The organism is Rhizobium sp. RU20A, from assembly GCF_900155885.1.
Taxonomy (GTDB): Bacteria; Pseudomonadota; Alphaproteobacteria; order Rhizobiales; family Rhizobiaceae; genus RU20A.
Map to the genome: position 1 here is coordinate 1 of NZ_FTMB01000001.1, position 226,599 is coordinate 226,599.

The window sequence follows — 226,599 nt, forward strand, 5'->3', positions numbered from 1 at the left end:
ATGTTGATCAGTGGCGCGCTGGCGTGACCGTTGGTTACCAGATCACGGAAGGCCTGAAGACCCTCGCAACCGTCAACTACACGGACAACGACCGTACGGGCGACGTAACGACCGGCTTCATCCGCCTGCAGCGTGACTTCTAATCTGATCTGACACCACGTCAGTGACGAGGGAACCCGGCTCATCGAGCCGGGTTCTTTTTTGCGTTCAACGCTTCGAAGTGACAGGAAGGCCCTCCCGATGGGCGTCCGTCTGCTTCTTGGGTGAAGGCGCAAAGCCGCCTCTCATGTTACGGGTGCAGACCGAAGCAAGAGGGAAGGGCGCTGCGGCGCGGCTCAATCCAGTTGCGCCAGGAAGGCGCGGATGGCAGCGGCTGCTGGCGCCGTATGAAGCAGCGGCACATGGCCCTGGCCGGTAACGGTCACAAGCTTGGCACGCCCCTCGGCGCGACGGATCATCTCGTCCGCCGTTTCCTGTGAGAGAATGTCGGAGTGCGCGCCGCGCAGCACCAACAGCGGCCGTGCCGCCAGCGCGTCATAATGTGGCCAGGCGCTCGGCAGCGCGGTCTCGGAGGTCAGCGCCTGGAAGGGCGCCATAATGGCCGGATCGAAGTCGGCCATCACCGCGCCGTCACGCTCCGCATGGATCGCCCTTGCCATGTCCGCCCAGTCCGAGTCGCCAAGGGCGGGAAACTGCGCGCCGTACCGTGCCCGCAGCGCCAGTTCCGCCTCCGTGAAATCCTTGAAGACGCGGTGGCCGGAGAGCCCGTCGCGAATGCCAAGAAGTCCCTCGGTTTCGATGACCGGGCCGATATCGTTGAGAACGGCCGCGACGATCTTGTCCGGAGCCGCCGCGGCCAGCGCATGCAAGATGATGCCGCCACGCGAGGTGCCGATGAAGATCGCCTCTGCCAGCGAAAGCCGCTCCATCAACGTTAGCAGGTCCGCCATTTCCTGCGCCACGTTATAACACGTCGGATCGCCATCACGGGCCGAGCGGCCACGTCCCCGGCTGTCGAGAAGAATGACGCGGCGGGGCAGGCTTGCATCAGAGGCGATCTTGCGGCCAATGCCGTCAAAGTCGCGCCCGTTGCGACTCAATCCCGGCAGGCAGATCACCGGGTGGCGCGTCGTTTCCGTTGCCGGGTGGATCTCGCGTGCATAAAGCGAAAGCCCGTCGGCGGCCGAAAAGACGATATCCCGCTCGCTGATCGCCGCCGTCGCATCCATCCGTCTCTCCCCGTCCGAATCGGTTGCCGGCGGCCGCCGAAAGCCTGCCGTCAGCGACCGTGCCGAAGATCGGCGACGATATCGACCGGCTGCCCGAGACGCGCCTTGTAGACCTGATAATTTTCCATCACCCGCTGAACATAGCCGCGTGTTTCGCCAAAGGGAATGCGCTCGATCCAGTCCACGACCTCGTCGATCGGCCGCCCGCGCGGATCGCCATAGCGGTTGATCCATTGGGGAACGCGCCGTGGCCCGGCATTATAGGCGATGAAGGTCAGGATGTAGGAGCCGCCGAAATCGGCGATCTGCTCACCGAGATAATGTGCGCCGAGCGTGGCATTATAGCCGGCATCGCTCGTCAGCTTGTCGGCGGAATAGGCAAGGCCGATCCGGCTCGCAACCCCGCGCGCCGTGCCGGGCAGGATCTGCAACAGGCCGCGCGCATCCGCCCGCGAAATCGCAGCGGGATCGAAGGCGCTTTCCTGCCGGGCGATGGCATAGGCGAGCGCCTTGCCGGCAGCCGATATGTTGGCCGAGGGCGGAATGACGCCGACGGGGAAGGCCAGCGCGGCAACGTCGATGCCACGTCCATAGGCGAGCTTGCCGATCTGCAGCGACAGGGAGTGCGACCGCGTCGTTTCGGCCCGGCTTGCAAGGATGGCCAGCTCGCCGGGACTGTCGATCTGCGTGGCAAGCGCCCGGTAGAGCGCATCGCCCCGCCAGCCGTGCCCGGCCGCTTCCAGGCGGTCGATGGCGCGCACGGCTTCGCGCGCGGCAAAGCGCTGGCGATCGGCCTCGCTCGGGCGCGGATAGGCCACGTTCAACTGTTTCTCGCCAATCCGCGCGGCGGCGAGCTGGCCGTAGAAGGTGGTGGGGTAGGCTGCCGCCTTGCGGAAAAAGGCGCGTGCATCGCCGGGGCCACCGGCTTCCGCCGCCCGGCCGAGCCAGTAATTGGCCCGTGCGATCGAAATCGGCTGGCTGGCTTCGGGCAGCATGGCCGCAAAATGCCGCGCCGCGGTCTTCCCGTCCTTCAGGCCGCGCAGCGCATACCAGCCGGCATGAAACTCCGCGTCGATGATATCCGTGGATCTGAGCGCCACATGCCGCGAGGCGACCCGGTAGGCGCCTACCATGTCGCCCGCATCCATCAGTCCGCGACTGACGATACGCTGTTCGTTCCACCATTCGCCGGGCTCGGTCAGCCCCTTGCGATCGGCAGGCACCGTGGCGAGAAGGGCGGCTGCCCCGGCATAATCTTCCTTCTTGCGCAGGTTCTCGATCCGCACGAAGAGGTAGGCGGGCGAATTTCTCCAGGATGCATCCACGGCTGCAATCAGCTGGTCGGCATTGCCGGCCTTGCGGATCACGGCTGTCCAGGCCCTGTAAAGAGATTGCGCCTGGCCGAGTTCGGAAAAGCGCTTGGCCTGGTCGACCCGGCCGCGATAAAGCAGCATTTCCATGCGGCGGCGGTGATCGTCGGCCTTCAGCAGGCTGCCGAATTCGCTGAGAATGGCGTCTTCACGGTCCTTGGCGAAGCCCTCGCGGTGCCACAGGCCGGCAATCAGCCGCGCTGCCTGCTGTGGCTGTCCGATCGCGACATTGGCACGGGCAAGCGCGATCGTTCCCTCCGTCGTTTCCGGCTGCGAAGCGCCGAAGGCGGCGAGCACATCCTGCGGACTGCCGTTTTCGGCAAGCAGCGCCTTTTCGGAAAGGGCTCTCAACCCCTGAAGTCCCGGCCAGCCGGAAAGCTCGCGCTGCGCTGTGGCAATGAAGCGCGAAGGCACGCCTCTCTGGCCTGACATGGCGATTGCCCAGGTGAGAATATGCCGGTCAAGCCCGTCAGGCAGGCTGTCGCGCACCGCGATCGCATCGAGCGGCTTGCGATTGGAAAGCGCGTCAAGTCCGGACTTCAGGACGCTCGCTGTCGGGCTGATTGGCGCCGGGCTGATCCGTGTCTGTCGATCCGGCTGCGCCTGCGCGCGCGGAATGGAGCCGGTGATATCGCCGGCCGGACCGTTCCCGAGCACCGGATTTCCGGGGCGCAACTTGGGCACGGGCACCAGTGCGTTCGGTTCAAGGGCGTAGCTCGGCACTGCTGTACCAAGTGCCAGCGTCATCACAAGAATGGATGTCAGCCCCGTTCGTCTCATCGTCGTTCCCTTGGGTCGTCCTCGCCGCCTTCAGTCCTGTCGCTCGGTCGTTGACCCTGTCTTTCGCCGCGGCCCGCAAGCTTCGGTCTCGGCCTCGATTTACCGCCCGGAAAGCTTAATCAAGTCTTAAGCTTCGCCATCACGCCGGCCTCATTCTTTCGAGAGCCGAATGCGAGGTAAAACGCACCCGGCCCACCACACTCCGTGCTTGCTGCCGTCAGGTCATATGATTATTGTGCGCCGGATTTTCTACGTTTGGAATAAGGCCAAAGCGGGTTCACGCCCGCGCAACGGCCGCTTCAGGAGTGTCGCATGTTCAAGGGGTCGATTCCCGCTCTCGTAACGCCCTTCACCGAAACGGGTGCGGTGGATGTCGATGCCTTCGTGGCCCATGTCGAATGGCAGATCGGCGAGGGCAGTCACGGCCTCGTGCCGGTCGGAACGACGGGTGAATCCCCGACGCTCTCCCATGATGAGCACAAGCAGGTCGTCGAACTGTGCATCCGCGCCGCCGCCGGCCGCGTTCCCGTCATCGCCGGCGCCGGATCCAACAATACGATCGAGGCGATCGAGCTTGCCCGCCATGCCGAAAAGGCCGGCGCCGACGCCATCCTCGTCGTGACACCCTATTATAACAAGCCGACGCAGAAGGGGCTTTTTGCCCATTATGCAGCGATTGCCGGCGCGGTGAAGCTGCCGATCATCATCTACAATATTCCCGGCCGCTCGGTCGTGGACATGAGCGTCGAGACCATGGCGGCGCTTGCGAAGGCCCATGCGAACATCGTCGGCGTCAAGGATGCCACGGGCAAGATCGAGCGCGTCTCGGAGCAGCGGGGCGCTTGCGGCCCGAACTTCGTCCAGCTCTCCGGCGAGGATGCGACGGCGCTCGGCTTCAACGCCCATGGCGGCGTCGGCTGCATTTCGGTCACGGCCAACGTCGCGCCGCGGCTCTGTGCGCAGTTCCAGGAAGCAACGCTTGCGGGGGATTTCGCCAAGGCGCTGGCCCTTCAGGACACGTTGATGCCGCTTCACAAGGCGATCTTCCTTGAACCGGGGCTGTGCGGGGCCAAATATGCCCTGAACCGCCTCGGCCGGATGAGCCGCACTGTCCGCTCGCCCCTCCTGCCGACGCTCGAACCCTCGACCGAGGCCGCACTGGATGCGGCGCTTCGTCATGCTGGATTGTTGAACTGATGGCACCCAAAGGCAGCGAACGGACGATCAAGAAGATTGTCGCGGAAAACCGCAAGGCCCGCTTCAATTACGAGATCGTCGATACCTACGAGGCCGGTCTCGTGCTGACCGGCACGGAGGTCAAGTCGCTGCGCGAGGGCAAGGCGAACATCGCCGAGTCCTATGCATCGGACGAGGGCGAGGAGATCTGGCTGATCAACTCGCACCTGCCGGAATACCTGCAGGCCAACCGCTTCAATCATGAACCCCGCCGCCGCCGCAAGCTGCTGCTTTCAAAACGCGAGATCAACCGCCTGCGCGTATCGATCAACCGTGAAGGCATGACGCTGGTGCCGCTGAAGATCTACTTCAACGACAAGGGCCGTGCGAAGCTGGAACTGGCACTCGCCAAGGGCAAGAAGCTGCACGACAAGCGCGAGTCCGAGAAGGAACGCGACTGGAATCGTCAGAAGGGCAGGCTGCTGCGCGAACGCGGCTAGGCCAACAGGCCTTTCGCCGGTCCGCCAGCCGGCGCCCCCCCCACGTGAGCGGTTAATCAGAGGGAATGGGTCAGCCGACGCCGGGAGCCACCGGCTCCAGTGCGGGCCGCGGTGCGCGTTCAGAGGGGTCACGACCGATTTCCGGCTTCAGCGACAGAAGATCGATGAAGTGATCGGCCTGGCGGCGTAAGTCGTCGGCGATCATGGGCGGTTGGGTCGCCATTGTGGAGACGACGGAAACCTTCCGCCCCTTGCGCTGCAAGGCTTCCACGAGCGTGGTGAAATCGCCGTCCCCGGAAAAGATCACCATGTGATCCACCGTTTCGGACTGCTCCATTGCATCGATCGCGAGTTCGATGTCCATGTTGCCCTTGACCTTGCGGCGGCCAAGGGAATCGGTGAACTCCTTCGCCGGCTTCGTCACGACCTTGTAGCCATTATAGTCCAGCCAGTCGATCAGCGGGCGGATGGATGAATATTCCTGATCCTCGATAAGGGCCGTATAATAGTAGGCGCGCAGCAGGTAGCCGCGCTTCTGGAAGGCCTTCAGCAACTTGCGATAATCGATGTCGAAGCCGAGGCTTTTGGACGCGGCGTAGAGGTTTGCCCCGTCAATGAACAAGGCAATTTTTTCGCGTGGATCGAACATCCGTCTTCCTGTCGTCTGCGGGGTGCTCTCGATGAATGAGCCTTCAAACTTTAAAACACCCAAAATAAGTCATTATCGAAAAGTGATTTCCGTTTATTGCGTACACTATTTGCGATCACCTTGCACAGGCGCAATCATCAATTTTCCCTAGTCCAATCGTCGGGAACCGCTAAAAATTTTTTGCGTATGCCGAGGCTTGCGGCCTGTCATGATCGCTCCCGCACCATCCGCAGGCCGCTGAAAATGCCCAGGAAATGACGGCTCTGGCCGGTTGCCGGAAGAATGGCTTGAAATTTCCGGCTTTTGCCTGTATCGCCCTGATCAATCATTCGCGACCGGAGCAGACAAGCCGCGTGCCTGCCTGCGGCCGGTCGTTCAGCCGTTCCCTATCTGGCATGCCGCAAGGCACCCGCCAGAGTCGCACAAGGACAGTCCATGGCCCGCGTTACCGTCGAAGATTGCATCGACAAGGTCGACAACCGTTTCGAACTCGTGCTGCTCGCCAGCCACCGCGCCCGCCAGATCTCGCAGGGATCGCCGATCACGATCGACCGCGACAACGACAAGAACCCCGTCGTTGCGCTGCGCGAGATCGCCGACGAGACGCTGTCGCCCGATGATCTCAAGGAAGACCTGATCCATTCGCTGCAGAAGCATGTCGAGGTGGACGAGCCCGAGCCCGATCCGGCTTCGATGATCGCTGCAGCCTCCGCCGCGGCCGAAAGTGCCGAGGACGACGACCAGCCGGAAGCCATGACCTTCGACCGCATGTCGGAAGAAGAGCTGCTGGCCGGCATCGAAGGCCTCGTCCCGCCGGAAAAGAGCGACGACTACTGATTGCGCAGCGCCGGTCGCCCCTGCGGCTGGCACGACATGCACTGATCGGGCGCGCCATTCCCTGCCGGGGCTGGCGCGTTTTGTTTTTGTCTCGCTGCCCGCTTGCGCTCGCGGCGGCCATGGCCAAGATAAGCCAAAGGTATTAGGGGCCTGCGTCGGCTGTGCGGCGCGTGCCGAAGGAGTCCCCCGCGGATGATGCGTCAGTACGAGCTCGTTGAGCGCGTTCAAAAATACAAGCCCGATGTCAACGAGGCTCTGCTCAACAAGGCCTATGTCTATGCCATGCAGAAGCACGGGCAGCAGAAGCGTGCGAGCGGCGACCCCTATATTTCCCATCCGCTGGAAGTGGCCGCGATCCTGACCGAGATGCATCTCGACGAATCGACCATTGCGGTCGCGCTCCTGCACGATACGATCGAGGACACCACGGCGACCCGCGCCGAGATCGATGAACTCTTCGGCGAGGATATCGGCGCTCTCGTCGAGGGCCTGACGAAGATCAAGAAGCTCGACCTCGTCACCAAGAAGGCCAAGCAGGCGGAGAACCTGCGCAAGCTCCTGCTCGCCATTTCCGACGATGTGCGCGTGCTGCTCGTCAAGCTCGCCGATCGCCTGCACAACATGCGCACGCTCGATCACATGTCGCCGGAAAAGCGTGCCCGTATCTCGGAAGAGACGATGGAGATCTATGCGCCGCTCGCCGGCCGCATGGGCATGCAGGACATGCGCGAGGAGCTGGAAAACCTCTCCTTCCGACACATCAACCCCGAAGCCTTCGAAACCGTCACCAAGCGGCTCGACGAGTTGTCTGAGCGCAACCAGGGTCTCATCAAGAAGATCGAGGATGAACTGCGCGAACTGCTGCGGGCCGAGGGGCTTGCAAGCACACAGGTCAAGGGCCGCCAGAAGAAGCCCTATTCGGTCTTCCGAAAGATGCAGTCGAAGTCGCTCTCCTTCGAGCAGCTGTCCGACGTCTGGGGTTTCCGCATCCTCGTCGACGACGTGCCGTCCTGCTACCGCGCGCTCGGCATCGTGCACACCCGCTGGCGTGTCGTGCCGGGGCGCTTCAAGGACTATATCTCCACGCCGAAGCAGAACGATTACCAGTCGATCCATACGACCATCGTCGGCCCGTCGCGCCAGCGCATCGAGTTGCAGATTCGCTCGCGTTACATGCACGAGATCGCCGAATACGGCATCGCCGCCCACACGCTCTACAAGGATGGGGAGAACAAGACGGTCGATGAAGCCGACCGCGAAAAGCCCCAGTCCAACGCTTTTTCCTGGCTGCGCCGCACCATCGAGGCGCTGGCCGAGGGCGATAATCCGGAAGAATTCCTCGAGCACACCAAGCTCGAACTCTTCCAGGACCAGGTCTTCTGTTTCACGCCGAAGGGCCAGTTGATCGCCCTGCCGCGCGGTGCGACGCCCATCGACTTTGCCTATGCCGTTCACACCAATATCGGCGACACCTGCGTCGGTGCCAAGATCAACGGCCGCATCATGCCGCTTGTCACCCGCCTCAACAATGGCGACGAGGTCGAGATCATCCGTTCCGGCATTCAGGTGCCCCCGGCGGCCTGGGAAGAGATCGTCGTGACCGGCAAGGCGCGCGCCGCCATCCGGCGTGCCACGCGCGCTGCCATCCGCAAGCAATATTCCGGTCTCGGACATCGCATCCTGGAGCGGACTTTCGAGCGGTCCGGCAAGACCTTCTCGCGCGAGGCCCTGAAACCCGTCCTGCACCGCCTCGGCCAGAAGGATACGGAAGATGCGATCGCCGCCGTCGGTCGCGGCGAGCTCTCCTCGCTCGACGTCCTGCGCGCCATGTTCCCCGACCACCAGGACGAGCGTGTCACCGTCAAGCGGACCAATACCGAGGGCTGGTTCAACATGCCGAGTGCGGCCGGCATCGCCTTCAAGCTTCCCGATCAGGTGAAGGAGGGCACGGGTCCAAGCGCGCTGCCCATTCGCGGCCTTTCCGGCAATGCCGAGGTCACCTTCTCGCCGAGCGGGGCCGTTCCGGGCGACCGCATCGTCGGCATCATGGAGGAGGGCAAAGGCATCACCATCTATCCGATCCAGTCGCCCAGCCTGCAGATCTTCGAGGACGAGCCGGAGCGCTGGATCGACATGCGCTGGGATCTGGACGAAGCCAACAACACCCGTTTCATGGCCCGCATCGCCATCTCCGCCCTGAACGAGCCCGGTAGCCTTGCCGAGATCGCCCAGGCAATCGCCACCAGCGACGTCAACATCCGTACGCTGTCCATGGGACGGGTCGCTGCCGACTTCAGCGAGTTGCAGTTCGATCTGGAGGTCTGGGACCTACGTCAACTGAGCCACCTGATCGCGCAGTTGCGCGAGTTGCCAAGCATTTCCGGCGTCAAGCGGGTCTTTTCCTGATCGACGCATGGTCTGCCTGCGGCTCCGGTATCCGGGGGAACAGGCGGAACCGGCCATCCATGCCAGAAGCTCTGCAACGCGCAATTGGCGCGGTGTATGGTGGTTGACAAAGGAGTTCATGGGGATGGCAAGCGTTCGCAAGAGAGGCCATGCAAGCACCTTTTTCCCGACTTGGCTGCGGTGTGCCGGCGTGACGGGCGCTCTCCTCGTCGCGGCGGCCAGCCCTGCGGTGGCAGGCGAGGGCGACGAAACTTTCCTGTTCGGCGCACCGCTTGCGCCCGGAAAACTGGCCGCGGCCTGTTTCGAGCGCCGCTACGACGATGCGCATCTCAAAGCCCATCCCCGCCAGAACGTCACCGCCGTCACCGTCCTTGCCACACGCGATGAGTGGCAGGATGCGCCTGTCATCGTCGATCTCTCGCTGTCCTTCCGCAAAGTGTCGGAGCCCGTCCGTCTGTCGGGCGGTTGCACGGCCGTGGACGGCAAGGTCGATCGTCTGGCCTGCGCCATCGAGTGTGACGGTGGCAGTTTCACGCTGGAGCGTGATGCGAACGGCCGTCTCTTCTTCGTTCCCGGTCATGATCTGCATGTGTGCGGCGAAGAGGGCGAAGCCGCCCCGGGCGCCCGTCTTGGCGCGGATGACGATCGGTTTCGTCTCGAGCCCGTGCCGGCAAAGGGCTGCGCGGGCATCACGCCGGGCGACGACATGCGCTTCAAACTGACGCGCAGCCCGCCAGCGCCGTGACCCGTTGAAGGCAAACCTTACCGATTTGCATATCTCGCAGGCAGAATTTGGTGATTTGTTAAGGCGCCATGCGCATGGCGCACATCTGCTGCCGCCAATCGGCGTTGGTGTAATCGGTGTCACGTCCCTATATTCTGGCTCGGGAGGTAACCGAAAGAGGCTACCATGTTTGACCAGCTGAAGAAGATCCGCCGCGCTCTCCGCGTACCGTCGCCTGAAGAACGCGAGCTTGCCTACCTGAACGGCGCCACCGATCGCATCGATCTGGAATACCGCCAGCGTCAGGTCGACCGCGGCATGTTCCGCCACACGTTCTGATCAGAGCGATTGAAATGGCGAAAGCCTGCCATGCGCTGCGTGCATGGCGGGGCCGCGTCAAGAAAAGTCTGTACGCTTCCGTCGGGCGCCATGAAGGTGTCTGTGATAGCGGCAGATGAAGGGAAGGGCGCTTGCGCGCTTCCTCTGACGATTGAGCGCGGCCGAACGGGTCGCGACCGGTGGATGCCGCAGTCATTGCAGACGCATCACCTTTATACGCGAATGAACGTGATCGCAGACATCTCGATATTGCCGAGGGTCTGGTCAGTGCCCCCGAGCCGGCCTATGTCTGGCCTTCCGAAGCATCATCCTCCCACATGCATTCGGCAGGTAAGGCGAACAGGCCCGGCGGGCGGGGACGAGTGGCAGCATGATCATCGGCATCGGCAGCGATCTCATCGATATCAGGCGCATCGAGAATTCTCTCGAACGCTTCGGCGAGCGTTTCACGCACCGCTGCTTTACCGAGACGGAAATCCGCAAATCCGAGGCCCGCAAGAACCGGGCCGCCTCCTATGCGAAGCGTTTCGCTGCCAAGGAGGCCTGCTCCAAGGCGCTGGGCACCGGCCTTTCGCAGGGCGTCTTCTGGCGCGACATGGGCGTCGTGAACCTGCCGGGCGGCAAGCCCACCATGGTGTTGACCGGCGGGGCAGCGGCGCGCCTTGCGGCCATGACCCCGGAAAATCACGTCAGCCGCATTCATCTGACCATCACAGACGACTTTCCCCTCGCGCAGGCCTTCGTGATAATTGAGGCGCTGCCCGTTGCTCCGGCCGAAGGAAGCAGTTAGAGCAAAAACAACTTGGCGGACCCCAAGGGCCGAGAGGCGCCCGTCCGCATCGGGTGTTTCGCACATCCGCCCATTTCACGAAGGAAGCGACGAGCGTGACAGAGAAGACGCAAGCCAAGCAGAGCGGTCTGTGGGAAAATGTGAAGGTCATCGTGCAGGCCCTGCTGCTGGCCGTGGTCATCCGCACGCTGCTGTTCCAGCCCTTCACCATTCCCTCGGGCTCGATGATGCCGACGCTGCTGGTCGGCGACTACATCTTCGTCAACAAGTTCGCCTACGGCTATTCGAAGTATTCGCTGCCCTTTTCGCCGGACATCTTCTCCGGGCGCCTCTTCGGTTCCGAGCCCAAGCGCGGCGACATCGTCGTCTTCCGCTTCCCGCCGAACCCGGACATCGACTACATCAAGCGCGTCGTCGGCCTGCCGGGCGACCGTGTGCAGGTGCGCGACAGCATCCTCTACATCAACGACCAGCCGGTTCCGCGCGTCGCCGACGGCATGTTCCGTGCCGATGACCAGTATGATACCGGCGCCGACGTTCCCGTCTTCAAGGAAACGCTCGATGACGGCGTCTCCTTCGACACGCTCGACCAATATCCGGACAGCCGCGGCGACAACACGCGCGAATTCCTCGTTCCCGCCGGCCATTACTTCATGATGGGCGACAACCGCGACAATTCCGCCGACAGCCGCTTCGATGTCGGCTTCGTCCCGGCCGAGAACCTGGTTGGCCGCGCCAGCCTGATCTTCTTCTCGCTGGGCGGCGGCACCTCGTTCCGCGAAATCTGGAAGTGGCCGGCGAACCTGCGCTACGACCGCATCTTCAAGGCTGTCGAATGAAGAAGCCGCGGCCGCCGATCGCGGAGGTTCGCGCCGCCGTCGAGGCGCTGGTCGGTTATGAGTTCGCCGACAAGGAGCGCCTCGACCGGGCGCTCACCCATTCGAGCGCCAAGCCCCAGAAGGGCTCCAACTACGAACGCATGGAATTTCTGGGCGACCGGGTGCTTGGCCTCGTGATCGCCGAACTGCTCTTCCGCAGCTACGGCCAGGCGCGTGAAGGGGAGCTGTCCGTGCGCTTCAACCAGCTCGTCAGTGCTGAAACCTGCGCCGAGGTCTCCGACGATCTCGGCCTGCACGCCTTCATCCGCACCGGCGCCGATGTGAAGAAGCTGACCGGCAAGGCCATGCTCAATGTGCGCGCCGATGTGGTGGAATCGCTGATCGCCGCCATCTATCTCGACGGCGGCATGGAGGCGGCCCGCACCTTCGTCCTCAAGATGTGGTCGGACAAGGCCCTGAAAGCCGGCAATGCCCGCCGCGACGCCAAGACCGAGCTGCAGGAGTGGACGCATGCGAAATTCGCCACCACGCCGCGATACCGCATCGACGATCGCAGCGGCCCGGACCACGATCCCGTCTTCACCGTGACGGTCGAGATCGATGGCATCGCGCCGGAAACCGGAACCGATCGCTCCCGCCGCGCCGCCGAACAGCAGGCGGCGACGAAGCTTCTGGAGCGCGAAGGCGTCTGGAAAGCCGGAGCCTGAACCGCTTTGAATGCATTGGCCACCGCCGCCCGTCGCCGCAATGATGCGTGCGTCCCGCGCGCCGGCCTGATAAGATGGATCCCATGACCGAAAACACCGAAATCTCCGGCGCCAGCGATGCGCCGACTCGCTCCGGCTTCGTCGCGCTGATCGGCGCCACCAATGCCGGCAAGTCCACCCTCGTCAACCATCTGGTCGGCGCCAAGGTGTCGATCGTCAGCCACAAGGTGCAGACGACCCGCGCCATCGTGCGCGGCATCGCGATCCACGACAACGCCCAGATCGTCTTCATGGACACGCCCGGCATCTTCAAGCCGCGCCGCCGCCTCGATCGCGCCATGGTGACCACCGCCTGGGGCGGGGCCAAGGATGCCGATGTCATCCTGCTCCTCATCGACAGCGAACGCGCGCTCACCGGCGATGTCCAGCAGATCCTCGAGGGCCTCAAGGAGGTCAAGCAGCCGAAGATTCTTGCGCTGAACAAGATCGACCGCGTGCGCCCCGAAGACCTCCTGAAACTCGCCGCCGCCGCCAACGAGGCCGTCGCCTTCGAGCGCACCTTCATGATCTCGGCCACCACCGGTTCGGGATGCAAGGACCTCATGGACTACCTCGCCGCCAAGCTGCCCGAAGGACCCTGGTATTATCCGGAAGACCAGATCTCCGATCTTCCCATGCGCCAACTCGCCGCCGAAATCACCCGTGAAAAACTCTTCCTGCGCCTCCACCAGGAGCTTCCCTATTCCTCCCACGTCGAGACGGAGAAGTGGGAAGAGCGCAAGGACGGCTCGGTGCGCATCGAGCAGGTCATCTATGTCGAACGCGACAGCCAGAAGAAGATCGCCCTCGGCAAGAACGGCGAGGCCATCAAGTCGATCTCCATGGCCTCCCGCCGCGAAATCTCCGACATCCTTGAACAACCCGTCCACCTCTTCCTCTTCGTGAAGGTGCGCGAAAACTGGGGCGACGACCCGGAACGCTTCCGCGAAATGGGGCTGGACTTCCCGACGGGCTGAGGGCGTTGCAAGGGCCTGCATGAAAGATTATCTTTCGTTCAGGCCAGACAACACACACGCAGCGTTAGGAGAGCGACATGGTAGGTGCAATCCGCAATGCCCGCGAGACGCGGCCGTCTTCCGGCGACAGCAAGCTTCAGGCATCCGCGAAGTCGTCCGTCGCGTCTGCAGGTTGCGCGGACGACGACGACTATACCGACATGTCGCTGGCGACGTGGAAGGCTTCTCTCGACAAGGACGTCGAGGAGCGATTCGGACCGACGCCCGATGAGCTTGTGCCCACGGGCAAAGCCGGTTGGTGATGATTGCCGACCCTTCGGCCCGAAGATTTGTTCGACCTGGAAGCGATCGGCCTGCCGGTCGCTTTTGACATTGTGTGGTGCAAATATCCCTACAGTGAGCATGGAGCCGAGCCGGGACCTGCGGCTCGCCCCTGCCTCGTTCGTCAATCTTTCACGCGGCGAACCGTCATCGAGGGGCGGGACCACATGGTCGGCTACGTCGATGTTGTCCACGGCACCAAGCAGATCGACAAGTTCCCGCCGCCGCGCGGTTTTCATGTGGAGGATGCAGCCGAGAAAGCGGTCTGCGGTCTCACGGTGGATACTGTCTTCGATCTTGGCGATCACAGAATTCTCCCCTGGTCTCCGCACTACTTCTCCACGCAGTCTCGTCGTGGTCCGGTCGGCGGTCGAATGACGGAAGCCATGCAGGCCCGGCTGAGAGCGCAAGCCTTGCTTCTGGTGCGGTAAGCCGGTCTCCTTATCCCGCCACCGTCCGCTTTCCCTGAACGGACTGTCGCTGCCTCCCCGTCTTTCGTGAACAATCCCGCCATGCCACAAGCGGTGCGAAGCCCCTGCGGGGTGCCGTTCACGGGAGCAAATCCATGCCGCAACTGGTCGATGGCAAGTGGGAGAAGGGTGATGTGGCCGCCAGCGAGATGAAGGGCGGGGCCTTTCATCGCGAGCCGACGCGCTTTCGCGACTGGATCACGCCGGATGGCAGCGCCGGCCCGGACGGCGCGCGCGGCCTGCCGGCGGAGAAGGGGCGCTACAAGCTCTTCGTCTCCTATCTTTGTCCCTGGGCTTCGCGCACGCTGATCATGCGTGTGCTGAAAGGGCTGGAAGATGTCGTCGGCCTCGCCGTATCGCTCCCGCACCTTGGCGAAAACGGCTGGGAATATGAAAAGCCGGTCGATGCCGGCCCGCGCGTGGGCAATATCCGCTACCAGCATGAACTTTATACGGCATCCGACGACCACTATACCGGCAAGGTCTCCGTGCCCGTGCTCTGGGACATGCAGGAAGGCCGCATCGTCAACAACGAGTCGGCCGATATCCTGCGCATCCTCAACACCGCCTTCGATGCCATCACCGGCAATCGCCGCGATCTCTATCCAGAAGGCCTGCGCCAAACGATCGATGCATGGAATGCGCCCATCTACGACAAGGTCAACAATGGCGTCTACCGCGCGGGCTTCGCCAAAACGCAAAGCGCCTATGAGGCCGCCGTCACCGATGTCTTTGCCATGCTCGACCGGCTGGAAGCGCATCTTTCAGAAAACCGCTATCTCGCCGGCGACACCTTCACCGAGGCCGATATCCGCCTCTTCGTGACGTTGATCCGCTTCGATGCCGCCTATCACGGCGCCTTCAAGTGCAACATCCGGCATCTCACCGATTACCCCGCACTCTCCGGTTACATGCGCGAGATCTACCAGTGGCCGGGCCTGTCGCAGACGGTGCGCATCGATCACATCAAGCGCGGCTATTACGGCATCGCGCACATAAACCCGACGCAGATCGTGCCGCTCGGGCCGGAGCAGGATTTGGACGCACCGCATGGCCGCGATCACCTGCTGTCGCGCGGTATTTTCGAACGCACTGATTGATGGCGGCTTGCTGTCGGTAAGAACTGCCCTACATTGGCGAACGTGTCCGACAGCCGCGATGACCATCGCTCGCGGCCGGACCTTCCATCCCTCCCGCCCGTCAGAGACAGGATCCCGCCATGTTTCAATGCACCGGTTACGCTGCCGAAGCGCCCGACAAGCCGCTCGCGCCCTTTACTTTCTCCCGTCGCGATCCCGGCCCGACCGATGTCGCGATCGAAATCCTCTATTGCGGCGTCTGCCACTCCGACCTGCACACCGTGCGCGGCGAGTGGGAAGGCAGCCTCTATCCCTCGCTGCCGGGCCACGAGATCGTCGGCCGCGTGACGGCGGTCGGCGCCGAGGTTACCCGCTTCAAGGTTGGCGACATGGCCGCCGTCGGCTGCATGGTTGACAGCTGTCAGACCTGCGACAGCTGCGGCGAGGGCCTGGAGCAGTATTGCGAAAACGGCTTCACCGGCACCTATAACAGCCCGGACAAGATTTCCGGCGGCCACACCTATGGCGGCTATTCCAGCCATATCGTCGTGACCGAGCATTTCGTGCTGCACCTGCCGGAGAACCTCGATCCCGCCGCCGCCGCCCCGCTGCTCTGTGCCGGCGTCACCACTTGGTCGCCGCTGCGCCACTGGGGTGCCGGTCCCGGCAAGAGCGTCGGCGTCGTCGGCCTCGGGGGCCTCGGCCATATGGCAGTCAAGCTCGCCAAGGCGCTCGGCGCCCATGTTGTGATGTTCACCACCTCCGCCTCCAAGGTCGAGGACGCCAAGCGCCTCGGTGCCGATGAGGTGGTGCTCTCCACCGATGCAGACGCCATGGCCAAGCGCTATGCCAGCCTCGATCTCATCATCGATGCGGTCGCCGCCCAGCACGACATCAACGCCTATCTCAACCTGCTGAAGCGCGACGCCACGCTGGTGCAGGTCGGCGCGCCGGAAAAGCCCCTGGCGACCGGCGTCTTCAACCTGATCTTCAAGCGCCGCAACTTCGCGGGCTCGCTGATCGGTGGCATTGCTGAAACGCAGGAAATGCTCGACTTCTGCGGCAAGAACAACATCACCGCCGACATCGAGATCATCCCGATCGACAAGATCGAGGAGGCCTATGCCCGCATGCTGAAGAGCGACATCAAGTATCGCTTCGTCATCGACATGGCGAGCCTGCCGAAGGCAGCCTAAAGCAGGCCTGTCTTTGGGCTTGCGCCTCCATCTCCGCCGTCATCCTCGGGCTTGACCCGAGGATCCATTTCCTCAAGCTTTTACAAGGGGATATGGATGCTCGGGTCAAGCCCGAGCATGACGGGGAGCACGGTTCTGCCCTATTGGACGACCTCCTACACCCACCCCGCCTGTGGATGCCACCTCTGCCTCGCCTTGGCCATGATCGGCTGACCCTTTATGGTCCGCCCGATTCACGCCCCGAGGAAGACGACCATGAAGAGACCGCCCCTGCCGATCGCCGCCATCATCGCCGGCGAGATCAACGCCAGACCCCAGCAGGTGACGGCGGCCGTCGAGCTTCTGGATGGCGGCGCGACCGTTCCCTTCATCGCCCGCTACCGCAAGGAAGTGACGGAAGGGCTCGATGACACGCAGCTGCGCACGCTCGCCGAACGCCTGGCCTATCTGCGCGACCTCGAATCCCGCCGCGCCGCTATCCTCGAGTCGATCCGCGGGCAGGGGAAGCTGACGGACGAACTGGAAGACAAAATCGCCGCCGTCACCACCAAGGCAGAGCTCGAAGACCTCTACCTGCCCTACAAGCCCAAGCGCCGCACCAAGGCCGAGATCGCCCGCGAGCGGGGCCTTGGCCCCCTTGCCGAAGCGCTGCTTGCCGACCGGAGCCTGGTGCCGGCGACGAAGGCTGCGGAGTTCGTCACCGCCGAGGTGCCGGATGTGAAGGCCGCGCTCGAAGGCGCCCGCGACATCGTCGCCGAAGGCATTGGCGAGAATGCCGACCTGCTCGGCCGCCTGCGCGCCCATATGCGCGAGGTGGCGATGCTGCGCTCGCGCGTCGTGGATGGCAAGAAGGAGGCCGGCGCCAAGTTCTCCGACTATTTCGACCACACCGAACGCTGGGCGACCACCGCCGGCCACCGCGCGCTCGCCATGCTGCGCGGCTGGAACGAGGAGGTGCTGAGCGTCGATATCACCGTGGACGAGGGCGATACGAGCCCTGTGAAGCCCGTCGAGCGTATCATCGCCGCAAGCCTCGCCATCGGCAACGGCCCTGCCGACAAATGGCTGATGGAGGTTATCGGCTGGACCTGGCGCGTCAAGCTCTCCATGTCGCTCTCGCTCGACCTGATGCGCGAACTGCGCGAGCGAGCCGAAGAAGAGGCGATCCGCGTCTTTGCCCGTAATCTCAAGGATCTGCTGCTGGCCGCCCCCGCCGGTTCGCGCCCCACCATGGGCCTCGATCCCGGCATCCGTACCGGCGTCAAGGTTGCCGTGGTCGACGGTACCGGCAAGTTGCTGGAGACGACCACCGTCTATCCCTTCCCGCCGAAGAACGACATTCGCGGCACGCAGGCCGAGCTGGCGAGCCTGATCCGCAAGCATGGTGTGGAATTGATCGCCATCGGCAACGGCACCGGCAGCCGCGAGACGGAAAAGCTGGTCGCGGACATGCTCGCAGCCTTCCCGGCGGCCAGCGCCAAGCCCACCAAGGTCATCGTCTCCGAGGCCGGCGCCTCCGTCTATTCCGCCTCGGAAACGGCAGCCGCCGAATTCCCGAACCTCGACGTCTCCCTGCGCGGTGCCGTCTCGATCGCGCGCCGCCTCCAGGATCCGCTTGCCGAACTGGTGAAGATCGAGCCAAAATCGATCGGCGTCGGCCAGTACCAGCACGATGTCGACCAGGGCAAGCTCGGCCGCTCGCTGGATGGCGTCGTGGAAGACGCGGTGAACGCCGTCGGCGTCGATCTCAACACGGCATCCGCCCCGCTGCTCTCGCGCGTCTCCGGCCTTGGCAAGACGACGGCTGAGGCGATCGTCGTCTACCGCGATACCAATGGCGCTTTCGCCAGCCGGCAGGAGCTCCTCAAGGTGCCGCGCCTCGGCGCCCGCACCTTCGAGCAATGTGCCGGCTTCCTGCGCATCCCGAACGGCAAGGAGCCGCTCGACGCCTCCTCGGTGCACCCGGAAGCCTATGGCGTGGCGAAGAAGATCGTCGCCGCCTGCGGCCGGGATCTTCGCGCCCTGATGGGGGACACGGCGGCGCTGAAGAAGCTCGACCCGAAGCTTTTCGTGGACGATCGCTTCGGCCTGCCGACGGTGAAGGACATCCTTTCCGAACTCGAAAAGCCCGGCCGTGACCCGCGCCCGAGCTTCAAGACCGCGACCTTTGCGGACGGCGTGGATGACATCAAGGACCTCAAGGTCGGCATGCTGCTCGAAGGCACCGTCACCAACGTCGCCGCCTTCGGCGCCTTCGTCGATATCGGCGTCCACCAGGACGGCCTCGTCCATGTCTCACAGTTGGCGGACCGGTTCGTGAAGGACCCGCACGAGGTGGTGAAGGCCGGCGACGTGGTGAAGGTTCGCGTCACCGAAGTCGATGTCCCCCGCAAGCGCATCGGCCTCTCCATGCGCTCCAGCGCCTCGGCCGGCAATGACGCCCCGCCAACGCGCGACAACCGCGAGCGGGACCGTCGTTCGTCCGGCCCCGCCAAGGCCAGCCCGCCGCCCGCCAAGGGCGGCAACGCGGCCGGGCAGGGGGCGCTCGGCGCAGCGCTGATGGAGGCGTTGAAGCGGAAGTGAGGGGTGGGGCGAGGGTTCCATGCTCTTGCCGCGCGGAACCGCTGTGCGTCATCGGACCGTCGGGGGATCACCCCACCCGCCGCTTTGCGGCGACCTCCCCCTCAAGGGGAGGTGGGGTCGCCGCGGCAAGTGCCGCACCAACTCGCCCGGCCCTGAGAGTGAGGGAGAGAGAGACGGCACTCGCGGCATCCTCCCACCCGCCCCTTGAGGGGGCGGGTCGGCGCTGGCGCCGGGGTGGGGTGACCTTTGGGCACGACGTCAGATGTTAAACACGACGTTCGGCATGGCACCCTTGTCCAAATCCCGCAACGCTTCGAGAGGGCTCAGGCGCGGCGGACTCCGCACCCCGACACCATCTGCCCTCTACAGCCTCAACTCCCCGCGATGCGCCTCATACCACTCCACAAACGCCCGGATCCCCGTCTCCAGTCCCGTCTCCGGCTTGCGGCCCGTCAGCGCCACAAGGAGATCCGGCGCCGCAAAGGTGCGCGGCACGTCGCCGGTCTGCATGGGCAGCATCTTGCGCAGCGCCGGGCGGCCCATGATGCGCTCGATGGTCTCGACGAAATCGAGAAGGCCCACCGGCTGGCCGCCGCCGATATTGACGAGGCGGAACGGGCCCTGGGTCGAGAGCGTGTCGATCTCGGGAACGCGGGTCTCTTCCGTGGGCAGGATGGCGGAGAGGTCGATGATGGAGGTGACGAGGTCGTCGATATAGGTGAAGTCGCGGCTCATCTTGCCCTCACCGTAGATCTCGATCTCGGTGCCCTCGATCATCGCTTTCACGAATTTGAAGAGCGCCATGTCCGGCCGGCCCCAGGGGCCGTAGACGGTGAAGAAGCGAAAAGCGGTCGTGGGGATGCGGTAGATGTGAGCGTAGGAATGCGCCATCATCTCCATGCTCTTCTTCGTCGCGGCATAAAAGGTCAGCGGCTCGTCGGCCTTGTCGCTTTCGCGGAAGGGGATCGAGGGGCTGGCGCCGTAGATGGACGAGGTGGAGGCGAGCAGCAGGTGCCCGGCGCCGACATCGCGCACGGCATCCAGAATGTGCCAGGAGCCGACCAGATTGGCCGTCAGGTATGATTTCGGATTTTCGATGCTGTAGCGCACACCGGCCTGGGCGGCGAGATGCACCACGACGTCGGGCTTGAAGTCCTTCATCGCGCCGTGGACGGCGGAAAAATCCTCCAGCATCGCTTCGACGAAACGGAAGCGCGGAAACTGTGCCAACGCTGCATTGCGCCCGTGCTTCAGGTGGAGATTGTAATAATCCGTCATCCCGTCGAAGCCGAGCACGTCATGCCCGTTTTCGAGCAGGGTGCGGGCGAGGTGAAAGCCGATGAAGCCGGCGGTTCCGGTGATGAAGTAGCGCATGGGGTCTGCCTTTCCTTGCCTCTCCGGTATCGGCTCGGCTGCGAATTGCAAGGGCGTCGGCGCTTTGAAATCGGCTTTTTACCCCAAACACGCTTGATTTGCCAGTATGCAGCCGCCGGATCGGTCAATTGACCGTTCCGCCCGGCGGCGAGCTGCGCTAGGAACGGCCATGCAATGGACCGAAGACGCCATCATTCTGGGAGTGCGCCGGCACGGCGAAAGCTCTGTCATTGCCGAGGTGATGACGCCGCGGCGGGGCCGGCATCTGGGGCTGGTGCGCGGCGGCCGTTCGCGCGCCCTGCAGCCGGTGCTGCAACCCGGAAATGCGGTCGAGGTCACCTGGCGCGCCCGCATCGAGGATCATCTCGGCGAGTTCCGGATCGAGCCGGTGCGCCTGCGCGCAGCAAGGCTGATGGAGACGGCAACCGCCGTCAACGGCGTGCAGGCCATGGCCGCCCTGCTGCGGCTGCTGCCCGAGCGCGATCCGCATCCGCACCTTTATGAGGCGCTGGACGTCATTCTCGACCATCTCGATGATGCCGCTGCCGCGGGCGAGCTCTTCGTGCGCTTCGAGCTGGCGCTTCTCAACGACCTCGGCTTCGGCCTCGATCTGACCGAATGTGCCGCCACCGGCATCCGCACCGACCTCGCCTTCGTCTCGCCGAAGAGCGGGCGTGCCGTCTCGCGCGCTGCCGGCCGGCCCTATGCGGACCGAATGCTGGCGCTCCCGGGCTTTCTGACCCCCGGCACCAGCACCGCCGCCGACGAGGCCTCGCTTGCCGCCGCCTTCCGCCTCACGGCCTTCTTCCTGGCCCGCCATGTCTACGAGCCGCGCGGCCTTGCCGCATCGGATGCCCGTGAAGGCTTCGTGCGCGCGGCTCTCAAGGCGCTGCGCCGCGAGACAGAGACGGACCCAACGGACCCGGACGCGGCCTGAGGAGGGCGTGCCCCCGCCATCCACGCGCGCAATACCGGCTCGATCGGCGCCGAGGGGTTGGATCAAGGCGGAAAAGGAATATGTTGTCCACGACTTGGCTGACGTGCGGGGTGGAAGGAAGCCTCTCGCCACCCCGTGGTGCCAAGGGTTTGCCTGCCCGCCTGTGGAGCCGTTCTTGCTGATTGTCGTTGCGCTCATCGCCCTTGCCGCTGCTCTGACCGCCCTGTCCCGCGTCCGGTCGCTGACCGGAGAGGTGCAGGGTCTGCGACAGGAGCTGGAGGCCTTGCGCGAGGCGCAAGGGGCGTTCCCGGCTCCGGCGGTAACGGCCTTGCCTCTCGAAGAGGAACAGGTAACGGCACCCACGGCAAGCGAGAGTGCACCGCCCGCTGCCATCACTGATGACGCGCCGGCAGACACCCCACCGCAAACGCCGCCCGGCATTGCCACGGCCGAGGGCGACATTGCCCGTCTGCCGTCGCGCCTGCGGCCGACGGACGCCGAGATTGGCGACCTCATCTTTGCCGGCATCGGCGCGCCTGCCGCGACATCCTCCGCAAATGTGGCAGCCGACCAGGAAGCCGTCGAGCGCGCCGCGCGCGGCGAGCCTTTGCGGCGCAGCGAAGCGGCCGCCCTGGATGCGCCGCAGCCGCGCGCCACGGCGACGCTTGAAAGCACGCTTGGTGCCCGCTGGGCCGTCTGGGTCGGCGGCTTCGCGCTGGCGCTCGGCGGCATCTTCATGGTCAAATATTCCATCGATGCGGGGCTGCTGAGCCCGGCCGTGCGGTTGACGCTCGCTGCGCTCTTCGGTCTCGTGCTGATGGCGGCCGGCGAGATCGTGCGCCGACGCGCCGTGCCGGCCATCGCATCCGAATACGAAAATGCCATGATCCCCGGCATCCTCACGGCCGCCGGCGCCGTCACGCTTTTTGCGGTCGCCTACGCCGCCTACGGCATGTATGGCTTCATCGGACCGGGGACGACCTTTGCGGCGCTCGCCGCCGTCTCCTTCCTGACGCTGGCGCTGTCGCTGCTGCACGGACAGGCGCTGGCCGGGCTCGGCCTTGTCGCGGCCATGGCGACGCCGCTGCTGGTCACCAGCGAACACCCCTCGGCCGCCATTCTGTTCAGCTACCTCTCCGTGACCCTCGTGGCGGCGCTCGCCGCCAGCCGCCTGCGGCGCTGGACGGTGGCCCCCGCCATCGCCAATCTCGGCATGGGCCTGTGGGCGCTCTTCTATCTCGCCGTGGCCGAGCCGGTGGACCCGCTCCTGGTCAGCCTGCCGTTGCTGCTCGTCGTCGCCGCCATGGCCTTCCTCTGGCCGGGCGCGGCTGCGGAGGAGGACATTCCCGAAGCCGCATCCTCGACCGGCCGGGCCCGCACACGCTCTGCCGGCGAAAGGCTCTTCGCTCCCGCCTTTGCCGCCGTCACGATCACGGCGACGCTCGCCGTCCTGCTCCCGGCGCTCTTCATCGCTGGCCTCGCCGAAGCCGGCGGCTTCGATGCCGGAGAGTGGCTGGCGCGCTCCGGCGCCGCTCTCGCCGCCTTTGCGGCGCTGACAACGGCCTTGGCCATGGCCGGCGCGCTTCGTCCGGGTCTTGCACCGGCAGCGCCCGCAGCACTGGTCGCTGCCATCGGCGGCATGACGGTGCTGACCTCGGCCGGCCTGTTGCAGATCGTCATGGCCGCCCTCTTTGACACCATTCCCGGCGTGGTTCTGGCGCTGGGACCTGCGCCGAAGGTCGTGATCTCCACAGGCATGGCCCTGTCGGTCGTCTTCCTCTTCATCGGCGCCCTCGTGCAGCGCCGTTTCGCCGGGAGCCGGCCGGATTTTGCCACGCTCTGGGCGGTGCTGATGGCGCTTGCGCCGGCAATCGTCACCACGCTCACCTTCGTGGCGGTCGGCGCCTTCGCCGTCGACTGGACCCACGGCCTCTTCGCGCTCGCCGCCGCCGCCGTGCTCGTCGCGGTCGCAGAGTTGCGCTCGCGCATCGGCGGCAAGGGCACGGATACGGCCGTCTTTTGGCTGATCGCCGGCAGCGCCTATCTCGTCATCCTGGCGCTGCATGCCCTGACGGATGGGCTCGCCACCACGCTCGGCCTTGCCCTTGCCGGCGCGCTCTTTGTCGCCGGTACCCGGCTGAGGGCCTGGCGGGCGCTGCCCTGGGCCATGGTCGCCGCCACGCTTTCCGTTGCCGTCCGTATCGCCATCGAGCCCACCATCGTCGGGCCGGAACACCTCTCCACGACACCGGTCTTCAACCCGTTGCTGGCCGGCTACGGCATTCCCGCCCTGCTGCTGATGCTGGCCGCCTTCGAGCTGCGCCGCTGGCCGGATCTGCGTGCCATGCAGGTCATCCAGGCGCTCGCCAGCCTCTTCGTGCTGCTCACCATCGCCATCCTTGTGCGCCATGCCTTGTCCGGCGGCGTGCTCGACAGCCGCGCCCCGACACTCGGCGAACAGTCGATCTATACGCTGCTCGCCATCGGCGCATCGGCCGTCTTCCTGCGGCTCGACCTCAAGGCGCCGAGCCCGGTGTTCCGCATCGGCGGCATGCTGGTCGGCGTGCTCTCCATGCTCGGCGTCCTCTCGGCTCACCTCTTCGCGCTCAATCCCTATTTCACGGGCGAGCGCCTTGGCAGCCTGCCGGTTCTCGACCTGCTCTTCATCGGCTACCTCCTGCCGGCGGCGGGCTATGTGTTCCTCGCCCGCGAGGCGCGGGGCCGTCGGCCGCAGCCCTATGTTGCCGCGCTCGCCGTCACTGGCGGCGTGCTGGCCTTCACCTGGGCGACGCTCACGGTGCGCCGTTTCTGGCAGGGCGAAACCATCGCCGACTGGAAAGGCATCCTCGAAGGCGAGATGTACACCTATTCGCTCGTCTGGCTGCTGCTCGGCGTGCTCCTGCTGCTCGCCGGGATCAAGTGGCGCTCGCGTGCCGTACGCATCGCCTCTGCCGTCCTCGTCTTCCTCTCGGTCGCCAAGGTCTTCCTGTTCGACATGGCCCAGCTTGAAGGCTTCCTCCGGGCCCTGTCCTTCATCGGCCTCGGCGTCGTGCTGATCGGCATCGGCCTCTTCTACCAGCGGATTCTCTCGCGTATGTCGGATGAGCAACCCGCCGCCCTGCCGGCCGATTCGGCTGAGGAACAGAAGAATGCAGATGCCTGATCCGCGCCTGAAGGCGCTCGCCGCCGCCTTCGCGCCGGAACATGAGCTGGCCGCCCAGCTTCTCCCGCTCGTCATCGTCAGCGATGATGGATCGCACGATGCCGCCCATCTCATCCGCGTGTGGAAGAATGTGCTGCGCATCCGGCGCGGGGAGGGCGGCAATGTGCGTGTGCTTGCCGCCGCGACCCTCCTGCATGATTGCGTGGCGGTGGAGAAGAATGCGCCGAACCGCGCCGATGCCTCGCGCCTTGCCGCCGAGCGCGCCTATGAGGTCCTCGATCAGCTTGGCTGGCGCAGTTCGGACATGATGGCGGTGGCCCATGCCGTCCTCGCCCACAGCTTTTCCGCCGGCATCCCGCCCGAAACGCTGGAAGCGAAGATCCTGCAGGATGCCGACCGGCTGGATGCGCTCGGCATGGTCGGCGCCGCCCGCTGCTTCTACATTGCCGGCCGTTTCGGCAGCGGTCTTTATGATCCGCTTGATCCCATGGCCCGCGCCCGTCCGCTGGACGACAAGGCCTTCGCGCTCGATCATTTCGAAACCAAGCTCTTCAAGCTGGCGGACGGCTTCCAGACCGGCACGGGCCGCAAGCTGGCGCAGGAACGCCACGAGCGCCTCGGCCTTATCCGCGAGCTGCTGCTCGACGAAATCTGATGCCGGATCAGCCGCTTGGCGGCTTTTACGGAATCGGAATGCCATGCTGTTGAATCCGTTTGTGAGGAGCGCGCGATGAAGGTCCAGGGTCTCAACATTCATCCGCTGAAAAGCGCCCGTGCCATCCCGCTCGACAGCGTCGACTGCCGCCTCGACGGCTTTACCTATGACCGCCGCTTCCTGTTGACCGAACCGGACGGCGCCGCCATCACCCAGCGCGAGCTCCAGACGCTGGCGCAGGTCACCGCAACGCCGGTGCCGAGCGGCGTCCATCTGACCCTTGCCGAAAAGAGCCTGACGGCGCTGTTCGAACCCGCGCGCCGCCGTTCGGTCTCCGTCTGGGGAACAGCGATCGACGCGGCGCTCGCCACCGATGCCGCCAACGAAACACTCTCTGGCTGGTTCGGGCGCCCGGTCTTGCTCGCCCATATGGATGCCTTGGCGCGGCGCGGCGTGAACGATCCCGGCGCGGGGCCCCAGGCCGCTGTCGGCTTTGCCGACGAGTACCCGATCCTCGTGACCACCACCGCGTCGCTCGCCGACCTCAATGCCACGCTGACGCAGAAGGGCCAGCCGCCGGTCGGCATGGATCGCTTCCGCACCAACATTCTCATCGAGAACGACACGCCCTGGGACGAGGATGTCTGGGAAGCAATCGAGATCGGCGGTTTGCGCTTCGATCTCCTCAAGCCCTGCACGCGCTGCATCATGACCACGCAGGACCAGATGACCGGCGAGCGCACCGGCGGAAATCCCATCGAGGGCCTTGCCGTCAAGCGCATGTCTGCCGACCGCCGGGTGCCCGGCGTGCTCTTCGGCTGGAATGCCGTGGTGCGCGGCGAGGGGCGCCTTGCCGTCGGCGACAGCGTCACCGTGCTCTCCCGTCGCGCGGAACGCTGGCCAATGAAGGTCCGCGCCTGATCGACCTGCCGGTTCTTCCATCGACAACCGCGATGGAAGGGCAGGGAATCGATCAATCGGCGTGAACTCTCGCTCAATTTATTTGGTTTTATCGGAGCGTCGGTCGCCGCTATCCTTGGCGCCAGGGAATTCCGGCGCGACGACCATGCGGGCCGCACCCGCCCGTCGGAGATTCGCCATGTCGCTTTCATCCCCCGCCAGCCGCCCGCTTGCCGGCAATCCCGCCGCTTTGCCCTGGCTTATCATTGCCGCCGGCTCCGTCGTTGCCCTGCTGACCTTTGGGCCGCGCTCGGCCATGGGCTTCTTCCAACTTCCCCTGCTGCAGGAGACCGGCTGGGATCGCACCACCTTCGGCCTTGCCATGGCGATCCAGAATCTGTGCTGGGGCCTCGGCCAGCCCGTCTTCGGCGCGATCGCCGACCGGTTCGGCACCTGGCGCGTGCTGCTGCTGGCCGGTGTGCTCTATGCCAGCGGCCTCGCGTTGATGTCGGTCGGCGAGGCGCCCGTGACGCTTTATATCGGCGGCGGGGTGCTGGTGGGCCTTGGGGTCGGCGCCGGATCCTTCGGCATCGTGCTCTCGGCATTTGCTCGCAACGTGGCGCCCGAGCGCCGCTCTTTTGCCTTCGGCATCGGCACGGCGGCGGGGTCGGCCGGCATGTTTCTCTTCGCTCCGCTCTCGCAGGCGCTCATATCCGCCTATGGCTGGTCGGACAGCCTTCTGGTGCTCGCCGCCCTCATGTTGCTCGTGCCCATCGTCGCGATACCGCTCCGGGGCAATGCCGGTTCCGGCAGCCAGAAACAGGCGGTCTACAAGCAGTCGATTGCCGAGGCGCTCAAGGAGGCCTTCGGCCACAAGAGCTATCTCCTGCTCGTGTCCGGCTTCTTCGTCTGCGGCTATCAGGTCGCCTTCATCACCGCGCATTTCCCGGCCTATATTCGCGACATCGGCATCGACGCGCGCTATGCCGTGATGGCGCTTGCGCTGATCGGCTTTTTCAACATCATCGGCTCGCTCAGCGCGGGCATCATCGGCCAGCGCTACTCCAAGCCCTATTTCCTGTCGCTGATCTATATCGGTCGCTCCATCGCCGTCTCGGCCTTCCTGCTCCTGCCGCAGACGCCGACCTCCGTCATCGTCTTCGCCATCGTCATGGGCCTCCTGTGGCTCTCCACCGTGCCGCCGACCAACGGCCTTGTCGCCATCATGTTCGGCACCGGCCATCTCGGCCTGCTGGGCGGCATCGTCTTTTTGTCACACCAGGTCGGCTCGTTCCTTGGCGTGTGGATGGGCGGCTATCTCTACGATCATTTCGGTTCCTACGACCCCGTCTGGTGGATCGGCGTGGGCCTCGGCCTCTTCGCCGCGCTCGTCCACTGGCCGATCGAAGAACGCGCCGTTGCCCGTCCCGTGGCGGCCTGACGCACACGGCCTGCTGCCGGACGGCGCGAGCCCATCGTCGTCCGGCAAGATTTCGCAGTCTTGAATTCCGTCACAAAAGCTTCTAAATCCATGCCGCCGGCCAAGCCGGTTTTGTTTTTGACCTTCTTTTGCTCATTTTGAGCATAAAGGTTTCGAGGAGGGGTGCCATGAACATCAATGTCGGCCAGATCGCGCCTGCAAAGCCCGCTGAAGGCAGCGCCGCTGCCCGTTTCGGCATTCTGCAGCGCCCCGACCTCTCCTTCACGCCGGAGATCGCCCGCGAAACGGCGCCGCTCTACGAAAAGGTGAAAGACTTCATCCCCGCCTTCGAATGGCCCGTCTATGCGCCCTATGTTCACGCCATCAACCGGCTGAAGAAGGAGCGCAACGCCGTCATCCTCGCCCACAATTACCAGACGCCCGACATCTTCCACTGCGTCGCGGATATTGCCGGCGATTCGCTGCAGCTTGCCCGTGACGCGACCAAGGTGGATGCCGAGATCATCATCCAGTGCGGCGTGCATTTCATGGCGGAGACCTCGAAGCTCCTCAACCCGGAAAAGACCGTGCTGATCCCCGACGGCAAGGCCGGCTGCTCGCTATCGGAGTCGATCACCGGCGCGGATGTGCGCCTGCTGAAGCAGCGTTATCCCGGCGTTCCCGTCGTCACCTACGTCAACACCTCCGCCGACGTGAAGGCGGAGACCGACATCTGCTGCACCTCCGCCAACGTGCTCTCGGTCGTCGAAAGCCTGGAGAGCGACACGGTGCTCTGCATCCCCGACGAATATCTCGCCCTCAACGTCGCACGCCAGACGAAGAAAAAGATCCTGACCTGGAAGGGCCATTGCGAGGTGCACGAGCGCTTTACCGCCGAAGAACTGCTGGCCTACAAGGCAGCCCATCCCGGGCTCGAGATCATTGGCCACCCCGAATGCCACCCGGACGTTATCGCCGTCTGCGATTTTGCCGGCTCGACCTCGGGCATGATCAATTATGTGCGCGACCACCGCCCCAACCGTGTGCTGCTCGTCACCGAATGTTCGATGGCCTCCAACATTCAGGCGGAACTGCCCGATGTCGATTTCGTCAAGCCCTGCAACCTCTGCCCGCACATGAAGCGCATCACCCTGCCGAAGATCCTCGACAGCCTGCTCTTCATGACCGAGGAAGTGACCATCGATCCCGCCATCGCCGAGCGCGCCCGCGGGTCGGTGGAGCGGATGATCAACCTGAAGGTTTGAGCGCCAAAGGCCGGTGCCGCGTCGTCAGGCGCGAGGCGCCGGCAACGGTCCGGGGAGAGGGCCGGGGAAGGAAAGACCAATGCTCACTGACAATTTCCGGCCGCAGAGTTTCAACGGCGTCGATGACATCGTCATCGTCGGCGGTGGTCTCGCGGGCCTGTTCTGCGCGCTGAAGCTCGCGCCGCGGCCGGTGACCGTGCTGGCTGCCGCGCCGATCGGGTTTGGCACCTCCTCCGCCTGGGCACAGGGCGGCATCGCGGCTGCGATGGGGCCGGGCGATACGGTCGAGAAGCACGTTGCCGATACGATCGCGGCCGGTGCCGGCATTGTCGACGAAAAGGTCACGCGCCTCATGGTCTCCGAGGCCGCCGATCGCATCCATGATCTTTTAGGCTATGGCGTTCCCTTCGACCGTGATCTGGAAGGCAAGCTGATCCTCTCGCGCGAGGCGGCCCATTCCGAGCGCCGCATCGTGCGCGTCAAGGGCGACATGGCCGGCAAGGCCATCATGGAGGCGCTGATCGCCTCGGTGCGCGCGACGCCCTCGATCCGCGTTCTGGAAGGTTATGTGGTCGAGGAACTGATCCGCGAGGGCCGCTTCATCGCCGGTGTCGTCGCCCGTCCGGATGCCGGCCAGTCGAAGAAGCGTGCCATCTTTCCGGCCCGCGCCGTGGTTCTGTGCTCGGGCGGCGTCGGGCACCTCTATTCCGTCACCACCAACCCCTGGGAAGCCTGCGGCCAGGGGGTGGGCATGGCGGCGCGCATCGGCGCCATCGTGGCCGATCCCGAATTCGTGCAGTTCCACCCGACCGCCCTCGATATCGGCCGCGATCCGGCGCCGCTCGCCACCGAAGCCCTGCGCGGCGAGGGGGCGACGCTGGTGGACAGGAATGGCCACCGCTTCATGCCGGATATCCACCCCGATGCCGAGCTCGCCCCCCGCGACATCGTCTCGCGCGGCGTTTTCGCCGCGATCGAGGCCGGGAAGGGCGCCTTCCTCGATTGCACGCAGGCGCTCGGCGAGCGCTTCCCCGAGGCCTTCCCGACCGTCTATGCCTCCTGCATCGGCGCCGGGATCGACCCGGTGACCCAGCCCATCCCCGTCGCGCCGGCCGTGCATTACCATATGGGCGGCGTCCTGACGGATGCGGAAGGCCGCACCTCCATTGACGGCCTCTGGGCCGCCGGCGAAGTCGCCTCCACCGGCGTGCACGGCGCCAATCGCCTCGCTTCGAACTCGCTGCTCGAAGCCGTCGTTTTCGCCGCGCGCATTGCCGAGAGCATCAAGGGCAGCATGCCCGCCGCCAAGCTCGTCGGCTGGGGCAACACCGAGGGCGAAAGCGACGATCCCGTGACGCTCGCCGACAGCCCGCAACTGAAGGCCCTGCGCCGCCTGATGACCGATACTGTCGGCGTCGTGAGGAGCGGGGAGGGTCTCTCTCTTGCCATCCGGCGCATCGCGGAGCTGGAGCGCGAGAACACCCGCTTGCGCTTCACCAACATCGTCACGACGGCCAAGCTCATCGCCGCCGCCGCCTGGGCGCGCAGCGAAAGCCGCGGCGGCCACTATCGTTCGGATCATCCGGTTGCCGATCCCGCCTTCCGGCACCGCACCTACATGACGCTGGACGAGGCGAACGGCATCATTGCCGAACGTGCCGAAACCGCTGCCGCCTGAGGAACCCTCCATGTCCGCCCATCCCGCATCCCTCCCGCCTTTTCTGCCGGCCCTGCTGGTGGAGGCGCAGGTCCGCGCCGCCCTCCAGGAAGATCTCGGCCGCGCCGGCGATATCACCACCGCGGCAACGATCGGGCCGGACAAGCACGCGACGGCTGAACTCAACGCACGCGACGCCGGCGTCGTTGCCGGCCTTGTCCCGGCCGGGCTTGCTTTCCGCCTCGTCGATCCCGACCTCGTCTTCGAGCCGCTGGTGGAGGAGGGCGCGCGCGTTGCCGCCGGAACGCCCGTTGCACGCGTCTCGGGCCCGGCCCGCGGCCTCTTGTCGGGCGAGCGCGTGGCGCTGAACTATCTCATGCACCTCTCGGGCGTCGCCACCTACACGGCCCGTTTTGCCGATGCCATCGCCCACACCCATGCCCGCGTCACCTGCACCCGCAAGACGCTGCCGGGCCTCAGGGCGCTCGAAAAATACGCCGTCCGCCTCGGCGGCGGCTCCAGCCACCGCTACGGACTGGATGATGCCGTGCTCATCAAGGACAATCACATTGCCGTCTGCGGCAGCGTCGCCGGTGCCGTCATGGCCGCGCGCGCCTATTGCGGCCATCTGGTCCGTGTCGAGGTCGAGGTGGACAGCCTCGACCAGATGCGCGAGGCGCTGACCGCCGCGCCGGATGTCATTCTTCTCGACAATATGGGCGCGGACAGGCTGGCGGAGGCCGTCGCCATCAACCGCGCCGACAGCGGCCTGACGGAGGAGGCCTACCGGCACGATGTCCGACGCACGCAGCTCGAGGCCTCCGGCAATGTGACGATCGCGACCATCGCCGCATTGGCCGAATCAGGCGTCGATTACATCTCGACTTCGAAGATCACCATGGCCGCACCGACGCTGGATATCGGGCTGGATATCACCATCAGCTGAGCCCTGGTGCGACCGGCTTTCCAATCCCCCAGACGCTCGCGGAAGCGAGACGTTAACTGGCGCGCGCTACATCTGTTCGGCACGAGTGAGCAACCGCCGTTGCAGCCGAAAGCGGTGACGCCGGAAGCAGGGCCCGTCGCGATGAAATCCGGTCTCATCCGTGCGGGCGGTGTGGAGCGTGGCATGGCGGCAGACGAATCGTCGGTAACAGAGGGTGGCGCCGGCATTCCGGCGGGTAAGCCCGCTGGCCTGCGCGCGCTCGCGCTCTTCCTGCTCGTGGCCGCTGTTTTCATGGCGCTGTATGTCATGATCGTCGGTGGCAACGCTGTCGACGTCGATGACCGGCTGCGTGCGGTGCAGATCCACCAGCTCCTTCAGGGAAAGGGCTGGTATGATCTGACCCTGTCCGGCATCGCCATGCCCGAACCCTATGTGTCGCCGTGGTCACGGCTGGTCGATGCGCCCTATGTGGCGATCGCCGGGCTTCTGTCGTGGGCAATCCCGCGGGAGGACGCGCTGCATCTCGCCTTCCTCGTCTTTCCGCCTTTTCTCTTGCTGGTCTTCGCAGCCCTTGCCGTGGCGACCATGGTTCGTCTGGCGCCTCAGCGCCTGCCGCTGAGTCTGCCCGGCGTTTTGTTCGCCGCGCTGGTCATGAACCGCGCGCTGTTCGAATTCATGCCCCTGCGCATCGATCATCACGGCATGCAACTGTTGGCGCTCGCTGCCCTGGCTTTCGGAACCATGCTCTGGTCCTCGCGCGGTGCGATGCTGATGGCCGGCGCCGTCGTTCTGTCCGTGACAGTGGGCCTCGAAGGCCTGCCAATCATAGCCGTGCTCTGGGCTGGCGTCGCATTGGCCTGGGTCTTCCACCAGCCGGGTGCTGATCGCGTCTTTCTGACCTTTTCGCTCAGCCTCACCGTGCTCGCGCCGCTCGTCACGCTCCTCGTTGCAGGACCGCGCGGGCTCACCACCGTTGAGACGGATATTTTTTCGGCGCCCTATGTCACGCTCTTCACCGTCTTCGCCTTTCTGTCTGTGGTCGCGGCAAAGGCGATGAGCGCCAGCAGGGGAGTCGCAGGCCGCCTTGCAGCGCTTGCGTTTGCTGGCGTCGTTTCGATCGCGATCGTCCTGTCGACCATGCCGGCAGTTCTCACCGGCCCCTTTGCGATGATCGACTCCGTCTCCCGCAGCCTCTGGCTGAACCGGATTCCGCAGGAAAATTCGATCCTTCTTCTCGTCGCCATCGGCCAGTGGCCGCGCCTGATCCCCCTTGCGATCGAGGCTTCCCTGATCGTCTTTGCGGCGGCGACGTGTCTCTCGAAGGTGCGCAGCGGGCGGGTCGCGCCTCTCCTCGTCCTGGCCATGGGCATTGCGGCCTTTTGCTGCAATCTGGTCGCGTTTCGCTTTCTGCCCTTTCCGGCCATGCTGCTCTCGCTTTTCCTGCCGGGTCTTTTGACGCGCCTTCTCGCAGCAACAGCGGGCCGCCGCAGACAACTGGCTGCCGCCACCCTGCTGACGGCCACCGGTTCGGCAGGCCTCCTTTTCGCGACTGCAAAGCTGCTTCCCCTCGACCGTAGTGCCATGACCTTGCAGGGGCCGGATTATCTGACGCTCGACACCTGTTCGCCCGCCGACAAAGCCGCCTTCGCCAGCCTTCCGGCGGGTCGTTACCTCAGCACGCCGCCGGTCAGTCTCAAGATGTTGGAGGGCGCTCCCTCCGGTGCTGTCGCCAGCGCCCTGCATTTCCATCGGGGCGCACCGGCAATGCGCCGCCTGTTCGATGCCCTCTATTTCCAGGAACCTGCCGCGCGCCGTGCGGCGCTGGCACCCTTCGACTATGTGGTGTTGTGTGCCTATCCGCCGGCGCGGATTGCCGCCTACGAGGGTCCGCCGTCCTCGGCCTTCGCATCCCTGATCGCAGGGCGCCCGGTGCCGGGCCTGGAACCCGTTCTCCTGCCGCTGCCGGCAGCACAGGATACTTCCCTGCGCCTCTACCGCATCGATCACGACCGTCTGTGACACGAGAGATCAGCGATCGCATCCGACGTGATGGACCTGTCGATGACCTTCGGTAGGCACAGTGCTTTATCGTCAGCCTGTCCGTTGCCGGAAAGCGGCGCCCCGTCAACCGCAGCACACGTGAAGACTGAGGCTCACCGACCGCCGAGCTTCAGTCCCGCAGACGGGCGTTCGGCGAGAACCTGGCGGCGGAAGCGGAAGAGTGCGGCGGGGCGTCCGCCGGTCGCGACCGCCATCTCGCCGGTCGGTTCCACAAGCTGGTTGGCCTCCACGAGCCGGCGGAAATTCTGCTTGTGCAGATGCCGGCCGGAAATGGCCTCCACCGTCGTCTGCAAAGCCGTCAGTGTGAAATCCGGCGGCATGAGTTCGAAGATGACAGGACGGTATTTGATCTTGCCGCGCAGCCGCGCGACGGCGGTGGCGAAGATGCGGCGATGGTCGTGCCGCATGGTCTGGCCAAGCGCGACCTCCGGCCGCTCCGCCACATGGCCGTCCTCGGCGGCCTCTGCGACAAGCCCGGCTTCGTAGAGCAACTCATAGCGCTCCAGCACGCGCTCCTCGTCCCAGGGCAGGTCGCTCGTGCCGAAAGCAAGGCGCACGCGGGCGGTTCGGGCCGCCGCGCGCTCGCCGGTTCCGACCTCTTTCTCCCAGCGCGACAAACCCGGCAGGATGATCTCGTCAATGAGCTTCGGCCGGCCCTGCCGCCAGTCCTCCCAGGGAAGGTAGCGATACCAGTCGCGAAAGGCCGCACCCTGCTCGGTCAGCCGACCGCTGTCTTCGGCATCGGTGCGCGTCAGGGCGAGATAGCCGACGGAGACCATGTGCTTGGCCCTTTCGCCCGGCAGGCGGTGCCGTCCCCGGTCGCCGAAGGTGTAGAGCTGCTCGATATAACCGAGCGCCAGCGCCGTCTGGCGCTCCACGCTGTCGCGCAGGCTCGTCTCGAAGGTCCGGTGCCGGCCGGGATCGAAGGGGCCGAAGGGCAGGCCGTCGCGTTGCAGCGCCCCTTCCGCGCCGACGACGAGAATAAGCGGCGAAGCACCGGTCACGGCAACGATTGCCGCGTTCAGCCCGATCTCGACGGTCTCTGCCGTCATGCGGCTTGCCCGGTGTCGGGGAAGGGGGAAAAGACGAAGGGCGCATTGCCGTCCGCATCCGCCCCGCGCCCGATGGCCTTCACGGCCTTGACGAGCCGGCCGCCACGCCCGAGGGCGGCATCGCCAAGCTCGACCAGCCGCGCATTCGGCGTGGCGAAGGGCGATGCGGCGCGAAGCCGAGCCGCCAGCGCCATCTCGTCCTGCTCCGGCGCCACCGTCAGCGCTGCGATCAGCGCCGCGGCGGGCGAGCGCGACACGCCCATCCAGCAATGCACCAAAAGCGGCGTCTCCCGGCTCCAGCGGCCGGTAAAATCGATGATCCGTTCGACATGGAGAGCATCGGGCGCGATCAGGCCCGGCTCGTTCTTTGCGGCAAAGCTGATGTCGTTCATGTCGATGGTCAGGTGCCGGTCGGCGGCAATCACGCCCGGCCGGTGAAAGTCCTGCCCCTTGGCCAGCAGGCTCAGCATGTCCCGCGCCCCGTGCCGGACGGCCATTTCCGCGATGCGGGCAAGCGGCGCAACGACGATCATCGGCATGCTAGGTCCTCCCGGCGGCGCGGCGCTCGGCCTCGATGGCATCGAACCGTGCCTGGAAGCGTGCCTGCGCTTCATGGGCGGGAACCGGGTCGAGGAACAGCATCTCGCGGGTAATGCCGCGCGGCAGGCCGAAGAACTTCTTTGCTTCCTCGTTCGAAAAGCCGGCGAGCAGCGTGGCCTCGAAATAGGCCGAGGTGCGGTCGGCCTTCTTGATCTTCGCCTTCAGCGTCTCGGGCGGGGAGGGCGGCAGGCCGAAACGCAGGTGCACCGCGCTCTCAAGCCGTTTCTCGACGGTCTTGTAGCCGCCGCCGACGATGGCCTTGAAGGGCGAGATCATGTCGCCGATGACATATTCGGGCGCATCATGCAGCAGGGCGATCAGGCATTCGTCCGGCCCGCATTTGTTCTGGCGGCGGAAGATCTCCTCGACGCACAGGCTGTGCTGCGCGACGGAAAACGCATGATCGCCAAAGGTCTGTCCGTTCCAGCGGGCCACGCGCGCCAGACCATGGGCAATGTCGGAGACTTCGATGTCGAGCGGAGAAGGATCGAGGAGGTCGAGACGCCGGCCGGATAACATGCGCTGCCAGGCCCGCGCCGTGAACGGCGCCTCCATCACGATGCGTCCGTCCCGGCCGAATCGGGGGCAGGGAACGAAAGACCCGTCCAGGCCGGCAGGCTGACGGTGACGGGCACGTCGCCCGCCAGAACCGGCAGGCCGTCCGCCACCGCCTCGGCAACCTTGTCGATGCGCAGGATGGCGAGGGCGCTCTGCCCCGCCACGGTGCCAAGCGTGCCGAGCGGCTTGCCGCCCGCCGTCACAGGCGTTCCCGTGTCCGGCAGCGGCGCTTCGCCGGAGACAATCACCACCCGCCGACGCGCGGTCGAGCGGTGCTGCATGCGCGAGACGACCTCCTGGCCGACATAGCATCCCTTGCGGAAGGAAAGCCCGCCATTGCGGTCGAGCAGCACATCGTGCGGGAAAGCGTCGGAGAGCGCATAGTCCCGGCCTGCCCGCGCAATGCCGGCCTTGATGTGCAGCGCATCGAGCGCCTCGCCATCCTCGATGATGCTGGCGTGGTCCTCGATCGCTTCGGCGGAGGAACCATAGGCGCGCCAGAGGGTAACACCGGCACGGCGGAACCGTCCGTCGGTCACCGCGCCCTGCGGCGCCGGCACATCCTCGCCCAGCACCACCGGGGTCGGTTCCGGCAGGGACAGCGTCACGGCGGCGCGCAGCTTGTAGAGGGTCAGCCGTTTGGCGAGCGCCTCCGCTTCGCTGGTCGCGACATCGATCGACAAGCCCTCGCCGGTGCGGAAAAGGACGAAGTCGAAAAGGATCTTGCCCTGCGGGGTCAAAAGCGCCCCCGCCTCGGCGACACCCGGCTCCAGTCCATCCACATCCGTGGTGACGAGGCCGTGCAGAAAGCCGGTGGCATCGGCGCCGTGGATGGTGATGACGGAACGGTCGGGGAGGGAAAAGAGCGGCATGGCAAAACCTTCGAGCGTTATCCCGAACAGGTAGGATCATTGCGCTCGTCCCGCAAGACGAAAGCGCGGCGGGTTGAAAGCACGACGGCCCGGAAATCGGTTTGATCTCCGGGCCGTCGCCATCATGTCAGTCTCGCTGCCAGCAGCCGGCAGCGCCCGCCTCAGGCCGCGTAGCGGCTCGTGCCCGAGCGAGTAGAAGCGGTGCCGTTGTCAACCGCCGACGCGAGTTGGAACTGCGCCGTCAATTCGCGAAGGCGCGCGCTTTCCACAGCCAGCGAAGCGCCGGCCGCATTGGTCTTCTCCACCATGGCGGCGTTCTGCTACGTCACCTGGTCATCTGGTTGACGGCCGTGTTGACCTCTGCAAGGCCGGTCGACTGTTCGCGCGAGGACGTGGCAATGGCATCCATGTGCTGGTTTAAGGTGACGATGAAGGCTTCGATGGTCTTCAGCGCCACGCCAGTCTGCTCCACGAGAGCAACGCCGCTCTCACTTCGACCGAGGAGTTGCGGATGAGATCCTTGATCTCCTTGGCCGCCATCCGTGCGGTTCGACGCGACCCCCGTTGCGCCCACTGGCCCCCACCAAGGACCGACACGATGCAGTAGATCGTCACTTTAGTAGGAATGACTGTAGGAAGTTAATTTTTGATTGCGTGAAAACTCACCTGGACGAATCGCTTGCGCCGCCGTTACTTGCGCGAGCGAACATCGAATCTTCGGTGAAAGCCATAAAATATCAATGGTTTGAAGACTGTCAGGAGACAGGCCGCATCGCTCCTGCCTCGAGAGCATTTCACGGGCCGAAAATGACAAATGCCGAGGAGCAGGTTGTATTTCGCCTCTGAAGCATTCAAGGCATGGGTCTGACGGGGCCGCCGGCATGGCGCCGGTCTGCTCGTCAGTCCCCGGTCAGGAAAAACTTCCACTGGCCGTCGGGGCCAATGCCGAGCCGGTAGAAATTATAGCCGCCGACTTCCTGCATTTCTGCCATGTCGCCCGCGGTAACGATCCGCAACAGATCGACGATCTCCGGCTTGGTGAGGGTGTCGATCGGCCTCAACGCGACGTAGGGCCAGACATAGACGGTCTCGTTGGTATCCTTGTCGATCAGCGCTGCGCCCGTCGAGAGAATGTCGAGCATGATGGCCAGCACTTCCGCGCCCTGCTGATCCCCGGAAAGACCCTTCAGTGTGGCGATCGGATCGGCAGGATCGCCTTCGTAGGAAGAGACCTGGGTTGCGGTGCCGCCCTTGCCGAGCAGGGGACGCAGTTTCTCGATGTCGCCGGTCAGCGCCGCATCCATGATCAACTGGCGCATGCGCCGCACGGGCTCGGGCAGTTGCGCGGGATCTTGGATGATCTCGATCGCCGGCGTGGCCGCCTCTTCGCCAGCCGGTACGGTGGCGTCCGGCGTCGTCTCACCCGGCACGGACAGATCTCGCTTGTCGATCATCGCATCCGGCATGGGAATCGGCGCGCGATCATCCGGCGGCGCGACATCGGTCTTGCCGGGACGCGCGCCGACGGTCTGATTGCTGTCGATGCTGGACTGGTTGAGCGCGAGCACAGGCGTCGCCATAAGTGCGGTGCTCGCCACGATCCCCGCTATCACCCCTGCGCGCACCGCAGCGCCAACGCCGAGCTGATGCCGCGCTGCGGCTCGAATCAATGCAGGAGCGGTTTTTTCGACAAGCGGTGGTCGTAAAGCATGGGCCATGGAGTGTCGGCCGCACGCTGCGGCCCCATCGTGATTGGAAGGGCGAAAGGCCGTCATGCGGCCGGTCCGCAGCGCGCGCGGGCTTACTGCAGCGTACGGGCGGGCGAAAACTCCCCGGCCAGCATCCGTTCGCGCAAGGATTCGAGCATGGCTTCGGCGCCGTCCTCGCCCTGCAGGCGGATTGTCTCGCGCATCGCAAAGGCAATCGCGGCATCCGCGATGATTTCCGGCTCGATACCATCGGCCATGCCGTCGGCCCAGGCCTCGGTCTGATGTTCGAGGGCCGCCTGCATCTTCTCGTGGACGATCATGTCGTCGATATCGTTGAGGCTCGGTTCCATCACACGTTCCATGCGGCTTGTACGCTTCATTCTGCCCTGCTTTACGCAACTCGTGTGCACCGCACCGAAACCCGAGGGCAACGGGATCCCGATTGCGCCATGGCCGGCTGTGTGCCCGCCCGGTGCCACTTCCTGATCATTTCGTTAACAAGCTTAGCAGCCTTTTACCGAAACGACACGGGGTCGTGGCGAAAGAGGTTAATTTCCTGCTAATTTCCAAAACGGGCGGTAATTTCTGTGGCGAGTGTTGCGCCTTCGGCACGGTAGCGCTGCTCGGCCAGCGAGGCGGCCGGCGTGCAGCTTCGGTGCACTGCAGCAAAGCTGCGATACCCGCGGTTGAATGCGGCCGTCAGCCGGGCCTTGCGCTGCGGCTCCGCACCGGCGTCGGCATCGATCAGCGTCTGGAACGCGCTGCGCCAGTTGCCGCCATCTTCCGTCTTGCAGAGCGTTCTCAGATAGTCGACCGCGCCCACCACCTCGGCAAAGCGCAGGAGGCGCTTGTCGTAGGGCGCTTCTTTTTCGATCGGCGGCGCGGCCGCCTCCGCCTGTGGCGTCGTCGTTGCGTCTGTCGCCGGCTTGCGCGTTTGAGCCTGCGCCGGATCGCAGGGCAGGGCGGTCAGCAAGGCGAGGCCGAGCACCAGCCTGCACAGATGACGAATCGCTGCGTGACGCGGCAGAACGCACCCTTTCCGCCCGCTCGTCGTCATCGGCCCGTCTCCGCATCCAGTCGTCTCAGGCACTCGTACACGCTCTCGGGTGCATTCAGCCGCAGTGCCTCCTCGATGGTGAACCAACCCATCTCCGCCGCATCGTCGGCAGCTGCCGCCGCGGCAAAGCTCGTTTCGTCTGCCCGCACCGTGAAGACGGAGAGGAAGAAGCCGCCGACCGGTCCGTTCGGCCCCGCCGGTGCGGCAAGCTCGTAGGTGGCAAACAGCACCGGCTCCGTGGCACGGATCCCGGTTTCCTCGGCAAGCTCGCGGATCGCTGTCTCCGCCGCCGTCTCGCCCGGTTCACCCCGCCCGCCCGGAAAGGCATACATGTCGGCCGAGGGCGGATTGGCGCGGCGCACCAGCAGATAGCGTCCGTCCTTCTCGACGATGGCCGAGGAGGCGGGCTTGAAGCGCAGGCGCGGAAGAGGAGGAGATTCGCGTGTCATGTTGACCGACCTTACGGCAGATGCGATGGCATTGTCATGTGCGGACGTTTCGCCCTGACGGCAACACCGGAAGAATTGCTGGAAATGTTCGGCCTCATCGAGGCCGGGGACTTTCCGCCGCGTTTCAACATTGCCCCCACCCAGCCCATCCTCATCATCGTGGCGGGAGAGCAGGGGCCGCCCGGCAGCAACCTGCCGCGCCGCCGCGCCCAGCTGGTGCGCTGGGGTTTCACCCCGTCTTGGGTCAAGGACCCTCGTGATTTTCCGCTGCTGATCAATGCGCGGGCTGAAACGGCAGCCGAAAAGGCGTCCTTCCGCGCCGCCATGCGGCATCGCCGCATCCTCGTTCCCGCCTCCGGCTTCTACGAATGGCACCGTCCGCCCAAGGAGAGCGGTGAAAAATCGCAGGCCTACTGGATTCGCCCGAAGGCCGGCGGCATCGTCGCCTTCGCCGGCCTCATGGAAACCTGGGCCTCGGCCGATGGCTCCGAGGTCGATACCGCGGCGATCCTCACCACGGCCGCCACCGGCGTGATCGCCGGCATCCACGACCGCACGCCTATCGTCATTCAGCCCGAAGATTTCGAGCGCTGGCTGGACTGCCGCGCCGGCGAGCCGCGCCATGTCTCCGACCTCCTTGTCGCCCCGCCGCAGGACCTCTTCGAGGCCATCGCCGTCTCCGACCGGGTCAACAAGGTCGCCAATACCGGCCCCGATCTGCAACTGCCTCTGGCGGACGCACCGGCCCCGCCGACCGCCAAGCCGGCGCGTCCGAAAAAGGCGCGATCGGATTCCGGGAGCGCAGGCGGGGGACAGATGTCCTTGTTCTAGAGCATTTCCGATGAAAACGGGAGCACCTGAAATGCTCTATCTATTTGTTTTTACGCAGTCCGGACGCAAAACCGCTAACGCACTTTTGCTGGACGTGCTCTAGGTCAAACCCCAATCCGGAGAGCACCGATCCGGATTGGGGTTTGACCCTGAAGTCGATGAGCATGGAATCGCGAACTGCGCAATGCGAAAGGCCCCGCGCGCTTGCCCGGGGCCGTTCTGAAAGCTTTGAAAAAAGTGAGTGCGGAGTGGTCGGCCACGCGTGCCGCAGCCGTCCCGCTGGCCGGCTATCAGGCCGGGCGCTTGACTGGCTTTGCCTTGGCCTGGAGGGCTGCTGCAAGCACGGCCTTCAGGCCGACCGGGCGATACTGGCTGATCAGGTCGGACAGCGGCTTCTTGGCCTGCTTTGCGGCATCTGCGGTGGTCACGGCGGGGCTCCCTTGTGTTTTCCCTGGAGGTTGCAATCTGATGCCTCTCATAGGCGGAATCATGTCCGAATATGGGCAATTAAAACGAATAATATGCCCAATTTCTTACCATTGGAAAGTAACGGATCGCCCGCACGCGATAGCTTGCGTGAGGGTGCGTTGCAGCATTCAAGGTTGCATCTGCGTTGCTGCGCTGCGTCATGCCCCGTCCACGCGCGCGACGCCCCTTGACCCCCGTCAGTCGAAGCGCGATAAGACGTGCCATGAAAACCGCCGCCTGCCTTTGCCGGAACATTATTCGCTAGTTCGTGCTGGCCTGGCCGTTTTCGTCTCCTGACATCCCCAGATGACAAACGACCGGGCTGCCGGACGCTCCGTCCTTGGCATTTTCGTTCTGGGAGATTGCGTGCAATGGCCGACCAGCCGGTGCTGACCTTTTACAATACGCTGACGCGCGCCAAGGTGCCGTTTCAGCCGCTCGATCCGCAAAATGTCAGGATGTATGTCTGCGGCCCGACGGTCTACGACTTCGCCCATATCGGCAACGCGCGCCCCGTCATCGTCTTCGACGTGCTGTTCCGCCTGCTTGCCCATGTCTATGGCGCCGGCCACGTGACCTATGTGCGCAACATCACCGACGTCGACGACAAGATCAACGCGAGGGCGCTGCGCGACTTCGGCGCCGAGATCGAGGCCGGCCGGCTGACGCTCAACGAGGCGATTCGCCGCGTCACGGAAAAGACCGCCGACCAGTTCCACGCTGATGTCGCAGCGCTGGGCACCCTGCCGCCGAGCCACGAGCCGCGCGCCACCGAACACATTGCCGGCATGATCGTCATCATCGAGAAGCTGATCGCCAATGGCCGTGCCTACACTGCCGGCGGCGAGGTGCTGTTCGACACGTCCTGGGCCGAGTATGGCGCGCTTTCCAAGCGCAACCTCGAGGATCAGCAGGCCGGCGCCCGCATTGCGGTGGATGCCCACAAGAAGCATCCGGGCGACTTCGTGCTCTGGAAACTGTCCTCGCCCGAAGAGCCCGGCTGGGAGAGCCCCTGGGGCCGCGGCCGCCCGGGCTGGCACATCGAATGCTCCGCCATGTCGGCCGCCTTCCTCGGAGAGACCTTCGACATCCACGGCGGCGGCCTCGACCTCATCTTCCCGCACCATGAAAACGAGATTGCCCAGTCGCGCTGCGCCCACGGCACCAAGGTCATGGCGAATGTCTGGATGCACAACGGCTTCGTGCAGGTCGAGGGCCGCAAGATGTCGAAGTCCGACGGCAACTTCGTCACCATCCACGACCTCCTCCACACCGAAACCTTCGGCGGCCGCAAATGGCCGGGCGAAGTGCTGCGCCTTGCCATGCTGATGACGCACTATCGCGAGCCGATCGACTTCAGCGTGAAGCGGCTGGAGGAGGCGGAGCGGCTCATCGCCAAATGGCCCGCAGGAGACGATGGCGCCGGCGAGGCGACCGTCGATCCTGTGGTGCTCGCCGCCCTTTTCGACGACCTCAATACGGTCGCCGCCGTGCAGGCGCTCCATGCACTGGCCGCCCGCGCAGCAAACGACAGTCATGCGCTGGCCAGCTTTCACGCGACCGCAGCGCTGCTCGGTATCAGGCGGGAAAAGGCCGATGTTTCCGAGGGCTTGCAGGCCGAGATTGAATCGATCGTCGAACAGCGCCTTGGCTTTCTGAAGGCAAAGAACTTCGCCGAGGCCGATCGCCTGCGCGATGACCTGCTGGCCCGCGGCGTCCAACTGAAGGACGGCAAGGACCCGGCAACCGGCGAGCGCGTGACGATCTGGGAGGTCAAGAGGTGAGGGTGGCCAACCGCAATGGTATGCTGACCTGGAGTGCGAATTGAACCTGAGGCACGAGGGATGACGGATGGTCTCTTCTCCCCTCGGGGAGAAGATGCCGGCAGGCAGATGAGGGTGGCCGAGCCTCGTCGTGAGACACGATTGTCGCCATCGCCATCAAGGCCTATGCTGAAGGCCTATGCCGTTCAAACAAGGAGGCGCTGATGAGTGCCAGACCGAAGGATGCGACGGAGAACACCCCGGAAAGGGCCGTGAAGCTGTTTCGCAACGGCCGAAATCAGGCCGTTCGGATTCCCGTTGAGTTTGAACTTCCGGGCCATGAAGCCATCATGCGAAAAGAAGGTGATCGGCTCATCATAGAACCTGCAAGGGCCGAGCCCGCCAATCTCTTTGAATGGCTCCAGAGTCTCGAGCCTCTCGATGAGGAGGTTCCCGACCTCGATGAGCACGCGCCGCCCCCGCGGGAGTTCAATCTGTGAGCTCCGCGGTTTACATGCTCGATACCAATGTCCTTTCGGACGCGATCCGCAATCCCTATGGGCGGTCGCTGGCTTACATGCAAAAGTTCGCGCGCCAGGCAATCTGCACCAGCGCAATCGTCGCGTCCGAAATGCGCCACGGCGTGGCCAAGAAGAATGCGTCGAAGCTGTCCGCGCGTGTTGAGGACCTGCTGGGCTGGATCGATGTGCGCCCCTTTGATGATGCGGCGTCGCGCGCCTATGGTCATCTGCGCAGTTCTCTGGAGCGGCAGGGCAAGGTCATTGGCTGGGGCGATCTGTTCATCGCCGCCCATGCCCTCGCTCTCGGGATGACGCTCGTGACCGCAAACACGCGGGAATTCGCGCGCGTCGACGGTCTTGCGATCGAAAACTGGCTGGAGCCCGCCCCATGAGCGCCCCCACCACCCACACCCACCACACCGGCGGCTGCCAGTGCGGCGCCATCCGCTACCGCGTCGAGGGCGGGCTTGGCGATGCGTCCGTGTGCCATTGCCGCATGTGCCAGAAGGCGTCCGGCGGCTTCTATATGCCGCTGGTCTCGCTCGGCACGGCGCGCCTCACCTGGACGCGCGGGCACATCCGTCATTTCCAGTCGTCCAATGCGGCGCGGCGCGGTTTCTGTGGGGATTGCGGAACGCCGCTCACCTATGAGGCGCCGGATGGCGTGGCGCTGGCGATCGGCACCTTCGACGATCCCGGTGATCTCAAACCCGGCATCCAGTGGGGCGTGGAGGCGAAGCTGCCTTACGTGGACGAGGTGCCGGCTCTGCCGCAGCAAGAGACGTCGGCGGATGAGGGTGCCGCCGCCTTCCTTGCAACGCTCGTCTCCTACCAGCATCCCGATCACGACACGGACGACTGGACCCCGAAGATCGAAGAGGCGCGCGAGCACTGGCGCCCGAAGGAGCAAGGCGTATGAGCGACACTGAGGCCCAGACCCTGTCCGGCGGCTGCCAGTGCGGCGCGGTGCGTTTTCGCGCCGGCCATCTCGGCCGTCCCTCCATCTGCCATTGCCGGATGTGCCAGAAGCATTTCGGGTCCTTCTTCGGCGCCTTCGTCACGGCCGATCGCGCGCATCTGGAATGGACGCGCGGCCAGCCGACGCTGTGGCGCTCCTCCGACCAGTGCCTGCGCGGCTTCTGCAACCGCTGCGGAACGCCGCTGACCTATCATCACCCCGGCGGCGTCGAACTGACCATCGGCGCCTTCGATCATCCCGAAAAGCTGGAGCCGGCCATCCAGGTCAATCACGACAAGCGCCTGCCGTGGATCGACCGCCTCTTCGAAAAGCCCGTGCTGCAAAGCGCGGAAGCGGAGGCCTTCTTCGCCTCGATCATCTCGCACCAGCATCCCGACCACGACACGAGCGTCTGGCCGCCGGAGGATGATGGCACGGCCGCGCCGCGCCGCCGCCATGGCCGGCACGGCTCGGGCGAAGGAGTGGAGGGATGAGCTACCAGCGCCTCTACACCGGCGGCTGCCAGTGCGGCGCGGTGCGCTACCGCATCGAGGGCGAACTTGTCGATCCGCATCTGTGCCACTGCCGCATGTGCCAGAAGGCGACCGGAAACTACTTCATGCCCGTCGCCACGGTGGCGCGGGAAAAGCTGGAGCTGACCCGCGGCAACCCCGCCTGGTTTGCCTCTTCGGCTGTTGCGCGGCGCGGCTTTTGCGCAGCCTGCGGCACGCCGCTCTTCTACGACATGCCGGGCGAGGCGATCATCGGCATCGTGCTCGGCGCGCTGGATGCGCCCGACGATGTCAGGCCCGTGCGCCAGTCCGGCATGGAATCGCGCGTCATCTGGTTCAATCGCCTCGCGACGCTTCCGGCCGAAGACAGCAATGCCGACAGCGCCGACCCCGATGCACGCCGCGGCGCGATCTTCGAAAGCAATCGCCAGCATCCCGACTACGAGACGGACCACTGGTCCCTCCCGCCGTCTCCCAGAAAATCGTGAAAGACAGTGAGCATGAGCCAGACGTTTCGCACCCTCTATCCCGAAATCGAGCCCTACGCTTCCGGTCACCTGGATGTGGGCGACGGCCACGTCATCTATTGGGAGCGCGTCGGCACGCCGGGCGCCAAGCCGGCTGTCTTCCTGCATGGCGGCCCCGGCGGCACGATCTCGCCCAGCCACCGGCGCCTGTTCGATCCCGCGCTCTACGACGTCACGCTCTTCGACCAGCGCGGCTGCGGCAAGTCCACGCCGCATGCGGAACTCGAGGCCAACACGACCTGGCACCTCGTCGCCGATATAGAGCGCCTGCGCGAGATGGCCGGTGCGGAGAAGTGGCTGGTCTTCGGCGGCTCCTGGGGTTCGACGCTGGCGCTCGCCTATGCCGAAACCTATCCAGAGCGTGTGTCCGAACTCGTGGTGCGCGGCATCTACACGCTGACCAAGGCCGAGCTTGACTGGTACTACCAGTTCGGCGTCTCCGAAATGTTCCCCGACAAGTGGGAGCGCTTCATCGCGCCGATCCCGCCGGAAGAACGTCACGAGATGATGCACGCCTATCACCGCCGCCTGACGAGCCCCGACAAGGCGACCCGCCTCGCGGCCGCGCTGAGCTGGAGCGTCTGGGAAGGCGAGACGATCACGCTTTTGCCGGAGCCTTCCACCAGCGACCGCTTCGGCGAGGACGAGTTCGCCCACGCCTTTGCGCGCATCGAAAACCACTTCTTCGTCAATGCCGGCTGGCTGGAAGAGGGACAGCTGCTGCGCGACGCCCATAAGCTCGCCGGCATCCCCGGCGTGATCGTCCACGGCCGCTACGACATGCCGTGTCCCGCAAAATATGCCTGGGCGCTGCACAAGGCCTGGCCCGATGCCGAGTTTTACTTGATCGAGGGCGCCGGACATGCCTATTCCGAACCCGGCATTCTCGATCGGCTGATCTACGCGACGGACAAATTTGCGGGCAAGGGCTGAGGCGATTGATATCGCGGCGCGCCCCCCTCTGGCCTGTCGGCCATCTCCCCCGCAAGGGGGAGATCCGCAGGTGGCCTGACCTTCGCTCTTTAGGCGGCCGCAGCATGGGGCAGGACCGCGCTCCAAGTGATCTCCCCCCTTGTGGGGGAGATGCCCGGCAGGGCAGAGGGGGGTATCCCCGGCCCGCCGGCAAGAAAGAACATGACAGAGCACACGTTCCCAGGGAGGGAACACCATGAGCAAAGAACGCATCCATCTCTTCGACACCACGCTTCGCGACGGCCAGCAGACGCCCGGCATCGATTTTTCCGTGGAAGACAAGATTGCGATTGCGGCCATGCTGGATGAATTCGGCATGGACTATGTCGAGGGTGGCTATCCCGGTGCAAACCCCACCGACACGGCGTTCTTTGCCAAGAAGCGCACCGGCCGTGCCCGCTTCGTCGCCTTCGGCATGACGAAACGCGCCGGAGTCTCCGCCTCCAACGATCCCGGCCTGACCGCGCTGCTTGCCGCGCGCGCCGATGCGATCTGTCTGGTCGCCAAGAGCTGGGACTACCATGTGCGCGTTGCGCTCGGCTGTTCCAACGAGGAAAACCTCGAATCCATCCGCTCCTCCGTCGAGGCCGTCGTCGCCTCCGGCCGCGAGGCGATGGTCGATTGCGAGCACTTCTTCGATGGCTACAAGGCCAATCCGGACTATGCGCTTGCCTGTGCGAGGGAGGCTTTTGCCGCCGGCGCGCGCTGGGTGGTGCTGTGCGACACCAATGGCGGCACGCAGCCGCCTGAGGTTCGCGAGATCGTCGCGGCGGTGATTGCGGCCGGCGTGCCGGGCGCAAACCTCGGCATCCATGCGCACAACGATACGGGACAGGCCGTCGCCAATTCGCTCGCCGCGGTGGACGCCGGCGTGCGGCAGATCCAGGGTACGCTGAACGGTATCGGCGAGCGCTGCGGCAATGCCAATCTCGTCACGCTCATCCCGACGCTGGCGCTGAAGAGCGCCTACACCGACCGCTTCGAGATCGGCATCGATGCCGACCGCCTCACGGGGCTGACGCGCCTGTCCCACGCCTTTGACGAGTTGCTGAACCGCTCGCCCGACCATCAGGCGCCTTACGTCGGCGCTTCCGCCTTCGCCACCAAGGCCGGCATTCATGCCTCCGCGCTGCTGAAGGACCCGCGCACCTACGAGCATGTGGAGCCGGAAAGCGTCGGCAACCTGCGCAAGGTCATGGTGTCGGATCAGGGCGGCAAGGCGAATTTCATCAATGCGCTGAAGCTGCGCGGCATCGCGGTCGCCAAGGACGATCCGAAGCTCGACCAGCTGATCCAGATCGTCAAGGAACGCGAGGCGACCGGTTATGCCTATGAGGGGGCCGATGCGAGCTTCGCGCTGCTCGCCCAGCGCATCCTTGGCTCCGTGCCGGAGTTTTTCCACGTCGAGAGCTTCCGCGTCATGGTCGAGCGCCGCTACGATGCGGTCGGCAATCTCAAGACGGTGTCGGAAGCCGTAGTGAAGGTCATCGTCGACGGTGAGACGATGATGAACGTCGCCGAGGGCCACGGTCCCGTCAACGCGCTGGATCTCGCGCTGCGCAAGGATCTCGGCCGCTACCAGTCCGAAATCGCCGATCTCGAACTGGCCGACTACAAGGTCCGCATCCTCAACGGCGGCACCGAAGCCATCACCCGCGTCTTGATCGAATCGACCGACGCCACGGGCGCCCGCTGGTGGACGGTCGGCGTCTCCGACAACATCATCGATGCCTCCTTCCAGGCATTGATGGACAGTATCGTCTACAAGCTCCTGAAGGTGCGCGACGAAGCGGCGAAGGCGGCGGCTGCGGAGTAGGGCTGTTTCCGGGGAGACACCAGCCCGGACTCCAGGCCGCTAAGGATGGGTGCAGTCAACCAATCCGGAGTGTCTGCCATGGCGGTAAAGCTCAACGACCTGCGCTACTTTCGTTTCGATGTTCCGAAGGACGAGCGGCTCTTCTACCTCGGAATGGCGATCCGCAATGGTGAACTGATGGTCGATCTCATCAACCATCCGCCCTCGCAGCGGGGGGCCGTGAAGGACCTGATCCGGCGCGGGCTTCTGTCACACAAGCAGGGGCCACGCGTCTATCCGACCGAAAAGGGCATCGCCTACATGAAACGGGTCGGCGGCATCGATCTAACGAAGCCCGAACCAGCGGCTGTCGATCTCGCTAAGCTTTCGGCCGAGGAGCAGGTGATCCGCGCGTTGCTGCACATCGGTTTTGCCCATGGCCGTCGCTGGTCGATTGCCAACCCTGACGGAGCGGACCGCTTCTCCGACCTGATCGCCGCAAACCTCGTGATACGGAAGAAGGTTTGGACGCCAGCTTCAGGTGACGCCATGGAGCTGACGCTGACCCCTCTCGCCTATGAGCGCCTGACGATGGTGGGCGACAAGGGCATTCGCGCCATCATCGAAAAATGCGGCGACGGATACTTACGCAGCCAGTACGGCAAGACCGGCATTCCGCCCGTGCCGGCTGCGACGGTGGCAACCACCAAGATATGACACGAACCGATCGCGGAGACATCGCAATGGCAACGCGCACCCGCCTGTCCACCATTGATCTCGCAACACTCGGGACCACGGATGCGCAGAGCGATAGCACCATCGCATTTGGCCGCACCGACGCGGCCACCCTCTGGCGCCTCGCCACCGGCAGGAGGGGAAGACCGAAGTTTGCAACGGGCTTCGAGGGAAGACGCCAGATCTGGTCGGGCGAGATCAGCTTCGATGTAGATGCCGGTGATCGCTTCGTAGGCCTCCACTTCGGCTATCGCGACAATGACGCTCTCACCGAGGATGTGCGCATCGCCGTGTCGGGCAAGGACCACGCCGGTGTGCCGATTCCAGCGCCGGCCGAACTCGATTGCGGCAACCTTCGCCTTCGCCTCTTCGGTCACCCACTGCGCGCCTTCGCCACCCTGCCGCGACTGGCGGGCATCGCGGGCAGCCGGCCCGGTTTTCAGCTGACGAGCCGCGCCCATGACAAGTGGCTGCGCGTCTCCCTGCCGCTCGAAAACGCCGCTCTGGACCTCGAATTCGTCCTGTCGTCCTTCCAGGAACCCTATGGAGACGCCTTCCATATCGACTACTGCCTCTATGGATTGTCGCTGATCCATCATTCAACGAAATGAATTGGCTCATTCACGCCCCATGCGCTAAACCCGCCGCAAAAATCACAATGCGACGGGATGAAACATCATGGCGGAACAGGCCGCTCCGGCACCGGCAGACAGCGGCGATTCGCTCTCCGGGTTCTTTTACGCACTGACGGCCTATCTGCTCTGGGGTTTTCTGCCCTTCTTCATGAAGGCGGTCGGCCATATTCCCGCGACGGAGGTCGTGGCCCACCGCATCGTCTGGTCGCTGCCGATTGCCGGTGCCGTGCTGATCTGGCTCGGCCGCACATCCGATGTCGTCAAGGCGCTGAAGACGCCGCGCATGCTCGGCATGGCGGCGCTGACGGCCTGCCTGATCACCGTCAACTGGGGCATCTATGTCTGGGCGATCGGCGCTGGCCGCGCCATCGAGACCGCGCTCGGCTATTACATCAACCCGCTCTTTTCGATCTTCCTCGGCTTTATCCTGCTGAAGGAAAAGTTGGAGCGGACCCAGTGGGTCGCAATCGCGCTGGCGGGGCTTGCGGTCGTTCTGCTGGCCATCGACGCCGGCGGCGTGCCGTGGGTGTCGGTCTCTCTCTGCGTCTCCTGGGGCTTTTACGCCTTCCTGCGCAAGACGCTGCCGATCGGCCCCAACCAGGGCTTCTTCCTGGAGGTTCTGCTGCTGAGCCTGCCGGCACTGGCATACATTATTTATCTTCAAACGAGCGGGCAGGGCCATTTCGGCGATACCGGCATCACCGATCTCGTGCTGCTGCTCGCCTGCGGCATCGTGACTGCCGTGCCGCTGATGATCTATGCCAATGCCGCCAAGCGCCTGAAGCTCTCCACCATCGGGATCATGCAGTATATCGCGCCCACCATGATCTTCCTCACCGCGATCTTCGTCTTCAAGGAGCCCTTCGGCCCCGGCAAGATGGTGGCTTTCGCGCTGATCTGGGTGGCACTGTTCCTCTATACCGGCTCCATGCTGCGCTCGGCACGCGCGCGCCGCGCCGCGGCCATGGCAATCGTGGAGCCCAAAAGCGGCTGAACTCTGCGACCAGGGTTCCGGGCGCGGGCGCGGCCTCGTCCCTTACAGCTTGTCGATGATCCGGCTTTCGCCCTCGCGGTCCACCTTGCTTGCCCAGTGATCGAGGATCGCCGGCACGATCGCTTCGGCCTCGTCCACCACGATTGGCTGGACGAGATCGGCATGGTGGATGAAACCCTCGTCGGCCATGTGGCGGATGAGCTTCAGCATCGGATTCCAGAACCCGTCAATATTGGCGAAGACCATCGGCTTGCGGTGCCGGCCGAGTTGCGCCCAGGTCATGATCTCGACGATCTCTTCCAGCGTGCCGATGCCGCCCGGCAATGTCACGAAGGCGTCTGCCCGTTCGAACATCTTGTGCTTGCGCGCATGCATGTCCGGAGTCACGATGAGTTCGGACAGTTGGCCGAGCGAATGGCGCGTCGCTTCCATGTCCATCAGGAATTCGGGAATGATGCCGGTGACGCGTCCGCCGGCCGAGAGCACGCCGCTCGCCACGGCGCCCATGATGCCACGCGTGCCGCCGCCGTAGACGAGTTGCAGATGATGCTCCGCCATCGATCGGCCGAGCGTGCGGCCGGCCTCGACATAGCTGGAGGAGCGTCCCGGCTGGGAGCCGCAATAGACGCAGACGGATCGAATCGGAAGGGTCGTGTCACTCATGACGTGCAGGGTGGCCGCGCGGCACGCCGGGCGTCAAGCCACCGGCGCAAAGATCGGGTATAACCTTACATGCGATTTCTGCGCATAGGCGGAAATGCTTGTGAAAAGAAGCGGAAATCGTTAGCTCTTTTTGATCAGGATCACGGTGCAAGGCCCATTTTGGGCATCTCGTCGGGGTCTAGGGGTTTTCGAGGCCCTTTCGGCTGCCCTGAAATGCAGGGCAGGGTCCGGGGGCTTGCGGGGTCCGGCACAAGGCCGGCTGGAGTTTGGGCATGCAGAAGAATATGGCGGCCTTCCTGGCCATCGGCGTCCTTGCCGTCGCAATCCTGCTGATGGTGTTTTTCATTGTGCCGAGCTGGCAGAAGGACGACACGCTGGCGTCAGCGCCCACCGCAGACGGCGCAGCGGCGACCCAGACGCAGCCGGTGGAAACCACGCCCTCGACAACAAGTCCGGCCGCTGACACCGCACAGACCACGGAAAAAGCCGCGGATAAAACGGGGCGTCCCAAAGCGGCCGGCGAAGCCGCTGATACCGTACCGGCAGGCAGCGCCGGGGAGGGCGCGACGAACCCTGATGCCGCCGCATCCGCTGCCGCTCCGGAAACGCAGGCGACGGACGCTCAACCTTCAGCCGCGTCCCCCGCGCAGCCCTCCGACCAGACGGCGGCCAGCACTGGCATGCCCTCCTTCGACGTGCTGCGCGTCGAGCCGGATGGTTCTGCTGTCATTGCCGGGCGTGCTGCGCCCAACACCACCATCCGCATTCTGAGCGGCGACAAGGTGCTCGCGACAGCGGAGGCCGGCCCGTCCGGCGATTTCGCCGCCATCCTGACCGAGCCCCTGGCGCCCGGCGACTATCAGCTGGTCATTTCCGCGACAGACAAGGCCGGCAAGGAACAGCGCTCCGAGGAAATCGCCACCGTCTCCGTGCCCGCCACCGACAAGAGCCAGCTTCTCGCCATGGTTTCCAAGCCCGGCGAGGCCAGCCGCCTGATCACCACGCCGGAGGCCGAAGCTGCCAAGGCCGTACCCGTAACGCCGCCGGCCGCCGCTGCCAGCGATGTTGCTCCGGCTGCCGGCACGACGGTTGCGACGGGTGCTGCGGACGCCGCGACGCCCGCTGAGGCAACCGAACCGGCCGGCCAGACCCCGCCCGCCGCGGCCACCACCGGCAACGGCCCGGCTGTCCTGCAGGTGGCCGCCGTCGAGATCGAGGGCGATCGTCTGTTTGTTGCCGGCAAGGCCCGGCCGGATGCGACCGTGCGCGTCTATGCCGACGACCAGTTGCTTGGCTCCGCCAAGGCGGACGCGGCAGGCAACTTCGTCGTCGATGGCCTCATGCCTCTGTCCGTCGGCAGCCACACGATCCGCGCCGATATGCTGACGCCGGATGGGGCGAAGGTGGAACTGCGCGCCGCCGTTCCCTTTGATCGTCCGGAGGGTGATCAGGTGGCCGCCGTCGCCAGCGCCAGCCAGACGCCGGGCGCTGCCATGGCGCCGCTCGCCGGCGGCAGCTTCGATGGTCTGCGCGCCGAAGTCACCAAGGCCTTCGGCCTGCTGAAGGGCCTCTTCGCCAATGGCCGCCTGCCGGACATGGAGGCGCTGGCCGCCGCGCGTTCGGCCACCGAGATCGCGCTTGGCTCGCTCGCCGATTTCAAGGCGGCCGATACCACCAGCGCCGAAGGTCAGGCCCTCATCGCCCGTAGCGCCAAGGCAGCCGGCGATGCGCTCGCCAAGCTGCGCGCCCTTCCGAGCGATGCCGCCGCCGTTGCCGCGGGGCTGCCGTCCATCGAACAGGCGATTGCCGCCGTGCTCGCGCCCAACAGCGGCCAGCCGACGGGTGAGCCACAGGCCGTCAGCGATGCGCGCCCGCAGCCGTCTGTGGCGAGCGAGGGGGCCAATGCACCGGCCGGCACGGCCGCTGCCGATGCTGCTGCCTCCACCGCACCGGCGACGTCTGTTCCGGACGGCAGCGCTGAGAGCGCCCCCGCCACGGCGTCGGGCGAGCCCGCGACGATCCAGCAGGCGCCGCTGCAACAGTCGAATTCCTCGGTCATCATCCGTCGTGGCGACACGCTCTGGCAGATCTCCCGCCGCGTCTATGGCGCCGGCGTGCGCTACACGACGATCTACCTGGCCAACAAGGAACAGATCCAGGATCCGGACCGCATCCTGCCCGGCCAGATCTTCGGCGTGCCGGACAAATCCCTTCCCGATGCCGAAGCCGAGGAAATCCATCGCAAACGTGTGACCGACTGACCTCACGCGGCAAGATCGTCATGAAGCAACGGCGCGGAAGGAATACCTTCCGCGCCGTTTGCATGTCTGCCGGCCGCCTGCTTACTTGCAGACCTTGACCTTCTTGATGACGAGGTTGCCGTAGTGGTCCCAGGTCTTGATCTTCTTGATGTGGCAGACCGGCTTGTAGTCGTAGCTGTAATAGCCGGCCTGGGAGGGGGCGGCGAAGGAGAGGGCGGCGAAAGCGGCGATGACGGTGGAAAGAACGATCTTGCGCATGGGTGAGGTCCTTTGTGTCGGTTTCGGATGAGCCCGTCTCATCCAGTGACCTGACAATCGCATGGCGCCCGCTGCCGCGCTGTTTCCTGCGGAACACGCGCGCCGTCGCCCGCTTCGTCTGCCGCGTTTGCGCGCCGCCCCTTACCCTTGCGTGCCTGCGTCGGACGGCCTATCTGTGGGGCGCGCCTGCGCCTGCCTCCTTGGCCACGCCTGCCGCAGTCCACAGTCCGCTCCATGCCCGCAGGTTTGCCCCGTGACACCCCCGAAGAAGACCATTTCCGCCGATGCGGCCAATCCGTTCGGCACGCTGCGCAATCTCTGGCCCTATATGTGGCCCTCCGAGCGGACCGATCTGAAGATGCGGGTGGTGTGGGCAACCATCATCCTCGTCGTCGCCAAGGTTGTGCTGATCCTTGTCCCCTATTTCTTCAAATGGGCGACGGATGCCCTGAACGGAAAGCCGGACGCGCTCGGCCTTCTGCCGCTCGCCGCCACCGGCGCCATTGCGCTCGTGCTCGGCTACAACGTCGCGCGCCTCGTGCAGGCCGGGCTCAACCAGTTGCGCGACGCGCTCTTTGCCAGCGTCGGGCAATATGCGGTGCGCCAGCTTGCCTACCGCACCTTCGTGCACATGCACCGCCTGTCGCTGCGCTTCCATCTGGAGCGGCGCACCGGGGGCCTCTCGCGCATCATCGAGCGCGGCACGAAGGGCATCGAGACCATCGTCCGCTTCACCATCCTCAATTCCGTCCCGACGCTGATCGAGTTTCTGCTGACCGCCATCATCTTCTGGCGCGGCTATGGCTTCAGCTACCTCGCGGTCACCGCCGTCACGGTCGCCGTCTACATCTGGTTCACGGTGAGGGCCAGCGACTGGCGCATCGCCATCCGACGCTCCATGAACGACAGCGACACCGACGCCAACACCAAGGCGATCGACTCGCTCCTGAACTTCGAGACGGTGAAGTATTTCGGCAATGAGGAGATGGAAGCCCGCCGCTTCGACCAGTCCATGGCGCGCTACGAGAAAGCCGCGACCGAGGTCTGGACTTCCCTCGGCTGGCTGAACTTCGGCCAGGCATTGATCTTTGGTGTCGGAACAGCCGTGATGATGATCATGTCTGCGCTCGCCGTGCAGCGCGGCGAACAGACGCTGGGCGACTTCGTCTTCATCAATTCCATGCTGATCCAACTCGCCATTCCCCTGAATTTCATCGGCTTCGTCTACCGCGAAATCCGCCAGGGTCTCACCGATATCGAGACCATGTTCGAGCTTCTGGAAGTCGAGGCCGAGGTCGTCGACAGCCCCGATGCAAAACCGCTGGCGATCCAGCAGGGCGCCATCGCCTTCAAGGACGTGCATTTCGCCTATGATCCCGCCCGCCCGATCCTGAAGGGTATCAGCTTCGAGGTGCCGGCCGGCAAGACGGTCGCCGTCGTCGGCCCCTCCGGCGCCGGCAAATCGACCCTCTCGCGGCTGCTCTACCGCTTCTACGACGTACAGGCGGGCACGATCACCATCGATGGGCAGGATGTGCGGGATGTGACCCAGCAGAGCCTTCGCGCCGTCATCGGCATGGTCCCGCAGGACACCGTGCTCTTCAACGACACCATCGCCTACAACATCCGCTACGGTCGCCCGAGCGCCAGCGAAGCGGACGTCGAGGCCGCCGCCGAGGTTGCCCAGATCGCCGGGTTCATCCGCGCCCTGCCGGAGGGCTTCAAGAGCATGGTCGGCGAACGCGGCCTGAAACTCTCCGGTGGCGAGAAGCAGCGCGTGGCGATTGCCCGCACCATCCTCAAGAGCCCGCCGATCCTCGTCCTCGACGAGGCGACCTCGGCGCTCGACACGCGCACCGAGCAGGAAATCCAGGCGGCGCTGGACGTCGTCTCGCAGAACCGCACCACGCTCGTCATCGCCCATCGCCTCTCCACCGTCATCCATGCCGACGAGATCATCGTCCTCAAGGATGGCCAGATCGCCGAACGCGGCACGCACGGGGAATTGATCGACCGCGGCGGCCTCTATGCCTCCATGTGGAACCGTCAGCGCGAAGCCGTGCAGGCCGAGGAAAAGCTGAAACAGGTGCGGGAAGAAGACGATCTCGGCATCGTCCTGCGCGGCACCCCGGCGCTCTAGGGGGAGGCGTCTTTCTTCGGCGGAGCGGGGAATATTGCCCGCCCAAACCATTCGGGCTACAGCTTCGCCCGGAACAATCCTGCCCGATCGGGGCTTTAGGCTGGACGATGGAACCCGTCGTCGCCGCAGACAGAATGAGGAAGACGGTATGAGCTTGGTGAAAACGGTGCGCAACACGTTGGTGCCTGTGCACAAGGCCGGTTACCCCTTCATAGCCATCTTCTTCGTCGTCTCCCTGCTTCTGGGTCTCCTCTGGACGCCCCTGATGTGGATCGGCTTCCTTTTGACCGCCTGGTGCGCCTATTTCTTCCGCGACCCTATCCGCATGACGCCGCTCGACGATGATCTCGTCATCAGCCCGGCCGATGGCCGTGTCTCGTCCATCGCGCATGTCCTGCCGCCGGTCGAGCTCGGCCTTGGCGCGGAGCCCATGCTGCGCATCACCGTCTTCATGAATGTCTTCAATTGCCATGTGAACCGCGCGCCCATGCGCGGCACCATCCGCCAGATCGCCTATCGCGAAGGCCAGTTCGTCAATGCCGAGCTTGATAAGGCCAGCCACGACAACGAGCGCAATGGTCTCGTGATCGAGACCAGCCACGGCGCAATCGGCGTCGTGCAGATTGCCGGCCTCGTCGCCCGCCGTATCATCTGCTGGGCCAATGTCGGCGAGCGGCTGGAGGCCGGCGAGCGGTTCGGCCTGATCCGTTTCGGCTCGCGCCTCGATGTCTTCCTCCCCAAGGGCGCCGAGGCCCGCGTCAGCCTCGGCCAGACGGCGATTGCTGGCGAAACGGTGCTGGCTGAATTCGGCTCCGCCAAGGGTGCGATCCTCAGCCGCCGCGGCTGAGCATCCGCCAACGAAACTGACGCAGCACATGCCGCCGGTGACCGCGCCGGGGCCGGAACCGGAGACCCGAAATGGAAACGCCCTTTCCCCCCTTCGAACCGAACGGCCCCCTTGAGGACACGCGGGGGGACGAGGCGCGCGGCCCCCGCCTGCGCGAAATTCCCATCCGGCTGATCGTGCCGAACCTCATCACCGTGCTCGCCATCTGCGCGGGCCTGACCGGCGTTCGTCTCGCTTTCGAGAACCGCATCGAACTGGCCGTTGCCATGGTTCTGCTTGCTGCCTTCCTCGACGGCATCGACGGCCGCGTCGCGCGCCTGATGAAAGCGACCTCGAAATTCGGCGCCCAGATGGATTCGCTCGCCGACATCGTCAATTTCGGCGTCGCGCCCGCGCTGGTCCTTTATGTCTTCATCCTCGATCAGGCCCGGTCCTTCGGCTGGATCGCGGCCCTCGTCTTTGCCATCGCCGCGGGCCTGCGCCTCGCGCGCTTTAACGTCATGGCCGAGCGCGACGTGAAGGCCGCCTGGCAGAGCGAATATTTCGTCGGCGTTCCCGCACCGGCCGGCGCCATGCTGGTGCTGCTGCCGGTCTATGTCGGCCTGCTCGGTGTCGCCCCGGACCGCACCTTCGGCATTCTCGCCTCGCTCTACACCGTCTTCGTCGCCTTCCTGCTGGTCAGCCGCCTGCCGGTCTGGTCCGGCAAGTCCGAGGGCAGTCGCGTACGCCGCGACCTCGTCCTCCCCATCATGCTCGCCGTCGTCCTTTACGTGGCAACGCTGATGAGCTTCACCTGGGAAACCATGGTGCTGACCGCCGTCGGCTATCTCTGCACGCTGCCCTTCGGCGCGCGCTCCTGGCAGAAGAAATACGGCAACTGGCCGGGGCACCACCTCCATCCCGACAACAGCCTGTCGCCAGAAGGCGAGTTCCTGCCGGGCGACAAGCGCGACGAGGGGTGAGAGTTACTTTTTCGCAGGGAGGTTTCTGCGATAGCTGAGCGCGGGAATGGCGCTCAAGTCGATAGCCAATCCGGCATCTCCCGTGATGCTCGCCCGCTGCATGCCGCCTCCACACAGGCCGCAAGCCCCGCAAAACGGAACGTTCTTCCGGTCAATCCTGGTCCGTAATGGGCATATTTCCCGGAATTCGTGAGGATGATCCGCGCAGACGGCGGAATGAGCGGTTCCGTCACCATGCACCAGCAGGTGTCGGTGACGATCTCGGCGCCGAACGTGCGAAGCACTGCCAGATGGCCGGCGGCTTCCGCCTCAGCCTCGATGCTGCGACCGCAGGTGATGATGAAGGCGAGGTCGGCATGCTTGCGTTTGCCGGCAACCAGTCTGGCGAGCGCGGCGATCTCTTCCAGCGAGGCGTGCGGATTGCCGATCGATACGAGGTCGATCGTCTCGCCCGTCGCACGATTGAGTTCGTCCCACCCTTGGCGGAGATCTTCCAGCGTGATCGCAACCGCGGTGACGGCGCGGCGGCCCGTCGCGGCGTCCACGCTTGCGGCTTCCGGCGTCACGCCGGCAATGTGGAACATGGGCGCGCTGGACGTGGTGGCAAAGGCCGCGCCGAAGGCCTTCAGCGCATCCCGGTCCGGGCGATGGGCAGCCAGACCGGTGACCACAGGGATGCGGTTTCCGGCGAGCAGTCCGGCCACGTAGCCGGCAAGCGGGAAGAAAGCGTCATCGACGGCCGCAAGCGCCGGAAAGGCGATTTCCATCGCCGCCTGTCGATCCGCGTCCCGGTGACAGCCGGCGTCCGGCGCCCGTCCGGTCAGCGCGATGCAGGCATCGAGAAAATCGGGATACTTCATCGTGCGTGCGCCAAGCACGCTGTTGGCGTAGACGACAGCGTTGCTTTCCGCCCAGGCAATCTGCTCGCCGGGGGCGGGAATGGCGTCGGCAAGATAGGGCGCGCAGGTATAGGTCGCACGCGCACCCATCGCCGCATAGGTCTCGCCGAGCCTTGCTGCGGGCTCGCCAAACGCCGCATCGATGCCCTGGGCCCGCCAGCGCCGCGCATCGACGGAGATGGCATTAAGCGTCGTCGGCACGGCGACCTGCCCGCCGAGGTGTAGCATGCGTTCGGCAAAGGCCAGCATGCCCGGCCCGGTATAGATGCAGCCGTCGATATGCGCCCGGGTGACGTCGATCAGCCGCCTCGCGCCGGTGAGCGCGGCCATCTGCAGAACGATGCGCATGGCAACGGCTGCCGCGTCGCCGCGCGCGCCGCAGAGCAGGGCCTCGTCGGTTGCGGTCAGCGCGATGCCGCGCAGGATGTCCTCAAAGGTCCCGGCGTCGCCGCCATTCTGCTCGTCTGCCTCCGCGACAGTGACCTCGTCTGCCCACACCCTGCCATTTGAGACGCGAATCTGCCTGGCGGCCTTCGCCGCTTCAAACCCTGGCTCGTCCAGCACAACGACGGGAATGGAAATGCCGAACAGTTCCCGCGCCACGATGACGCCGAGAGTCAGGATCTCGTCGGGCCGCGCCAGCACGAGCCCCGCAGGACCGTGCCCCGCCATCAACGCCTCCAGCATGACGGCGCTGCCGGTACAGGAGCCGCGACCACCGGGGATCACGAGAATGGCGTCGCAAAGCGACTGGCCGTGCAGGGGATGGTGCTGATCGATAATCTTCCCAGAGGCGGGATCCACACCGCCCCAGAAGCTCAGCTCGGTAGAGCTCGAAACGACGCGTCCCGATGCTGTCCCCGGAACCAGAACCCGGCCGGAAAGACAGACTGTCGATGGGCCGGCGGGGGACGGGCTGTGCATCGGCCTTACTCCGGCAGACGGTAATCCACGATCCTGCGCTCGCGCGCGAGGAAGATCTTGCCGGTTTCCGTGAGGTCCGGCCCGCAAAGCGGCAGCATCGCATCCGCCACTTCGGACGGGTGCGGCAGCGTCGCCGGGTCTTCGCCGGGCACCGCCTGGGCGCGCATGGCGGTCCGGGTCGCGCCGGGATCGACGCTGATGACACGCAGCGGCAGGCGCTGGCTCTCGCCGGCCCAGGTGCGGGCCAGCGCTTCGACGGCAGCCTTGGACGCGGAGTAGGGCCCCCAGAAGGGCTTGCACTTGTGGGCGGCACTGGAGGAAAGGATCAGCGCGCGGCCCTGGTCGGACTTGGTGATCAGCGGGTCGATGGAGCGGATCAGCCGCCAGGTGGCGGTCACGTTCACCGACATCACCTTGTCGAACACCTTTGCCTCGACATGGCCGATCGGCGAGATCGTGCCGAGCACGCCGGCATTGGCAACGAGAATGTCGAGTTTGCCCCAGCGTTCGTTGATCGCGCCGCCCAAGCGATCGATCGCCGTCATGTCGGCAAGGTCGAAGGGCACCAGCGTTGCCGGCAGGCCGCCGGCCGCCTTGATCGCGTCATCGAGCTCTTCCAGCCCGCCAACGGTGCGCGCGCAGGCGATCACCTGCGCACCCGCCTTGGCGAGCGCCAGCGCGGTGAAATAGCCGATGCCGCGCGACGCGCCGGTGACAAGGGCGATACGCCCGGAAAGATCAACAGTCATGGATAGGGCTCATCTCAGAAAAAAGGCGCCGCGCGCCTCCCGCCCGCGGCATCCGGAAAGCGGCTCGCTCAGCCGCCGCTCACCATCATGGAAACCTTGCGGCCCATCGATTCGCCTTCCTTGTCGAGAAGACGGGTCGGGTAGTCGCCGGTGAAATAGTGATCGGTGAACTCAGGGTTCGCCGCATCGCGCGGTTTGCCGCCGACGGCGCGGTAGAGCCCATCGATGGACAGGAACGCCAGCGTATCGACGCCGATGAACTTCGCCATCGCCTCGACATCTGCGTATTGGTTGGCGATCAGCTTGTCCGCATGCGGTGTGTCGATGCCGTAGAAGTCGGGATGGAAGATCATCGGGCTCGCAACGCGCAGATGCACCTCCTTCGCGCCGGCATCGCGCATCATCTGCACGATCTTCAGCGAGGTCGTGCCGCGCACGATGGAATCGTCAACGAGAATGACGCGCTTGCCCTCGATGATCGCGCGGTTGGCCGAGTGCTTCAGCTTGACGCCGAAGGCGCGGATCTGCTGTGTCGGCTCGATGAAGGTTCGCCCGACATAATGGTTGCGAATGATCCCGTATTCGAAGGGGATGCCGCTCTTCTGCGCATAGCCAACGGCCGCCGGCGTGCCGCCGTCCGGCACGGGCACCACCACATCACCCTCGACGGGCGATTCCGCGGCAAGGTTGATGCCCATGTTCTTGCGCGTCGTATAGACGTTGCGCCCGCCGACAACCGAATCGGGACGCGCGAAATAGACGTATTCGAAAAGGCACAGACGCTCCGGCTTCGGCTTGGCCGGCCGGCGCGCATCAATGCTGATCGAGCCATCCGGCTGGATCTCGCAGATGATTACTTCGCCGTTTTCCACATCGCGCACGAATTTGGCGCCGATGATGTCAAGGGCGCAGGTCTCGGAGGCGAAGATCGGCTTGCCGTCGAGTTCGCCCATGACGAGCGGGCGGATGCCGATCGGGTCGCGTGCCGCAATCAGCTTGGTGCGCGTCATCGCCAGCATGGAGTAGCCGCCTTCCATCTGCCGGATAGCGTCGATGAAGCGATCGGCGGTGGAAGAATGGCGCGAGCGGGCAATGAGATGCAGCACGACCTCGGTGTCCGAGGTAGACTGACAGATGGCGCCGGTGGCGATGATCTGGCGGCGCAGCGTCAGGCCGTTGGTGAAATTGCCGTTATGGGCAATGGCGATGCCGCCTTCTTCCAGTTCGGCAAACAGCGGCTGCACGTTGCGCAGCGCCACTTCCCCCGTCGTGGAATAGCGGGTGTGGCCGATGGCGATGTAGCCGGGCAGCTTGGCGAGCGTTGCCGGGTCCGTGTAGTGATCGCCGACGAGACCCATGCGCTTTTCGGTGTGGAACTGGCGCCCGTCGAAGGTGACGATGCCGGCCGCTTCCTGGCCGCGGTGCTGCAGGGCGTGCAGGCCAAGCGCCGTCAGCGTTGCCCCGTCCGGATGTCCGAGAATACCGAAGACGCCGCATTCCTCATGCAGCGTGTCGCCGTCAAAAATCTCGCGGAAATCGGAGGTGCCAAGCTCGCTCATCGCTCTTGCCTTTGTGGGCGCGAATGCGTCGCGCCAAACGCCTGTTTCAACATCCGGTGGCGGCTCTGTCGTCCGACAGGGTCACGGCGCCATCATCTTTCGAACATGCCCGCGGACGTCGCCAGCGAGCCTCTTCAAAACGGCCATATCGCCCGGCAGGCCGGAGCGGTTTTGCCGCTTCAAAATCGTCAAGGCCCGCTTGAGGCGGGCCTTGTCATGACGGTCGACCGTCAGTTCGCAGTCGCCGGTGCCTGTTCGGCGGGTGCTGCCTCCGTATCGGCATCCGTGGCCGGCGCCTTGCCGCGCAGCCGATCGAGAATGGTCGCATCGGCATTTTCCGGCAGCAGCGCGATCAGCTTTCCGCCGAGGTTGTCGAGCAGCGGCTTGGACTTGGCGTTCGTGACCCATTCCGGCTGCTGGGCGGGCGCCACGAGCCAGTTGAAAAACAGCATGGCAACGACCACAAGCAGAATGCCACGCGCGGCACCGAAGAGGAAGCCGAGTGTGCGGTCGAGCGCACCGATGCGGCTGTCAATGATGAAATCGGCGATGCGCATGGTGATGATCGAGATCACGATCAGCGCGACCAGAAAGATCGCCGCTGCCGAACCGGCGAGCGCCACATTGTCGCTTGTCGTGTACTGCTTGGCGAAGGGCAGCAGGTAGGGGTAGAGGAAATAGGCGGCAGCGGCAGCGCCGACCCAGCTGGCAACGGACAGCACCTCGCGCGAGAAACCGCGCACCATGGCCAGGATCGCCGAAAACAGCGAAACGCCGAGCACGATACCGTCGAGGATGGTGATGGTGGGCATGTCGATCCTACTTTCCGGGAGCACCTTCTGCGAACCAGAGCCCCGCTTGGGATCGCGAGGCCTGCCGGACCAGCCTATATATCAATCCGGCAGAGGCGTCTTTCAATCGTCGCTTCGTGAACACGCTTTTCACCGTTTTTGCAAGTGCAAAGACGGCTGCGGGGGCGAGATCACCCTGCACAAAACCGTTGCCCGCCCCTTCAGGTGAGGCGCGACGCCCGTGGGCGCGGCGCCTCATGGCATCAGAGACTGCGCCGTGCGTCGGCGCCATCCGCTCACTCGTCGTCGACCGGTTGCAGCGCACGGCGGGAGCCGGCAATGCGCGCAACGAGGTCCGGCAGCCCTTCCATTTCGCCGACCGAAAGCCCGCCGGCCTTGGGCATGTCAGCCGATTTTTCCGGGAGGACCGCCGCGCCGAAACCGAGCTTTTCAGCCTCCTTCAGCCGAAGTCCGGTGTGCGACACCGGCCGGATGGCGCCCGACAGGCTGACCTCGCCGAAATAGACCGCATCATGCGGAAGCGCGATGCCGGCGAGCGAGGAGACGAGTGCCGCGGCCACGGCAAGATCGGCGGCCGGCTCTGTGATGCGATAGCCGCCGGCGACGTTGAGGTAGACGTCGTGCTGGCCGAGCCTGACGCCGCAATGGGCCTCCAGCACCGCAAGGATCATCGACAGCCGCGCCGAATCCCAGCCGACCACGGCGCGCCGCGGCGTGCCGAGCGAGGTCGGCGCCACCAGCGCCTGCACCTCGACCAGAACGGGCCGCGTTCCCTCGATCCCGGCAAAGACGGCCGCGCCAGGCGCAGACGCATTGCGCTCGCCGAGGAAGAGCTCGGAGGGGTTGGTGACCTCGCGCAGGCCCTTGTCCGACATTTCGAAGACGCCGATCTCGTCGGTCGGTCCGAAGCGGTTCTTCACCGTGCGCAGGATGCGATAATGATGGCCGCGGTCGCCCTCGAAGTAGAGCACGGCATCGACCATGTGCTCCACGACGCGCGGCCCGGCGATCTGGCCCTCCTTCGTCACATGGCCGACCAGCACGACGGCCGAGCCGGTCTGCTTGGCGAAGCGGATCATCGCCTGCACGCCGGTGCGCACCTGCGTGACCGTGCCGGGCGCGGAATCGACAATGTCGCTCCACAGCGTCTGGATGGAATCGATGATCACGAGATCCGGCCGCTTGCCGTCCGAAAGCGTCGCCAGAATGTCTTCGACATTGGTTTCGGCCGCCAGGAGCACGTCGGTATCGGCGGCGCCGAGCCGCTGGGCGCGCAGCCTGACCTGTGCGACTGCCTCTTCGCCGGAGACATAGATGATCCGGTTGCCGCGCCGCGCCAGTGCCGCCGCCGCCTGCATCAGCACGGTGGACTTGCCGATCCCGGGATCGCCGCCGATCAGCACCGCCGAGCCGCGCACGAATCCCCCGCCGGTGACGCGGTCGAGTTCGGAAATGCCCGTCTCGATGCGCGGCGCATCCTCCGTCTCGCCCGACAGCGTCGTCAGGGCTACGGGCCGGCCCTTCTTCGGTGTCTTGCCGGGGCCGCCGCCAATGCCCGCTGTTGGATCCTCCTCGATGATCGTATTCCAGGCCCCGCAGCCCTCGCATTTGCCCACCCATCGGGCATGCACGGTTCCACAGTTCTGGCAGATGAATTGCGTACGGATCTTGGCCATCGGGAAGGGGTCTCAGTCGTCGGAGGAAAACAGGTCGTGGATGTTCTGGCGCCCGTGCAGCACCCGCAGGATGTGCATACGCTCGTCGAAAGGCTTCAGAAGGATGATGCGGTCCCTGAAGACGATGGCGCTGATATCATCGCCGAGATCAAGGCGGCGCGTTCCCGAGACGCCGATCTCAGCCAATCGCTCGAACTTGCCCTGCAATTGGCTGGCAAAGCGGCGCGCTGCCAATGGATTGTCTCGTCGGATATAGGCGTAGATCCGGGCGAGGTCCTGCCGTGCATCCGGCGACCAGAGAACCCGCCGCCGCCTAATGCGTCGCCTCCACCGTCAACTCCTCGAGATCGGCGATCAGATCGTCGAGGTTTTCATACTCATGAAAGCGTCCGGCAGCGATATCGGCCTCGGCCGCCACGGCGAGCGTCTTGAGCTTGCGTCGGCGCACCTGCTGCTCCTCGAGCAAGCTCAACCCCGCCCGCACCACGTCCTCCACCGAGCTATAGCGCCCGGCTCTGACCTCGGCCTCCACAAAAGCGCGATCCTCGTCGCTCAGATGGATTTCATCCATGTCTGATCTCCTTTTGTTCTCTTATAGCGCGGGAAAAACCACAAGGCCAGAGGCATTTTCGCGCCACGGGCCACGGGCCACGGGCGCAGGGGCCAAGGAAGCGTCAGGCCTCGATGTAGCGCCGCTCGTAGCGAAGCCCGAGGCTCGTCAGCATTTCGTAGCCGATCGTGCCTGCGGCGCGGGCGGCGTCATCCACGCGAATATTGTGCCCGAAGAGCTCGACATAATCACCGGCCCTTACACTGCCCGCCGGCAGGTCGGTCACATCAAACAGGGTGAGGTCCATCGTCACGCGCCCGAGGATCGGCACGCGCTGCCCGTGCAGGAATCCCGCGCCGCCGCCAAGGCCGGTCTGGCGCAGCGGTACGCCGGTGCCCGATTGGGCGCGCAGATAGCCGTCGGCATAGCCGACCGCAACGGTGGCGATCACCGTATCGCGCGTCAGCACGGCCGTTGCGCCATAGCTCGCCGTCTCGCCGGCCTTGGCCTGGCGCACCTGCACGATGCGCGCTTCGGCGGTCACGACGGGTCGCATCGGGTTCGGCACGTCGTTGACGCATTCGCCGCCATAGGTCGCGATACCCGGACGGGTGAGGTCGAAGTGATAATCGGGTCCGAGATGAATGCCGGCCGAGTTGGCAAGGCTCGCCGGAATACCTTCATAAGCGGCAGAAACCTCCCGGAAGGCCGCAAGCTGGCGCGCATTGAGGGAGTGGGCGGGCGAATCCGCCGCTGCCAGATGGCTCATCACCAGCACGGGCGAGAAGCTCGCCGGCCGCGCCGGATCATTGGCCAGCGCCAGCGCCTCCTCCACCGAGAGCCCCAGCCGGTTCATGCCCGTGTCGACGTGGAGCACGCAAGGGTGGTCGCCATGCTCGGCAATCGCCGACATATAGACGGCCAGTTGCTCCTGCGAATTTACGATCGGTACGAGGTCATTGTCGAAGAACAGCGCCTCGTTGCCGGGCCACATGCCGGCGAGGATATAGATGCGCCCATCCGGCACGAAGGGACGCAGCCCGGCGCCTTCCTCGGCATTGGCAACAAAGAAATCCCGCGCGCCGGCCTCATAGAGCGCGATCGCCGCATCCTCGATCCCGGTGCCATAGGCGTCGGCCTTGAGCACCGCGGCGGCCGACGCCTTGCCGGAAAGGCGGCTCATGGTCTGCCAGTTGGAAACGAGCGCCGAAAGATCGATCGTCAGCCGGTTGGAGGCGCTGTCGAAGAGCGCATCTTCGGGGGAGGGCGTGGCGGCGCGCGGCATGGGCGGGTCCTTCTGCTGATCTCGCGCGGACCCTATCACTTTTGTTCATGACGCAAAGCGGGCGGCGGCCGATATCTTGTGCCATGCACAATGTCTCGCGGGACCGTGCGATGGTCGTGCAGGGTCGCCTGACACGATGCGGGGCACGGACACCGCATCCGGTTCCCGCGCCGCCGGGCGTTCGTTGGACGTCCTGAGCCGCCGCTCAGTGCTCCTCGTACTGCGTGAAGCTCGGGTCGGCGAGATCCGCAAAGCGTGTGAATTCCGACTGGAAGGCGAGCTTGACCGTGCCGGTCGGTCCGTGACGCTGCTTGGCGATGATCACGTCCGCCGTGCCCTTCACCTTCTCGAACTGCATCTTCCACTCTTCGTACTTCGGATCGAATTCGTCGCGCGGCTCGAGGTTTTTCACGTAATATTCCTCGCGGAAAACGAAGAGCACCACGTCGGCGTCCTGCTCGATCGAGCCCGATTCGCGAAGGTCGGAGAGTTGCGGGCGCTTGTCCTCGCGGTTTTCCACCGCACGGGAGAGCTGCGACAGCGCGATGATGGGAACGTTGAGCTCCTTGCCGAGCGCCTTGAGGCCCGTCGTGATCTGGGTGATTTCCTGCACGCGGTTCTCGCCGGATTTGCCGGAACCCGTCATGAGCTGGATATAGTCCACCACCAGGCAATCGAGGCCGCGCTGCCGCTTCAGACGGCGGGCGCGGGCCGAAAGCTGCGCAATCGAGATACCGCCAGTCTGGTCGATATAGAGCGGCACCTTCTGCATGGTCTGGGAAAAGCCGACCAGCTTTTCGAATTCATGTTCGCTGATGTCGCCGCGGCGGATCTTCGAGGACGAGACCTCCGTCTGCTCCGACATGATACGGGTGGCGAGCTGCTCGGACGACATTTCCAGCGAGTAGAAGCCGACGACGCCGCCGTTCTTGGCCTTGAACGAGCCGTCCGCCTGCACTTCGCTTTCATAGGAGGCTGCGATGTTCCACGCGATATTGGTGGCAAGCGAGGTCTTGCCCATGCCGGGGCGTCCGGCGAGCACGATCAAGTCCGACCGCTGCAGACCGCCCATCTTCGAATCGAGCGAGCCGATGCCGGTGGAGATGCCGGAGAGATTGCCGTCGCGCTCGAAGGCCGCGCCCGCCATGTCGACGGCCTGCGCCACCGCGTCCGAGAAGGACTGGAAGCCACCGTCATAGCGGCCGGTTTCGGCCAGTTCGAACAGGCGTCGTTCGGCATCCTCGATCTGGCTTTGCGGCGGCATGTCGAGCGGCGCGTCGAAGGCGATGTTGACCATGTCCTCGCCGATGGTGATCAGCGAGCGGCGCAGTGCCAGATCATAGATGGCGCGGCCATAGTCCTCCGCATTGATGATCGACACGGCCTCGGCCGCAAGACGCGCCAGATACTGCGCGACGGTGAGGTCGCCCACTTTCTCGTCGGCCTTCAGGAAGGTTTTGATGGTGACGGGATTGGCCGTCTTGCCCATGCGGATGATGTCGCCCGCCACCTCGTAGATGCGCCGGTGCAGCGGCTCATGCAGATGTACCGGCTTCAGGAAATCCGACACGCGGTAGAACGCGTCGTTGTTGACGAGGATGGCGCCCAAGAGTGCCTGCTCGGCCTCGATATTGCTCGGCGCTTCCCGGTAGAGCATGTCCGTCTGGTCCTTGGGGGCAGGGGTGATGCGTCGGGCAGCTTCGTTCATCGTCTCTCTCGCAACGTCCATACGGCAGGCCGAAAACCGCCGGCCGCCTGATAGAAGGGTATTCGTTTGAACCCGCGCACCGGGCGCGTCAAATGCTTTTGCCGGCTCGGCCGCTATACAGCTTGTCCACAGGCGCACGCGCACGAATCATCGTGATACCGGAACCATTCTATTGACTCGCGTCGGCGATTCGAAGGCCTTGATCACCCCAACGAAAAGACCCGGCGCATCGCTGCACCGGGTCTTCGAGAAATGCCACCGAGAAGGTGTCGAGGATTATTCCTCGTCGCCTTCGAATTCGGCTTCGGGGTTGAAGAAGTCTTCCGGCTTCAGGGCGTCTTCGTCCACGCCGTAGATGGCGTCGGCGGAGGTGAGGTTTTCGCCCTGGGCCTGGCGCTCGGCTTCTTCGGCCGAACGGGCAACGTTGATCTCGACCGACAGTTCGACTTCGGCGTGCAGGTGCAGAACGACCTGGTGGATGCCGATGGCCTTGATCGGGGTGTTGAGCTCGACCTGGTTGCGGCCGATGTTGAAGCCTTCGGCGGCGAGCGCGTCAACGATATCGCGGGCAGCGACCGAGCCGTAGAGCTGGCCGGTTTCGCCGGCGGCGCGAACCATGACGAAGGACTTGCCTTCGAGCTGCTCGGCGATGGCCTGGGCTTCGCTCTTGCGCTCGAGGTTGCGGGCTTCGAGCGTGGCGCGCTCGTTTTCGAAGCGCTTCTTGTTGGCTTCGTTGGAACGCAGCGCCTTGCCGAGCGGCAGCAGGTAGTTGCGGGCGTAGCCGTCGCGAACCTTCACGGTTTCGCCCATCTGGCCGAGCTTTGCGATACGTTCCAGCAGGATGACGTGCATGGATCTGATCCTTTCTTACGTTTCTTGGTTATCAGGAGAAGAGGGTGGATGGGATGCGCCACCGGCGGGCGACAGCGCGATGGTGCGACGCGTGTCGGAAAGACCGGCGATGAGGATGACGAGGAGCGGCAGGAACGAGAAGAACACCACCGAGAGATAGACGAGCCACAGCACCGGCAGGCGCCAGGACTTGCCGCGCGTGCGGTGGTGCAGCACCGCAAATCCGGCGAGCACGAAGCCGGCGCCGAACGTGCCGCAGACCAGCGCGCCGAGAATGCCGATCGTGCCGCCGAAGAAGGCGGCCATCAGGCCGACGAGAAACACGAAGATCGCATTGCGATGCATGCGCAGCGTGGACGGCATGTCCTCGCGCGGGCGCAGCGAGCGGCCCGAAGCCTGTACGATGCGCGTCGCCAGATAATAGGCGGCAAACAGCAGGATCACCCAGGCCGCGCCCTGCACCAGCGGCAGCGCCATGGCGAAAACCGACTTGATGGCGGCGACCGTCGCGGCGTCCGGGTTGAACGTCGCATCCTGTTGCTGCAGCGTCGCCATCATCATTTCGACGATCTGGCTGGAAAGGCTGCTGTCATAGCCGATGATGAAGCCGATGACGAGCATGCCGGCGGTGACGAGGCCGGCAAGATTGGTCAGGACATCGGCGAGCGGATACCAGGCAAGCGCCTCTGCCGGGCCGCCGATCTCGGAGGCGGGGCGGGCGAGATTGGCCAGATGCGCGATCCAGCCCGCTGGAATGAGGGTCACGACGAGAACGACGAGCGCGAAATAGGGCGAGGCGACGAGGCCGGCAATGATGCCGCCCGTGACGACCGCGGTGATCGAGGCGGCAACGCCCCAGCCGAGGCCGGCAATCAGGATGGGAAGCGCGGAGGCCGCGTAGAGAAAGATGGCGAGCGACGACGATCCGTTCGCGCCGAGCGAAAGCAGGGCGGCGGTCAGGCCGGCAAGAAAGCCGGTCAGGATCGTGCGGTTGTCGAAACGCATTTGACGTCTTTCGCTGTCCTGCGCATCGCGCAGTTAGGGGCGCCGGCTGTGCCGCGTCGTCCCAACATGGGGTTTGCTCTGTTTCCGATCCGCGCCCACCGCGGAAGGGGAAGGACGAGCCGCCGCAGCGCCTCGTCCGCATTCATGCATCGGAGCATTCCCCGATCGCGTCATCCTCGGGCTTGACCCGAGGATCCATGCCGCAGCCAAAGCGCCCGGCGGATGGATGGTCGGGTCAAGCCCGACCATGACGGAGGAAGGGGCAGAGCCCCGACGCCTCATTTCATGGCACCAGAGCATCCCTGTCCTCCCGTCATCCTCGGGCTCGACCCGAGGATCCACGCCCTGGGCGCGGCCAATGACGACGAGGCGGGCTGCCCCTCAAGCCGCCTTACGAGAGAACGTAGGGCAGCAGGCCGAGGAAGCGGGCGCGCTTGATGGCCTGGGCCAGTTCGCGCTGCTTCTTCTGGGAAACGGCGGTGATGCGGGAGGGAACGATCTTGCCGCGCTCGGAAATGTAGCGCTGCAGGAGGCGTACGTCCTTGTAGTCGATCCGCGGAGCGTTTGCGCCCGAGAAGGGGCAGGTCTTGCGGCGACGGTGGAAGGGGCGGCGTGCCGGTGCGGAAGAAGCTTCAGCCATTGTCTTGTCTCCTTGTCCCGGAAATTACGCGCGGTCTTCGCGCGGGCGGCGCGGACGGTCGTCGCGGTCGCCACGGTTGAAACCACCTTCGCGCGGACCGCGGTCACCGCGATCGCCACGCTCACCGCGTTCGCCACGGCCCGGACGGTCGTCGCGGTCGCGCTTCTGCATCATGGCCGAGGCGCCTTCCTCGTGCTTCTCGACGGCGATCGTCATGTAGCGCAGGACGTCTTCGGAGATGCGCATCTGGCGCTCCATCTCGTGGACGGCAGCGGCCGGGGCATCGATGTCCATGAGGACGTAATGCGCCTTGCGGTTCTTCTTGATGCGGTAGGTTAGGGACTTCAGGCCCCAGTTTTCGGTACGCCCGACCTTGCCGCCATTTGCTTCGATGACGCCCTTGTACTGCTCAAGGAGACCATCGACCTGCTGTGCGGACACATCCTGTCGGGCAAGGAACACGTGTTCATAAAGAGCCATTGGAGGCTTGCCTTTCTTGCTTCATCTGTCGATCCGGGTCCGGCGCCAAGCCTCAACGACTGTTCTTAATGGCCCTTGCGGGCCGGCAAGAAAGTGTTGTTCCGAGACGGTCGAGAGCGGAGACACGGGAGGCTGGGTCTCTGTTGACCCTGACAGGCTCCCTCGCGGAAACCGGCCCTCCGTTCAGCCACCAGCCGAAAGACCGGATCATTGAACAGGGGCGCTTATACGCGGCTTTGCCTGAAAAGCAAGGGCGGGCGGGGATTTTTCCCACTGGCGCCTTTGACAAGCTGGAGCGGATTGTGTCGCCATGGTTTTTGACAGGAGCGTCACCCACCCTCCGTCATCCTCGGCCTTGAGCCGAGGATCCACCCCGCGAGCACGCGAGGGTTCCGCATGGATGGTCGGGTCAAGCCCGACCATGACGGGGAGGAGGGCACCTCAGATCGGCATCGGGAAGCGGCGGTGCACCGCCGCGATCTCGGCCAGGACCTCCTTCGAGAGCGAAACGTCCGCCGCGCCGATGCAGGTCTCGAGTTGCGCCATGCTGGTGGCGCCGATGATGACCGAAGTCATGAAGGGCCGCGTCAGGCAAAAAGCGAGCGCCAGCTGCGTCAGTTCCAACCCCAGCCGGTCCGCGATCTCCCTGTAGGCCGCGACGGCGGGTTCCTGATGTGGCGTGAGGCGTCCGCCGAGGTCGCCGTTGATCGCGGCGCGCGAGCCGGCCGGCACGATGCCGCCGAGATATTTGCCGCTGAGAAGACCCTGCGCCAGCGGGGAATAGGTGAGAAGGCCGACATCCTCGTGGTGCGAAAGTTCGGCGAGATCGAGATCGAAGGTCCGGTAGAGCAGGTTGTATTCGTTCTGGATCGAGGCGACGCGGGGATAACCGTGGCTCTCCGCGATCTCCAGCATCTTGCCCACGCCCCAGGCCGTGTCGTTGGAAACGCCGACCGCCCGCACCTTGCCTGCCTTCACGAAGCCGTCGAGCGCTTCGAGGAGCGAAGCCAGATCGTCCAGGACCTCGGCGGTATTCTGGCGGGAGGGATCGTAAGTCCAGGCCTGGCGGAAGTGATAATGGCCACGATTGGGCCAGTGCAGCTGGTAAAGATCGACATAGTCGGTGCCGAGCCGCTGGAGGCTGTTGTCGAGCGCCTCGGCCATGCTCGCCGGCGTCATCGGGCTGCCGCCGCGAATATAGGGACGGCCGGGCCCGGCAACTTTCGTCGCCAGCACGATGTCGTCGCGCTTGCCGCGCGCCTTGAACCAGGAGCCGATCAGCCGCTCCGTGTCACCATAGGTCTCCGCAGACGCCGGCGTCACGGGGTAGAGTTCGGCCGTGTCGAAGAAATTGACGCCCTTCGAGACGGCGGTGTTCATCTGTTCATGCGCCTCGGCTTCGCTGTTCTGCGAGCCCCAGGTCATGGTGCCGAGGCAGATTTCGGAAACGGAAATGCCGGAGCGGCCAAGCGGATTGTATTTCATGGGAGCGGGTTCCTGACGAAAGAATATAGACGGCACAGAGTGACAGGCTGGGAGAACCTGCTGGCTGCTGGAGGGATAGAGGCAGCAGCCCGGGCGAATGCCGGGCCGGCGACGGGCTACGCAAATGTAAGCGCGCGGCAGGCTCATGCAAGAGAAAAGCGGGTGGTCCCGCAGGCAGCCTTACCGGGCGAAGCCTTGACTCGCCGCGCCCAAATGTGAATTGAGGACCAAAACCAAGAACAGGCCGAAGGAAACGACCGGCGGCCGCTGGAAACAAGGGACGAGCGCCGATGACCGTAGCATTCACCTTTCCCGGCCAGGGCAGCCAAGCCGTCGGCATGGGCCGGGATCTGGCGGAGGCCTTTCCCGAGGCGCGGACCGTGTTCGAAGAAGTCGATGAGGCCCTCGGCGAGAAGCTCTCCGACGTCATGTGGAATGGCCCGGACGACAAGCTGACGCTGACGGCCAATGCCCAGCCGGCGCTGATGGCCGTGTCCATCGCCGCCATCCGGGTCCTGGAAGCGCGCGGCTTCGATCTCAAGACGAAGGTCGCCTATGTCGCCGGACATTCGCTCGGCGAATATTCCGCGCTCTGCGCCGCCGGCACCTTCTCGCTTGCCGATACCGCGCGGCTCCTGCGCATTCGCGGCAATGCCATGCAGGCGGCCGTTCCCGTCGGCAAGGGCGCCATGGCGGCGATCATCGGGCTGGAACATGCCGATGTCGTCGCGGTCTGCGAAGCGGCGGCAGGCGAGGGCGCCGTGCAGATCGCCAATGACAATGGCGGGGGCCAGATCGTCATCTCCGGCGAAAAGCCGGCCGTGGAAAAGGCAGCGAGCCTCGCCAGCGAAAAGGGCGCCAAGCGCGCGCTGCTGCTGCCCGTCTCCGCACCTTTCCATTCGTCGCTGATGGGTCCCGCCGCAGATGCCATGCGCGAGGCGCTCTCGACCGTCACTCGCAAGGACCCAGTGGTGCCCGTCATCGCCAACGTCAAGGCCGCGCCCGTCACCTCCGCCGACGAGATCGTCGATCTCCTGGTCGAGCAGGTCACCGGCCAGGTGCGCTGGCGCGAGACGGTCGAATGGTTCGGCGCAAACGGCGTCACGACGCTTTATGAAATCGGCGCCGGCAAGGTGCTGACCGGGCTTGCCCGCCGCATCGACAAATCCGTCACCGGCGTCGCCGTCAACACGCCCGCCGATATCGAGGCGCTGCTGGCTGCGCAGTAAAGGCGGTCGCGGCATTTGCTCAAAACACGTCCACAACACTGGAAGGGATGACCCCCATGCTGTTTGATCTCTCGGGCCGCAAGGCCCTCGTCACCGGCGCATCCGGCGGCATCGGCGAGGAAATCGCCCGCATCCTGCATGCGCAGGGCGCCATTGTCGGCCTGCACGGCACGCGCGTCGAAAAGCTGGAAGCGCTGGCTTCCGACCTCGGCGAGCGCGTCCACCTCCTTCCCGCCAATCTGTCCGATCGCGCCGAAGTCAAGGCGCTCGGCGAAAAGGCCGAGGCCGAGCTCGGCGGCGTCGATATTCTCGTCAACAATGCCGGCATCACCAAGGACGGTCTGTTCGTGCGCATGAGCGATGCGGACTGGGATGCCGTGCTGGAAGTCAACCTGACCGCCGTCTTCCGCCTGACGCGCGAGCTGACCCATCCGATGATGCGCCGCCGCTTCGGCCGCATCATCAACATCACCTCCGTCGTCGGCGTTACGGGCAATCCGGGCCAGGCGAACTATTGCGCCTCCAAGGCCGGCATGATCGGCTTTTCCAAGTCGCTCGCCCAGGAAATCGCGACCCGCAACGTCACCGTCAACTGCGTCGCCCCCGGCTTCATCGAGAGCGCCATGACCGGCAAGCTCAATGACAAGCAGAAGGAAGCGATCATGGGCGCGATCCCGGCACGGCGCATGGGAACGGGCCAGGAAGTGGCAGGCGCGGTCGCCTATCTCGCGTCCAACGAGGCCTCCTACGTCACCGGCCAGACGATCCACGTCAATGGCGGCATGGCGATGATCTGAGGGCTTCCCGGTTCGCCGGGAATCACCCGTCCTGTCATCATGAAGATGGCGCAAACGCTGTATCAGGCTGGACTGGAACAAATTGCAAAGCCTTGTCTTTCCATGTTGAGCAAGGCTTTGCGGGGCATTTTCGCCCTTTGCGGCGAAACTAAACCGTGTTAATCGGGCCATGACTGTGCGCAGTCGATCGGGATGAACCGCGCATCGGGATGGCATCGAGCCACTTGAGGCTTGCCGCGCCCGATTGGATGGCCCGGTCGAACGGATCGCCGGCTGGACTGCTTTGGTCTATCTGGCTCAACGCCCGATTTCGGGGATTGGAAATGTCGGTGCCCGCAAGGCATCGTCGTGTAACAAAGGTCGAGGAAACCGACATGAGCGACATCGCAGAACGCGTGAAGAAAATTGTTATCGATCATCTTGGCGTCGATGCCGAAAAGGTCACCGAAGGCGCAAGCTTCATCGACGACCTCGGTGCCGACTCGCTCGACACGGTCGAACTCGTCATGGCGTTCGAAGAAGAATTCGGCGTCGAGATCCCGGACGATGCCGCTGATTCGATCCTGACGGTCGGTGACGCCGTGAAGTTCATCGAAAAGGCCCAGGCCTGATCGACCTCGCAGCCGCGCCCTTGATGCGCCGGCAGCTCCAACCGGTTCCGCCGGTTCATCGGTAGATATCAAGTTCCGGCGCTCAGGAAACCGAACGCCGGAATTTTTTTAAGGAAAAGTCGGGCAGGCACCATCATCATGCCTTGTTCCCGGTCATGAGAGATCATAGCTCCAATGCTCATGGGTGCTTTCGGGTGCCGAGATCGGCAGTGGACGGGACGGCGGCGCGCCTCGCCATCCCGAAGAACAGCAGGGGTGGAACGGAAACGATGAGACGGGTCGTCATCACGGGTACCGGCATGGTATCGCCTTTGGGCTGTGGCACGGAAGTCACCTGGCAGCGCCTGCTGGCCGGGACCAACGGGGCCCGCCGCGTCACCGAATTCGAAGTCGAAGACCTGCCCGCCAAGATCGCCTGCCGCATTCCGGTCGGTGACGGCTCCGACGGCACCTACAATGTCGACCAGTGGATGGAGCCGAAGGAACAGCGCAAGGTCGATCCCTACATCGTCTACGCCGTCGCCGCCGCCGAAATGGCGCTTGCCGACGCCAACTGGCATCCCGAGACCTATGACGACCAGTGCGCCACCGGCGTTCTCATCGGTTCCGGCATCGGCGGCCTCGATGGCATTGTCGAGGGCGGCTATACCCTGCGCGACAAGGGCCCGCGACGCCTGTCGCCCTTCTTCATTCCCGGCCGCCTCATCAATCTTGCCTCCGGCCATGTCTCCATCCGCCACAAGCTGCGCGGGCCGAACCATTCGGTCGTCACGGCTTGCTCCACCGGCGCGCATGCGATCGGCGATGCGGCCCGCCTGATCGCGCTCGGCGATGCCGACGTCATGGTGGCCGGTGGCACCGAATCGCCCATCTGCCGCATCTCGCTTGCCGGCTTCGCCGCCTGCAAGGCGCTGTCGACGCAGCACAATGACAACCCTCAGATCGCCTCGCGCCCCTACGACCGCGATCGCGACGGCTTCGTCATGGGCGAGGGCGCCGGCATCGTCGTGCTGGAGGAGTTGGAGCATGCGCTGGCACGCGGCGCAAAGATCATCGCCGAAGTCGTCGGCTACGGTCTGTCGGGCGATGCGTTCCACATCACCGCTCCGTCTGAAGACGGTGACGGTGCCTATCGGTGCATGAAGATGGCGCTGAAGCGTGCCGGTCTTCAGCCCGCCTACATCGATTATATCAACGCCCACGGCACCTCGACCATGGCCGATACGATCGAGCTTGGGGCGGTCGAGCGTCTTGTCGGGGATGCCGCCGAGAAGATTTCCATGTCGTCCACCAAGTCGGCCATCGGTCACCTGCTTGGCGCAGCCGGCGCGGTCGAGGCGATCTTCTCGGCGCTCGCCATCCGCGACAACATCGTTCCGCCGACGCTGAACCTCGATACGCCCGATGTCGAGACGAAGATCGATCTTGTGCCGCACACGGCCCGCAAGCGCGAGGTGAATGTGGCGCTGTCCAACTCCTTCGGCTTCGGCGGCACCAATGCGTCGCTGGTGCTGAAGCGGTATGCCTAAGCATTAGACGATCGGCACAAAGCCGGTTATGATCGGTGTCGGGGAGAACCGCCGGCACCGATGAATTTTTGCCGCAATGCTCTGCTGAACCAGAGCGGCAGCGGTCTGCCGTGTCGATGTGTCGGCGGGTTGGACCGGACTGGGACTGAACGTTGCGCCGCCTTGCTGTCCACGAGACAGGGGCAGGCCAACGGGGCCGGCGAGCATTTCTAAGGTTCGTCTCTCTGGCCGTGTGGGAATGAGAACCTTGGGATCAGGACAAGCGTGAGCGATTTCAACGAGAAGGGCCAGCAGCCGGCCGCCCACCAGGAGGCCCAGAGCGCCGGCGTCATCATTCCGAAGTCGGCCAACGAGGCGCTTCGGCCGGAAAAAGTGCCGGAACCCAAGCGCCGGTCGCGCAAGGCCCGCTCGCAGGTCGTCATCTTCCTCAATTTCGTCATGAGCGTCATTGTCTTCGGTGCCCTGATCGGTGCCGGCGCCGTCTATTACGCCCTGCACACCTACGAGGCGCCGGGACCACTGGCCGCCAACAGCAACTTCATCGTCCGCAACGGCGCCGGCATGAGCGAGATCGCCAACGGCCTGGAACGCTCCGGAATCATCAGCGACAGCCGTGTCTTCCGCTTCGTCTCCGAGGCCTATCTGGACAGTGAGACGCTGAAGGCGGGCGAGTACGAGATCAAGGCGCGATCCTCGATGCAGGACGTGATGCAGCTTCTGAAATCCGGCAAGTCGATCCTTTATTCGGTGTCGCTGCCGGAGGGGCTGACCGTCAAGCAGATGTTCAAGCGCCTTGCCGATGACCCCATCCTCGAAGGCGATCTGCCAAAGGAACTGCCGGTCGAGGGTAGTCTTCGCCCCGACACCTACAAGTTCTCGCGCGGCACCAAGCGGGCCGAAATCGTCGAGCAGATGAAGAATGCCCAGACCGCGCTGGTCGAGCAGATCTGGGCGCGCCGCGACCGCGACCTGCCGGTTGAAACGCTGGAGGAGTTCGTCACGCTCGCCTCCATCGTGGAGAAGGAAACCGGCCGCGCCGACGAGCGCTCGCGCGTTGCCTCCGTCTTCATCAACCGGCTGGAAAAGGGCATGCGCATCCAGTCCGATCCGACGGTGATCTACGGCATCTTCGGTGGCGACGGAAAGCCGGCCGACCGTCCGATCTACAAATCCGACCTCGACAAGCAGACCCCCTACAACACCTACGTGATCAAGGGCCTGCCGCCGACGCCGATCGCCAATCCCGGCCGCGCCGCGCTGGAGGCCGTCGCCAACCCCTCGCGCACCGAAGAGCTCTACTTCGTCGCCGACGGCACCGGTGGCCACGTCTTCGCCACCTCGCTCGACGAGCACAACGCCAATGTCCGCCGCTGGCGCAAGATCGAGGCCGAACGCGCCGCCGAAGCCGCCAAGGCGGAAGCGGAGGGCGCCGCGCCCGCAACGACGGACGGGCAGAGCCAGTAAGGGCACTGCGCCAATTGAGGCAAGGGATTTGCGGTGCCACGCGCCGTGATGTGCGACGTCGCGAATGCGTGTTCACCGTTTGCCGTCGAGCAGCACGGCCTCCCACCTGCCGTCATCCTCGGCCACCGAGCCGAGGATCCAAGCCACGAGCACCGCGCGTCTCGCGGGGGTGCTTCTGTCCGCTTCGAGCATGACGGACGGGAAGGGAGCGTCAGCCATCTCCACCTTTCGCCAGAGACCGAGGCGGTTCCTGCCATAAGGCACACACGACACACCGACCCGAAACGATCCAATTGTGTGGATGAGCGGGGCTGCCGCTGCCGCTCGCCTGTCATGCCGGCAATTTCCCCTGTAGAGATGGTCAATCGCCGGCTGCGGCCGATCCCGCCGTCGGCCCCCGCGCATCCGGGAGAATGCCATGTCTGCTTCCATATCCACCGTTCAGTCCATGACCGGCTTCGCGCGCCGCGAGGGCACAAGCGGGCGGACGCGCTGGGTGTGGGAACTGCGCTCCGTCAACGGCAAGGGGCTCGACCTGCGCCTGCGTTTGCCGCCGGGGCTCGATCATCTGGAACCGGAGATCCGCCGTCTGGGCGCCGAAGCGCTGACACGCGGCAACCTGCAGATCGGCCTGTCGCTCGCCTCGGGCGAGGCCGCCGTCGAGGCCGTCGTCAACGAGGAGGCGCTGGCCGCCGTTCTCGCGCTGAAGGAGCGGCTTGGTGACCGCATCGATCCCGCGCCGCTGCGCTTCGATACATTGCTCACCTTGCGCGGCATCGTCGATCTTCGCGAACCGCCGGAAACCGAGGCCGACCGCACGTCTCGCGATGCCGATATCCTCAAAGGCCTTGCCGCGGCGCTGTCTGATCTTGTCGCCATGCGCGAGCGGGAAGGGGCGGCGCTCGTGACCGTCCTGCTCGGCCAGATCGCCCGTGTCGAAACGCTCGCCCGCCAGATCGAGGCCGACCCGTCCCGGTCGCCGGCGGCGATCGCCGAGCGCCTTGCGGGCCAGCTTGCCGCGATCACGGCAACGGGCGTCACCATCGACGCCGAGCGGCTGCACCAGGAAGTCGCCCTCATCGCCACCAAGGCGGACCTGCGCGAGGAGATCGACCGGCTGATGTCGCATGTCGCGGCTGCACGCGGCCTTCTGGCGGCCGGCGGTCCTGTGGGGCGCAAGCTGGATTTCCTGGCACAGGAATTTAACCGGGAATCGAATACCATCTGTTCGAAGTCCAATGCCGCCGCCGTCACGACCGCCGGCATCGAATTGAAGGTCGTCATCGACCAGTTCCGCGAACAGGTTCAGAATCTGGAGTAGACCATGAACGCCGCCACCGCCACGACCCTGGCCAAGACCATCCCGATCGCCCGCCGCGGCCTCATGCTGGTCATCTCCTCGCCGTCGGGCGCCGGCAAGTCCACCATTGCCCGCACGCTTCTGGAGACGGACAAGGGCATCGGCCTTTCCGTCAGCGTCACCACGCGCCCGCGCCGTCCGAGCGAGATCGAGGGCGTGCACTACGATTTCGTCTCCAAGACCCAGTTCGAACGCCTGCGCGACAGCGATGCGCTGCTGGAATGGGCCGAGGTGCACGGCAATTTCTACGGCACCCCGCGCGAACCCGTCGAGATTGCCATGTCCGAGGGACGCGACATGCTCTTTGATATCGATTGGCAGGGCGCCCAGCAACTCCAGGACAAGATGGCCGCCGACGTCGTCTCCATCTTCGTCCTGCCGCCCACCATGACCGAACTGCAATCGCGCCTGCACCGGCGCGCCGAGGATACGGACGAGGTCATCCGCACCCGCCTTGCCAATTCCCGCTCGGAAATCGCCCACTGGGGCGAATACGACTACGTCATCATCAACGACGACCTCACAGCCGCCTTCGACGCCATCCAGTCCATCGTCAAGGCCGAGCGCCTGCGCCGCGACCGCCGCCACGGCATGTTCGATTTCGTCCGCAAGCTGCTGGATGAGGAGCCGGTGTTGAGGTGAGGGCAGATCATTACGGCTCCCCCTTTTGATTAGGCGTGCATTTTTGCGCCCTTCGTGATCTTGTCGATGATCTTTCGCTCCGCATGCAGGGCGATCCCGACCAGGCGGGCCGTCTGTGGAGTGAAGCGCGCAAAGACCGCGCGATTGGCGTCGTCATGCCCGGTTTCGAACATCTCCTCAATATAGCTCGAGGTTATGACGCCGCGCGTCTCCGCGCGTGTCTGGATCGTGCGCAAGAGGTCCAATTCCGCTGCAAGCACGACGACGGGTTGTCGACTCATTGCGTTGTAGACACCTCCGGCGGCGTCGCGATAGGCTTGCCCGATCATCTCGGGCGATTGCGCCACGAGACCGCTCATCAAGAATGCGGTTACGTTGAGCTTTTGCCAGACCGCCAGATCGTATCGAACTACGATTGCAACCTTGGTATCGAACATGCTTGGAAACTCCGCTCAGGGGATCGAAAGAGGCGACCTTTTAGCGCTCCCCTGCGAGGCCGGTCTTGAACGATCGTGCAACGCACCGTTAGTCGACGGGATGACCGTGTCGCGGGCGGATTGTGGCGTGGAGCGCATCGAAGCACGCTTCCACGGAGAAGGGTTTTCACCGCATCGACATGATACCTACGCGCTTGGTGTGACCCTTTACGGCGTTCAGACCTTCTCCTATCGCGGCGAAGACCATTTCAGTCGTCCCGGAAACGTGATCGTCCTTCATCCGGATGAATTGCATGATGGCGCGGCGGGCACGGAGGACGGGCTTGTCTATCGCATGATCTACCTGCCGCCGGAGCTGGTCGGCGCCGCGAGTGATTATCGCCAGGCTTTGCCATTCGTGGCTAAACCGGTGATTGATGATCGCGAAATCCTGAACGCACTTGCCGATATGTTGGCTGATCTTGGCCGCGAGCCCGACGATCTCTTGCTCGCCGATGTTCTGGCCCGGATCTCTGACGGCCTTGATCGGCATGCAAAATGCACCAGAGCGACTTTAAGTCCGGTGGCCCGGGCGGCGGTTTTGTCCGCGAGGGACCTGCTTACGGATTGCTGCGAAGAAAGCGTCCGCTCGGATGTGCTGGAGAAGGTGACCGGCCTCACGCGCTTCGAGTTGGCAAGGCAGTTCCGTCGCGTGATGGGCACAAGCCCGCATCGCTACCTGATGATGCGTCGGCTGGACAAGGCAAAGGCCCTGCTGGCCAAGGGCGACTGTCTCGCCGGCATCGCTCATCACCTCGGCTTTGCAGATCAGGCGCATTTCACGCGACACTTCCGCAAGACCTTCGGTATGACGCCCGGCCGGTGGGTTACATTGAACGCAGCCCGCTAGCGGATTGCCGCCCTCACAAACACCCCGCCAGCCGGCAAAACTCCTCCACCGACAGCGTCTCCGCCCGCCGCTGCGGATCGATCTCCGCACGCGCCAGAAGCGCTTCGCCGCCGATGGACTTCACGCTCTGGCGCAGCATCTTGCGGCGCTGGCCAAAGGCGGCGGCGGTGACTTTTTCGAGTTTGGCGGGGTCGCAGGGGATGGGGTTGGCGATCGGTGTCAGGTGGACGACGGTCGAGGTCACTTTCGGTGGCGGCGTGAAGGCCTGCGGGGGCACGTCGAAGGCCATGCGCGCATCCGTGCGCCAGCCGGCGAGCACGCCGAGGCGGCCGTAATGGTCGTCGTCGGGGCCGGCGACGATCCTAAGGCCCACCTCGCGCTGGAACATCAGCGTCATCGAGGCGTAGAAGGGCGGCCAGGCGGACGGCAGCAGCCAGTTGACGAGAAGCTGCGTGCCGACATTGTAGGGAAGGTTCGCGATGATGTGCACCGGCCCGTCGGCGTCCTTCGCCAGCGCTTCGAAATCCGTCTTCAGCGCATCGCCTTCAATCGCGGTCAGCCGGCTCGGATAGTGGTCGGAGATCTCGGCAAGAGCCGGCAGGGCGCGCGGGTCGCGTTCGATCGCGATGACGCGTTTGGCACCCAGCGCCAGGATCGCCCGCGTCAGGCCGCCGGGGCCGGGGCCGACCTCGATAACGGTCGCGCCATCCAGCGGGCCGGCCGTGCGCGCGATCTTCTGGGTGAGGTTGAGATCGAGCAGAAAGTTCTGGCCTAGCGCCTTCTTGGCGTCGAGCCCATGGCGCTGGATCACATCGCGCAGCGGCGGCAGTCCGTCGAGCGCGGCCATCAGCGGGTTTCTCCGGCGGAGGCGGTGGCCAGCCGTTCCGCAAGCTGCAGCGCGGCCAGCAGGCTGTCGGCCCGCGCAAGGCCCTTGCCTGCGATCGGAAAGGCGGTGCCGTGGTCGGGCGAGGTGCGGATGAAGGGCAGGCCGAGCGTCGCGTTCACGCTGTCGTCGAAGCCGAGCGCCTTGGCGGGGATCAGCGCCTGATCGTGATACATGCAGATGGCGACATCGTAGGTCGCGCGCGCCCGGTCGTGGAACATCGTGTCGGCCGGAAGCGGGCCGACGGCATCGATGCCTTCGGCCTTCAACCGCTCCACCACAGGCCGGATGATCGCATCGTCCTCAAGCCCCAGCGCCCCGCCTTCGCCCGCATGCGGGTTGAGGCCGGCGAGAGCCAGGCGCGGCGAGGGGATGGCGAAGCGCTCACGCAGGTCGCGGGCGGTGATTGTGCAGGTCTCGTAGACGAGGTCCGGCGTCAGCGCCGCTGGCACGTCCTTCAGCGGAATATGGATCGTCACGGGCACGGCGTTCAGTTTCGGGCCGGAAAGCAGCATGACGGGGTGATAGGGACCCCTACCGTCGCGGGCGGCGATATCGGCGAGGAATTCCGTATGCCCCGGAAAGGCAAAGCCCGCATCGTAGAGGACGGATTTGGCGATGGGGCAGGTGACCACGGCGCTGGTCCGCCCGGCGCGTGTCAGCGAAACGGCGGCCTCGATGGCTTCGATGACGGCGCCGGCATTGGCGCTGTCCGGCGCGCCTGCGACGACCGGTGAGATGCAAGTCACGGGCAGGACCGGCAAGGCCTCATCGAAGATAGAGACAGCCTGCTCCGGCTCGCAGCCGCGCACCGGAACGCAAAGGCCGAGTGCTTCAGCCCGGGCCAGCAGCACATCGGGATCGCCGATGAAAAAGAAAGGGGGCGTTTGCCACTCCTTGCGAGCCGCGTAGCAGGCGAGAGCCACATCAGGGCCGATACCGGCGGGATCGCCCATGGAGAGCGCGAGCGCCCGTGTCGCCGGTTCGGCCATGGAGATGTTCCTTAGCGCGTCACGATCTGGGCGCGCTTGCGCAGCTCGTCGAGATAGCGCTTGCTGTTGGCGTCCTCGGCGCCGCCATCCTTCTTCTTGCCGAGGTCCTCGGCGCGGAAGACGATCTCGGCGGCGACGTCGTCGTTCACCTGCCGCTTCTTGCAGATCGCCAGATATTCGACGCCGCGCTCGGTGACGCGCGTATCCGTGGTGATGCCGTCGCCAGCCTTCAGCACCAGTGGCTTCCAGTCATCCGGCAGTTCCTGTTCGAGCACGCGGCCGAGGCTGCGGATCGAAACGTCATGCATTGTGGCGGCAAAGACCTTGGCCTGCTCGCAGCCCGGGAAATTCGCCCGCGACGCCTTGGCTTCCGCCTGCCGCTTGCCGAGAATCTGGCCACGGCGCTTCTCCGGCACGACGAAGATCACCTGCTGCAGGAAATACTCCGTCGTCACCGGCTTCTTGCCGCCATTTTCCTGCATGCGCTTGACGAGATCGGCGCCGGACATGCGGTTGCTGCCGAGATTGTAGCGCAGGTTCACGACGCGCGGCCAGCTCATCTGCACGGCGATATAGGCCTTGAAATGGGCGGTCGTCACGCCGGCCTTGTCGAGGATGGTGTTGAGCTGCGCCGCGCTCAGCTTGTTGCTCTGGGCAAAGCGCAGGAAGGCGGCATCGACATCCTGCGTGCTGACGGACATGCCGACGCGGGCAACCTCGGCGCGCTTCAGCGTTTCCTCGATCAGTTGCTCGCGGGCCGTGGCCTGCAGGTTGCCGCCCTGGCGCTGCAGCTTGAGGAAGGCCACGCGCTTGGCAATGTCGCCGGAGGTGATCGCGGTATCGTTGACGGTGACGCGGATCGCGCCGCCGCCGCCGGCCGCCAGGACCACGCTCGATGTCGACGCGGCCATCGCGGCTCCCATGAGACCTGCCAGCACGGCGGCGCGGATCATCCGGTTCATGCGCTTCACTCCACCCTTTGAATTGTGTCCGGCCACTGCTCCGGCCGCCCTAGCCCGTTGGCATGCATAAACCATGCGGCCAAACGATGACAAGTGCGGCCGCAAACGCCCGCACCGCCCGGCAATGCTGTCAGCACCGGCCGCCAAGCGCGCCGTCAGTTGTTCAACTCGTTGAACTTGGCATCGCCGACATTGACGTCGCCCAGCGTACGGAAGCTGATGCGCGCACCGATCGACCAGTCGTTGGCCACCGTCGCGTTCTTGTCGCGCTCGCGCTTGTAGACGATCGAGAACAGCGTGTCCTGGTCGTCATAGGTGATGCCGATGCCGTTGCGCGAAATGACCTCGTTGTTGATGTCATAGGTCAACGAGCCGAACACCGACCAGTAATCGGCAAAGCGGTAGGCCGCGGCGGTCTGCACTTCGTCCCGGTCGCCGATCTCGCCGTAGCGGGGCTGCGCGGCAATGCTGGTATAGGTGATCAGCGACTGCCAGTAGATGCCTTCGTAGCCGAGCGTGGCATCGGCGCGGCGAAGGTCTAGCGTCTTCTCATCGAGGCGCGCGCTGAGGCTCGCCGTCACGCCTGTCGGCGCGTCGATGCCGATCATGCCGACAAAGTCCGACGTGTCCGTCTCGAGCCCGGAATCGGAACCGACCTTGACCAGATCGTCCGTTGCGAACGAATTCACGCCACCCAGATGATAGGACTGGCCGAAGATGGAGCGCAGCGAGTAGCCATTGTCGAAATTGCCGGTGTAGCGGAAGCCGACATTGGCGCGCGAGCCGCCCTCGATCCGGTCGAAACCGGAGAACTTGTCACGCTCGAAGAGGTTGGTCGCGTCGAAGACGAAGCTCTGTGCATCCTCGTTCGGCAGGCGACCGGCAAAATCCTCGTTGGGGCGCGCATAGACCTGCACCATCGGCTCCAGCACATGGCTGCTGTGCGCGGTCGCCATCAGGATCGGGTAGCGTGCTTCCAGTCCCGCCGTCAGCATGGAGCGCGCCACGGCATCCTCGGTGGCATAGTTGCCGCCATAGCCGGGGCCGGGATTGTCCATGTTGAGGCCAATCAGATCGCCGCGCGCTGCAAGCAGCGGGGTGAGCGAAAGGCCGCCCGGCACGATGAAGGTGCGCCGCCATTCGGCTTCGCTCGTCAGGCGATGCGCGGAGCCTTCCAGTCCCGGAAAACGCTCGACACCCAGAACGGTGAAGCTGTCCTTGCCGCTGCGATGCACGTTCGTCAGGTTGACATCGACGTTCAGCTCACCGCCCGCCACCGGCTTCGGCGCGGTGTAGGAATAGTCGAGAACCTGCGCGATCGCCTGCTTCTTTTCCTTGGTGCTGCCGAGGTCGGCATCCTGGATGTCGAAGTAGAAAGCCCGCATGTCGAAATAGTTGCGGCTGCCGAGGCCCGTCAGATAGGCCTGATTCGTGTAGGTCGTGCCGTCAAACGTCGAAAGCTCGTACGTCTTGGCGAAGTTGTTGTCGCTCTGGACCAGGACATCCCAGCCGAATGTCCAGCGCGGATTGATTTCGAAACGGCCCTTCGAGGCCACCATGCCGCGGTTCAGTTCTACCGCATCGGTGGTGTTCGGCGTGAAGACCGAGCGGTCCATCTGGTGGATGCCGGCAAAGGACAGCGTATGCTGGCCATTATGGAAACGCTGGCGGAACTCGCCTTCCAGCAGGAACCCCTGCTTGGTCAGTCCCGTCGCGGTCAGTGTCGCGTCCATATCGGGACGGATCGCCCAGTAATAGGGAATGGACAGCTGGGCGCCGAGCTTCTGCGTATATTTGAGGCGTGGAAACAGGAAGCCGCTCTTGCGCTTCACCGTATGGTCGGGAAGCTCAAGCACCGGCAGATAGACGATCGGCTGGCCGAAGAGCTCGAAACGGGCATTTTCCAGCCGCACCGTCCGGGTGCGCCCGTTCTGCACGATGCGCTGCGCCTTGATCTGCCACAGCGAGCGATGATCGGGCTTGGTCGCGCAGGGCGTACAGGCGGTATAGACGGCCTTGTTGAGAACGAACTCTTCGCCGTTGATGCGCTCGCCGCTGGCGGCTGCAAGCTTCGTAAGGTCGGTCGTTTCGATGCGCAGCTGCTCGATGAAGCCGTTGCCGAAATCATCCGTCAGATCCATGCGGTCGCCGTAGACACGGTTGCCGCCGGGCTCGATCAGTTCGATCTTGCCGGTCGCGATGACACGGCCGCCCGTCTGGTCGTACTCGACCTGCTCGGCCACCATCTGGTAGCCGCCATAATTGATCTGCACGTTGCCACGGACGATCACGCGACCGGAATCATTGTTGTAAACAAGCTCGTTCGCCGAGAGCAGCATCTTCGCGTCGGGCGCGATGTTGGGCTGCAACTGGTCGATCGTCGTGGATTGAGCCTGAACGGTGAGGGGCGTTCCCGCCAAAAGACTGAACGCGGCAACGCCTGCAAGCAGGGCCACCTTCGTCCGCCTGATCGGGTCGCGGTCACGTGCCGCCACTAGCCATCCTCCTGATGCAATAGAATCGTCGAGCCCAGCGCCATCGCTACAACAACCGGCAACCAGGCTGCAACGAACGGAGGCACTACACCGCTGCTCCCGAATGCTTTGACAAGCACGGTCACGACATAAAGCACGAAGCCTGCGAGGATTCCACCGAGAATTACCGACCGGCTCTGGTGGAACCGGCTGAACTTCAGCGAAACGCTGGCGGCAATGAGCGTCATGGCCACGAGAAGCGGGGGAAGCGAGAGCATGGAGTGAAATTGCGTCTCCATCGCCGCTGTGGAAAACCCGAAGGAACGGGCCACTTCGATCTTCCGGGGAAGGTCAAAGAAATCAATGGTGTCGGCTTTGGCCAGCGTTTCGCGCACAAATTCGGGCTTCAGCGCCGTCGGAATTTTCAGTGTCTCGAATCGACGCGGCAGTTCGCCGTTGCGCGTCTCGGTGACGGTGTTAAGCAGCCAGTAACCATCTTCCAGCTTTGCCGAGCGGGCATCCTGCCGGACGGTGATGCTGCCCTGTGGATCAAAATGGATCACAGTCACGTCGAGCAGCGTCGCGCCCTCGTCCTGAACTGAGCCAGCCCCGATGATCGCATCGTCCCCATCATGGATCTGGCGAAGCCACGGAATGGACAGAGCCGCCGACGAGCGGTTGCCGCCGCCCCACTCCGCCTGCAGCGCCTCGGCCTTCTTGGCGCCCCAGGCCGCGATCGGATTGATGGCGGCGACGGCCAGGATGCCGAAGACCAGCGAACCCGCCACGAAGGGGCGCAGGAACTGCCAGGCGGAAATGCCCGCCGCCCGGGTCACGACGAGTTCGTAGCGACGGTTGAGCGCGATCAGCGTCGTCATGGCCGAAAACAGCGCGACGAAGGGCACGGTCTGCTGCAGGATCATGGGAATGCGCAGCGCCGTCATCAGCAGCGCGCCCCCCACATTGTAATTCGGCAGGTTCGACATGCGGCTCGTCGTTTCGCTGAAATCGATGATGAAGATCAGCGAGAAGATGCCGACGAGGAAATAGATGGTGGTCAGCGCATAACGCTTGAAGAAGTAGCGAGAGAGCGTTCCGCCGATCATGACGGCCTCCCTGTCTCGTCATCGGCCGTGCTGATCACTTTCAGGCGGATCAGCTGGTCGTTGAGCTGGTCTGAGTAGCGCGCCGGAATCCGCAGTTTCTTGTTGCTGATCAGCTGGCGGATGCACAGCGCTATCGTCAGAAGCGGCACGGCATAAAGGATCGGGATGAAGATCGCCGAATCCTCCGCGCTATTGGCGGCATAGAAGGTCATCCAGCGGAAGACGAAGGCGATGATCATCACCTGCAGCGTCGGATGCATGCGCGCTTCGCGATGCGAGCGGGCATCGGAAGACACCACCAGCGCCATCAGCGCGAAGACCAGCGGGAAGGTCCACTCCACGAAACGCCGATGGATCTCGGAGGAGAAGGACAGCGGATTGCGCTGGTAGAACTCGTCGTTCGGATCGGGGTTGAAGAGATAGGACAGCTCCCGGTCGCCAGGCTTCAGCGACGCGCCCGCGGCCTTCTTGGTCATTTCGGCGAGATCGAAGGCGTAGCTGTCGAACTTGATGATCGAAACGCCGCCGTCGGGCTGCTTGCGATGCACCTCGCCATCCTTCATGACGAGCGCGGAACTTGCCTCGTCCACCGCGCCTTCACGGGCGTAATAGACGAGTTCGCTTTCGGGATTGCGGGAATCGGCAACGAAAATGCCGGTCAGCACGCCATTGCCGCGTCGTCCGCCCACCTGCACGTAAAGTCCGTCGGCAATGCGCCGGAACGAGTTCTCCTGCACGACGGAAGACAGAAGATCGGCGTTGGCCGAGGCAATCATCTGCCGGACCGCCTGGCGCACTTTCGGCTCCACGACATTGTCGACCGTGAACGAAAACACGCTGAGCGCCGCTGCCAGCAGCAGGATCGGCCGCAGGATGATGGACCGCGAGCCCCCGGCCGCCTCGATCACCGTCAGCTCCGAATCGGTGTTCATCGTGCCGAGCGTCTGCGTGATGCCGATGGCAAGCGCGAAGGGCAGCACGAGCGGGATCACGGTCGGCAGGATCAGCGTCGCCAGTTGCAGGAAGGCGCCGATCGACTGTCCCGTATCCGTGACGAGATTGATGCGTTGCAGGGCCTGCGTCGTCCAGATGATGCCGAGAACGGGCAGCAGCGCCGCCAGGAACATCTGGAACACGCGGCGCAGGATGTAGCGTTCGAGTATCGTCATGTGATCCCGGGGGATACCCCTTCATGGAGCTTTGCGGCAACCGGTCAGTTTGCCGCCCGTTCGTGTGGGCCCTCAATGTGATACCCCATTGGCACAAGCTCTAGCCAAAGGCTTGGCCGCGGGCAATGCGCCGGGGCAGGGCGGCGCTACAATTTCTCCTTTGGTGGCTTTTTGGTGACGAACCGGCCCGGACGCTGCCATGCCCTTTGCCTTCGCTTCGATGTTTTCCTGTAGATGGAGGTCTCTACGCTTGACGAGACGAGGCTTTTTCTTTGCCTTTGCCGCCCGGCGCCTTAACAGTGGCGTGACAGGCGTGCCGCCCGCCCGCCCGCCATGACACATGTTCCGGAGCCATCCATGCCGTCCAAAGTCGAGATCACCTTCGCAAAATCCATCCGCCCGGCCGGCGGTGTCGGCCTGCTCTTGCAGGTCGCCGGCAGCCAGCCGGCCTTCGTGACCGCGGCCGACCCGGATGGCGTCTCGGCCCGTGCGGCCCGCACCGCGAAGTTTACCGCCAAGGCGCTCTCGACGCTCGACATTCTCGCGCCCGCCAACTCCCCCTTCGAGCGCCTCGTCATTCTCGGCCTCGGCGACAAGGCGAAGATCACCCGTCACGACTGGCTGAAGGCCGGTGGCACTGCGGCCGCCAAGGTGAAGGGCGCGGAGAAGATCGCCGTCTATCTCGATGCCGAACCGTTGGATGTCGGCGGTCGCGAAGCAGCCGATTTTGCCCTCGGCATGGCGCTCGCGGCCTACAGCTTCGACCAGTACAAGACGAAAAAGGCTGAGGACGAGACGACCCCGCGGGATCGTACCCTGCGCGTCACCATCGTCACCGCCTCCGTCATCGCCGCCAAGAAGGCCTGGGCCGATGCGGAAGCCGTGCTCGACGGCGTCGTGCTCGCCCGCAACCTTGTCAACGAGCCGCCGAACGTGCTCGGCCCGGTGGAATTTGCCGCGCGTGCCAAGGAACTGGAAGCGCTGGGTGCCGAGGTGGAAATCCTCACCGAGCGCGAAATGAAGAAGCTCGGCATGGGCGCCCTGCTTGGCGTCGCCCAGGGCTCGGCCCGTCCGCCGCGCCTCGCCGTCATCGAATGGAAGGGCGGCAAGGCCAAGGAAAAGCCACTCGCCTTCGTCGGCAAGGGCGTCGTCTTCGACACTGGCGGCATCTCCATCAAGCCGGCCGCCGGCATGGAGGACATGAAGGGTGACATGGGCGGCGCGGCTGCCGTCATCGGCCTCATGCATGTGCTGGCCGCCCGCAAGGCCAAGGTCAACGCCGTCGGTATTCTCGGCCTTGTTGAAAACATGCCCGACGGCAATGCCCAGCGCCCCGGCGACATCGTCACCTCCATGTCCGGCCAGACGATCGAGATCATCAACACCGATGCCGAAGGTCGCCTCGTGCTGGCCGATGCGCTCTGGTACTGCAACGAGCGCTTCAAGCCGAAGATGATGATCAACCTGGCGACGCTGACCGGCGCCATCATGGTCGCGCTCGGCAGCCACCATGCCGGCCTCTTCTCCAATTCCGACGAACTGTCCGAAAAGCTGCTCTCTGCCGGCCTTCGCACCAACGAGAAGCTCTGGCGCATGCCGCTGGGCCGCGAATACGACAAGATCATCGACAGCAAGTTCGCCGACATGAAGAACTCCGGCGGCCGCTACGCCGGCGCCATCACCGCCGCCCAGTTCCTGAAGCGCTTCGTCAAGGAAACCCCCTGGGCCCACCTCGACGTCGCCGGCACGGCCATGGGCTCGCCCTCCGACGAGATCAACACCTCCTGGGCCTCCGGCTTCGGCGTCCGCCTGCTCGATGACCTCGTGCGGGAGGAGTATGAGGGGTAAACCCGGTGACTGAAGTCCTCTTCTACCACCTGACCGAATCCAAGCTGGAGGATGCCCTGCCGCCACTCCTGGAAAAGTGCCTGGAGCGGGACTGGCGCGTGGTGGTGCAGGTGCCGGACGAGGCGCGGCGCGACCGGCTGGATGATCACCTCTGGTCGTTCCGCGACGACAGCTTCCTGCCGCATGGCACGGATGCGGCGCCGCATGCCGACGAGCAGCCCGTGCTCATCACCATCGGCCCGGAAAACGCCAATGCCGCCACGGTGCGCTTCCTGGTTGATGGCATGGTGACGCCAGCGCTCGATACCTACCAGCGCGCGGTCTTCCTCTTCGATGGCTTCCAGACCGAGCAGGTCGAACACGCCCGCACCGAATGGAAGCGCCTGAAGGCCGAGGGACACCAACTCACTTACTGGCAGCAGGACCGGGACGGGCGCTGGGCGAAGAAGGGGTGAGGAGCCGGGGGCGGGCCGGCGCGCAAGGCTGCCGGCCGCGATGCGCGAGCCCGGTCTGTGGCCGCATTGCAGGAACGATCACACGTCCATTTCCGTGACGAAGAGATTGCCCTCGACATAGATTTCCGAGCTATCCGTGAGCATATCGCTCATCAGAGGCTGTCCGGAGGCTTGATCTTCTATGCGGATCGTATCGAGGTCGCCCGTCACCTTGCCCACGAAGATGGGCGAGGGTTGCCGCGCCTGCCTGATCGTCACGCTAAGATACTGTGTGTGGCGGCCCCGGGCCATCGACGGCAGGCCCGAAAGCGAGACGGGCCCGGACGCAGTGCCCTTGGAGGACAGGATGAAGGACAGGCGAATAGCCGTCGCCGCCCCCATGTTCTGGAACGATCCTGAGGCCTCCTGGACGATACCTTCGCTGCTTCCGCCAATTTCGAGCGTTAGGGCGTGTGACAGATAAGAGTTGGGTATGTAGACGGGCTGGCGCATGTATTTGCGCAGATCCCCGCCGCCGATGGAGGCAAACGACCTCCAGGCATGGGTATTGCCTTTGTCTGTTTTAAGCCCGGCGCCCAGGGGAATACATCCCTTGAGTTTTTCCTGCACCTGCATTTCGGTGACGCTGAACCCGTCCTTGGTGAAGTAGCATAGAAGAAGCGTATTCGGTTCCGGCAGGATGTCGCCATCATCGGGAATGACCACGGAGCAATTGTTGAGGGAGTTGCTGACAGCGTGCCGCTCCTCCGGCATGAAGAAGGCGATCCCTCCATTATCCGGCGAGGCTTCGCTTCGATTGTCGCGCGTCATCATGCCGTCCGCAACACAGGCGATGTAGCGCGTGTAGCTTCCGCCTAGAATAAACGGGAAATAAGCCGGATTATCGTCCCGGTAATAGGACGACCAGACGTGGCACTTGTGGAAAATATTGTTGCCGCCCCGGTTCTCGATCCCGTTATGGTAGTGCTGCACATTGACGTGGAACCAGCTGTCCGTGCAGTCGGAGCGGAAGCCGACGGCGCCCGGTGCCACGCGTGTGGTCCCGCCCATGCGCGAATGCGGGCACGATCCCCAGATTTCGAGATTGCCGTTCACTTGATAGCCTGCGAGGAAACGGGCGCCGGCGTTGCGAGCTTTCCAGATATGCCCATCGATGGGTGTCGCATACACCCGCTGCCCGTCGATGCCGATCGCGTCCGCTTGTTCGTTACAGTCGATCTTTAGCCCTCGCAGGCCGGTCGCGCTGTGGTAGCGATCATTTTGATCGCCGGAGCCAAGTTGCAGGACGCCACCGGGCACGCCGCCGTTAAAGCCGTCGAGTGCCTTTAAAGTACAGCCTCGCGGAACGATGCCTATGCCGTCCGGAATTTTCAGTGTCCCGGCCAATCCGATGATGGCGCCGCGTGGCAGGACAAGGTCATAGGCCCGAGAGTCGCAATATTTGATATAGTCGTACATGGCTGCGGTGCTGTCCGCTTCGCCCGTCAGGTCGACGTAAATGCCGGGAGCGACCAGGATTCGGTCGAGCGGGAGATCTATTCCATGAATAAGGTCGCCGATATCGCTGCCGGCAGACGTGAAATTTCTTTTGAATTGCGTCTTCGTATCAATGACAGGAACGGTCATGTTAGACTTCCATCCTTGCGACAACGAAGTCGCCGTTTTCATCCACCTCGAAAACTGGGGGTGAAACGGTGGTGTCGGCGACGTAGAAATAGCCCACGGGTAAAATGCGGAGAGGGCGCGTCGGAGTATTTCTTGGATTTAAAACAGATGCCACTGCGAGGCTTGAGGTCAGAAGAAAGGTTCGCCGTGTAATTTTTTGCATGATATCTTCCATGCGCATTAGAAGACAAAAAATTAGAAAGAGTCTGTGGCCGATTGATGGCCTGTTGCCAATTCCTCCCGCTAACCCCACTCCATGCTGACGTCGTCTTCACGTTCGGTATACCGGCAGGCGTGCCGCGAGGGAGGTCCGAGCCGATCGAAGCCGGGTAGCTGCGGCCCCTCCGGTCAGGATCCATAGAACGGGTGCAAGCCCGAGCCGCTTCGCCGGAACCGGACGAGGCACCGGGTCACGGGTCAAGCTGGGGTCATCACGCCCGAGCCCGTCAGGCTTGCGGATAAAGACCGCTGAACGGGGCGCTGGACGGCGTTCCTTCAACAATCCCTTTCGCCATCGGCGGCGTGGAGCGGCGTCCGACAGTCCCCCAAAACAACAAAACCCGGCGGCATCGCCGCGCGGGTTTTGAAAGCTTGCTCGGAGCAAGGATTCGGAAAAATCTGTCCGAAAATCCCGTTCCTTCAGTCGTAGAACGCCTCGACCACCTTGCGCTTGCCCAGCATGAAGGCGTCCGCCACATGCCTGAGCGGCGCGAGATCGACGTCCGAACGGCCACTCTTCACGATCTCCGCGAAGCGGGCGTAGAGTGCGGGATATTCCCGCTCCGGCTCCTCGTGAACAAGCGCGCCGTCGATTGACAGCTTCGCGCCGCCCTCGGAGAGAACCATCGTGCCGGCCGCCGTCTTCGCCACAATGTCCCAGCTCTGCTTGCCCGTTTGGCGCCAGTCGAATTCGGCGGAGAGCGCGAGCTTCTCGCTGTCGCTGAAGATGATCGAAGCCGCGATCGGCGCGTCGCGATTATCCGGGAATTCGAGCGTCGCGGCGGTGACGAAAACCGGGCGCGGCAGGATATGGGTGACGATCGACAGCGCATTGATGCCGGGATCGAAGACGCCAAGGCCGCCGGCCTCCCAGATCCAGGCCTGGTTCGGGTGCCAGTGGCGCACATCTTCCTTCCAGATCACCTGCACGCTCTCGAGCGTCGTGCCGGCAAGAAAGGCCTTGGCGGCTTCCACGGCCGGCGCATAGCGCGAATGCCAGCTGGCCAGCAGCGACAGGCCCTTCGAAGCCGCGAGCGCCGCAAGGTCTTCCACCTCGCTCAGCGTCGCGCCCGGCGGCTTTTCGAGAAACACATGCTTGCCGGCCTTCAGCGCGGTCACAGCCGCCTCGTAGCGAAACTGCGGCGGCATGCACAGCGACACGGCCTCGATCTCGGGCACCGCCGAGAGCATCTCCTCGATCGACTTGAAATTCGGGATGCCATCCACGACCCCGTTGCGGCTCGCCGCCGCCGTCAGCGCATAGTCGCTATTGGCCGCAAGGGCCGGCAGATGCTGGTCGCGAACGATCTTGCCGACGCCGACGATGGCAATGCGGATGGGGCTCATGGTATCTCCGTCCCGAATAGTATGACTTTTTTGCTGTTGTAGCAGATCGCAAGGCGTCGGCAAGCAGCGGCGCGCGATTTCGCCATGCTGCGGCGGTGGACAAACCGCTCTTGAGCGCTATTCCTTTTCCGCGCGCTAAGGAGATCCCATGCCGCCTATCATTCGCACCGCCACGGCCACCGAGGTTGCCACGCTCATCGACTGGGCCGCCGCCGAAGGCTGGAACCCCGGCATTGGCGATGCCGAGGCCTTCCACCGCGCCGACCCCGGCGGTTTTCGCGTTGCGGACGTCGACGGCGCGCTTGCCGCCGGCATCGCGCTGGTGCGGTATGGCGAATCCTATGCCTTCCTCGGCCTCTATATCGCCGCGCCGGAATTTCGCGGGCAGGGCATCGGCTATGCGCTCTGGCAGGATGTGATCGCCGGTGCCGGAAGCCGCACCATCGGACTCGACGGCGTCGTTGCGCAGCAGGAGAACTACCGCACCTCCGGCTTCGCTTTGGCGCATACCAACATCCGCTACGGCGGCACCCCGACCGTGCCGGCCGCCACCAGCGCCGATCTCGCCGATGTCCAGCGCCTGCATGTGCCGATGATCGTCGACTACGACCGCGCTCTCAATCCTGCCCGCCGCGAGACGTTCCTGACCGAATGGCTGAAGGACAGCGGCGGGCGCCAGAGCGTTGCCCTGCTGCGCGCCGGCAAGATCACCGGCTACGGCACGGTGCGCCGCTGCCGCGAGGGATACAAGATCGGCCCGCTCTTCTCCGACACGGAAACCGGCGCCGACCTTCTCTTCCGCCGCCTTGTCAGCCTCACCGATGGCGGCCCCGTCTTTCTCGACGTGCCCGAGCCCAACGCCGCCGCCAAGGCACTCGCCAGCCGCTACAATCTCAAGTCCGTCTTCGAAACCGCCCGCATGTATCGCGGCATCGACCCGGACCTGCCGCTCGACCGCATCTATGGGATCACCAGCTTCGAATTGGGCTGATCACTCCGCGAGCGGCACCGCCGTCGCGGCGAATCCGCCGGCAACCGCCAGCACGCGCTCATAGGTGCGGAATTCGTCAGGCCAGACCCCGTCTGCCGTTATCCGCTTCCCCTGCGAGGGGCTCAGCCGCCGCAACGCATAGGCATCATAGGTCTGCTCGTCCTGCGCCCCCAGCCAGTGCTGCCCGCACATGCTGCAGCGCGCCGCAAACAGCCACCATTCTTCCCCGTCATGCCAGTGCCGCGGACCGACGGTCGCAAAGAACCGGTCGGCGCGATCTGTGAAGCCCATCGGAACGACGTCGACATCGCGAAGCGTGATGCACTCGCAGGCGAGCCTGGGGCGCGCAAAGGCCTCCAGCAGCAAGCGCAGTTCGGCCACCACATGGCGATCGCGCCAGTCGGCGGAGATGAGCGCCAGGTAAAGCGCGGCACCAAACACGGTCTCCAGCCCATCATCGGAATAGACCCGGAGCTCGAAATCCCGGACAGCCATGTCGCCGCGCAGGAAAGCCCAGAGCGTGGCGTCGATGGTGGATGGTGCTACGGGCTCAGACCCGGTCTCATTGGCGTCCATACCGCAAGTCTGATGTGGTGCGGCAGGAACGTCAATCGCCGCACGCCGCCAGTTTGGGGCGGGATGACGACGACAGAGGGTATGAGAAGAGGGAGCGCGGAGGGGAGCGTCAGGCCTTTACCCCGCCATTCCCTCTTCATATTCCGCCGAAAGCTCCAGCCACTTTTCCTCCGCCTCGGCAAGCTGCGCGGCGGCGTCTGCGCGGCTCTTCGCCTTGGCGGCGGCTTTTGCCGGGGTCTTTTCGTAGAGCGCGGGATCCGCAAGCTCCACATCAAGCGCCTGAATCAGTTTCTCGAGTTTCGCCGTCAGGGACTCGATTTCATTGATCTTCTTGCGCAAGGGAGCAAGGGCCGCACGCCGGTCGGCGCTGGCCTTGCGCTGGTCGGCCTTGGACAGCCCGTCATCGGCCAGCGTCGGCCGCGCCTTGTCGTCCTTGGCCTTCGGTCCGCTGACGATCAGGCCGCGATAGTCCTCGAGGTCGCCCTCGAAGGCCGTCACCGTGCCATCCTTGACGAGCCAGAGACGGTCGACCGTCGCCTCGATCAGGTGGCGGTCGTGGGAGATCAGGATGACGGCGCCCGGATAGTCGTTGAGCGCCGCGATGAGCGCCCGGCGGCTGTCGATGTCGAGGTGGTTGGTCGGCTCGTCGAGGATCAGCAGGTTCGGCGCATCGAAGGCCGCAAGCCCCATCAGGAGCCGCGCCTTCTCGCCGCCCGAGAGATCCTTTGCGGGCGTATCCATCTTCTCGGTCGCAAGGCCCATCTGCGCCACGCGGGCGCGCACCTTCGCCTCCACTTCGCCGGGCATCAGCCGGCGCACATGCTCCACGGCACTCTGGGCGGGGATGAGGTCATCCATCTGATGCTGGGCGAAGAAGCCGATCTTCAGCCCCGGCGCCGTCTTCACCTCGCCGCTCTCGGCGGCCAGCTTGCCGGAGATGAACTTGGCGAAGGTGGACTTGCCGTTGCCGTTCGAGCCGATCAACGCGATGCGGTCGTCATTGTCGATGCGCAGGTTCAGCCGCTTGAGGATCGGCGCGCCCGGCTGGTAGCCGACGGCGGCGGAGGAAATCGCGACGATCGGCGAGGCCGGCTGCTTCTCGGGCTCGGGGAAGGAGAAACCCTGTACGTGATCCTCGATGACGGCCGCCACCGTGCCCATGCGCTCCAGCGCCTTGATGCGGCTCTGGGCCTGCCGGGCCTTGGTGGCCTTGGCGCGGAAGCGGTCGATGAAGCTCTGCAGGTGCTTACGCGCCGCATCGTTCTTGGCCTTCGCCTTCATCTGCAGTTCGTCGGCCTCCGCCTTCTGCCGCTCGAACTGGTCATAGGGGCCGCGATAGAAGGTCAGCTTCTTCTGGTCGAGATGCACGATGGAATTGACGGCAGTGTTCAGCAGATCCCGGTCGTGGCTGATGATGATGACCGTGTGCGGATAGCGGCGGATGTAATCCTCCAGCCACAGCGTGCCCTCAAGGTCGAGGTAGTTGGTGGGCTCGTCTAGCAGCAGCAGGTCCGGCTCGGAGAAGAGCACGGCCGCCAGCGCCACGCGCATCCGCCAGCCGCCGGAAAAGGACGAGGCGGGGCGAAGCTGCGCCGCATGGTCGAAGCCGAGGCCGGCGAGAATGCTGGCCGCCCGCGATTCCGCCGCATGGGCGCCGATATCGGCAAGCCGGGTCTGGATCTCCGCGATGCGGTTGGGGTCGCTGGCCGTCTCCGCCTCTTTCAAGAGCGCCGCGCGCTCCTTGTCCGCGGCAAGCACGATCTCGATCAGCGCATCCTCGGTGCCGGGCGCTTCCTGCGCCACCTGGCCGATGCGCGCCTGCCGCGGCAGCGACACGGTGCCCGCCTCCGGCGTCATGTCGCCCGTGATGATCTTGAAGAGCGTGGACTTGCCCGCGCCATTGCGCCCCACAAGCCCCGCCTTCGTGCCGGAAGGCAAGGTTACGGAAGCATTCTCAATCAGCAGTCGCCCGGCAATGCGGGCCGTGAGGCCGGAAATCGCGATCATGCCGGCGTGTATAAGAGGCAGGCGCGGGGGAGCGCAAGCGGGGAGGCGGCTTGCGGTTGCGGATGTCAGTCCTCGTCTTCGAGCTGCGCCTGCAACAGGTCGGCAAGGTAGGTTTCCATCGGCTGGAGGTCGAGATTGCCCTCGTGCCAAGCGCGATCGGTCTGCTGCAGCGCGTGATAATAGGGGCCGCGATTCTCCCGGATACGTTCCGGCACGATCTTGCGGCCCGGCAGCAACGTGCCCGAGCGCGTACAGAGCAAATAGTAGCAGACGGCACGTGCCGTCCGCCCGTTGCCTTCGATGAAGGGGTGGATCCAGTTCAGGCGCCAGAGCGCATAGCCTGCAAGTTCGGTCGCTGAAAGATTGTGCCAGTTTTCGTGCAGGAACGAGATGAACCGATCCATCAGATCGGGCACGTCGTGGAAATGCGGAGGCAAGTGGTTGCCGACATAAATCGGCTCCTCTCGGAAACGGCCGCCGAATTGGCAAATCCCCGCCACCGCCGTGTGGTTCAACGCCCACAGCATATACTTGTCGATCGCCTGCGGTCCCTGTAGCAGGCCAATCTCAATGAAGCTGGTGAGCAGATCATACTGCCGCAGAAGGTTCTTCTCCAGAATCGTGTCATAGAGGTCGGCGAACTGCCGTTCCGTCACGAGCATCCCGGAGCCCTCCCGATCCGCCTGAAATCAGGCTTTACGAAGACGCGGACTTTTCGCCGCGACCCGCACCGAGTCCTTGGTGATCCGCGAGCCATCCGGTGCATTGCCGTAGGCGAAGCTGACGCGCTGCTCCTGCAACTGCTCATCGCTGACGCCGGTTGTCCGGGCGCGTTCGAGCAGAGCCTCAAGAGCCGGGCGGTATGGTGCAGAGGTGATGCCCGGTTTCCGTTGGACCATGTCCGTCTCCTGTCGGTGTTTCATAATCTTGGGTGACGCTGACTGGTCTGCCACCACAAGCCGCCATGTTACAGTCTTCCAATCAAAGACGTGGACGCTGCATCGCTAATGGCAATGATACAGCTCACGCCGGGATTCGCAATTGCGTGATGGACCCTTCAGGGCTTCATGGGGGATGTCCGCAATTGCCTCATATGCCCGGCGCCAGCCACTCTTTCCCCTCCGACCGGAGAAAATATATCAGATCCAGCACCAGGCTTTCCTTGCCGAGCGCGGTCAGTGTCATGTGGCACTGGCCGCGATGGTGGGTCTGGTGATTGAACATATGGGAAAGGCCCGGTGCCAGCGCATGGGTGATCGGGGTGGGGTTGGTGATGGCGGAATAGGTGACGGGCTGGTCCAGTGCCGCCGGCTCAAGCCCTTCCAGCCATTGAATGATGCGCGCATCGATGGCCTTGCGGGCAGCCGTCAGGCTGGCAAGGTCCGGATGCAGGATGGCGGCGAGTTGGTTTGCGGTCTCGCCTTGCCCGGTAAAGCGCTTCATCCAGATCCCGTCGGCAACCACCAGATGGTTCAGCGTCGCCATCAGAGAGCCGAAAAAGGCGCCCCGGCTCTCATTGAGTTCGGCCTCGCTGAGCGTTGCGGCCGCGGTGTAAAGTCGGTCATTGGCCCAGCGGTTATAGTCGGCAAACATGCGGAAATGGTCGATCATGGCTCTTCGTCCTGCGGAATGAAAAGGCGATCCTAGCGCGTTGCACCATCCACCGGGGTGATGCGACCGATGAAATGTTTTGATTGGATCACATCCCGTCAGCCATGTGTGAATGCAGGCCGATCCCCAAACGCAGGAACCGACCATGAGCCTCACCCTCTATGCCCTCTGCGGCGCCGATCCCGCCCGTCCTTTCTCGCCGCATGTCTGGAAGGTCGCGATGGCGCTGGCCCACAAGGGTCTTTCCGCCCAGACGGTCGCCGTCGGCTTCACCGATATTCCCGGGATCGAGGCCGGTGCGACGAAGACCGTACCCCTGCTGAAGGATGGCGAGACGCTCGTCTCCGACAGCTTCGCCATCGCCCGTTATCTGGAAGAGACCTATCCCGATCGCCCGAGCCTCTTCGGCGGCCCCGGCGGCCTTGCCACGGCACGCCTCGTAGAAGGCTGGTCGCAGACGCAGATCCATCCGCTGCTGACGCCCATCCTCATTCTCGACATCCATGCCATGCTGGCGCCCATCGACCAGGCCTATTTCCGTGAAAGCCGCGAAAAGCGCCTCGGCCGCACGCTGGAAGAGGCTGCCGCCGGCGCCCCCGCCGCCATTGCCGACCTGCGCACCCGCCTCGAACCGCTCCGCCACACGCTCCGCCACCAGCCCTTCATCGGCGGCGAAACCCCGCTCTTTGCCGACTACATCGTCTTCGGCGCCTTGCAATGGGCCCGCACCACGTCGAAAACCGAAATCCTCGGCGCCGACGACCCCGTCGCGCTCTGGTTCGACCGCTGCCTCGACCTCCATGGCGCGCTGGGACGCAGCGTGACGGCTGCATGAAACTTCATGCGCGCGGCTGCCCAAACGCCGGCGCCCCCTTGTTTTGCGCCAAGGAGGCCGCTAAGGAGGCGCCCACATCCGCAAAGCACTTGCGGGCAACGTTTCAAAACAAAAGGGATTTGGGACCATGGCGATTGAACGCACCTTCTCGATGATCAAGCCGGATGCCACCAAGCGCAACCTGACGGGCGCCATCACCAAGATGCTCGAAGATGCCGGCCTGCGCGTCGTCGCTTCCAAGCGCGTCTGGATGAGCAAGCGCCAGGCTGAAGGCTTCTACGCCGTTCACAAGGATCGCCCCTTCTTCGGCGAACTCGTCGAAGGCATGACCTCGGGCCCGACCGTCGTACAGGTTCTGGAAGGCGAAAACGCCATCCTGAAGAACCGCGAAATCATGGGCGCCACCAACCCGGCCAATGCCGAAGAAGGCACCATCCGCAAGACGCATGCGCTTTCGATCGGCGAAAACTCGGTTCACGGCTCCGACGCCCCGGAAACCGCTGCCGAAGAAATCGCCTACTGGTTCTCCGGCACCGAAATCGTCGGCTGATCCGTCAGCGAACTGACATGGGAAAAGGCCCGGCGCCACGAGGCGGCCGGGCCTTTTTCGTTCTCAGGGAGGATGTTGCCGTCGGGTGGTCTCAGTCGTCCCTGCGCCAGCGCGCCCGGGCGGCATCGTCGGCCTCGCGTGCATCCACCCAGCCGCCGGTGCCGCCGGCCGAAAGATGCTCCTTCTTCCAGAAAGGCGCGTCGGTCTTCAGAAAATCCATCACGAAACTCGCGGCGTCGAAGGCCGCCTGCCGGTGGCTCGCAGCAGCCGCAACGAGCACGATCGTCTCGCCGGGCTGCATCGACCCGTAACGGTGGATGACCGTGAGGCCCAGCAGGGAGAAGCGAGTGACGGCATCGGCGGCGATGGCGCCGATCGCCCGCTCTGCCATGCCGGGATAGTGTTCCAGTTCCAGCGCGGAGAGGCGTCCGGCCTCGTCACGGCAAAGGCCTGTGAAGGTCACCAGCGCCCCGATATCGCGCCGCCCGTCGGTGAGGAGCGCGCTTTCCGCCGCGACATCGATCGCGTCACGCTGCACGCGCACCCTTGCCGCGCCGGATGTCGCCGCCATCGCCTCAACCGCCCGTCATCGGCGGAAACAATGCAATTTCGCGTGCGCCGGCAATGGGTTCGTCGTGCTCGACATGCTCCTGGTTGATGGCGATGCGGATCACTTTTTCATGGGCCAGCGCCTCGGCATAGTCCTCGCCGAGCGTCTTGAGGTGGGCGATCAGGTCGCCACCGGTCACCACGTTCGGCGGCAGGTCGATCTCTTCCTCGCCCTTGCCGATCTTCTCGCGCACCCAGGCGAAATAGACGAGCCTCGTCATTCTATTCATCCACGATGTGTTTGATGCCGGCCCGGAAATAGTCGTAGCCGGTATACATGGTGATCAGCGCCGCCGCCCAAAGGAGCGCGAGGCCGGTGCCGGTGGCAATGCCGATCTCCGGCGATTCCGGCGGGATGTTGTCGATGGCCGGCCCGACGAGCAGCAGGCCGATGGCAACCATCTGCACGGCCGTCTTCCACTTGGCAATGCGTGTCACGGGCACGCTGACCTTCAGCGCGGCGAGATACTCACGCAGGCCCGACACCAGGATTTCGCGGCACAGGATGATGATCGCCGCCCAGATGGTCCAGCCGGCGATCGTCCGGTCGGCCGCCATCAAGAGCAGCACGGAAGCAACCAGCAGCTTGTCGGCGATCGGATCCAGCATGCGGCCGATGTTCGATGTCTGGTTCCAGATGCGAGCGAGATAGCCATCGAGATAGTCGGTGACGGATGCGACCGCGAAGAGCCAGAAGGCCGTCCAACGCGCGAAGTCCGACGACTGCAGGCGCCCCTCGATGAAAAAGCACAGCACGATCAGCGGGACCGCCAGAATGCGCGCATAGGTGAGCAGGTTCGGAATGTTGTAGGCTTTGGGCGTGGACATCGGGACTCGGTTCATGTGAGAGGCAAAAATGGTCCGGGCGCAGGGAAGGACGTTCCGCGCCGCGCGTCAACCGTTGGCGGGCAGTGTTGAAGAGAATTATGACAGAATTGTCGTGAACGGGCGATGAACCCGGGACGCGGCATGGAATTGGACTTGTTGCGCTTTTCGATGATCGACAAGGCACGTCGCCCGTGCTTGTCTCCGCACATTGTGATCGGCTTGAGCAGGGGAATGCGGTGAACGAGACTGAGGCCCGCACGGATGCAACGGTGGCGACGGGCGTGATACCGGCCCACGATACGACCACGCTGGAAATGGTCGTTCTCATGACGCCCGACATGGCCAACTTCTCCGGCAAGGTCCATGGCGGCGCGCTCCTCAACCTGCTTGATCGTGTCGCGTTTTCCTGCGCCTCGCGCTTCTCGCAGCGCTACGCCGTGACGCTTTCGGTCGATCAGGTCGTGTTCCGCCAGCCGATCCATGTCGGCGAACTCGTCACCTTCCGCGCCGCCATCAATTATGCCGGCCGCACTTCCATGGAAGTCGGGATCCGCGTGGAGGCCGAAAACATCCGCAGCGGCGCGCGCCGCCATACCAATTCCTGCTATTTCACCATGGTCGCCGTGGATGACGAAGGCAAGCCGGCGGAAGTGCCGCCCTACGTGCCGAAAACCGAAGCGGCGGAACGGCGCCTGCGCGCCTCCGAAGCCCGCCGCAAGCTGCGCCGCGAATTCGAGCAGCGTTTCCACGAGGCGACCAAGGAGGGGTAAGGCGGATACGCCTGCTTCCGCGCGCCATCCTCTCGCTTTGTTCCGACTGCGGGGCACACGATGCCCAGATGCTGAAACGTCGGTGGATCACGATGGGATCCGGAACTGTGCGCAGATCTGAGCGCCCAATCGGCGCGGTCTGCCTTGTCCGTCCCCTGTATCAGTCCTTCACGATTTCCAGAAAGTCATGGTCCGGCACCCAGTCTTGGCGGTAAGCGATGCCCTCCCGCATGACAACGACATGGGACACGATCCCGTTGACTTCATATTCGAATTGAGCGGCTGCATAGGCAAAGGACCGGGCCCCTCCCTCGCTTCCTTGTGATGCAATGTGCAGGCCGTCTTGTTCGATCCGCCACTGCCCAGATTCTTCACGAAGCAGGATCCGGTGCGGCTTCATGGGCACAAGGTCGATGATTTCGTCCGCCATCTCGCGGAGCGCGGCTTCGACTGCATCCATGGTGGCCACATAGGCGACGTCGAAGTCGGCACAATCAAAGCGACTGTCCTGGCCAGCGGCCACGATCGCCTTATGAGCCTCCCGACAGACAACGCTGAACCTCGGCGGATCGGCCAGCTGCGATTCGCCTGACACGACACGCGCTCCGCTTCTTGTGGAGAAGATTTCAATGCGCCGGCCATGATCGGGCCGGCTCGGTGTCAGCTCCGCGCCGAGGGACTGACCACGCAGCAGTGCTTCGATGTTAAAGTCGGTGAGTATCCGTCTCATGATCATGGGTCTCCACCGCGATGAAAATTGGATATTCATCGATAGTGCACACCCAAAGATCACGTGCGGCTATGTCCGGCGTAACAGCCGAAGCGATCGGTGTGGCCCGTTCGTGCGCCTTCTATCGCCGCCCATCCTCGTGAAAGTGGTCGTACACCAGCTTCGCCACCGATTCCGAAATACCGTCGACGGCCATCAGATCCGACATGGCAGCCCGTGACACGGCCTTTGCGGTGCCGAAGTGGTGGAGCAAGGCCCGCTTTCGTGAAGGTCCGATCCCGGCGATCTCGTCGAGCGGGTTCTTCACCATTTCCTTCTTGCGCCGCGCCCGGTGCGAGCCGATGGCGAAGCGGTGCGCCTCGTCCCGCAGGCGCTGGATGAAGTAGAGCACGGGATCGCGCGGCGGCAGGGTGAAGCTGTCGGCGCCCTGGCGAAAGAAGCGCTCGCGGCCGGCCTCGCGATCGGCCCCCTTGGCGACGCCGATGGCGATCACGGTATCGGTCAGACCAAGCTCGGCGAGGATCGCGTTCACCTGAGTCATCTGCCCTTGGCCGCCGTCGATCAGGATCACGTCCGGCCATGCTGGCAGGGCGGCGTCTTCCGCCACCTCCTGGCCGCGATCCGGCAGGCCCTCTTCCTTCAAGAGGCGCGAAAAGCGTCGGGTCATCACTTCCCGCATCATGCCGAAGTCGTCGCCGGGCGTGATGTCGGTCGATTTGATGTTGAACTTGCGGTACTGGCTCTTCACGAAACCTTCCGGCCCCGCCACCACCATGCCGCCCACCGCATTGGTGCCCATGATGTGGGAGTTGTCGTAGATCTCGATGCGCCGCGGCGTGCGCTCCAGCCCGAAGGTCTTCTGGAAGCCCTCCAGGAGGCGCGTCTGCGAGGCCGTCTCTGCCAGCTTGCGGCCATGCGCTTCGCGCGCATTGGCAACGGCATGGTCGACCAGATCGCGCTTCTCGCCCCGCTGCGGCACGAGGATCGCCACCCGGTATCCGGATTTCTCCGTCAGTGCGTCCGAGAGCAGTTCCTGCTCCTCGATGGCGCCCGAGAGCAGGATCTGCCGCGGACAGGGCTTGTCGTCATAGAACTGCGCGAGAAAGGCGGCGAGCACCTCTTCCGGCGCCAGCGAGGCATCGGCCTTCGGGAAATAGGCGCGATTGCCCCAGTTCTGCCCCGTGCGGAAGAAGAAGACCTGGATGCAGGAAATCCCGCCCTCGTGGTGGATGGCGAAGACATCCGCCTCGTCGACGCCGGCCGGGTTGATGCCCTGATGGCTCTGCACATGCGAAAGCGCCGCAAGGCGATCGCGGTAGAGCGCGGCACGCTCGAAGTCGAGGTTTTCGGAGGCCTCGCTCATGGCGGATGCAATGGTCGCCTTTACCGCCTGGCTGCGGCCGGAGAGAAAGTCCTTCGCCTCGCGCACCAGTTCGGCATAGTCGGCATCGCTGACCTCGTGGGTGCAGGGGCCGGAACAGCGCTTGATCTGGTAGAGAAGACAGGGCCGCGTGCGGCTTTCGAAGACGCTGTCGGTGCAGGTGCGCAGGAGGAAGGCGCGCTGCAGCGAATTGATGGTGCGCCCGACAGCGCCGGCGGAGGCGAAGGGGCCGAAATAGTCGCCTTTGCGGCTGCGCGCGCCGCGATGCTTGAAAAGCGCAGGGGCCCGCGTGTCGCCGGTGACGAGGATATAGGGAAACGATTTGTCGTCGCGCAAAAGCACGTTGAAACGGGGCCGCAGCCGCTTGATGAGGTTGGCTTCGAGCAGCAGCGCCTCGATCTCGGTGCGGGTCGTCACGAACTCCATGTTCGTGGTCTCGCGCACCATGCGGGCGATGCGGTTGGAATGGACGCGCCCCTGCGCATAATTCGTCACGCGCTTCTTGAGGTTGCGCGCCTTGCCGACATAGAGCACGTCGCCGGCCTCGTTGAACATGCGGTAGACGCCGGGGCTGTTCGGCAGGCGCTTGACGAATTCCTGTATGAGATCCGCGCCCTTCAGGCCCGGGTCCTTCATGCCTTCCGACCAGTCGATGTCGATCACCGGGCGGCTTGGTGCCACCTCCATGTCATCGTCCTCGTCAGGCTCGGTCTCGTCATAGAGGATGCCACCATCGGTGGGCTTGCCTCCATTCATTCCACGATCTCCCGGATATCAGGCGTCTCCCAGGCCAGATGCTGGCCGCCATCGAGCGCCAGCATTTGCCCGGTGAGGGAGGGCGTGTCAAAGAGGAAGCGGATCGTGCGTCCGAATTCCTCTAGCGCGGGCCCGCGCCGCAGGATGAGCGCCTCCACCTGCGCCTGGAAATCCTTCTCATTCTGCCGCTCGTTCGGCAGCGTCGGCCCCGGGCCGATCGCATTAACGCGGATGGCGGGGGCGAGCGCCTGCGCCATGGTCTGCGTCGCCATCCACAGCGCCGCCTTGGAGAGCATGTAGGAAAAAAAGCGCGGATTGGGAGCCCAGACGCGCTGGTCGACGATGTTGACGACAAGCCCGCTCGCCGTTTCCGGCAATTGCCGCGCGAAGGCGGAGGTGATGATCGAAGGCGCGCGGGCATGCACGGCGAAATGACTGTCCCAGGCCCGTGCATCGAGCTCCATCAGGCTGTCCTTCAGGAAGATCGAGGCGTTGTTGACGACAAGGCCAAGGGGCCCGATGGCGGAAACGGCAGCATCGACCAACTCTTCTGTCGCTGTGATATCCTCAAGGTCTGCCGATACCGCTGCCGCATGCCCGCCCTGAGCGCGGATGTCCGCCGCCAGGGCCTCCGCATCACCGAGCGAACCATTGGCGTGGATGGCGACTGCAAAGCCATGGGCGGCCAGATCCTCCACGATGGCCTTGCCGATCCGCTTTGCACCGCCGGTCACCAGCGCTGTCTTCAGGGGCGTTCTGGAGAAATGTTGCACAGCTTTTCCATGTCCGTTCGATTCGGTCGGGGTTCGAGTGAGAATATAGGTTCTGACATGCCGCCGAAAACCGCGCCCGGACTTTTTGTTTCTCGAGCTTTAACAGGCATGGTTTAAAAAGAATTAATTGGGGCGATAAAAGTATAATATCGTCACAAGCGTTTTCTTGGTTAATATTTACCCTGTGGCTCCAAGGCAACATCCCATTTCTGCCATAGGTGCGCCCCGAAAATTTCACATTTCGGCTCTTGAGAATCCGCATTCGATACGCATTTTCCACCTCAACCGGGCGGGCTAAAGCAAAGGTTTTCGGTGTCCCATACTTGTACCGCGTGTGTCATGGGCATCGGTTGAAAAGGAGACTATCATGCGTACCATCATCACCGGCCTCATGGCCTCTGCCATCTCTCTCGCTGCATTCCAGGCTGCCAACGCAGCCGACGCGATCGACGAAGTTCCGGCAGCTCCGGCTGCAACCTACTCCGAGCCGGTCGTCAAGGACTGGTCCGGCGCCTATGTCGGCGGCACGGCCAACTGGCACCACGGCAAGTCCAACGCCACGGGCGACCGCACCTCAGCCGGCTTCGGCGGCGGCCTCTACGGCGGTTACAACATGCAGAGCGGCCAGATCGTTTACGGTCCGGAAGTTGACCTGAACTATGCCGGCAACGACAGCGCCAACGGCACCAACCGCGCCAAGCAGGGCGTCAACGGCTCCATCCGCGGCCGCGTCGGCTATGATGCGAACCCGGTTCTCGTCTACGGCACCGCCGGTGTTGCCCTCGGCAACCAGAAGATCTCGAACGCTTCGGGCTCTGACGAAAAGACCCACGTTGGCTGGACGGCTGGCGCCGGTGCCGAAGCGCTCGTGACCGATAACATCACGGCCCGCGTCGAGTATCGCTACACCGACTACGGCTCCAAGACCTACAACTTGCCGTCGGGCAGCATCGCTTCGGGCTACGACGAACACTCCGTTCGCGTTGGCATGGGCGTGAAGTTCTGATCATTCCGAAAGGAATGAACGCAAAGGGGCCGGTGCAAACCGGCCCCTTTGTCGTTTGAACTTCTTTCTCACGCATAAAACGTCGAGACCGCCGGGAAGACCTTCTCGAACTTCTCCGGCCACTTCTTCAGCTTCGGCCGGCCCTTCTGCCACTGGCCGGCAAAGCGCAGCTCGATGTAGCGCAGCATGGCGGCGACGGCGAAATGGCCGGCGTGGAGCTTGCCGCTGGTGCGCGGCAGGTGCGTTTCGAGATAGTCGAGGCCGCGTTCGACCTTCTCCCACTGGCGATCGATCCAGGGCTGGTGCTGCTTGTCTTCCGGTCGCGTGCGGCGCTCGTAGACGATGGCGAGCAGGCTGTCGCAGATGCCGTCGGCCAGCGCTTCCAGGATCTCGACATCGGTCCGCTTGTCCTTGTTGCGCGGGTAGAGCGTGCCACGCGTCTCGCGGTCGATGAAGTGCATGATCGAGCGGCTGTCATAGACGGAGCGGCCGTCTTCGAGGATGAGAGTGGGGATCTTGCCGAGCGGGTTGTTGCCGATCAGTTCGGCAGGACTGGAGGCTGTATCGGTCAGCACCGATTCGGCTTGAAGGCCGGCATGGTGGGCGGCCATGCGCACCTTGTTGGAATAGGGGGAGGCGGGGGAATAGAGGATCTTCATGGCAGGGCTTTCGTCTCTCGGATCACAGGTTTTTCAAAGGATGTCGGCTTAGGGTCAAAACCCGATCAGGATAGGTGTTCTGCAAGGTCAATTTTGCGTCTGGGTAGGAGGGAAGGTGCAGGAAATGCGCATCATTTTCAAACCTTTCCGACGTACTCAGGCGCAAAATTGACCTTGCCCGCAGGGTTGAGCAGGATGGGCCGACTGATGGCGAACAATGCTCGACAAGGCCAGCGGGCCTTGTCTTGCGCTTGTTCGCTGCCATTCAATCCCCTCCTCCTCAACAGAACGCCTATCCTGATCGGGTTTTGACCCTAGGGCACCGGCGGAATGGCGAGGTCGCGCGCGCGGCAGCTGTCGCGGTCGACTTCGGGGCAGGCGCGGAAGGAAAGGTTGCTCTTCGACAGGCAGATGCGCACCTCCTGCAACTCGCCGGAGCGGCAGGTGGCGGCCATCATCCGCCGGTCGAGGCCCGGATTGGACGCGATGAAGGCATCCTCGACGGCGAGCGGTGCGCGGCGCAGCGCCCGCGTCGGCCGCTGGAGCTCCACGGGAATGGCGATCTTCTCGCGCGCCGCCGCAACGACAGTGAAATAGTCGCGCTGCGACAGGCCACTGCAACTGCCATGCTTGCGCCACTGATGGCCGATCAGCCCCATGGAGGGCATGATGTCGATGACCTCGCGGCCGATGGCGTTGCTGACGCGGTCGGGCTCGTCCGTCTTGCAGAATTCCGGATAGCCGCGCTCATATTGCGGCCAGAGCCCGTGCACCACGAAGGCATTTTCAGCACCCACCTCGCACTGGTCGGTGCGTCCGTTCGGGTCATTGCCGGCACACCAGGTCGGCGACCACGAAAGCGAGAGAACGTAGAAATCGAAGCCGGAGCCTTGCGGCAGGCGCGTCGTGCTGGCGGTCTGCTCGGTGGTGGCGGCGGGCTTGGTTGCCGAGGCACGCGTTTCGCCCTCCGCCCCGTCGCCGCCGCCGGCGAGAATGGCAAGCGCCCCGAGCCCCGTCAGCATGCGCCCGCGCTGACGTTCCCAGAAGCTCGCAGTCTTGGTCCGATCCGGCACATCACCCTCCCATTCGCATCGAAGGCGGACTTGACGCCATCGGCGGTCCGGCCGTCAAGCGGAGAAAGGGATCATCTGAGGATAACCGCCACTACCGGATGGGCGAGCGGATAGAGCCCCGCCTCCTCTTCTCCCCTTGGGGAGAAGTGCCGAACGCAGTGAGGCGATGAGGGGTTCCCCCTCAAGTCGGTCGCAACGGGAACCCCTCATCCGACCCTTCGGGTCACCTTCTCCCCAAGGGGAGAAGAGGGCCAGGGCGGCGGTCCACTCAAGACGTTTAGGCTCGATTGCGTCGTCTATCAGCCGTTTTCGCCAGCGAGGCGAACAACGCGCGTGCCGGCAAAGCGATCCTGCGCCAGCCGCTCCTTGAGGAAAGGCAGCAAGACGGCAAGCTCGCGCTCCAGCGTGAAGGGCGGGTTGACGATGATGAGGCCGGAGCCGGAAAGCCCCGTCGTCTCCCGGTCGCTGCGCACGGACAGTTCGACGGCGATCATCTTCGGGATGCCACTCTCGCGCAGCGCCCCATAGAAGTCCTCGATCGGCGCGCCGCGCTTCAGCGGATACCAGAGGCAGTAGGTGCCGCCCGGAAAGCGTCGATGCGCTTTCTCCAGCCCGTCCACCAGCCGCTCATATTCGCCCTCCTTTTCGAAGGGCGGATCTACCAGAACGAGGCCGCGCTTTTCCTTCGGCGGCAGATGGGCACCCAGGGACAGCCACCCGTCCAGATGGGTCACCCGCACCTGGAAGTCGCCGTCGAAAAGCCGGTGCAGCGTCTCGTAATCGTCCGGATGCAGTTCTAGCGCCGAAAGCCGATCCTGCGACCGCAGAAGATGCCGAACGATCATCGGCGAGCCGGGATAGCGCGTGACGCGGTCACCCTCGTTGACGGCCCGCACGGCGGCAAGATAGGGCGCCAGCAGCGGCTCTACGGCGGTGGGCAGGGGCTCGGCCAGCAGCCGGCCGATCCCGTCCAGCCACTCGCCGGTCTTCTGCGCTTCTTCCGAGGCGAGATCGTAGAGCCCGATGCCGGCATGGGTGTCGATGACGCGGAAGGCCTTGTCCTTCTGGCCGAGATAGGTCACGAGCCGCGCCAGCACGGCGTGCTTCAGCACATCCGCGAAATTGCCGGCGTGATAGATGTGGCGGTAATTCATTCAGTGTCTCGATAGCGTTTATGAATTCGGCTGATCGATGCCGAATGTGCCTTTTGGCAGGTTTGTCCATCGCATATAGAAATCCCATGAACGTTGCGACCCCCATCAAGCCCCAGAAGACCATTGGCCACTCGGTCTGTCCCCATGACTGTCCGTCGGCCTGCGCGCTCGATGTCGAGCTTCTGCCGGATGGCCGCATCGGCCGCCTGCACGGTGCCAGCGCCAACAGTTATACGGCCGGCGTCATCTGCGCCAAGGTGGCGCGCTATTCCGAGCGTATCTACCATCCCGGTCGCGTTTTGGTGCCGCAGCGCCGCCTTGGCGGCAAGGGCGAGGGGCAGTGGGGCGAGGTCAGCTGGGACGCCGCGCTCGACGAAATCGCCGACGCCTTCGTGAAGGCCGAGCAGCGCTATGGGTCCGAAGCGGTCTGGCCGTATTTCTACGCCGGCACGATGGGGCAGGTGCAGCGCGACAGCATTGATCGCCTGCGCCATGCCAAGCGCTATTCCGGCTTCTTCGGCTCCATCTGCACCAACATGGCCTGGACGGGTTTTGCCATGGCGACGGGGTCGCTGCGTGGGCCCGATCCGCGCGAGATGGCGAAGGCCGACTGCGTCGTCATCTGGGGCACCAATGCGGTGTCCACCCAGGTCAATGTGATGACGCACGCCATCAAGGCCCGCAAGGAACGCGGCGCGAAGATCGTCGTCATCGACATCTATGATAACCCGACGATCAGGCAGGCCGACATGGGTCTCGTGCTGAAGCCCGGCACGGATGCGGCGCTCGCCTGCGCCGTCATGCACATCGCCTTCCGTGACGGCTATGCCGACCGGGCCTATCTGGAGCGCTACAGTGACGATCCGGCCGGCCTCGAACGCCACCTCGAAAGCCGCGGGCCGGACTGGGCCTCCGCCATCACCGGCCTGCCCGTGGAGGCGATCGAGGATTTCGCCCGCCTCGTGGGCACCACCAAGCGCAGCTACTTCCGCCTCGGCTACGGCTTCACCCGCCAGCGCAACGGCGCGGTCGCCATGCATGCGGCGGCATCGGTGCCGACCGTTCTCGGCTCCTGGCAATATGAGGGCGGCGGCGCCTTCCACAGCAACAACGATATCTTCCGCTTCGACAAGCGCGACCTCGTCGGCGCCGGTCTTGCCGATCCGTCCGTGCGCATGCTCGACCAGTCGCAGATCGGCCGCGTGCTGACGGGCGACGCCGAGGCACTGCGCCATGGTCCGCCTGTTACCGCCATGCTGGTGCAGAACACCAATCCCGCCAATGTCGCGCCCGAGCAGCGGCTGGTGACGGCCGGTCTGATGCGCGACGATCTCTTCCTCGCCGTCCACGAGCATTTCATGACCGATACGGCAAAGCTCGCCGACATCGTGCTGCCCGCCACCATGTTCCTCGAGCATGACGATCTCTATCGCGGCGGCGGCCACCAGCACATCCTGCTCGGACCCAAGCTCGTCGAGCCGCCGCCAACCGTACGCACCAATCTCTTCGTCATCGAGGAGCTGGCCAAACGCCTCGGCGTTGCCGACAAGCCCGGCTTCGGGCTCAGCGAGCGCGAGCACATCGACCGCATTCTCGTGAATTATGGTGTGGGCTACGAGGGGCTGAAGGAAAGCCGCTGGCTGGACGTGCAGCCGGATTTCGACACCGCCCATTTCGTCCAGGGCTTCGGCCATCCGGATGGCCGCTTCCGTTTCAAGGCCGACTGGACCGGCACGTCGGCGCCGAACCGCCCGCCGGTTTCGCTGGGCGCTCTCGGCCCCTATCAGGCGCTTCCGCAATTTCCCGACCACGTCGATCTGATCGAGGTCGCGGACACCGACCATCCGTTCCGGCTCGCAACATCGCCGGCGCGCTCGTTCCTCAACTCCACCTTCGCCGAGACGCCGTCTTCCACGACCCGGGAGGGCCGGCCGTCGGTGATGATCCATGCCGAGGATGCCGCCCGTCTTGCGATCGCCGAGGGCGATGTCGTCAGGCTCGGCAATGCGCGCGGCGAGATCCGGCTGCACGCTGTCATTGGCGGCGGTGCGCGTCCGGGCGTCCTGATCGCCGAAGGTCTCTGGCCGAACGATGCGCATCTCGACGGGGAGGGCATCAATGTGCTGACCGGCGCGGATGCCGTCGCGCCCTATGGCGGCGCGGCGTTCCATGACAACCGGGTCTGGCTGACAAAGGATGCCGCATGAAGACGTTTGCCGACGCGACGATCGAGATCGTCAAGGACGAGACCCTGTCGAAGAACTGGTATCACCTGCGCAACGTCACCTTCAATTACACGGGATCGTCCGGCCGCACGGCGCGGCTGAAGCGGGAGGTCTATGATCGCGGCAATGGCGCAACGACCCTCCTTTACGATCTTGCGCGCCGCACGGTCGTGCTGGTCCGCCAGTTCCGCATGCCGGCCCATCTCAACCACCACTCCGGATGGCTGATCGAAACGCCCGCCGGCCTGCTCGATGGCGATCAGCCGGAAGCGGCGATTCGCCGCGAGGCGATGGAGGAGACCGGTTACGAGGTCGGCGACGTGCGCTTCCTGTTCGAGGCCTTCATGTCGCCGGGCGCTGTCACCGAGCGGGTCAGTTTCTTTGCCGCGCCGATCGATATCAGCAGGCGGGCGGGGCAGGGCGGCGGCCTTGAGAGCGAAAACGAGGACATCGAAATCCTCGAACTGCCCTTTGCCAAGGCCATGGCGATGATCGGTACCGGCGACATCTGCGACGGCAAGACCATCATGCTGCTCCAGTGGGCGGCCCTCAACCTGCCGGAACTGAACGGGTCCGAAACGGCCTGATAAGCAGCGCTGACGAGGACACAAGGCGCGGCGTCCATCCGCGTCTACTGTTCTTCGCAAGGAACATTCCCCCGTGCACCTCGTTCCTCACGGGCAACCCCGCCCAACGAGGACACTCCCCCATGACCTTCATCACCACCCGCACCGGAAACGAACTCTACGTCAAGGACTGGGGCGCAGGCCGGCCCGTCATCCTGATGCATGGCTGGCCGCTGACGGCCGATACCTGGGATGATTTCGCCATGGTCGCCGCCGACAACGGCCTGCGCGCCATCGCCTATGATCGCCGCGGCTTCGGCCGCTCCGAGCAGCCGTGGGACGGCTATGACTACGACACGCTGGCCGACGACCTTGCCGACGTGATCGACGCGACCGAAGCCACCGATGCGGCTCTCGTCGGCTTCTCCATGGGTGGCGGCGAAGTCGCCCGCTACATGTCGCGCCACCAGGGCCGGAACGTCTCGAAAGCGGTCCTGATCGCCTCCGTCGTGCCCTTCATGCTGAAGACTGCCGACAACCCGGACGGCACGCCGCAATCGACCTTCGACCAGATGGCGGATGGTATGAAGAAGGACCGCGCCCACTTCTTCGCGAGCTTCTTCAAGGACTTCTACGGCGTCGGCCTGCTCTCCAGCCCGGTCAGCGACGAGGTGATCCAGTGGTCGGTCAATCAGGCGATGATGGCCGGGATCAAGCCGACGCTCGCCTGCGCCGAAGCTTTTGCGACGACGGATTTCCGCAGCGATCTCGCCCATTTCCGCGTCCCCACGCTGATCATCCACGGCACCGGCGACAAGACGGTGCCGATCGACGCAGCCGGCCGGGCCGCCGCCGCCGGCATCGCCAATGCCACGCTGATCGAATATGACGGCGCACCCCACGGCCTCTTCGCGTCGCACAAGGAGCGTCTGACGGCCGATCTGCTGGAGTTCCTGACGCGGTAATCACGCGCGCTGAAGGGGCGGCGACTTCGGTTTTTGTCCTTCTCACAATGAGTAAACTCACCGACCAAAATTCCTGGATCCAGGCCGCCGAACTTCAACCCGTGGCGGAGGGCCCCGCATGGGTCCTCGGGTCAAGCCCGAGGACGACGGCGGAGAGGTGTGGTTGCCATGGTCGGGCTGGCCGGTTACCCCAGCCTGTGTCATCCTCGGCCTCGAGCCGAGGATCCACAGCCAAAGCCGCCAAGGTTCAATTCGGGGCGCCGCCCGAAGTCCCCTACCGCAGCGAAACGCGCCCTTCCGCCACATCGCGCAGCGCGGCCGGGTAGGTCGCATGCTCGGCCGTCAGCACCCGTGCCGCCAGCGTCTCGGCGGTATCGCCCGCCAGCACCGGCACGCGGGCCTGCCGGATCACCGGCCCCTCATCCATGCCTTCCGTGACGAAATGCACGGTGCATCCCGCTTCCGCATGGCCGGAATCGATGGCGCGCTGGTGGGTGTGCAGGCCGGGAAAGAGCGGCAGCAGCGAGGGGTGGATGTTGATGATCCGGCCCTCGTAGGGCGCGATGAAATCGGCCGAGAGCAGCCGCATATAACCGGCAAGGCAGATGACGTCGGGTGAAAGGCGGGCCAGCGCGTCGAGGATCGCGGCCTCATGCTCCGACTTCGAACCGTAGTCGCGCCGGGCCACGGCAAAAGCGTCGATGCCGAGCGCACGGGCTTTCTCCAGCCCGCCCGCATCCGCCTTGTCGGAGATGACGGCGACGATCTCGGCCGGGAAGTCCGGTGCCGCGCAAGCCTTTGCCAGCGCCAGCATATTGGAGCCGCCGCCCGAGATGAAGACGACGACGCGCTTCTTCGTGACCGCCGTCTCGTTCAAAGCGCAAGCGCTCCGGAGTAGATGGTGCCCGGCGCACCCTCGACGCGAGCCACCATGCGGCCGAGCGTGAAGACGCTCTCGCCTTCGCCCGTCAGCACGGCGCTGACAGCCTTGGCCTTGTCGGCGGGCACGACGGCGATCATGCCGACGCCGCAGTTGAAGGTGCGCAGCATCTCACTCGGCGCGACGCCGCCCGTCTTGGCGAGCCAGGAGAAGACGGCCGGCGCCTTGATGGCGGAAAGATCGATCTCGGCGGCAAGGTGCTTGGGCAGCACGCGCGGAATGTTCTCCGGAAAGCCGCCGCCGGTGATGTGGGCGAGCGCCTTGATCGCGCCGGTCTGGCGGATCGCTTTCAGGAGCGGCTTCACATAAATGCGCGTCGGCGTCATCAATCCTTCGGCGAGTGTACCGTCGCCGAAGGGCGAGGGTGCGGACCAGTCGAGGCCGGCGAGCGCCACGATCTTGCGCACCAGCGAATAGCCGTTGGAGTGGACGCCGGAGGAGGCAAGGCCGAGGATCACGTCGCCCTCGGCAATGTCGCCAGCCGGCAGCAACTGGCCGCGCTCGGCGGCACCGACCGCAAAGCCCGCGAGATCATAGTCGCCGCCCGCATACATGCCCGGCATTTCCGCCGTCTCGCCGCCGATCAGCGCGCAGCCCGCCTCGCGGCAACCCGCCGCAATGCCGGCAACGATCGAGGCGCCCTGGTCCGGATCGAGCTTGCCGGTGGCGAAATAGTCGAGGAAGAACAGCGGTTCGGCGCCTTGCACCACGAGATCGTTGACGCACATCGCCACAAGGTCGATACCGACCGTGTCGTGCTTGTCGGCATCAATGGCGATCTTGAGCTTGGTGCCGACGCCATCATTGGCGGCCACCAGAACGGGATCGGTGAAACCGGCAGCCTTGAGGTCGAAGAGGCCGCCGAAACCGCCGATCTCGCCATCGGCACCCGGCCGGCGCGTGGAGCGCACATGCGGCTTGATCTTCTCGACCATCAGGTTTCCGGCATCGATGTCAACGCCGGCATCGCTGTAGGTCAAACCGTTCTTGCCGTCCGCGCTCATGTGCGTTCTCCGTTCGCATCCGGAGAGGCTCATGGGCAGCCGTTCCGGTTTCCTGAAGGTCCTGGCCGCAAGGCCCTGTGCGGGCCGCGAGAAGGCCGCGCGCCCATCCGTTCGTGCGATTGGCATGTGTGCCGGGGAAGTGCAAGGAGCTTGCCGGCGGTTCAGGGCCTTTTTGCCCGTTTTCCGCTGCTTTCCAGCCCTTGCCGTCGCACGCGCCCCGCCGCTGGGGCGGCAATACTTGACCCGCCGCGGGGGGGCGTCCTATGTCCTTGGGCAGTGCTGCGCCGCATCATCATGTCCATCGACAGCGGCCGGCCGGCTTCTGATCAAGACGGGAAGGTTTCCATGACAACGCAGATCACCGTTGCCGGTCTGAAGCGCCAGGCCCTCTTCTGGCTTATCGCGCTCGTCCTTTTCGTCGTGTTCCTGATGATCTTCAGCACGGTTCTCCTGCCGTTCATCGCCGGCATGGCGCTTGCCTATTTCCTCGATCCCGTCGCCGACCGGCTGGAGCGCCTTGGCCTCAGCCGCACCGTGGCGACGACCGTCATCCTCATTTCCTTCGTCGTCGTCTTCGCCCTGTCGCTGATGATCGTCATCCCGCTTCTGGCAGGGCAGGCCGCGGATTTCTTCGACAAGCTGCCGGGCTACATCACCCAGCTGCAGCAAATGGTCACCAATTTCAATCCCGATCTGCTTCCCTCCTGGATCCGCGGTCAGCTCGACACGGTGAAGGAGAATTTCTCCGCCGTGCTGAGCGAAGGCGCGGGCTTCATCGGCACGGTGTTCAAGCAGCTCTGGAGCTCGGGCATGGCGCTGGTCAACATCGTGTCGCTGCTCGTCGTCACGCCCGTCGTCGCCTTCTACATGCTGCTCGACTGGGACCGCATGATCAAGAAGGTGGACAGCTGGATCCCCCGCGACCACGTCAACGATGTCCGCCAGATCGCCCGCGACATCGATCAGGCCGTGGCCGGCTTCGTGCGCGGCCAGGGCTCCATCTGCATCATCCTCGGCCTCTTCTATGGCATCAGCCTGTCGGTCGTCGGTCTCAACTTCGGCCTGCTGATCGGCCTTTTTGCCGGCCTCATCAGCTTCATCCCTTATGTCGGTTCGCTTGTCGGCCTTGTCCTGTCGGTCGGTCTTGCGATCGTGCAGTTCTGGCCGGACTATCTCTGGGTCGTGCTGGTCGCCGTTATCTTCTTCTTCGGTCAGTTCATCGAGGGCAACGTTCTCCAGCCGAAGCTGGTCGGCTCCAAGGTTGGCCTGCACCCGGTCTGGCTGATGTTCGCTCTGGTCGCCTTCGGGTCCCTCTTCGGCTTCGTCGGGCTGCTCGTCGCCGTCCCCGCGGCCGCGGCCGTCGGCGTGCTCGTGCGCTATGCGCTCGGCCGCTATCTCGATAGCGATGTCTATCACGGCCACAGCAAGCCGATGGTGATTGCCGACATCACCAACGATACGCAGCGGATCGAGTAGAGCATGGCGAGCCGCAAGATCTCCGAACAGCTGCCGCTTGCCTTCACGCATGCCGCGTCCACGGGGCGGGATGACCTGCTTGTGTCCGGCGCCCTGGAAGCGGCGGCCACGATCGTCGACCGCTGGCCGGACTGGCCCTCGCCGGTCGTCGTGCTGATCGGCCCGCCGGGCTCGGGCAAGTCGCATCTCGCCGCCATCTGGCAGGAGACCAGCGGCGCCGTGACCATCGAAGCGCGGGAAGGGGATGGGGCATCGCTGACGGCGGCCTCCGTGCCGGTGCTGCTGGAGGATGCCGACACTGCCGGCTTCGACGAGCGCGAACTCTTCCACGTCATCAACAGCGTGCGCCAGCATGGCACGGCGCTGCTCGTCACCGCCCGCACCCCGCCTTCGGCCTGGGGCGTCGCGCTTGCGGACCTCGCCTCGCGCTTCAAGGCCGCGACCCTCGTCGAAATCGGTGCACCGGACGAGGCCCTGCTCTCGCAGGTCATCGTCAAGCTCTTCGCCGATCGCCAGCTGGCCGTCGATGATCGCCTTGTGGCCTATCTCGTGGCGCGCATGGAGCGCTCGCTGGATACCGCCCGCCGCGTCGTCGAGGCCATGGACCGTCTGGCCCTGTCCCGGGGCGTGAAGCTCTCTCGCGCTCTCGCCAGGGAGGTCCTCGACGCCGTCGATGGCCGCCGGAGCGACGACGAGGATGACGATGACACGGCCGAGCGCGCGTGAACGTCACCGCTCCGTCACGCGCATGACCTGGATCAGCGCCGGCAAACCTGCAAAATCTGTTGAGCGCATGCGAAGTTGCATCCAACGCTGATATTTGTTTGATAAGACACCGTTTGCGGTGAACGACGATCACGGGAGACCAGACGATGGATACGGCAATCGCGGCGGACAGCGAACCGGCGGGGCCGGCGGCGGCAAATCTCGAACTGTTGCAGAGCCCGGACCGCTTCATCAACCGCGAGTTTTCCTGGCTGCAGTTCAATCGCCGCGTTCTTGAGGAAACCCTCAACACGGCCCATCCGCTTCTGGAGCGCATCCGTTTCCTGTCGATCTCGGCCGCCAATCTCGACGAGTTTTTCATGGTCCGCGTCGCCGGCCTCGAAGGTCAGGTTCGCCAGGGCGTCGCGATCCGCAGCCCCGACGGCAAGAGCCCGGTGGAGCAGCTCGAGAGCATCCTGCGCGAGATCGACAATCTCCAGATGGAGCAGCAGGCCTCGCTCGCCGTGCTGCAGCAGTATCTCGCCAAGGAAGACATCCTGATCGTGCGCCCCGTGTCGCTCTCCGATCAGGACAAGGCATGGCTCGCCGCCGAGTTCAACGAATCGATCTTCCCGGTCCTGACACCGCTTTCCATCGATCCGGCCCACCCATTTCCCTTCATTCCCAATCTCGGCTTCTCGATAGGTCTGCAACTGGTGTCGAGGACCGGCCGCGAGCCGATGACAGCGCTGCTGCGCCTTCCCGTCGCGCTCGACCGCTTCATCCGCCTGCCGGATGTGAAGCAGACGATCCGCTACATCACGCTCGAAGATGTCGTGAGCATGTTCATCGGCCGGCTCTTCCCGGGCTACGAGGTGCAGGGCTACGGCACCTTCCGCCTCATCCGCGACAGCGATATCGAGCTGGAGGAAGAAGCCGAAGACCTGGTGCGCTTCTTCGAGTCGGCCCTCAAGCGCCGGCGCCGCGGCTCGGTCATCCGCATCGAGACGGATTCGGAAATGCCGGCCTCGCTGCGCCAGTTCGTGGTGCAGGAACTCGGCGTGCCCAATGATCGCGTCGCCGTCTTGCCCGGCCTGCTCGCGCTCAACACGCTCTCGGAAATCGCCAAGGCGCCGCGCGACGACCTGCGCTTCGAGCCTTACAATGCCCGCTTCCCCGAGCGCGTGCGCGATCATGCCGGCGACTGTTTCGCGGCCATCCGCGAAAAGGACATGGTGGTCCACCACCCCTACGAATCCTTCGACGTCGTCGTGCAGTTCCTCTTCCAGGCGGCCCGCGACCCGGACGTGCTGGCGATCAAGCAGACGCTCTACCGCACCTCCAACGACAGCCCGATCGTGCGCGCGCTGATCGATGCGGCCGAAGCCGGCAAGTCGGTGACCGCGCTGGTGGAGCTGAAGGCCCGCTTCGACGAAGAGGCCAACATTCGCTGGGCCCGCGATCTGGAACGCGCCGGCGTGCAGGTCGTCTTCGGCTTCATCGAGCTGAAGACCCACGCCAAGATGTCCATGGTGGTGCGCCGCGAGGAGAACAAGCTGCGGACCTACTGCCACCTCGGCACCGGCAACTACCATCCGGTCACGGCGAAGATCTATACGGATCTGTCCTTCTTCACCTGCAACCCGAAGATCGCCCATGACATGGCGAACATCTTCAACTTCATCACCGGCTATGGCGAGCCGGAGGAGGGCATGAAGCTGGCGGTTTCGCCGCACACGCTGCGCCCGCGCATCCTCAAGCACATCGAGGAAGAGATCGTGCATGCGGGCGAGGGGCGTCCTGCCGCGATCTGGATGAAGATGAATTCGCTCGTCGATCCCGAGATCATCGACGCGCTCTACCGCGCCAGCATCGCCGGCGTGGAGATCGATCTGGTGGTGCGCGGCATCTGCTGCCTGCGTCCGCAGGTGCAGGGCCTTTCGGAAAACATCCGCGTCAAGTCGATCGTCGGTCGTTTCCTCGAGCACTCCCGCATCTTCTGCTTTGGAAACGGCCACGGGCTTCCCTCGGAGAATGCCCTCGTCTATATCGGGTCTGCGGACATCATGCCGCGTAATCTGGACCGGCGGGTCGAGGCACTCGTGCCGCTGATCAACCGGACTGTGCACGAACAGGTCCTCTCGCAGATCATGCTGGGCAATCTCATCGACAACCAGCAGAGCTACGAAATCCTGCCGGACGGCACGTCCCGCCGCATTGCGGTCGCCGATGGCGACGAACCGTTCAATGCACAGCACTACTTCATGACGAATCCCAGCCTGTCCGGCCGGGGTGAAGCCCTGAGGTCCAGCTCACCCAAGCGCATCGCCGGCTGGAAACGCGGGCATAAACAGTAATTTGGTCTGACATGGTAGAATCTGAAGCGCAGGGGCGTTTGCCGGGCATCGCCCCGGTCGCCGTCGTCGACATTGGCTCGAACTCGATCCGCCTCGTGGTCTACGAGGGTCTGAGCAGGACGCCCGCTGTCCTCTTCAACGAGAAGGTCATGTGCGGCCTCGGCAAGGGTATCGATGCGACGGGCCGCATGGATGAGGACAGCGTCGAGCGCGCGATCCGAGCGCTGCACCGCTTCAAGGCGCTCGCCGTCCAGGCCCGCGCCCGCACCCTCTACGTGCTGGCCACCGCCGCCGCCCGTGACGCCTCCAACGGGCCGGATTTCATCCAGCGTGCCGAAGCGATCCTGCAGCAGCAGGTGCGCGTGCTCTCCGGTGAGGAAGAAGCCTATTTCTCGGCCCTCGGCGTCATCAGCGGTCACCATCACCCCGATGGCATCGTCGGCGATATGGGTGGTGGATCGCTGGAACTGGCGGATGTGCGCGAACGCGCCATCGGCACCGGCATCACGCTGCCCCTCGGAGGCATCCGACTGTCGGAACATTGCGGCGGGTCCGTTACCAAGGCGCGCTCTCATGTGCGCTCCTTCACCGCCGGCAACCCCATTCTCGCCAATGCGGAAGGACGTACCTTCTACGCGGTCGGCGGTACATGGCGTGCGATTGCCAAGCTGCACATGGATATCACCAGCTATCCGCTGCACATGATGCAGGGTTACGAGGTGGCCCAGCCGGAAATGATGGCCTTCCTCGAGGACATCATCCTTCAGAAGCACGTGCGCGCGCCCGCCTATGCAGCGATCTCCAAGAGCCGCCGTAGCCTCATGCCCTTCGGCGCCGTGGCCCTTCAGGAAGTGCTCGGCGAGATGAAGGCCGGACGCGTGTCCTTCTCTGCGCTCGGCGTGCGCGAAGGCTACCTCTATTCGCTGCTCGCCGACGATGAGCGTGCGCTCGATCCGCTGCTGACAGCGGCTGGCGAACTTGCCATCCTGCGCGCCCGCTCGCCGGAACATGCCCGCGAACTCGCCGACTGGTCGGGCCACGCGCTCGGCTTTTTCGATATCGAGGAAAGCGAGGAGGAGGCCCGCTATCGCCAGGCCGCCTGCCTGCTGGCCGACATCAGCTGGCGCGCCCATCCCGATTATCGTGGCCTGCAGGCTCTGAACCTCATTGCCCACGGCACCTTCTCCGGCATCAGCCATCCCGGCCGCGCCTATATCGCACTTGCCAATTACTACCGCTTCGAAGGCGTGCGCGACGACGACGCGACGGCCGAGATCGCGACCATCACGACGCCACGTTTCATCGCGCTGGCAAAGCTGCTCGGCGCACTGCTCCGGGTCGTCTACGTGCTCTCCGCCTCGATGCCCGGTATCGTGCGCAACGTCGTCGTCCGCCCGTCGCGCCAGCCGGATTTCGATCTCGAATTCGTCATCCCGGCCGATCGTGCGGCCCTTGCCGGCGAACGCCTCGATGGTCGCCTGCAACAGCTCTCCAAGCTCACGGGCAAGCGCCTCACCTTTGTCTTCGAATAGGTGGGCCTGAGGCAGAGACGAAACAAACCCGCGCCCGGATGAACCGGACGCGGGTTTCTTCATGGAGGAGGGCTTACCGCGCCTTGAGGAAGTCGCCGGCTTCGATCAGCACGAACTCGTTGTCATCGGCCTTGTCGAGCGCGCGGCCGGCGGAGAAGGGCAGGTTGTTGTCGTTGCCGACGATGATGTGGGTGTCATCGACGCGATCGACATTCTCGATGGTGACGAAGGGCATGTCGTAGAAGCCTTCGCCGCCGCCCTGCCGGCGGATGTTCTGGGGATCTGCGATCTTCATCAGATCGATATAGCCGATCTTGCGGACGGCCTTGCCGACATTGCTGTCGTCGAAAGCGATCTTGTAAAGGCGCTTGACCTTGGCGGGCGTGGCAAAGCAATCGTGCTTCGGTGCCTTCGGGTCGGCGCAGGCCTTGTCGGCCGTGCCGGCGCCATTGTCACGCTCCAGCACCAGCGCCGTGCCGTCGGCGAGGATGTTGAAGTCGCCGATCGCTTCGCCGCCGGCGGCCAGCGGATAGAGCCAGCTGCGGCCCGTCCAGGCCTTGGAGGCGGTGTCGAACTCGATGACGCGTAGCGCCTTGGCGCCGTCGGCCTGTTCCACCGTCGCGGCGTCCGTCCAGATCGGGCCTTCCAGGAGGCCATAGAGCTTGGAGCCGTCCGGCGATGCGGCAAGACCTTCAAAGCCGCCCGAACGCTTGAGGTTGAAGACCGGCATGGGCTTCGACGGATCGGCCTGCACGCTGATCGTCGGATTGTCCGGCGACGTCACGGCGGTTTCGCCAACCTTCGTGGCGATCACATCCGTCAGCTTGCCGTCCATGTCGAACTTCAGCAGATAGGGGCCGAACTCCTCGCCCACCCAGAAACCGTCCGCGGTCGGCTGGATCGATTCCACGTCGAAATCAGCGCCCGTCAGGTAGCGCATCTCGGCGCCTTCCATGACGATCGGGAAGGGCGCCTTGCGGTCGGGGTCGCTGAGGAAAACGGTCTTGATCGGCTCGACCCTGCCGGCCTGCCAGTCGATCTTGATGTGGTGCAGCATCAGCATGGCGTCGCTGGAGTTCGCCTTGGTGCCGAAGCCGTTGTCCGACAGCGTCCAGAAGGTTCCGTCCGGCATGGTGCGGATGCCGGAAAAGCCCTGCATCGGCTGGCCGTCGAAGGGCATGGAAACGCCGGTCGGCCGCACGCCGTCCTTGCCGGGCACGGTGCCGAGGGCATCCGTGCGCTTGCGGTCCGGCGTGGTGAACTTGCCCGAGGTCTTCAGATGCCCGGCCGCATCCTCCGGTGCCTTGATGATCGTGTTGGCCGGCAGGATGGCATGGCCGGCAAGCGTGCCGGTGAACACGGTTTCGTCGGCCAGCGCCGAACCGGCCATCAGCAGCGCGGAAAGAGTGATCGTCACGCATTTCATGGGCTTATCCCTCCGTTTGAAACAGACGGGCAAGCCGTATGGGCCGCGGATGACGGGCCGATGATCGTTGCGTTACACGACGGTGAAGTCTTCGCCACACCGCAGACAGGATCAGAGTTCGACCGCCTCGATGCGCTTGTCCACGAAGCGCAGCGCCACTTCGCCGCGGATGAGCTTCAGCGCCTTTTCCCCGAAGAGATCGCGCCGCCAGCCGGAGAGGGCAGACACGCTCGCCTCTTCGCCGTCGACGGCGATCCGTTCCAGATCCTCGGAATTGGCGATGATCTTGGCGGCAACGCCCTCCTGCTCGGCGGTAAGCTTCAGCAGCACCTTCAGCATTTCCACGGCAGAGGCGGCGCCATCGGGCACATGGTTCTGGCGCGGCAACTTCGGAAGATCGGCCTTGGGGATATCGAAGGCGCGATTGACAGCCTCGACCACCTGGCCGCCGGCCGTGGAACGCTCCCAGCCCTTCGGAATGGTGCGCAGCCGCCCCAGCGCTTCCACGTCGCGCGGCTGCTGCTGGGCGATCTCGTAAATGGCATCGTCTTTCAGGATGCGGCCGCGCGGCACGTTGCGGCCCCGCGCCTCGCGCTCGCGCCAGGCGGCAACCGTCTGCAGCACGGCCAGCTCGATCGGCTTGCGTACCCGCATCTTCAGCCGCTGCCAGGCATCGTCGGGATGCATGTCATAGGTCTCGCGCGCTTCGAGGATCGCCATCTCCTCCGTCAGCCACAGCGAGCGCCCCTCGCGCTCCAGCTCGGCTTTGAGGTGCTGGTAGACGTCGCGCAGATGGGTGACGTCGGCGAGCGCATAGTCGAGCTGCTTTTCCGACAGCGGCCGGTGGCTCCAGTCGGTGAAGCGCGAGGACTTGTCGATATGGACGTTCTTCACCTTCTGCACGAGCTGGTCGTAGGAGACCGAATCGCCGAAGCCGCAGACCATGGCGGCGACCTGCGTGTCGAAGATCGGCGAGGGAATGAGCCCGCCGAGATTGTAGATGATTTCGATGTCCTGCCGCGCCGCATGGAACACCTTGACGACCTTGTCATCCGCCATGAGCGCGAAGAAGGGCGCAAGATCGATGCCCTTGGCCATGGGATCGACGATGACGGCGAGATCGGGGCTCGCCATCTGGATCAGGCAGAGCTGCGGCCAGAAGGTCGTTTCGCGCAGGAATTCGGTGTCGATGGTGATGTAATCCGACTGCGCCAGCGTCTTGCAGGCTTCGGCGAGATCGGCGGTCGTTTCGATCATTGCAGGTCCGTCACTCGGGTCTTTGCGCTCTATGGCGAAAGTGGGGCAGAATATCTCCCCGGTTTAGACCCTTGAAACCGCGGCCACAACGATAAAACGTCATGTGACCCGGAAATACCCCGTCATTCCGGTCTTCTGGTGCTCGATGATGTGGCAATGGAACACCCAGTCGCCGGGATTGTCGGCCACCAGCGCCAGTTCGGCCTGCTCGTCGGGCTGAAGCAGGATCGTGTCCGTCGGTGGCGGCAGGCGCTCATGCTTGCTGGCTGACAGCACATGGAAGCTCAAGCCGTGCAGGTGGATGGGGTGCGCATGCGGCGTGCGGTTGGTGATTTCGAGGATGTAGCTCTTGCCGAGCGTCAGTTCCGCCGTCGGTGCGATCGGGTCCGGCGTGTCGCCGGGCCAGGGAATGCGGTTGATGGCCCAGAAGGTGTAGCCGAGCGAGCCGCAGATGCTCGGCGTTGCCGCATGTTCGGCGGTGGCCGAGAGCAGCAGCGGAATGCGGGTCGCGGCGGAAAGGTCCGGCATCGCGATCGGGTTCGGCGCCAGCGCCGGCACGTCGGAGATCGACCGTTTCAGCGAGGCGCCGGTTGCCGTGAAGCTTGCGATCGTAAAGGGGCTGGAGCCGCGCAGGTTCTTCAGTGCCACGGTCGTGCCCTCGCTGTCCGGCATGCGCAACACCAGATCCACCCGCTGGCCGGGGCCGAGGTCCAGCCGGTCAAGCGCCACCGGTAAAGGCAGCGGATTGCTGTCGAGGGCGACGATGACGGCTTCGGCCCCCTCGATGCCGAGCGTATAGAGCCGCGTCACGTCCACCGTCGCGATCCTGAGGCGCACCAGCCCGCCCGCAGGAAGGGCGTAGCTTGGCTCGCGCTTCCAGTTGGCGGTGCGCACCGTGCCATAGGTGCCGCCCTTGGCCGCATCGCGCGGCTTGAAATCCGACAGGAAGGCTCCGTCCTTGCCGAGCCGCCAGTCGCGCAGCAGTAACGGCAGCTCCGCATCGAAGACCGGATCGGCCGGATCCTCCACGATGATCATGCCGGCAAGGCCGTGGCCCATTTGCGAGAGCGTGTTGCAATGCGGGTGATACCAGAAGGTGCCGGCATCGGGGGGCGTGAAGGCGTAGTCGAAACCGTCGCCCGGATAGACATAGGGCTGTGTCAGCTCCGGTACGCCATCCATGGCGTTGGGAATACGAAGCCCGTGCCAGTGTACCGTTGTCGGCTCGGAAAGCCCGTTGATCAGCCGTGCCGCGAAGGGCTGGCCGCGCTGCATGCGGATGATGGCCGGCGCGTCTGCGACGATGCCGTCGGCGCTGTAGGTGAGGATGTCGCTCATCGCGCCGTCCGGCCCGAGCTGTGCCTTTGCCGGCGCTGCCTTCAATTGCAGCGGCGTCGGCTGCGCAAGGCTGCGTGTCGCGGCAAGCCCGCCGCCAAGCGCGAAGGCCCCGGCCAGCGCGGCGGATCCCTTTAGCAGAACGCGGCGATCGAGACGGGTCATCGGCAGGGCTCCGGACAGGTGGTTATCACCCTCTTAAACCTGACGGATGAACTCATCAATTCTCGCGGTCGGGTCTCTTTGCCGCAGGCGGTGTCCGGTCGCGTTCCTCCGTGCCGGCCAGCCGGTTGAAGAAGAAGGAGGTGCGCAGCAGGCTGCGAAAGCGCGTGCGCCGGCTGTCCGCCGGCACGGCCGGCCGCTGGTCCATGCGAAACACGGTGTAGGCAATGAAGAGGACGAGCACCGCCGCCGTATAGATGAACAGCACTTCCGGCGGGAAATGATCGAGCAGCACGGCCGCGAACAAGGGGCCGATGATGGCGCCGAGCGACCAGAAGAACAGCATGCCGGCCGACACCAGCGCATGCTGCCCGTCCTTCGCATGGTCGTTGGCATGCGCCGAGCAGAGCGAATAGAGCGGCATGGCAAAGGCGCCGAAGACGAAGATGCCGATAAAGTTCAGTGCCTCGTTGCTGCCGGCGATGCCCGCGAGGAAGAGGCTCGCGACCAGCGCGCCGCCGGTGGAGACGAGGATGATCAGCCGCCGGTCGAGCCGGTCGGAATAGGCGCCGAGCGGATATTGCAGCACCACGCCGCCGATGATGCCGAGACTCATGAAGGTCGCGATCTCCGCCACCGAAAGCCCGATGCCGTCGGCATAGATCGGTCCGAGCGACCGGAAGGTGGAATTGGTGAGGCCGACGACGATGCAGCCGATCGTGGCGAGCGGCGAGATGTTCCACAGCGCCTTCACGTCGAAGCGGATTGCCTCGGGCGGCGTCGGGCTGGTGCGGTCGGCGAACGAAATCGGTACGAGCGACAGCGACAGCGCCATGGCCGTGATGGCGAAAAGCTCGAAGCCGGAGATGCCGACGGCGGGGATCAGATATTGCGCTGCCGTCACCGAGCCGAGATCGACGAGGCGGTAGACGGAGAGCGTGCGTGCCCGGTTGCTGTTGGTTACCCGCGCGTTCAGCCAGCTTTCGACGGTGGCGAAGAGCGCGGCAAAGCACACGCCGGCCACCAGCCGCATCAGGAACCAGAACCAGGGATCGATGATCAGCACCATGGCGATCGCCGCCGCCGAGGCGATCGCGGCCATGGCGGAGAAGGTCCTGATATGACCGATGGAGCGCAGGACGCGCGTGACGTAGATGCAGCCGAGCGCGAAGCCGATGTTGTAGCCGGTGCCGATGAGCCCGATCACCGAGGGCGAGAAGCCTTCCGATAGTCCGCGCAGCGAGATGAAGGTGCCCTGCAACCCGTTGCCGCCAATCAGGATGCCGGCAGTGACGAGGAGGGGTATGAGGGGGCGGATGGCGGACTGGGACATGGATCGCGATTCGGCAGCTTCTGCTCCCGTCTTAATCGGACAGGCCGGTCCCTTTGCACAGTCAACAATTGCGGGAAAGCGAAACAATCCGTGTTGCCCGCGCTGCCCGCGATCGACAGGTGATCTGTGAGAGAGCGGTCTTGCAGTTCACCCCGGCTCGGTGGACAGCAGCGTGCGATTGCGCCCCGCCTGCTTGGCTCTCAGCAGCGCCGCGTCGGCCTTGGCGAGAAGGGGGGCGTCTTCGCCATCCGTCGTCGAGGCAACCCCGATCGAAACCGTGACCGGTCCGATCGCCTGGCCGCGATAGGCGACGCTTGTCGTGGCGATCGTCTGGCGGATTGTTTCGGCGCAGTCGAAGGCAGCCGCCAACTGGCGCCCCGGCAGCAGCACGGTAAATTCCTCGCCGCCATAGCGATAGGTCGATCCCTTGCCCGCCACCGCCGCGTCGAGCAGGCGCGCCACCGTTTGCATCACCGCATCGCCGGCCTCGTGGCTGAAGAGATCGTTGAAACGCTTGAAGTGATCGATGTCAATCATCAGCGCGGAGAGGACGCCATGCCCGGCATCCGCCAGAGCGGCATCGAGGGCACGCCGGTTCAGCAGACCCGTCAACCCGTCGCGCGAGGCCAGCAGGGTCAGCCGGTCCCGCATGTGCAGGTTGGCGATCGCAAGGCCGAGATTCTCGGCGATGATTTCGAGGTAGAGGCGGGCGGTGTCGAGGGCGGAGGCTTCGCTCTCGTGTTCCTCCAGGTAAAGCAGACCCACGGTTTCACCCTGGGCCGAGAGCGGAATGCAAAGGCCCGGCAGGCCGCCTTCGGTCAGATGCTGGCAGCAGACGTCGCTGTAGTTGCGATTGCTGACATGCGGGCGGCCGCGCCGAAGGCCCCAGCAGCAATCGGGCGAGAAGCGCTTCCCGCTCACCGGCGCGGACCATTCCGACAGGCTCTCCATTGTCTTGCGATCGTCAGAAAGCGCATGGAGCCGGCCGGCAAGCGAAGGAAAGACCTGCGGAATGAAGCGGGCCACCACCTCGGCCAGTTCGCGGTGCGTCTGGCAAGCCTGCACGCGGTGCATCATCTGCAGGATCAGATCCTTGCGCTGCTGGTCGCGCGTCTGCTCCGCATGCAGGCGTTCGCGCTCCAGCCCGTTGACCCGGAAAATGTTGATCGCCTCGCTCATCGCGCCGATTTCGTCGTGCTGCCGCACGAGGGGCACATCGACGGCGAAGTCGTCCTGCGCAAGCCGGTTGACGATGCCGCTCATCGTCGTCAGCGGAGTGGCCACACGACGCTTGAGGATGAAATAGAGAACGCCGAGAAACACGGCGGCGGTCAGCCCGAGCATGATGCGCGCCGCCATGGCGGCAATGTCGGCCTGGAGCCTCGCCTTGTCGAGGTTGCCCTGGGTGCGTGCCGTGACAAGTGCGCGAAGCTGGCGCACGAGATTGAGCAGATCGCTTTCGTGCCTTTCATGCTCGTCGCTGAACAGCAGTGAGCGGGCGCCCGCCGCATCTCCATTGCGGTAGAGATTGATCGCATCCGCTTCGTATGTGTCGAGCGCGCCGGCTGCATCGGGAAGGCTTTCGAGAATGCTCTTCTCGTCGGCCGAGGGGTCGCTGTCCGCCAGCATCTTCAGATGCGTGGCGCCGCGATGCTCGTCGTCGCTGCCGCTGTTGAAGGCCTTGAGGAAACGCTCCTCGCCGCGCATCACGTAAAGGCGCGCCGCAGCCGTTATCGTCTCGACCGAGACCGCCAGATCATTGGCCGCGTCGCTGATGGCGAGGTGATCCTGCACCGCGATCCGTTCGCCTTCCGCCCGGTTGACCGCGACGAACATCGCGCCGCCCGAAAGGATGGTGAGAACGAGCGTGACGCCGTAAGCCCAGTTGGTAATGGTGCTGATCTTCATGCGCAGGCTCCTTTGACAGGAAGAGCTTATGCGCGTGAATTATTGAACTTGTCCTACAGTGATCATGCGAAAACCGCAGATGCGGCGGCGCGGCGGCGTTGCGGCGCTGCGATTGCCCCGCGGCGCTACCGCCAACCCTTGACAAATCGGGTCTGCCATGCGCTTTTCCGCCCGATTTTGAAGGCCGCCCGAAGCCCTGAGCCTTGCGGGCGGCGACGTGATTCCAGGATAGAACCGCCATGCACCGTTACCGCAGCCACACCTGTGCCGCCCTCCGCAAGTCCGACGTCGGCCAGACGGTCCGTCTTTCCGGCTGGGTGCACCGCGTCCGCGACCATGGCGGCGTGCTGTTCATCGACCTGCGCGACCATTACGGCATCACCCAGGTCGTTGCCGACCCCGACAGCCCGGCCTTCAAGCTGGCCGAGGCGGTGCGCGGCGAATGGGTCATCCGCATCGACGGCCGCGTCAAGGCTCGCACCGACGAGACCGTCAACAAGGCGATGCCGACGGGCGAGATCGAACTCTACGCACAAGAGATCGAAGTCCTCTCGGCCGCCAAGGAATTGCCGTTGCCGATCTTCGGTGAGCCCGATTACCCCGAAGACGTCCGTCTCAAGTACCGCTTCCTCGACCTTCGCCGCGAGACGCTGCACAAGAACATCGTCAAGCGCACCCAGATCATCGCCGCCATGCGCCAGGGCATGGGCGAGGCGGGCTTTGCCGAATATTCCACCCCGATCCTGACGGCCTCCTCGCCGGAAGGCGCGCGCGACTTCCTCGTGCCCTCGCGCATCCATGAGGGCAAGTTCTTCGCGCTGCCGCAGGCCCCGCAGCAGTACAAGCAGCTCTTGATGGTCGCGGGCTTCGACCGCTACTTCCAGATCGCGCCCTGCTTCCGCGACGAAGACCCGCGCGCCGACCGCCTGCCGGGCGAATTCTACCAGCTCGACGTGGAAATGAGCTTCGTCACCCAGGAAGACATCTGGAACACGATGGAGCCGATGATGACGGCCGTGTTCGAGAAGTTTGCCGACGGCAAGCCGGTGACGAAGAGCTGGCCGCGCATTCCCTACGATGTCGCGATCCGCAAATACGGTTCCGACAAGCCGGACCTGCGCAACCCGATCGAGATGCAGGCCGTGACCGAACATTTCGCCGGCTCCGGCTTCAAGGTGTTCGCCAACATGATCGCGTCCAACCCGAAGGTGGAAGTCTGGGCGATCCCGGCCAAGACCGGCGGTTCGCGCGCCTTCTGCGACCGCATGAACGCCTGGGCGCAGTCCACGGGCCAGCCGGGTCTCGGCTACATCTTCTGGAAGGAAGAGGACGGCAAGATCGCCGGCTCCGGCCCGCTCGCCAAGAACATCGGCGAAGAACGCACCGAAGCGCTGCGCGTCCAGCTCGGCCTTGAGCCGGGCGACGCCTCGTTCTTCGTCGCCGGCGACCCGGCCAAGTTCTACAAGTTCGCCGGTGAAGCCCGCACCCGCGCCGGCGAGGAGCTGAACCTCGTTGACCGCGACCGCTTCGAAATGTGCTGGATCGTCGACTTCCCGTTCTACGAATATAACGAGGACGAGAAGAAGATCGATTTTGCCCACAACCCCTTCTCCATGCCGCAGGGCGGGCTGGAAGCCCTGGAAAGCCAGGATCCCCTGAGCCTCAAGGCCTACCAGTACGACGCCGTCTGCAACGGCTTCGAGATCGCCTCCGGCTCGATCCGTAACCAGTCGCCGGACCTGATGGTCAAGGCTTTCGAGCTGGTCGGCCTCTCCAAGGCGGATGTGGAAGAACGCTTCGGCGGCATGTACCGCGCTTTCCAGTACGGCGCCCCCCCGCATGGCGGCTGCGCCTTCGGCATCGACCGCGTCGTCATGCTGCTCGTCGGCGCCAAGAACCTGCGCGAAATCTCGCTCTTCCCGATGAACCAGCAGGCGCAGGATCTCCTGATGAACGCGCCGAGCCCGGCAACGCCGACGCAGTTGCGCGAACTGGCCCTGCGGGTGGTTCCGTCGAAGAAGGACTGAGGACGGCCGTATCACGAGGCTTATGGGGCGAGCGATCCGCCGTTTCGCCCCCTCATCCGCCTGCCGGCACCTTCTCCCCGCTGGGGAGAAGAGACATCTGGCACGCTCCTCGGTCTTACAGGACACAGACGGAAGCAAGGTGTTCGCTTCTTTCCCCGGCCGTCGCATGATCCTCGGTTCCATCGTCGTGGTCTCTTCTCCCCATTGGGGAGAAGGTGCCGGCAGGCGGATGAGGGGGCGGCCTATGAGACCTGTCGTCTGTCGCAACGATTGCAAAGAACGAAAAGGCCCCGGTTCTCTGATGAACCGAGGCCTTTTTGTTGCGAGGTATCTCCCCCCTCAGAACCTTACCGTCGCCATCGTCGCGCGGTGGTCAGACGGCCAGGGCGTGACGATGATATCGGCGCGCTCGGCCTTCTCGCCGACGATACCCGCCTTGACGACAGTCATGCCCTTGCCGCGCCCGTAGGTGAAATCGATGCGGTCGTGGTGGTCGCCGGGATCGGTCGGTTCGCTGGTGGTCGTCCAGGTGAAGGCCGGCTTGACGACCGGATCGGGGAAGGCGGCGCGGAAGAGGTCGGTGAAGCCGAGTTCGGCCATGCGCGTCGAGGTCGGCCAGGCGACCGCGAGCGGCTGTTGCTTGGCGGCCGCTGCCGTCTCCGTCCAGTCGAGATGCGAAGGCTCGTTGAAATCGCCGAAGACGAAGGTGGCGTCAGCGCCATCGGCGGCCTTGAGGTCCTGGACAAAAAGGTCGAGCGCCGGCCCGCGGGCAGCCTTTGCCGAAGCGATGGCCTCCTCCGCCGTCTTCACGAAGGGCGCCGGACCGTATTCGATGTTAAGCAACTGATAGGGCTGGTAGGGATAGTCCGTCAGGTGCAGCGAAAAGGCATAGACCTTACGGCCCTTCACGTCGATTTCGACGCCGAGGTCGTTGTCGGTCGCTTTGCCGATCGGATAACGGCTGAGGATGGCGCCGGCCCACAGTGCCGGGTTCTTCTTGTCCTGGTCATAGTAGAAATAGCCGAGCTTTTCGGCGAGCGCCTTGGCGACGCTCGGGCCGGTCGGCACGCAATTGTCGGCGTCGCACGGGTCCGGCTCGGGACGCGTCTCCAGAACGCCGACAATGTCGGCATTGACGGCCTTGATCACGGCCGCCGTTTCGTCGACCAGCTTGCCGGCATTGGCGCCGCCACCCCAGATGTTGAAGCTCATCACGGTCAGTTCCGTGGTGTCGGCGGCAAGGGCGGGGATGGCAAGAAGCGAGGCTGCAAGGGCAGCCAGCATCATCGGGCGCATGGAGGTCTCCGGAGGTTCAGGCAGGATGGGAAGGACGATTAGCGATCGTTGATGAACCTGCCGTGACGGCTCCGTCCACGCAATCGCCGGTGTTGCGCGTGCGCACTTCCCCTCGGCGAAAAGGCGACGTATAAGGCGTTACTCACCACGGACCCGGTGAAACTCCGGGTGGCTCTTCTGGCCGCCGATCCGCCAGACAACGCGAAAAGCATCGAATCCATCTCACACGCCGGCTCCGCGACAGGAGCGGCCTGATGCGATCCTTATTGCGGAATTTCCAGACATGATTGATTTTTCCACCTACCGCCGCGAGTGGTTCGCCAACCCGCGTGGCGACATTCTCTCCGGCATTCTCGTGGCGCTGGCGCTGATCCCCGAAGCCATCGGCTTCTCGGTGATTGCCGGTGTCGATCCGAAGGTCGGCCTTTTCGGCTCCTTCGCCATCGCCTGCGTCTCTGCCTTCACCGGCGGTCGCCCCGGCATGATCTCGGCCGCCACGGCCGCCACGGCCGTGCTCATGGTCACGATGGTGAAGGAGCATGGCCTGCAATATCTCTTCGCCGCCACGCTTCTGATGGGCGCCATCCAGATTGCCGCGGGATTTCTCAGGCTTGGCCGCGTCATGCGCTTCGTGTCGCGTTCGGTCATCACCGGCTTCGTCAATGCGCTGGCAATCCTGATTTTCATGGCGCAATTGCCCGAACTCATCGGCGTGCCCATGCTGACCTATCCGCTGATCGCGGTCGCGCTGGCGATCATCTATATCCTGCCACGCTTCACCAAGGTCGTTCCCTCGCCGCTGGTGGCCATTCTGGCCCTGACCGGCGCCGTCTGGTGGCTCGGCCTTGACCTGCGAACCGTCGGCGATCTCGGCGCCCTGCCGGATACGCTGCCGATCTTCGCCCTGCCGCAAGTGCCTCTGACCTTCGAGACGCTGCAGATCATCTTTCCCTATTCCATCGCGCTCGCCGCCGTTGGCCTGCTCGAATCGTTGCTGACCGCCCAGATCGTCGACGACATGACGGACACGGCCAGCAACAAGAGCCAGGAATGCATCGGGCAGGGCGCCAGCAACATCGCGTCGGGCCTGATCGGCGGCATGGGCGGCTGCGCCATGATCGGCCAGTCGATGATCAATGTCAGCTCCGGCGGGCGCGGTCGCCTCTCCACCTTCGTGGCCGGTGCCTTCCTGCTGTTCCTGATCCTCGTGCTTGACGATCTCGTGCGCATCATCCCGATGGCAGCGCTGGTTGCCGTCATGATCATGGTCTCGATCGGCACCTTCTCCTGGCGCTCGATCCTCGATATCAGGCGCAACCCGCCGACATCCTCCATCGTCATGCTGGCAACCGTCGTGACCGTGGTGGCCACCCACGATCTCGCCAAGGGCGTTCTGGTCGGCGTGCTGCTCTCCGGCGTCTTCTTCGCCGGTAAGGTCGCGCGTCTCTTTGCCGTTCGTCAGACCGGGGAGGGCGATACGGTCACCTATCGTGTCACCGGCCAGATATTCTTCGCTTCGGTGGAGAGCTTCGTCGAAGCCTTCGATTTCACCTTGCCGGCCAGGACTGTCGTGATCGATGTTTCCGACGCGCATTTCTGGGACATTTCATCGATCGCCGCGCTGGACAAGGTGGTGCTGAAATATCGCCGTCACGACGTCGCGGTCGAGGTCGTCGGGCTCAACGCGGCCAGTGCCCACATGGTCGATCGCTTTGCCGTGCATGACAAGGACGGCGCGGCGGCCGGCATCTCCGCCCATTGATGACAGGCGGCACAGCGGCTTAAAAAAAGGGCCCTGCAGCGATGCAGGGCCCTTCGTTCTTTCTTGCTGCGACCGATCAGTCGTTGGCCGTCACGGTGACGCCGAGAACCTGCGGCAGCGTGTTCGGCGCGCCCATGGCGGCGCCTGCGATCATCGGAACCGGAACCGGATTGGCAGGCGTTGCGCGGATTGTCAGGCTCTTCGGGTTATCGAGATAAGTGTTGACGGCGGCCGAGACCTGGTTCTGCAGTTCCGGCACGTTGAGCTGCGCCATCATGATCGGCACCATGGCCTTCAGCGACTGGGCGAACTGGTCGCCCGGAACGCCCTGCTGTCCCCCGACATAGTCCAGCGCCCGCTTGGTGATGCTTGCATCCTCGAAGCGGATTTCGGCGCTCTTGAAGGTCAGCTGCTGCATCAGGCCCATCATCGCAAGGCCCATGGCCTGGTTGGCCTGTTCCTTGTTCGGATTGGCTTCGGCAGCCTTGGCCGCGTCCTGCATCGCCTTGACGAACTGCAGCGTGTAACCGGAAATGTCGAAGGCGAGGTTGAGCTTGCCGACATTGGCAAAGTCGAAGGTGAACTGGTCGAGCTTCATGTCGCCGCTCTCGACCTGCCAGCTGCCCTTCATGGCGATGTCGCCATTGACCTGCATGAGGCCGAGCTTTTCCAGCGCGTCCTTGGTCTTGGCATCGTCGACCTGCGAAAGATCCGCCTTGATGGTCTTCAGGTCGGCGTCGAAGTCGAAGCCCTTGCCGTCCTCAAGCGCCGTCATGTTGGCTTCGGAGCTCTCCATCGAGAAGACCTCCTTGCCCTTGGCCGTTACGACCAGCGGGCCGGTGGAGGCCGTCTCGTAGACCAGCATGTCGTCGATGGTGCCGCCATTGGGATTGCCGGGGATTGTCAGGCCACCGATCTGCATGTCCCTGACGGAGAAGCTGTTGTCGGCCTCTTTCATGTCAACGTCCGGCAGCGCGACCGTCTCGACGTAGTAGCCGCCATCATCCTGTTCCTCGACGCCTTCCATGGTCACTTCGCCGATATTGATCGACTTGGACTCAGGGCCGCTGATGACGAGCTTCGTCCCTTCCATCGTGACGGTCGAGCCATCGACCGAAACCTGATCATAGGCGATCGTTGCGCCCGACGTGGCGTAGGCGGCATTGAGCTTGGCAACGAGATCCGCACCGTCGAGCGCGAAAGCGGGACTTGCGAAGGCAAGCGCGGCGGCACTGGACAGAAGAAAGCGGGACGAGCCGGAGAGCTTCATGGGGTGTTTCCTTGTTCGATCACGGAAGGGTAAAGGCCGAGACCTTGTTGTTGAGACGAATTGTGGCGGCACTATATTCGACAAGCCGGTCTATTCACCAGCCCGGTGCAGGCGATGTCACCGATGTCCTTAATTTTGGGTGGTTCGCACAAACGGCAAGGGTAAGGCCAAGCACGAGGCGCGTGGGGAGCGCAGGGGGAAGCCGTCGCAGACGACGAAAGCATCACCTGCCGCCCCTCAAACCGTTTCTCCACAGGGCTTTCAGTGCCCTTGCCTTGCCGCTGGCCCCATCATGGGATAACCCCGTTGCATGGGACAGAGCCTTGTGCCGCCGGGCGGCGGCGATGACGACAATATCCTGCCGGTCGATCTGAAGGCGGCGCTCGAGGAGCGTTATCTCGCCTATGCCTTGTCGACCATCATGCATCGCGCGCTGCCGGATGTACGGGACGGGTTGAAACCCGTTCATCGCCGAATCGTCTACGCCATGAGCGAGATGGGCCTTCGCCCGAACTCGGCCTTCCGCAAATGCGCCAAGATCGTCGGCGAGGTCATGGGTAACTTCCACCCCCATGGCGACCAGGCGATCTACGATGCGCTTGCCCGCCTCGCGCAGGATTTCTCGCAGCGCTATCCGCTCGTCAACGGCCAGGGCAATTTCGGCAATATCGACGGCGATAGCCCCGCCGCGATGCGCTACACCGAAAGCAAGATGACCGAGGTCGCCGAGCTCCTGCTCGAAGGCATCGACCAGGACGCCGTCGATTTCCGCGATACCTACGACGAATCCAACAAGGAGCCGGAAGTCCTTCCGGGTGCCTTCCCCAACCTGTTGGCCAACGGCGCCACGGGCATTGCGGTGGGTATGGCGACCTCGATCCCCTCGCACAATGTGCACGAGATCTGCGATGCGGCGCTCCACCTCATCAAGGATCGCGACGCGCCGGTCGAAAAGCTCGTGGAATTCATCGAAGGCCCGGATTTCCCGACCGGCGGCATCATCATCGAAAGCCGCGAGAGCATCTTGGATGCCTACAAGACCGGCCGCGGCGGGTTCCGCGTGCGGGCGAAGTGGGAGATCGTGGATCTCGGCCGCGGGGGCTACCAGATCATCATCACCGAAATTCCCTATCAGGTGCAGAAGTCGCGGCTGATCGAGAAGATCGCCGAACTGCTGATCGCCCGCAAACTGCCGCTGCTGGAGGACATCAGGGACGAATCGGCCGAAGACATCCGCGTCGTGCTCATCCCCAAGAGCCGCACGGTGGATGCGAGCCTGTTGATGGAATCGCTCTTCCGCCTGACGGAACTGGAAAGCCGCTTCCCGCTCAACATGAACGTGCTCTCCAAGGGCCGCGTGCCGCGCGTCATGTCGCTGCGCGACGTCTTGGTGGAGTGGCTCGATCACCGGCAGGAAGTGCTGGTCCGCCGGTCGAGGCACCGTCTGGCGGCGATCGACCGCCGGCTGGAAATCCTCGGTGGCTACCTGATCGCCTACCTCAACATCGACGAGGTGATCCGTATCATCCGCGAGGAGGACGAGCCGAAGCCGGCGCTGATGGTACGCTTTGCGCTGACCGACCTTCAGGCCGAGTCCATCCTCAACATGCGCCTGCGCTCCCTGCGCAAGCTCGAGGAATTCGAGATCCGCACCGAGTTCGACGGACTGACCAAGGAAAAGGCCGATATCGAGGCCCTGCTGGCGTCGGATGCAAAGCAGTGGCAGGTCGTCTCCCACGAAATTTCCGACCTCAGGAAGCGCTTTGCCAAGGCGACCGAACTCGGCCGCCGCCGCACGCAGTTCGCCGACGCGCCTGTCGCCGATGTCGAAGCGATCCAGCAGGCAATGATCGAGAAGGAGCCGATCACCGTCGTCGTTTCCGAAAAGGGCTGGATCCGCGCGCTGAAGGGCCACATTGCCGATGTCTCGTCGCTGCAGTTCAAGGAAGGCGACAAGCTGAAGCTTGCGTTCCCTGCCCAGACGACGGACCGCATCCTGCTCTTCACCACCGGCGGCAAGGCCTATACGCTCGGCGGCGACAAGCTGCCCGGCGGCCGCGGCCATGGTGAGCCCGTGCGCATCATGGTGGATATGGAAAACGATCAGGACATCCTGACCGCCTTCGTTCACGACCCGGCCCGCAAGCTGCTCGTCTCCTCCGCGGCAGGTAACGGCTTTATCGTTCCCGAAGCCGACGTCGTCGCCAATACCCGCAAGGGCAAGCAGGTGATGAACGTCGCCATGCCCGATGAGGCCAAGCTGGTTGTGCCGGTCGCCGGTGACCATCTCGCCGTCGTCGGCGAAAATCGCAAGATGCTGGTCTTCCCGCTGGTCCAGATCCCGGAAATGGGCCGCGGCAAGGGCGTACGCCTGCAACGCTACAAGGACGGCGGCATTTCCGACGCGAAGTTCTTCGCGATCGCCGACGGCCTTACCTGGGAAGACAGCGCTGGGCGCACCTTTACCAAGACGAAGGACGAACTCATCGAATGGCTCGGCGACCGCGCAACGGCGGGCCGCACGGTGCCGAAGGGCTTTCCGCGCAGCGGGCGTTTTGGCGGGTAACGTTTTAGCCGGGGTAGGGGATTGTGTGGTCGGCTAGGAAGGCGGCTGCGCCGCTTTCATCGATCTCCCCGGCCGCAACACCATAGACGAGGACATAGAGATTTCCGTCGTCCGTATCGATCTGCAGGCCGTTCTCCATCAAAAAGACAGCGGCCGCGACGATGGCAATGCGTTTGTTGCCGTCAACGAAGGCATGGTTCTTCGCGAGGCCGAAGAGATAGGCAGTAGCCAGTTCGATGACGTCGTCACAGCCATAGCTTGCCTTTTGTATGGGGCGAGCCAGAGCCATTTCCAGTGCGCCCTCATCCCTGAGGCCGGTCGCTCCGCCAAATCGTTCGATCTGGGCAGAGTGAAGGACCTCCACGAGACGACGGTCCAGAAAGATGAAGTCGCTCATTCCGCAAGCTTTTTCAGCGCGACCTTGTAGCGGTCCATGAAAACCTGCGCGTGATCAAGTTGCCTCTGAAAGTCGGCGTCGGACGCGGTCAGACGAATGCTCTGGCCGTCCCTTTCGACCTGAAGGGTGTCGCCGGCTTTTACCCCGAGGCTTTCCAGCATATCCTTCGGAATGATGATCCCTTCCGAATTTCCGATCTTGCGCACCGTGACGTTCATGACGGATCTCCGATATCGTTATAACTGAATTATAACGTTTCTGCTAGGGAACTTCAATCCCCGCTTCACCCCGCCACCAGCTGCCGCCGCGCAACCCGCATCTGCCAGAGCGAATGCCCGATCAGCGCGAGGACGAGAATGAACCCGCCAAGCAGCGTTCGGTTTCCCGGCACCTCCGCAAAGACCATCCAGACCCATATGGGCGCAAGGATCGTTTCGAGCAGGTAGAACATGCCGACCTCAGGCGCGGAGAGGTAGCGGGGGCCGGTTGCGAGGAGGAAGAAGGCGAGGGGGATCATGATCAGGCCATCCAGCATGATCCATTCGGGATGGGCGATGACGAGCCCGCCGGCCGGCAGGAGCGCAAGCGCGGCAAGACCGGGAACCGCGGCGGTGACGAGTGGCACAAGGCCCATGTCGCGGTTGCTGGCGCGGCTGATGGTGATGGCGGTGCCGAGCATCAGGGCGGAGCAGGTCGCCATGAGGTCGCCGAAGAGGTGACCGCTCTCCAGCCCTTCCGAGACGATCAGCGCGACGCCGCCGACCATGATCGCCATTGTCAGGAGTGTCGCATTGGAGGGCCGCTCGCCGAGGAAGATCCAGGAGAGCAGGGCGGCGAACATGGAGGTGAAGGCGAGGATGAAGACGACATTGGCGGTCGACGTATTGAAGACGGCGATCAGGAAGGTGAAGGTGTTGATGCCGTAGCAAAGGCCGACAGCGAGCCCCGCCCACCCGGGAATGAGCGCGATCGGTTTCTTCAGCAGGCGATTGAGGACCACCCAGGCGACCAGCGAAACCGCCACCGTGCAGGCGCAGCGAAGCGCCAGGACAGACCAGATTTCGCCGTCGCCGGCCCGCAGCAGCGGAATGTCGAAGGAAAGGCTGAGCCCCCCGAGACCGGTGAGGATCAGGCCGCGGCGATGGCGATTGGAAGCGTCGATCACAGGCATATCCGAAAAAATGCGGACACAGGGCCACGAAGGCTCCCCATCCGAACACGCATTCCGACAAGACTAGCCGGATTCGCCGGATGGGGAAACGACACGGGCGGCGCGGCCGCGACCGAACGCGACGTCAGGGTGAGCCACGCTCATCCCGGACGACGTGTTGGCACGATCAGGCGGTCTCTTCGGCGACGTAGCGCTCCCAACCGCGCGCCATGAGGTGTTCCTGCGGCAGGAACTTGGTCTTGTAGTCCATCTTGCGCGATCCCTTGACCCAGTAGCCAAGGTAGACATGCGGCAGGCCGCGGTCGCGGGCGCGGCGGATATGATCGAGGATCATGAAGGTGCCGAGCGAGCGCTCCTGGAGCTCAGGGTTGAAATAGGAGTAGACCATCGACAGGCCATCGCCCATACGGTCGGTCAGCGCTGCCGCGATGAGAGGGCCGCGGGTCTCGCCGATCCCGTCGCCCTCGCGCCGCAGCCGATATTCGATGATCTTCGTGTTGACGTGCGTATCCTCCACCATCATCGCATAGTCGAGAACCGACATGTCCGACATGCCGCCGCGCTGGTGGCGATGGTCGAGATAGGTACGGAAAAGGCTGTATTGCTCGCTGGACGGCTCGGCGGGATATTCGGCCGCGACCACATCACGGTTCGCCGCCACCACCCGGCGCATGGATTTTGTCGGCTGGAACTCGTCGGCGAGGATGCGCACCGAAATACAGGCGCGGCAGGTCTCGCAGGCCGGGCGATAGGCGATGTTCTGGGAACGACGGAAACCGCCCTGTGTCAGAAGGTCGTTGAGCTCTGGCGCGCGCTCGCCCACCATATGTGTGAACACCTTCCGCTCCATTTCATTGGGCAGGTAGGGGCAGGCCGCCGGCGCGGTGAGGTAGAACTGCGGGGACGGTGCGGTCTGCGTGTTCATGGAGGTGCGGATCGTTCCTTTCGAGTCCCGACGCTTGCTACAGGATGGCGCAAGTTCGGGAAACGTCAACAACAGCTTTTCGAATGCGTTCGGTTAACGCCCCCAGATCTTGAATCGTTGCACCCGGCCATCGCGGGGACGACCGGGTGCAGCGAAAAGGCGAGGAGTTGCGTCAGTAGATATCGCGGCGCACCGTGACGGTGCCGATCAGGAGGTCGTGCAACAGACGACCGCGATCGGTGAAAAGACCGACCAGCAGCACCAACGGCGTCAGAACCGCATTGGCAATCCAGAACAGCACCAGGTGAACCATCGCCAGCATGAAGTCGATCGGCTGGCCGTCGAGCCGCGCGATCTGGAGGCCCATCATACGCATGCCCGGCGAAGCCTGTGACCGTCCGCCGACCGAAAGGCCGAAATAAAAGACCGCGACGATGAAGTACAGCACGGGATAGAGCGCGAAGCCGAGACCGAAGGTGAGGATGCCCAGGAAGAACACCACAAAGGCTGCGGGAACCCACAGGATCGCGATCATCACATAGTCGAAAACGAAGGCCAGCACCCGGCGCCAGAGCACGCCGCGATAGGCGCGCCAGTCCTCGCTCGGCAGGTTCACTTGGGTCATCGGGGTCGTCATGGCGCAGGCTCCTTGTTACCCCCATGATATGGGAGGTGATGGGGCGCTTGAAAAGAGGAGCCGCATTCAAATGGAGACGGCAGCTTGCCGTTCCGTTCACCCGCCTCAGCGGCGCGCCAGAAGCCGCGCGACCTCGAGCGCGAAATAGGTCAGGATACCGTCGCAGCCGGCCCGCTTGAAGGCCAGCAGCGTTTCCATCATCACCTTTTCGCCGTCGATCCAGCCATTCATGGCGGCGGCCTTGATCTGCGAATATTCGCCGGAGACCTGATAGGCGAAGACCGGCAGGCCGAAGGCTTCCTTGATGCGCCAGCACATGTCGATATAGGGAAGCCCGGGCTTGACCATCAGCATGTCGGCCCCTTCTTCAACATCGAGGGCGGCGTCGCGCACCGCTTCCGTGCCGTTGGCCGGATCGATGTAATAGGTCTTCTTGTCGCCCTTCAGCAGGCCGCCCGTGCCGATCGCCTCGCGGTAGGGGCCGTAGAAGGCCGAGGCGAATTTGGTCGCATAGGACATGATGCCCACCTGCTGGTGACCGGCGGCATCGAGCGCGCGGCGGATGGCGCCGATACGCCCGTCCATCATGTCCGACGGCGCGATGATGTCGGCACCGGCATCGGCCTGGATGACGGCGGCGCGGGCAATCGCCGCGACTGTCTCGTCATTGACGATTTCGCCGCCGCGCAGGATGCCGTCATGGCCATGGCTGGTGAAGGGGTCGAGGGCGACATCGGTGATGATGCCGATCTCCGGCACCGCCTTCTTGATGGCGCGTGTCGCAAGATTGATGAGGTTGTCGGCCGCAAGGCTGTTGGAACCGGTCTCGTCGCGCAGGCGCATCTCGATATTGGGGAAGGTGGCAAGGGCGGGAATCCCGAGATCGGCCGCCTCGCGCGCCGCTTCCACGGCCTTGTCGATGCTCATGCGGTTGACACCGGGCATCGCCGCGATCGGCTCGACGATGCCGGAGCCGGGAACGAGGAAGATCGGCCAGATGAGATCATCGACCGAAAGCGCGGTCTCGCGCACCAGCCGCCGCGTCCAGTCGGCCTTGCGGTTGCGGCGCATGCGCCGGTGTCCGGTAATGTCATCCACAAGATTGAAAGGGTCCGCCATGGCCGTCTCCTGCCGTTCAGCGCATCGACGGCACGATCGAAACGGACGCGCGTATGCCGGATGCTGTGCCTGTTGCCGGGAAGCGGTGCCCAGGACAATCGAATGTCGGGGCAGTCGCTTCCGCTCGCATCGGGGTCTAGCATGGGCCATGGCGGCGTGAAACCGTCATGCCCGTCATCCGGCGTTTCAATTCGACGCAGCTTCGGTCTACTGTCTGCCCATGTTTCCTGATTCCGCCCAGGTGCCGAAACCGTCCTTGACCGACATCCTCTTCGGGGTCTTCCTGAGGATGGTGGCCCTGTCGGCCTTCTGGTACGGGCTGACCTACTGGGCCATGCTCATCGGCTACAGTTTCGAGGGGCAGGGGCGTTTCGATCTTTTGCCGGTGCCCTGGCGCGCCGCCGCCTCCGCGCTCGCTGTCATCTTCCCTGTGGCCGCCGTCGGGCTCTGGCTGCTTGTGTCCTGGGGGCCTGTGATCTGGCTGCTGGGCGCTGCGGTGGAACTGACCATGTTCGAGTTCTACCCCGCCGTTTTCGGAACACAGCCGCTGCTTCTGGCCGCCCACGGCGCCGTCGTCTTCACCTTCCTCGCATTCCAGGCCGCCTTTGCCTGGGGACGGTACAAGAAGGCGAGGGACGCAAGGGTTCATTCACCCTGATTGCCTGATCGTCTTTGGTAAGCTCATGTTAAGGCTGCGGTTTAAGTAGAATTTTAGGTGCATTCGATAGGGTCTCACTCAAGGCGGGAAGAACAGACACCGCCAAACAAAACAGTGAGGCACATGACCATGAACACCAACACGAAGCTGAAAATGCAGCCGGTTGCATCTCCCAAGGACCCGCACGAAGATGCGATCCGCAATCTCTACATGGAATCCCTGCATCTCGTCGAGCGCCTGCACCGCCGCCTGCTCGATGTCATCAAGGACGAGTTCGACCGCCAGGGCCGCGACGACGTCAATGCCGTCCAGGCACTGCTGCTCTTCAACATCGGCAATTCCGAACTGACGGCCGGCGAACTGCGCTCGCGCGGCTACTACCTCGGCTCGAACGTCTCCTACAACGTCAAGAAGCTGGTCGATCTCGGTCTCATCAATCATCAGCGCTCCCGCGTCGATCGCCGCGCGGTCCGCATCAGCCTGACGGAAAACGGCCAGGAAATCGCCGAAACGGTCGCCAAGCTCTATGACCGCCACATCGGCTCGATCCAGAAGGTCGGCGGCATCGGCACGGACGAGTTCACGCAGATGAACAAGCTCCTGCAGCGCCTCGACCGCTTCTGGAACGACTCGATCGCCTATCGCCTGTAAACGCATCCCGTTTCCTGGGAGGGAAGGGCCCCGCGCGCCGAAAGGCTGCGTGCGGGCCCATCGCGTTTTTCAAGGGGGCTTTGCGCTGGACGCGGCATTTTTGTTGCCGTCGCACCACGCCCGATGCAGCATTTCCATGCGACCTCCATACAAGCGCGCCGAAACACGCTTTGGCCATATTGCTGTGACAGCCGGAAAGTGGATGACCCGCATTGCCTGACACGATCCGCACCCTCCCGATGCGGCTCGCAGATGACGCGGAGGCTCGCGCGAACGTGACGCGTGTGTGAAGGCCGCCCGCGCTATGGGGTGGACAATTGTTAACCCTGTTTATGATAGGGCCGAAGCGACGTTATCGGACCCGGATGGTAGGAAACATGTCGAAGAAATCTCGAATTGAAGCCGTTTCGCGCCGCGCCTTCCTGCGCAGCGCCGCAACCTTCGGCGCTGCCGCCTGGGCCGGCACGGCCGCTGCCCAGCAGGCGCTGGAAGACATCATCAATGCGCCCGCACGCGGCAGCTGGGATGATCAGTTCGACGCCAAGGGCTCCTCGCGCACGGCAACGGCGACGGTGTCCAACACCCCGATCTTCAGCCTGGACACGCTGACCTACACCCAGAGTGCGATTGCCCAGTACCAGCAGATCGTTTCCTCCGGCGGGTGGCCGCAGGTCAATTCGCCGGTCACCCTGCAGCTCGGCGTTTCCGATCCCGCCGTCCAGGCACTGCGCCAGCGCCTCATCATCTCCGGCGACCTGCCGCGCGGAGCTGGCATTTCGAATGCCTTCGACAGCTATGTGGACGGTGCCGTCAAGCGCTTCCAGGCACGGCACGGTCTTCCGGCCGACGGCGTTCTCGGCGAATTCTCGGTCAAGGCCCTGAACATCTCCGCCGATGTCCGCCTCAACCAGCTCAACACCAACCTCGTGCGCCTGCAGTCCATGTCGGGCGATCTCGGCCAGCGCTACGTCGTGGTCAACATTCCCGCCGCCTACATCGAAGCTGTCGAGAATGGTCGTGTCGTGCAGCGTCACACCGCCGTTGTTGGTCGCATCACCCGCCCGACCCACATCATCAATTCCGAGATTTACGAGGTCATTCTCAATCCCTACTGGACTGCGCCGCGCTCGATCATCGAAAAAGACATCGTGCCGCTGATGCGCAAGGATCCGACCTACCTCAGCAAGAACTCGATCCGTCTCATCGACGGCAGCGGCAACGAAGTCGCGCCCGAGACGATCGACTGGAACGCCGAAAAGGCGCCGAACCTGACCTTCCGCCAGGACCCCGGCAAGACCAACGCCATGGCGTCGACGAAGATCAACTTCCACAACCCGAACAACGAATACATGCACGACACGCCGCAGCAGGGCCTGTTCAACAAGCTCGCCCGCTTCGAAAGCTCGGGTTGCGTGCGCGTGCAGAACGTGCGCGACCTCACCGTCTGGCTCCTGCGCGACACGCCCGGCTGGACCCGCCAGCAGATCGAGGCGACGATCCGTGCCGGCAACAACACGCCGATCAAGCTGGCCGTCGAGGTGCCCGTCTACTTCAAGTACATCACGGCCTGGTCGGTGATGGACGGCGTCGTGCAGTTCCGCGACGATATCTACCAGATGGATGGCGACCAGCAGCTTGCGCTGCAGACCACCACCGGCATCGAGCAATCGGCCGGCGCCATCGAGCAGCTGCCGCTCGCGCAGTAAAAAGAGGGCCATTGGCCTTTCGAGGGCTTCAAGGGCAGCTTGGTTCACTCCGTCAACCTCGGGCTCGACCCAAGGATCCACAGCTGCGAGCATGGCGTTTGCCTTATTGATGGTCGGGTCAAGCCCGACCATGACGGCGGCAAACCTTGCACAGCTGTGTGCAGTCTGGCAGTCGCGTCTTTCCCCGAAGATGCGACTCATCGCGTTTTAAGCGATCGTGTCGCAGGCGCGCGGCTGCTGCGAAATGGCGCAATCGGCACAGCGGAACTTGCTCTTGGCGTGTCAGGAAGTTAAAGACCCTGTCACCCACCAAGAGGAGTGTCTCGCGATGCTTGCCGACAACAAGTCCCCTTTCTTCACCCGCCCGCTTGCCGAGAGCGATCCGGAGATCTTCGGCGCCATCGAAAAGGAGCTGGGTCGCCAGCGCCACGAGATCGAGCTGATCGCCTCTGAAAACATCGTCTCGCGCGCCGTTCTGGAAGCGCAGGGCTCGATCATGACGAACAAGTATGCCGAGGGCTATCCGGGCAAGCGCTACTACGGCGGCTGCCAGTTCGTCGATATAGCCGAAGAACTCGCCATCGAGCGCGCCAAGAAGCTGTTCGGCGTCAATTTCGCCAACGTGCAGCCGAATTCCGGTTCGCAGATGAACCAGGCTGTCTTCCTCGCGCTGCTGCAGCCGGGCGACACCTTCATGGGCCTCGACCTCAACTCGGGCGGTCACCTGACCCACGGTTCGCCGGTCAACATGTCCGGCAAGTGGTTCAACGTCGTGTCCTACGGCGTGCGCGAAGACGACCACCAGCTCGACATGGACGATGTCGCCAGGAAGGCCGAGCAGCACAAGCCGAAGCTGATCATCGCCGGCGGCACCGCCTATTCCCGCATCTGGGACTGGAAGCGTTTCCGCGAGATCGCCGATTCGGTCGGCGCCTATCTCATGGTCGACATGGCGCATATTGCCGGTCTCGTCGCCGGTGGCCAGCATCCCTCGCCCTTCCCGCATTGCCATGTTGCGACGTCGACGACCCACAAGTCTCTGCGCGGCCCGCGCGGCGGCATGATCCTGACGAATGACGAGGATCTGGCCAAGAAGTTCAACTCGGCCGTCTTCCCGGGCCTCCAGGGCGGCCCGCTGATGCATGTCATCGCCGCCAAGGCCGTCGCATTCGGCGAGGCGCTGCAGCCGGAGTTCAAGGACTACGCCGCTCAGGTCGTCAAGAATGCCAAGGCGCTGGCCGATACGCTCATCAAGCAGAACCTCGACATCGTCTCGGGCGGCACCGACAACCACCTGATGCTGGTCGACCTCCGCAAGAAGAACGCCACGGGCAAGCGGGCGGAAGCCGGCCTCGGCCGCGCCTACATCACCTGCAACAAGAACGGCATCCCCTTCGATCCCGAAAAGCCGTTCGTCACCTCCGGCATCCGTCTCGGCACGCCGGCTGGCACGACGCGCGGCTTCAAGGAAGCGGAATTTGCCGAAATCGGCAACCTGATCGTCGAAGTGCTCGACGGCCTCAAGGTCGCCAATTCCGACGAAGGCAACGCAGCCGTCGAGGCGGGCGTGCGCGAAAAGGTCGTGTCGCTCACCGACCGCTTCCCCATGTACCCCTACATGTAATCGGGGACGAAGGACGGTTCATGCGCTGCCCCTATTGTGGCTCGGAAGACAGTCAGGTGAAGGACTCGCGTCCGGCGGAGGATGGCAATGCCATCCGCCGCCGTCGCATCTGCCCGGATTGCGGCGGTCGCTTCACCACCTTCGAGCGGGTGCAACTGCGTGAACTCGTCATTGTCAAGAAATCCGGTCGGAAGGTGCCTTTCGACCGGGACAAGCTGCAGCGCTCCTTCGAGATCGCGCTGCGCAAGCGCCCCGTCGAGCGCGACCGCATCGACCGCGCCGTTTCCGGCATCGTGCGGCGGCTGGAAAGCGTCGGCGAGACGGAAATTCCCTCCGAAGAGATCGGCCTTCAGGTGCTGGAAGCGCTGAAGAGCCTGGATGACGTGGCCTTCGTGCGCTACGCGTCGGTCTACCGCGATTTCTCCCATGCCGAAGACTTCGAGAAGGTGATCGCCGAAATCTCCGCCAAGATCGCCCGCGATCCCGGCAAATGAGCGTGATGGCCTTCGATAGCGATGCCGGGCGCATGGCCGAACGCGATGCGCACTGGATGGCAGCCGCCTTGCGGCGCGCGGCCCGCAACACCGGCCGCACCGGCGCGAACCCCTCCGTCGGCTGCTTCATCGTCGCCAGCGGCGCCGATGGCCGCGACGCGGTTGTTGCCCGCGCCGTGACCGCCGTCGGCGGTCGTCCCCATGCCGAAACCGAAGCACTGGACATGGCGGGTGAGCGCGCCCGCGGCGCGACAGTCTATGTGACGCTCGAACCGTGCTCCCATCACGGCAAGACGCCGCCCTGCGTCAACGCTCTCATTGCCGCCGGCGTTTCGCGCGTCGTCGTCTCCGTCACCGATCCCGATCCGCGCGTCAGCGGCCGCGGCTTTGCGCTGCTGCGCCAGGCCGGTATCGAGGTGGTGACCGGCGTGCTGGAAGAGGAGGGCGAACGCGCCCTCGATGCCTATTTGCGCCGCCAGCGCCAGGGCCGTCCGCTCGTCACCCTGAAGCTTGCCGTCTCCGCCGATGGCATGATCGGCCGCCTTGGTGATGGCCAGGTGCCGATCACGGGGCCGCAGGCGCGGGCCCGCGTGCAGACCTGGCGCGCGCGCTCCGACGCCATCCTGATCGGCGCGGGAACGGCCGTTGCCGATGATCCGCTGCTGACCTGCCGCATTCCCGGCATGCAGCATCGCTCGCCGCACCGCATCGTGCTCGACAAGCGCCTCGAACTGCCCGTCGCCTCGAAGCTGGTCGCGACCGCGCGCGACGTGCCGGTGATGATCGTCACCGGCAAACGTCCGTCGGACGCCGAGACGGATCCACGCTCCGCCGATGCGGTGGCCGCGCTCGCACGCGATGCCGCGCGCGCCATGCGCCGCGCCGCGCTGGAGGCGGAGGGTGTCGAGGTCGTGGAGAGCGATCCGGACGCGCCAGCCACGCTTCTCACGACCCTTGCAGCGCGCGGCATCGCCTCGCTGTTCATCGAAGGCGGGGCGCGCGTCGCGGCTGATTTCCTCGCGGCCGGGCTCGTCGACCGCATCGCGCTCTTCACCGCGCCGCGAGTCATCGGTGCGGGCGGCATTGCAGCGCCTGTGACGCGCGACCACATACCGGAGGGCTTTGCCCTCAGCGCCTCCCGCATGCTCGGCCAGGATCGCCTCGACCTCTACGAAAGGGCCCTTTGATGTTCACCGGCATTGTCACCGACCTCGGCACCGTCGCCGCCGCAACGCCCCTCGATCACGGCGTCGGCCTGCGCATTGAAACGCGGTACGATCCCGCCGGCATCGACATCGGCGCGTCTATCGCCTGCTCCGGCGTCTGCCTCACCGTCACGCGCCTGCCGGAGGCCGGGGACAATGCCCGCTGGTTCGAAGTGGAAGCCTGGGAGGAAGCGCTGCGCCTGACCACCATCGGCACCTGGGGCCCGGGTACGCGCATCAACCTGGAGCGCTCGCTGAAGATCGGCGATGAACTCGGCGGCCATCTCGTCTCCGGGCATGTCGATGACCGCGCCGAGATTCTCTCCGTCACCGCCGAGGGCGATGCCACGCGCTTTCGCCTGCGCGCTCCCGCCCATCTCGCGCGCTTCGTGGCGCCGAAGGGCTCGGTCGCGCTCGATGGCACGTCGCTCACAGTCAACGCCGTCTCCGGCACGGATTTCGACGTGCTCCTGATCCGCCATTCGCTGGAGGTCACCACCTGGGGCGAGCGTAAGGCGGGCGATCGCGTCAATTTCGAGGTCGATACGATGGCGCGTTATGCGGCGCGTCTGGCCGAATTCCCGGCGCCGAAGCCGGAAGCCTGATCCACAAACGAAAAGCCCCCGCCCGGCAAGGGCAGGGGCTTACAGCGTCGTTCCTGACGCGATCAGCGCAGGTAGAAGGTCAGGCTGCCATCGGCGGCCTGGTCGGCGCCCACCACATTGCCGATCTCGACATTGCGGGCCTTGAGCTGACGCACCAGCTGCGGGTTGCTGGCCAGCGCCTGCTGGAACTTGGCGGTTTCCGCCGGCGTCTGCTGGGCCATGCTGCCGTCTTCGTCGAACGCGCTCTGGGTGACCCAGCCGAGTTCCTGGATATTGATATTGTCGCCCTTGAAGTGGGCGACCGTCTGGTCCACCTGCTGCTGTGCCGGCTCCATGGCGGCATAGGCAGCGCCGGAAAAGGGCATGCCGGTCAGGACAACGACGGCGGTCAGTTTTGCGATCCCGTTCATGATACGTCTCCATAGCTTCACCGCTCCGGCGCCAGCTCTCGGGCGTCCGGTTACGGTCTGGTCTCGATGGCGCGAGAGCGTCAGGGAAGGCCGGGGGTTGATGTCTTCGGCGGTGCGGCGGGTCTTCCCCGTCGCCGTCGACACCGGTAGATTTAGGCGCAACGGTCGCCTTGAAAAGGGTGCAAGGCGCTGGATTTTCGTTACAAATTGTCCATCAAACGCACGGCGCGGCAGCGCTCTGCATGCCTCTCCAAGGATGGATCATCGTTCACAAATGAGAACGTTGGCGCCGTGATAGGTGGTGCGCTTGACCTCGTGGAACTGAAGCTTCGCGGCAACGCGCAAGGAGGCAAGGTTTTCAAGGTCGATGATGCAGGTGCGCTTCATGTTGGGAAACTGCTGCTCGGCCCATCGCAATGCTGCGGCCACCGCTTCCGTTGCAAGGCCCCGTCCGGCGGCGCGCGGCGAAAGCGCCCAGCCCGTCTCCATCGTGCCTTCCAGCGAGGGCACGATCACCCGGTGCAGGTCGTGAAAACCGGCCTCGCCGATGAAGGCGCCGCTCTCCTTGTCCTGCAGCGCGAAGAAGCCGAAACCGAAATAGTGCCACATGCCCACCTGCCGCAGGAATCGCGTCCAGGCCTGTTCGCGGGAGAAGGGAACGCCGCCGATGAAGCGCGTCACCGTGGCATCGGCAAAGAGCGCGGCGTAGGGGGTAAAGTCATCCCGACGGTAGGGGCGCAGGATCAGACGCTCGGTCTCGATCTGGGGAACGGTGGCCTGCATGCTGCTCCAATGTCTGTGGCCGGCCGGAAGGGATGTCGGCGACCGGGAATCAACTTTGTCGGCCAAAGGTGCACGGCGCCGCGCCGGAAGGCAAGTTTGGGCGGGCAGGGCACGCCTTTGATGCAGTCACCGCAGGGGTGCCATGCGGGCGCGCGCTGCGGAAAAGGCTTGCCATTCGCCGGCGGGCATGGTTTGACCGCGCCACACGGCCGGGTGATGATCCGGCCCTTTTCGCGTTTCCCGCAAGGTGATTTCATGTCTGAGAGCGACAACCCCCATCTGCTCATCGTCGAGGCCCGCTACTGGGAAGGCATGGCCGATGCCCTGCTGGAGGGCGCAACCAGCGCGCTTCAGGCCGCCGGCGCCACTTATGACGTCGTGACTGTTCCGGGTGCTCTGGAAATCCCGCCGGCCATTGCCATGGCGCTCGATGGGGCCGATGAAGGCGTTGTCGCCTATGACGGTTTTGTCACGCTCGGCGTCATCATGCGCGGAGAGACCTACCATTTCGACGTCGTCGCCAATGAGAGCTGCCGTGCCCTGATGGATCTGGCCGTGAGCGAGAGTCTGGCGCTCGGCAATGGCATCCAGACCGTCGAAAACGAAGCCCAGGGCTGGGCCCGCGCGCGCAAGAGCGAGATGGACAAGGGTGGCGCCGCCGCCCGCGCCGCGCTCGCCATGATCGCCATCAAGCAGAAGTTCGCCGGAGAGATCTGATGTCGTCGGAAAACGCCAAGCCCGAACCGACCGTCAAGCAGGTCAACCAGCGTGGCGCCGCGCGCCTTGCTGCCGTGCAGGCCCTCTACCAGATGGAGATCAGCGGTACGGGCGTCATCGAGATCGTCGCGGAATTCGAGGAACACCGCCTCGGCCGCGAAATCGATGGCGATACCTACCTCAAGGCCGATGCCTCCTGGTTCAAGTCGATCGTCGCCGGTGTCGTGCGCGACCAGCGCAAGCTGGACCCGCTGATCGCCTCGGCGCTGCAGGACGACTGGGCCCTGTCGCGCATCGATTCCACCGTGCGCGCCATCCTGCGGTCGGGCGTCTTCGAGATTCTGGAGCGCAAGGACGTTCCGGTCGCCGTCATCGTCACGGAATATGTCGAGATCGCCAAGGCCTTCTTCGAGGAAGACGAGCCGAAGCTGGTCCATGCGGTGCTCGACCGCGTCGCCAAGACCGTGCGGGGAGAACCGCGCAAATGACGGCCGGCGGCGCGACAGCCACGAGCCCCGCTTCGGTCGAGGGCTTCGCCACAGCGCGCCGAACCGTCTATTGCCTGGCCGCCGCCCAGTCCATCCTCGGCACGGCCGGCCCGGTGGCCTTCTCGATCGGGGGCGTGGCGGGCTACCAGCTGCTCGGACCCGACAAGGCGCTCGCGACGGCACCGCTGACGGGCTACAATATCGGCGTCGCCATCGGCACGATCCTCGTCGCGCTGCTGTCGCGTTTTGCCGGCCGCAAGCTCGCCTTCATGGCCGGCGCGACGCTTGGCATGGCGGGCGCCCTGATCGCCGCCATCGCGCTGTTCCGGCAGGACTTCTGGCTGTTTGCCGCAGGTCTTCTCGCCATCGGCCTGTCGGGCGGCTTTGCGCAGAAGATCCGCTTTGCCGCGGCCGATGCCTCGCCCTCCTTCTATAAACCGCAGGCCATCTCCTGGATCCTGGCGGGCGGCGTCATCTCCGCGGTGCTCGGCCCGCAGATCGTCATTCTTGCCAAAGACCTTTTCGAGCCCGTCACCTTTGCCGGCGCGCTCATCGTTCTCTCGCCGCTCTTTCTGACCGCCATCGTCTTCTTCGCCATGGTCGATCTGCCGGCGCCGGGCGCCCAGCCTGTCGCAGGGCAGGGGCCAGCACGCCCCTTGTCCGAGATCGTCACGTCGCTGCGCTTCGTCACCGGCATGGTCTGCGGCATATCGGCCTACGCGCTGATGACATTCATGATGACGGGTGCACCGATCGCCATGGTGGTCGGCTGCGGGTTCTCGTCCGACATGGCAACGCTCGGCATCCAGTGGCACGTGCTGGCCATGTTCGCCCCGAGCTTCGTCACGGGCCGCATCATTGCGCGCTTCGGTGCCGAGCGGGTGGTCGCGGCCGGCTTCGTGGTGCTGATGGCCTGCGCGGCGGTGGCCCATGCAGGCATCGAACTATGGAATTTCTGGGGATCGCTGATCCTGCTCGGCATCGGCTGGAACTTCGGTTTCATCGGCGCCACCGCCATCGTCGCCTCCAGCTACAGGCCGGAAGAGGCCGACAAGGTGCAGGCCTTCCACGACATCATCCTCTTCACCACGGTCGCCACCGCCTCCTTCGCTTCGGGGCGCGTTTTGACAGCCTATGGCTGGGACTGGCTGAATGCGGTCGTCTGGCCGGTGTCGATCCTGTGCCTGCTTCTGCTTGGATTTCTGCATATTAGCAGCAAATCCCGTCGTCTTTCGGCTTCAAGCTGACGCGCGCCTCGCGCAAGAGTGAAAATTCATACGAACGTCATGTGAAGCACCGGGCGCGGGCTTGACGGCGCCGATTCGCGCCCGCACTCTCCGGCCACCGGAGGCCAGAACCGCTTGAGGAGGCGGAGCCCCGGGAACGGGAGCAGGGCGGACGGCCCGATGCGCGCCGCACGCCCTTACGGAGGTAAGTGCGACTATGACCATTCTTCTGGGCGTAATCGCATGCGGGTTGCTGTCGGTGGTCTATGCCATCTGGGCAACGCAGTCGGTGCTTGCCGCCGACCAGGGCAACGCCCGCATGCAGGAAATTGCAGGTTTTATCCGTGAGGGGGCGCAGGCCTATCTCACGCGTCAGTACATGACCATCGCCATCGTCGGCGCGGTCGTCTTCGTCGCGGCCTGGCTGCTGCTGTCGGCAACCGCCGCGCTTGGCTTCCTGATCGGCGCCGTGCTCTCGGGCGCCGCCGGCTTCATCGGCATGCATGTGTCGGTCCGCGCCAATGTCCGCACCGCGCAGGCCTCGTCCGTGAGCCTTTCCGCCGGTCTCGACATCGCCTTCAAGTCCGGCGCCATCACCGGCATGCTGGTCGCCGGCCTCGCCCTTCTCGGCGTTGCCATCTATTACCTCGTGCTCACCGAAGGCCTCGGTCACGCAGCCGACAGCCGTGAGGTCATCGACGCGCTCGTCTCGCTCGGCTTTGGTGCCTCGCTGATCTCCATCTTCGCCCGCCTTGGTGGCGGCATCTTCACCAAGGGCGCTGACGTCGGCGGCGACCTCGTCGGCAAGGTCGAAGCTGGCATTCCGGAAGACGATCCGCGCAACCCCGCCACCATCGCCGACAATGTGGGCGACAATGTCGGCGACTGCGCCGGCATGGCCGCCGACCTCTTCGAGACCTATGCCGTCTCCATCGTCGCCACCATGGTGCTCGCCGCCATCTTCTTTGCCGGCACCCCGGCGCTCGCGACCGCCATGAGCTATCCGCTGGCGATCTGCGCGACCTGCATCATCACGTCGATCGTCGGCACATTCTTCGTCAAGCTCGGCACCAACGGGTCGATCATGGGTGCCCTCTACAAAGGGCTGATCGTCACCGGAGTGCTCTCCATCGTCGGCCTCGGCGCGGCCACCTCGCTCACCATCGGCTGGGGCGCCATCGGCACCGTCGCCGGCAAGGAAATCACCGGAGCCAACCTCTTTATTTGCGGCATTCTCGGCCTCGTCGTGACGGCGCTGATCGTCATCATCACCGAATATTACACCGGCACCAACAAGCGCCCGGTCAACTCCATCGCCCAGGCCTCCGTTACGGGGCACGGCACCAACGTCATCCAGGGCCTTGCGGTGTCTCTGGAATCGACGGCGCTTCCGGCCATCGTCATCGTCGGCGGCATCATCGCCACCTACCAGCTCGGCGGGCTCTTCGGCACCGGCATCGCCGTCACCGCCATGCTCGGCATTGCCGGCATGATCGTCGCGCTCGACGCCTTCGGCCCTGTCACCGACAATGCCGGCGGCATCGCGGAAATGTCCCATCTCCCGCCGGAGGTGCGCAAGTCCACCGACGCGCTCGACGCCGTCGGCAATACAACAAAGGCCGTCACCAAGGGTTACGCGATCGGCTCGGCCGGTCTCGGTGCGCTGGTGCTCTTTGCAGCTTATTCGAACGACCTTGCCTATTTCGCGGCCAATGGCGACCGCTATCCCTATTTCGCGGATGTCGGCACCATCTCCTTCGACCTCTCCAACCCGTATGTCGTCGCCGGCCTGATCTTCGGCGGCCTCGTGCCCTACCTCTTCGGCGGCATTGCCATGACGGCCGTCGGCCGTGCGGCGGGCTCGATCGTCGAGGAGGTGCGCCGCCAGTTCCGCGAAAACAAGGGTATCATGGAAGGCAAGGTCAAGCCGGATTACGGCCGCGCCGTCGACCTGCTCACCAAGGCGGCGATTCGCGAGATGATCGTGCCCTCGCTGTTGCCGGTGCTGGCGCCCATCGTCGTCTATTTCGGCGTGCTCGCCATCTCCGGTTCAAAGGCCTCGGCCTTTGCCGCGCTCGGCGCTTCTCTGCTTGGCGTCATCGTCAACGGTCTCTTCGTCGCGATCTCCATGACCTCGGGCGGCGGCGCCTGGGACAATGCGAAGAAGAGCTTCGAGGACGGTTTCGTCGACAAGGACGGCACCAGGCACATGAAGGGATCGGATGCCCACAAGGCCTCCGTCACCGGCGACACGGTCGGCGACCCCTACAAGGACACGGCCGGCCCGGCGGTCAATCCCGCCATCAAGATCACCAACATCGTGGCCCTGCTGCTGCTGGCGGTTCTCGCCTGAGGCCTCTGGCGGCCCGCATCGCGCCGTGACGGGGCGGGGCGGCTCGGCAAGGATGTTCAACCAAGAAAAAACCGCGAGGCTTGCGCTTCGCGGTTTTCCTTGGTGTGCGGTGTTGAGCCGTCTCAAATGCCTTCGAGGATCGAACGCGTGATGCCCTTGCCGGCGCCGCCGGAAAGAAGCTGGCCGAGGAAGGTCTGTTCCTTGCCGCCGGTCGGCGTGGTGCGCGTCACCATGTCGAAGGGCTTGCCGTCCTTCAGTGTGTAGTTGGCAATGCGGCCGACATTGCCATCCTTGTCGAAATAGATCGTCAGCACGCTTTGATCGACGAGCTGCGGCTTCATGAAGGCAACCGGGCGTTTGCGCGTCTGGGAGATGTAGAAAAACACCTCGTGATCGAAGGTCGCCGTCGTGGACGGCGTGCCGAGCGACAGCAGCACCTGTTCGCGGCTGGAGCCGACCGGTACGAGCGCCAGCGTCTGTTCGTCCACCACATAGCCCTGATGCAGGGTCTCGCCAGTGCCAAGTGCGCCAGTGCCGCTGCCGAGCATGGAGCTGGCATTGCAAGCAGACAGTGAAAGGGCGCAAAGGGAGGCAACGGCGAATGTACGCAGAACCGATCCGTTCGACTTGATAATGTGTTCCGTCAAGAACATCTCCCCTGAACCGCAGCGGCTTTCCCGCCATTGCATTTCGTGCCTGCTTCGGTAAACCAGCTTCAGCCTTCATGCAACACGGCGGACATCAAGGCTTTTAATTTCTGGATATCCAAAGCCGGGCAATTGTGATGATTTTCGGACTCTTCGGCAAGAAAGCCGGCAATCGTGTGATCGTGGAACGGCAATATGCCGAATTGACCGCCGCAGCGCGCCAGCCGCACCTTTACGAGGCGCTCGGCGTGCCGGATACGGTGATGGGGCGCTTCGAGATGATCGCCGCGATGCTGATCGTCTATTTCCGCCGCACCCGTTCCTCCGCACGCAGCGGCCAGGAAATTGCCCAGGAGATTATCGACGCCTTCTTCGAGGATATGGATCACTCCATCCGCGAGCTTGGCGTTGGCGACGTCTCGGTCCCCAAGCGCATGAAGAAATTTGCCGGCATGTTCTACGGGCGGCTGGAATCCTATGCCAAAGCGATGGATGCGAGCGACCTTCAGGCGCTGGCCGCCGCGCTTTCCCGCAACATGCATCCGGAAGAGGGCGATGCAGCCCCTGACATGGCGGGGCTCGCTTCCTATCTGATGCGGGTGGAAACGGTGTTTTCTGCGCTGCCGGAAGAGGATGTCGAGCATGGCCGCGTCGTGGCGCCGCCCGCCGCCTGAGGTTGGTCCGGTCAAACCGCCCCGACGAACGCGTCCTGATGAAAAGGAAGAACACGATGAAGGACATCAAGGTCCCCTTTGCCTGGGACGTGCGCGTCGGCCACATCTCGGCCAATCCCGTCTCCATATCGCTGAAGGCCGATGAGAAGGAGCGTGCGGCGCTCGCCGGCTTCTGGGAAATCGAAGCTGTCGAAAAGCTCGAGGCCTCGCTGCAATTGACGCGGTGGAAAAGGGACGGGGTGAAGATGAAGGGCGAAGTGCGCGCCCGCATCGTGCAGGCCTGCGTCCTTACGCTGGAGCCGGTCGTCTCCGATATCAGGGAGGAGGTCGAGGTGATCTTCGTGCCTGAAGGCTCCAAGCTCGCCCGGATTCCCGCCAATGATTCCGGCGAGATGATTCTCGATCCCGACGGTCCGGACATGCCCGAACTCTTCACCGGCGATTCGATCGATGTCGGCGCAGCGGTGGCCGAGCAGGTGGCGCTCGCCATCGATCCCTATCCGCGCAAACCGGGGGCGAGCTTCGGCGAGCGCATCGAAAGCACCGTCGCAGACGACAAGAAGCCCAATCCCTTTGCCGTTCTCCAGGGTCTCAAGGCCAAGGACAAGGGTTGAAAGCCCTCCGGACCCCGTGTCCGCGGGCGACAAGACAATTGGGTTGTCAGCCGGATGAAAAGCGGTATTTTGGCGCGGCTTGAGCCCCCTCGGCCGGCCGCACTCCTGCTGGCCTCCGACACCGACCCACGGCCGGCCTGCGCTTCATCTGCCAAGGGGTGGCCGGCGCAGCAGCGGGCAATAAGGAACAGACACGCGTGGTGAGAATTTCTCTCGATGTGATGGGCGGCGACTTCGGCCCGAAGGTCGTTATGCCGGGGGCCGCGCGCGCGCTCGAACGCCATCCCGACATCCGCTTTTCGCTGTTCGGCATCGAGGCCGAGATGCTGCCGCTTCTGGAACAGTTTCCGAAGCTGAAGGCTGCGAGTACGGTTCATGCCAGTGAACTGGCCATTGCCATGGACGAAAAACCCAGCCAGGCCCTGCGCCGCGGCCGGGGCAAGTCCAGCATGTGGCAGGCGATCGACGCGGTGAACACCGGGGCCGCGGATGTCGTCGTCTCCGCCGGCAATACCGGTGCGCTGATGGCCATGTCGATGTTCTGCCTGCGCACCATGCCCGGTATCCAGCGCCCGGCGCTTGCCGCCGTCTGGCCGACGCTGAAGGGCGAGAGCATCGTGCTCGATGTCGGCGCGACCATTGGCGCCGATGCGCGCCAACTGATGGACTTCGCCCTGATGGGCGGCGCCATGGCACGGGCGCTCTTCGAAGTGGATCGCCCGACGCTCGGCCTGCTCAATGTCGGGGTCGAGGAAATCAAGGGCCAGGAAGAGGTCAAGGAGGCCGGCCGCCTGCTGCGCGAGGCCAATCTCGACAATATCGATTATTACGGCTTCGTTGAAGGCGACGACATCGGCCGCGGTACGGTCGATGTCGTGGTCACCGAAGGCTTTTCCGGGAATATCGCGCTGAAATCCGCCGAAGGCACGGCCCGCCAGATCGCCGAATACCTGCGCGCCGCCATGTCGCGGACCCTGATGGCCAAGCTCGGCTATCTCCTCGCCAAGGGCGCCTTCGACCGGCTGCGCGAGAAGATGGACCCGCGCAAGGTCAATGGCGCCGTGTTCCTCGGCCTCAATGGCATCGTCATCAAGAGCCATGGCGGCACGGATGCCGAAGGCGTCGCCGCCGCCGTCGATGTCGCCTACGACATGGTGCGCAACGGCTTGAAGGCCAAGATCGAAAACGATTTGCAAAGACTTCATGTTGCCGCGCTCGAAGACGATGCTGCGAGCGACATGGCCAACGAGGTTTGATGTGATGATTCGTTCCGTCGTCAGAGGCTTCGGAGCCGCGCTCCCGAAGCGCGTCCTGACAAACAAAGAGCTGGAAGGCATGGTGGAGACGTCGGACGAGTGGATCGTCCAGCGTACCGGCATTCACCAGCGCTACATCGCCGGCGAGGGCGAAACCACCGCATCGCTCGGCGAGGCCGCTGCGCGTGCAGCGCTCGACCGCGCCGGCCTGACGCCCGCCGACATCGACATCATCATCTGTGCCACCTCGACGCCCGACAACACCTTTCCGGCCACCGCCGTCAACATCCAGAACCGCCTCGGCATGCATCACGGCGCGGCCTTCGACGTGCAGGCCGTCTGTACCGGCTTCATCTATGCCGTGACGACAGCGGACGCCTATCTGCGGGGCGGCCTTGCCAGGCGCGCGCTAGTCATCGGCGCGGAAACCTTCTCGCGCATCCTCGACTGGAACGACCGCACGACCTGCGTTCTCTTCGGTGACGGTGCCGGCGCCCTCGTGCTGGAAGCGGTGGAAGAGGCGGGCACAAACGACGACCGCGGCATCTTGACCGCCAAGCTCCGCTCCGACGGCGCCCACAAGGAAAAGCTCTATGTGGATGGCGGGCCCTCCTCGACCGGCACGGTGGGGCACCTGCGCATGGAAGGCCGCGAGGTTTTCAAACATGCCGTCGGCATGATCACCGATGTCATTGATGATGCCTTCACCGCCACCGGCATGACGGCCGACGACCTCGACTGGCTGGTGCCGCACCAGGCCAATAAGCGAATCATCGACGCCTCGGCCAAGAAACTGGGCATCCCCGCCGAGAAGGTTGTGGTGACCGTCGATCAGCACGGCAACACGTCCGCCGCATCGATTCCGCTGGCGCTGAACGTCGCCGCCTCGGACGGTCGCATCAAGCCGGGTGACCTTGTCATGCTCGAGGCCATGGGCGGCGGTTTCACCTGGGGTTCGGTTCTCCTGCGCTGGTAGCCGAAAGCGATGATGCTACAGATGCTTGCACGGTGCTTGACCGGGCGGTTCAACGACAATAGTCTTGGCCTTCAGGGACAATCATAATCGAAAAGTCGGTGACACGATGAGCGGTAAGACGGTAACGCGGGCGGATCTGGCTGAATCTGTGTTTCGCAAGGTAGGCCTGTCGCGCACCGAATCGGCTGAGCTGGTCGAGACGGTCATCGATGAAATCTGCAACGCCATCGTCCGGGGGGAGAGCGTCAAGCTGTCCTCCTTCGCGACCTTCCAGGTGCGCGACAAGAACGAGCGGATCGGCCGCAATCCGAAGACCGGCGAGGAAGTGCCGATCTCTCCCCGCCGCGTCATGACCTTCAAGGCGTCCAACGTGCTCAAGCAGCGCGTTTTGAAGGCGCATCTTGCCCGCAAGGCGAAGCAGAAGCCGGCCGCGCCGCAGCCCTGAATGCGGTTTGGCCGCCGCAGACATGTGTAAAAGCGGTTGAAATCCTGCGAACAACTCGTTGAAATAGCCACGATTCGTGCAATCATGCGGATGCCCGACGCCATGACGTGAGTCTGGCGGCGCCGCTGTTTGCGCCAGCGGTCAGGATTGACGAGGACCCGATGGAAAAGAGCCCGGACGCGTTTCGCACCATCAGTGAGGTGGCAGACGATCTCGATCTGCCGCAACACGTGCTGCGATTCTGGGAGACGCGGTTCCAGCAGATCAAGCCGATGAAACGCGGCGGCGGCCGGCGCTATTATCGGCCCGAGGATGTGGATCTGCTGAAGGGCATCCGCCATCTTCTCTACGATCACGGCTATACGATCAAGGGCGTGCAGAAGCTGCTGCGTACCAATGGCAACCGCTTCGTCGCAGCGATCGCCAGTGGCGACCTCGCCACCGTGGAGGCGCTCGCCGCAGCCTCGACTCACGAGGAGCCACCGGCGCCGAAGGCAGGCCTTTCGGAGGAGGACCAGATCGTCGGGCGCGCCAAGACGCCGGCGACGCGGCGCTTCTTTGGTTTCGGCCCGCAGGCGCAGGACGACATGTCCGAAATCTCGCTCGGCAAATCCTCCGTCGGCAAGGAAGATCGCGCGCTGCTCCAGGAAGCGCTCTACGATCTCCTGGAATGCAAGCGCCTGCTCGATCAGGTCCGCTGACGGCGTGTCGCGGGCGCGGCGGCGGCGGGACGCTCAGCCCTTGCTTCCGGCTTGATAGTCGGCCTCGCTCACCGGTTCCATCCAATCGACGCTCTTGCCGTCGAGCAGACCGTGAATGGCAATGTGTGTCATGGCCGTCGTGGCCGCGGCGCCATGCCAGTGCCGCTCGCCCGGCTCGAACCAGATGACGTCGCCGGGACGGACTTCCTCGACCGGCCCGCCGTCCCTCTGGACCCAGCCAAGCCCGGCGGTCACAATCAAAGTCTGTCCGAGCGGATGTGTGTGCCAGGCCGTGCGCGCGCCCGGCGCGAAGGTGACGGCCGCGCTCGCGAAGGGGCGTGCCTCGTTGGCGGCGAAGAGCGGCTCCATGCGCGTCTCGCCCGTGAACCAGCCCTCCGGCCCCGGCACATGCGGAATGGAACCATTGCGGCGGATCTCCATTTTCATTCTCCTTGTTTTTCACCACTTGGCAGACGCAAAACCAGCGCCATATCAAGCAACTGTGTGACACCAATCAGTTCGAAGGGGAAGTCGCGTGCCTTGTGATGGGGCGCGCGGCAAAGGCGGGCGAAAAGCGAAGAGCTTTCGCCGGCAAAGGGACGGGGCAGACGACATGGCATGGGGTAGCGGCGCACGCACGGGATGGGTCCTGTGAGCGACATGGGGCTTGAAAGGCCGGCGAACTGGCCGCTTGGTGGCGGCGTGATGGGTGACCTGACACGCCGTTTCGACTGGTCGAAGACATCGCTCGGCCCGATCTCAGACTGGCCGCCGCATCTCAAGATCAAGATCAACTCGATCGTCAATTCGCCGATCCCCCAGGTTCTGATGTGGGGACCCGACAATGTCATGCTCTACAATGACGGCTACATCGAGATTGCCGGGGAGAACCACCCCCGCGCCCTCGGCGGCACAGTCAGCGCGATCTGGCCGGAAATCTGGGACTGGAACCGCGCCATCCTCGAAGCGGGCTTTCACGGCGAGGTCCAGGGGTTTCGTGACCAGCCGATGGTGCTGAACCGCAACGGCTTTCCTGAGACCGTCATCTTCGACCTCTTCTATACGCCCATCTACGATCTCGACGGCCGTATCGATGGCGTGCTGTGCACCGTTCTTGAAAACACCGACCGTTTCAAGGCGCAGCAGCAACTGGCGGCCAGCCGTCTGGAACTGGCACGCCTGACAAGCGCCCTGCCAATCCTCGTGGGTTTCGTCGACATCGATTTCATCTATCGCTTCGCGAACGACGCCTACCTCGAATGGTTCGGGAAGACGCCGGACGAGGTTGTCGGCCGGCATGTCGAGGAGGTGATCGGCAGGGGCTATTTCGAGAATCGCAAGCCGCTGATCGACCGCGCCATGGCCGGCGAGACCGTCGTCACCGACAACCTCATCCGCCGCCCCGATGGTAGCGCCCGCAACGCCGAGATACGCTATATCCCGCGCCGCGACGACAAGGGCGTCATCGAAGGCGTCTACGTGCTCATCATCGACATCGAGGACCGCAAGCGGCTGGAAGAGGCCCGCGCCACGGCGGAGACGCAGTTGCGCGAGCATGCCGAGGACCTCGAGCGCCAGGTGCGCCATCGCCAGCGCGCCGAAGAGCAACTGCGCCACCTGAACGAGACGCTGGAAGCCCGCGTCGCCGCCGAGATCGCCGAGCGGCAGGAGACGGAGCGACGCCTGCAGCACGCCCAGAAGATGGAGATCATCGGCCAGTTGACCGGCGGTGTGGCCCACGACTTCAACAACCTGCTGCAGGTCATCAGCGGCAACCTGCAGCTTCTCCTGCGCGATATCGCCGGCAGCGAGAAGGCGGAAAAGCGGGTCGCCAATGCGCTGGCCGGCGTCAATCGCGGCGCCAAGCTGGCCAGTCAGCTCCTTGCGTTCGGTCGCCGCCAGGCGCTCGATCCCAAGGTCATCAATATCGGCCGCTTCGTGCGCGACATGGACGACATGCTGCGCCGCTCGATCGGCGATGCCGTCGAGATCGAGACGATCGTTGCCGGCGGCCTGTGGAACTGCTTTGCCGATCCGGCGCAGGTGGAAAACGCCGTGCTCAACCTTGCCATCAACGCGCGCGATGCCATGGACGGGCAGGGGCGTCTGACCATCGAGGTCGGCAATGCCTTTCTCGACGATGCCTATGTGCTGCGGCATGACGATGTCACGCCCGGCCAGTACGTGGTGCTGAGCGTCACCGATACGGGCTCCGGCATTGCCCCCGATATTCTCGAACGTGTCTACGAACCGTTCTTTTCCACCAAGGCGGAAGGCAAGGGAACGGGCCTTGGCCTTTCCATGGTCTTCGGCTTCGTCAAGCAGTCCGGCGGCCATGTGAAGATCTACAGCGAAGTCGGCCATGGCACGACCGTGAAGATGTACCTGCCGCGCGCCCATGCCGGCGAGGACCGGGAGGTACCCTTGCAGGCCGGCCCCATCGTCGGCGGCAGCGAGACTATCCTCGTGGTGGAGGATGATGACAACGTCCGCGCCACGGTGGTCGAAATGCTGGGCGAGCTTGGCTATGCCGTGCTGAAGGCGCCGAATGCCGATGCCGCGCTCGTGGTCATCGAGGCGGGCATGCCCATCGACATGGTCTTCACCGACGTCGTGATGCCCGGCAAGCTGAAGAGCACCGAACTTGTGCGCATGGCCCGCGAGCGCCAGCCCGATCTCGCCGTGCTCTACACCTCTGGCTACACGGAAAACTCCATCGTGCATGGCGGGCGCCTCGATGCCGGCGTCGAGCTTCTGTCGAAACCCTATACGCGCGAGGCGCTGGCCCGGAAGGTCCGTGCCGTGCTGAACCAGCGCCCGGCACGTGGGCAGAAGGACGCTCCCGATCCATCCCATCCAGCCGATTCCGCGCCAACGGCCAATGAGGCCGCCCCGCAGCCGCCTGCCGATGCCCACGGCGTCACAGGGCGCACGATCCTGCTTGTCGAGGATGACGGGCTGATCCGGATCAATACGGCGGAAATGCTGGAAACGCTCGGCCATACCGTGATCGAGGCCAGGAATGGCACCGAGGCGCTCGCTGCGCTCGCCAATCCTGCCATCGAAGCGGTGATCAGCGATCTCGGCCTGCCGGATATGGATGGCGCTGACCTCATTGCGGAAATCACCCGCCGCCGTCAGGATCTGCCGGTCATCTACGCGACCGGCCAGGACCGCGCCTCCGCAGGCCTTCCGGCGACCGCCGTCATCGTGACCAAGCCCTATGGCGAGACGGAGCTGGAAGCGGCGTTGACAAAGGTGTTTGCGTCGGGCGCGTGAACACTTGCGTCGCTCTTGCGGGATGCGTTTGACAGTCAAGGTCTAGAGATCTGTAGACCGACGAAGGCCGTTGCCGACTTGACGGCGGATACCTTGGCGGCATCGATTCCCTCGCCAAGGCGCGAAAACGCCGTGCCGTCCATCGGCAAGGGTGGCGAAAAGACACTGCGATTTCAGACGATTGAGACCAGCAAGCTCGCGATGAGCTTGAATGGTCGGAATGGCCGGATTTGAACCGACGACCCCTTGACCCCCAGTCAAGTGCGCTACCGGGCTGCGCTACATTCCGACGTGCCCCGCGGGGCCTGATTGCACTAGTCTGTTCGCCGCTGGCCTGCAAGCGGAAAATCGGCCGGCGGTGGAAAAATGCCGGCTTCGCCCGCATTATCCCCGCGCAATCGCCCGGTAAACGGCTTCGGTTTCCTCGATCATCCGGTCCAGCGAAAAGAGATCGCGCCGCGCGGTGCTGGCGGCTGTGAGGGCGGCCAGGCGGTCGGGCGCGGTGGCGGTGACGAGGGCGTTGGCAAGCGGGCTGGTGTCGTCGCTGTTGGCGACGATGAGGCCGGTCTCGCCATCGACCACCGCCGTCGTCGCGCCTCCGACGTTGGTCGTGACGATCGGCTTGCCGGCGGCGACGGCTTCCAGCATCACATAGGACATGGCCTCGTATCGGCTCGGCATGGCGAGAAGATCGAAGGCGGGGATGGCCTGCGGTCCGGTGAAAGCGGCCGTCAGGTGGATGCGACCGGAAAGGCCGGCGGCCGCGATCTGCGCGCGCAACGGCTTTTCGAGCTCTCCCGAACCGATCATCAGAAGATGCGCCTCCGGCCGTTTCGCCGCAATGCTCGTGAAGGCCGTCACCAGCCGCTCCGGCGCCTTCTGGGGGGAGAGCCGGCCGACGAAGCCGATGACGAGCGCGCTTTTCGGGATGCCGAAGGCGGCCCTGACGGTCTCGGCCATGTCGGGGCGCGGCGCTGCGGTGCCGTTGACGATCACATGCAGGCGACGGGCCGGCAGGCCGAGCGCAAGGGCATGGTCGTATTCATCCCTGGAGACGCAGATCAGCGCATCGGTGAAGCCCCGGCCGAGCAGGGACTCGATGCCGCCGAACAGCAGGCGCCCCTTGCTGCCGAGCGTCGGATCCATGGTGCGGAAGGCATGCGGAGTATAGACGCGCGGCACATGCGGGCCGGGCAGGCGCAGGCGGGCGAGGGCGCCGGTCTTGGAACTGTGGCCGTGGATGATGTCGAATCGCGGCCCCGCCTTCAGGATGCGGCGGATCTGCCGGAAGGCGGCAAGATCGGAGGGGCCGGGCGCACGCGTCATGGCGACTGCATGGACACGGTCGATGGGCAACGCCTTCAATTCGCGCACGAAGCCTTCCTCGGCGCGAAGGGGCGAGTAGACCGCCTCGACGGCGTGGCCGCGTGCCGCAAGACCGCGGCACAGATCGACAAAATGCCGGCCGGAGCCACCACCGCTGGGCTCGAGAAGCTGAAGAATGCGCAACTGCCTGTCCTTTCGTGTGGCCGTTTGACGGACTTTACCGGCGCTGGTTGCGGGCAAGCCGCGCGCGATGCCGGTATTCGAGCGCCGCCGTCCCCCAGAGAATGCCGAGCAGCATGTAAAAATGGCGCCAGTGATCGGTGTCGATGACGAAACCGATGCAGGTATGCCCGACCAGCGAGATCCAGGCGATCATCAGATAGGGTTGCCACGGTCGGTCGAGCAGCAGGAAGCGGAACCCCATGCTGACCGACCAGATGATGAGCGTGAAGTAGCAGAGAAAACCGAGCCAGCCGTAGGAGGTCAGCGATTTCAGCCAGATATTGTGTTCGTCCTCGGGGAAGATCTTGGAAAACTCCATCGGGCCGATGCCGAGCGGCTTTTCCATCGCCATCAGGAAGCCGATGCGGTGTCGCTCGAAACGGCCGAGATGGCCGCCATCATACGACTGCACGAGCTGTGTGCGCTGCGACAGCATGGCGGACACCTGCGGCGTCTCCAGCGCAATACCGAGCGTGACGATCAGGCCGAGAAAGCCGGACAGGGTCAGCATCAGAACTTTCAGCCGAAAGGCGCCGCTTCTTTCCTTGATGACCATGATCAGGACCAGCGCCACCACGCAGAGCGCGTAAAGTCCCCAGGCAGCGCGCGAAAAGGACAGGAAGATGCCGAGCGTGGTGATGAGCAGGCCGGCCACCTTCAGGGGCGCGCGCGACAGCCGGTCCGTCAAAAGCCCGCGGATAAGGAACAGGGAGGGCGGGACAAGAAAGGGACCGAAGACGTTCGGATCCTGGAAGGCGCCCATGGCGCGGTCGTAGCGGGTAAAGGCCGCGCCGCCGGGGATGAGTCCGAAATAACCGAGGATGCCGAGCATGGCCGTGATCACGGCCGCCGCCACCCAGGCGCGGAAGATGAGCGCCAGCCGTTCGTGCCGCTCCTCGATGATGGCGGCATAGAAGACCGAGGTGAGCGCAAGAAAGGCGCTGACTGCGACATACATCGGGCCGGCATCGAGATCCTCCATCACGGTCAGCGAAAGCATGCCACCGATGTTGAAGGTGATGAGAAGGGCCAGAAGCGGTGCGATCCGTCGCGAGATGCGCAGGCCGAACAGCGCCCAGATGGTAATGAGGCCTGCCATGTAGAGTTCGTAAGGTGCCGGCTCCGACATGACGAAACCCGACAGCAGCACGCCGAAGGCGACCGCCATCGATCCGGCCAGCGTGACGGCCGCAAGCTGCGGCCGGAAGGGCCGGATATCGGCGGCGCTATCGGTCAATAGGCGTTTTCCGTATTCATCAGGCGGATCGGCGTGAGAAACAGGATCTTCAGGTCAAACCACAACGACCAGTTTTCGATATAGTAAAGATCGAAAGCCGTGCGGTACTTGATCTTGTCGTCGCTATCGATTTCGCCGCGCCAGCCATTGATCTGCGCCCATCCGGTGACGCCCGGCTTGACGCGGTGGCGCGCAAAATAGCCTTCCACCACGTCTGCATAGACCCGGTCCGCTGTTTGCGCGAGCACCGCATGGGGGCGCGGGCCAACGAGCGAGAGGTCGCCGCGCAGCACGTTGAAGATCTGCGGCAATTCATCGATCGACGTCTTGCGGATGAAGCGGCCGACCGGCGTGACGCGGGGATCCCCCTTGGTCACGGCCTGGCGGGCGGTAGGATCGCTCATGTTCGTATACATGGAGCGGAACTTGAAAACGCGGATCTCTTCGTTGTTGAAGCCGTGGCGCACCTGCTTGAAGATGATCGGGCCGGGGGAGGTCAGCTTCACGGCAAGCGCCGCACCGAGAAACACAGGCCACAGCAGCGCCAGCGCCACCAGCGAGAAGAAGATGTCGAAGATACGCTTGGCCACCGCATCCCAGTCGGCAATCGGCTTGTCGAACAGCGCCAGCATGGGCACCTTGCCGACATGGCTGTAGCTGCGCGGGCGGAATTTCAGGTTGTTGGCGTGGGCCGCCAGGCGAATGTCGACCGGCAGCACCCAGACCTTGCGCAGCAGCTCGAGAATGCGCTGCTCGGCCGTCAGCGGCAGGGAAATGATCAGCATATCGACGCGGGCGAGGCGCGCGAATTCCACGAGTTCGGCGACGGTGCCGAGCTTGGGATATCCGGCAATGATATCAGGCGAACGGCGCGCATCCCGGTCGTCGAAGATGCCGCAGATTCGGATGTCGTTGTCCGCCTGGGCTTCCATGTTGCGAATCAGCTGCTTGGCCGGCTCCCCGCCACCGACGATGACCGCGCGACGTTCCATCGTGCCATTGCGCGACCAGCGGCGAATTGCAAAAGCGATGAAGGTGCGCTCGATCAGGAACAGGCCCGCACCCGAAAGGGCGAAGGAGATGAACCAGGATTGCGGTACGTCCGTCGGCGCGCCGATCATGACCATCCCCATCAGCACCAGACAGAAGGCCGCCGCAAAGGCCAACATGATGCGCGGCAGCGTGCGCGCCGCGGAGCGCAGGGCCGTAATCTGATACCCGTCTGCGATCTGGACGAAGAGAATTGTCAGCAGCCCGACGAGCCCGGCGAGCAGGCCAGCACCGGTCAGGGCATTAAGATCGAGACCGGTCAGCCAGATCATCGTGCCGAGACCGAAACCGGTCACAGCCAAGGCCTCTGACAGGCGCAGCAGGCCGATCAGCATGGTCGGCGAATAGGTTTCGATATGAAACTGCCTGGCAATCAGGCGCGCCCGGGAATTGAGCTCAACCGGTGCGTCTTGCGGATTTCGTTCGGACGCACTGCGTGTGCGCACCTCGGAAATCTTCCGGCGAATGGCGTCCGTGTCAAAATTCTCGTGTCGTTCTGGCTGGTTCATCGCATCCACCCGGCGATTGTTCAGGCTTTCGGATAGCACAAAGCCCCTAAAAAACGCTTAGGATCGCCGCCGCCTCGTCGCTTTAAGGCAGGCGCGGTAGAGGGTCGACATGCGGTCTGACATGGTCGTGACCGAAAAATTCTGTTTCAACCGGTCGCGGTCGGGTGCTGCCCGTCGGGTCCAGTCGGGGTCCGTGAGGGCGGCGCTCATGATGGCGGCAAGACCGGCCGCATCGCCGGGTGTGGCAAGGGCGATGTTGTCGGGACCGAGAATTTCCGGAATTCCGCCGACCCGGCTTGCGATGATGGGTTTTTCCGCCGCCGTCGCCTCGAGCACGATATAGGGCATGGCCTCGGCGCGTGAGGGGACGACGACAATGCGGGCAAAGGTGAAGGCGTCGCGCGTGCGCATCGCTGGCAGGAGGTCGATGCGCTTGCCAAGCCCGAGCGCGGTCATCGTTTCCTCGTAGCGGTCACGATCCGGCCCGTCGCCCACCATCAGCGCCGAAAGCGGCCGTCCGACCGCCCGCTCGGTCCGCGCAAAGGCATCGATGAAGACATCGGGGCCTTTCAGATCGCGCAGCATGCCGATGAACAGGAAGTCGACCGCATCCTGACGGGCGAAGATCTTCTCGAATTCCTGCTCGGTCACGCCATTGTAGATGCGTTCGCAACGGATCCGCGGCGGGCCGACCTTTTCCTCGTAAACACTCTTTTCGTAATCGCAGACGAAGACGATGGCATCCGTCAGCGATTCCTGCAGGCGCTCGGCGAGGAAGATGAGCCGGCCGGACAGTTTGCGCTTGTCATAGTGCAGGCTGCCGCCATGCGGCGAATAAAGGCGGGCGACGCGATACCTGTAAACCCGCAGCAGCGAGCCGATCAGCCGGGCAAGAACGCCACCCTTGGCGCCATGCCCGTGCAGGACATCCGGCTGCAAACTTTTGACTTCCTTGAAGCTTTTCCAGAAGGCGCCGAGATCGGAGAGCCCGACCGATCGGCGGATCGGCAGCCTGACCAGGCCAAGCGCCAGATAGGGTTTCAGCGCCTCGAAAAGCTGGTCTTCGTAGGCGCCCCCCGTGGAGCTGTCACAGACGATGCCGACGAGATGACCAGATCGTGACTGCGCTTCGGCGAGGTCACGGACATGACGAAAGATGCCGCCGATCGGCGAGCGGAAACAATGGATGATGCGCAGCGGCGGTTCGTGCTGCATGACGGTCAGAACAGCCGCTCGCGCACATAGATCGTGTCCCCGGCGATCACCGGATCAGAGATTGGAACGCGCCCGGTAACGATCTTGCCATTGACCTTTCGCGTGATGTCGGCGCTGCCCTGCTGGGCGCGCGGCGAAAATCCGCCGGCGACGGCAATGGCGTTCTGGACCGTCATGCCGGGAACATAGGAATATTGTCCGGCCTGGCCCACTTCGCCCATGATGAAGACCGATCGGTAGCGATCGACCTCGATCGTTACGTCGGGATCGCGCAGATACCCGCCGCGCAACTTCTGGGCGATGGCAGACTCAAGCTCTGGAAGGGTGTGGCCGCGGGCCGGCACCTGGCCGACGAGGGGGAAGGCGACATAGCCGGCCTGATCGACGGTGAACGTGCCCGAAAGACCAGGCTGTTCGAACACGGTGACCCGCAGCCGGTCGCCGCTATCCATGCGATAGGGCTGGATCGTGGCTTCGTGGAAAGCGCGCGGCGCCGGCTGATAGCTCGTGCAGCCGGACGCGGCCATCGACAAAGCCGCCAGAGCGAGGGCGATACAAGTCTTGGTTTTGGCGGTGCTCATACGCTTCATGTGCTCGACGAGGAGAAGGATGAGGGTTGTTATCGATCCGTTAGGGTTAACGGCCGGTAAAAGCGGGCGCGACCGGCTGAGAAAAGACGGCCTGCGACGCCGGCGATGCGCTGCCGCTCCTCGTTAACCCTTGGGTTACCAAGCTTCTTTACCTTGTCGGGCGATACGTGGGTATGGAGTAGGGCATGTCCGGCTCGAATAGCAGTCATCAGGATGTCGATATCGACCTCGCCGGTCTTTTCCGCGCGGTATGGGCGCGTCGTCGTCGCGTTCTGCTGGCAACCGTTGCGGTGGCTGGTCTGGCGTTCGTCGGTACGAGCCTTGTGGCGCCCGACTACCGGGCTGAAACACGGCTCCTGATTGAATCGCGTGAGCCGGCCTTCTCCAGCGGCAGCCAGCAGGCCCAGCAGCAGGCAGCGCCGTCCTTCGACGATCAGGCCATCGCCAGCCAGGTGCAAATCCTCCAGTCGGTCGATCTCATCAAGCAGGTTGCCCGGAACATGAAGCTCTACGAGCTGAAGGAATTCGATCCGACCGCCGATCCCTCGGCCATTTCCGATATCCTCGTCATGCTCGGGATCAAGAGCAATCCGCTCGATCTTGCCCCCGAGGAACGGGTGCTGAAGGAATTTATCGAAAAGCTCCAGGTCTACCAGGTCGAGAAGTCGCGCGTCGTCGCCATCCAGTTCACCTCCAAGGACCCGAAACTCGCCGCCGCCATCCCCAACGAGATGGCCAAGGTCTATCTGGATCTGCAAAGCGGCGCCAAGCTCGACACCAATTCCGAAGCGTCCCGCTGGCTGGAGCCTGAAATCGCCAATCTGCGCGAAAAGGTGCGGGAGGCCGAGGCGAAGGTCGCCGCCTATCGTTCCTCGTCGGATCTGCTGCCGACCGGCCAGACCGGCAACTTCGCCTCCCAGCAGCTCAACGACATCTCGCTGGAGCTTGCCCGCCTGCGCGGCGAGAAGGCCAATGCCATGGCCCGGGCCGAAGGCGTGCGCTCGGCGCTCGCCGCCGGCCGTTCACCCGATACGATCGCCGATGTCGTGGGCTCGCAGCTGATCCAGCGCCTGAAGGAGACGGAGACAAACCTTCAGGGCCAGATCGCCGATCTCTCGACAACGTTGCTCGACGGCCATCCGCGCCTCAAGGGGCTGAAATCGCAGCTGCGCGACGTTCGCCAGCAGATCGAGCTCGAAAGCCGCAAGATCCTCTCCAGCCTCCAGAACGAGGCGAAGACGGCGGAACTGCGCGAGCGGGAACTGGTCAAGCAACTGAACACGCTGAAGGCGGCCTCCGCGCAGGCCGGCGAGGATCAGGTGGGTCTCAATGCGCTGGAGCGTGAGGCGACCGCGCAGCGCCAGCTTCTGGAAACCTACCTTGCGCGTTACCGGGAGGCGACCTCGCGGACTGCGGAAGCGGCAACGCCGGCGGATGCCCGGATGGTCTCGGGCGCCGTCGTGCCGACCGAAGTGCATTTCCCGAAGGTGCTGCCGATCACCATCGTTGCGGCCCTTGCGACCTTCCTTGCCTACAGCGTCGCCATCATGCTCGCCGAACTCTTCAGCGGGCGCGCGCTTCGCCCTGTCGACGCCACGGCACGGCGCGAGGAGCCCGAGATTGACGAGGCGCGCGCGCAAGGCCACCCCGTGGACGATAAGGCGCGCCGCGAAACCGCAGCCAAAGCAATGCCGGCCGTAAATTCGCTGTTGGCCGCGACCGCTGAAGAGCGGCCGTCGCATAGGCACGCCGAAGACGCGGCAGAGGAGGCGGGCGACTATACGATCGAATCGGTGGCCGATCACCTGATCGACAGCGGTGCACCCCTTGCGCTCGTCGTGTCGCCGGGCGGCGATGCCGGTTCGACGGCGACCGTGCTCTTGGCCCGCGCCCTTTCCGAGGCCGGCCGCCGCGTCGTTCTGATCGATCTGACGGGATCTGCCTGTCCGACACGCCTGATGGCGCCGGCAGCCGATCTGCCTGGGATCACCGATCTCTTGACCGGCAATGCTGCCTTCTCTGACACGATCCATGCCGACCGCCTGTCGGAGGCCGACATCATCCCGCAGGGCACGGCGGATGCCGTGCGCGCCATGCGCGCTGTCGATCGCCTGCGCATCATTCTCAACGCGCTCTGGGACGCTTATGACGTTGTGGTGGTGGAATGCGGGCCGGCCGATGCCGGCGCCATCTCGCGCATCGCACCCTCGCTCGAAACCGACATCATCATCTCCGCAGGCAACATGACGAGCGAGACGATCGTCGAGACCGTCGTTGCGCTGGCCGAACGCGGCCATACGGAAATTGCCTTGATGACGGGCAGCGAAACGCAACGATCCGGCCCGGCCCGCCGCCGGGCGGCCTGAGGCAAGCCTAGCTCTCCGGTCCGTCGTCGTTGCCGGGGCCGGGCGCTTTCTCCGCTTGCCCCCGGCTGCGCAGCTTCTGGATCGCTGCGTACAGACGGCGGTTGCCCTTGATGGCGGTCTTCGCCAAGACCTTGGCACGATGCAGCCCAGCCATCAGCCGGCCGGAGACCGTCAGCGGCACCACGATGTCATGCTGCGGTGTCGTGACCGAACACCAGGATCGCTTGTACTGCTGGTCGCCGATGCCGAAATCGAAGAGCGCGGCACCCGTGCCGACGAGGTCGTGGATCATCCGGTAGAACAGAAGCTCGCCCGGGCTCGCGTCCGCCGCCAGCGTCTCGTCGATCGAGCCGAACTGGCAGATGACATGGCCGCCCTTGCGCGACAGGCCGGCAATGGCAACGATCCGGCCATCCTGCGCGTTGGTAAGCCGGATCGCGTGAAGCTGAAGGGCGTAGCTGTTCGGTTCGGTCCGCTTTTTCACCAACTCATGGAAGAAGCGTTGGGTGGCGGCATCCTTGAAGACGTTGGGAAGGCCGAGCGCCTTGAAGCGGATCGCCTTCTGCTCGAAGAAGAGGTCGAGGAGGGCGGCGCGTCCGGCATCTGTCTCGGGGATCACATGCTCATAGCCGCCGAGCGCCTCCAGCCGCTTTTCCGAAACCCTGAATTTCTTGCGCCGTCGCTTGGCATTGACCTGCGCGAGCGTCGCCTCGAAATCCGAAAGAAGCGGCAGCTGGTAGGAGGCGTTCTGATTGAGGAGGGTCGGGAGATCGGCGAGCGGACTGCGCTGGCCGCGCCAGTCGAGGGCTACCTTCTCCAGCACGACGAGATCGGCGAGACGATGCAGCTTCACGAGCGCCTCGACGAGCAACGCGTTCGGGATTGGCGGGCAATCGGCCGCAAACAGCCCCGTGTTCAGGTTGCTGTGCGGCGAGCCGATGAAACGGGCGAGGCGGAACGGGCCGCGCCTGACGATCTCGAGCGGCAGGAGGAAGGCGGTGCGCCGGTCGATTCGTCCCCGGATGATCGCGAGCTTGCTGCCATGCGCCTTCGCCCAGGCGGCGCACCAGTCAAAACTCTGGTGCAGCGAGGTTTCCTCGCGCTGCTCCAGCGCGCGCCATTCGCTTTCGAGCGATGCGAGACTGACATGCACGGTGATGGTCAGCAAGCCGGTCGCAGGATCCGTCTCCAGCCCGTCATGCGTCGCGGCACGCACGCCGCGGACCCGGCGACCTGAAATCGCCGAGTGCTGGAGGAGAGTGCCCGTCGGTTCCGGACGAAGGGTGAGCATTGGCAAAACCTGTTGCGCGTTCCGTTCTGTCCGCAGATTGCACGGCTTCCCCGACAAAAGCGTTTCGCGCGGGCAAGTGGTGCGCGTCGGGCACCGCTTTCCGTGAATTTCGGTTAGCGCGACGTTAAACGGGCCTTGGCGAGCAGATCACGAGGCCGGCTGGCGGATAAGATTGGCTATTCTTCTTCTTGGTTTCCGCAGCACCGCTTCAGCGGAGGCGTCCTGTCGCCAGCGCTTCGGCCCACTCGGCATCGCCGCGCAGCTCGGCAAGCCGTGCCATCCGCATGTGGTCGTAGGCAACGACCCTGAAGCTGACATCGATATCGTGCTCTCCAAGATGCAGAACGGCGTAGCGCGCCTCCGGACTGCCGCTCTCGACCGTGTGCGAGAAGGGCTCATCGTCGCGGTATGCCTGGCATCCGACGCTGCCCGGATTGAGGACGCTCCGTCCGTCGGCCAGTCTGACAAGACCCGCAAGATGCGTATGGCCGCACAGCATCAGCCTGGCCTCGCACTGCTGAGCGAGTGCTTCGATATGCGCGCTGCTGGCCAGTTGCATCCTGCCATCGCTGGACGGCTGGTGAAGCCAGTACGTCGTGTCATCGACCGGATTGGCGTGGCAGAGAAGGACGCCGGCCTGCGGTGTCACGGTCGCGGGCAGGTTGGCGAGCCAGTTCAGGTGTTGCGTCGCCAACTCTGCCCAAGCCGGTCGATCCCACACGCCCATGGCGTCGGGATGTTTCTGCACGAGCCAACGATCGTGATTGCCGCGCACGGTCGGAATATTCCGTGCCATCAGGATGTCGGCTGTGCGGGCGGCATTCAAAACGCCGCTGACGGTATCGCCGAGATTGACGATGTCGGTAACGCCCAGGCGTTCGATGTCCGACAGCACCGCTTCCAGCGCGAGATCATTGCCATGGACGTCGGCGATCACGGCAAGGCGCATCGCTCAGCCCTTCTTTGGCGGCAGCGGCCCGGCCATCCACTTGATGATCAGCATGGCCGGCAGGATCCAGAAGATGCCCGAGATCAGGAAATAGAGGAGGTGGATCCACCAGGGCGATTCCGCCAGCCGGGCAGCGGCAATGGTGGTGGCGAGGAGGGCATAGACGAGCACGAGGATGATGATCAGGATCGTGCCGATGAACTTGCGAAGACGCGGGGGCATGAAACCTCTGTCGCTGCGGGAATGGGAAACGGCCGGCGCGTCACGCACCTGCAAACCGGGCCGCGACCGCATGCCGCAAAGCCCCGGGCCTTGTCTTGCACGCGATGGTCAGGCAAATCAACGGCCAAAGAGACGGTCCGGCAACGTGCAAGACGACGCGCCGGCGTGCCCGGCGGCCGCTGACGGCCAAGACGCCGCACGCCCCCGGCCACCGGAACCGGAAAGAGGAGCCACCATGTCCAGCGTCCACCACCAGAGCCTTTCCCTGGCCGATGTCGCCGACAGCCGCGCCGCAGCGACCCGCATCGAGGCCAATCGCCGTCTGGTGCGCGGCTGGCTCGCGATCGTGCTCTTCACGCTGTTTTCACTGGTTCTGGTCGGCGGCGCGACGCGGCTGACCGAATCGGGCCTCTCGATCACCGAATGGAAGCCGATCCACGGCGCGCTGCCGCCGCTGAGCGTTGCGGAGTGGGAAGAGGAATTCACCCTCTACAAGCAGATCCCGCAATATCAGCAGATCAACAAGGGCATGACGCTGGAGGAGTTCAAGACGATCTTCTGGTGGGAGTGGGCGCATCGCCTGCTGGCCCGCTCCATCGGCGTGATCTTTGCCCTGCCGCTTCTGTTTTTCTGGGTCACGGGCCGCATCGAAAAACGCATCCGCCTGCCCCTCGTCGGCCTGCTGGCGCTCGGCGGTTTCCAGGGTTTTATCGGCTGGTGGATGGTATCATCCGGTCTCGCGGACCGTGTCTCCGTCAGCCAGTACCGGCTCGCCGTGCATCTGACGATCGCCTGCGCGATCTTTGCCGCGACCGTCTGGATCATGCGGGGCCTGACCCCGCAGGCCGTCGATCCCGCCGCAAGGCCGGCGCGCCACCGCATGGCGGCGATCCTCGCCTGTTTCGCGCTGTTCCAGATCTATCTCGGCGCGCTCGTGGCGGGTCTCGATGCGGGATTGACCTACAACACCTGGCCGCTGATGGACGGCGCCATCGTGCCCGCGGATCTCTTCATCCAGCAGCCCTGGTGGATCAATCTGTTTGAAAATGTGAAGACTGTGCAGTTCGTCCACCGTCTTGGCGGCTACGCGCTGTTTGCGCTGGCGCTGATCCATATGATCGCCGCGCTGCGCACCGCGCCCGGCAGCGTCCACACCCGCCGTGCCGTAATCCTCTTCTGTCTTGTGGCGGCCCAGGCTGCGATCGGCATCACGACGCTGCTGCTGGCGGTGCCGATCGGCTGGGCGCTCGCCCATCAGGGCGGCGCGCTGATCGTGCTCGGCTTTGCCGTCGCCCACTGGCGTGGCTTTGTGGGCGAATATCCGCGCCCGCGTGCGGTCGGCGCGCCCGCCTGATGGGGCGCGCACGACCACAAGGGTTTTGATCAACCCTTCAGCATCATGTCCATGTTCTGGACGGCTGCGCCCGAGGCGCCCTTGCCGAGATTGTCGAGAAGGGCGACGAGGTTGACGTGGTCCTGGCCCGGCGTGCCGCAGACGAAAAGCTTCATGCGGTCGGTATTGGCAAGCTCCACGGCATCGATGCGGGCAAGGCCCTTGCTCTCTTCCAGCGGCACGACCTCGACGATCGACTGTCCCGCATAGTGGTCGGCAAGCGTTGCATGCAGGCGCTCAAGCGTCGCGCCGTCCTGCATGTCGGAAAGGTAGACCGGCACCTGAACGATCATGCCCTGCGGGAAGCGGCCGACGGAGGGAGAGAAGAGGGGCGCGCGGCCAAGGAGCCCGTGCATCTGCATCTCAGGGACATGCTTGTGCTTCAGCGGCAGGCCGTAGAGGAAGTGCGGGGAGGCGATGTGCTCGGCATGGCCGGCATCTTCCATCTGCGCGATCATCTGCTTGCCGCCGCCGGTATAGCCGGAGACCGCATTGACGGTGACCGGGTAATCCTCCGGCAGAAAGCCGGCCTGACGAAGCGGCCGGATGAGGCCGATCGCGCCGGTCGGGTAGCAGCCGGGGTTGGCGCAGTAGCGGGCGGATGCGATCTTCTTCGCCTGGTCCCTGTCCATCTCCGCAAAGCCATAGGCCCAGTTGGGATCGACGCGGTGCGCCGTCGAGGTGTCGATGATCCGCACCGTGTTGTTGCCGGCAAGCATGGCGACCGCTTCCTTGGCGGCGTCGTCGGGAAGGCACAGGATCGCGATGTCGGCGCTGTTCAAGAGTTCCTCGCGAAGGCCGGCATTGCGGCGCTCGGCCTCGGGGATCGACAGAAGCTCCACATCGTCGCGGCCTGCCATGCGGGTGCGGATCTGCAGTCCCGTGGTGCCGTGCTCGCCATCGATGAAGATCTTCGGTTTCATGCTGATCGTCCTTTTTGGTCAGGGGCTTGCCGTCGTTTACGGACTCAATGTGACAGGCGCTTGACTCAATGTCTGAAGAGGGGAGGTCACGACCTATACCGTCTGGTCATTTCAGCGGCAAGGCGATGGCCAAAACGAAAAAAGCGGAGCCGAGGCCCCGCTTTCCATTCGATCCGTTTCCGGTTCCGAAGCGATTAGCGCTTGGAGAACTGGAACGAACGGCGGGCCTTGGCCTTACCGTACTTCTTACGCTCGACAACGCGGCTGTCGCGGGTCAGGAAGCCGCCCTTCTTCAGGACCGAGCGCAGGCCCGGCTCGAAGTAGGTCAGCGCCTTGGAGATGCCGTGACGAACGGCACCGGCCTGACCGGACAGACCACCACCGGCAACGGTGGCGTCGATGTCGAACTGACCCGAGCGGGCAGCGGCGACGATCGGCTGCTGCAGGATCATCTGCAGAACCGGACGGGCGAAGTAGGCTTCGTACGGCTTGCCATTGATCGTGATCTTGCCGGAGCCGGCCTTGACCCAAACGCGGGCGACGGCGTCCTTACGCTTGCCGGTCGCGTAGGAGCGGCCCTGGGCGTCGACCTTGCGGACGTGAACGGGAGCGGCAGCTTCCGACGACGTCGTGGCGAGATCTTTCAGAGAAGAGAGGTCGGCCATCAGGCGCTCCTTGTATTCTTGCTGTTCAGCTTGGCGACGTCGAGAACGACGGGCTGCTGGGCTTCATGCGGGTGAGCGGCGCCGGCGTAGACACGCAGGTTCTTCATCTGGCGACGGCCGAGCGGGCCGCGCGGAACCATGCGCTCGACAGCCTTTTCGAGAACACGCTCCGGGAAGCGGCCTTCGATGATCTGGCGCGCGGTGCGCTCCTTGATGCCGCCCGGGTAACCGGTGTGCCAGTAGTACTTCTTGTCAGAGTACTTCTTGCCGGTCAGGACGCACTTTTCAGCGTTGATGACGATGACGTTGTCGCCGTCGTCAACGTGGGGGGTGTAGGTCGGCTTGTGCTTGCCGCGCAGGTGGTTCGCGATGATCGTCGCGAGACGACCCACAACGAGGCCTTCGGCATCGATGAGGATCCACTTCTTCTCCACCTCGGCGGGCTTCTGAACGAAGGTTGCCATTGTCTTTTCTTTCCTTGGACCCCGGCGCCAGAGAGAGGCGGGGGCGTTTCTTGTTGCTTGGTTTCGGCCGGCCCGTGGGATGCCGAAAAACAATTGCAGGCACGAAGGCCTGCAATCCGGGCGGTCTATACGCGAGAGCCTGAAAAGCGTCAAGATGACGGTTTCTAGCACCCTGGAAAATTAAATAACAAAAACAATCACCTAAATGTGTGGTTTTTGAATACCACACTTATCTCGGCGGAATCGAGAAGGTCGCGGTCGCCTGCGCCACGATTTCATCGCCGTCGGCCGGCCGAATCCGCGTTTCCACCACCGCCAGCCGCTTGCCGAGTTTCAGGATCTCGCCCCGGCATTCCAACGGCCCCGGCGGCGGGCGCAGCAGGAAATTGATCGAGAGGTTGGTGGTGACAGCCAGCGCCACCGGGCCGATATGGGCAAGGATCGTCACATAGGAGGTGACATCGCAGAGCGTGAAGAGCGTGGGGCCGGACACCGTACCGCCGGGACGCAGATGCCGCTCGATGGGATCGAGCCGCATCGCCGCCGTTCCGGGCCCGACAGCGCTGACGAGGAAGAGCCGGCCATCGGCATGCAGCTGCGGAAAATCCCGGTCCATGAACCCGTTGAGATCGTCCACCGTCATGATCGGCGTCAGGGCCATCATACTCTCCTTTTGCGCTCTCGCCAAAGGAGTAGGCAGGCCGCCCGTGCTCCGCAACCCCTGCGGAAGTCTGAAGGTGTTTATGCAATGGCGTCTTGAATGGGGTCCGCAGGGCGCGTAGCACAAAGAAAAGCTGGCACGGCAAGGAGAGCAGCATGGCCGATATCGTTTCCCTGCGACCGGGTGAGCCTGGCGGCATCCTGATCCGCGAGATGGCCGCTTCGGGCATTGTTCGCCTGACCCTCAACAATCCGCCCGCCAATGCGCTCTCCGTGGCCCTGCTTGGCGCGCTCCACGCCGAACTCGATGCCATCGCCGCCGACGAAACCATCCGCGTCGTCGTGATCGCCGCCCACGGCCCGCTCTTCTCCGCCGGCCACGACCTCAAGGAACTGACGGCGCGCCGCAGCGATGGCGATGGCGGCCGCGCCTTTTTCGTCGAGACCATGCAGCTTTGTGCCGATCTGATGCTGAAGATTGCCGCTCTGCCGCAGCCTGTTATTGCCGAGATCGACGGTCTTGCGACCGCCGCCGGCTGCCAGCTGGTCGCAAGCTGCGACCTCGCCATCTGCACCGACAGTTCCACCTTCTGCACGCCGGGCGTCAATATCGGCCTCTTCTGCGCAACGCCCGCCGTTGCCGTCACCCGTGCGGCGCACCGCAAGCAGGCGATGGAAATGCTGCTCACCGGCGAGACGATCGACGCCTCCACCGCCAAGGATTTCGGTCTCGTCAACCGCATCGTGCCGAAACAGTATCTGCGTCAGGTGATCGACAAATACGCCGCCGTGATCGCATCGAAATCGCCCGAGGCGCTGAGGATCGGCAAGGCTGCGGTGAACCGGCAGGCGGGGCTTTGCGTCGAGGAGGCTTATCGTGTCGCCGTCGAGACGATGGCCGACAACATGCTCGAAGCCGATGCGAAGGAAGGCATCGGCGCCTTCCTCGAAAAGCGCATGCCGGTCTGGCCGTCCTGATGGGGGCTAACCGAGTTTCAACACCAGCGCGCCGGCGGCGATCAGTCCGGCCGCGGCAAAGCGCCAGGGGCTGGCGCGCTCCTTGAGGAAGACCACCGAGATGACGATCGCAAACAGGATCGACGTCTCGCGCAGCGCCGCCACCGTTGCCACAGGCGCTTTTGTCATTGCATAGAGCGCCAGCCCATAGGAGGCGATCGAGCCGAAGCCGCCGATCAGCCCGCGTTTCCAGTGGCCGCGCACATGGGCGACGACCACGCGCCGCCCACGCCGCGCAAACGCATAGGTGAACAGCAGCACGGGTGGCAGCAGCGCCATCCACAGCGTGTAGGAGATCGCGTTGCCCGAAAGGCGAGCGCCGACCCCGTCGACGAAGGTGTAGGTGGCGATGACGGCGGCATTGGCAAGCGCCAGGAGGATCGCGCGCCCGCCACCCTTGCGCGCTTCGAAGGCAAGCGTGAGCACGCCCGCGCAGATGGTCGCGATGCCAAGTGCCGCCCCTGCCGTCAGATGTTCGCCGAGCACCGTACTGCTGGTCGCGGCAACGATCAGCGGCGCCGAGCCGCGCATGACGGGATAGACGAGCCCGATATCGCCCGCCTTGTAGCTCGCCCCCACCAACTGGAAATAGGCAAATTGCAGAAAGGCCGAGGCGATGAGGAAGGGCAGGGCCGCCGGCGCCGGCAGGGGCACGAGCGGCAGGAAGGCAAGGCCGATCAGCCCGGCACCCAGCGCCACCATGGCCGAATCGAGCTGCTTGTCGGAACCCGATTTGACCAGCGCATTCCACACCGCATGCAACAGCGCGCCCAGAAGCACCAGCGCGACGACATCATAGGACACGGGAGAGAAAACCTTCGGCGATGACGGATGCTGGCGCTGTTGTGGGCCGTCACGGACAGTTTGGCAATGGCCGCCTTTGGACGTGTCGTTCGTGCGGTCTTGTCTGTGCCAATCCGGCACGGACGCGCGCCTGAAGCGGGAACATGCGCTTCCGGCTTCTTAAGGCCCGTCTGCTACCCTTCCTGTCTGCCGCTGACGGCACGGATGAGGAGGAACACCATGCCACGGTCCGCCCTTTCGCATACCGACATTGCCGACATCTTCTCCCATGTCCACACCATCGCCATTCTCGGCGCGTCCCCCACCGACAACCGGCCGAGCCACGGCGTCATGGGTTTCCTGCTCGGCAAGGGATATCACTGCATTCCCGTCAATCCGCTGCATGCCGGCGAGGTCATTCTCGGCCAGAGGGTCGTCGCCAGCCTTGCCGACATCGCCGATCCCATCGACATGATCGATGTTTTCCGCAAACCCGAGGCATTCTCCGCGGTCATTGACGAAGTCCTCGCGCTCTCGCCCTTGCCGCGCATCGTCTGGGCGCAGAAGGGTGTCGGCAATGATGACGATGCCGCGCGCGCCGAGGCCGTCGGCATCACGGTGGTGCTGGACCGCTGCCCGGTGAGCGAATTCCCGTGGATCTGGCAGGCCGCCCGCGCACGGCGCTCGGCATGATTGGCAATCGCAACGATGGTTGTGCTTGACACCAAGCCCCGCCCGACGGAAAGGGGCGTGCAAGAAAGCACGCTCAAAGGGCGGGGGAACCAGCATGCAGCACAATTCCTATTGCGACAGCCTGATCAAGGACATCCTGCAGCGCACCCGCGTCGTGGCGCTGCTCGGCGCCTCGCCCAATCCGGAGCGGCCGAGCAACCGCGTCATGGCCTTCCTGCTGCGCAAGGGCTACCGCGTGCACCCCGTCAATCCGGGCCAGGCCGGCAAGACCATCCATGGCCAGCGCGTCTACGCCAGCCTTGCCGATATTCCAGAGCCGATCGACATGGTGGATGTGTTCCGCGCGCCTGACGCGCTTCCGGCGATCGTGGACGAGGTGCTGGCGCTCAATCCGCGGCCGGCATGGATCTGGGGCCAGCTCGGCGTGCGAGATGATGCGGCCGCTGACAAGGCCGAGGCCGCCGGCGTGCGCGTCGTGATGGACCGCTGCCCTGCGATCGAATATCCGCGCCTTATCGGCTGAGGCCACGGTCTCCGCCCCTCCCGGCGCGCCTTGATGGCCGGGTTACCATGGCTCGTACCGGGCCGTGCTGCGGATAAATTTCTCCGCGAAAACGGCCCCTTGCGCACATTTCATCCTTTGACCTTCCCGACGTTGCTTGGAATAGTGCCGCCAGATCCGTTCAAGCGGCCATTTCGTCCATCAGGGAGGACCCACCATGACGAACACTCCGGGCTTCGACACGCTCGCCATCCACGCCGGTGCCCAGCCGGATCCGACGACCGGCGCACGCGCCACGCCGATCTACCAGACGACGAGTTTCGTCTTCAACGATGCCGACCACGCGGCAGCCCTCTTCGGCCTGCAGCAGTTCGGCAACATCTACACGCGCATCATGAACCCGACGCAGGCCGTGCTCGAAGAGCGCATTGCCGCGCTCGAAGGCGGCACGACGGCGCTCGCCGTGGCATCCGGCCATGCCGCGCAGTTCCTCGTCTTCCACACGCTGATGTCCTCGGGCGACAATTTCGTCGCGGCGCGCCGGCTCTATGGCGGCTCGATCAACCAGTTCGGCAATGCCTTCAAGTCCTTCGACTGGCAGGTGCGTTGGGCCGATGCCGCAGACCCGGAGAGCATCGCTTCCCAGATCGATGAGCGCACCAAGGCCGTCTTCGTCGAAAGCCTCGCCAATCCCGGTGGCACCTTTGTCGACATCGCGGCCATTGCCGATGTGGCCCACCGCCACGGCCTGCCGCTGATCGTCGACAACACCATGGCGACGCCCTATCTCGTGCGTCCCATCGAGCATGGCGCCGACATCGTCGTGCATTCGCTGACCAAGTTCATCGGCGGCCACGGCAATTCCATCGGCGGCATCATCGTCGATGGCGGCACCTTCGACTGGTCGGCATCCGGCAAGTACCCGATCCTCTCGGAACCCCGCCCGGAATATGCCGGCATCGTCCTGCACCAGACCTTCGGCAACATCGCCTTCGGCATCGCGGCCCGCGTCATCGGCCTTCGCGACTTCGGTCCCGCAATTTCGCCCTTCAACGCCTTCCTGATCCAGACCGGCGTCGAAACCCTGCCGCTGCGCATGCAGCGCCACAGCGACAATGCGCTGGCGGTGGCCGAATGGCTTTCGAAGAATGAGAAGGTCTCCTGGGTCAGCTATGCCGGCCTTCCCGGCGACCCGAACCACGCGCTCCAGCAGCGCTATTCGCCGAAGGGGGCCGGTGCCGTCTTCACCTTCGGCCTGAAGGGCGGCTACGAGGCCGGCAAGGCCTTCGTGGGTGGGCTGAAGCTCTTCTCCCACCTCGCCAATATCGGCGACACCCGCTCGCTCGTCATCCATCCCGCCTCCACGACGCACCGCCAGCTCTCGGAAGAGCAGCAGGTGGCCGCAGGCGCCGGCCCGGACGTGGTACGCCTGTCGATCGGCATCGAGGACGTCAAGGACATCATCGCCGACCTCGACCAGTCCCTGGCCGCGCTGTAACGCGCCACACCGGTGGCTTTCCCGGTCAGGGAATGGCAAGAAGGGCGGGCGCATTCACCGCGCCCGCCTTTCGATTTTCCGGAGTTGCCCATGTCCGTCCTCACCTTCGACATTTCTGCCACCGAGCCGGAGGAGGGCGCGCCCGCCGCCGACAGGCTGATCGCGGGCGATCCGCGCTTCACCACCTGGAACATCGAAGAGGCGGACGGCCTCTATGCCGGCATCTGGCAGGCGACACCGGGCAAGTGGCGGATCGTCTATGACGAGTGGGAGTATTTCCACATCCTCGAGGGCTATTCTGTCGTCACCGAGGATGGCGGCGAGCCGATCCACCTGCGCGCCGGCGATCGGCTCATCCTCAGGCCCGGCTTCAAGGGAACGTGGGAAGTCGTTGAAACGACTCGCAAGGACTATGTGATCCGCCTTTGAAGCGGCACGATCTCACACCTTGGCCGCCTCTTGCGCATGGCGTGCCGCCATCGCATCATCCTCGGCCGAAACCGTCTGAAAGGCGGGCCGGCTGGTGATGCGGGCGGAGAAGTCGCGGAACACCGGTTCGTCCGGCACGAGCCCGAACTGCAGGGTCCAGGAAAAGGCAACGCCCCAGAGAATGTCGGCTGCCGTCATGGTGTCGCCCGTCAGGAACGGCGCCTTGGCGAGCTGCGTGCGCAGCACGGAGAGCATCGAATTGTAATCCGCATAGGGCGTGTCGTTCTGGGAGGCGGTGTCACGCTTCAGGTAGCGGTCGATCAGCGCCGGCTCGAAGCAGGCATTGTAGAACACCAGGAAGCGCACATAGGTGCCGCGCTCCGGTGCCGTTAGCGTCGGTGCCAGGCCTGCCTCCGGAAAGAGATCGGCGAGATAGAGCGCGATCGCCGCCTGCTCGGTCACGAGCGTGCCGTTGACGGTGAGGGCGGGCACCTTGCCGAGAGGGTTGATGGCGAGATAGGCCGGCTGGCGATTTTCGCCCTTCTTCATGTTCATCACATGAAGGTCGTAGGGCACGCCGAGTTCCTCCAGCAAGACGCGGGTGCCGGTGGCGCGGGTGTGCGGCATGTAGTGCAGGGTGATGGTCGGGTGTGTGTCGGTCATCGCAGGGATCTCCTGTTTGCGCTGGGGATGGACCGAATATGGCTCCCCATACCTGTCATCCTGTGTCAGGTTGAAAGTGCACCCAAACTTTTCCGTTGGACGGCCCATGCGCGCCACCCGCCTCATCAACATCCTGACGACGCTGCAGGCGCGCGGCCTCGTCACCGCCGAGGTGCTGGCCGAGGAAAACGCCGTTTCGGTGCGCACCATCTACCGCGACATCGATGCCCTCTCGCTCGCTGGCGTGCCGGTCTATGCCGAGCGCGGCTCGGAGGGTGGGTACAGGCTGCTCGACGGGTACCGTGTGCGGCTGAACGGCTTTTCGGCAGAGGAAGCGCAGGCCGTCTTCCTGACGGGTCTGCAGGGCCCCGCCGCCGATCTCGGCCTCGGCGCGATCTTTGCCAGCGCCGAGAAGAAGCTCGCCGCCGCCCTGCCGGAACACATGCGCGCCTCGGCCGCCCTGCTGCGCGAACGTTTCCACCTTGATGCGCCCGGCTGGTACAACGATGCCGATCGTCCCCAGAATCTGCAGGCGGTCGTCGAGGCCGTCATGGCGGGCCGGCGCATATCCATGCGCTACCGCAGTTGGACGGCGGAGAAGAGGCGCGAGGTGGACCCGCTCGGCGTCGTCATCAAGGGCGGCCAGTGGTATCTCGCCGGCGCCGTAGACGGGCAGGTCCGCACCTACCGCATCGCCCGCATCCTCGAACTCACCGCGTTGAACGAGACCTTCGCGCGGCCTGCCGATTTCGACCTCGCCGCCTTCTGGCGCGGCACCGTCGAGCGGATGGAGCGCGACACACATCCATTGACCGTGCGCCTGCGCGTCAGCGAGATGGGCCTCGCCTTCCTCCGGCATTTCGCCCAGCCCTATGCCGTCAGCCGGATCGTGGAAGAGAGCGACCCGGACGAAAGTGGCTGGCGCATCATCACCATGCCCTCCGAATCGCTCTTCTCCTCCGCCTCCTTCTTCCTGCGCCTTGGTCCGGAAGCCGAGGTGCTGGAGCCGCCCGAACTGCGGGCGAAAATGATCGACTGGATTGCCCGGACCGGGGCGCTCTATCGCCCCGAAGGCTAGGCGGCAGCGCGCCTACCAGACGAGGTCAACCCGCTCCATGCCGTGGAAGTGGAAGCTGTCGCGCACCGCGGGCGGCTCGGCGAGCCTCAGGCCCGGCAGGCGTTCGAAGAGGATCGGCAGCGCGATGTTGAGTTCGAGGCGGGCAAGCGGCGCGCCGATGCAAAAATGCAGGCCGGCGCCGAAGGAGAGGTGTGGAGCCTCGTCGCGATCCGGGCGGAAGGCGGCGGCATCGGTGAACTTTGCCGGATCGACATTGGCGGCGGCCAGCATCAGGCCGATCTGTTCGCCCTTCTTCAGCACGATGTCGTCGCCGAGATCGATGTCGGAGAGGGCGAAACGGTCGAAATTGTGCAGCGGCGCGGCAAAGCGCATGCATTCCTCGACCGCCAGCGACGTCGAGCGGGCATCCGCAAACAGCGCCTTCGGATCGGCCTCGTGCGAGAGGATCGTGTTTACCGCATTGCCGATCTGGTGCACGGTTGCCTCATGGCCGGCGTTCAGCAGCAGCACGGCGGTGGAGATCAACTCGTCATCCGAGAGCCGTTCGCCGTCCTTCTCGGTGGTGACCATGTGCGTCATGAGGTCGTCGCCAGGCTTTGCGCGCTTTTCGGCGATGACGCCGCGCAGATAGTCGGCGAACTCCGCCGAGGCGCGGTTGGCGGCGACTTCGTGCTCGTAGGGCGGGTTGAACACATACATGCGCACCATGGCATGCGACCATTCGAGCAGCTTGTCACCCATCGCGACGGGAATCCCGAGCATTCGGGCGATGATGGTGACGGGGATGACCTCGGCATAGGCTTTCAGCAGCTCGATGTGGCCGGCGCCCTGAAAGTCGTCGATCAGCTCGTGACAGAGCGCGCCGATGCCGGGTCGCAACTGCTCGATCTGGCGGGAAACGAAGGCGCGGTTGACGAGTGTGCGCAGCCGCGTATGGGCCGGCGGCTCCAGCCCCAGCAGCGAATGGGCCTCGACCGCATCGAAATCGGCAAGATGCGGCTTGGGCTCGGCCATGCCGAGTTCCTCGCGCGTCGCCACATGGAGGATCTGCCGACCGAAACGGCGATCGCGCAAAAGCCCGTTCACTGCGTCATAGCCGATGACATACCACTGACCGAGCTCCTCCCAGAAAAAGGCGGGGCCATGCCGGTGAAGCTCGGCATAGACGGCGAACGGGTCGCGGTAGAAGGTGGGATCGTGAATGTCGAGCCGGGCGTGGCGGGTGGCGGCGTCGTAGGCAAAGCTGTTTGCTGGCATGATGGGGCTCTGGATGGGACTGCGAGGATCGCCGGCGGGTGCGGGAAGCGCGATGCTCCATTGCCCTTGCCCGGCGGCGAACCATATCTCTCTTCCGAACCGGCATTCGACGCAAGCAGCGAGACAGCGCATGGCAAAGGCAAAGACAGGCATTTCGACCGGCATCATCGCCGCGATCCGCCGTCGCAGGCCCATGATTGCCGGCGTTGCCGATGAAGTGCGGCGCGGCAAGATCGTCATCGCCTCCTACAATATCCACAAATGCGTGGGGACCGACGGGCGCTTCGACCCCAATCGCATCTGCGAAGTCATCTCGCAGTTCTCCGCCGATATCGTTGCCTTGCAGGAGGCCGACCAGCGCTTCGGCGAGCGGGCGGGCCTTCTCGATCTGGAGCGCCTGAAGCGCGAGTGTTCGCTCGTTTCGGTGCCGGTCACGGCCTTTTCGGAAAAGGGCCATGGCTGGCATGGCAACGTGCTGCTGTTGCGCGAGGGCGCTGTGCAGGAGGTGCGCCAGTTGAAGCTGCCGGGCGTCGAGCCGCGCGGCGCCCTCGTCGTCGATCTGGAGCTGGCGGCAGGCCCCTTGCGCGTCATCGCCGCGCATCTCGGTCTGCTGCGCCATTCGCGCGCCAAGCAGGCCGAATCGATCCTCGCCGCCGTCGCCGATGCCGCCCCGCGCCCGACCATCCTCATCGGCGATCTCAACGAATGGCGCACGGGCAGGGGCTCGTCGCTGAGCTACCTGACGCCGATCTTCGATCACGGCCATGCCACGGTCGCAAGCTTTCCCTCGCGCTTCCCCATCCTCCCGCTCGACCGCGTCATGGGCTACCCCAAGGAGATCGTCACCGCAGTCGAGGTGCATGACAGTCCGCTGGCGCGCATCGCCTCCGACCATCTGCCGGTCAAGGCCTATATCGATCTTGCCGCCGCGGCGGCCGCCGAGGAAACGCGCGCGGAGCGGCGCGAGGAGATCGAGGCCGCTGTCGGCCCCTTGCCGGCCAGCCCGACCAAGGGCGAGGCTTGACCCCACCCCATGATGGACCTGGTCGGCAAGCTTCCGCTTCTCCTCTGTCTCTTTCTCGTCGTATCCGCCGTGCTCGTCTGGCTCTACGGCCGTTTTGGCCGCTGGCCATCTGGCAGCGAGGAGCATTCATTGCCGCCGGTAGAGGGCGAGACCGCGATTGATCGTGCCATCGCGCCGCTTCTGGCAGGGCAGGCTGACGATGCGGCGGGCCTTTCGCTCGTGCATGCCAACCGCGAGGCGCTCGCGCTGCGGATAACCGCCGTCCGGGCCGCCGGGCGCAGTCTCGATCTCCAGTATTACTACTGGAAGGACGACCTGACGGGCGGCCTTCTGATGCGCGAGGTCATCGCCGCTGCCGATCGCGGCGTCCGGGTGCGGTTGCTGCTCGACGACATCAATGCGGGCCTGCATGATCGCAGCTGCATCGCGCTCGATGCCCACGCCAATATCAGCGTGCGGCTCTTCAACCCCAGTCGGGCCCGCACCGACCGGTTCCGCCGTGGTCTCGAAATGGCCATGCGCGCCTTCCGCGCCACGCGCCGCATGCACAACAAGGCCTTCATCGCCGACGGCCGCATCGCCATCATGGGCGGGCGCAACATCGGCGACGCCTATTTCGATGCGGACGAGGACACCAATTTCCGCGATCTCGATATCTGGATGATCGGCAAGGCTGTCGCGGACGCGGGCGGGATGTTCGACCGCTACTGGAACAGTCCCGTCGTGCTGCCGATCGGATCGCTGCGCACGCCGCGGCCGAAATATCTGGGCAGGCTACGCGCAGACCTTGCCGAACTGGCCGACCGGCCCGCCGCGCGCCTGCTGCTTAGCGATATCGAGGCTTCAGGTGAGGATGCATCGCCACCACTGACGCCCGAGGCCGCGTTGCACTGGTGCGCGGATGTCGAGGTTCTCGCCGACCCGCCGGAAAAGGCCCTGATGGCGCGGCGCTCCAACTGGATCTTTCGCGATCTGATGCCGGCGATGATGGCTGCGAAGGACCGTCTGCGCATCGTCTCGCCCTATTTTGTCCCGGGAGTCGATGGCACGTCAGCCCTGACCGACCTCACCGACAAGGGCGTCAGGGTCGAGGTCCTGACCAATTCGCTCGCCGCGACCGATGTCGCCGCCGTGCATGGCGGCTATGCCCGCTATCGCCGCAGACTGTTGAGGGGCGGGGTCGCTCTCTTCGAACTCAAGGCCGATCACGTGCCGGGCGACCCGCGGCGCATCAAGATCTTCGGATCACGCACGGCAAGCCTCCACAGCAAGGCCTTCACGGTGGATGGCGAACGCGGTTTCGTCGGTTCCGTCAATTTCGATCCCCGTTCGGTATCGCTCAACACCGAAACGGGTGTGCTCTTTTCCCATCGTGCGCTCGTCGCCGAGGTCGACGGGATCATCGATATCGAGATGGCGCCGGACTCGGCCTTCGCGCTCTCGCTGCACCGCGGTCTGATCCGCTGGCGCGACGCCGGCGAGGGCGGGCGCCCGCGCACCCTCTACCGCGAGCCGGAGGCGGGGCGCATCCGCCGGCTGACGGCGGCGGTGATCCGCTTCCTGCCGGTTGAATCGCAGCTGTGACGCTGCCGCGGTCACGGAATTTCGTCGGCGCGCCCCGTTCCACGCCTTATCCACAGGCCTAGACGAGGTCAGCCTCGCGCCACTCAGAAGGCGTTAAGCTTATCGCGTCTTGGCGACTTGAAGTGCGGGTCACCGACACTCTATGTATGAGGAAGACACAAACGATGATTCCAGGCCGGCGAGGCGATCGCTGGCCGCACAGGCGAAGGTAAGACATGAGAAATCCCGTTGATACCGCCATGGCTCTCATCCCCATGGTGGTCGAGCAGACGAACCGCGGCGAACGGTCCTACGACATTTACTCGCGCCTGCTGAAAGAACGCATCATCTTCATGACCGGCCCGGTCGAAGATCATATGGCGACGCTGGTCTGTGCCCAGCTCCTCTTCCTCGAGGCTGAAAACCCGAAGAAGGAAATCGCGCTCTACATCAATTCGCCGGGCGGTGTCGTCACCTCCGGCATGGCCATTTACGACACGATGCAGTTCATCCGCCCGGCCGTTTCGACGCTGTGCATCGGCCAGGCCGCCTCCATGGGCTCGCTGCTGCTCGCCGCCGGCCACAAGGACATGCGTTTTGCCACGCCGAACGCCCGCATCATGGTTCACCAGCCTTCCGGCGGTTTCCAGGGCCAGGCCTCCGACATCGAGCGCCACGCCAAGGACATCATCAAGATGAAGCGTCGACTGAACGAGGTCTACGTCAAGCACTGCGGCCGCACCTATGAAGAAGTCGAGCAGACGCTCGACCGCGACCATTTCATGAGCGCGGACGAGGCACAGGAATGGGGTCTGGTCGACAAGATCATCACCTCGCGTGAAGCCCTGGAAGGCGCAGCCGCAAGCTGAGCCGTCCATTTACCCGCCTCGTGATGTAATTGTGACACATTTGCGGGGCAGGCAGGGGTTTAATGGATAGGCAAAGCCGCTAAGATGGCCGTTAATGCTATGTTGAAGTTTCCCGCTTTAGCATTCGGTTTTGAAGGGGAGACACGTTGCCGCCGGGCAACAGGGCCGCAAGGCCTTCTTGCCCGGAAAGTACTCCCGAAGCCCTGAGTGGGCGCGACGCCGTGATCCGGCGGCTCCCGCGGGGCGCATTGAGGACCCCCAAGCTTCTCCACCGGAAGCGGAGAGGGCGTGCTGGAAGGATTGTGATATGAGCAAAGTCAGCGGTAGCAACGGCGGCGACTCCAAGAATACTCTTTATTGTTCGTTCTGCGGCAAGAGCCAGCACGAGGTCCGCAAACTGATTGCCGGGCCGACCGTCTTCATCTGCGATGAATGCGTCGAGCTGTGCATGGACATCATCCGCGAGGAGAACAAGACCTCGATGGTGAAGTCGCGCGATGGCGTGCCGACACCGCAGGAAATCATCAAGGTCCTCGACGAATACGTCATCGGCCAGCAGCAGGCCAAGCGTATCCTCTCGGTCGCCGTCCACAACCACTACAAGCGCCTGGCGCATTCCGCCAAGAGCACCGATGTGGAGCTGGCAAAGTCGAACATTATGCTCGTCGGTCCGACCGGCTGCGGCAAGACCTATCTTGCCCAGACCCTGGCTCGCATCATCGACGTGCCCTTCACCATGGCGGATGCCACCACGCTGACCGAAGCCGGTTACGTCGGTGAAGACGTCGAAAACATCATTCTGAAGCTCCTTCAGGCTGCCGACTACAATGTCGAGCGCGCGCAGCGCGGCATCGTCTACATCGACGAAGTCGACAAGATCTCCCGCAAGTCCGACAACCCGTCCATCACCCGTGACGTGTCGGGCGAGGGCGTGCAGCAGGCGCTGCTGAAGATCATGGAAGGCACGGTCGCTTCCGTACCGCCGCAGGGTGGGCGCAAGCATCCGCAGCAGGAATTCCTGCAGGTCGACACGACGAACATCCTGTTCATCTGCGGCGGCGCCTTTGCCGGTCTCGACAAGATCATCTCGGCCCGTGGCGAGAAGACCTCCATCGGCTTCGGCGCGATGGTCCGCGCCCCGGAAGACCGCCGCGTCGGCGAAGTGCTGCGCGAACTGGAGCCGGAAGATCTCGTGAAGTTCGGCCTCATCCCCGAGTTCATCGGCCGTCTGCCGGTCCTGGCAACGCTCGAGGATCTCGACGAGGACGCGCTGATCCAGATCCTGTCGGAGCCGAAGAACGCACTGATCAAGCAGTACCAGCGCCTGTTCGAGATGGAAGATGTGGAACTGACCTTCCACGAGGATGCGCTGCGCGAAATCGCCAAGCGCGCCATCATCCGCAAGACCGGCGCGCGCGGTCTGCGCTCGATCATGGAAAAGATCCTGCTCGACACCATGTTCGAACTGCCGACGCTCGAAGGCGTGCGCGAGGTCGTCATCTCCGACGAAGTCGTCAAGGGCTCGGCCCGGCCGCTCTATATCTACTCCGAGCGCACCGAGGAAAAGGCTAACGTGTCGGCTTGACCAGCTCGGTGAAACTGAAATGCCAGAGGGCTCGTATCCAGTGATACGGGCCTTTTTTGATGAGCCGGGACGGAAGGGCAGGGGGCGGAACTGGCTTGGTGCTGACACATTTGCCCGGCACTCTTTCCGTCTCGCGAAAATGCCCGATTGCCAAGCGCGGCAGGCGGCGCAATGATAGTGACTCCGAATAAGTTTCGCGTCGCGTGAGTCTCTTCGCCTGGCCCTCTGGCATGTCCCGTTCGCCGGTCGCGTTGCAAGGTCCGCAAAAGCGTTCGGGTCTACGTGTTGACCTCGATCCGCCGTCTCTCCCCGGGATGGCGCGGGGCTTGAAATGACGGTGCCGAAACGCCACTTCCGCAGTCAGCATTAAGACGGAAGTGCTCGACGAGGCTTCCGCGAACGGGCCCTTTTAGGGACGGAAAGGAAATGAAATGACAGCCAAACAACCACAGTCCCACGAGGCCACGACCTTCCCGGTTCTGCCGCTTCGCGACATCGTGGTGTTCCCGCACATGATTGTGCCGCTCTTCGTCGGCCGCGAAAAATCCATTCGCGCGCTTGAAGAAGTCATGGGCACTGACAAGCAGATCATGCTTGCCACCCAGATCAATGCGGGTGACGACGATCCGGCTCCGTCCGCCATTTACCAGGTCGGCACCATCGCCAATGTCCTCCAGCTTCTGAAGCTGCCTGACGGCACCGTGAAGGTGCTGGTGGAAGGCCGCGCGCGCGCTGAGATCGACGGCTATACGCGCCGCGAGGAGTTCTACGAAGCCTACGCGCACATCCTCTCCGAGCCGGCCGAAGATGCTGTCGAGATCGAGGCCCTGTCGCGCTCCGTGGTTTCCGAATTCGAAAACTATGTGAAGCTCAACAAGAAGATATCCCCGGAAGTGGTTGGCGCCGCCAGCCAGATCGAGGACTATTCCAAGCTCGCCGACACGGTCGCCTCGCACCTGTCGATCAAGATCGTCGAGAAGCAGGAGATGCTGGAAACCACCAGCGTAAAGCAGCGCCTCGAAAAGGCTCTCGGCTTCATGGAAGGCGAGATCTCGGTTCTGCAGGTAGAAAAGCGCATCCGCTCGCGCGTCAAGCGCCAGATGGAAAAGACGCAGCGCGAATATTACCTCAACGAACAGATGAAGGCGATCCAGAAGGAGCTCGGCGAGGGCGAAGACGGCCGCGACGAGATGGCCGAACTGGAAGAGCGCATCACCCGCACCAAGCTTTCCAAGGAAGCCCGCGACAAGGCACAGGCGGAGCTGAAGAAGCTGCGCCAGATGAGCCCCATGTCGGCGGAAGCGACCGTCGTGCGCAACTATCTCGACTGGCTGCTTGGCCTTCCCTGGGGCAAGCGCTCCAAGATCAAGACCGATCTCAACCATGCCGAGGACGTGCTCGCGCAGGATCACTTCGGTCTCGACAAGGTCAAGGAACGCATCGTCGAATATCTGGCCGTGCAGGCCCGCTCGACCAAGATCCGTGGACCGATCCTGTGCCTCGTCGGCCCGCCCGGCGTCGGCAAGACCTCGCTTGCCCGTTCGATCGCCAAGGCCACCGGCCGTGAATATGTCCGCATGGCGCTTGGCGGCGTGCGCGACGAAGCGGAAATCCGCGGTCACCGCCGCACCTATATCGGCTCCATGCCCGGCAAGGTCGTGCAGTCGATGAAGAAGGCGAAGAAGTCCAACCCGCTCTTCCTGCTCGACGAAATCGACAAGATGGGCATGGATTTCCGTGGCGACCCGTCGTCCGCTCTGCTCGAGGTGCTGGATCCGGAACAGAACAGCACGTTCATGGACCACTATCTGGAGGTCGAATACGACCTTTCCAACGTGATGTTCATCACCACGGCGAACACGCTGAACATTCCGGCGCCGCTGATGGACCGCATGGAAGTGATCCGCATCGCCGGCTACACCGAGCAGGAGAAGCTGGAAATCGCCAAGCGGCACCTGCTGCCGAAGGCGGTCCGCGATCACGCGCTGAAGCCGGAGGAGTTCTCCGTCGGTGACGACGCGCTGATGGCCGTCATCCAGCAGTACACCCGCGAGGCGGGCGTGCGCAACTTCGAGCGCGAGCTGATGAAGCTCGCCCGTAAGGCCGTGACCGAGATCATCAAGGGCAAGGTCGCGAAGGTCGAAGTCACCGCCGAGAACATCCACGACTTCCTCGGCGTGCCGCGCTTCCGCCACGGCGAAGCCGAGCGCGAGGATCAGGTCGGCGTCGTCACGGGGCTTGCCTGGACGGAAGTCGGCGGTGAACTGCTGACCATCGAAGGCGTGAGCCTTCCGGGTGGCAAGGGCCGCATGACGGTCACCGGCAACCTGAAGGACGTGATGAAGGAATCGATTTCGGCAGCGGCCTCCTACGTCCGCTCGCGCGCCGTCGATTTCGGTATCGAGCCGCCGCGCTTCGACAAGACCGACATCCACGTGCACGTACCGGAAGGCGCAACGCCGAAGGACGGTCCGTCTGCCGGTATCGCCATGGCAACCGCCATCGTCTCCATCATGACCGGCATCCCGGTCTCGAAGGATATCGCGATGACGGGCGAGGTGACGCTGCGCGGCCGGGTGCTTCCGATCGGCGGCCTTAAGGAAAAGCTGCTGGCTGCGCTCCGCGGCGGCATCAAGAAGGTGCTGATTCCGGAAGAGAACGCCAAGGATCTGGCCGACATTCCGGATAACGTGAAGAACGCCATGGAAATCGTCCCCGTCAGCCGGATGAGCGAGGTTCTCAGCCACGCTCTGACCCGGATGCCGACCGCGATCGAATGGGATCCGGCCAGCGAACCGGCGGCTCTGAAGCCTGTCGATTCGGCCGATGACAGCGGTGCTTCCGTCGCGCATTGATGACGAAGGAGCGATCCTTTCCGTGAAATTGCGGGCAGGATGGCAACAGAAATGGAAAGACCGGCGCCATCGCCGGTCTTTTTTCATGTAAAACCCCTGCGAAGCCTTGCTTTTCAGGGCGTTCGGGGCGAATGGGGTGACCAGGACGAAGGCAGAGACAGACTGCTTCGCCTTGAAGATGTGACTAGTTTCGAACCATTGGAAAGGGTGGAAACATGAACAAGAATGAGCTCGTGTCCGCCGTCGCCGAAAAGGCCGGCCTCTCGAAGACCGACGCCGCTTCGGCTGTCGACGCTGTATTCGAGGCCATCCAGGCTGAACTGAAGAACGGTGGCGACGTGCGCCTCGTCGGCTTCGGCAACTTCTCCGTTGCCCGCCGCGAAGCCTCGAAGGGCCGCAACCCGTCCACCGGCGCAGAGGTTGATATCCCCGCGCGCAACGTTCCGAAGTTCACGGCCGGCAAGGGCCTGAAGGACGCGGTGAACTGATCCGTCGCTTTCCAGATGCCTGACGCCGAAGGCTCAGGCATCGACGCATTCGAGGCCCGGTCATCCCGGGCCTCGTTTCGTTTCAGTGGGCCGGAGGCCAGGCGGCCGCGCACCTTCGCCCCAAGGGCCCGTACACAAATTCGTCTTCAATCCTTCATCCGCCCGTTACATTGCGACGCGAGAAGCACCTCATGGCCGGACGTCGTCCGCCAATGATGAAGGCGGCAGGGACCGGGGGAACGGTGTCTCTGCTTCCGCAGATCAAGAGGGCTCCATGAACACGTTTTCGCTCCATCTGGCACTGGTGGCGACGCTCGCCGCCTCCACCGCCGTTCCGGCCGCCGCCGAGCCGGTCTTCAACCGCATCGCCTCCTTCGCCGTTGCCGAGAACCTGCCGGCTGGCACGGATGCCAAGACCGCAACGTCTGCCGAAATCATTACCGCGACGCCGGATGGCAACACGCTGATCTATTCCGACAGCCCCAACAAGGCGATCGGCTTCATCGACATCACCGACGCCAAGGCCCCGAAGGCCGGCGGTTCCCTGGACATGAAGGGCGAGCCGACCTCGGTTGCCGCCATCGGCACGAAGGTGCTCGTCGCCGTCAACACCCGCGAGAGCTTCACCAACCCCTCGGGCGTCCTGGCAACGGTTGACGTGGCCGGCCGCACGATCGAGGAGACCTGCGCACTCGGTGGCCAGCCGGACTCCGTCGCCATCAGCAAGGATGGCACCATGGCCGCCGTCGCGATCGAGAACGAGCGTGACGAAGAGGTCAATGACGGCAAGATCCCGCAGATGCCAGCCGGCGATCTCGTCATCGTCAATCTCGCCGATGGCAAGGTCGATTGCGGCTCGCTGCGCCGCGTCGCCCTGACGGGCCTGTCCGAAATCGCGGGCGACGACCCGGAGCCGGAATTCGTCGCCTTCAACGACAAGGGCGAGATCGCCGTCACGCTGCAGGAAAACAACCACATCGCCATTGTCGACGCCAAGACGGGCACGGTCGTCAGCCACTTTTCTGCCGGTGCCGTTGACCTCAAGGGCATCGACACCAAGCGCGATGGCGCTATCCGCCCCGTGGACGACCAGGAAGGCCGCAAGCGCGAGCCCGATGCCGTCAAGTGGCTGGATGACGAGCGCCTCGTGGTTGCCAATGAAGGGGACTATGAAGGCGGCTCGCGCGGCTTCACCATTTTCGACAAGACCGGCACGGTTCTCTACGAATCCAACGCAGCCTTCGAACATGCCGTGATCGGCATCGGCCACTATCCGGAAAAGCGGTCCGCCGCCAAGGGTGTGGAGCCGGAAGGCCTGGAAGCCGCGACCTTCGGTTCCGACAAGCTGTTCTTCGTGCTTGCCGAGCGCGCCTCCGTCGTCGGCGTCTACAAGGACACCGGCACAGAGCCGCAGCTTCTGCAGCTTCTGCCGTCGGGCATCTCCCCGGAAGGCGCCGTTGCCATTCCGGCCCGCAACCTGCTTGCCACCGCCAACGAACTCGATCTCGGTGAAGATGGCGGCGCCCGCTCGCATGTCATGATTTACGAGCGCGCCGAGGGCACGGCCAACTATCCGCAGATCGTCTCCGTCGAGAAGGACGGCGCGCCGATCCCGTTCGGCGCCCTCTCGGGTCTGGCCGCCCTGCCGGAGGCCGGCAAGCTGGTTGCCGTTTCCGACAGCGTCTATTCCTCGCAGCCGACCATCTTTACGATCGACGCGACGGCGAAGCCTGCGAAGATCACCGATGCCCTGGTCATCAAGCGTGATGGTGCGCCGGCCCAGAAGCTCGACATCGAGGGCGTGGCCCTGGACGGCGAGGGCGGCTACTGGCTGGCCTCCGAAGGCAATGCCGACAAGCTCTATGCCAACGCGCTGCTGCATGTGAATGCCAAGGGCGTCATCAAGGAAGAGATCGCGCTTCCCGCCGAACTGCGCGCCGGCGAGACCCGCTTCGGCCTTGAAGGCGTGACCGTTGTCGGCACCGGCGACGACACGACCATCTGGGCCGCCGTCCAGCGGGAATGGAAGGACGACAAGAAGGGCTTCGTGAAGCTTCTCGCCTATAAGCCCGCCGCGAAGGAATGGGGCGCCGTCGCCTATCCGCTCGAAGCCGCTGGCAAGGGTTGGGTCGGTCTGTCCGAGATCACCGTGCACGGCGACTATGCCTATGTCATCGAGCGCGACAATCTCGTCGGCAAGGATGCCGTCCTGAAGAAGCTCTACCGCGTTGCCCTGTCCGAACTGAAGCCCGTCAAGCTGGGCGAGCAACTGCCTGTCGTGAAGAAGGAAGAGGTCCGCGATCTCATCCCCGACCTCAAGACCAATGGCGGCTACGTGCTCGACAAGGTCGAAGGCTTCGCCATCGCCGCCGACGGCACCGGCTATGTCGTGACCGACAATGACGGCGTGGACGATGCCTCCGGCGAGACGATGTTCTTCTCGATCGGCAACATCGACGCCAAGTAAGGCGCGGCACCTCGGAACGAAAAAGGCCGGATCCGCGAGGGTCCGGCCTTTTTTGCTTTGGCAAAGCCCACAAGGGGCCGTCGGCCCCAGGGCGGGATGTCTCGATTATTCGGCGGCGTCCTTCATGTCGGCGCCCTCGCGTTCGGCCTGCATCGTCTGCACCTTCGAACAGAGCTTTCCGACGAGATCGTGGAAACGATCCATCTCTTCGTCGGAAAGCGTCGAGAAGATCTCGTTGATGACGAGCTGCTTGGGAGCGCTTGCCGCCTCCAGCACCGAGCGGCCGAGTTCCGTGATCGCCACGATCTTGGCACGCCGATCTTCCGGGTCGGGCTCGCGGGTCACGAGACGATCACGCTCGAGCCCGTCTATCGCTTCCGTCACCGTGCGCGGCGCATAGTTGAGCGCGCAGGCAATGTCTGTCGAACGGCAGGGGCCGAGGCGCTGTAGGAAGAACAGGAACTTGCTGCGGGCAAGCGACACGCCTTCCTGACACATGGTCTCGTTCACCAGACGATGGACGCCGTGGTAGAGTTCGAACATCCGGTTCGATATGTCCTGTACCTTGGTCATGCTCTCTATATGGTAATGATGAGGGCGCATTTCAAATGGCAGCTCCGATGTGATACCGGCAAAGCGCGGGCTTGTCGATAAAAACCCGCCCCAGGCTGCGCAACGCGGCGTCCGGGGCGGAAATTCCGGCCGTTGCTGCAGCACGCGATTGACGCGGTGCGGTCGGTCGGGCCATGGTCGCCCCATGCCCTTTCGTTTCGTCCACACTGCGGATCTCCATCTCGACTCGCCGCTGAAGAGCCTTGCTCTGCGCAATCCGGACCTCGCCGATCTCGTGCGTGGGGCCACGCGCGAGGCTCTGACACGGATCGTCGATCTGTGTGTTGCGGAAAGGGTTGATGCGCTCGTCGTGGCCGGCGATCTCTATGATGGCGCGCAGACCTCCATGAGCACGGCGCTGTTTCTGGTGTCCGAGCTCCGGCGCCTGACGGAGGCCGGCATCGCCGTCTTCCTCATTCGCGGCAATCACGATGCGATTTCCAAGGTCACGCGTGAACTGACCCTTCCGGACGGCGTGCATCTGCTTGCCGGGCGCAAACGCAGCCACGTGGCGGGACGGCTCGCCGACGGCCGCGAGGTCGTCATCCACGGCGTCAGTTTCGCCGAGGCGGAAGCCCCGCAGAGCCTCTTGCCGTCCTTTGCCCCACCGCAGGCCGATGCGGTCAATATCGGTCTTCTGCACACCAGCCTTGCCGGCAGCCCCGGCCATGATGCCTACGCGCCCTGCGCTGTCGCCGATCTCGTCGCCCATGGTTTCGATTACTGGGCGCTCGGCCATATTCACAAGCGCACCGTCTGGCACGAGACGCCGCACATCGTCATGCCCGGCATGCCGCAGGGCCGCGATATCAACGAGGCCGGCGAGCGCAGCGTCACGCTGGTGACGATCGACGAAAAGCAGGGTCTGTCTATCGAGGAGCGGGCGACGGCCGGCGCGATCTTCGAGCGGCTTGCCGTCGATGTCGGCGGTGCGGACGAGTGGCGCGATTTGCTGGGCCGCGTCGATGCCGCCCTGCGGAGCCTGCGTGACAGCCGCCGGGCCGCGCATCTGATATTGCGCGTGACGCTGACCGGACCGACGCCGCTTGCCTGGCGCCTTCGCCGTGACCGCGATTTGCTGCTGGCCGAGATCGAAAGCATCGCGCAGTCGCGCGGCGCAAACTGGATCGAGAGCGTCGATATCGACTGCACCGATGCGCAGGCCGCCGATGGCACCGATCCCGTCGCCGAACTGGCCGCTATCCTCGATCGCGATGTGCTCGGCACCCATGCCGCCGAGGCGGAGGCCCTGGCAGCAATCGAAGACCTCATGCGCGCCCTGCCGCATGAGGTGCGCGCCGCCCTTGCCGACAGCGAGGAGGCGGTGAAGGCGCTGGCGGCGACGAGCCTTGCCGAAGGCGGCGCCGACGTGCTCGCCCATCTGCGCGCCACCTCCGGCGATGGCAGTCCGGCTACCCGCACCGGGGGAGCGTGATGCGCATCGCCCGCCTCGACCTCATACGCTACGGCAAATTCACCGATCGCCGCATCGAATTCGGCCCGGCGCCCGCCGGCAGTCCCGACCTCCACATCGTCTACGGACCCAATGAGGCGGGAAAATCCACGCTGTTTTCCGCCTGGCTCGACCTTCTCTTCGGCATCGAGCAGCGCAGCGCCTATGGCTTCCTCCATCCCTATGCGACGATGCGCATCGGCGGGGCGCTGGAGGCGAGTGGCTGGCGCGAGACCGTGGCGCGGCTCAAACGCCAGCAGAATTCCCTCGTCAACGCCGAGGACCAGCCCCTGCCGGACACGCTGCTCACCGGGGTGCTCGGCGGTCTTGACCGGGCCGGTTACCAAAAAATGTTCTCGCTCGATGACATCTCGCTGGAGGAGGGCGGCGAGGCAATTTTGAAGAGTGAGGGAGAACTCGGGCGCCTCTTGTTCCAGGCAAGCTCCGGCCTTTCCGATACGGCCGCGGTGCTGGAACAGTTGCGCGCCAGGGCCGACCAGTTCTTCCGCCCGCAGGCCCGCAAGCATCGTCTCGCCGAGATGAAGGCCGAGCTTGAAACGATCCGAGCCGAACAGGCCGAGCTTGATGTCAGCTGGCGGGATTATGCCGCTATCCGCAAGGCGCGGGACCAGCGCGCTAGGGAGCACGATGAGGCGAGCCGCAGGTTGGCCGATCTCCGGCGACAGGCCGAGGCCGTGCGGGTCGAACTCGAAGCCCTGCCGCTCTTGGCCCGGCTTTCCGCCCTGCGCCAGGCGATGGCGGCGCATGCGGCCGAGCCCGCGCCGCCGCGCGAATGGCAGGAGCGCCTCCCGCAGTTGATGCGCGAGGCCGCCGAGCTCGATGCCGAATCCCGGCGGCTGTCCCTGGAGGAGGAGCGGCTGATCGCCGAGCGCGACGCCCTTGCCACGGACAATGAGGGGCTCGCCCTCGGCGCGGCCTTGAAGACACTGGCAGACAGCGAATTGGAGGCGCGCTACCGCACCGCCGAGCGCGATCTGGCGAGCCGCCTCGCCGAACGGACGCGGATCGAGGCGGAGATGGCCGAGCTGACGCGCGAGATCGGCCTTGATGCTGAGACGCCGCCCCGCCGCCTGCTTCTGCCGCAGGCCACGGCCGCCCGTCTGGAGCGCCTGGCGCTGGCCCGCTCCGGTCTTGAAGAACGCCTCGCCGCGGCCGCGCAGGAAACGCGCCGGGCCCGGGCGCTGCGCGAAACGCGGCTCGCCGAGGTCGAACAGGCGCCATCTGCGCCGGATCCGGCGATCCTGGCAGCCCTCGCAAGCGCCCTGACCGAGGCCCGCCGCAGTGACAGCATCACGCGCCGCGCAAGCGCCGAGCGGCGCCGGTCCGAGGCAGAGGTCATGAAGGCCGCAGCGCTCGTGCGCCTCGATCTTGCCGAGGACGACGCCCGCGACCTGCTGCGCCGCGCACCGCTTCAGCCCGAGACGCTTGCCGATCTGCGCCGCCGATATGATTCGATCGCCGAGCGCATCACGCGCCTTGCGAGCGAGGTGGAGGCGCTGGAGCGCAGCCAGGCCGAGGAGCAGGCCCGGCGTGCGAGTCTGGCGAGCGGCGAAGGCGAGATCGATGACGATGCCGCTGCCCGCCTGACGGCGGAACGCACCACGCTCTGGCGCGCCCATCTCGATCGCCTCGACCGCACCAGCGCGGCGCGATTCGAAGCGGCCATGGTGGCCGTCGATGCGCAGGCTGCGGCCCGCCTTGCCGCCGCCGATCGCGTCGCGGCGCTCCGTAGTCTCGACCGGACGCTGGCCGGCAACGGCGCACGTCTGTCGGGCCTGCGCGCCGAACTGGAGCGTGCCCGCCAGGAGAGCAACGCGCTGACCAGCGAGGCGGCGCGCCTCGCCGCAGCCCTTGGTCTTGGTCCTGACCGCGGCGAGGCGGCGACGCTCGACGAAATTGGCATCCGCCAGGCGCGGCTGCTGGAATTCTCCACTCTCGTGGATGACGAACAGATGGCGCGCGCCGAGTCGGCCGCCGCCATCGCCGCCGAGACAGCTGCCGCCGCGACCCTTGCGGGCACGTTTCAACTGCTCGGCGATCCCGCTCTCAGCGATCTCGCCGCCGCCGGCCACCTCGCACCCGTGATCGCGCTTGCGGAAAAGCGCCTCGAAAGCCTCGAAGGCGCCCGGCTTGGCGCCCAGCGTCGCACGGAAGCGCTCGCCGCCGCAGAAGCGGAGCTGATTGCCCGGGCAAGCGCCGAAGAGGCGGCGCGCCGCGAACTGACCGACTGGCAGGACGAGTGGCAGGCCGCCGGCCGCGGCACCTGGCTGCAGCAGCTCGCCGCATCGACCCCGGGAATTGACACCGGAGCAGCGGGCCACGGTCCGGGACCAGCGCTCTCCACGCTTCTGGCCCGAATCGCGCCGCTCCAGCGGCTTGCCGAGCGCCATGCGGATCTGACCCACCGCGTCGACAGCATGCGCGCCGACCGGGAAGCCTTCCTCGCCGCCGTTCTGGCGCTCGACCCGTCCGCTGCGGCGAGCGAGGCGATGGGTGAGGGGCGTGACGCCGATCCGCTGGTCCGGCTGCTCGCTCTCACGGCCCGTCACGAGGAGGCACGGCGGGCCCGCGACGCGAAGGCGCAGGTGACGGCCCGTCTGACGGCTCTGCGCCTTGACCGCGACGCCCTGACCGCCCGGCGCCTGCACCACGATGCCGCCGTCGCCCAGCTGTCCGCCTTCTTCGGCCGCGCCGACCTTGCCGGCATTGCCGAAGCCATGGACCGCGCCCGCGAGCAGGCCGACCTTGCCGGCCGAATCGCCGAAACGGGTCTCGATCTCGCCACGCGGCTCGATGTCGATTCGGTCGAGGAGGCCGAGGCCCGGCTGGCTGTCGTCGATACGCTGGAGCTGAATGCCCGTGCCTCCGGCCTTTCCGCCGACATCGCCGCCGTTGAGGCCGAGGTGCGTGACGCCTATGCGGGCCTTCGCGAAGAGGAGCGCCGCCTTGCCGGAGTCGATCGCGGCGACGCGGTCGCGGCACTCGAAACCCGAAGGGCGACGCTGCTCGTCGCCATGGAACGGGAGGCGCGCGCCTATCTCGCCCTCAAATCGGGCACGGGCGCCGTGGATATGGCGCTTCGGCTCTACCGCGAGCGCCATCGCAGCGCCATGCTGAAGGCCGCGTCCGATGCCTTTTCGGCGATTACGGGCGGGGAATATTCAGGCCTCGCCTCGCAGGCCGATTCGGGCCGGGAGCGCCTGATCGCCGTCCCCGCCGCCGGCGGCTCCAAGCTTGCCGCCGATCTGTCCAAGGGCACGCGCTTCCAGCTTTACCTCGCGCTGCGCATCGCCGGCTACCGCGAGGTGGCCGCCAGCCGCGAAACGCTGCCCTTCATCGCCGACGACATCATGGAAACCTTCGACGACGCCCGCGCCGGCCGAACCTTCGCGCTGCTGGGCGACATGGCCCGAGTCGGCCAGGTGATTTACCTCACCCACCACGAACACCTCTGCGATATCGCCCGCGAAGCCTGCCCGGGTGTCAGCCTGCACCGCCTCTAGGCAGGCCAATGGCGGCCATGCTAGCGATCGATCCGTCACCTGAGGCGGGATGCCGCGCGCATGGCGGACTTTGAGAACGGCGACCGGTCACTTCAGCGTAACACAGGCATTCCGCCAACGGCTGAGCAGGAGACTCAACGCACTGAAAAACAAAAAAGCGCCGCTAAGCGACGCTTTGACTTTACAAAATAGGAAAAATGGTGGGCGATGAGAGACTCGAAAAGTCAAATCTCTCATCAGGAGCGACTTTAACTTATTGATTTATAAATTTAATATAAGATTTAGAAAATACTAATTTGTGACATTGTGACGGCCGCTGTTTTGTGACAGACGTCGCTTAGCCTTTCAGCTTCTCTTCAAACAGGAAATTCACCCGGCCTACAATTCGGCCAAAGCTGTAGCCACCTTCGAGAACCAAAAAAAAGAACACGCTTCGTATGCTGATCTGCAACCACCACATAAACTCTGCGGCTTCAGGTGTAATGTCAGCCAATTTTGGCAAAATTATCTTGTTAAACCAATCATTTTGAGCCTCCGGAGCAATTACGACCATAGAAGTGGCAAGCGCCGCCGAAGAAACCATCACGAAATATGATATGTTATGAAATAACTCCTTCGAGAGCTCGCGAATATTTTCTATTCTATTCCTCTTTTCGAGCGAATAGTCTTCTGGAATCGGATCCTGCCTACCTTCAGCGATATAAAAAAGAACACTAAAGCTGAAGCCAAGAAGTATTGATGATACAGTATTGATGGAGTTAATAAAATCAGTCAGATTATCATTCAGCAAAAACCCTAATATTGGAGAAAAAACAACAAGTAATGCAATCCGAGGCCAGACGCGGATACGCTCGCCTGTTCTGTAGTTATAGAAGGTGGCGTTATTATTCAGAATGATAGAGCGAATGCTAACCATTCTCTTTCACTTTAATAACGTATTCATTAAGGGCTGTTAGAATTTCATTGCAAGTGTCCGCATTCTCTGGGTGTCCGTCATTATCAACCTCAACGTCAAGCTTAAATCTAGTCGCTCTCAATCCATTATCGAACATATAAATCGTTGTCGCTTTCCCGTTCATGTCAGCCAAAACGGTGCAATCCAAAATATCGTCGTCATCTACTTCAACTATGTCACTTTGGTTCATAAGTCCGGCGACGGCTTTCTGTATTTCGCTCCGCCCTTTTCCAAAGAATGGTATTACCCCACTTCTCACTCGTTCAACGAGCGGGTCGTCTTTGTTCGAGCGTGTGAAAGCGATCATCATTTTTCCCCCGAGGCTACTTCTTCCCGCACGGGAGGTCGCCCTATTGGAAACATTGACTCTGATTTCCTTCGGATCCGCATTCTTGTAGTAAGACGCACCCAATCGGAACGATGCTGATCGAACACCCTTCCTGTCCGGGAGCACGCCTAAAAGCGTGTCCTTCAGCGTGCCGTAGCCACCGAACAATCCCAGGTATTGTGCGCCAATATAAATGTTTCCTGATTCCGAAAGATAAAGGACAAAATGGAAAGGTCGCAAATTGACGCTATCCGCCGAAATTTTTCCTTTTTCTGTATTGTCGTAACCGTGTCCCCAGTAGGACGCTTTGAACGTTCCAGTTATAGTGCGATCGCTCATCCTTGTCAGGTTTTCAAACGGCGCTTCCTTTCGTGAGCGGAGCCGGTCAATATCTCCCTCCGCATTCAGGTCAAAGGGCTTTTGAGCTTGCATTCTTGCAAACATCTGTTCGTATTCAGCAAGCGTGAAGGGGAAAACCACATCATCCTCTCCAGACTTCCGCACCCGGTAGAGGTAGTGAAAGCTCGCGCTCACCTCTTCGTTTTTCTTTGTTGCCATACTCTGCCCCCGACTCGCACATGATTCGCAATGGTTGCAATTCAAGCACTCAAGCTAGCATTTGTTGAGTCACCTTGTGAAAGTTTACTGGCCTGTTTGATCGGAAGTGCGGTGGCTGGATAAACTGAAGCTCGAATATGTTCTTTATTTGTTCTGGTAGTCAATTGACAGGTTTGGCTTCTCGGTTCGCCATATGGCTATATTAACCTCTCCAAGAGCAGCCGTTTGTAGTAGCAGTCGTTTCGAACAGCCGGCGGGGCGGAGGCCCCGCCGGTCATCGGCATTAGTTTAGGCGCTTCCAGCCGAGTCCCGCGATGGCGCGCCGGCCTCTGCGGCCATCGCGTTCACAAGGATTTGTCGAAGCTCCCGCTTCGTCGCCTTCTGCATCGCAAGGGCGACAAGCTGTGCGGCAACGCTAAGCTGGCGAAGCTGCTGCTCCTTGGCGAACTCGTCCGCGATCCTCTCCATTTCGGAAAGCTCAGCTTCTTCAAGCGCCTGCTTCGCGAGAATTTCGGCGCGCTTCCGCACTACCGGATCGGACTCCGTGCCATACTTCTCGTGAGCGTTCTTGACCATGAGGCGAAGTGCAGGGTTCAGGGCCATTATGCTGCCCTCTCTGCGATCAACGGATTGTGGAAGCGACACGGCTCTTTCTCTGCGTCCTCGTCGTAGTCGTTGCCGACTACCAGAAGGGATGACTTAAGCCGGACGAAATCGTCGTGAACGCGCTGGAGGTTCGCAAGATAGTCGCGCGTCTCCTCAATCCGCATCTGAAGTTCCGCCAGCGGCTCCTCGACTTCTGCGAGACCGTCAGCCACCTCCTCGCTATACCGCGCAAGACCGCCGTAAGTGCCGGGATCGCGGATCAGGTCGTTCGGACGATAGAGTTCAACGGTCGGCCCCATGCTGAAGATACTCTTCATCGTGTGAGAGACAAAGAGCGCCCAAAGCTCCTTCTCGCTCAGCGTTGCGGCCGGTTCGGTGCTGGTGTAGACTTCGTTGGTCATCATGAATACCTTTCGTGTTTAGTGATGACTTCAGACAAGGAACGGCAAGGCAAAGTTTGGTCGCAGAGCCATGCCGTTCCTGTTTTGGGCTATTCGCCCGTGACCTTCCACTGTGGGAAGGTCCAGCGGACCTGCTGACTAAGCTGGTCGCGCATTCTCTTGAGCCTCGCCATTTCGGCGAAAGCCGTGTTCCTTGCTGCCGGATCGGACAGGTCAGATTGCTCGATTTCGGCAATGCGGGCGTCGATTTCCGAGCGCTTGTGTTCGTTTATGAGTTCGGCAAGTTCCGCCGCTGCGCTGATCATGCATCCGACCGCGATCTCTGCCTGAGCGATTGAGCCCTTCTGATTGAAGTAGGGGCTGTCTTCCGGGTGATCGATGTAGGATTCTTCAATCCAGCCAGTCATCGAATGCGGATCGCTATCGTCTTCGATCTTCGGCGGCTCCATGTTTGCGAGGTCCAAAATCTCCGCGATGGTTCCGCCGCTGCGCTGGTATCGTTCAAAAAACGGCTCGCGATATGACAGCGCGTTCTCATCCGCGACCTTCAGCGCCGCGGCCTTCTTCGCCTTTTGACGTTCCCGCCACCGCTTCTGAATTTCTGCATTCGTCAGGGCCATGTGATTGCCTCCTTCTGATTATGCTTATGGCGTAATCATAATTATCATGCAATAGCCAAAATGACGGTTCATGCAGATTTCTTCACGCCCTCATCCTCGCCGCGATAGCAGTAGGCCGGCCAGATGCCGCCTTCCTCGCCGAGGATCATAGCGAGGCGCGTTTTCAGGCAATCGGGCGCTGCAGGGTCGAAGGTATCGAAGAGGTCTTCGATAAGGTCGATGACGTGGCCGTAGAGGTCAGCCGGAAGGTAGGTCTGCATTTCCATTTCATTTCCCCTGCCCATGAGCGGGCATCACCTTCATGAGTCGGCTGGAGTGATTTGGCAAGTAATAAAAATAAAATCAGCGAAAATACTCGATTTTACCCGGATATATTGGCTGATCATCAAGGATAAGTAAGTATTTACTTATCGCCTTTATTCCGATTTCGCCTTCATTTTCTCGCGGCGCTTCTTCGATGCGGCACGGTTGCTCCGCCGGATTGCTTCACGGGCTGCTTCGAACGTCTCATGCTTCGTGTATTGGCGGACGCCCGTGGCGCGCTTCACCGATTCCTGTTCCGCCTTCTCGCGTTCCTTGGCAAGCTGGCGCACGTCGTCGGTCGGGAAGAACCGGCGGGGCTTGTAGTCGGTCCGGCCGGAAGCTTCGGCGTCGGCGGCGCGTTGCGCCATTCGGGCGTCCGCATAGGCCAACTGCCGGTCGGCCATCAGCTTGCGCCGGTTTTCGATTGCTTCCGCAAAGTGCAGCATGCGCGTCATCCTTCTTTCGCCTTAACTGACCTACGTTATAGCGGGATCGTCGTTGGATGCGCCAAATTGCGAGCGAAGATTGTCCGGGAGGCTGAGGCGCGTCAGAATTCTGAGGGCTTGCTATATATAGGGTATATATATACATATATATTATTAAATACTAATAATAAAATACAAATAAGAAGACGGCGAAGCATCAGGAATTCTGACGCGCTCAACACTCGCCGCTTCGCGGCTCGCCTGCGCGGCCTTCGGCCTTTCCAGCGCCTTGCGGCGCTGACCGGTAATTCTCTTCCTCCCGGAAGGCTTCGAAGGGAAGAATTTGAAGAAGGCTCCCGGCGGTGAATTCACCTCCCGGCAGGTAGAAATAGAAGCTCCCGGTTAAGAAGCAGGCGGTTCCGGTGCTTCTTTCCGCCATACAGAGTCATACAGAGGCAGGAAGGCTCCCGGATAAGGAAAGACGCCTTCCGGTTCACGAAGCGCGCCCACGAGTCGCTCTGAGTCTTTCAGCGTGTCCTCTGGTTCAGATACGCGCCGGCCCGCGTCTGCCTGCGAAGCTCATCCGCCACAAGCCCGCGCATCTGCTGTTCCACCTGCTTACCCACCTTCGCCGCCAAGTCGGCGTTCTGGGCCGGGTCGCCGCCGGTCGCGTTCACCGTGACGTTCGTATTGATGTTGACCGGCGACGGCGCGGCGTTGCTGTTCGCCGCCTTCAGGTCGGGCTTGCGCAGTGCCGGCGCACCGCCGACATAACCACCATCGGAATAGCCTGATAGCGCGCCGCGATGCAGTGCCTCAAGGTTGCCCACGCCGATCCGGCTGGTCGCCTTCTTCGACATGACATATTCGCCCTTATGGACGACGCCCGCCGGCTGATACTTTCCGCCGTCGCCGGTATAGCCGCCGTCCGAGAAGCCGAAGAGTGCGCCAAGGATGCCGGTTCCCGCGCCGCCGAGAAGACCGGAGAGCGGCCCCTTGCCGAGAAGCGCGGCCTGCAACGTGGCATCGATCAGGCTGTTCAACAGGTTCTGAAGCGCGCCGTTCAGGGTCTGTGTGCCGGTCAACAGGCCGGACAGGGACGACGTGAAGCTCTCCGCAAAATACTGCTGGGCGCTCTTCAGGCCTTCGGCACTGCGGGCAACCTGCTGGTTCTTGCTGTCGAGCTGCTGCGTGAGGGCGATCTTCTCGCGCATCTTCTGAAGTTCGGCGTCGGTCAAGGTGATGCCGTTGCGGCGGGCCTCTTCCTGAAGCCGGTAGACCTCAAGCTCAATGCGCTGCTGCGATGCCGACATGCCGGAAATCGAGCGCTCGAATTCAGCCAGGCGCAAACCTTCCTCAACCGACTGGTTCAGGCTCTTGCGGGCGGCGTCCTGCTGCTTCAGCAATTCGGTGCGCTGGCGTTCGCCATCGGTCGGCGCAAGCGGCTGGGCTGCGGTCGGCGTATTGGAATAGGCGTTGCGGATAGTGCTATCGTCCACCCGCTTCAGGCCGGTCCATTCCTGCCGAAGGGATTCAGGGTCACCACCACGGCGACGAAGCAGCGCACGGGCAAGCTCATCCTGTGTCGTCGCGTCGAAGAGCCGGTCACCGGACAGGCCAAGTTCCTTCATCAGGCCCTCAAGGGTGCGGCCCGTGATCTGGTAGCGGCCAAGCGCTGAAGAGCCCTTGCCGTCGCCGTAAAGGGCGCGGTTCGCTGGATCGGCGAGCATACGGCGCTGAAGGGCGCGGACCTGATCAAGCGTCATGCCGGTAAGGTTCTGTGCGCCGCCCGTCCATCTGCCATGATCGAGGGTGGCGTTATAATCGCCGCCGCTTTCGACACTGGCGATCAGATCAAGGATGTTGTCGTGCTTGCCATACCGCGCCACGCTCTTGGCGCGGTTTGCAATGTCGGTTGCGCTCATGACCTCGCCCATGGTGAGGGCCTTCGAAACGGCCTTGTTGTAGGCCGCGTCAATGCCGTCCGTCGTGGCGAGCGTGTCCAGTTCGGCCTTCAGTTCCGGCAAAAAGTTCTTGAGGTCGGCAAGGGCGCTCTTGAAATTGGCAGCGGCGTTCGTGTTGCCGCTGAAGGCACCGGTCAGGCTGTTGCTTGCGGCCGACAATTCCTTGAGCCCGGTCTTGAATTCATCGCTCCCGCCCGTGAGGTCGGTGATTTGCTCATCCACGGCCCTTAATGCGATTTCGAGGTTCCGAAGCTCTGCCTGCTGAAGGAAGTTGCCGGTATTCGCCTTCTCGCGTTCGATGGCTGTGGCAATGTCGGCGCGCTGCTTCTGAAGGCGCTTCAACTGTTCTTCCGGGCTGTTGTAGCGCTCAACCGCCCTATCGTAGGTGTCCTTGCCGGGATTGAGCGCATCGCGCACCTTCGCCATTGCGCCGGCCGCATCGATGGCAAAGCCCTTCATGCGCACGGTCGCATTGCGCCACATGGTCGCGAATTCGGCGTCGATCTTCTTGGCGGCTTCGATCTGCTGATCGCTGAAGGTCGCGGCCTCGCTGCGCAGCTTCTGGATTTGCTCGACCGACATGCCGAGAACCTTCGCCATCTGTTCGGCCCCGGTGCCACCGAAGACCTCATCAAGAATGCGGGTCTGCGCTGCGGCATCCAGCGTCTGAAGCTTGGTGATGATCTCATCAAGGAAGCGGCTCGGATCACGCAAGCGGTCGGCCACGTCGGCGGCACTGTAGCCAAGGCGCTGAAAAGCTTCCTCCGCGCTGCCCTTGCCGGTCTTAGCGAATTCATCGCCGCGGATGTTGAGTTCCTTCAGGGCGTCGGTCACGCCGTCAATGCTCATGCCGGTTGCTGAAGCGAGGTAGGTCCATTGCGTCCACACCTTCGCCGACACGCCAGCCTTGCGGGCCTCGCGGTCAACCTCTGCAATCGAGGTGGCAATTTCCTTCACCGCAAGCGCCGCGCCGCCGATAGCGGCAACGACGGCCCCGCTCTTCATCAGTGGCGCAAACATCGTCTCAAGCTTCTGACTGAGGCCGTCGGCGTCCTGCTGCATCTGCTTAAAGCGCTTGTTCCCGTAGGCGCGGGCGCCGTCCAGATCGCGCTTATACTTGTCGGCATTGGCCCGGAAGGTCACAAGCAACAGATCATCATTCATATCGGCATTCCTTTATGCGGCTTCGGCATCGTCATGGCGAAGCCGGTCAAATTCGTTGGGGTCGAGGTCGAAAATCGAGCGCTGGTTATCGTTCGCCGCCGCCCTGAAGACGGACAGCGCCGACGCAATCGCGCCGTCAATGTGGTTTGAATGGCGGGTGCCCTTGTGCATCGTCGTCAGTTCGCCGGCATTGGTGGCGCGCTTCACGACGACGCTTTCGAAGTGGTTGCGAAGGATCGGGTGTGCGCCGTGGCGGATGCGGCGGCCGTTCACGATGCGCTCAAGATCACAGATCGGGCCATGCATGTGCTTCGCCGTCTGCGGAACCTGAAGAACGGTGATTCCGTGGTCCATCAGCTTGCCCATGAGCGGGCCGGCGAGCGACGGGTCGAAGACGACTTCGCGCACGTCGTAGGTGCCGCAAAGGTCGATGATCCGGTCGGCGATCACGTCGGGTTCAATCACCGGGCCATCGATGACGTTCAAAAGCCCTTCATCGCGCCACCGGGTATAGGGAGCCTGTTCGACCTTGGCCTTATCTTCCAATCCTTCTGACGGCAGGAAGAACCACGGGTGAACCGTGATGCGGCCATCCTCATGCCGCCACGCGCCGACGATGGCCGTCAGGTCGCCCGAGCGGGACAAGTCAACGCCAAGCCAGCACGGCAGGCCCTCAAGGTCGGCAAGGTCGAAGTTCGGATCGCGGCCGGCGTCATAGACGGCCATATCGAAGAGCGGATCACGGGAAGCGGCCTGCCAGATGTTGAGGTGAAATTGCTGGAATGCGAACCGCTCTGCCGGCCGGTGTTCGGCCTCGCGTGCCATCGTGCGCAAGCCGCCAAGATCAGGGAAGCCATAGGCAAGGCCGGGATTGACCTTGTGCCAAACGGCTTCATCGCGCCAATCGTCGGCGGGTCCAGCTTCGAAGATGATCGGCAGAAACGACGGGTCGTTAATCTCGCCGGTCGCGACCTTCCGGGCGTAGTCGTAAATCTCGAAACCGATGTTCTCCTGCCCACGGCCTGCGGTCGTGGCAATGATCATGAGGGTATCGGGAACCTTCGCCATGCCGGACTTGAGCGCTTCCCAGAGGTCGCGGCCCTTCCAAGCGTGGATTTCATCGACAAGGACGAAGGAAGGCGTCTTGCCGTGCTGGGCCGCCCCGTCACTCGATACGGCGAGCAATTCCGCCTTGTTCGGGCGGCTCATGATCTTCTTCGCTGAATTATGGGCGTCATAGATGCGTGTCGCACCGATCAACCGGCGATCCTCGCGAACGATGTTCGCAGCTTCCTTGAAGCCGATGCCAGCCTGTTCACGGTCGGACGCGGCAAAGATGGCCTGTCCGGCCGGTCGTGCTTCCGGGCCGATGGTGTGAAGAAGCGCCCACGCCGCCGCAATGCTGGTCTTGCGATTGCCACGGGGCAGCATCAGGAACACCGTGCGGACGATCCGACTTCCGTCCGGGTTGCGCGGTCCATAGATGCGCCGCGTCATGCGGTCCTGAAAATCGTAAAGCTGAAAGCGGCCCTTCGGCGCGGTGCTGGCCGGATGCTTCAAGGCCCGAATGAAATCGACGGCGTCCTGTCCATAGCCGAACGGGTCTTCGATAGCGCTGCCGTCATAAATCCAGTGCGGGAATGTGCTCTTAGGCATGGGGGCGGTTCCTGCCGATCATGAGCGGGTTATCGTCGTCATCGTCGTCGGGTGCCGCGCTGCCGACGCGGGCGCGCGATACCGGCGAAAGCCCATATTCGGCGGCAAGCTGCCGAGCCGTCTGCATCGCCTTGTCCTGAAGGCGGCAAAGCTTCATGTCGATTTCGCCGGAGGCGCGAAGGGCGTCTTCGATTTCGCGAACGAGACCACGGGCACGGCAGTAGTCTTCGACGCCGCCAAGATCGCCGCGCGTGATGATGCCGCGTTCAATGAGGCCCGGCATGATCCGCTTCCATTCGGCACGCGCATAGGCCGAAAGCTGCTTCGGCGCTGCCGGAGCCTTCATCAGTGCGTTGCTGTCGCGATCAATGGGCGGCTTCACGCCGCGAAGGTGGGTCACTTCAGGGCCTCCCCGCGAAGCTCCAGCGCATCGCGCCTGCCGAGTTCCTTGATTTCCTTCAGGCCATACGCCGCGCCTTCATAGGTCACGCGGTCGGCCGTGGTGATGCCAGGGCGATACCGGACGCGGAAAATCACGGTGCCGGTTTCGGCCTCGCCGTAGCCGGTGAAAAACTCGCTCGCCGTCTGCTGAAGGACTTCGGCCCAAACGGTGGCGACCTGTGCCCACGCCTTCACGACGCTACCGGACGGCTGAACGGTTTCCGTCTGGCGTTCGATGGTGATGCGGCGGTTCATGCTTCCGATGTTGAGCATCAGACAATCCACCGGATAAGGGCTTCGACGGAAAGGACGCCATGCCCATAACGCGGGTCGGGATCGCGCGGGAATGCCGAGCGAACGACGCGGAAATGATCGCAGTCGCACCCCTCAAAATTAAGGGGATTGTCGAGGGCTGCGGTCACAGTGCCGGCGATCAGCTTGGCAGCATCAGGCCCGGCGTCCAGCGTCCAGATATGAAGGTCGAGATAGACCCATGCCGTGCGCTGGCTGGCGTAGTCGTGGCCGCCGTTTGCCGTGTTGCCGTCGCTCATGATGATGGCCGGGGTCTTGTCGGGCCGCGTGCTGCCCGAGCGAATATGATCGGCAGGCACAAGCGCGGCCACGTCCGGCGAGGCAATAAGCGCCGCGCGAATAGCAGTCTGAAGGGCAAGGGTCGGCTCAAACATCAATCTTCTTCCCGGCATTCACGTCGCGCAAAACCTTCATCGCTTGTCGCTTGATGTTTTGCTGTTCCTTGGCGCGCTGTTCGTGGAACGTGTTCAGGAAGAATGGCTGCGCTTCCGTCTCTGCGGTGCCGTGTTCGACAAGGTGCGCATAGCGCACGTCCGCATTGCCGGCGGTGATGATCACTTCGTGCTTGCCGGCGACATGCGCGCCACCGGGCTGGCTATAGGGCGGGGTCGTCTCGCCGGGCGCGGTGATGGCAATGCTGCGCTTCAGGTCGCTGGTATCTTCCGGCGCGGCGGCGCGCTGCTTCAGCGCGACACGATGGGCTGCGCGCATCAAAATCTTGTCGATCATGGCGTCGGGCGCATCGCCAAGGGCCTTCAGGCGCTTGTTGAAGTTGGCAAGCCCGCCGTCGTTCCTCTTGTCAGACATTGGCTTCCCCTTCCGCGAACCACTGCTTCCGGTAGCTGTCGAGGATCGAGGTCACGGCCTGCGGTGCCATTTCCACCGAAAGGCCGAAGGTCGCGAGGCTGCGCACTTCAAAATAAAAGGAAACCAGCTTCAGAAGGGCAAGCTTCACGTCTGCCGGAATGGGGTCAAGGTCGGCGACTGGATGGCCGATATAGTTGCCCGCCCATGTCTCTGCGGCCTCAAGATACAGGGAAAGCAGCTCATCTTCGGCGGTTCCGTCCACCTTCAAATGAGCCTTGGCGAGGTCGAGGCTTACGGCCGTCATGCGTCAAATCCTGAAAAAGTTAAATTCGGTGTCTCTTGTGCGGTGCCCCCCGCGCCGGTCCCCTCGAAGGCTTCCAAATTGGAGACCACCCCCGCCCGGCGCTGCGTTGGCGTCGGATGGCCGAGCGCCTGTTCGACCGTCCAGCCATCCGTGAGACGCTTACAGATCGTCGTGCGCGGAATGCCGGTGATCTTCACGAGTTCGGACAGAAGCCAGCGACGGCCACGGTATTCGATAAGGATGATGCTATGCGGTGCCATGGGGGTTCCCCTTCAGGCAGTCGTCGCCATGGCGCTCGATATGATTGATGATTGCAGCCGCCATGCCGCCTTGACGGTGTGCCCGTTGGTGCAGGGTGTTGACGGTGATGCCGAGCCGGTCGGCCCATTGCTGAACCGTGAGCGAGACGCCCATGACTTGATGTTCGCGGGGTGCGGGACCGGTGGGGCGTGACCGCTTAGGCTTAGGGGCGTTGATCTTGCCGTTCCAAGTAAGCTTGCGGGTGCCGCGTTCGATGGATGCACGAACGGTCGCGTCCATGCGCAAGGGCTGGGAAAGGCGGTCGAAGGCGCGTTGCCGGATGGCTGTGCATTCGGCTGCGAATTCTTCCCTGTCGATTTGGCGGGCGCGTTCGGCTGGCGTGGTCATGGCGAGGCGGGCGCTTCTTCTATCGTCTTCGGCTTGGCGCTGTAGTCGATCATGACGATGGTGACAGGGGTGACGCCGTTCGGCATGGCGTAAATCGGCCGTTCCTCCCTGTCGGCACAGCCGGGCCGTCCGAAGTAATCGAGGGTCGATACCGGAACGTCGCCGTAGCCGGGCGTCAGGAAGTAGGCATCCGTATCCACAGCCGGCGGCTCATACTCTGGAAAGCCGGACGGCTGGTTGTCGACAAAGGTGCCGAGTGCCAGCCTCAAGACGTTCTGTTCCCGGATTTGGAAGCGGCTGGTATCCAGTTCGGTCCATTGCCCGGGTGGAAGTTCCTTGACGGTCATGCGGTTCAGGGCCGTGCTCATGGGCGGATAGTCCTTTCCAAGCGCTGCTTGATAGAGTTGTGGCAGGGCGCGCAAAGCGGCTGCCAGTTGGCGCGGTGCCAGAAGAGGCGCTTGTCGCCACGGTGCGGGATGATGTGGTCAACGACGGATGCGAGGCGCGTGACGCCGTGCTGTGCGCACTCCCGGCAGTGGGGATGCATGGCGAGGTATTCCGAACGGGCCTTGCGCCATTCCGGGCCATAGCCGCGCGCGGCTGCGGACGGCCGTCGTGCATCGTGCCGGGCGTTGCGGGCGCGCGTTGCCGAGCGCTGGCATTCGCAGAATTCGCCATGCGGCACGACGCGGCCGCAAGAACAGATGCGGGCGGGCTTCTTCACACGCCACCTGCAATCTTCGCCTTGAGGGCGCGCAGGCCCTCGCGGTCAAATTCGGGGTCAAGGCCTTCGGCTTCGTTGCGTGCGGCCTGTTCGGGGTCCGGGGTCTTCTCGGTCGGCGTGCCGGTGCGGGTCAGGACGCCCGTGATCACGAGCCGGTCGTGGTGCGCGGACAGGGCGCGCGTGATTTCGGTCGGCGTGGCGTTCCACGTCGTTTCGGGCGTCCAGCCAAGCCAGCCCGTCGCGGCGCTGTAGAGTTCGGCGAAGTATTCGTTCCACGGCGTGGGCTTGCCGGCCGACGAAGGCTTGGCCTTCGGATCGGGTGCCGGCATGAACATGGCAATGAGTTCGGCGAGCGGTTGGCGCACGGCGAGGAAAAAGGGGGAGAGCGGCCTTCCCGCCGCTTCTGAACGAAGGAAGGCCGCTGCATCCGACACGGGGGATGAAGCCGTGCGGATGATTTCGGAAGTGATGGTGAGGTGCATGCTGTCCAGCGCCTGAAAGAGGGCCGGGAAGCCGTGGCGTTCGGTAAGGGTGGCTGCGGCCCGCAATGTAGGGCGAAGCGCCACGGTGTTGCCACCATGCGCAATCGTCACCTGTTCATATGCGGGCCGCGTCTTCATGGCTTAGGCCGAAACCTTCAGCTTCACGAAGCGGTCGGGATGCGTGACGTCCGCACCGACGCGCTTCCAAGCATGAAAGCGAGTCTGCCCCTTGAGCTTGATGGTGTAGGGATCGCGCAGCATCTCGAGCGAAGCGCGATCAACGATGCGATAGCCGGACAGGTCGCCGAACAGGATCGGATACTTGCCCGCGCCGATGTCATCCATGTCCGGCACTTCGACAATCGGACGTCCGAGAAGCGTGGAAGCACCGCCTGCGGAGATCGGATCAAGGACAAGGTAACGGCCCGTGCCGTCCTTCCACTGGCGAATGGTGCCGAGCGTCTTGCGGTTCATGATCCAGACGCCGTTTGCGGCATGGCTCGTAGCAAGCTCATGATACATGCCGATGATAACGTCGGCGGGGTTTGTAGACGGGAAGGCAGCGGCGACGCCCGTCTTCACTTCCTTGATGCCCGTGGCGGTCATAATGCCCTTCGGCTGGCCGACACCGGTTCCCTTGACGAAGGCAAGGCCTTCGGTGATGCCGAAGCTTTCGGCGAAGTCAGAGAGAAGTTCGCCTTCCAGCCCATAAGCATTGTCGGCGAGAAGCTGGTTCGACACGTCGGTGAAGGTAGCCAGTTCATAAGGGGCAAGCGTCACCTGTTCAAAGGTCATGCCGCTTTCGGTCCGGTCGCCGATTTCGGCCACCCACGTTGCGGCCGTGCCCGTGACGCGGCGCGGATACTTGATTTCGGATGCCGTGATGTTCACGACGCGCGCATACTGCCGGATCGGAGAGTATTCGCGCAGAAGCTTGATAAGCTCGCTGCCGAATTCTTCAGGAGCGAGGTAGCCGCCGTTAGCGTCGCTGCCGATGGTGAGCGCCTTGGCTTCGTCAACCGCAGTGCGTTCGATGCCGCCGCGCAGGTAAGAGCCGAACGCCTTGCATTCGAGATTATCGTTGCCGGCGGCCGGATGGTTGTTGTTCGCGGCCGTCGGGCGGGCAAGCTTCGCCTTGATGGTGGCAACGTCTGCCTTGAGTGCCTTCAGGTCTTCCGGCGAGATCACCGGATCATTCTTCAGTTCGAGTTCTTCGTTTTCCAAGGTCATTTCCTTCTGGTCTGCCGTGCCATCGGCGGCCTTAACTGACGTGATTTGCGCGCCGGGATGGCTGGGAACGGCGACAACTGAGATTTCGTGAAGGTCGAGGGCTGTGATTGTCCGGCCGCGCTGGCGGGGCTTGGCGGACTTCGTGCGGAAGCCGATGGACAGGCCGGATACGGCCTTGTTGCGGATCATGGCGCGCACTTCGCGGGCGCGTTCCACGTCGTCCACGAGCAAGCGGCCCTTCACCGTGAGGCCGTCCGGGGTCTCTTCGATCTGGTCCCAGACGCCGATGACTTGCGCCTGATCATGGGCGAAGAGCATCGGCAGGACTTCCGGCGAGGCGATAGCGCCCTTCTCGATTACGTCGCCGACGCGATCCGGCGAGCCGAACGGCCAAGCAATGCCGGTGATGGTGCCGGCGTCGTCAACCGAGAGAGCGGCCTTGATTTCGAGGCGGTCGGTCATGCGGCAACGTCCGAATAGGCCGCGTTGATCGCTGCGGAGAGATCGCCGGCCGCTGCTGCCTTTTGCGTGTCGTCCTGTGGGAAGCCGAAGTCGTCGTCAGTCTCTTCGGTTTCCGGTGCGCCGTGAAAGACGGTGTTCAGAATGCCGAGCGCAACGAAATGAGACTCACGCCACGGCCTGCCAATGCAATAGAGCGCGGCTAGCTGGTCGGCTTCGCGGGGTGCGAGCCCGCCGCCGATCAGTCCCAGGCGGATGACCTGAAGCGCGTCCTTGAAGGAAAACTGTTCGTTGGCGAGACGCCAATGCAGCGCGCCGATGCCGTGGCCGGTGACGCGCTCAAGCTCTTCGATGAGTTCGCAGGTCGGGAATGCGAAGGTCTTTTCGCCGTCGCCGAAAAAGGTGCGGTATTCGATCATGCGGGTTCCTTTGCCGGGGCCGGTGCGGGCGCGGCATTGCTGGTCGTGTGCGGGTTGGAAAGTTCGTCGCCACCGGGAAGCGGCGGAAGGTTGAGGATCGCGCGGACCTCGTTCGGGGTCATGATGCGATTGGTCACAAGGGCGGTCATGTTCGCCGTGCGGCTGGCCGCATCGGCGCGCATCAGGTCGTCGGTGACAAACTCGAAATAGTGGTCGTCCTGTTCGTCCTCGCTGAGAAGAACGGTCGTCATGGCGTCCGTCCAGCGGTCCAGCCACGGACGAAGGCAAAGCTGAAGGAACTGTGCGCCCATCTGTTCGGTGTTCGACCATGTCCCACGGGTAAGCTCGAAAAGCATGGTCGGCGGAACGCCGAAGACGCGGGCAATCTCGCGGACCTGTTCAAGCCGGTGCTCAAGGAACTGCGCATCGGTCGAGGTCATGGCCGGCTGGTCGTAGGTCCATCCGCTATCGAGAAAGAGCGGCCCGCCGCCCTTCTGCCATTCGTCAAACGAAGCACGGACGTTCGCCATCGTCTTCGCGCCGGCTTCGCTGCCCTGCGGCTTGTCATTGGAAATGATGCCGGTCGGGCGAGCGCCGGAGCCGAAGAACTGTGCGCCGTGGCGCTCAAGGATCGCGGCAAGGCCAATGCCTTCCTTGCCGAACGTGATCGGCGAGGTTGCGAGGAACGACGGGACGTGAAGGATTTCTGTGTGCGGATAGTCGCGGCTGCCGGCCTTCTCTGAGACGCGATAGACGGGCGCTCCGGTCACGGCGTTCTCAAGAGCTGAGACGCTGCCGGGCTTCAGGCGGTGCAGTTCAAAGGGGCTGCCGTCTTCGAAACGCACGACGCGGGCGAAGCCGTTGCCGTAAATGAGGGCGTCGGCGGTAAGGCGGGTGCGGAGATCGCCGGCACCGGTCCATTCATTGGCGCGCTTGTGAACGATGCGATAGGCGGAATGATCCTTGGCCGCTTCCTTGCCCTCTGCGGTTTCCCGGTAGAGCTTGCAAGGAAGAGAGCCGATGGTTTCCGAGATCAGCCGGACAGCCTGAAGGACAGCCGGCACGTAAAGCGCCGACTGACCACCAACGCTAACACCCGAATAGGTAGGGCGGAAGCCGATAAGGTCGGCGAAGTCGGGGCTGTTGATGGAAAAGGCCTTCCGCTCAACAGAAGAGCCGGCCTTCTTTGACTTCCGCTTACCCACGAGAGAGCACCATGTGATCTGTCCTCAATTAACTTGAGGCGAGAATCTCACATTAGGAGTCTCTTGTGAATCCCTGAATGTGTATTATTTCCTATTTATCTGAAAATAATCCTATTCAGCGTTCTATTGGAATGTCTTCGATCTGGTCCATCGCTGCGGCAAGACCGGGAAGCATGACTTCGCTTCGCCCGTAATGCTGCTGTGATCCGCCGTTCGTGCGGCCGGTCATGTAGTGCTGGGCATCTTCCGGGACGCGGTAACGCCGGCAGAGGTCTTCAAAGAGGTGACGCCACCCATGGTTCGGCGAAAGCTCCGGCCGCTTCTCGTAAGGAATCAGTGTGCGGACCCAAGTGCTCATGCGCGGCTGAACCGAAACGTCTTCCTTGGTCTCGCCCTTAAACAGCCGGCCGGGCGGCGCGGCCTTCACGAAATCGATAAGCCCCTCATTTATCAGCGCGGCATGCACCGGAATACGGCGCTCGCTGCTCAAGTTCTTCAAAGCCCGGTTCCCGACCGTCGTCACTTTCCAGAACCACCGGCCGTCTGATTCGAAGAAGTCTTCCTTGTGCAGGTTGCCTGCCTCGCTGACGCGCATGCCGGAGTAGGCGCAAAGCCACGGTATCCAGCGCAGCAACGGTTTTGATTCTTTGCGTGCCGCCAGAAGCACAAGTCGCGCCTCGTCCATCGTGAACGTCCGCAGATATGACGGCATCGTGGTGTAGTCGGGTGTCTTGATGCCCGTGAGCGGATTGCCAGCCGGGAAGAAGTTGGTGGGGTCGTTCTGCCGGCCCCAATTTAAGACCGTCCGAAGGTTTTGGAATTTTACCTTCACGGTGCGATTCTGAAGGTCGCCAGCGTCTTGCATGGCTTCAATCCAGCTCTTGCCCTCTGCGGCCGTGACGGTGAGGGCATTCGTGTCGCCTCGCCATTTTGCGAAGGATGCGCAGTCATCTCGATATTTTTTGATCGTCCGGGCGGGGAGGGCTTTGGCATTCTTGCCGCGCGCACGTCGCGCCGCTTCCTGATCGATCACGTCATCAAAGGTGATCGCTTCCGGTTCGTCGTCAGTCGGTGCCGAGGCGTTTGCCAGAAGGGGATGAGTCGGCCGGCCGGTGAAGTCACCTTCGTTGCGTTCCGCTTCGCGTGCCATAGCCTCATAGGATGAGACGCAAAGGGCCTGTGCGATCTCGCGCCATTCGGCGCTACCTTTCGGCGCGTCGGTGTTGCCAGCGAGTCGGGCGCGGGTCAGTCGGTCACCGATCAGCTCTTCAAGCTGATCGTCGGACAGTCGGCCGACATAACCTTCAACGAACCGGCGCGCTTCATCGGCATCAACATCGAAGCGGGCATAGCGGTGGTCAGCCTTCCTGATCTCGGCATCGAAGTCGATTTGCGCCTGATAGTCGCGAAGGGCGATCTCTTGCGCTGTGAGGGGATTGCGGGCCGGCTGCGGCTGAGCACCGGTTGCCTTCTCGTGCTTCTCACGGGCAATGCCGATCTGTCGCTGGATGGACGCGACCGCAGCCGCATGATTGCGGATAGCCGCGCGTCGGTCGCCGCCAAGCTGGATTTCCAGTTCGGCGCGACCGTCCAGATATGGCCGTAGGGCAGGGGGAACCACGATTCTCGCGGAATAGCGGCCGTTGCGCTCTTTCCAGTGCCGGAGTTTGCCAGCCATCAGAAACCCATTTTGTGACGCGATTTGTGACGTCAATATGGGACAAACACCTTACGGCGCAAGGACTTGCAATGAAATCAAAGGGAAAGAATGGTGGGCGATGAGAGACTCGAACTCCCGACATCCTCGGTGTAAACGAGGCGCTCTACCAACTGAGCTAATCGCCCGCCGCGTTGGTGGCCGTGATCTATGCGGATCGCGGGGAATGCGCAAGAGGGCTTTGCGAAGTTTATGCGACTTTCAGCGATTTTTTTGAGGTGGTGCGGGCGAATGAGCCCCTGGGAGAAGGCCGCTGTGGATAAGTCGGCGCAAAACGCCCTTAACCCGTCAGTTCGCCCCCTTCGTCAGAAGCGGATTCGGCAGGGATGATGCCAAGCCGATTGCGATCGGATGCTGTAAACCATTGAAATGGTGGAGCCGTTGCCGGCTCGTGACCGAACTGTGAAAAATCTTCGCAGATGGATTCCTTGCTGTGCAGGGCTTTGAGGGTGCTCCGCAAAAAATGTCACGATTTTGTCTTTCATCGCGCTTGACACTCCAAAGGGAACCCCGTAGTTAGCCGCTCATCGAAACGGCGCTGCCGCTTCGAAACGGCGGACCGCCTGGCGGTTCACCAAGAAATGCGCGGGTGTAGCTCAGTCGGTTAGAGTGCCGGCCTGTCACGCCGGAGGTCGCGGGTTCGAGCCCCGTCACTCGCGCCATTCTTTCCTTTCCTCTTGAATATGGCATGGAGTAAGGCGCCATTGTCGGTGTCTTCCGCCGTTTTGCGCTGCGTCAAATTGTCCGGCTCTTGCTGGCGGCTTGCCTTGAAGATGTTGGGCGCAAAGCCCTTCTGCGGTGCGGGGTTTTTGCGGGTGCGAAGACGGTGCCGGGAAGCGGCGGAAAAGCTTTCACGAGGCTTGCGCCGGAACGAAGGCTGCGCTAACCACTCTGGCGTTGCAACATATTTTCTGCCTGCAATATGTTTGATGGAAGCGCGTTCCTGTTGCAGCTTCCCTGCAGGCCTGGACGGACAAGATGACTGACCTTCTCGGCTCCTACGTTCCGATCGCCATCTTCATCGGTATCTCGCTGGTGATCGGCATTGCCCTTCTCGTCGCGCCTTTCGCTGTCGCCTTCAAGGCGCCGGATCCGGAGAAGCTGTCGGCCTACGAATGCGGCTTCAACGCCTTTGACGATGCGCGCATGAAATTCGACATCCGCTTCTATCTGGTGTCGATCCTCTTTATTATCTTCGACCTCGAGGTGGCGTTCCTCTTTCCCTGGGCGGTTTCCTTCTCGGAAATCGGCTGGTTCGGTTTCTGGTCGATGATGGTGTTCCTGTTCGTGCTGACCATCGGCTTTGTCTATGAATGGAAGAAGGGAGCGCTCGAATGGGAGTAGCAACCGGCACCACCCTCGTTGCCCCGCAGCCGAAGGGGATCATTGATCCCTCGACCGGCAAGCCGATTGGCGCCAACGATGCGTTCTTCGGCGAGATCAACAATGAACTCGCCGACAAGGGTTTTCTGGTCACCTCGACGGACGAGCTCATCAACTGGGCCCGAACCGGCTCGCTGATGTGGATGACCTTCGGTCTCGCCTGCTGCGCCGTCGAAATGATGCAGCTCTCCATGCCGCGCTACGACGTCGAGCGCTTCGGCTTTGCGCCGCGTGCCTCGCCGCGCCAGTCCGACGTGATGATTGTCGCGGGCACGCTGACCAACAAGATGGCGCCGGCGCTGCGCAAGGTCTACGACCAGATGCCTGAGCCGCGCTATGTCATCTCCATGGGCTCCTGTGCCAATGGCGGCGGCTATTATCACTATTCCTATTCCGTGGTGCGTGGGTGTGACCGCGTGGTTCCGGTCGATATCTACGTTCCGGGCTGTCCCCCCACGGCAGAAGCGCTGCTTTACGGCGTGCTGCTTCTGCAAAAGAAGATCCGCCGCACCGGCACGATCGAACGGTAAGGCGAGGGGATGAGACCATGAGTGAAGCCTTGAACGAGCTTTCCTCCTATATCCGCGAGACGCGCGGCGCGCTCGTGACGGAAGCAACGCTTGCCTATGGCGAGTTGACGCTGACGACGACGGGTGCCTCGGTCATTGCGCTGCTGACCTTCTTGCGTGACGACGTGCAGTGCGGATTCGTCAACCTCGTGGATATTTGCGGCGTCGACTATCCCGCCCGTCCTGATCGCTTCGACGTGGTCTACCATCTGCTGTCGCCGCGCCAGAACCTGCGCATCCGCGTCAAGGTCGCGACCGGCGAAGATGATCCGGTTCCGTCCGCGACATCCGTCTATCCGGGCGCCGACTGGTTCGAGCGCGAAGCCTACGACATGTACGGCATTCTCTTCACGGGTCACCCGGACCTGCGACGCATCCTCACCGACTATGGTTTCGAGGGTTATCCGCTGCGCAAGGACTTTCCGACCACCGGTTACGTCGAAGTGCGCTACGACGACGAAGCCAAGCGCGTGGTCTACGAGCCGGTGGAACTGAAGCAGGAATTCCGCAACTTCGACTTCCTCTCTCCCTGGGAAGGCACGGAATACGTGCTGCCGGGCGATGAAAAGGCGGCGAAGGCGTAAAGTGAGGCAGTTGGCAGTAGCCAATAGGCAGTAGGTAGCTAGAAGGAGCGGGTAGACGACGATCAATTCCTATCGCGATCTGAAGGTCTGGCAGAAGGCGATGGATCTGGCGGTTGGCTGTTACGAACTGACGCGGCGATTTCCCCGCGACGAGATGTTTGGCCTGACATCGCAGATCCGCCGAGCCTCGACATCGGTCGCTGCAAACATTGCAGAAGGCCACGGGCGCGATGCGACAGGATTCTATATCCAGCATCTGAAGTTCGCCCAAGGGTCTTTGAAGGAATTGGAAACGCATCTGATTCTGTCTTCACGCGTCGGCGTGTGTCCCATGGGGATACTGAGCCGCTGATGCGGGCTAGCGATGAGATCGGTCGGATGCTGAGGTCGTTGATCCGAAGTTTGCAGGATGGCGGAAATGAACGTACGGATCGATAAATACCCTACTGGCGACTGCCTATTGGCTACCCCCTTCAAGCGCGGAGCGCGCCGATAATGACAGAACACAACGTCCGTAACTTCAACATTAACTTCGGACCGCAGCATCCCGCGGCGCACGGCGTTTTGCGTCTTGTGCTGGAGCTGGACGGTGAAATCGTCGAGCGTGTTGACCCGCATATTGGGCTGCTGCATCGCGGCACCGAGAAGCTGATCGAGACGAAGACCTATCTGCAGGCCGTGCCTTATTTCGACCGCCTCGATTACGTGGCGCCGATGAACCAGGAGCACGCCTATGCACTGGCCGTCGAAAAGCTGCTCGGGATTTCGGTCCCGATCCGCGGCCAGCTGATCCGCGTGCTCTATTCGGAAATCGGCCGCATCCTCTCGCATCTCTTGAACGTAACGACGCAGGCCATGGACGTCGGCGCGCTGACGCCGCCGCTCTGGGGCTTTGAAGAGCGCGAAAAGCTGATGGTGTTTTACGAGCGCGCCTGCGGCTCGCGCATGCACGCCGCCTATATCCGCCCGGGCGGCGTTCATCAGGACATTCCCCAGCAGCTGGTGGAGGACATCGGCAAGTGGATCGATCCCTTCCTGCAGACCGTTGACGACATCGACGAGCTTTTGACGGGCAACCGCATCTTCAAGCAGCGCAACGTCGATATCGGCGTTGTCAGCCTCGATGATTGCTGGGCCTGGGGCTTTTCGGGCGTGATGGTGCGCGGTTCGGGGGCGGCCTGGGACCTGCGTCGCTCGCAACCCTACGAGTGCTATTCCGACCTCGACTTCGACATTCCGATTGGCAAGAACGGCGACTGCTACGACCGTTACCTGATCCGCATGATTGAAATGCGCGAGTCGGCCAAGATCATGCGTCAGTGCGTCGATCGCCTCCTCGGCGTCGCCAAGACCGGTCCGGTCTCCTCGCTGGACGGCAAGGTCGTGCCGCCGAAGCGCGGCGAGATGAAGAAGTCGATGGAAGCGCTGATCCATCACTTCAAGCTCTATACCGAAGGCTATCACGTTCCGGCCGGCGAAGTGTACGCGGCCGTCGAGGCGCCGAAGGGCGAGTTCGGCGTCTTCCTCGTCTCCGACGGAACCAACAAGCCGTATCGCTGCAAGATCCGCGCTCCGGGCTATGCCCACCTTCAGGCGATGGACTATATCTGTCGCGGCCACCAGTTGGCCGACGTCTCGGCCATTCTGGGCTCGCTCGATATCGTGTTCGGGGAGGTCGATCGCTGATGCGCCTTGCCGCCGTCACCTGTCTTGCCCTTTTGACGTCCCTTGGCGGTGCATTCGCCCAGGAAACGTCGCTTGATGCCGCCAGCGGCGAAAGCCAGGGCAATACGGGCATGACCGTCGGCGTGCTGGTCAGCGAAGGCTACGAGATCAGGGCGGCGGTTCGCCACGGCGACCGCACCATTGTGTTTCTGCAAAAAGACAAGTCGGCCTATGCCTGCGATTTTGCCACCCTGGCGCAATCGCGGTGCGGGTCGATCAATTGATAGGGTTCGAGAATGTCCGTTCGTCGACTTGCCGATGAGAGCGTCCAGCCGCAAAGCTTCGCCTTTTCGGCCGAGAATGCGGCCTGGGCCGAAGCGACCATCCGGAAATATCCGGAAGGGCGCCAGCAATCTGCCGTCATCCCGCTTCTGATGCGCGCGCAGGAGCAGGATGGCTGGGTCACCAAGGCAGCCATCGAGTCCGTCGCCAAGATGCTGGATATGCCCTATATCCGCGTGCTCGAAGTCGCGACCTTCTACACCCAGTTCCAGTTGAAGCCGGTCGGCAAATTCGCCCATATCCAGGTCTGCGGCACGACGCCCTGCATGCTGCGCGGCGCCGAAGATCTGATCAAGGTCTGCAAGAAGAAGATCCATGCAGAGCCCTTCCATCTCAACGAGGCGGGCACGCTGTCGTGGGAAGAGGTGGAGTGTCAGGGCGCCTGCGTGAACGCGCCGATGGTGATGATCTTCAAGGATGCCTATGAGGATCTGACGGTTCCGCAGTTCGAATACATTCTCGATCGCTTCGAAA

At 63.9% G+C, this 226,599-nt stretch carries 218 protein-coding genes, 3 tRNA genes, 2 pseudogenes and 1 other annotated feature (1 of these 224 only partly in view); of the genes and pseudogenes, 109 read left to right on the top strand and 114 right to left on the bottom strand.

The window, feature by feature from the left end:
• A partial coding sequence (locus F3H41_RS21455; RefSeq protein ID WP_244616106.1) for a porin occupies positions 1-143 on the top strand: 143 nt, incomplete at its 5' end.
• Between the two features lie 192 nt (positions 144-335).
• On the opposite strand, the gene F3H41_RS00010 is transcribed toward F3H41_RS21455, so the two are convergent.
• The gene (locus F3H41_RS00010; protein ID WP_149736551.1) at positions 336-1,229 is read right to left on the bottom strand and encodes an alpha/beta hydrolase; all 894 of its coding nucleotides are present in this window, start codon (positions 1,227-1,229) and stop codon (positions 336-338) included.
• A 50-nt stretch (positions 1,230-1,279) separates the two neighbouring features.
• Positions 1,280-3,346, bottom strand: a complete 2,067-nt coding sequence (locus F3H41_RS00015) for a lytic transglycosylase domain-containing protein (protein ID WP_244616107.1) — start codon at positions 3,344-3,346, stop codon at positions 1,280-1,282.
• 345 nt (positions 3,347-3,691) lie between these two features.
• Here F3H41_RS00015 and dapA point away from each other — a divergent pair, with 345 nt between their 5' ends.
• Both dapA and smpB read left to right on the top strand, forming a co-directional pair.
• Positions 3,692-4,576: a 4-hydroxy-tetrahydrodipicolinate synthase gene (gene dapA / locus F3H41_RS00020; RefSeq protein ID WP_149736553.1), complete on the top strand. Its 885-nt coding sequence runs from the start codon at positions 3,692-3,694 to the stop codon at positions 4,574-4,576.
• A complete protein-coding gene (gene smpB / locus F3H41_RS00025; RefSeq protein ID WP_149736554.1) occupies positions 4,576-5,055 on the top strand; it encodes an SsrA-binding protein SmpB in 480 nt (159 codons plus the stop codon). The genes dapA and smpB overlap by 1 nt, the downstream gene beginning before the upstream one ends.
• 70 nt (positions 5,056-5,125) lie before the next feature.
• Here the strand turns inward: smpB and F3H41_RS00030 are convergent, their stop codons facing one another.
• Positions 5,126-5,704 (bottom strand): NYN domain-containing protein, encoded by a 579-nt coding sequence (locus F3H41_RS00030; protein ID WP_149736555.1) that lies wholly within the window; start codon positions 5,702-5,704, stop codon positions 5,126-5,128.
• Positions 5,705-6,139: 435 nt separating this feature from the next.
• Between F3H41_RS00030 and rpoZ the strand changes: the two genes are divergently transcribed.
• The 13 genes from rpoZ to F3H41_RS00095 all read left to right on the top strand — a co-directional run bounded on the left by rpoZ (position 6,140) and on the right by F3H41_RS00095 (position 19,011).
• Positions 6,140-6,541, top strand: a complete 402-nt coding sequence (rpoZ, locus tag F3H41_RS00035; protein ID WP_149736556.1) for a DNA-directed RNA polymerase subunit omega — start codon at positions 6,140-6,142, stop codon at positions 6,539-6,541.
• Positions 6,542-6,733: 192 nt separating this feature from the next.
• Entirely contained in the window at positions 6,734-8,947 is a 2,214-nt protein-coding gene (locus tag F3H41_RS00040) for a bifunctional (p)ppGpp synthetase/guanosine-3',5'-bis(diphosphate) 3'-pyrophosphohydrolase (RefSeq protein WP_149736557.1), read from the top strand.
• Positions 8,948-9,137: 190 nt separating this feature from the next.
• Positions 9,138-9,692, top strand: coding sequence for a hypothetical protein (locus F3H41_RS00045; protein ID WP_149736558.1), 555 nt, complete (start codon positions 9,138-9,140; stop codon positions 9,690-9,692).
• A gap of 165 nt (positions 9,693-9,857) precedes the next feature.
• Positions 9,858-10,010, top strand: a complete 153-nt coding sequence (locus tag F3H41_RS00050) for a DUF3563 family protein (protein ID WP_149736559.1) — start codon at positions 9,858-9,860, stop codon at positions 10,008-10,010.
• Between the two features lie 370 nt (positions 10,011-10,380).
• Positions 10,381-10,800: a holo-ACP synthase gene (gene acpS / locus F3H41_RS00055; RefSeq protein WP_149736560.1), complete on the top strand. Its 420-nt coding sequence runs from the start codon at positions 10,381-10,383 to the stop codon at positions 10,798-10,800.
• A 95-nt stretch (positions 10,801-10,895) separates the two neighbouring features.
• On the top strand, positions 10,896-11,639 hold the full coding sequence (gene lepB, locus F3H41_RS00060) for a signal peptidase I (protein ID WP_149736561.1): 744 nt from the start codon (positions 10,896-10,898) through the stop codon (positions 11,637-11,639).
• Complete coding sequence (rnc, locus tag F3H41_RS00065) at positions 11,636-12,346, top strand: ribonuclease III (protein WP_149736562.1); 711 nt, start codon at positions 11,636-11,638, stop codon at positions 12,344-12,346. Before lepB ends, rnc begins: the two co-directional genes overlap by 4 nt.
• A 74-nt stretch (positions 12,347-12,420) precedes the next feature.
• Positions 12,421-13,362, top strand: coding sequence for a GTPase Era (era, locus tag F3H41_RS00070; protein ID WP_149736563.1), 942 nt, complete (start codon positions 12,421-12,423; stop codon positions 13,360-13,362).
• 77 nt (positions 13,363-13,439) lie between these two features.
• A complete protein-coding gene (locus tag F3H41_RS00075; RefSeq protein WP_149736564.1) occupies positions 13,440-13,664 on the top strand; it encodes a hypothetical protein in 225 nt (74 codons plus the stop codon).
• A gap of 186 nt (positions 13,665-13,850) precedes the next feature.
• On the top strand, positions 13,851-14,114 hold the full coding sequence (locus tag F3H41_RS00080) for a hypothetical protein (RefSeq protein ID WP_149736565.1): 264 nt from the start codon (positions 13,851-13,853) through the stop codon (positions 14,112-14,114).
• Between the two features lie 134 nt (positions 14,115-14,248).
• The gene (locus F3H41_RS00085; protein WP_149736566.1) at positions 14,249-15,253 is read left to right on the top strand and encodes a glutathione S-transferase family protein; all 1,005 of its coding nucleotides are present in this window, start codon (positions 14,249-14,251) and stop codon (positions 15,251-15,253) included.
• Positions 15,254-15,372: 119 nt separating this feature from the next.
• Positions 15,373-16,428 (top strand): NAD(P)-dependent alcohol dehydrogenase, encoded by a 1,056-nt coding sequence (locus tag F3H41_RS00090; protein WP_149736567.1) that lies wholly within the window; start codon positions 15,373-15,375, stop codon positions 16,426-16,428.
• Between the two features lie 255 nt (positions 16,429-16,683).
• A complete protein-coding gene (locus tag F3H41_RS00095) occupies positions 16,684-19,011 on the top strand; it encodes a Tex family protein (RefSeq protein WP_149736568.1) in 2,328 nt (775 codons plus the stop codon).
• Positions 19,012-19,374: 363 nt separating this feature from the next.
• Here F3H41_RS00095 and F3H41_RS00100 read toward each other — a convergent pair whose 3' ends face one another.
• Positions 19,375-20,385, bottom strand: coding sequence for an NAD-dependent epimerase/dehydratase family protein (locus tag F3H41_RS00100; RefSeq protein ID WP_149736569.1), 1,011 nt, complete (start codon positions 20,383-20,385; stop codon positions 19,375-19,377).
• A gap of 169 nt (positions 20,386-20,554) precedes the next feature.
• Between F3H41_RS00100 and recO the strand changes: the two genes are divergently transcribed.
• The 9 genes from recO (at position 20,555) to F3H41_RS00145 (ending at position 33,347) form a co-directional block, all read left to right on the top strand.
• Positions 20,555-21,322, top strand: coding sequence for a DNA repair protein RecO (gene recO, locus F3H41_RS00105; RefSeq protein ID WP_149736570.1), 768 nt, complete (start codon positions 20,555-20,557; stop codon positions 21,320-21,322).
• Positions 21,323-21,497: 175 nt separating this feature from the next.
• Positions 21,498-24,485: a DUF2339 domain-containing protein gene (locus F3H41_RS00110; protein ID WP_149736571.1), complete on the top strand. Its 2,988-nt coding sequence runs from the start codon at positions 21,498-21,500 to the stop codon at positions 24,483-24,485.
• On the top strand, positions 24,478-25,140 hold the full coding sequence (locus F3H41_RS00115) for an HD domain-containing protein (protein WP_149736572.1): 663 nt from the start codon (positions 24,478-24,480) through the stop codon (positions 25,138-25,140). Before F3H41_RS00110 ends, F3H41_RS00115 begins: the two co-directional genes overlap by 8 nt.
• A 75-nt stretch (positions 25,141-25,215) precedes the next feature.
• Positions 25,216-26,061 (top strand): MOSC domain-containing protein, encoded by an 846-nt coding sequence (locus tag F3H41_RS00120; protein WP_149736573.1) that lies wholly within the window; start codon positions 25,216-25,218, stop codon positions 26,059-26,061.
• Positions 26,062-26,239: 178 nt separating this feature from the next.
• Positions 26,240-27,481 (top strand): MFS transporter, encoded by a 1,242-nt coding sequence (locus F3H41_RS00125; RefSeq protein ID WP_149736574.1) that lies wholly within the window; start codon positions 26,240-26,242, stop codon positions 27,479-27,481.
• Between the two features lie 167 nt (positions 27,482-27,648).
• On the top strand, positions 27,649-28,725 hold the full coding sequence (gene nadA, locus F3H41_RS00130) for a quinolinate synthase NadA (protein ID WP_149736575.1): 1,077 nt from the start codon (positions 27,649-27,651) through the stop codon (positions 28,723-28,725).
• 79 nt (positions 28,726-28,804) lie between these two features.
• Positions 28,805-30,403 carry an L-aspartate oxidase gene (locus F3H41_RS00135; protein WP_149736576.1) on the top strand — a complete coding sequence of 533 codons (1,599 nt, stop codon included), beginning with the start codon at positions 28,805-28,807 and terminating at the stop codon, positions 30,401-30,403.
• Between the two features lie 10 nt (positions 30,404-30,413).
• Entirely contained in the window at positions 30,414-31,328 is a 915-nt protein-coding gene (nadC, locus tag F3H41_RS00140) for a carboxylating nicotinate-nucleotide diphosphorylase (RefSeq protein ID WP_149736577.1), read from the top strand.
• A gap of 183 nt (positions 31,329-31,511) precedes the next feature.
• Complete coding sequence (locus F3H41_RS00145) at positions 31,512-33,347, top strand: hypothetical protein (protein ID WP_149736578.1); 1,836 nt, start codon at positions 31,512-31,514, stop codon at positions 33,345-33,347.
• 134 nt (positions 33,348-33,481) lie between these two features.
• On the opposite strand, the gene F3H41_RS00150 is transcribed toward F3H41_RS00145, so the two are convergent.
• The 9 genes and pseudogenes from F3H41_RS00150 to F3H41_RS00190 form a co-directional block, all read right to left on the bottom strand.
• A complete protein-coding gene (locus tag F3H41_RS00150) occupies positions 33,482-34,441 on the bottom strand; it encodes an NAD regulator (RefSeq protein ID WP_149736579.1) in 960 nt (319 codons plus the stop codon).
• Positions 34,438-34,980, bottom strand: coding sequence for a tyrosine phosphatase family protein (locus F3H41_RS00155; protein ID WP_149736580.1), 543 nt, complete (start codon positions 34,978-34,980; stop codon positions 34,438-34,440). Before F3H41_RS00155 ends, F3H41_RS00150 begins: the two co-directional genes overlap by 4 nt.
• Before the next feature lies 1 nt (position 34,981).
• Positions 34,982-35,596, bottom strand: a complete 615-nt coding sequence (locus tag F3H41_RS00160) for an HD family hydrolase (protein ID WP_149736581.1) — start codon at positions 35,594-35,596, stop codon at positions 34,982-34,984.
• Positions 35,596-36,471, bottom strand: a complete 876-nt coding sequence (locus tag F3H41_RS00165) for a folate-binding protein YgfZ (RefSeq protein ID WP_149736582.1) — start codon at positions 36,469-36,471, stop codon at positions 35,596-35,598. The genes F3H41_RS00160 and F3H41_RS00165 overlap by 1 nt, the downstream gene beginning before the upstream one ends.
• Positions 36,472-36,632: 161 nt before the next feature.
• Positions 36,633-37,029: pseudogene (locus F3H41_RS00170) on the bottom strand (methyl-accepting chemotaxis protein); the annotation flags it as partial.
• 341 nt (positions 37,030-37,370) lie between these two features.
• Positions 37,371-38,051: a hypothetical protein gene (locus F3H41_RS00175; protein WP_244616108.1), complete on the bottom strand. Its 681-nt coding sequence runs from the start codon at positions 38,049-38,051 to the stop codon at positions 37,371-37,373.
• 221 nt (positions 38,052-38,272) lie between these two features.
• Positions 38,273-38,542 carry a hypothetical protein gene (locus F3H41_RS00180; RefSeq protein ID WP_149738144.1) on the bottom strand — a complete coding sequence of 90 codons (270 nt, stop codon included), beginning with the start codon at positions 38,540-38,542 and terminating at the stop codon, positions 38,273-38,275.
• 197 nt (positions 38,543-38,739) lie between these two features.
• Positions 38,740-39,237, bottom strand: a complete 498-nt coding sequence (locus F3H41_RS00185; RefSeq protein ID WP_149736583.1) for a TIGR02301 family protein — start codon at positions 39,235-39,237, stop codon at positions 38,740-38,742.
• Positions 39,234-39,686: an NUDIX domain-containing protein gene (locus tag F3H41_RS00190; protein WP_149736584.1), complete on the bottom strand. Its 453-nt coding sequence runs from the start codon at positions 39,684-39,686 to the stop codon at positions 39,234-39,236. The genes F3H41_RS00185 and F3H41_RS00190 overlap by 4 nt, the downstream gene beginning before the upstream one ends.
• Before the next feature lie 36 nt (positions 39,687-39,722).
• On the opposite strand from F3H41_RS00190, the gene F3H41_RS00195 reads away from it, so the two are divergent.
• Positions 39,723-40,517 carry an SOS response-associated peptidase gene (locus F3H41_RS00195; RefSeq protein WP_149736585.1) on the top strand — a complete coding sequence of 265 codons (795 nt, stop codon included), beginning with the start codon at positions 39,723-39,725 and terminating at the stop codon, positions 40,515-40,517.
• Positions 40,518-40,807: 290 nt separating this feature from the next.
• On the opposite strand, the gene F3H41_RS21145 is transcribed toward F3H41_RS00195, so the two are convergent.
• The gene (locus F3H41_RS21145) at positions 40,808-40,945 is read right to left on the bottom strand and encodes a hypothetical protein (RefSeq protein ID WP_188129301.1); all 138 of its coding nucleotides are present in this window, start codon (positions 40,943-40,945) and stop codon (positions 40,808-40,810) included.
• A gap of 411 nt (positions 40,946-41,356) precedes the next feature.
• On the opposite strand from F3H41_RS21145, the gene cysS reads away from it, so the two are divergent.
• From cysS to rarD, 11 genes are all read left to right on the top strand, one after another.
• Entirely contained in the window at positions 41,357-42,769 is a 1,413-nt protein-coding gene (cysS, locus tag F3H41_RS00200) for a cysteine--tRNA ligase (protein ID WP_149736586.1), read from the top strand.
• Positions 42,770-42,972: 203 nt separating this feature from the next.
• On the top strand, positions 42,973-43,248 hold the full coding sequence (locus F3H41_RS00205; protein WP_149736587.1) for an AbrB/MazE/SpoVT family DNA-binding domain-containing protein: 276 nt from the start codon (positions 42,973-42,975) through the stop codon (positions 43,246-43,248).
• Between the two features lie 14 nt (positions 43,249-43,262).
• Entirely contained in the window at positions 43,263-43,661 is a 399-nt protein-coding gene (locus tag F3H41_RS00210; RefSeq protein ID WP_149736588.1) for a type II toxin-antitoxin system VapC family toxin, read from the top strand.
• Complete coding sequence (locus tag F3H41_RS00215) at positions 43,658-44,188, top strand: GFA family protein (protein WP_149736589.1); 531 nt, start codon at positions 43,658-43,660, stop codon at positions 44,186-44,188. Before F3H41_RS00210 ends, F3H41_RS00215 begins: the two co-directional genes overlap by 4 nt.
• Entirely contained in the window at positions 44,185-44,721 is a 537-nt protein-coding gene (locus F3H41_RS00220; RefSeq protein ID WP_149736590.1) for a GFA family protein, read from the top strand. The genes F3H41_RS00215 and F3H41_RS00220 overlap by 4 nt, the downstream gene beginning before the upstream one ends.
• Positions 44,718-45,227 carry a GFA family protein gene (locus F3H41_RS00225; protein WP_149736591.1) on the top strand — a complete coding sequence of 170 codons (510 nt, stop codon included), beginning with the start codon at positions 44,718-44,720 and terminating at the stop codon, positions 45,225-45,227. The genes F3H41_RS00220 and F3H41_RS00225 overlap by 4 nt, the downstream gene beginning before the upstream one ends.
• Positions 45,228-45,239: 12 nt before the next feature.
• The gene (gene pip / locus F3H41_RS00230; protein WP_149736592.1) at positions 45,240-46,199 is read left to right on the top strand and encodes a prolyl aminopeptidase; all 960 of its coding nucleotides are present in this window, start codon (positions 45,240-45,242) and stop codon (positions 46,197-46,199) included.
• 235 nt (positions 46,200-46,434) lie between these two features.
• The gene (gene cimA, locus F3H41_RS00240) at positions 46,435-48,054 is read left to right on the top strand and encodes a citramalate synthase (protein WP_149736593.1); all 1,620 of its coding nucleotides are present in this window, start codon (positions 46,435-46,437) and stop codon (positions 48,052-48,054) included.
• 78 nt (positions 48,055-48,132) lie between these two features.
• Positions 48,133-48,750, top strand: coding sequence for a hypothetical protein (locus tag F3H41_RS00245; RefSeq protein ID WP_149736594.1), 618 nt, complete (start codon positions 48,133-48,135; stop codon positions 48,748-48,750).
• 26 nt (positions 48,751-48,776) lie between these two features.
• Positions 48,777-49,379, top strand: coding sequence for a hypothetical protein (locus F3H41_RS00250; RefSeq protein ID WP_149736595.1), 603 nt, complete (start codon positions 48,777-48,779; stop codon positions 49,377-49,379).
• A gap of 67 nt (positions 49,380-49,446) precedes the next feature.
• Positions 49,447-50,397 carry an EamA family transporter RarD gene (rarD, locus tag F3H41_RS00255; RefSeq protein ID WP_149736596.1) on the top strand — a complete coding sequence of 317 codons (951 nt, stop codon included), beginning with the start codon at positions 49,447-49,449 and terminating at the stop codon, positions 50,395-50,397.
• Between the two features lie 42 nt (positions 50,398-50,439).
• Here the strand turns inward: rarD and F3H41_RS00260 are convergent, their stop codons facing one another.
• Positions 50,440-51,060: a TIGR00730 family Rossman fold protein gene (locus tag F3H41_RS00260; RefSeq protein ID WP_149736597.1), complete on the bottom strand. Its 621-nt coding sequence runs from the start codon at positions 51,058-51,060 to the stop codon at positions 50,440-50,442.
• A 272-nt stretch (positions 51,061-51,332) separates the two neighbouring features.
• Here F3H41_RS00260 and F3H41_RS00265 point away from each other — a divergent pair, with 272 nt between their 5' ends.
• The gene (locus F3H41_RS00265; protein ID WP_149736598.1) at positions 51,333-53,321 is read left to right on the top strand and encodes a LysM peptidoglycan-binding domain-containing protein; all 1,989 of its coding nucleotides are present in this window, start codon (positions 51,333-51,335) and stop codon (positions 53,319-53,321) included.
• An 81-nt stretch (positions 53,322-53,402) separates the two neighbouring features.
• On the opposite strand, the gene F3H41_RS21150 is transcribed toward F3H41_RS00265, so the two are convergent.
• Positions 53,403-53,579, bottom strand: coding sequence for a hypothetical protein (locus F3H41_RS21150; protein WP_188129302.1), 177 nt, complete (start codon positions 53,577-53,579; stop codon positions 53,403-53,405).
• A gap of 253 nt (positions 53,580-53,832) precedes the next feature.
• Between F3H41_RS21150 and F3H41_RS00270 the strand changes: the two genes are divergently transcribed.
• From F3H41_RS00270 to pssA, 3 genes are all read left to right on the top strand, one after another.
• Entirely contained in the window at positions 53,833-55,719 is a 1,887-nt protein-coding gene (locus F3H41_RS00270; RefSeq protein WP_149736599.1) for an ABC transporter ATP-binding protein/permease, read from the top strand.
• Between the two features lie 100 nt (positions 55,720-55,819).
• Positions 55,820-56,566, top strand: a complete 747-nt coding sequence (locus F3H41_RS00275; protein ID WP_280177038.1) for a phosphatidylserine decarboxylase — start codon at positions 55,820-55,822, stop codon at positions 56,564-56,566.
• A 71-nt stretch (positions 56,567-56,637) separates the two neighbouring features.
• A complete protein-coding gene (gene pssA, locus F3H41_RS00280) occupies positions 56,638-57,528 on the top strand; it encodes a CDP-diacylglycerol--serine O-phosphatidyltransferase (protein WP_149736601.1) in 891 nt (296 codons plus the stop codon).
• A 53-nt stretch (positions 57,529-57,581) separates the two neighbouring features.
• On the opposite strand, the gene F3H41_RS00285 is transcribed toward pssA, so the two are convergent.
• The 14 genes from F3H41_RS00285 to F3H41_RS00350 form a co-directional block, all read right to left on the bottom strand.
• Positions 57,582-59,351 carry an aconitase X gene (locus F3H41_RS00285; RefSeq protein ID WP_149736602.1) on the bottom strand — a complete coding sequence of 590 codons (1,770 nt, stop codon included), beginning with the start codon at positions 59,349-59,351 and terminating at the stop codon, positions 57,582-57,584.
• Positions 59,352-59,356: 5 nt separating this feature from the next.
• The gene (locus F3H41_RS00290; RefSeq protein ID WP_149736603.1) at positions 59,357-60,100 is read right to left on the bottom strand and encodes an SDR family NAD(P)-dependent oxidoreductase; all 744 of its coding nucleotides are present in this window, start codon (positions 60,098-60,100) and stop codon (positions 59,357-59,359) included.
• A 68-nt stretch (positions 60,101-60,168) separates the two neighbouring features.
• Positions 60,169-61,659 carry an amidophosphoribosyltransferase gene (purF, locus tag F3H41_RS00295; RefSeq protein ID WP_149736604.1) on the bottom strand — a complete coding sequence of 497 codons (1,491 nt, stop codon included), beginning with the start codon at positions 61,657-61,659 and terminating at the stop codon, positions 60,169-60,171.
• Positions 61,660-61,889: 230 nt separating this feature from the next.
• On the bottom strand, positions 61,890-62,471 hold the full coding sequence (locus tag F3H41_RS00300; RefSeq protein WP_149736605.1) for a CvpA family protein: 582 nt from the start codon (positions 62,469-62,471) through the stop codon (positions 61,890-61,892).
• A gap of 275 nt (positions 62,472-62,746) precedes the next feature.
• Positions 62,747-64,147 carry a DNA repair protein RadA gene (radA, locus tag F3H41_RS00305; RefSeq protein ID WP_149736606.1) on the bottom strand — a complete coding sequence of 467 codons (1,401 nt, stop codon included), beginning with the start codon at positions 64,145-64,147 and terminating at the stop codon, positions 62,747-62,749.
• Between the two features lie 12 nt (positions 64,148-64,159).
• A complete protein-coding gene (locus F3H41_RS00310; RefSeq protein ID WP_149736607.1) occupies positions 64,160-64,465 on the bottom strand; it encodes a type II toxin-antitoxin system RelE/ParE family toxin in 306 nt (101 codons plus the stop codon).
• Positions 64,461-64,718, bottom strand: a complete 258-nt coding sequence (locus tag F3H41_RS00315) for a type II toxin-antitoxin system ParD family antitoxin (RefSeq protein ID WP_149736608.1) — start codon at positions 64,716-64,718, stop codon at positions 64,461-64,463. The genes F3H41_RS00310 and F3H41_RS00315 overlap by 5 nt, the downstream gene beginning before the upstream one ends.
• A gap of 103 nt (positions 64,719-64,821) precedes the next feature.
• A complete protein-coding gene (alr, locus tag F3H41_RS00320) occupies positions 64,822-65,982 on the bottom strand; it encodes an alanine racemase (RefSeq protein WP_149736609.1) in 1,161 nt (386 codons plus the stop codon).
• Between the two features lie 205 nt (positions 65,983-66,187).
• Positions 66,188-67,690 (bottom strand): replicative DNA helicase, encoded by a 1,503-nt coding sequence (locus F3H41_RS00325; protein ID WP_149736610.1) that lies wholly within the window; start codon positions 67,688-67,690, stop codon positions 66,188-66,190.
• 276 nt (positions 67,691-67,966) lie between these two features.
• Positions 67,967-68,542 (bottom strand): 50S ribosomal protein L9, encoded by a 576-nt coding sequence (gene rplI, locus F3H41_RS00330; protein WP_149736611.1) that lies wholly within the window; start codon positions 68,540-68,542, stop codon positions 67,967-67,969.
• 15 nt (positions 68,543-68,557) lie between these two features.
• Entirely contained in the window at positions 68,558-69,547 is a 990-nt protein-coding gene (locus tag F3H41_RS00335; RefSeq protein WP_149736612.1) for a DUF2232 domain-containing protein, read from the bottom strand.
• Positions 69,548-69,938: 391 nt separating this feature from the next.
• Positions 69,939-70,187: a 30S ribosomal protein S18 gene (rpsR, locus tag F3H41_RS00340; RefSeq protein WP_149736613.1), complete on the bottom strand. Its 249-nt coding sequence runs from the start codon at positions 70,185-70,187 to the stop codon at positions 69,939-69,941.
• 24 nt (positions 70,188-70,211) lie between these two features.
• A complete protein-coding gene (gene rpsF / locus F3H41_RS00345; protein WP_149736614.1) occupies positions 70,212-70,667 on the bottom strand; it encodes a 30S ribosomal protein S6 in 456 nt (151 codons plus the stop codon).
• Between the two features lie 441 nt (positions 70,668-71,108).
• Positions 71,109-72,152 carry an aldo/keto reductase gene (locus F3H41_RS00350; RefSeq protein ID WP_149736615.1) on the bottom strand — a complete coding sequence of 348 codons (1,044 nt, stop codon included), beginning with the start codon at positions 72,150-72,152 and terminating at the stop codon, positions 71,109-71,111.
• 290 nt (positions 72,153-72,442) lie between these two features.
• On the opposite strand from F3H41_RS00350, the gene fabD reads away from it, so the two are divergent.
• From fabD to gmk, 7 genes are all read left to right on the top strand, one after another.
• Entirely contained in the window at positions 72,443-73,381 is a 939-nt protein-coding gene (fabD, locus tag F3H41_RS00355; RefSeq protein ID WP_149736616.1) for an ACP S-malonyltransferase, read from the top strand.
• 59 nt (positions 73,382-73,440) lie between these two features.
• Positions 73,441-74,178: a 3-oxoacyl-[acyl-carrier-protein] reductase gene (gene fabG / locus F3H41_RS00360; RefSeq protein WP_149738145.1), complete on the top strand. Its 738-nt coding sequence runs from the start codon at positions 73,441-73,443 to the stop codon at positions 74,176-74,178.
• Positions 74,179-74,552: 374 nt separating this feature from the next.
• Complete coding sequence (locus F3H41_RS00365; RefSeq protein ID WP_062468856.1) at positions 74,553-74,789, top strand: acyl carrier protein; 237 nt, start codon at positions 74,553-74,555, stop codon at positions 74,787-74,789.
• A gap of 269 nt (positions 74,790-75,058) precedes the next feature.
• Positions 75,059-76,318, top strand: coding sequence for a beta-ketoacyl-ACP synthase II (fabF, locus tag F3H41_RS00370; RefSeq protein WP_149736617.1), 1,260 nt, complete (start codon positions 75,059-75,061; stop codon positions 76,316-76,318).
• A 264-nt stretch (positions 76,319-76,582) separates the two neighbouring features.
• Positions 76,583-77,782: an endolytic transglycosylase MltG gene (gene mltG, locus F3H41_RS00375; protein WP_149736618.1), complete on the top strand. Its 1,200-nt coding sequence runs from the start codon at positions 76,583-76,585 to the stop codon at positions 77,780-77,782.
• Between the two features lie 418 nt (positions 77,783-78,200).
• Positions 78,201-79,103 (top strand): YicC/YloC family endoribonuclease, encoded by a 903-nt coding sequence (locus F3H41_RS00380; protein WP_149736619.1) that lies wholly within the window; start codon positions 78,201-78,203, stop codon positions 79,101-79,103.
• Between the two features lie 3 nt (positions 79,104-79,106).
• Complete coding sequence (gmk, locus tag F3H41_RS00385; protein ID WP_149736620.1) at positions 79,107-79,784, top strand: guanylate kinase; 678 nt, start codon at positions 79,107-79,109, stop codon at positions 79,782-79,784.
• 29 nt (positions 79,785-79,813) lie between these two features.
• On the opposite strand, the gene F3H41_RS00390 is transcribed toward gmk, so the two are convergent.
• Positions 79,814-80,221, bottom strand: a complete 408-nt coding sequence (locus tag F3H41_RS00390) for a DUF2000 family protein (protein ID WP_149736621.1) — start codon at positions 80,219-80,221, stop codon at positions 79,814-79,816.
• A 127-nt stretch (positions 80,222-80,348) separates the two neighbouring features.
• Between F3H41_RS00390 and F3H41_RS00395 the strand changes: the two genes are divergently transcribed.
• Positions 80,349-81,110, top strand: coding sequence for an AraC family transcriptional regulator (locus F3H41_RS00395; protein ID WP_244616033.1), 762 nt, complete (start codon positions 80,349-80,351; stop codon positions 81,108-81,110).
• A gap of 13 nt (positions 81,111-81,123) precedes the next feature.
• Here F3H41_RS00395 and rsmA read toward each other — a convergent pair whose 3' ends face one another.
• The 6 genes from rsmA to lptF all read right to left on the bottom strand — a co-directional run bounded on the left by rsmA (position 81,124) and on the right by lptF (position 88,696).
• Complete coding sequence (rsmA, locus tag F3H41_RS00400) at positions 81,124-81,957, bottom strand: 16S rRNA (adenine(1518)-N(6)/adenine(1519)-N(6))-dimethyltransferase RsmA (protein WP_149736622.1); 834 nt, start codon at positions 81,955-81,957, stop codon at positions 81,124-81,126.
• Positions 81,957-82,985 (bottom strand): 4-hydroxythreonine-4-phosphate dehydrogenase PdxA, encoded by a 1,029-nt coding sequence (gene pdxA, locus F3H41_RS00405; protein WP_149736623.1) that lies wholly within the window; start codon positions 82,983-82,985, stop codon positions 81,957-81,959. Before pdxA ends, rsmA begins: the two co-directional genes overlap by 1 nt.
• Positions 82,986-82,996: 11 nt before the next feature.
• A complete protein-coding gene (locus F3H41_RS00410) occupies positions 82,997-83,947 on the bottom strand; it encodes a SurA N-terminal domain-containing protein (RefSeq protein ID WP_149736624.1) in 951 nt (316 codons plus the stop codon).
• Positions 83,948-84,102: 155 nt separating this feature from the next.
• Positions 84,103-86,442 carry an LPS-assembly protein LptD gene (locus F3H41_RS00415; protein ID WP_149736625.1) on the bottom strand — a complete coding sequence of 780 codons (2,340 nt, stop codon included), beginning with the start codon at positions 86,440-86,442 and terminating at the stop codon, positions 84,103-84,105.
• Complete coding sequence (lptG, locus tag F3H41_RS00420; RefSeq protein WP_149736626.1) at positions 86,442-87,527, bottom strand: LPS export ABC transporter permease LptG; 1,086 nt, start codon at positions 87,525-87,527, stop codon at positions 86,442-86,444. The genes F3H41_RS00415 and lptG overlap by 1 nt, the downstream gene beginning before the upstream one ends.
• Entirely contained in the window at positions 87,524-88,696 is a 1,173-nt protein-coding gene (gene lptF, locus F3H41_RS00425; protein ID WP_149736627.1) for an LPS export ABC transporter permease LptF, read from the bottom strand. The genes lptG and lptF overlap by 4 nt, the downstream gene beginning before the upstream one ends.
• A gap of 357 nt (positions 88,697-89,053) precedes the next feature.
• On the opposite strand from lptF, the gene F3H41_RS00430 reads away from it, so the two are divergent.
• Together F3H41_RS00430 and F3H41_RS00435 are read left to right on the top strand one after the other, a co-directional pair.
• Positions 89,054-90,544, top strand: coding sequence for a leucyl aminopeptidase (locus F3H41_RS00430; RefSeq protein ID WP_149736628.1), 1,491 nt, complete (start codon positions 89,054-89,056; stop codon positions 90,542-90,544).
• A 5-nt stretch (positions 90,545-90,549) separates the two neighbouring features.
• On the top strand, positions 90,550-90,999 hold the full coding sequence (locus tag F3H41_RS00435) for a DNA polymerase III subunit chi (protein WP_149736629.1): 450 nt from the start codon (positions 90,550-90,552) through the stop codon (positions 90,997-90,999).
• A gap of 78 nt (positions 91,000-91,077) precedes the next feature.
• On the opposite strand, the gene F3H41_RS00440 is transcribed toward F3H41_RS00435, so the two are convergent.
• Positions 91,078-92,625: a hypothetical protein gene (locus F3H41_RS00440; RefSeq protein WP_149736630.1), complete on the bottom strand. Its 1,548-nt coding sequence runs from the start codon at positions 92,623-92,625 to the stop codon at positions 91,078-91,080.
• A gap of 678 nt (positions 92,626-93,303) precedes the next feature.
• Complete coding sequence (locus F3H41_RS00445; protein WP_149736631.1) at positions 93,304-94,230, bottom strand: Gfo/Idh/MocA family oxidoreductase; 927 nt, start codon at positions 94,228-94,230, stop codon at positions 93,304-93,306.
• A 148-nt stretch (positions 94,231-94,378) separates the two neighbouring features.
• Between F3H41_RS00445 and F3H41_RS00450 the strand changes: the two genes are divergently transcribed.
• A complete protein-coding gene (locus F3H41_RS00450; RefSeq protein ID WP_149736632.1) occupies positions 94,379-95,221 on the top strand; it encodes a GNAT family N-acetyltransferase in 843 nt (280 codons plus the stop codon).
• Here the strand turns inward: F3H41_RS00450 and F3H41_RS00455 are convergent, their stop codons facing one another.
• From F3H41_RS00455 to F3H41_RS00475, 5 genes are all read right to left on the bottom strand, one after another.
• Entirely contained in the window at positions 95,222-95,797 is a 576-nt protein-coding gene (locus tag F3H41_RS00455) for a hypothetical protein (RefSeq protein ID WP_149736633.1), read from the bottom strand.
• 117 nt (positions 95,798-95,914) lie between these two features.
• The gene (locus F3H41_RS00460; protein WP_149736634.1) at positions 95,915-97,804 is read right to left on the bottom strand and encodes an ABC-F family ATP-binding cassette domain-containing protein; all 1,890 of its coding nucleotides are present in this window, start codon (positions 97,802-97,804) and stop codon (positions 95,915-95,917) included.
• A gap of 65 nt (positions 97,805-97,869) precedes the next feature.
• The gene (locus F3H41_RS00465; protein ID WP_149736635.1) at positions 97,870-98,466 is read right to left on the bottom strand and encodes a Fic family protein; all 597 of its coding nucleotides are present in this window, start codon (positions 98,464-98,466) and stop codon (positions 97,870-97,872) included.
• 27 nt (positions 98,467-98,493) lie between these two features.
• Complete coding sequence (locus tag F3H41_RS00470) at positions 98,494-98,703, bottom strand: hypothetical protein (RefSeq protein WP_149736636.1); 210 nt, start codon at positions 98,701-98,703, stop codon at positions 98,494-98,496.
• A gap of 190 nt (positions 98,704-98,893) precedes the next feature.
• Positions 98,894-99,415: a DinB family protein gene (locus F3H41_RS00475; RefSeq protein WP_149736637.1), complete on the bottom strand. Its 522-nt coding sequence runs from the start codon at positions 99,413-99,415 to the stop codon at positions 98,894-98,896.
• 145 nt (positions 99,416-99,560) lie between these two features.
• Here F3H41_RS00475 and F3H41_RS00480 point away from each other — a divergent pair, with 145 nt between their 5' ends.
• Positions 99,561-100,250 (top strand): glutathione S-transferase family protein, encoded by a 690-nt coding sequence (locus tag F3H41_RS00480; RefSeq protein WP_149736638.1) that lies wholly within the window; start codon positions 99,561-99,563, stop codon positions 100,248-100,250.
• Between the two features lie 127 nt (positions 100,251-100,377).
• Positions 100,378-100,800, top strand: a complete 423-nt coding sequence (ndk, locus tag F3H41_RS00485) for a nucleoside-diphosphate kinase (protein ID WP_149736639.1) — start codon at positions 100,378-100,380, stop codon at positions 100,798-100,800.
• Positions 100,801-100,891: 91 nt separating this feature from the next.
• Here ndk and F3H41_RS00490 read toward each other — a convergent pair whose 3' ends face one another.
• Genes F3H41_RS00490 through pgsA form a run of 3 tightly spaced genes read right to left on the bottom strand, consistent with a single transcriptional unit; the run spans position 100,892 to position 102,252 of the window.
• Positions 100,892-101,371, bottom strand: a complete 480-nt coding sequence (locus F3H41_RS00490; protein ID WP_149736640.1) for a molybdenum cofactor biosynthesis protein MoaE — start codon at positions 101,369-101,371, stop codon at positions 100,892-100,894.
• Positions 101,372-101,375: 4 nt separating this feature from the next.
• Positions 101,376-101,630: a molybdopterin converting factor subunit 1 gene (moaD, locus tag F3H41_RS00495; protein ID WP_149736641.1), complete on the bottom strand. Its 255-nt coding sequence runs from the start codon at positions 101,628-101,630 to the stop codon at positions 101,376-101,378.
• A gap of 1 nt (position 101,631) precedes the next feature.
• Positions 101,632-102,252: a CDP-diacylglycerol--glycerol-3-phosphate 3-phosphatidyltransferase gene (pgsA, locus tag F3H41_RS00500; protein ID WP_149736642.1), complete on the bottom strand. Its 621-nt coding sequence runs from the start codon at positions 102,250-102,252 to the stop codon at positions 101,632-101,634.
• A 299-nt stretch (positions 102,253-102,551) separates the two neighbouring features.
• Between pgsA and F3H41_RS00505 the strand changes: the two genes are divergently transcribed.
• Positions 102,552-103,007, top strand: coding sequence for an acyl-CoA thioesterase (locus F3H41_RS00505; protein WP_149738147.1), 456 nt, complete (start codon positions 102,552-102,554; stop codon positions 103,005-103,007).
• Between the two features lie 160 nt (positions 103,008-103,167).
• Here the strand turns inward: F3H41_RS00505 and F3H41_RS00510 are convergent, their stop codons facing one another.
• The 3 genes from F3H41_RS00510 to F3H41_RS00520 form a co-directional block, all read right to left on the bottom strand.
• Entirely contained in the window at positions 103,168-103,737 is a 570-nt protein-coding gene (locus F3H41_RS00510) for a hypothetical protein (RefSeq protein ID WP_149736643.1), read from the bottom strand.
• 121 nt (positions 103,738-103,858) lie between these two features.
• Entirely contained in the window at positions 103,859-105,874 is a 2,016-nt protein-coding gene (gene uvrC / locus F3H41_RS00515; RefSeq protein WP_149736644.1) for an excinuclease ABC subunit UvrC, read from the bottom strand.
• Positions 105,871-106,623 carry an SDR family oxidoreductase gene (locus F3H41_RS00520; protein ID WP_149738148.1) on the bottom strand — a complete coding sequence of 251 codons (753 nt, stop codon included), beginning with the start codon at positions 106,621-106,623 and terminating at the stop codon, positions 105,871-105,873. The genes uvrC and F3H41_RS00520 overlap by 4 nt, the downstream gene beginning before the upstream one ends.
• Positions 106,624-107,014: 391 nt before the next feature.
• Here F3H41_RS00520 and F3H41_RS00525 point away from each other — a divergent pair, with 391 nt between their 5' ends.
• Positions 107,015-107,653 carry an outer membrane protein gene (locus F3H41_RS00525; RefSeq protein WP_149736645.1) on the top strand — a complete coding sequence of 213 codons (639 nt, stop codon included), beginning with the start codon at positions 107,015-107,017 and terminating at the stop codon, positions 107,651-107,653.
• Between the two features lie 68 nt (positions 107,654-107,721).
• Here F3H41_RS00525 and F3H41_RS00530 read toward each other — a convergent pair whose 3' ends face one another.
• The 4 genes from F3H41_RS00530 to F3H41_RS00545 form a co-directional block, all read right to left on the bottom strand.
• A complete protein-coding gene (locus F3H41_RS00530) occupies positions 107,722-108,312 on the bottom strand; it encodes a glutathione S-transferase (RefSeq protein ID WP_149736646.1) in 591 nt (196 codons plus the stop codon).
• 22 nt (positions 108,313-108,334) lie between these two features.
• Positions 108,335-108,577 carry a hypothetical protein gene (locus tag F3H41_RS21155; RefSeq protein WP_188129303.1) on the bottom strand — a complete coding sequence of 81 codons (243 nt, stop codon included), beginning with the start codon at positions 108,575-108,577 and terminating at the stop codon, positions 108,335-108,337.
• Positions 108,578-108,626: 49 nt separating this feature from the next.
• Positions 108,627-109,385: a ribonuclease T2 gene (locus tag F3H41_RS00540; protein ID WP_244616034.1), complete on the bottom strand. Its 759-nt coding sequence runs from the start codon at positions 109,383-109,385 to the stop codon at positions 108,627-108,629.
• 299 nt (positions 109,386-109,684) lie between these two features.
• A complete protein-coding gene (locus F3H41_RS00545; RefSeq protein WP_149736647.1) occupies positions 109,685-110,539 on the bottom strand; it encodes a 23S rRNA (adenine(2030)-N(6))-methyltransferase RlmJ in 855 nt (284 codons plus the stop codon).
• An 86-nt stretch (positions 110,540-110,625) separates the two neighbouring features.
• Between F3H41_RS00545 and F3H41_RS00550 the strand changes: the two genes are divergently transcribed.
• From F3H41_RS00550 to F3H41_RS00560, 3 genes are all read left to right on the top strand, one after another.
• Complete coding sequence (locus F3H41_RS00550) at positions 110,626-112,746, top strand: molybdopterin oxidoreductase family protein (RefSeq protein ID WP_149736648.1); 2,121 nt, start codon at positions 110,626-110,628, stop codon at positions 112,744-112,746.
• The gene (locus tag F3H41_RS00555; protein WP_149736649.1) at positions 112,743-113,351 is read left to right on the top strand and encodes an NUDIX domain-containing protein; all 609 of its coding nucleotides are present in this window, start codon (positions 112,743-112,745) and stop codon (positions 113,349-113,351) included. Before F3H41_RS00550 ends, F3H41_RS00555 begins: the two co-directional genes overlap by 4 nt.
• 122 nt (positions 113,352-113,473) lie before the next feature.
• Positions 113,474-114,295: an alpha/beta hydrolase gene (locus F3H41_RS00560; RefSeq protein ID WP_149736650.1), complete on the top strand. Its 822-nt coding sequence runs from the start codon at positions 113,474-113,476 to the stop codon at positions 114,293-114,295.
• A 274-nt stretch (positions 114,296-114,569) separates the two neighbouring features.
• Here F3H41_RS00560 and purN read toward each other — a convergent pair whose 3' ends face one another.
• Positions 114,570-115,172 (bottom strand): phosphoribosylglycinamide formyltransferase, encoded by a 603-nt coding sequence (purN, locus tag F3H41_RS00565; protein ID WP_149736651.1) that lies wholly within the window; start codon positions 115,170-115,172, stop codon positions 114,570-114,572.
• On the bottom strand, positions 115,169-116,239 hold the full coding sequence (gene purM, locus F3H41_RS00570; protein WP_149736652.1) for a phosphoribosylformylglycinamidine cyclo-ligase: 1,071 nt from the start codon (positions 116,237-116,239) through the stop codon (positions 115,169-115,171). The genes purN and purM overlap by 4 nt, the downstream gene beginning before the upstream one ends.
• A gap of 345 nt (positions 116,240-116,584) precedes the next feature.
• Here purM and F3H41_RS00575 point away from each other — a divergent pair, with 345 nt between their 5' ends.
• From F3H41_RS00575 to F3H41_RS00590, 4 genes are all read left to right on the top strand, one after another.
• Complete coding sequence (locus tag F3H41_RS00575) at positions 116,585-117,715, top strand: AI-2E family transporter (protein ID WP_149736653.1); 1,131 nt, start codon at positions 116,585-116,587, stop codon at positions 117,713-117,715.
• 3 nt (positions 117,716-117,718) lie between these two features.
• Positions 117,719-118,441, top strand: coding sequence for a DnaA regulatory inactivator HdaA (gene hdaA / locus F3H41_RS00580; protein WP_149736654.1), 723 nt, complete (start codon positions 117,719-117,721; stop codon positions 118,439-118,441).
• A 146-nt stretch (positions 118,442-118,587) separates the two neighbouring features.
• Complete coding sequence (locus F3H41_RS00585; protein WP_149736655.1) at positions 118,588-120,777, top strand: RNA degradosome polyphosphate kinase; 2,190 nt, start codon at positions 118,588-118,590, stop codon at positions 120,775-120,777.
• A gap of 11 nt (positions 120,778-120,788) precedes the next feature.
• Positions 120,789-122,309 carry a Ppx/GppA phosphatase family protein gene (locus tag F3H41_RS00590; protein ID WP_149736656.1) on the top strand — a complete coding sequence of 507 codons (1,521 nt, stop codon included), beginning with the start codon at positions 120,789-120,791 and terminating at the stop codon, positions 122,307-122,309.
• Positions 122,310-122,382: 73 nt separating this feature from the next.
• Here F3H41_RS00590 and F3H41_RS00595 read toward each other — a convergent pair whose 3' ends face one another.
• The 5 genes from F3H41_RS00595 to F3H41_RS00615 form a co-directional block, all read right to left on the bottom strand.
• Positions 122,383-123,735: an esterase-like activity of phytase family protein gene (locus tag F3H41_RS00595; RefSeq protein WP_149736657.1), complete on the bottom strand. Its 1,353-nt coding sequence runs from the start codon at positions 123,733-123,735 to the stop codon at positions 122,383-122,385.
• Positions 123,736-123,846: 111 nt separating this feature from the next.
• On the bottom strand, positions 123,847-124,992 hold the full coding sequence (gene rnd, locus F3H41_RS00600) for a ribonuclease D (RefSeq protein WP_149736658.1): 1,146 nt from the start codon (positions 124,990-124,992) through the stop codon (positions 123,847-123,849).
• Positions 124,993-125,091: 99 nt separating this feature from the next.
• Entirely contained in the window at positions 125,092-126,492 is a 1,401-nt protein-coding gene (locus F3H41_RS00605; RefSeq protein WP_149736659.1) for a multicopper oxidase family protein, read from the bottom strand.
• A gap of 55 nt (positions 126,493-126,547) precedes the next feature.
• Positions 126,548-127,822: an MFS transporter gene (locus F3H41_RS00610; RefSeq protein ID WP_149736660.1), complete on the bottom strand. Its 1,275-nt coding sequence runs from the start codon at positions 127,820-127,822 to the stop codon at positions 126,548-126,550.
• Between the two features lie 147 nt (positions 127,823-127,969).
• Positions 127,970-129,730 (bottom strand): diguanylate cyclase, encoded by a 1,761-nt coding sequence (locus tag F3H41_RS00615; RefSeq protein ID WP_149736661.1) that lies wholly within the window; start codon positions 129,728-129,730, stop codon positions 127,970-127,972.
• Between the two features lie 239 nt (positions 129,731-129,969).
• Between F3H41_RS00615 and aspS the strand changes: the two genes are divergently transcribed.
• Positions 129,970-131,757 carry an aspartate--tRNA ligase gene (aspS, locus tag F3H41_RS00620; protein WP_149736662.1) on the top strand — a complete coding sequence of 596 codons (1,788 nt, stop codon included), beginning with the start codon at positions 129,970-129,972 and terminating at the stop codon, positions 131,755-131,757.
• A 339-nt stretch (positions 131,758-132,096) separates the two neighbouring features.
• Here the strand turns inward: aspS and F3H41_RS00625 are convergent, their stop codons facing one another.
• Positions 132,097-133,053, bottom strand: coding sequence for an endonuclease/exonuclease/phosphatase family protein (locus F3H41_RS00625; RefSeq protein ID WP_149736663.1), 957 nt, complete (start codon positions 133,051-133,053; stop codon positions 132,097-132,099).
• A 146-nt stretch (positions 133,054-133,199) separates the two neighbouring features.
• Positions 133,200-133,255 (top strand) — a sequence feature (sul1 is cis-regulatory element that is thought to sense ions involved in sulfur or methionine metabolism; They are found in Alphaproteobacteria).
• A gap of 81 nt (positions 133,256-133,336) precedes the next feature.
• Here F3H41_RS00625 and F3H41_RS00630 point away from each other — a divergent pair.
• The gene (locus F3H41_RS00630; protein ID WP_149736664.1) at positions 133,337-134,815 is read left to right on the top strand and encodes a SulP family inorganic anion transporter; all 1,479 of its coding nucleotides are present in this window, start codon (positions 133,337-133,339) and stop codon (positions 134,813-134,815) included.
• 76 nt (positions 134,816-134,891) lie between these two features.
• Here F3H41_RS00630 and F3H41_RS00635 read toward each other — a convergent pair whose 3' ends face one another.
• On the bottom strand, positions 134,892-136,085 hold the full coding sequence (locus F3H41_RS00635; protein WP_149736665.1) for a hypothetical protein: 1,194 nt from the start codon (positions 136,083-136,085) through the stop codon (positions 134,892-134,894).
• Between the two features lie 310 nt (positions 136,086-136,395).
• On the opposite strand from F3H41_RS00635, the gene parC reads away from it, so the two are divergent.
• Positions 136,396-138,651, top strand: coding sequence for a DNA topoisomerase IV subunit A (gene parC, locus F3H41_RS00640; protein WP_149736666.1), 2,256 nt, complete (start codon positions 136,396-136,398; stop codon positions 138,649-138,651).
• Between the two features lie 4 nt (positions 138,652-138,655).
• Here the strand turns inward: parC and F3H41_RS00645 are convergent, their stop codons facing one another.
• The 6 genes from F3H41_RS00645 to hemB form a co-directional block, all read right to left on the bottom strand.
• Positions 138,656-139,048, bottom strand: a complete 393-nt coding sequence (locus tag F3H41_RS00645) for a type II toxin-antitoxin system death-on-curing family toxin (protein ID WP_149736667.1) — start codon at positions 139,046-139,048, stop codon at positions 138,656-138,658.
• Positions 139,045-139,266, bottom strand: a complete 222-nt coding sequence (locus F3H41_RS00650; RefSeq protein WP_149736668.1) for an AbrB/MazE/SpoVT family DNA-binding domain-containing protein — start codon at positions 139,264-139,266, stop codon at positions 139,045-139,047. The genes F3H41_RS00645 and F3H41_RS00650 overlap by 4 nt, the downstream gene beginning before the upstream one ends.
• A gap of 65 nt (positions 139,267-139,331) precedes the next feature.
• Positions 139,332-140,213 (bottom strand): DMT family transporter, encoded by an 882-nt coding sequence (locus tag F3H41_RS00655; RefSeq protein WP_244616035.1) that lies wholly within the window; start codon positions 140,211-140,213, stop codon positions 139,332-139,334.
• A gap of 172 nt (positions 140,214-140,385) precedes the next feature.
• Positions 140,386-141,144 (bottom strand): arginyltransferase, encoded by a 759-nt coding sequence (locus F3H41_RS00660; RefSeq protein ID WP_149736670.1) that lies wholly within the window; start codon positions 141,142-141,144, stop codon positions 140,386-140,388.
• A gap of 172 nt (positions 141,145-141,316) precedes the next feature.
• Positions 141,317-141,781 (bottom strand): RDD family protein, encoded by a 465-nt coding sequence (locus F3H41_RS00665; protein WP_149736671.1) that lies wholly within the window; start codon positions 141,779-141,781, stop codon positions 141,317-141,319.
• 105 nt (positions 141,782-141,886) lie between these two features.
• Positions 141,887-142,900: a porphobilinogen synthase gene (hemB, locus tag F3H41_RS00670; protein WP_149736672.1), complete on the bottom strand. Its 1,014-nt coding sequence runs from the start codon at positions 142,898-142,900 to the stop codon at positions 141,887-141,889.
• A 220-nt stretch (positions 142,901-143,120) separates the two neighbouring features.
• On the opposite strand from hemB, the gene F3H41_RS00675 reads away from it, so the two are divergent.
• The 7 genes from F3H41_RS00675 to F3H41_RS00705 all read left to right on the top strand — a co-directional run bounded on the left by F3H41_RS00675 (position 143,121) and on the right by F3H41_RS00705 (position 149,843).
• Entirely contained in the window at positions 143,121-143,558 is a 438-nt protein-coding gene (locus F3H41_RS00675; protein ID WP_149736673.1) for a DUF6163 family protein, read from the top strand.
• 129 nt (positions 143,559-143,687) lie between these two features.
• The gene (locus F3H41_RS00680; RefSeq protein WP_149736674.1) at positions 143,688-144,209 is read left to right on the top strand and encodes a MarR family winged helix-turn-helix transcriptional regulator; all 522 of its coding nucleotides are present in this window, start codon (positions 143,688-143,690) and stop codon (positions 144,207-144,209) included.
• A gap of 377 nt (positions 144,210-144,586) precedes the next feature.
• Entirely contained in the window at positions 144,587-145,915 is a 1,329-nt protein-coding gene (locus tag F3H41_RS00685; RefSeq protein ID WP_149736675.1) for a L,D-transpeptidase family protein, read from the top strand.
• A gap of 328 nt (positions 145,916-146,243) precedes the next feature.
• Entirely contained in the window at positions 146,244-147,539 is a 1,296-nt protein-coding gene (gene glyA / locus F3H41_RS00690; protein ID WP_149736676.1) for a serine hydroxymethyltransferase, read from the top strand.
• A gap of 20 nt (positions 147,540-147,559) precedes the next feature.
• A complete protein-coding gene (gene nrdR, locus F3H41_RS00695; RefSeq protein ID WP_149736677.1) occupies positions 147,560-148,033 on the top strand; it encodes a transcriptional regulator NrdR in 474 nt (157 codons plus the stop codon).
• Entirely contained in the window at positions 148,030-149,220 is a 1,191-nt protein-coding gene (gene ribD, locus F3H41_RS00700) for a bifunctional diaminohydroxyphosphoribosylaminopyrimidine deaminase/5-amino-6-(5-phosphoribosylamino)uracil reductase RibD (protein WP_244616037.1), read from the top strand. Before nrdR ends, ribD begins: the two co-directional genes overlap by 4 nt.
• Entirely contained in the window at positions 149,220-149,843 is a 624-nt protein-coding gene (locus tag F3H41_RS00705) for a riboflavin synthase (protein ID WP_149736678.1), read from the top strand. Before ribD ends, F3H41_RS00705 begins: the two co-directional genes overlap by 1 nt.
• Before the next feature lie 62 nt (positions 149,844-149,905).
• Here F3H41_RS00705 and F3H41_RS00710 read toward each other — a convergent pair whose 3' ends face one another.
• A complete protein-coding gene (locus F3H41_RS00710; protein ID WP_149736679.1) occupies positions 149,906-150,253 on the bottom strand; it encodes a hypothetical protein in 348 nt (115 codons plus the stop codon).
• Positions 150,254-150,514: 261 nt separating this feature from the next.
• Entirely contained in the window at positions 150,515-151,036 is a 522-nt protein-coding gene (locus F3H41_RS00715) for a GNAT family N-acetyltransferase (protein ID WP_149736680.1), read from the bottom strand.
• 255 nt (positions 151,037-151,291) lie between these two features.
• Between F3H41_RS00715 and ribH the strand changes: the two genes are divergently transcribed.
• From ribH to F3H41_RS00735, 4 genes are all read left to right on the top strand, one after another.
• A complete protein-coding gene (gene ribH / locus F3H41_RS00720) occupies positions 151,292-151,753 on the top strand; it encodes a 6,7-dimethyl-8-ribityllumazine synthase (protein WP_149736681.1) in 462 nt (153 codons plus the stop codon).
• Positions 151,753-152,241, top strand: a complete 489-nt coding sequence (gene nusB, locus F3H41_RS00725) for a transcription antitermination factor NusB (RefSeq protein ID WP_149736682.1) — start codon at positions 151,753-151,755, stop codon at positions 152,239-152,241. Before ribH ends, nusB begins: the two co-directional genes overlap by 1 nt.
• Positions 152,238-153,488 carry an MFS transporter gene (locus F3H41_RS00730; RefSeq protein ID WP_149736683.1) on the top strand — a complete coding sequence of 417 codons (1,251 nt, stop codon included), beginning with the start codon at positions 152,238-152,240 and terminating at the stop codon, positions 153,486-153,488. Before nusB ends, F3H41_RS00730 begins: the two co-directional genes overlap by 4 nt.
• A gap of 196 nt (positions 153,489-153,684) precedes the next feature.
• Positions 153,685-155,820 carry a sodium-translocating pyrophosphatase gene (locus F3H41_RS00735; RefSeq protein ID WP_149736684.1) on the top strand — a complete coding sequence of 712 codons (2,136 nt, stop codon included), beginning with the start codon at positions 153,685-153,687 and terminating at the stop codon, positions 155,818-155,820.
• 122 nt (positions 155,821-155,942) lie between these two features.
• Here the strand turns inward: F3H41_RS00735 and F3H41_RS00740 are convergent, their stop codons facing one another.
• Positions 155,943-156,467, bottom strand: a complete 525-nt coding sequence (locus tag F3H41_RS00740; RefSeq protein WP_149736685.1) for an outer membrane protein assembly factor BamE — start codon at positions 156,465-156,467, stop codon at positions 155,943-155,945.
• A gap of 137 nt (positions 156,468-156,604) precedes the next feature.
• Here F3H41_RS00740 and F3H41_RS00745 point away from each other — a divergent pair, with 137 nt between their 5' ends.
• From F3H41_RS00745 to F3H41_RS00770, 6 genes are all read left to right on the top strand, one after another.
• Positions 156,605-157,141 (top strand): ubiquinol-cytochrome C chaperone family protein, encoded by a 537-nt coding sequence (locus tag F3H41_RS00745; protein ID WP_149736686.1) that lies wholly within the window; start codon positions 156,605-156,607, stop codon positions 157,139-157,141.
• Positions 157,142-157,197: 56 nt separating this feature from the next.
• Entirely contained in the window at positions 157,198-157,755 is a 558-nt protein-coding gene (locus tag F3H41_RS00750; RefSeq protein WP_244616038.1) for a DUF177 domain-containing protein, read from the top strand.
• A 197-nt stretch (positions 157,756-157,952) separates the two neighbouring features.
• Entirely contained in the window at positions 157,953-159,011 is a 1,059-nt protein-coding gene (gene plsX / locus F3H41_RS00755; protein ID WP_149736688.1) for a phosphate acyltransferase PlsX, read from the top strand.
• Positions 159,012-159,015: 4 nt separating this feature from the next.
• Positions 159,016-159,987, top strand: coding sequence for a beta-ketoacyl-ACP synthase III (locus F3H41_RS00760; protein WP_149736689.1), 972 nt, complete (start codon positions 159,016-159,018; stop codon positions 159,985-159,987).
• A gap of 106 nt (positions 159,988-160,093) precedes the next feature.
• Entirely contained in the window at positions 160,094-160,432 is a 339-nt protein-coding gene (locus tag F3H41_RS00765; RefSeq protein WP_149736690.1) for an integration host factor subunit alpha, read from the top strand.
• 161 nt (positions 160,433-160,593) lie between these two features.
• Positions 160,594-161,133, top strand: coding sequence for a MerR family transcriptional regulator (locus F3H41_RS00770; protein WP_149736691.1), 540 nt, complete (start codon positions 160,594-160,596; stop codon positions 161,131-161,133).
• Between the two features lie 33 nt (positions 161,134-161,166).
• On the opposite strand, the gene F3H41_RS00775 is transcribed toward F3H41_RS00770, so the two are convergent.
• On the bottom strand, positions 161,167-161,574 hold the full coding sequence (locus tag F3H41_RS00775) for a cupin domain-containing protein (protein WP_149736692.1): 408 nt from the start codon (positions 161,572-161,574) through the stop codon (positions 161,167-161,169).
• Between the two features lie 219 nt (positions 161,575-161,793).
• On the opposite strand from F3H41_RS00775, the gene F3H41_RS00780 reads away from it, so the two are divergent.
• Positions 161,794-164,412: a response regulator gene (locus F3H41_RS00780; protein ID WP_149738152.1), complete on the top strand. Its 2,619-nt coding sequence runs from the start codon at positions 161,794-161,796 to the stop codon at positions 164,410-164,412.
• A gap of 212 nt (positions 164,413-164,624) precedes the next feature.
• Here F3H41_RS00780 and F3H41_RS00785 read toward each other — a convergent pair.
• From F3H41_RS00785 to F3H41_RS00810, 6 genes are all read right to left on the bottom strand, one after another.
• A tRNA-Pro gene (locus F3H41_RS00785) sits at positions 164,625-164,701 on the bottom strand.
• Positions 164,702-164,796: 95 nt separating this feature from the next.
• Positions 164,797-165,921: a glycosyltransferase gene (locus tag F3H41_RS00790; protein WP_244616039.1), complete on the bottom strand. Its 1,125-nt coding sequence runs from the start codon at positions 165,919-165,921 to the stop codon at positions 164,797-164,799.
• A gap of 34 nt (positions 165,922-165,955) precedes the next feature.
• On the bottom strand, positions 165,956-167,197 hold the full coding sequence (locus tag F3H41_RS00795) for an O-antigen ligase family protein (RefSeq protein WP_244616040.1): 1,242 nt from the start codon (positions 167,195-167,197) through the stop codon (positions 165,956-165,958).
• The gene (locus tag F3H41_RS00800; protein WP_149736694.1) at positions 167,194-168,756 is read right to left on the bottom strand and encodes an undecaprenyl-phosphate glucose phosphotransferase; all 1,563 of its coding nucleotides are present in this window, start codon (positions 168,754-168,756) and stop codon (positions 167,194-167,196) included. Before F3H41_RS00800 ends, F3H41_RS00795 begins: the two co-directional genes overlap by 4 nt.
• A gap of 57 nt (positions 168,757-168,813) precedes the next feature.
• Entirely contained in the window at positions 168,814-169,971 is a 1,158-nt protein-coding gene (locus tag F3H41_RS00805; RefSeq protein WP_149736695.1) for a glycosyltransferase family 4 protein, read from the bottom strand.
• Positions 169,972-169,976: 5 nt separating this feature from the next.
• Positions 169,977-170,552 (bottom strand): polysaccharide biosynthesis/export family protein, encoded by a 576-nt coding sequence (locus F3H41_RS00810; RefSeq protein ID WP_149736696.1) that lies wholly within the window; start codon positions 170,550-170,552, stop codon positions 169,977-169,979.
• Between the two features lie 194 nt (positions 170,553-170,746).
• On the opposite strand from F3H41_RS00810, the gene F3H41_RS00815 reads away from it, so the two are divergent.
• Positions 170,747-172,927: an exopolysaccharide transport family protein gene (locus tag F3H41_RS00815; protein WP_149736697.1), complete on the top strand. Its 2,181-nt coding sequence runs from the start codon at positions 170,747-170,749 to the stop codon at positions 172,925-172,927.
• Positions 172,928-172,934: 7 nt separating this feature from the next.
• Here the strand turns inward: F3H41_RS00815 and F3H41_RS00820 are convergent, their stop codons facing one another.
• From F3H41_RS00820 to F3H41_RS00830, 3 genes are all read right to left on the bottom strand, one after another.
• The gene (locus tag F3H41_RS00820) at positions 172,935-174,218 is read right to left on the bottom strand and encodes a GNAT family N-acetyltransferase (RefSeq protein ID WP_149736698.1); all 1,284 of its coding nucleotides are present in this window, start codon (positions 174,216-174,218) and stop codon (positions 172,935-172,937) included.
• A gap of 208 nt (positions 174,219-174,426) precedes the next feature.
• A complete protein-coding gene (locus F3H41_RS00825) occupies positions 174,427-175,167 on the bottom strand; it encodes a metallophosphoesterase family protein (RefSeq protein ID WP_149736699.1) in 741 nt (246 codons plus the stop codon).
• 3 nt (positions 175,168-175,170) lie between these two features.
• The gene (locus F3H41_RS00830) at positions 175,171-175,389 is read right to left on the bottom strand and encodes a DUF2842 domain-containing protein (protein WP_149736700.1); all 219 of its coding nucleotides are present in this window, start codon (positions 175,387-175,389) and stop codon (positions 175,171-175,173) included.
• Between the two features lie 235 nt (positions 175,390-175,624).
• Here F3H41_RS00830 and F3H41_RS00835 point away from each other — a divergent pair, with 235 nt between their 5' ends.
• Positions 175,625-176,743 (top strand): COX15/CtaA family protein, encoded by a 1,119-nt coding sequence (locus F3H41_RS00835; protein ID WP_149736701.1) that lies wholly within the window; start codon positions 175,625-175,627, stop codon positions 176,741-176,743.
• Between the two features lie 29 nt (positions 176,744-176,772).
• On the opposite strand, the gene argC is transcribed toward F3H41_RS00835, so the two are convergent.
• From argC to F3H41_RS00855, 4 genes are all read right to left on the bottom strand, one after another.
• Entirely contained in the window at positions 176,773-177,705 is a 933-nt protein-coding gene (gene argC / locus F3H41_RS00840; RefSeq protein WP_149736702.1) for an N-acetyl-gamma-glutamyl-phosphate reductase, read from the bottom strand.
• A 194-nt stretch (positions 177,706-177,899) separates the two neighbouring features.
• Positions 177,900-178,370, bottom strand: a complete 471-nt coding sequence (gene rpsI, locus F3H41_RS00845; protein ID WP_149736703.1) for a 30S ribosomal protein S9 — start codon at positions 178,368-178,370, stop codon at positions 177,900-177,902.
• Entirely contained in the window at positions 178,370-178,834 is a 465-nt protein-coding gene (rplM, locus tag F3H41_RS00850; RefSeq protein WP_149736704.1) for a 50S ribosomal protein L13, read from the bottom strand. Before rplM ends, rpsI begins: the two co-directional genes overlap by 1 nt.
• A gap of 229 nt (positions 178,835-179,063) precedes the next feature.
• Complete coding sequence (locus F3H41_RS00855) at positions 179,064-179,495, bottom strand: PaaI family thioesterase (RefSeq protein WP_149736705.1); 432 nt, start codon at positions 179,493-179,495, stop codon at positions 179,064-179,066.
• Positions 179,496-179,650: 155 nt separating this feature from the next.
• On the opposite strand from F3H41_RS00855, the gene F3H41_RS00860 reads away from it, so the two are divergent.
• A complete protein-coding gene (locus F3H41_RS00860; protein WP_149736706.1) occupies positions 179,651-180,472 on the top strand; it encodes an enoyl-CoA hydratase in 822 nt (273 codons plus the stop codon).
• A gap of 6 nt (positions 180,473-180,478) precedes the next feature.
• On the opposite strand, the gene F3H41_RS00865 is transcribed toward F3H41_RS00860, so the two are convergent.
• Positions 180,479-181,315, bottom strand: coding sequence for a DMT family transporter (locus F3H41_RS00865; protein ID WP_149736707.1), 837 nt, complete (start codon positions 181,313-181,315; stop codon positions 180,479-180,481).
• A 219-nt stretch (positions 181,316-181,534) separates the two neighbouring features.
• On the opposite strand from F3H41_RS00865, the gene F3H41_RS00870 reads away from it, so the two are divergent.
• The 4 genes from F3H41_RS00870 to F3H41_RS00885 all read left to right on the top strand — a co-directional run bounded on the left by F3H41_RS00870 (position 181,535) and on the right by F3H41_RS00885 (position 184,416).
• Positions 181,535-181,987, top strand: coding sequence for a CoA-binding protein (locus F3H41_RS00870; RefSeq protein ID WP_149736708.1), 453 nt, complete (start codon positions 181,535-181,537; stop codon positions 181,985-181,987).
• Positions 181,988-182,081: 94 nt separating this feature from the next.
• Positions 182,082-182,510, top strand: coding sequence for a CoA-binding protein (locus F3H41_RS00875; RefSeq protein ID WP_149736709.1), 429 nt, complete (start codon positions 182,082-182,084; stop codon positions 182,508-182,510).
• Positions 182,511-182,706: 196 nt separating this feature from the next.
• Positions 182,707-183,987, top strand: a complete 1,281-nt coding sequence (locus F3H41_RS00880) for an O-acetylhomoserine aminocarboxypropyltransferase (RefSeq protein WP_149736710.1) — start codon at positions 182,707-182,709, stop codon at positions 183,985-183,987.
• A 90-nt stretch (positions 183,988-184,077) separates the two neighbouring features.
• Positions 184,078-184,416, top strand: coding sequence for a cupin domain-containing protein (locus F3H41_RS00885; RefSeq protein ID WP_149736711.1), 339 nt, complete (start codon positions 184,078-184,080; stop codon positions 184,414-184,416).
• Positions 184,417-184,428: 12 nt separating this feature from the next.
• Here the strand turns inward: F3H41_RS00885 and F3H41_RS00890 are convergent, their stop codons facing one another.
• On the bottom strand, positions 184,429-185,079 hold the full coding sequence (locus tag F3H41_RS00890) for a glutathione S-transferase family protein (protein ID WP_149736712.1): 651 nt from the start codon (positions 185,077-185,079) through the stop codon (positions 184,429-184,431).
• Positions 185,080-185,185: 106 nt separating this feature from the next.
• On the opposite strand from F3H41_RS00890, the gene F3H41_RS00895 reads away from it, so the two are divergent.
• Positions 185,186-186,157, top strand: a complete 972-nt coding sequence (locus F3H41_RS00895; RefSeq protein WP_149736713.1) for a YafY family protein — start codon at positions 185,186-185,188, stop codon at positions 186,155-186,157.
• 12 nt (positions 186,158-186,169) lie between these two features.
• On the opposite strand, the gene F3H41_RS00900 is transcribed toward F3H41_RS00895, so the two are convergent.
• Complete coding sequence (locus F3H41_RS00900; protein WP_149736714.1) at positions 186,170-187,414, bottom strand: cytochrome P450; 1,245 nt, start codon at positions 187,412-187,414, stop codon at positions 186,170-186,172.
• Positions 187,415-187,544: 130 nt separating this feature from the next.
• On the opposite strand from F3H41_RS00900, the gene F3H41_RS00905 reads away from it, so the two are divergent.
• From F3H41_RS00905 to F3H41_RS00935, 7 genes are all read left to right on the top strand, one after another.
• Positions 187,545-188,438 carry an endonuclease/exonuclease/phosphatase family protein gene (locus F3H41_RS00905; RefSeq protein WP_149736715.1) on the top strand — a complete coding sequence of 298 codons (894 nt, stop codon included), beginning with the start codon at positions 187,545-187,547 and terminating at the stop codon, positions 188,436-188,438.
• 12 nt (positions 188,439-188,450) lie between these two features.
• On the top strand, positions 188,451-190,022 hold the full coding sequence (locus F3H41_RS00910) for a phospholipase D family protein (protein ID WP_149738154.1): 1,572 nt from the start codon (positions 188,451-188,453) through the stop codon (positions 190,020-190,022).
• A 215-nt stretch (positions 190,023-190,237) separates the two neighbouring features.
• Positions 190,238-190,870 (top strand): ATP-dependent Clp endopeptidase proteolytic subunit ClpP, encoded by a 633-nt coding sequence (clpP, locus tag F3H41_RS00915; RefSeq protein WP_149736716.1) that lies wholly within the window; start codon positions 190,238-190,240, stop codon positions 190,868-190,870.
• 307 nt (positions 190,871-191,177) lie between these two features.
• The gene (clpX, locus tag F3H41_RS00920) at positions 191,178-192,455 is read left to right on the top strand and encodes an ATP-dependent Clp protease ATP-binding subunit ClpX (protein ID WP_149736717.1); all 1,278 of its coding nucleotides are present in this window, start codon (positions 191,178-191,180) and stop codon (positions 192,453-192,455) included.
• Between the two features lie 431 nt (positions 192,456-192,886).
• Positions 192,887-195,310, top strand: a complete 2,424-nt coding sequence (lon, locus tag F3H41_RS00925) for an endopeptidase La (protein ID WP_149736718.1) — start codon at positions 192,887-192,889, stop codon at positions 195,308-195,310.
• 215 nt (positions 195,311-195,525) lie between these two features.
• The gene (gene hupB / locus F3H41_RS00930; RefSeq protein WP_149736719.1) at positions 195,526-195,798 is read left to right on the top strand and encodes a DNA-binding protein HupB; all 273 of its coding nucleotides are present in this window, start codon (positions 195,526-195,528) and stop codon (positions 195,796-195,798) included.
• 274 nt (positions 195,799-196,072) lie between these two features.
• A complete protein-coding gene (locus F3H41_RS00935) occupies positions 196,073-198,265 on the top strand; it encodes an esterase-like activity of phytase family protein (RefSeq protein ID WP_149736720.1) in 2,193 nt (730 codons plus the stop codon).
• A gap of 105 nt (positions 198,266-198,370) precedes the next feature.
• On the opposite strand, the gene F3H41_RS00940 is transcribed toward F3H41_RS00935, so the two are convergent.
• Positions 198,371-198,838: a MarR family transcriptional regulator gene (locus tag F3H41_RS00940; RefSeq protein ID WP_149736721.1), complete on the bottom strand. Its 468-nt coding sequence runs from the start codon at positions 198,836-198,838 to the stop codon at positions 198,371-198,373.
• A gap of 184 nt (positions 198,839-199,022) precedes the next feature.
• On the opposite strand from F3H41_RS00940, the gene F3H41_RS00945 reads away from it, so the two are divergent.
• Both F3H41_RS00945 and F3H41_RS00950 read left to right on the top strand, forming a co-directional pair.
• On the top strand, positions 199,023-200,312 hold the full coding sequence (locus tag F3H41_RS00945) for a DNA repair exonuclease (protein ID WP_149736722.1): 1,290 nt from the start codon (positions 199,023-199,025) through the stop codon (positions 200,310-200,312).
• Positions 200,312-203,854, top strand: a complete 3,543-nt coding sequence (locus F3H41_RS00950; protein WP_149736723.1) for an AAA family ATPase — start codon at positions 200,312-200,314, stop codon at positions 203,852-203,854. Before F3H41_RS00945 ends, F3H41_RS00950 begins: the two co-directional genes overlap by 1 nt.
• A 337-nt stretch (positions 203,855-204,191) precedes the next feature.
• Here F3H41_RS00950 and F3H41_RS00955 read toward each other — a convergent pair whose 3' ends face one another.
• From F3H41_RS00955 to F3H41_RS01070, 24 genes are all read right to left on the bottom strand, one after another.
• Positions 204,192-204,770, bottom strand: a complete 579-nt coding sequence (locus F3H41_RS00955) for a hypothetical protein (protein WP_149736724.1) — start codon at positions 204,768-204,770, stop codon at positions 204,192-204,194.
• A complete protein-coding gene (locus F3H41_RS00960) occupies positions 204,763-205,695 on the bottom strand; it encodes a hypothetical protein (RefSeq protein ID WP_149736725.1) in 933 nt (310 codons plus the stop codon). Before F3H41_RS00960 ends, F3H41_RS00955 begins: the two co-directional genes overlap by 8 nt.
• Before the next feature lie 288 nt (positions 205,696-205,983).
• Positions 205,984-206,298, bottom strand: a complete 315-nt coding sequence (locus tag F3H41_RS00965; protein ID WP_149736726.1) for a hypothetical protein — start codon at positions 206,296-206,298, stop codon at positions 205,984-205,986.
• On the bottom strand, positions 206,298-206,705 hold the full coding sequence (locus F3H41_RS00970; RefSeq protein ID WP_149736727.1) for a hypothetical protein: 408 nt from the start codon (positions 206,703-206,705) through the stop codon (positions 206,298-206,300). The genes F3H41_RS00965 and F3H41_RS00970 overlap by 1 nt, the downstream gene beginning before the upstream one ends.
• Positions 206,706-206,791: 86 nt before the next feature.
• Positions 206,792-207,322, bottom strand: coding sequence for a hypothetical protein (locus F3H41_RS00975; RefSeq protein ID WP_149736728.1), 531 nt, complete (start codon positions 207,320-207,322; stop codon positions 206,792-206,794).
• Between the two features lie 68 nt (positions 207,323-207,390).
• The gene (locus tag F3H41_RS00980) at positions 207,391-207,582 is read right to left on the bottom strand and encodes a hypothetical protein (RefSeq protein ID WP_149736729.1); all 192 of its coding nucleotides are present in this window, start codon (positions 207,580-207,582) and stop codon (positions 207,391-207,393) included.
• A gap of 156 nt (positions 207,583-207,738) precedes the next feature.
• Complete coding sequence (locus F3H41_RS00985; protein WP_149736730.1) at positions 207,739-208,071, bottom strand: hypothetical protein; 333 nt, start codon at positions 208,069-208,071, stop codon at positions 207,739-207,741.
• A gap of 506 nt (positions 208,072-208,577) precedes the next feature.
• A complete protein-coding gene (locus F3H41_RS00990; RefSeq protein ID WP_149736731.1) occupies positions 208,578-211,178 on the bottom strand; it encodes a phage tail tape measure protein in 2,601 nt (866 codons plus the stop codon).
• A gap of 12 nt (positions 211,179-211,190) precedes the next feature.
• Positions 211,191-212,834 carry a terminase TerL endonuclease subunit gene (locus F3H41_RS00995; protein WP_149736732.1) on the bottom strand — a complete coding sequence of 548 codons (1,644 nt, stop codon included), beginning with the start codon at positions 212,832-212,834 and terminating at the stop codon, positions 211,191-211,193.
• A complete protein-coding gene (locus F3H41_RS01000; protein ID WP_149736733.1) occupies positions 212,827-213,234 on the bottom strand; it encodes a phage terminase small subunit P27 family in 408 nt (135 codons plus the stop codon). Before F3H41_RS01000 ends, F3H41_RS00995 begins: the two co-directional genes overlap by 8 nt.
• On the bottom strand, positions 213,231-213,548 hold the full coding sequence (locus F3H41_RS01005; protein WP_149736734.1) for a phage head closure protein: 318 nt from the start codon (positions 213,546-213,548) through the stop codon (positions 213,231-213,233). Before F3H41_RS01005 ends, F3H41_RS01000 begins: the two co-directional genes overlap by 4 nt.
• Entirely contained in the window at positions 213,548-213,961 is a 414-nt protein-coding gene (locus tag F3H41_RS01010; RefSeq protein WP_149736735.1) for a DUF3168 domain-containing protein, read from the bottom strand. The genes F3H41_RS01005 and F3H41_RS01010 overlap by 1 nt, the downstream gene beginning before the upstream one ends.
• Entirely contained in the window at positions 213,954-214,394 is a 441-nt protein-coding gene (locus F3H41_RS01015; protein ID WP_149736736.1) for an HK97-gp10 family putative phage morphogenesis protein, read from the bottom strand. The genes F3H41_RS01010 and F3H41_RS01015 overlap by 8 nt, the downstream gene beginning before the upstream one ends.
• The gene (locus F3H41_RS01020) at positions 214,387-214,698 is read right to left on the bottom strand and encodes a head-tail connector protein (RefSeq protein WP_149736737.1); all 312 of its coding nucleotides are present in this window, start codon (positions 214,696-214,698) and stop codon (positions 214,387-214,389) included. Before F3H41_RS01020 ends, F3H41_RS01015 begins: the two co-directional genes overlap by 8 nt.
• Complete coding sequence (locus tag F3H41_RS01025; RefSeq protein WP_149736738.1) at positions 214,695-214,958, bottom strand: hypothetical protein; 264 nt, start codon at positions 214,956-214,958, stop codon at positions 214,695-214,697. Before F3H41_RS01025 ends, F3H41_RS01020 begins: the two co-directional genes overlap by 4 nt.
• On the bottom strand, positions 214,945-215,346 hold the full coding sequence (locus tag F3H41_RS01030) for a hypothetical protein (protein WP_149736739.1): 402 nt from the start codon (positions 215,344-215,346) through the stop codon (positions 214,945-214,947). Before F3H41_RS01030 ends, F3H41_RS01025 begins: the two co-directional genes overlap by 14 nt.
• Positions 215,343-215,714 (bottom strand): hypothetical protein, encoded by a 372-nt coding sequence (locus F3H41_RS01035; protein ID WP_149736740.1) that lies wholly within the window; start codon positions 215,712-215,714, stop codon positions 215,343-215,345. Before F3H41_RS01035 ends, F3H41_RS01030 begins: the two co-directional genes overlap by 4 nt.
• Positions 215,711-216,070 carry an HNH endonuclease gene (locus F3H41_RS01040; RefSeq protein WP_149736741.1) on the bottom strand — a complete coding sequence of 120 codons (360 nt, stop codon included), beginning with the start codon at positions 216,068-216,070 and terminating at the stop codon, positions 215,711-215,713. The genes F3H41_RS01035 and F3H41_RS01040 overlap by 4 nt, the downstream gene beginning before the upstream one ends.
• Positions 216,067-216,690 (bottom strand): hypothetical protein, encoded by a 624-nt coding sequence (locus F3H41_RS01045; RefSeq protein ID WP_149736742.1) that lies wholly within the window; start codon positions 216,688-216,690, stop codon positions 216,067-216,069. The genes F3H41_RS01040 and F3H41_RS01045 overlap by 4 nt, the downstream gene beginning before the upstream one ends.
• 3 nt (positions 216,691-216,693) lie before the next feature.
• Positions 216,694-218,244: a phage major capsid protein gene (locus tag F3H41_RS01050; RefSeq protein ID WP_149736743.1), complete on the bottom strand. Its 1,551-nt coding sequence runs from the start codon at positions 218,242-218,244 to the stop codon at positions 216,694-216,696.
• Positions 218,241-218,660 carry a gene transfer agent family protein gene (locus tag F3H41_RS01055; protein ID WP_149736744.1) on the bottom strand — a complete coding sequence of 140 codons (420 nt, stop codon included), beginning with the start codon at positions 218,658-218,660 and terminating at the stop codon, positions 218,241-218,243. Before F3H41_RS01055 ends, F3H41_RS01050 begins: the two co-directional genes overlap by 4 nt.
• Positions 218,657-219,865, bottom strand: coding sequence for a phage portal protein (locus tag F3H41_RS01060; protein WP_149736745.1), 1,209 nt, complete (start codon positions 219,863-219,865; stop codon positions 218,657-218,659). Before F3H41_RS01060 ends, F3H41_RS01055 begins: the two co-directional genes overlap by 4 nt.
• A 115-nt stretch (positions 219,866-219,980) precedes the next feature.
• Complete coding sequence (locus F3H41_RS01065) at positions 219,981-221,543, bottom strand: integrase (RefSeq protein ID WP_149736746.1); 1,563 nt, start codon at positions 221,541-221,543, stop codon at positions 219,981-219,983.
• A gap of 91 nt (positions 221,544-221,634) precedes the next feature.
• A tRNA-Val gene (locus F3H41_RS01070) sits at positions 221,635-221,710 on the bottom strand.
• 457 nt (positions 221,711-222,167) lie between these two features.
• Here F3H41_RS01070 and F3H41_RS01075 point away from each other — a divergent pair.
• From F3H41_RS01075 to nuoE, 8 genes and pseudogenes are all read left to right on the top strand, one after another.
• Positions 222,168-222,244, top strand: a tRNA-Asp gene (locus tag F3H41_RS01075).
• 316 nt (positions 222,245-222,560) lie between these two features.
• A complete protein-coding gene (locus tag F3H41_RS01080) occupies positions 222,561-222,926 on the top strand; it encodes an NADH-quinone oxidoreductase subunit A (RefSeq protein ID WP_149736747.1) in 366 nt (121 codons plus the stop codon).
• Positions 222,917-223,495 (top strand): NADH-quinone oxidoreductase subunit B, encoded by a 579-nt coding sequence (locus tag F3H41_RS01085; protein ID WP_149736748.1) that lies wholly within the window; start codon positions 222,917-222,919, stop codon positions 223,493-223,495. Before F3H41_RS01080 ends, F3H41_RS01085 begins: the two co-directional genes overlap by 10 nt.
• Positions 223,496-223,512: 17 nt before the next feature.
• Complete coding sequence (locus F3H41_RS01090) at positions 223,513-224,118, top strand: NADH-quinone oxidoreductase subunit C (protein ID WP_149736749.1); 606 nt, start codon at positions 223,513-223,515, stop codon at positions 224,116-224,118.
• 100 nt (positions 224,119-224,218) lie between these two features.
• Positions 224,219-224,556 (top strand): annotated as a pseudogene (locus F3H41_RS01095) (four helix bundle protein).
• Positions 224,557-224,613: 57 nt separating this feature from the next.
• Positions 224,614-225,804: an NADH-quinone oxidoreductase subunit D gene (locus F3H41_RS01100; RefSeq protein ID WP_149736750.1), complete on the top strand. Its 1,191-nt coding sequence runs from the start codon at positions 224,614-224,616 to the stop codon at positions 225,802-225,804.
• On the top strand, positions 225,804-226,067 hold the full coding sequence (locus F3H41_RS01105; protein WP_149736751.1) for a hypothetical protein: 264 nt from the start codon (positions 225,804-225,806) through the stop codon (positions 226,065-226,067). Before F3H41_RS01100 ends, F3H41_RS01105 begins: the two co-directional genes overlap by 1 nt.
• A gap of 12 nt (positions 226,068-226,079) precedes the next feature.
• Positions 226,080-226,599: the 5' portion of an NADH-quinone oxidoreductase subunit NuoE gene (nuoE, locus tag F3H41_RS01110; RefSeq protein WP_149736752.1), read on the top strand. Its footprint extends 581 nt past the window's final position; the window shows 520 of its 1,101 coding nt (coding positions 1-520); it begins with the start codon at positions 226,080-226,082; its stop codon lies off the right edge, out of view.

Coding starts and splice junctions, on each gene's coding strand:
- F3H41_RS00800 (WP_149736694.1), bottom strand. CDS start 168,756: ATGAACCAGCCAGAACGACACGAGAATTTTGACACGGACGCCATTCGC.
- F3H41_RS00165 (WP_149736582.1), bottom strand. CDS start 36,471: ATGCCGCTCTTTTCCCTCCCCGACCGTTCCGTCATCACCATCCACGGC.
- F3H41_RS01035 (WP_149736740.1), bottom strand. CDS start 215,714: ATGAGCACGGCCCTGAACCGCATGACCGTCAAGGAACTTCCACCCGGG.
- pssA (WP_149736601.1), top strand. CDS start 56,638: ATGGAAACGCCCTTTCCCCCCTTCGAACCGAACGGCCCCCTTGAGGAC.
- F3H41_RS01050 (WP_149736743.1), bottom strand. CDS start 218,244: ATGACCGACCGCCTCGAAATCAAGGCCGCTCTCTCGGTTGACGACGCC.
- F3H41_RS00180 (WP_149738144.1), bottom strand. CDS start 38,542: ATGGAACGTGTGATGGAACCGAGCCTCAACGATATCGACGACATGATC.
- F3H41_RS00135 (WP_149736576.1), top strand. CDS start 28,805: ATGCTCACTGACAATTTCCGGCCGCAGAGTTTCAACGGCGTCGATGAC.
- F3H41_RS00530 (WP_149736646.1), bottom strand. CDS start 108,312: ATGAAGATCCTCTATTCCCCCGCCTCCCCCTATTCCAACAAGGTGCGC.
- F3H41_RS00765 (WP_149736690.1), top strand. CDS start 160,094: ATGAGCGGTAAGACGGTAACGCGGGCGGATCTGGCTGAATCTGTGTTT.
- cimA (WP_149736593.1), top strand. CDS start 46,435: ATGAGCAAAGAACGCATCCATCTCTTCGACACCACGCTTCGCGACGGC.
- F3H41_RS00660 (WP_149736670.1), bottom strand. CDS start 141,144: ATGAACACGCAGACCGCACCGTCCCCGCAGTTCTACCTCACCGCGCCG.
- recO (WP_149736570.1), top strand. CDS start 20,555: ATGCAATGGACCGAAGACGCCATCATTCTGGGAGTGCGCCGGCACGGC.
- F3H41_RS00585 (WP_149736655.1), top strand. CDS start 118,588: ATGGATACGGCAATCGCGGCGGACAGCGAACCGGCGGGGCCGGCGGCG.
- F3H41_RS00885 (WP_149736711.1), top strand. CDS start 184,078: ATGTCCGTCCTCACCTTCGACATTTCTGCCACCGAGCCGGAGGAGGGC.
- acpS (WP_149736560.1), top strand. CDS start 10,381: ATGATCATCGGCATCGGCAGCGATCTCATCGATATCAGGCGCATCGAG.
- rplM (WP_149736704.1), bottom strand. CDS start 178,834: ATGGCAACCTTCGTTCAGAAGCCCGCCGAGGTGGAGAAGAAGTGGATC.
- F3H41_RS00710 (WP_149736679.1), bottom strand. CDS start 150,253: ATGAACGGGATCGCAAAACTGACCGCCGTCGTTGTCCTGACCGGCATG.
- F3H41_RS00505 (WP_149738147.1), top strand. CDS start 102,552: ATGGTCGTTCTCATGACGCCCGACATGGCCAACTTCTCCGGCAAGGTC.
- fabF (WP_149736617.1), top strand. CDS start 75,059: ATGAGACGGGTCGTCATCACGGGTACCGGCATGGTATCGCCTTTGGGC.
- F3H41_RS00645 (WP_149736667.1), bottom strand. CDS start 139,048: ATGAGCGACTTCATCTTTCTGGACCGTCGTCTCGTGGAGGTCCTTCAC.
- lon (WP_149736718.1), top strand. CDS start 192,887: ATGACAGCCAAACAACCACAGTCCCACGAGGCCACGACCTTCCCGGTT.
- F3H41_RS00125 (WP_149736574.1), top strand. CDS start 26,240: ATGTCGCTTTCATCCCCCGCCAGCCGCCCGCTTGCCGGCAATCCCGCC.
- clpX (WP_149736717.1), top strand. CDS start 191,178: ATGAGCAAAGTCAGCGGTAGCAACGGCGGCGACTCCAAGAATACTCTT.
- F3H41_RS00265 (WP_149736598.1), top strand. CDS start 51,333: ATGCAGAAGAATATGGCGGCCTTCCTGGCCATCGGCGTCCTTGCCGTC.
- F3H41_RS00980 (WP_149736729.1), bottom strand. CDS start 207,582: ATGCAGACCTACCTTCCGGCTGACCTCTACGGCCACGTCATCGACCTT.
- F3H41_RS00735 (WP_149736684.1), top strand. CDS start 153,685: ATGACCATTCTTCTGGGCGTAATCGCATGCGGGTTGCTGTCGGTGGTC.
- F3H41_RS21155 (WP_188129303.1), bottom strand. CDS start 108,577: ATGGCAGCGAACAAGCGCAAGACAAGGCCCGCTGGCCTTGTCGAGCAT.
- F3H41_RS00760 (WP_149736689.1), top strand. CDS start 159,016: ATGATTCGTTCCGTCGTCAGAGGCTTCGGAGCCGCGCTCCCGAAGCGC.
- F3H41_RS00830 (WP_149736700.1), bottom strand. CDS start 175,389: ATGCCCCCGCGTCTTCGCAAGTTCATCGGCACGATCCTGATCATCATC.
- hupB (WP_149736719.1), top strand. CDS start 195,526: ATGAACAAGAATGAGCTCGTGTCCGCCGTCGCCGAAAAGGCCGGCCTC.
- nusB (WP_149736682.1), top strand. CDS start 151,753: ATGTCGTCGGAAAACGCCAAGCCCGAACCGACCGTCAAGCAGGTCAAC.
- F3H41_RS00225 (WP_149736591.1), top strand. CDS start 44,718: ATGAGCTACCAGCGCCTCTACACCGGCGGCTGCCAGTGCGGCGCGGTG.
- F3H41_RS00120 (WP_149736573.1), top strand. CDS start 25,216: ATGAAGGTCCAGGGTCTCAACATTCATCCGCTGAAAAGCGCCCGTGCC.
- F3H41_RS00905 (WP_149736715.1), top strand. CDS start 187,545: ATGGCAAAGGCAAAGACAGGCATTTCGACCGGCATCATCGCCGCGATC.
- fabD (WP_149736616.1), top strand. CDS start 72,443: ATGACCGTAGCATTCACCTTTCCCGGCCAGGGCAGCCAAGCCGTCGGC.
- F3H41_RS01025 (WP_149736738.1), bottom strand. CDS start 214,958: ATGGCACCGCATAGCATCATCCTTATCGAATACCGTGGCCGTCGCTGG.
- F3H41_RS00315 (WP_149736608.1), bottom strand. CDS start 64,718: ATGGATGAAATCCATCTGAGCGACGAGGATCGCGCTTTTGTGGAGGCC.
- F3H41_RS00210 (WP_149736588.1), top strand. CDS start 43,263: ATGCTCGATACCAATGTCCTTTCGGACGCGATCCGCAATCCCTATGGG.
- F3H41_RS00990 (WP_149736731.1), bottom strand. CDS start 211,178: ATGAATGATGATCTGTTGCTTGTGACCTTCCGGGCCAATGCCGACAAG.
- moaD (WP_149736641.1), bottom strand. CDS start 101,630: ATGACGAGGCTCGTCTATTTCGCCTGGGTGCGCGAGAAGATCGGCAAG.
- F3H41_RS00150 (WP_149736579.1), bottom strand. CDS start 34,441: ATGACGGCAGAGACCGTCGAGATCGGGCTGAACGCGGCAATCGTTGCC.
- F3H41_RS00705 (WP_149736678.1), top strand. CDS start 149,220: ATGTTCACCGGCATTGTCACCGACCTCGGCACCGTCGCCGCCGCAACG.
- F3H41_RS00560 (WP_149736650.1), top strand. CDS start 113,474: ATGACCTTCATCACCACCCGCACCGGAAACGAACTCTACGTCAAGGAC.
- F3H41_RS00190 (WP_149736584.1), bottom strand. CDS start 39,686: ATGACACGCGAATCTCCTCCTCTTCCGCGCCTGCGCTTCAAGCCCGCC.
- rnc (WP_149736562.1), top strand. CDS start 11,636: ATGAAGAAGCCGCGGCCGCCGATCGCGGAGGTTCGCGCCGCCGTCGAG.
- F3H41_RS01030 (WP_149736739.1), bottom strand. CDS start 215,346: ATGACCACGCCAGCCGAACGCGCCCGCCAAATCGACAGGGAAGAATTC.
- rsmA (WP_149736622.1), bottom strand. CDS start 81,957: ATGGCCGCGCTCGACGGACTGCCGCCGCTGCGCGATGTGATCCAGCGC.
- F3H41_RS00715 (WP_149736680.1), bottom strand. CDS start 151,036: ATGCAGGCCACCGTTCCCCAGATCGAGACCGAGCGTCTGATCCTGCGC.
- F3H41_RS00390 (WP_149736621.1), bottom strand. CDS start 80,221: ATGTTCGATACCAAGGTTGCAATCGTAGTTCGATACGATCTGGCGGTC.
- F3H41_RS00550 (WP_149736648.1), top strand. CDS start 110,626: ATGAACGTTGCGACCCCCATCAAGCCCCAGAAGACCATTGGCCACTCG.
- pdxA (WP_149736623.1), bottom strand. CDS start 82,985: ATGGCCGAACCGGCGACACGGGCGCTCGCGCTCTCCATGGGCGATCCC.
- F3H41_RS01080 (WP_149736747.1), top strand. CDS start 222,561: ATGACTGACCTTCTCGGCTCCTACGTTCCGATCGCCATCTTCATCGGT.
- F3H41_RS00730 (WP_149736683.1), top strand. CDS start 152,238: ATGACGGCCGGCGGCGCGACAGCCACGAGCCCCGCTTCGGTCGAGGGC.
- F3H41_RS00195 (WP_149736585.1), top strand. CDS start 39,723: ATGTGCGGACGTTTCGCCCTGACGGCAACACCGGAAGAATTGCTGGAA.
- ndk (WP_149736639.1), top strand. CDS start 100,378: ATGGCGATTGAACGCACCTTCTCGATGATCAAGCCGGATGCCACCAAG.
- rpsR (WP_149736613.1), bottom strand. CDS start 70,187: ATGGCTGAAGCTTCTTCCGCACCGGCACGCCGCCCCTTCCACCGTCGC.
- F3H41_RS00970 (WP_149736727.1), bottom strand. CDS start 206,705: ATGATGACCAACGAAGTCTACACCAGCACCGAACCGGCCGCAACGCTG.
- F3H41_RS00325 (WP_149736610.1), bottom strand. CDS start 67,690: ATGAACGAAGCTGCCCGACGCATCACCCCTGCCCCCAAGGACCAGACG.
- F3H41_RS00895 (WP_149736713.1), top strand. CDS start 185,186: ATGCGCGCCACCCGCCTCATCAACATCCTGACGACGCTGCAGGCGCGC.
- lptF (WP_149736627.1), bottom strand. CDS start 88,696: ATGACGATACTCGAACGCTACATCCTGCGCCGCGTGTTCCAGATGTTC.
- F3H41_RS00510 (WP_149736643.1), bottom strand. CDS start 103,737: ATGAGACGGATACTCACCGACTTTAACATCGAAGCACTGCTGCGTGGT.
- F3H41_RS00770 (WP_149736691.1), top strand. CDS start 160,594: ATGGAAAAGAGCCCGGACGCGTTTCGCACCATCAGTGAGGTGGCAGAC.
- F3H41_RS00590 (WP_149736656.1), top strand. CDS start 120,789: ATGGTAGAATCTGAAGCGCAGGGGCGTTTGCCGGGCATCGCCCCGGTC.
- rarD (WP_149736596.1), top strand. CDS start 49,447: ATGGCGGAACAGGCCGCTCCGGCACCGGCAGACAGCGGCGATTCGCTC.
- F3H41_RS01105 (WP_149736751.1), top strand. CDS start 225,804: ATGCGCCTTGCCGCCGTCACCTGTCTTGCCCTTTTGACGTCCCTTGGC.
- F3H41_RS00285 (WP_149736602.1), bottom strand. CDS start 59,351: ATGCACAGCCCGTCCCCCGCCGGCCCATCGACAGTCTGTCTTTCCGGC.
- F3H41_RS00215 (WP_149736589.1), top strand. CDS start 43,658: ATGAGCGCCCCCACCACCCACACCCACCACACCGGCGGCTGCCAGTGC.
- rnd (WP_149736658.1), bottom strand. CDS start 124,992: ATGATCGAAACGACCGCCGATCTCGCCGAAGCCTGCAAGACGCTGGCG.
- F3H41_RS00750 (WP_244616038.1), top strand. CDS start 157,198: ATGAAGGACATCAAGGTCCCCTTTGCCTGGGACGTGCGCGTCGGCCAC.
- F3H41_RS01100 (WP_149736750.1), top strand. CDS start 224,614: ATGACAGAACACAACGTCCGTAACTTCAACATTAACTTCGGACCGCAG.
- F3H41_RS00440 (WP_149736630.1), bottom strand. CDS start 92,625: ATGACCGTTCCTGTCATTGATACGAAGACGCAATTCAAAAGAAATTTC.
- F3H41_RS00960 (WP_149736725.1), bottom strand. CDS start 205,695: ATGGCAACAAAGAAAAACGAAGAGGTGAGCGCGAGCTTTCACTACCTC.
- F3H41_RS00115 (WP_149736572.1), top strand. CDS start 24,478: ATGCCTGATCCGCGCCTGAAGGCGCTCGCCGCCGCCTTCGCGCCGGAA.
- F3H41_RS00365 (WP_062468856.1), top strand. CDS start 74,553: ATGAGCGACATCGCAGAACGCGTGAAGAAAATTGTTATCGATCATCTT.
- F3H41_RS00995 (WP_149736732.1), bottom strand. CDS start 212,834: ATGCCTAAGAGCACATTCCCGCACTGGATTTATGACGGCAGCGCTATC.
- F3H41_RS00090 (WP_149736567.1), top strand. CDS start 15,373: ATGTTTCAATGCACCGGTTACGCTGCCGAAGCGCCCGACAAGCCGCTC.
- F3H41_RS00205 (WP_149736587.1), top strand. CDS start 42,973: ATGAGTGCCAGACCGAAGGATGCGACGGAGAACACCCCGGAAAGGGCC.
- F3H41_RS00835 (WP_149736701.1), top strand. CDS start 175,625: ATGTCCAGCGTCCACCACCAGAGCCTTTCCCTGGCCGATGTCGCCGAC.
- F3H41_RS01055 (WP_149736744.1), bottom strand. CDS start 218,660: ATGATCGAATACCGCACCTTTTTCGGCGACGGCGAAAAGACCTTCGCA.
- cysS (WP_149736586.1), top strand. CDS start 41,357: ATGGCCGACCAGCCGGTGCTGACCTTTTACAATACGCTGACGCGCGCC.
- ribH (WP_149736681.1), top strand. CDS start 151,292: ATGTCTGAGAGCGACAACCCCCATCTGCTCATCGTCGAGGCCCGCTAC.
- F3H41_RS00890 (WP_149736712.1), bottom strand. CDS start 185,079: ATGACCGACACACACCCGACCATCACCCTGCACTACATGCCGCACACC.
- purF (WP_149736604.1), bottom strand. CDS start 61,659: ATGAGCGAGCTTGGCACCTCCGATTTCCGCGAGATTTTTGACGGCGAC.
- F3H41_RS00525 (WP_149736645.1), top strand. CDS start 107,015: ATGCGTACCATCATCACCGGCCTCATGGCCTCTGCCATCTCTCTCGCT.
- F3H41_RS00250 (WP_149736595.1), top strand. CDS start 48,777: ATGGCAACGCGCACCCGCCTGTCCACCATTGATCTCGCAACACTCGGG.
- F3H41_RS01005 (WP_149736734.1), bottom strand. CDS start 213,548: ATGCTCAACATCGGAAGCATGAACCGCCGCATCACCATCGAACGCCAG.
- F3H41_RS00015 (WP_244616107.1), bottom strand. CDS start 3,346: ATGACGCTGGCACTTGGTACAGCAGTGCCGAGCTACGCCCTTGAACCG.
- F3H41_RS00155 (WP_149736580.1), bottom strand. CDS start 34,980: ATGCCGATGATCGTCGTTGCGCCGCTTGCCCGCATCGCGGAAATGGCC.
- rpoZ (WP_149736556.1), top strand. CDS start 6,140: ATGGCCCGCGTTACCGTCGAAGATTGCATCGACAAGGTCGACAACCGT.
- F3H41_RS00635 (WP_149736665.1), bottom strand. CDS start 136,085: ATGAAGCTCTCCGGCTCGTCCCGCTTTCTTCTGTCCAGTGCCGCCGCG.
- purM (WP_149736652.1), bottom strand. CDS start 116,239: ATGAGCGCGGACGGCAAGAACGGTTTGACCTACAGCGATGCCGGCGTT.
- F3H41_RS01015 (WP_149736736.1), bottom strand. CDS start 214,394: ATGTCTGACAAGAGGAACGACGGCGGGCTTGCCAACTTCAACAAGCGC.
- F3H41_RS00855 (WP_149736705.1), bottom strand. CDS start 179,495: ATGGCCCTGACGCCGATCATGACGGTGGACGATCTCAACGGGTTCATG.
- F3H41_RS00860 (WP_149736706.1), top strand. CDS start 179,651: ATGGCCGATATCGTTTCCCTGCGACCGGGTGAGCCTGGCGGCATCCTG.
- F3H41_RS00665 (WP_149736671.1), bottom strand. CDS start 141,781: ATGACGACCCCGATGACCCAAGTGAACCTGCCGAGCGAGGACTGGCGC.
- alr (WP_149736609.1), bottom strand. CDS start 65,982: ATGCCGCGCGCCGCCACGCCCTCCCCCGAAGATGCGCTCTTCGACAGC.
- dapA (WP_149736553.1), top strand. CDS start 3,692: ATGTTCAAGGGGTCGATTCCCGCTCTCGTAACGCCCTTCACCGAAACG.
- F3H41_RS00185 (WP_149736583.1), bottom strand. CDS start 39,237: ATGACGACGAGCGGGCGGAAAGGGTGCGTTCTGCCGCGTCACGCAGCG.
- F3H41_RS00050 (WP_149736559.1), top strand. CDS start 9,858: ATGTTTGACCAGCTGAAGAAGATCCGCCGCGCTCTCCGCGTACCGTCG.
- F3H41_RS21150 (WP_188129302.1), bottom strand. CDS start 53,579: ATGCGCAAGATCGTTCTTTCCACCGTCATCGCCGCTTTCGCCGCCCTC.
- ribD (WP_244616037.1), top strand. CDS start 148,030: ATGAGCGTGATGGCCTTCGATAGCGATGCCGGGCGCATGGCCGAACGC.
- nadC (WP_149736577.1), top strand. CDS start 30,414: ATGTCCGCCCATCCCGCATCCCTCCCGCCTTTTCTGCCGGCCCTGCTG.
- F3H41_RS00160 (WP_149736581.1), bottom strand. CDS start 35,596: ATGGAGGCGCCGTTCACGGCGCGGGCCTGGCAGCGCATGTTATCCGGC.
- era (WP_149736563.1), top strand. CDS start 12,421: ATGGATCCCATGACCGAAAACACCGAAATCTCCGGCGCCAGCGATGCG.
- F3H41_RS01090 (WP_149736749.1), top strand. CDS start 223,513: ATGAGTGAAGCCTTGAACGAGCTTTCCTCCTATATCCGCGAGACGCGC.
- F3H41_RS00450 (WP_149736632.1), top strand. CDS start 94,379: ATGCCGCCTATCATTCGCACCGCCACGGCCACCGAGGTTGCCACGCTC.
- F3H41_RS00380 (WP_149736619.1), top strand. CDS start 78,201: ATGTCTGCTTCCATATCCACCGTTCAGTCCATGACCGGCTTCGCGCGC.
- F3H41_RS00460 (WP_149736634.1), bottom strand. CDS start 97,804: ATGATCGCGATTTCCGGCCTCACGGCCCGCATTGCCGGGCGACTGCTG.
- aspS (WP_149736662.1), top strand. CDS start 129,970: ATGCACCGTTACCGCAGCCACACCTGTGCCGCCCTCCGCAAGTCCGAC.
- F3H41_RS00675 (WP_149736673.1), top strand. CDS start 143,121: ATGTTTCCTGATTCCGCCCAGGTGCCGAAACCGTCCTTGACCGACATC.
- F3H41_RS01065 (WP_149736746.1), bottom strand. CDS start 221,543: ATGGCTGGCAAACTCCGGCACTGGAAAGAGCGCAACGGCCGCTATTCC.
- glyA (WP_149736676.1), top strand. CDS start 146,244: ATGCTTGCCGACAACAAGTCCCCTTTCTTCACCCGCCCGCTTGCCGAG.
- F3H41_RS00030 (WP_149736555.1), bottom strand. CDS start 5,704: ATGTTCGATCCACGCGAAAAAATTGCCTTGTTCATTGACGGGGCAAAC.
- F3H41_RS00945 (WP_149736722.1), top strand. CDS start 199,023: ATGCCCTTTCGTTTCGTCCACACTGCGGATCTCCATCTCGACTCGCCG.
- clpP (WP_149736716.1), top strand. CDS start 190,238: ATGAGAAATCCCGTTGATACCGCCATGGCTCTCATCCCCATGGTGGTC.
- pgsA (WP_149736642.1), bottom strand. CDS start 102,252: ATGAACCGAGTCCCGATGTCCACGCCCAAAGCCTACAACATTCCGAAC.
- F3H41_RS00490 (WP_149736640.1), bottom strand. CDS start 101,371: ATGGCGGCGACATCCGGCGCGGCAAGGGTGCGCGTGCAGCGTGACGCG.
- hemB (WP_149736672.1), bottom strand. CDS start 142,900: ATGGCGGACCCTTTCAATCTTGTGGATGACATTACCGGACACCGGCGC.
- F3H41_RS00950 (WP_149736723.1), top strand. CDS start 200,312: ATGCGCATCGCCCGCCTCGACCTCATACGCTACGGCAAATTCACCGAT.
- F3H41_RS00615 (WP_149736661.1), bottom strand. CDS start 129,730: ATGAAGATCAGCACCATTACCAACTGGGCTTACGGCGTCACGCTCGTT.
- F3H41_RS00430 (WP_149736628.1), top strand. CDS start 89,054: ATGCCGTCCAAAGTCGAGATCACCTTCGCAAAATCCATCCGCCCGGCC.
- F3H41_RS00175 (WP_244616108.1), bottom strand. CDS start 38,051: ATGGCGACGCCTGTGCTCGCGCTCAACCAGTCCAGCATCGACAGCAAT.
- rplI (WP_149736611.1), bottom strand. CDS start 68,542: ATGCACGTCATCCTGCTGGAACGTATCGCAAAGCTCGGCCAGATGGGC.
- F3H41_RS00805 (WP_149736695.1), bottom strand. CDS start 169,971: ATGCAGCACGAACCGCCGCTGCGCATCATCCATTGTTTCCGCTCGCCG.
- uvrC (WP_149736644.1), bottom strand. CDS start 105,874: ATGAATGGAGGCAAGCCCACCGATGGTGGCATCCTCTATGACGAGACC.
- F3H41_RS00940 (WP_149736721.1), bottom strand. CDS start 198,838: ATGACCAAGGTACAGGACATATCGAACCGGATGTTCGAACTCTACCAC.
- F3H41_RS00650 (WP_149736668.1), bottom strand. CDS start 139,266: ATGAACGTCACGGTGCGCAAGATCGGAAATTCGGAAGGGATCATCATT.
- rpsI (WP_149736703.1), bottom strand. CDS start 178,370: ATGGCCGACCTCTCTTCTCTGAAAGATCTCGCCACGACGTCGTCGGAA.
- gmk (WP_149736620.1), top strand. CDS start 79,107: ATGAACGCCGCCACCGCCACGACCCTGGCCAAGACCATCCCGATCGCC.
- F3H41_RS01010 (WP_149736735.1), bottom strand. CDS start 213,961: ATGTTTGAGCCGACCCTTGCCCTTCAGACTGCTATTCGCGCGGCGCTT.
- F3H41_RS00335 (WP_149736612.1), bottom strand. CDS start 69,547: ATGCGTTTCGACAACCGCACGATCCTGACCGGCTTTCTTGCCGGCCTG.
- F3H41_RS00900 (WP_149736714.1), bottom strand. CDS start 187,414: ATGCCAGCAAACAGCTTTGCCTACGACGCCGCCACCCGCCACGCCCGG.
- F3H41_RS00300 (WP_149736605.1), bottom strand. CDS start 62,471: ATGCCCACCATCACCATCCTCGACGGTATCGTGCTCGGCGTTTCGCTG.
- radA (WP_149736606.1), bottom strand. CDS start 64,147: ATGGCCAAGATCCGTACGCAATTCATCTGCCAGAACTGTGGAACCGTG.
- F3H41_RS00910 (WP_149738154.1), top strand. CDS start 188,451: ATGGACCTGGTCGGCAAGCTTCCGCTTCTCCTCTGTCTCTTTCTCGTC.
- F3H41_RS00455 (WP_149736633.1), bottom strand. CDS start 95,797: ATGGACGCCAATGAGACCGGGTCTGAGCCCGTAGCACCATCCACCATC.
- F3H41_RS00610 (WP_149736660.1), bottom strand. CDS start 127,822: ATGTCCCAGTCCGCCATCCGCCCCCTCATACCCCTCCTCGTCACTGCC.
- F3H41_RS00145 (WP_149736578.1), top strand. CDS start 31,512: ATGGCGGCAGACGAATCGTCGGTAACAGAGGGTGGCGCCGGCATTCCG.
- F3H41_RS00935 (WP_149736720.1), top strand. CDS start 196,073: ATGAACACGTTTTCGCTCCATCTGGCACTGGTGGCGACGCTCGCCGCC.
- F3H41_RS01085 (WP_149736748.1), top strand. CDS start 222,917: ATGGGAGTAGCAACCGGCACCACCCTCGTTGCCCCGCAGCCGAAGGGG.
- lptG (WP_149736626.1), bottom strand. CDS start 87,527: ATGATCGGCGGAACGCTCTCTCGCTACTTCTTCAAGCGTTATGCGCTG.
- F3H41_RS00780 (WP_149738152.1), top strand. CDS start 161,794: ATGGGGCTTGAAAGGCCGGCGAACTGGCCGCTTGGTGGCGGCGTGATG.
- F3H41_RS00810 (WP_149736696.1), bottom strand. CDS start 170,552: ATGAGCACCGCCAAAACCAAGACTTGTATCGCCCTCGCTCTGGCGGCT.
- nadA (WP_149736575.1), top strand. CDS start 27,649: ATGAACATCAATGTCGGCCAGATCGCGCCTGCAAAGCCCGCTGAAGGC.
- F3H41_RS00085 (WP_149736566.1), top strand. CDS start 14,249: ATGCCGCAACTGGTCGATGGCAAGTGGGAGAAGGGTGATGTGGCCGCC.
- F3H41_RS00605 (WP_149736659.1), bottom strand. CDS start 126,492: ATGACCCGTCTCGATCGCCGCGTTCTGCTAAAGGGATCCGCCGCGCTG.
- F3H41_RS00975 (WP_149736728.1), bottom strand. CDS start 207,322: ATGGCCCTGACGAATGCAGAAATTCAGAAGCGGTGGCGGGAACGTCAA.
- F3H41_RS00595 (WP_149736657.1), bottom strand. CDS start 123,735: ATGAAATGCGTGACGATCACTCTTTCCGCGCTGCTGATGGCCGGTTCG.
- F3H41_RS01045 (WP_149736742.1), bottom strand. CDS start 216,690: ATGAAGACGCGGCCCGCATATGAACAGGTGACGATTGCGCATGGTGGC.
- F3H41_RS00350 (WP_149736615.1), bottom strand. CDS start 72,152: ATGAAATACAATCCGCTTGGCCGCTCCGGCATTTCCGTTTCCGAAATC.
- F3H41_RS00680 (WP_149736674.1), top strand. CDS start 143,688: ATGAACACCAACACGAAGCTGAAAATGCAGCCGGTTGCATCTCCCAAG.
- F3H41_RS00470 (WP_149736636.1), bottom strand. CDS start 98,703: ATGGTCCAACGGAAACCGGGCATCACCTCTGCACCATACCGCCCGGCT.
- hdaA (WP_149736654.1), top strand. CDS start 117,719: ATGGCGAGCCGCAAGATCTCCGAACAGCTGCCGCTTGCCTTCACGCAT.
- F3H41_RS00965 (WP_149736726.1), bottom strand. CDS start 206,298: ATGGCCCTGAACCCTGCACTTCGCCTCATGGTCAAGAACGCTCACGAG.
- F3H41_RS00775 (WP_149736692.1), bottom strand. CDS start 161,574: ATGGAGATCCGCCGCAATGGTTCCATTCCGCATGTGCCGGGGCCGGAG.
- F3H41_RS00480 (WP_149736638.1), top strand. CDS start 99,561: ATGAGCCTCACCCTCTATGCCCTCTGCGGCGCCGATCCCGCCCGTCCT.
- F3H41_RS00220 (WP_149736590.1), top strand. CDS start 44,185: ATGAGCGACACTGAGGCCCAGACCCTGTCCGGCGGCTGCCAGTGCGGC.
- F3H41_RS00290 (WP_149736603.1), bottom strand. CDS start 60,100: ATGACTGTTGATCTTTCCGGGCGTATCGCCCTTGTCACCGGCGCGTCG.
- F3H41_RS00465 (WP_149736635.1), bottom strand. CDS start 98,466: ATGCTCGTGACGGAACGGCAGTTCGCCGACCTCTATGACACGATTCTG.
- F3H41_RS00260 (WP_149736597.1), bottom strand. CDS start 51,060: ATGAGTGACACGACCCTTCCGATTCGATCCGTCTGCGTCTATTGCGGC.
- F3H41_RS00820 (WP_149736698.1), bottom strand. CDS start 174,218: ATGCTCACCCTTCGTCCGGAACCGACGGGCACTCTCCTCCAGCACTCG.
- pip (WP_149736592.1), top strand. CDS start 45,240: ATGAGCCAGACGTTTCGCACCCTCTATCCCGAAATCGAGCCCTACGCT.
- nrdR (WP_149736677.1), top strand. CDS start 147,560: ATGCGCTGCCCCTATTGTGGCTCGGAAGACAGTCAGGTGAAGGACTCG.
- F3H41_RS00100 (WP_149736569.1), bottom strand. CDS start 20,385: ATGCGCTACTTCATCACCGGAACCGCCGGCTTCATCGGCTTTCACCTC.
- F3H41_RS00245 (WP_149736594.1), top strand. CDS start 48,133: ATGGCGGTAAAGCTCAACGACCTGCGCTACTTTCGTTTCGATGTTCCG.
- F3H41_RS00010 (WP_149736551.1), bottom strand. CDS start 1,229: ATGGATGCGACGGCGGCGATCAGCGAGCGGGATATCGTCTTTTCGGCC.
- parC (WP_149736666.1), top strand. CDS start 136,396: ATGGGACAGAGCCTTGTGCCGCCGGGCGGCGGCGATGACGACAATATC.
- F3H41_RS00545 (WP_149736647.1), bottom strand. CDS start 110,539: ATGAATTACCGCCACATCTATCACGCCGGCAATTTCGCGGATGTGCTG.
- F3H41_RS00080 (WP_149736565.1), top strand. CDS start 13,851: ATGGTCGGCTACGTCGATGTTGTCCACGGCACCAAGCAGATCGACAAG.
- F3H41_RS00815 (WP_149736697.1), top strand. CDS start 170,747: ATGTCCGGCTCGAATAGCAGTCATCAGGATGTCGATATCGACCTCGCC.
- argC (WP_149736702.1), bottom strand. CDS start 177,705: ATGAAACCGAAGATCTTCATCGATGGCGAGCACGGCACCACGGGACTG.
- F3H41_RS00095 (WP_149736568.1), top strand. CDS start 16,684: ATGAAGAGACCGCCCCTGCCGATCGCCGCCATCATCGCCGGCGAGATC.
- F3H41_RS00685 (WP_149736675.1), top strand. CDS start 144,587: ATGTCGAAGAAATCTCGAATTGAAGCCGTTTCGCGCCGCGCCTTCCTG.
- F3H41_RS00880 (WP_149736710.1), top strand. CDS start 182,707: ATGACGAACACTCCGGGCTTCGACACGCTCGCCATCCACGCCGGTGCC.
- smpB (WP_149736554.1), top strand. CDS start 4,576: ATGGCACCCAAAGGCAGCGAACGGACGATCAAGAAGATTGTCGCGGAA.
- F3H41_RS00870 (WP_149736708.1), top strand. CDS start 181,535: ATGCCACGGTCCGCCCTTTCGCATACCGACATTGCCGACATCTTCTCC.
- F3H41_RS00075 (WP_149736564.1), top strand. CDS start 13,440: ATGGTAGGTGCAATCCGCAATGCCCGCGAGACGCGGCCGTCTTCCGGC.
- F3H41_RS00445 (WP_149736631.1), bottom strand. CDS start 94,230: ATGAGCCCCATCCGCATTGCCATCGTCGGCGTCGGCAAGATCGTTCGC.
- F3H41_RS00575 (WP_149736653.1), top strand. CDS start 116,585: ATGACAACGCAGATCACCGTTGCCGGTCTGAAGCGCCAGGCCCTCTTC.
- F3H41_RS00985 (WP_149736730.1), bottom strand. CDS start 208,071: ATGCTGCACTTTGCGGAAGCAATCGAAAACCGGCGCAAGCTGATGGCC.
- F3H41_RS00875 (WP_149736709.1), top strand. CDS start 182,082: ATGCAGCACAATTCCTATTGCGACAGCCTGATCAAGGACATCCTGCAG.
- F3H41_RS00410 (WP_149736624.1), bottom strand. CDS start 83,947: ATGAACCGGATGATCCGCGCCGCCGTGCTGGCAGGTCTCATGGGAGCC.
- F3H41_RS00825 (WP_149736699.1), bottom strand. CDS start 175,167: ATGCGCCTTGCCGTGATCGCCGACGTCCATGGCAATGATCTCGCGCTG.
- rpsF (WP_149736614.1), bottom strand. CDS start 70,667: ATGGCTCTTTATGAACACGTGTTCCTTGCCCGACAGGATGTGTCCGCA.
- F3H41_RS00625 (WP_149736663.1), bottom strand. CDS start 133,053: ATGCGCCCGATGATGCTGGCTGCCCTTGCAGCCTCGCTTCTTGCCATC.
- F3H41_RS00555 (WP_149736649.1), top strand. CDS start 112,743: ATGAAGACGTTTGCCGACGCGACGATCGAGATCGTCAAGGACGAGACC.
- F3H41_RS00040 (WP_149736557.1), top strand. CDS start 6,734: ATGATGCGTCAGTACGAGCTCGTTGAGCGCGTTCAAAAATACAAGCCC.
- F3H41_RS01020 (WP_149736737.1), bottom strand. CDS start 214,698: ATGACGGCCGTAAGCCTCGACCTCGCCAAGGCTCATTTGAAGGTGGAC.
- F3H41_RS00630 (WP_149736664.1), top strand. CDS start 133,337: ATGATTGATTTTTCCACCTACCGCCGCGAGTGGTTCGCCAACCCGCGT.
- F3H41_RS00745 (WP_149736686.1), top strand. CDS start 156,605: ATGATTTTCGGACTCTTCGGCAAGAAAGCCGGCAATCGTGTGATCGTG.
- F3H41_RS00475 (WP_149736637.1), bottom strand. CDS start 99,415: ATGATCGACCATTTCCGCATGTTTGCCGACTATAACCGCTGGGCCAAT.
- F3H41_RS00955 (WP_149736724.1), bottom strand. CDS start 204,770: ATGGTTAGCATTCGCTCTATCATTCTGAATAATAACGCCACCTTCTAT.